Consider the following 230,686-nt stretch of genomic DNA (forward strand, 5'->3'; position numbering starts at 1 on the left):
CCGGACGCGACGGAGTCCGAAGTCAACTACGTGGTCGAAGATGCGCAGGCTGTCTGCGTTTTCGCGGAAGACCAGGAACAGGTCGACAAGGTGCTGCCAGTCATGACCCGGCACAGCGCCTTGCACACCGTGGTTTGGTGGGAATCGGGTGGCTTGTGGTCTTACAGGAACGATGGCCTGCTCGGCTGGGACGAGTTCAAGTCCCCGGCTCTGCCTGTGCAACCCGCCGATGAAGCCTGGTTTGAGCAGGCCGTGGCACAGGGACAGAGCGGCGACATCGCCGTGTTGTCTTACACCTCAGGCACCACCGGCGCGCCCAAGGGCGTGATCACCACGCATGCTTCGTTACTGCACAACGCCGAACTGATCGGGCAGGCAATGCAGGTACCTGAAGGCGGCGACTACCTTTCCTACATCCCGCTCTCGTGGGCCACCGAACAGTGGGTAGGCGTGACGATGGGCCTGATGCGCCCGCTGCGGGTGAACTTCGCCGAGAAGCCGGACCAGATCCAGGAAGCGATCCGCGAACTCGCCTGTGAGATCGTCTTCTTCGGCCCGCGCCAATGGGAGAGCCTCGCCGCGCGAGTGCACGCTCGCATGCTCGACGCTCCGCCCTGGCGGCAGAAGGTGGTGGACTGGGGCCTGCAGATTGGCCGCCTGGCCCGTGCGGAGCAACTGGACACGCGCACCCGTGCCTGGTGGGTGCGCGCTTTGTTGCCGGTGGCCGACGCCCTCGTCTTGCGCCCGTTGCGTGAGCAGTTGGGCTTGAAGCGCGCCCGCATCGCGTTCACCGGTGGCGCGGCTGTGGCGCCCGACATCTTCCGGTTGTTCGCGGCCATGGGCGTGATGCTGCGCAACGTATACGGCTGCAGTGAGTTCGGCCTGATCACTCTGCACCAGGGGGCGCGTGTCAACGCCGAAACCATTGGCGAGACCGTGGCTCAGGCAAGCGCCTGGGGCGAGCCCATGCAGTGGCGCCTGGCGGAGGGTGGCGGGCTCGAGGTGCGCGGTGGCGCGGGATTTGCCGGCTACTGGGGCAAGCCAGACAAGAGTGCTGAAAAGCTCAACGATGGCTGGTTTCAGACTGGCGATTCGGTGGGCCAGGGACCAAGCAGCAACGAGCTCATTTACTACGACCGTGTGGAGCACATGAGCCGCCTGCAGGGCGGGCACCTGTTCTCCAAGCAGTTCATTGAGGTGCGGCTGCGCTTTTCACCCTATATCCGCGAAGTGATGGTGGTAGGAGACCCGACACGAGAGCACGTGACGGCGTTGGTCAACATCGACGGCGATGTGTTCGGCCGCTGGGCTGAGCGCAACGGCGTGTCGTTCACCACCTTCACGGACCTTTCGCAGCGCCCCGAGGTGCTGGCCCAGGTGGCCAAAGAGATCTCCAACGTCAATCTGACTCTGCCTGAACAGGCGCGCCTGCGATATTTTGTGAACCTGCCCAAAGAGCTGGATGCCGACGAGGGGGAGCTAACCCGTACCCGCAAGCTCAAGCGCGACTTCATCGAGCAGCGATACGGCGCACTGATAGAAGCGATGTACGCCAACCGGCCCAGCACCGCGATCGAGATCCCCGTTCGCTATCAGGACGGCCGCGCCGGCCTGCTGCGCGCCAACGTGACCACAGGACGCGTGCCCTCTTCCGCGCGAAACGGAGACAAGAACCCATGATCGACTTCTTCAACTACCTGCTGAACGGCTTTCTGCAGGGCCAGATCTATGCCCTGCTGGCACTCGGCTTCATGGTCATCTACCGCGCCAGCAAAGTGTTCAACTTCGCTCAGGGTGAACTCATGATGCTCGGCGCCTACGCCGTGTGGACACTCACGCTCGGCGCCAACCTTCCGCCTTGGCTGGGGATCCCGTTGGCCTTCGTCTGCGCCCTCGTGTACGGCTGGCTCATCGAGCGGCTGTTCTTCGAACGGCTGGTGGGCGAATCGGTGTTTTCGATGGTGATGGTGACCATAGGCTTGGTGATTTTGATCCGCGGCATCGTGCTGGTGGTTTGGGGTGCGGCGGACCGCCAGTTCCCTGTACTGCTGCCACCAGCACCCCTGATCGTGGGCGAGATGATCTTCCCGTCTTCGCTCGTGATCGGCGCAGTGCTCACGCTGTTTGCCACGCTAGGCCTGTCCTGGTTCTTCAACCGCACCCGCGCTGGCCTCACGCTTACCGCCGTGGCGGAAGAACCCACCACAGCGATTTCGCTCGGCATCTCAGTCAAGCGGGCCGTCACTCTCGCCTGGATGATGGGATCAGTTATCGCTACAGCCGGTGCCATCGTGCTGCTCAGTGGCCGCTCGCTCACCGTGGGTACCGCCGACGTGGCGCTCGCGGCACTGCCGGTGGCGCTGCTCGCGGGCCTTGAATCTATAGGCGGCCTCATCCTTGCCGGCGCCATTGTGGGCATTGTGCAAGCCTTGGTGGCAGCCTACATCGATCCTGTGATTGGCGGCTCTGCCTCGTCGATCGTGCCCTTTGTTTTCATGCTGCTGATCTTGCTTGTGCGTCCCACCGGCTTGTTCGGATGGCGCCATGTGGAGCGTGTGTGATGGACCCGTCTGGTATTTTCTTCACCAGCCACGCTGGCGACCGCTCCCTGGTGCGCACACGTGCGCAATGGTTCAGCCTGCTGGCGCTGCTGCTGGTACTGGCTACGCTGCCTTGGTGGGCTTCAGAGCGCTGGGTCAGCATCGGCTACACCACCTTTATCACCGCCGTTGCGGTGATTGGTCTGCAGATCTGCACTGGCTACGCTGGCCAGATCAACCTGGGGCAATCGGCCTTCATGGGCGTGGGTGCTTACGGGGCTGCGCTGGCCATGATGGCCGGCTGGAACGCCGTGGCGGCCCTTCTCATAGGCGGTGCGGGTGCGGCCATCTTTGGTGTGATGTTCGGCCTGACTGCGGCACGCATCAAGGGTTTCTACCTTGCGCTCACCACCATCGCCGCCCAAGCGTTGTTCCACTTTCTGGTGCTCAATCTGCCGGGGCAATGGTTGGGCGGCGCAGGTGGGCTGCACGTGGAATCAGCTCCATTTTTTGGCATTTCGCTCAGCAACGACCGCGCCATCTACTGGTTCTCGCTCGTGGTGCTGGTGGTCATGACCATCGGTGCTTTTGGAATCGTGCGCTCACGCCATGGCCGCAGCTTTGAAGCGGTGCGCGATGACGACGTGGCCGCCGGCATGATGGGCATTCCAGTGGCGGCTACCAAGGCCCGCGCCTTCCTGGTGAGCGCTTTCTACGCCGGTGTGGCCGGTGGCCTGTGGGTGGTGGCACTGCGACATGTGTCGGTGGAGCAATTTACGCTGTTCAACGCCATCTGGATGATCGCCATGATGATTGTGGGCGGCCTGGGCTCCATCACCGGCGCGCTCATCGGCACGGTGATGATCCAGCTCGCCCGCGAAGGCGTCACCAGCCTGGGCCCGAGCTTCATTCAATGGGTGCCCGCGGTAGGGCAGGACTTTGTCTTCGCCGCGATGAACGTGCTGCTGGGCACCGTGATCATTCTCTTCCTGCTGTTCGAGCCCAAGGGCGTGATGCACCGCGTCCAAATTTCCAAGAACGCCTATCGACTCTGGCCGTTCCCGTACTGACCACCGTGGGGCGCAAGCCCATTTAACCCTAGGAGACAACATGAATAAATTGAAAATGTGGGCAGCCCGCGCCGCTATCGTGGCGGGCATCGCCGCCTCGTTCACGGCCCCTGCCACTGCGCAAACGGTGTACCAGGTTCCGGCCCTGTCGGACTACTCCGGCCCGTTCGCAGCCATCATGCCTATGCTCGGCTCGGGTCGCGACGGCGTAGTCGCGTGGTGGAACGCGGAGCACGGTGCCAAGCTGGGTGTCAAGCTCGAGCTCAAAACCTACGACACCCGCTACGACACCGCACAGACCGCCAGCCTGTGGCCTGGAGTACTGGCTACCAAACCGGTGATCGGCCTCTCGTTAGGCGGCCCTGACACAGCCGCTCTGCAGCAGCGCCTTCCCACAGACAAGGTGCCGATGATTCTGGGCTCAGCAGCCACCGGCTTCCAATGGCGCCCCAACCAGTGGGTGATGGCCACGCGCCCCACCTTCGTGCACGAGGTCACCGGTTTCCTGGAATGGTTCCAGAAGAACAAGGCTGGTGGCACGCGCCCAGTGAAGGTGGCTATGTTCACTACAGAAGCCTCACCAACGTTTGCCGACATGGGCAAGGGTGTCATCGCCTACACCAAAGCCAACCCAAAGGTAGCCACGCTGGTAGAGATGGTCTACATCGAACCCCAGCCCGCTGACGTAACCCTGCAACTTCGCCGCGTGCTCAATGCGGGTGCCGAACTGATCCTGGTGCCCACCAACATACAGCAAGCCGTGGCAGTGAAACGCGCAATGCAGGCGCTAGGCAAGAACGTACCTATCGCCTACAGCATCCAGAATTCTCCAGCCATGCTGCAGAAGCTTTTGGGTAGCATGGCCGCCATGGACGGCGACTACGAAGTACACGCCGGCGTCATCGCCACAGAGGAAGACACTGAGTCCAAGAAGTTCTACGACATGCTGGTGAGCAAGTACGGGCTGAAAGCGCCATGGCACTCTATTACGACCATCGGCATCAGTCAGACGCTGGTGATGGTGCGCGTGGTGGAAGCCGCTGCAAAGAAACATGGCGGCAGCAAGCTGACCGGTGAGATGCTCTACAAAACGCTGATCGAGAACACCTTCCCGGCCACAGATTTCTATGGTTTCACCGGTGGTGGCGACATCGACTTCTCCGTTGAAGCCCCGTTCCCGACCAAGGAACCGCGCGTCAACATCGGCCAAGTGGTGGGCGGCAAGCTGACTACGGTAGCCAAAGGCGTGCCAGTGCCCAAGCTGGCGAAGTGGTGAGCGAGCAAAGCCGTGTCTGAACCGCTGATCGCGCTCAACAACGTCGAGGTCCTCTACGCTGACGTGATCCTTTCGCTGAAAGGCATCGCGCTTGAAGTGGCCGCGGGAGGCTGCACGGTGCTGCTTGGCCCTAACGGGGCGGGTAAGAGCACCACCCTCAAGACCATATCCGGCATGCTGGATGTGGAAGAAGGCCGCGTGTCGTCGGGCCAGGTGCGTATGCTGGGCAAGGACGTCACCGGCGTCTCGGCCGAGCAAATGGTAGCCGATGGCGTGGTGCACGTGGTTGAGGGCCGCAAGGTGCTACGCCACATGACGGCAGAGCAGAACCTCGTCGTGGGCGGTCACCGGCTCAAGCGACAGGCCGAGGTTAAGCAGGGCCTGGAACGCGTCTACGGTTTCATCCCCCGCCTGGCCGAGCTGCGCACCCGCACAGCCGGCTACCTCTCTGGCGGAGAACAGCAACTGCTGCTGATTGGCCGCGCTATGATGGCCCGGCCCAAGCTCCTGATGATTGATGAGCCTTCGCTGGGCCTTGCGCCCATGATGGTGAGCGAGATCTTCGGTCTGCTCGCGAAGCTGCGCGCAGAAGGTGTGTCGCTGCTGATCGTGGAGCAGCACGCCCAGGCCGCGCTGGAGATCGCCGATCACGGCTACATCCTGGAGAACGGTCGCGTGGTCCTCGAAGGCAGCGCCGCCGAACTGCGCGCCAACGAAGACATACAGGAGTTCTACCTGGGCCGACAGGCCAGCGGCGAACGGCGCAACTACCGAGAAATCAAACACTATCGCCGGCGCAAGCGCTGGCTGGGATGAATCCATGGCTGAGATGAACGGCATCGAATGGAATTTGGACGCCCAGGCTGTGGGGCGCATTGTGCTCAACCAGCCCGAACACCACAATGCGTTGGGTCTGAAGAACGTACCGGCGCTGGTAAAGGCCATAGACGAGGTGCTCGCTGGCCAGCCACGCGTGATAGTGATTGAGGCACGGGGCCCCATTTTCTGCGCCGGCGGTGACATACGCGAGTTCGTGAACGCTGGTGACCAACTGGACGAGCTGGTTGACGAGATCCTGAACCAGTTGGTGCCGGCCTATATCAAGCTCGTACAGGCGCCCTGCCCCATCATCACGGTGGTTGGGGGCCCGGTGGGCGGCGCCGGCTTGGGTCTGGCCCTGTGCGGCGACTTCGTTCTCGCCAGTGACACCATGAAGCTGCGCACCGGCTACGCGGCCATTGGGCTCTCACCCGACGTGGGCGCTTCCTACTTCCTTGCGCGGCGCGTCGGCGCTTTGCGCGCGCAGCAGTGGCTGATGCTCAGTGATGCCATCGATTCGCAGCGCTGCCTCGCCGCAGGCGCGGTGGATCACGTGTTTCCCTTCGCAGAGCTGAATGCAGCCGCGCAAACCCTGGTGGAGCGGCTGTGCGCCTCGGCCCCCGCGTCTCTGGCGGCGATGAAGCGGCTATCGCAAGAAGGCCCATCGCTCTCGCTACAAGCCTACCTCTCGTTTGAGCAGCAATTGCTCAAAGCGTGTGCCCGTACCGCCGACGCCCGTGAAGGCACCTCCGCCTTTGTGGCCAAGCGCCAACCGATGTTCACTGGTCGCTGAGCTCACCACGCGCTGATTAAGCAATAGGCCCGCGCCCGCCTGAACTTCCCGAAATCAAGGATGAACGCATGCCCCCCGCATTCCCCACGCTGATCGACCTGCTCGCACACAACGCTCAAACGCATCCCAACCGTGCGGCGGTAGTGTATGAAGGGAACACACATACACACGCCATGCTGTTCGAAGCTGTGCAGCGCCAGGCGGCTGCCTTGGCCGCGATCGGCGTGAAACGCGGCGACCGTGTAGTGCTGCTGGCGGGCAACCGTACCGAAGTGCTTGTGCTGCTTGGCGCTACCGCGTGGCTCGGCGCCATCCTGGTTCCTCTCAACCTGCGACTCTCACCAGCCGAAATGGCGCAGCAGTCGCGCGACGCCACGCCCGTGCTCGCGGTAGTTGACGCGGAGTGCACCGCCTCGTGGCAAGCCGCGTGGCCTGACGGCATGCCCGGCGTGCTGAAGGTGGTGCTGGGTAGCGCGACCTGGCCTGTTCAGGTGTATGCCGGTCCGCCCGCCGCCGCGCCAGTCCAGCGGGACGACGCACCCGAACTCGGCGTGCTCATGCTGTACACCGCAGCCGTAGAAGGCCACGCGCGAGGCGCAGTATTGGCTCAGTCGCAGCTCATGGCGTCGGCCGAGCAGATCGGACGGGTCTGGTCGCTAAGCGAGCAAGACCGCTGGCTAGGGGTGCTGCCGCTGTTCCACGCTGCCGGCATCGGATTGGCGCTGGTGCTCCTGGGTGCGGGCGGTACCTGCGTGCTGCTACCGCGCTTTGACCCTGTTGCTGCCGTAGCCGCCGTTGACGAACACCAAATTACAGTCTGCGCCACCTTCGCGCCCATGCTGGGTGCGATGCTCGACGCGGCGCAAGCTGGCGGCGCATCGCTCGCCAGCTTACGCATTTGCATGGGGCTGGAGCTTCCTGCCACGCTCGATCGCCTGGCCACCCTGTGTCCGTTTGTCAGCTTCTGGTCCGCCTACGGTCAGGCAGAGGTATCGAGCATGGTGTGCCTGGGCCTGCAGCGTGAACGCCCCGGCGCGGCAGGCCGAGCTGTCGCTCCCTCGGAAGTGCGCGTGCAAGACGCTGCCGGGCAACCGGTGGCAACGGGCGTGCAAGGCGAGATAGCCGTGCGCGGGCCCACCGTGTTCCTGGGCTACTGGGACGTGGTGCAAAAACACCCCTTCAAACCGGCTGACCCCTGGCACCGCACAGGCGACCTGGGCAAACTCGACGAAGATGGCTGGCTATGGTTCACCGGCCGCGCTCCATACAAGCAGCTCATCAAGACCGGCGGCGAAAACGTGTACCCAGCCGAGGTAGAGCAGGTCCTGCTGGAGCACCCCGCTGTGGCAGAGGCAGTGGTGTTTGGCCGGCCCGATGAGCGCTGGGGTGAAAGCGTGCACGCCGCGTGCGTACTCAGATTGGGCGCTGTAGTAGGTGAGGAAGATCTGATCAGCTTCGTAGAGCAGCGCTTGGCCCGCTATAAACGTCCTCAGAGCGTTCAGTTCGTGACTAGTCTGTCTAAAAAGGCATGACGAATTCCCGGTAAGGCGAGTTTGCCGCCAATAGCTTGAGCGGGCCTAACCCTTCTAGCGACGAATCAAGCGCTTCGGGCAATTTCACGTTTAGCAATACGGCCACGCCCGTGTCCACCAGTGTCTGGGAATGCCCATGGGCATGAGGCTCACTGCGCACCAGCGTCTGGCCAGCCTGCCCAATGTGCCGACTTTCAAGGAGTTGGGCCATCCAGCTCTGAACGAAATCGCCATCACCTCGTTCGGGCTGGTGGCTCCTGCAAAAACACCGGCACCTATCGTGGCGCGGTTTAATGCTGCCGTGGTCGTAGCATTCAAAGACCCAGCGTTGCTGGCTCGGCTCAAAGAGTTGAATGCGGAACCCATCGTTGGCAGCCCCAGGGCATTTCTCCGCAGGGCGCCTCCGCCTGAAGTGGCGCCGAATCGGCATCAAAGCGTCAGGGCGTTACAGTCGAGCTATTGAATAACGCGATAAACACAATGGCAAAAACCAACCAATGGGCAGACAAGGTACTGGCGCTGATCAAGGGCGGCAACAGTGCAGCATCTATCGCCCAGATCAAGGTTGCGCCCAGCGTGAAAGACCTTAAGGCACTGCACACCGCGATGGTGATCGGCAAACTCACCGGCCGCTGGCGCGATGTGGATTCCGCCATCGAAGATAGCCTGGCGCTGCTTTCAGCACCGCGCTTGCACCGTAGTCCTTGAACTATTGAACACGCTCAAGGCGTCTTGCAGAGAGCGGTGCGCCGGGCTTGATCAAACCCCATCCAACCTGTCGGCTGAAGAGGAGCCCTGCCCTACACGCTCGGCTTAGTTGCGGGCTTACTCGTTTTCGGGCTTGTTCAGGTTGTCTTCTGGCAGGTCTCCGCCGGCACTGGGAGCACCGGGAGGACGGGCTTTGCGTTGGGCGGGTTTGGCCAGAATTTCCACGTAGACTTGGTCTCCGCCTGCGCGGGCAACTACGTCTATATGCCCGATCAGGGAAGACAGATGCACCACTTCTGCGGCTGCCTGAGTGGCGCCAAAGCGGCAATCAAAGTCCCAGTAGTCTGCGCCTTCGGGCAGCACGCGGCGGCGTTCACGCTGGATGTATTTGCGAACATCGTGTTTCACGGCGTCAAGAATTCGGTCGCGGTTCTTGCCTTCAATGGTCAAGGGAAAATTTTTTCTCATGGAGGATGGTAACCCGGCACCATGCAACCACCCTACCGCGCCCGCTTCTGACGAAGCGATTTCTAGAGGAACTACTTCACTTGATGCAAAGATCGCCGGGAGATTCGCGCTAAAGGGACGTAGCGTTCCCCGCTCAGTTGTCCCTACGTCAAATGAATTCCTCGGCGCGAGTGCGGCGCGGATGAGACGAAACTGACGCCAAAATGATCCGTGTGACTACGAGCGGAAGCTTCGGCGTATTGCTTGCGCTGTTTCTAATCCACAGAAGATTCAGTCATCGCGATAGTTGACCCACAAAACGCGAGTGAGGGAGCTCGATATGTTTTTAAAGCGATGTGGCAAGACGCTGCTAAACCGGAACCCGTCGCCTTGCTCGAGAGTGAACGAAGTTTCATCTACATGAATTTCCAGCACACCTTCTAACACTACCCCTGCCTCTAAACCTTCATGGACTAACGCTTCATCGCCGCTATGTCCTTGCGGCTCGAGATACATCATGTAGGTAACGAGTTGCCCACCGTTGTGTGGTGAAGGAGGAGTCAGCACTTCTTTGGAGATACCAGTTCCCCAGAACGCGATTGCCGGCCGATGGCTCTTTCGCAGGATCAGACTGTTGGCATTCGACGAGTTCGGCGCAGCATCCGGAAAGAATGTTGCAATACTGACCGAAAGGACCTCGCTCAAGGCTCCCAATACTTGTAAGGAAGGTGACGACAGCCCACGCTCCGTCTGGCTCAGGAAGCCCACAGACATTCTGGCTCGGGTGGCTACATCCTTTAGGGACATGCCTCGTGCCAAGCGCAGAGCGCGAATCTTTTGCCCTACCAGAACATCTAAATGCTGCTGATCGCTGGCCGCGGTCGTCGGGTGGCTAATCATCGGAAACACCTTCGAAGTAAGAGGCGTGAAAGGACGGGGAAACCTTGTTTGTAAGTGTTTACCCTATTGGTGAATAATGAACGTAATTTCATAATTATGAAATATCGTGAAATCATAACCTAGAACCTTAAGGAGCTGTATGCCAACTGTCCGAGTTGAAATGTTGTCTGGTCGCACACCGGAGCAGAAGAAGGCGCTCGCCACCAGCTTGACGCAAGTGATGGTCGATACCGCTGGGGTTAGCCCGGCAAGTGTTCATGTAATTTTCACGGACATCGATTCGACGGACTGGGCTGTGGCGGGTGAAATGCTGTCGGACCGTTCTAAAAATACAGTGGCAAAGTGAGTTGAGGAGATGATGGACATGACGCATCAAGTTTTCGAGCGTATCCACTGCGCTTACAAGTCCGACGGCGATGGGGATCCCCTCGTCTTGGTTCATGGAATAGGTGCACGCGGTGCCAGTTGGGGCGGTGTCGTGAATTCCCTAAAGAGGAACTTCCGCTGCATTACATACGATCTTCGTGGCCATGGTGACTCCCCTTTGCCGAATGCGCCATTCGGATTGGATGACTTGGTCGAAGATTTGGAGGCCTTGAGGATCTCGATCGGTATTGAGCGAATGCATGTCGTAGGCCATTCGCTGGGCGGAATGATTGGTCCTGCGTATGCATACAAGTATCCTGACCGAGTGATCAGTTTAGGGCTGCTCAGCACCGCAGCTTTTCGTTCTGAAGAAGATAGCGCCAAGGTTCTGGCTATTGTGGATGCAATGGAGAAACAGGGTGTCGAACCCATGCTGGATAGCCTCGTCCAACGCTGGTTTACCGATGAGTTTAAAGCCGCGAACCCTGAAGTTGTTCAATGGCGCAGAGAACAGGTACTCACTACAGATGAACGCATATTTCTGAATGTATTCAGGATCTACGCTGAAACAGAGATGGCCCCGTGGCTGCATCAGGTTCGTGTGCCGTCACTGATTTGTACCGGTGAAATGGACGGAGGTTGCAGTCCCCGTCTGAATCAAAAAATTGCCGACGCCCTTCCCCATTCGAGTTTGGTTGTTCTTGACGGGCTGAAGCACGCAATTCAACTTGAGGCCCCAGTCCGCCTTGCAGCCGAGATCAAGCTTTTTATTGAAAGCCAAGTCAAGAAGCCCTGACCCGTCTAGCAGAGATTTCATAACCAATCAAACTGGAATAATATAATGCGATTCTCCTTAATGGCGATCTTGGCTTGTGCGGCCTTCCAGGCTACTACGGCTGCGCAAGCGCAGGTTGCAACTTACCCATCTAAACCAGTTACCTTGGTCGTTGGATATCCGACCGGAGGAGGTACAGATATCATTGCGCGAATCGTCGCAAATCAGCTTAGCAAGGAGTTGGGTAAGCCCGTTGTCGTTGAGAATAGAGCAGGAGCTACTGGGACGATTGGTGCAAATTACGTTGCCAAAGCTACGCCAGATGGTTATACCTTGCTGCTCTCCGCAGGTTCAGATATTACGATCACCAAACTTACCGTTCCGAACCTTCCCTACAATATCTACCACGATTTCGCCGCAGTGGGTCGTGTCGCCAGAACTCCATTTGTAATGGTGACCAATTCCCAGATGCCGGCAACTTCGGTGAAAGGATTTGTGGATTTCGCTAAGAAAAATCAGACGAAAACTAACGTATCTGCTTCCGCTACTTTTTCCTATTTGAATGGTGCCCGATTCAAGAGCATCACGGGACTAGACTTGGTTAGTGTGCAGTACAAAGGGGCCGCACAGGCACTTACTGATCTGATAGGGAATCATGTCCAACTCGGATTTGAGACGGTGGCAGTCAGCCTGCCACAACTCGAATCGAAGAAAATCAAGGCCTTAGCAGTGGCCTCGGAAGAACGTTCACCTTATTTGCCAGAGGTACCTACTTTTGCCGAAAGCGGTTTTCCTGACTTTGTAAGCTACGTCGTTTATGGCGTACTTGCCCCAAAAGGTACTCCTCAGGACGTAATGGCGCGGCTGGGTTTGGCGCTGAATCGAGTCATCGAGAGCCCGCATGTTCAGCAGCAGATGAAGGTCCAAGCAATGGAGCCTGTGTATAACGACACACCCGAGAAATATACTCGTGATCTTGCCCAAACCACGCAAGTTTGGACCAAGTTGGCGAATGAGATCGGATTTGATCCTGAGAAGAAATAATCTTGGTAATTTTCAAGCTGGTAGGCGGCTATCTTGTTCCTGCAAGGTCCCGCTTTAAAGAGATTGCCTCTTTCGTAAAACCTGTCGAAGGATTGCGGGCGCGGATCTGACACCTTCACCGATAGCCTGTTTAGTATTAAGAAGCTTGAGGACTGCGCGAATCCCACATCGAGAAGTGCTTGCTCCGAGAGACAGTATGGTGTCCTGAAGGCAGTGCGTGGGGCTGATAGAGGCTTCTGCCTGCGTTAGGTAGACGCGGCCTGCAGCCCTTTGCTGCCTTGACGATGCTGCGCATCCACTTCATGCAACAGTAGTTCAATCTGCCGGACCCAGCGCTTGAAAAAACGCTACACGGCGTGGCGGCGTTTCGCGACATCGCGGGACTTACTCACTGGGGCGACGTGAGGCCCACGAGAGCAGCATCCTGCATTTTCGTCACTCGCTGGAGCGGTACGGGCTTGCCGCTCAAATTCTTACAGGCATAAGCGACATTCTCACAACTCTGGGACTACTGCGCGACCAGGAGCTCGATGCCTTCGCCGATATGGCAACTAGAGCGTGCACAGGCGTCCCGATGTGTAGGCTAGTGTCCAACATCGGGCGGCCATCAGGCCGGGCAAGCGCCGCGCGCTAGACAAGGGCCATCCGGTGCAGGGGTTGTGCCTCCAACTGTAGAAGGTCAAGACGGGCAACCGGGCCAAAGTGGAGCCCCTTTTCGCGTGATTAAGCTCCAGTTTGGACATGTGAAAGTGCGCTACTGCGGATTGGCCAAGAACACCGCACAACGGCACACGTTCCTTGCGCTACCCAACCTAAGGATGGCGCGTCATCGGTATAAGTACGCCTGCGGCAGCGCCAATGACCCGGTGCAAGCTCTATTGCGATCAAAATAGAACCTGTCGAAAGCGCAAATGGACCGTTCAAACGCTGTTCGTGCACTCTGTGATCCTAAAACGTGACTCAGAACACCTCGCACCAATTCGTACAGACCCTTCCTAAAGCATATATGCAGACACTGCTTTCGAACCCGCTGCCGCTGCGCGGCGTGCCTAGCCGATGCAAAACACCCCATGAACTTTCAACCCATCCTTGAAGAAATTGTTACTACGCTGCGTCCCCAATTGGGCAAGGAAGGCGCAGTGGCGAACTACATTCCGGCACTGGCACGCGTGCCAGTCAACCAGTTTGGCATTGCGCTGCGCACCGTAGACGGCCTAGAGGCTGCGGCGGGTGACGCTTTGACGCCTTTTTCCATCCAGAGTATTTCCAAGCTGTTCGCACTCACCATCGGCATGCGCTTGATGGGTGAAACCCTTTGGGAGCGTATTGGGCGGGAGCCCTCGGGCAACCCATTCAATTCCCTGGTGCAACTGGAAAATGAACAGGGTGTACCGCGCAACCCCTTCATCAATGCAGGCGCTATAGCGGTGGCTGACCGGCTTGTCAGCCACTGTGAAGGCAAGATTGAGATGCTCGCGCAGCTTTCCAGCATCAGCAACGAGGCCATTCACTACAACCCTGAAGTGGCTGCATCGGAAGCCGCCACCGGTTTCCGCAATGTGGCGCTGGCCAACTTCATGAAGAGTTTCGGCAAGATCGACAACGATGTGGCCACCGTGTTGGACGTGTACTTCCACCATTGCGCCATCGAGATGAACTGCCTGCAACTGGCCCGCGCCGCAGGTTATTTGTGTCGCGACGGCGCCCACCCTTATTTGCCGGAACGGCAAGTCGTCACTGAACGCCAGGCGCGCCGCATCAACTCTTTGATGCTCACCTGCGGCACCTACGACGCGGCGGGCGAATTTGCATTTTTGATAGGCCTGCCATGTAAAAGCGGCGTGGGTGGTGGCATCGTCGCGGTGGTACCCGATCAGCTCACACTATGTGTCTGGTCCCCCGCGCTAGACTCCACTGGCAACTCGCTGCTGGGGCGCAAGGCCCTTGAGATGTTTGTCGCGCGCACGGGCTTGTCGGTTTTCTAAGGACACCCTGCAAGACCCGTCGTGGATGCCGCGCACAGGCGTCGGGGTGGTATGCAAAGCGAGCCTTGCGGCCAATCGCCGGCGCCCTCAGCAACAATTCACCACAACAGACCTCAGCTTGCCGCCCCCCGAAGGCAATAAACCCGTACTGCAGGGACGCAGTGAAGCTCGAACTGCACATCGTCATGTCTGCGCATTCATAGCTGCATTGCGGAACCGTAGGTAGCCACGACCCGCCCCAGCACCTAGAGTGGGCCGCCCGCACTGCTAGGGCGCGATCGCCCCAGCAGACGGGCCGCCTGATGGTTCAGCCGACTTTGCTCCCGCGCCGCGCGCAAAGAGCGCAAGCGGCGCCCCGCCCCAATGCACAGACTGATGGCAAAAGCGGAACGACATAACAACTCAGGAGACATGGAAGATGACAACTCGAACCAATGTGTGGCGCCAACTGGGAACTGCCTGCGTGCTCGCAGGCGCCGCATTCGCCGCTGTTGCGCAGCCCGCGCAAGACTTCAAGGCATCTTGGGTCACGACCAGCGACGGGACGCGCCTGGCCGTGCGGGAATACGGCAACCCGCAAGGCCCGGCCATCGTGTTCGTGCATGGCATCGCGCAAAGCCAGCTTGCATTCGGGCGGCAGATGCGCTCTCCGCTGTCTACCACGTACCGGTTGATCTCCTATGACCTGCGAGGCCATGGCGAATCCGACAAACCGACCGCCGAAGCGGCCTATACCAACGGCAAACGCATGTCCGACGACCTGCAGTCCGTGATCGACGCGACGGGCGCCAAGCGGCCCGTACTAGTGGGCTGGTCGCTGGGTGGCATCGTGGTGGCGCAATACCTCAGCGATTACGGCGACGCGGGTATTGCCGGTGTGAATTTCGCTGGCGCCAGGATCGCCCAGCCCCCCGGGCAAGCGGCCCGCATGCCAGGAGGCGCCTTCCTGCGTGAAATGTTGCTGCCTGACCTTGAACGCAATATCCGCGCGACGGCCAACTTCGTGCGTGCTTGTGTGGCGGCGCCGTTGGCGTCAGAAGACTTCGAGCTAATGCTGGGCTACAACATGGCCAGCCCTGTGAGCGCCCGCGCCGCTACGCTGAAGTGGAGCGGCGGCACCAATTTCGCCGAAGCCCTGCTTCGCATCCGCGTGCCTGTTCTGATTTCTCATGGGCGGCGTGACCAAGTCATTGCACCGGCAGTGGCCGATGAAGCTGCTCGCTTACTCAAAACGTCGAAGCTCTCATGGTACGACGAGGCTGGGCATTCCGTGTTCTTCGAGGATGCACCACGCTTCAACCGCGAACTGGCGGAGTTCGTCAACAGCGCACAGGCACGCTGAAACGGAGCGCAACGAGGTCGTGAGGAGAGTTACGCATCATTCGACGATGGTTATCGGCTCCCGATCCTCGAACGCAGACTGAACGGCCTCGACGACTCGCAAGGCTTGCACCCTGTCCGCAAGTACTGGGTATTCCTTCAGGAGCTTGCCTGAGATGTGCCACCCGCTTTCTTTGATAGATCGAATCATGCGCACGGCGTCCGGGCTCGGCATTTCCATCACGTCCTTGATGCGCTGCTGCGCCAGTTCGAACCGTACCAGCACGCGCGACTCTTCAGCCATTTCATGGCGTATCGTGTGGGCCACTAGCTGTGCCGTGTAGATCGCATGCTCAGTAAGATCCGGATAACGCCAGACGGCGTTGGCATCGTCGTAGGCATCGAACACAAGGTTCGACTTGACACCATCGGCGTACTCGGTCATCCCCTCGAAGCGATAAGCTGCGTGGTAGCGCCGCATGAAGGGCCGCGAGAACACTTCCAGCACACGGTCATAGCCGTGACCGAACTCACGCACGCTGGTGATGGTGGAAGACACAGGCAAGATCACGCCAGCCGGAATGGCCTGATCCCGCAAAAGCGTATCGTTGATCAGAAAGCGGTGGATGCGCCCGTTACCGTCGCTCATCGGATGGAGGTAGACAAAGCCGAACGCTATGGCTGCCGCCCGCGCTAGCGACTCACGCCCGCGGGTGGACTGCTCAAACTCTTGCAGCCCTGCCAGCATGTCACCGAGCACCGAGAAATGCGGCCCAATATAGTGAATGATGTCTTCGCGCATAGTGGCTTGGCCGACAAAAACTGGCGACCGACGCAGCCCCAGCCGCAATGCCTCAGTTCCGAGTATCCCTTTCTGCAGGAAGGCGAGCCCATCAGCGCCGAGCGGTTCGTCTAGCTTGCCGCAGTGCTCGGCCATCACGTGGGCGAACCGCTTGACCCTATCTGTCTGGTCCGCCTCTCGTTCGATCAGGAAGCTTGCACGCGACTCCTTCAGCGTAAGCCAAGCGGCGGCGCGCATCAGTACGTCCTCGCCAAATTGATGATCCAATTCCGTCAGTGCTTCCTGAGGGTTGAACTGCAAGCAGTGGATCAGAGCCTGCGAGCGCCGAATGATGGGGCAAAAAGCTCGCGTCCCTGGCAAGTTGTTGTTGACCCGCCAGCGACGTTCGCGAACCGCTTTGGTACGAGTCAAATAGGCATCATCAGAAACAGCATTGATGTAGGTCCCTCGGACCAGGTCAGGGACGTCAAGTCGGTGGCCAGTAAGCCATTCGTAGAAGAAGCCAGCCCGCCGCGCATACTGACCGAAGGGCTCGGCGCGGCACCAATCCTCCAGCAGTTGCGGCCCGCAAGCCGTAAATAGCCGAGTGAAGAATTCGAGGTGAATCTCCTCGTACTTCAACCCAAACTCAAAGTGCCCGGCAAATGTATCGGCCGGCCGGTAAACGGCTGGGTACTGGTTCTCGATGCCTTGGGGTGATTCCCGCGTCGTACGTGCAGTACCAATGATCGAAACCACACGCAGTGGCTGTACGGGGATGAGGCTGAACTGGGCCTCCAGGGCTTTGAAACCAATTTGCATGCTGCAAAAATTCATGACAATCCACTAAAAATGATTATTTTTATGGATAGATCACGAAAAACAATGATGCTCCATTGTTACGCAAATTCGGAGAACCAGTTCAAAAAATGATTCAGTTTGGGATTTTTATCAAAAAAATGATGAAGAACTTCATGCGAGATTGACCTCAAAAACCCCTGTTTCTGGACCTCTTGAACGATGTTGAGCTAGGTAGGCCCGCTCATTTACATGAATAAAATTCATTGATAGTTGAGATAAAACCATTTTACTTCATTGCTAGACGTCACTAGCATCCATCTCCAATCGCACACTATTCGAGATGAAAACCAAATGACACGTCCACTCCGCTTAGTAGCAGTGTCCGGCGGAATGCAGCGCCCCTCCAAGTCGGCAGCCCTGGCAGAACACCTGCTGGATCTGATTGCAGAGAGCATCCCGTGCGAACAACGCCTGGTGGAACTGGGTCAGGTCGCGCTGCAGCTTGCTGGCGCGGCCTGGCGTTCCCAGCTGCCCAGCAACGTGGAGCATGAACTTGCAGCGGTTGAGCACGCTGACATCCTGGTGGTGGCCACACCGGTCTTTCGCGGCTCCTACACGGGGCTGTTCAAGCACTTCTTCGACTTCATTCATCAAGACGCCTTGATCGACAAGCCCGTCTTGTTGGCTGCAACAGGCGGTAGCGAGCGGCATGCCTTGATGATCGACCATCAATTGCGGCCACTGTTTAGCTTCTTCCAGGCACGCACGCTACCGCTTGGCGTCTACGCGACCGACAACGATTTTGTGGACTACCGCCTGCGAGACAAGGCCTTGATCGATCGCGCGAGTCTGGCAGTCCAACGGGCATTGCCGTTGCTCGAACTGACGCGCCACCTCCAGCCTTCTTTAGCCGAGGAAGCGGCGCTAGCCTGAAAAAACGTCTTACCTCTTAAAAACCAGAACACTGAATCGCCATGAACGAAGAACTCACGTTTAACCTCAAAAGCATCTGTTTCGATGAAAACTATCACCCATCAGACAGCACCCGCATAACCACCAACTTTGCCAATCTGGCCCGGGGAAAGAGTCGGCAACAGAACCTGCGCAACACGCTGAGGATGATTGACAATCGTTTCAATGATCTAGCGCATTGGGACAACCCAATGGGAGATCGCTACTCCGTCGAACTCGAGATCATCTCCGTCGAGATGAGTATTGAGACCAAAGGCAGCAATGATGTATTTCCGTTGATAGAGATCCTGAAAACCTGCATTCTCGACAAAAAATCAAACAAACGCATTGAAGGCATCGCGGGGAACAATTTCTCCTCCTACGTGCGCGATTACGACTTCAGTGTCTTGCTTCCGGGGTACAACCTCAATCGAACGGAATTCCGCACTCCGGACGATTTTGGAGACCTGCATGGAAAGCTGTTCAAGCAATTTGCCAACTCGAGCGCTTACAAGAAGCGCTTCAGCAAGCCGCCTGTCATCTGTATAAGCGCTTCCACCAGCAAGACCTATCAGCAGACCGGGAATCAGCACCCCGCTCTGGGTGTTGAGTATCAACAAAACGAACTATCTTCCACCGACCAATACTTCGCAAAAATGGGGATGCAGGTTCGCTTTTTCATGCCTCCAAATAGCGTTGCACCGTTGGCCTTCTACTTTCACGGCGACCTGCTGGGCGACTACACAAATTTGGAGTTGATCAGCACCATTAGCACGATGGAAACCTTTCAGAAGATTTATCGCCCGGAAATTTACAACGCCAATTCTGCGGCCGGCAAACTGTATCAGCCAAGCCTGAAGAACCAGGATTACTCATTGACGCAAATTGTTTATGACCGGGAAGAGCGCAGCCAGTTGGCTGTGCAGCAGGGGAAATTTGCAGAGGAGCACTTCATCAAGCCGTACAAGAACGTCCTTGAACAATGGGCTGCCGATTGCGTGCTCTAACCAGCCAGAATACACAGCCCATACTTCATGACCAGTCCCGAAGTACGCTCGCCACACCCCTCTTTGCTTAAAAGGAAATCTTCAGATGTTTGAAACCTCCATCGCCGGCAGCCTGCCGAAGCCAGCCTGGCTGGCTGAAACAAACAAGCTCTGGCCTCAGTGGCAAGCAGAAGGCGATGCGCTTCGCCAGGCCAAGGCCGACGCAACCCTGCTGTGGATCAAAGCCCAGGAAGACGCAGGCCTGGACATCGTGTGCGATGGCGAGCAATCTCGACAACACTTCGTACATGGCTTCCTGGAGCAGGTTGAAGGTATCGACTTCGAAAACAAAGTGAAGATGGGTATCCGCGACAACCGCTACGACGCGATGGTGCCGCAGGTAGTGTCAGCCTTGCGCCTGAAAGGCCGTGTACACGCCTTCGAGGCCCAGCTGGCGCGCGCGCATACGAAGAAGAAGCTCAAGTTCACCCTCCCCGGCCCGATGACCATCGTCGACACCGTGGCAGACCGCTTCTACGGCGACAAGATCAAGATGGCCTTCGCCTTCGCCGAACTGCTCAACCAGGAGGCCCTGGCGCTTCAGGCCGACGGCGTAGACATCATCCAATTCGACGAGCCCGCCTTCAATGTCTACATGAAGGATGCCGCTGACTGGGGCGTAAAGGCACTAGAGCGCGCGGCGCAGGGCCTGACCTGTACCACGGCGGTGCACATCTGCTACGGCTACGGCATCAAGGCCAATACTGATTGGAAGAGCACGCTGGGTGACGAATGGCGCCAGTATGAAACGGTGTTCCCCGCGCTTGCCCGCAGCAGCATCGACCAGGTGAGCCTGGAATGCATCCACTCCCATGTACCGCCCGATCTGATGAAACTGTTGGTGGGCAAGGATGTGATGGTCGGTGTCATCGATGTGGCCAGCGACGTGGTCGAGACCCCCGAAGAAGTGGCTGACACCATCGGCCGCGCGCTGGAGTTCGTGCCAAAGGAGCGCTTGTTTCCTTGCACAAATTGCGGCCTGGCGCCGATGGGGCGGGATGTGGCGTGGCGCAAGCTGAAAGCGCTGGCAGAAGGCACGAAGTTGGCAAAAGAGCGGTTTGCCACGGCGTGAGGCCACTAGGTCGTGGTGCACAAAGACATTCACCCTCTGCGTCACGATCTCCGGAACTGCACTGAACGGCGCTGCTTCCAAATCACGCCATCGACCAAATAGTGATGAAAGTTGACTGTGAAGTGCGCAATGAGCACGGTGGGGAGTCCTAACCAAAGCAATTGCATGCCCATCCAATCGATGGCCTGGTAGAGTGCCGCGCCAAACAACAGGCAAAGGCCTCCATATTTGATGGCGCTCTTCCACACCGTGACAAAGTCATCTGCAGGGAGCAAGCTACCTTTTGTCTGCCGGTCACGCCGGGTGTTTTGTACCCAGACAAACAAAAGGTATTGGAGGTTGTGCCAGACATTGACCACCAACCATCCCACCGTGATATCGGCAATCCAGATGTAGGCGACAAGGGAAACGCATACATGGGACAGCACAAATGCATCGTGCTGCCAGTTGCCCTCTCCGGCCAGTGCGGCCCGGCACTGCCGTTGCAACCACCAAACACCGCAAACGATGGTGACAAAGCCTGCGATGTCAGCCACTAGCTGGGGAACGAACGGCAGCTGTATGGGGTAGCCCAGGAAAGCCGTCGGCGCCCCTGCACACCGAGAGAGCAGACCCCACACTGGAACGAGATAGACCAGGGCCTCGGCCAGTCGGTCTGGGTAGAAGGGGCCTAGCCGTATGCGTCGGTAGGCTCTTGCGATGCCGAAAGACTGGCGCGTGACGTGATATGTCTGCGCAAGGAAATAGAGGGTGAACAATCCCGCTACTTCATACGACAAAGCTGTGGCCACCACACCGGCGCATACGATCATCGGCAGGAAAAAAATCAAGAACCAATGACGTTTGATGTCGGCCATACCGGCGCCGATCCGGGTGTAAGTTGCCACCACATGCGGATTGGCAAAGAGCCATATGTCGACCAGGACAGCGGCCATCAGCAAGCCAGGTGAAATCGACGCCACGGCTCCAAAGACGAGCGCCACCACCAGTGTCCCGAAAATAAAAACTGCATCGAATCGAGGTACGCCAATCATGTGACCACAACTGGCACCGGCGAAGGACGGGGTGACCCAAGCGGCGCAGGCTTGGTTGGCACTACGAACACACTCCTCGGCCGGAGATACCGCTCGGTAGCGCTTTTCAGTTTTTCAAAAGCAAGCGTGCGTGCGGCTGCGAACCGCGCTTCCAGCGTCAACCTGTTCGACATGCCAGACAAGCCCGCCGCAGGCAACTGCTGGTATGGATCGTAGGATTCCTGCATTTCGCAGGGGTAACAAGCGCGGTTCAGATCTATTTGATTGGCAAGAATGACTTTGTAGACGGCACCCCCGCCCTGATCAGGGTTGATGGGAAAGGAAAAAGACAATTCCAACACGTTCACGCTGGAGTCTTTTTCTTGCTCGCCTACAAAAATGAACCCCGCCGTACGGTAGGAGTTGATGACTGCCGCTTTCAACGCAGACAATTCGATGCCAACAAATGAATTGTTATATAAATTTCGTTCGCCGTGCCATCGGTTTTTGTAGTTGAAAACGTAGCCCTTATCCATATAGGCTTGCCCGTTTACCCTGATTGTTGCAAAGGCTTGGTCGATCGCCGGATAAATACTGCTGCTCAACTCATACTGCGCCATCCATGGAAGGTCTGTCAGGGCGGAAAATTCTGGGAGACTTACTTGGCGCAAAAAACACCTCGCACATTTTTTGTTTTTGTCGAGGTTTTCGTCGACTCGTACGACCATTTCTGTGCTGTGATTATTCTTCCCCACAGGCACGGAATATGAAAACTTGTAATACGTTTCCTCATCCTTGGCTTTCGTGATGGAAACCAAGGAAAAGTTGGCGTCCTCAAAGGCCCCGATCACCAGTTTTCTAAAATTATCGATTTTTATATTCGAATAAATGGCTGTGGGCATTGGGCCCGCCGTGACCTGGGGATGCAACTGAAGTGGGTAGCCATATGGCCCGTAAGAATTCCGGTTGTCCGCTGACTTTTGAGTTAGCGTCAGGCCAAGTGGGTAGCCATATTGCCCGTGAGCACTCCCGATGAGCATCATTGCAATAACGAGGAGTCGGGCAAGGTATCTCAATTGCTTCATGGCCAGTTTTGAGTAGGTCTCGGGTGGTGGCACTCCACATTTCCTCGGGGTCGTTCCCCGAAAAAATCACCCCCAATCCCACTCCATCATCGATTCAGTGCAAGCATACCCAAAAACGCACCGCACCCCAGGATTTGTAGAGATCGCCGGAGCGCGCATCGACCCCGACGGCAGCGCGCTCTGAACTTCGGCTGCGCGGGCAATTCAACTCCTAGTGCGAACTGCGGCGCACCACTTCAGTTGCGCTGCAGCTGAGGATTTTTGGCGAACAGCTCGGCCGCCCAATCCACGAAAGCCCGAACCTTCGCACTCAGGTGCCGGTTAGGCGGGTAGACCACATGCATCGCAATCGGCGGGCAGCGCCATTCCGGCAAGACTTCCACCAACTCGCCGGTTTGCAGGTAAGGGTCGGCCACCAGCCGCACGCACTGCGATATGCCAAAGCCGCCGAGCACCGCCGCAAGATGGGCATTGCCGTCGTTGACTGAGACGCGGTAAGGGGCAGTCAGGTCAATGATCTCATCGCCCTTGTGGAACTCGTGCGGATAAGGACGCCGGGCTGAGCCCGAAAAAAAACCAATCAGCTGATGCCTCTTTTCGATGTCATTCGGGTGCTGGGGCATCCCATACCGCTTGATATAGGCCGGAGACGCCACAGTGACGAAGGCGATGCTGCCAATACGGCGTGCCACGAGAGACTGATCGGTGAGCGAGCCGCCACGGATCACGCAGTCGACGTTGTCGCCGAGAAGGTCGACCGCGCGGTCACTCACGCCGAGGTCGACCTGTATATCTGGGTAACGGTCAAGAAAAGTGTGGAGCGCGGGCAAGATCACATGCCGAGCGATCTGGGTGCCCACATCAATGCGCAAACGCCCGGTCGGGTTGGCTTGCGCGTTGGTCATGCCGGCCTCGATGTCGTCGAAGTCATTAAGCAAGCGCGCAGTGCGTTCAAAGTACGCGGCGCCGTCAGGCGTGACGGTGACACGCCGCGTGGTACGGTTGAGCAGCTTCACGCGCAGGCGTGCTTCCAGCGCCTGAATCTGTTTGGTGACGGTGCCCTTGGGCAGGCCGAGAGAGTCTGCCGCGCGGGTGAAAGAGCCGACCTCCACAACGCGGACGAAAACTCTCATGGCCTGGATCTGATCCATTGACGTGTTCCTTGCAGCGCGGCGAAATACCGGCGCTGCGGAATTCTCACACACAGTTTTGGGTCGATTGTTAGTTGAATGGAAACAGAGCAGTGACTTCACCCCCCGTTTTTGACACGCTGAAAGTTTTATATTCGATCCGTCGGTCCATACCACCTCAAGGTTTCCAATGTCACCCCGTTCCACACCGCTTGCTGCAGTTGAAGGCACCACCGCCACCGCGGTGGCAATCGCTGAGGCTGACATCACGATCGAGCTGCCCAACCGGGAACCGGTGAAAGCGCGCATCTACGGCGCCAAGCAGAAGGGAACAGCATCACCGCTGGTGCTGCATTTTCATGGCGGAACATTCGTGTCTGGCAATCTGGAGAACGGTCGCACCGTCGGTTTAATGCTGGCCGGCGCGGGTGCGGTGGTGGTCTCACTGGCCTATCCACTGGCACCACAGTACCCGTTCCCGGAGCCCATCGAAGTGGGCTACGCGGCGCTGGTGTGGCTACACAAGCAACGCACCAAGCTGGCTGGCAAGGGTGCCCCACTGTTCCTCGCAGGTGAAGAAGCCGGCGGTAACCTGGCTGCCGCGGTGGCATTGATCTCCCGTGACAGGGGTCATCCGCCGTTGTCAGGCCAGATTCTGCTTTCGCCGATGCTCGACCCGTGCGCAGGTACCGCCTCGCTGCGGGAGGCAACAGGCGACGCCACAGAATGCAAGTTTGCTTCGGGCTGGCGAGATTTCTTTCGCTGCCCGAACGATGCGGTGCATCCGTATGCGGTGCCAGGCGCTTCGCTGCGTTTGGCGGAGATCGCGCCTACGCTGGTGCTGGTCGGTGCCGACGACCCGATGCGCGACGAGGCATTGGCTTTTGCGGAGCGCCTGCGCGAAGCCGGCAACCCGGTGACGAGCAGCGTGCTGCCTTCGGCCACTAACTGGCCTGAGGCGCTGTCAGCGCCCGAAGCCAATGAGTGCGTGTGTACCGCCACCGTGCAGCAGCATTTTCTCGCGTTCTTCAGCAAAGCAACGCCCCCTCCCCCGCTGCCGCCTGAAGCGGCGGGCTGACGCCGCTCCTTCTCTCTAACTTTCGGTAGCTGGCGATCCCGACTACCGGCTCATGCAGTCCATTGCGAAACGCAGCGGGCTGAGCCGCTGCATTTCGAAATCATCACTAGGAATATCCTCATGTCTAAAAAAGAACTCTCCAACCTGGCGCGCCGCGGTATCTGGCCCACTGTCACCGGCCTCACCGCCCTCGCTGCAGTGCTCTCTGCCGGCCTCGGTCTACAGAGCTTCAGCGCCGAAGCGAATGACGCGCCTGCCGCCAGCGCACCGCAGGCCATCCCCGTCTCGGTCGCGACCGTGGCAGAGAGCGAAGTTGCGGGCTGGAACGAGTTTTCCGGCAGGCTGGAAGCAGTCGAGCGCGTCGATGTGCGCTCACGCGTTGCCGGCGCCGTGCAGACCGTCCATTTCCGCGAAGGGGCGCTGGTCAAGCGCGGTGACCTGCTCATCACCATCGACCCCGCCCCTTACGCGGCCGAAGTCGAGCGCGCATCGGCGCAAGTGGCGGCCGCCCAGAGCCGCGTGACACAGGCCCTCGGTGAGCAGACTCGTGCCAGGCGCCTGTGGGACGAGCAGGCCATCGCGCAACGGGAGTTCGAAGAGCGTACCAATGGTCGCGATGAAGCCGACGCCAACCTGCGCGCCGCACAAGCGTCGTTGCAAACCGCCAAGCTCAGCTTTGACTATACGCAGGTGCGCGCTCCGATCGCGGGCCGTATTGGCAAGCTTGAGGTGACAGTGGGCAACCTCGTGGCTGCCGGCCCCGGTGCGCCGGTACTGACCACGCTGGTGTCCGTGAGCCCTATCTACGCAAGCTTCGATGCCGATGAAAGCGTCATCGCACGGGCGTTGAAAGACGTCTCCACCGCCGGATCCAGTGCGCGCGGCCTCATTGAGCGCATTCCTGTACAGATGGGCACAGCGGTGAGCGAAGGCACACCATGGCTCGGCAAGCTGCAGCTCATCGACAACCAAGTCGACGCGAGGAGCGGCACGGTGCGGGTGCGCGCCGCATTCGACAACACCGATGGCTCCTTGATGCCCGGCCAGTTCGCCCGCATCCGCATGGGCCAGGCGCGCACAGACAAAGCGATGCTGGTCAGCGAGCGTGCCATCGGCACCGATCAGAGCAAAAAATTCGTGATGGTGATCAGCGCCGACAACAAGGCTGAATACCGCGAGGTGACGATAGGCGCACCTAGCAATGGCTTGCGCATCGTGCAAAAAGGGCTACAGCCCGGTGAGCGCGTGGTGGTGAACGGCCTGCAGCACATCCGCCCCGGCGCATTGGTAGCGCCCCAGATCGTGACCATGGATGCGACGGCCGCAGCGCCTTCGAAGGCCAAGCCAGAGCGCGTGGCGCAAGTCGACAAATCCTGATCAGGGACAAACAAAAAGTATCATGAATTTCTCGAAGTTTTTCATCGACCGGCCGATTTTCGCCGGCGTGCTGTCGGTGCTGATGGTCATCGCGGGGCTCATCGCCTTGCGGGGGCTGCCGATCTCCGAATACCCTGACGTCGCGCCGCCCTCGGTGGTCGTGCGCGCCCAGTACCCTGGTGCGAATCCGAAAGTGATCGCTGAAACGGTGGCCACGCCGCTGGAGGAATCGATCAACGGCGTCGAAGGCATGCTCTACATGGGCAGCCAGGCTACGACCGACGGCGTGATGACACTGACCGTGACCTTCAAGCTCGGCACCGACCCAAACAAGGCTCAGCAGCTGGTGCAAAACCGCGTTTCGCAAGCCGAGCCACGCCTGCCCGAAGAAGTGCGGCGCCTTGGCATCACGACGATCAAGAGCGCGCCCGACCTCACGATGGTGGTGCACCTCGTGTCGCCGAACGACAGATACGACATCAACTACCTGCGTAACTACGCAGTGCTCAACGTGAAGGACCGGCTCGCCCGCATCCAGGGCGTGGGTCAAGTGCAGATTTTCGGTGGCGGCGAATACTCGATGCGCGTCTGGCTCGACCCGCAAAAGGTCGCGCAGCGTGGCCTCTCGGCCAGCGATGTGGTGGCGGCTATCCGCAGCCAGAACATCCAGGCGGCCGCTGGTGTGGTGGGTGCCTCGCCCGGCCTTTCAGGCGTGGACATGCAACTCTCCATCAATGCGCAGGGGCGTCTGCAGAGTGAGGAAGAGTTCGGCGACATCATCGTCAAAACCAGTGCCAACGGCGCCGTTACCCGGCTGCGCGATATCGGCCGCCTCGAAATGGGCGCGGCTGACTACTCGCTGCGCTCGCTGCTCAATAACGACGCCGCCGTCGGCATGGGTGTGTTCCAGGCGCCTGGCTCCAACGCGCTAGACATCTCGCGCGATGTACGAAAAACCATGGACGACATCGCCAAGGGCATGCCCGAAGGCGTGGAATACCGCATCGCGTACGACCCAACACAATTCGTTCGAGCCTCTATCGAATCGGTCATCCATACCCTGCTAGAAGCCATTGCGCTCGTGGTGCTCGTCGTGATCCTGTTCTTGCAGACCTGGCGCGCGTCGATCATTCCGTTACTAGCCGTGCCAGTATCGGTGATCGGCACCTTCGCGATGCTGCATGTGCTGGGCTTTTCGATCAACGCGCTGAGCCTGTTTGGGCTGGTGCTGGCGATCGGCATCGTGGTGGACGACGCCATCGTGGTGGTGGAGAACGTCGAGCGCAACATAGAGGACGGCTTGAGCCCGCTGGACGCAACCTACAAAGCGATGCGTGAAGTGTCGGGACCCATCATCGCCATCGCACTGGTACTGGTGGCTGTGTTTGTGCCGCTAGCCTTTATCAGCGGTCTCACAGGCCAGTTCTACCGCCAGTTCGCGGTAACCATCGCGATTTCGACTGTGATCTCGGCGATCAATTCGCTCACGCTCTCTCCCGCGCTAGCCGCCTTGCTGCTGCGCGGCCACGACCAACCGAAAGACGCTCTGACGCGTGGCATGGACAAGTCACTGGGCTGGCTGTTTCGCGGCTTCAACAAACTGTTCCATCGCGGCTCAGAGGCCTACAGCGGTGGCGTCAAAGGCGCGATCTCGCGTAAAACCTTGATGCTGGCGATCTACCTCGCGCTGATTGGTGTGACCTTCGGCCTCTTCAAAGTGGTGCCAGGCGGGTTTGTGCCCGCGCAGGACAAGCAATATCTGATCGGCTTTGCGCAGTTGCCTGACGGCGCCACGCTTGATCGCACCGAAGACGTGATCCATCGCATGGGTGAAATCGTCAAGAAAAACCCGAACGTGGAAGATGCGATCGCATTCCCCGGTTTGTCGATCAACGGCTTTACCAACAGCTCGAATTCGGGCGTGGTGTTCGTCACGCTCAAGCCTTTCGACGAGCGCAAGCGCGTGGACCAGAGCGGCGGCGCCATTGCGGGCCAACTCAACCAGCAGTTCGCGGGCATCCAGGACGCGTTCATCGTGATGTTTCCGCCGCCACCAGTGGCTGGCCTCGGCACCACGGGCGGCTTCAAGATGCAGATCGAAGACCGCGCCTCGCTCGGCTACGAACAGATGGATGCGGCAGTGAAGGCCTTCATGGCCAAGGCCTATCAGACGCCTGAACTGGCCGGCATGTTCACCAGCTGGCAGGTCAACGTGCCGCAGTTGTATGCCGATATCGACCGCACCAAGGCGCGCCAGCTCGGCGTGCCCGTGACTGACATCTTCGACACGATGCAGATCTACCTGGGTAGCCTGTATGCGAACGACTTCAATAAGTTTGGCCGCACCTACAGTGTGCGTGTGCAAGCCGATGCGCCGTACCGTGCGCGGGCCGAAGACGTGGGCTTACTCAAAGTGCGCTCGAACTCGGGTGAAATGGTGCCGCTCTCGGCGTTGATGAAGGTCAATTCGAGTTTTGGCCCCGAACGCGCCATGCGCTACAACGGCTACCTCGCGGCTGACATCAATGGCGGCCCAGCTCCCGGATATTCGTCAGGCCAGGCGCAGGACGCCGTAGCGCGCATAGCGGCCGAAACGCTACCCAAGGGCATCAGCTTCGAGTGGACAGAACTGACCTACCAGGAGATCCTGGCCGGCAACTCCGCGTTCCTTGTATTCCCACTGGCGATCCTGTTGGTGTTCCTGGTGCTGGCTGCGCAATACGAAAGCCTCACTTTGCCGATCGCGATCATCCTGATCGTGCCGATGGGCCTCTTGGCTGCGATGACGGGCGTGTGGCTTTCGGGTGGCGACAACAACGTGTTCACGCAGATCGGGCTGATCGTACTGGTGGGACTAAGTGCGAAAAACGCGATTCTGATCGTGGAGTTCGCACGCGAGTTGGAGTTCGCCGGGCGCTCACCTGTGCAGGCCGCCATCGAAGCGAGCCGCCTGCGCCTGCGCCCTATCCTGATGACCTCGTTGGCTTTCGTGATGGGCGTGCTGCCACTGGTCTTGTCAACCGGCGCCGGCTCCGAAATGCGCAAGGCGATGGGCGTTGCGGTGTTTTCCGGAATGATTGGGGTGACGGCCTTCGGGTTGTTCCTGACACCCGTGTTCTATGTGGTGTTGCGCCGCCTTGCGGGTAACCGGCCGCTCAAGCAACACGGCGAATCGACCGTTTCGGCCCCGACATCGAGCGGCGGTGCTGGCCGCATGCATCTGCAGCCCGCCGCACCACGTGAGTCGCACGAATAAGCGACGCAGCCAGGATCAATCATGACCATCCATTTCTCATCCGTTACGGCCCCTCTACGCTCCGCGCTGCTGCCGCTGGTCGCTGCACTGGTGCTTGCCGGCTGCGCCTCCACGGCCCAAGTGGCGACCGACATTACGACGCCCGCGCAGTTCAAGGAGCAGCCGGTGAACACAGCTGGTGCAACAGCACCCGTGCAGGCCGCCGGCGACTGGTGGCGCGCCTTCAACGACCCGACGCTCGACGCCGTGGTTGAGCGCGCTGCCGTCAGCAACACCAGCATCCAGCAGGCTGCAGCGCGCCTGGCCGAAGCCCGTGCCATAGCGCGGACGGTCGACTCAGATCGCTCGGTACAAGTCGGTCTCGGCGCTGGCGCAAATCGGCAGGCCGGCCTCGACCGCAACCAGAGCAACAAACCCTCGACCATGTTGAACGCGGGCGCCAGCATTTCCTACGAGCTGGATCTGTTCGGCAAACTTGCGGGTGCCAGCAACGCCGCGACACTCGATGTGCAATCGCGCGAGTCCTTGCTGCAAAGCGCGCGCTTGCTGGTGCAGGCTGAAACTGCGCAGACCTACCTCGCGCTACGCGCGCTCGACGCCGAGCGCGCCCTGGTGCGCGAGCAGGTCGAGGCCTATAGCGACACGCTGCGCCTGACCGAACGCCGCGTGCGCGCAGGCGATCTCGCCGAGCTCGACTTGGCGCGCGTGAAGACTGAACTGGCAGCCACTGAATCCGAAGCCATCGCGCTGGAGCGCCAACGCACGTTGCTCGAACACGCGCTCGCTGTCTTGACAGGCGAGTTCGCCTCCAATTTCGAACTGCCCACCACCGAATGGTCTACCGCGTTACCGAACATTCCTGCCGGCGTGCCCTCGACCGTGCTGGAGCGCCGACCTGACGTGATTGCGGCCCAAAAGACCGTGCAGGCTGCGCAAGCCCGCGTCGGCGTGGCGCAGACGGCCTGGTTCCCGAGCATCGCGCTTACCGGCAGTGGAGGTTCAGCCTCGTCTGATTTGAGCGACCTCTTTAAGTGGTCCGCCCGTTCATGGGGCATAGGCGCGCTGCTTTCACTGCCCATCCTTGACGGCGGCCGGCGCGAGGCCGGCGTAAAGGGCGCATCCGCCCAGCTTGACGGCGCACTGGCCAGTTACCGGGAACAGGTGCTCATCGCGTTCCGCGAAGTCGAAGATCAGCTCTCATCGCTGCGGTTGCTGCGGGAGCAGTCGGCGGTGCAGACAATGGCGGTCGCCTCGGCGCGGCGCGCCACGGTGCTGTCGGACTCGCGCTACCGCAACGGCTACGTGAGCCAGCTTGATCTGCTCGACGCTCGCCGTAGCGAACTGCGCAACCGGCGTCAGGCACTGCAGGTGAAGTCAGCGCAGTACCAGGCGACAGTGGGGTTGATTCGTGCGCTGGGGGGTGGATGGGGCGAGGCGGCAGTCGCCAGTACTCTTTAGAAAAATAGCCTGCGAGCAGACTGGCCGGAAAAGCCAGCTCTGCCTATCGCGCATTGATGCCCATCGCGGGTGCGCACACGGCACCTGAGCGCACGCTCTCGATGCAACGTGGCACCAGCCGGGGGCACCGGCGCACCAAGTTAACCCTCGCGCCGGAAGCATCAGCGCTCGTAATGGATTGGTGTTGCCAGCTAATTGGAACCAGGCGCTTTACGACCCTAGAATGACTTTGACACGGCGCAGGCCGTGAATTCCGGGTCGCGCTGCTAGCCGACTTGGCGGCCGTTTCTTGCGAGGAAATTGCATTATGGGCAGCGTAGGCGATTGGTTGAAATCCGGGAATGGCGCCGCGCGCACTTCGGGCCGTTTGCGTGTGGGCTCGATGGCCTCCGGTGCCGAGGTGTCCCTGCCGTTCGTTGCGGTGCGAGGCGAGCGTCCCGGGCGCACGCTTTGGCTGCATGGGCAGGTTCATGGTGACGAGATCAACGGCATCGTTGCTGCGCTTCAGTTCGTGCGTGGACTGGCTCCCGAGACGATGTCGGGCAATGTCGTGGTCACACCAACGGGCAATCCACAGGCCCTCGATGCGCGACGCAAGCGCAATCCTTACGACGAACTCGACCTGGATCAAAGCTACCCAGGCAACGACAACGGATTGATCACAGAGCGCGTGGCTCATGCACTCATGACCGAAGTGAAGGGCGTGGCCGATGTGCTGATCAATCTGCACACCATGAACCCGCTGTTCGACGCACAGCCCTACTCCGTCTACAAACACCACCCAGATAGCGGCATCACCGAGGAGCAGTTGCTTGCGGCTATGGCTTGTTTTCACCCCCGTCTGGCATGCCGCCAAGATGTAGGGGGAAAAGGCGAACTGCCTGGCAATATTGCTGGCGCGCTCGACTATCAATGTCTGGCCGCAGGTACGCTGGCGTTCATGCTGGAACTGGGCAGTGGCAGCCGCCTTCAACCGGCCAATGTGGCTCTGGCTGAGCGCGGCTTCACCGCGCTAGCGCAGCAGATGGGCATTCTGCCCGGGACTCAGGAGCCCAGCCCTGCCAGTCTGCGCACCGTCAAACGCCGCGGCTGGGTCACGGCGCAAGAAGGCGGTCTATTCGTGCCGCGCTGCCAGGCCGGGGATTTAGTGAAGAAGGGTCAATCGATCGGTGACCTGTTAGGAATGGACGGCAGCGCCACGCCAGTGCCCGCTTTCGAGCGCGACGGCATTCTGATCGGGCTGCGCAGCGACCCCGTCGTACACACCGGCGAGCGCCTTGCATTTGTCGCATGGGAATGGGCCGACCACCAATTGCCCCGCGTCGCCTGACCCTATCGCGTTTTCCGAACCTCCGTTTCTGAAACCCCGGCTGCAACTGCGACAGCTCCATCATCTTCAAATTGCCATGAACACCGTCCCAACCTTTTCATCGAAGTCCATTCCACGCACCGGTCGCCGGCTGCTGCTGGCTGCGGGTTTTGCCTGCGTCGCTGCCGCCTGGAGTCTTCTGCCAAGCGGCGTTGCCCATGCGCAAGGATGGCCCGAAGCCAGCAGGCCCATCCGAATCGTCGTGGGCTTCCCGCCCGGTGGCGGTGTGGACGTACTCGCCCGAGCCGTTGCCGTGCCGCTGGCCAAGGAACTGGGCGGTAACGTGATTGTGGAGAACCGGCCCGGTGCGGGTGGCCTGCTGGCCACCGAATACGTGGCTAAGCAGCCATCCGACGGCTACACCGTCTATCTCGCGACACCTGGCTCCTTCACGATCTGGCCCTCCCTGCGCAAACTCAACTACGAGCCTGCCAAGGATTTCACGCCGGTGAGCCTAATGGTCACCATGCCCAATCTGCTGGTCACCGGCATGGGCACACCCTACACCAGTGTTGCCAGCCTGCTTGCCGCAGCCAAGGCGCCGAACGCCCAGATCGATTACGCCTCCGGCGGCGTCGGCACCATCGGGCAGATCGCAGCGGAGCAGCTCAACATCCTGGCCGGCCTCCACCTCACTCACGTGCCCTACAAGGGGACCGCCCCACTGCTCACCGATGTGATCGGCGGTGTGGTGCCGATCACCTTCTCTGATCCGTCAGCCACGCCGCTGATCGAAGGCGGCAAGCTGCGCCTGCTCGCACAAACCAGCGCCAAGCGCTCAGGCCTGTTCCCGGATACGCCCACGATGGCCGAGTCGGGTGTGCCTGGCTACGACCTGTCCAACTGGTACGGCATGGTCGCACCTGCTTCGACACCATCGGCCATCGTCGACAAGCTCAATGGCGCGCTGGGCAAGGTCTTGGCCCAGTCTGACGTTCGCAAGCAATTGGCGGGTGCCGGCATGGATGCGGCCTCGAGCACACCAGCGCAGTTCGGCAATCACATGGCCACGGAGCGCGCCAAGTGGGCGGCACTGATCGTTAAAGCCAAGATCCGCGCCGAGTGAGCGCGGGAGCTGACACTCACCGACTACGGGCTGGAGCGCCTACCGTACAGGTGGTCGATCTCCGCCCACGCCCCAACTCCTGCCGAGGGGCGCCCTGCTCTTCTCGCTTCGTTGAGCCTTCCATCTAACGCCGTATGTTGAGGAAAGAAGGATCCCGTACCTGAGCGCAGATAAACCAACTCGTACCATCGGCGCATGAACACCGAATCAAAACCCGAACGAGCGCAACTGGTCGACATCGGCGTCAACTTTCATTCAGCGCAGCTAGCGCCGCTGACTGACCAATTGTTAATGCGTGCACGGGCAGCCAACGTGGCCCAGATCCTGGCGACAGGTACATCGGCGGCGTCCAGTCGTCAGGCCCTTGAGCTCGCAAGAGCCCATCCAGGCACCGTCTTCGCAACTGCGGGCGTACACCCCCATGGCGCAAAATCGTTCGATGCAGACGCCGTCCGCGAGTTGGCGGAACTCTGGAAGTGTCCGGAAGTCGTGGCTGTCGGAGAGTGCGGCCTTGACTACAACCGCAATTTTTCGACTCCCGAGGCACAGCGCATGGCCTTCGCGCAGCAGCTGTCAATGGCTATAGAAACTCGCAAACCGCTTTTTCTTCATTGCCGCGACGCCTTCGCCGATTTCCACGACATGCTTGCCCCCGTGGTGGCAGACGGAGCGCGCGGCGTGGTGCACTGTTTCACGGGCAATCGAGCGGAAGCAGAAGCCTTCCTCGCCCTGGGGCTCGACATCGGCATCACAGGTTGGGTCACAGACCTCCAACGCGGTCAGGCACTTAGAGATGCCGTGCCAGCGATTCCGTTGGATCGATTGCACCTTGAAACGGACGCCCCCTATCTGTTCCCCAAGAATGCCGAAAAGCGTCGTGGACACAACGAACCGGCGAATCTTCCTTGGGTCGCGGCAGGTGTGGCGAAGCTCCTGAGGCGCGATGTTGACAACATCATTCAAGCCTGCACCTCCAACAGCCGAAGAATGTTCGGCCTTCCAGGCCATTGAAGATGGTTCGCGAGTTCGGCTCCTTTTGCGGGGGTGCAACTTCAGCTCATCGATCACCGTCGATCGCCAGGGTTTGTCACAACAAATCCTTCATGGCTTCGCTGCCTCTGGTGGAATTGTTGTACCGCCTCCGCAACGAGAGTAAGCCCCTAAACATACATACCGAACATTCGGTATCATTGGAACTTGAACATCATCGACGTTTCAGAAAACCGCACCATGGAACCAAATTTCGACGCGCGCGATCTGCGAAATGCCTTTGGACGATTCGCCACGGGTGTCACCGTGGTCACTACAGTGTTACCCAATGGACAACGCATCGGTTTGACCGCCAACTCGTTTAGCAGCGTGTCGATGTCCCCTCCGCTGGTCAGCTGGAACTACCGGCGCGAGGCGCTGGGTTTCGCGGCCTTTATGCAGGCGCAGCACTTTGCTGTCCATGTACTGGGACAACACCAATTGCACCTGTCGCCGCAATTCGCCTCGTCCGTGCCTGACCGCTTCCACGGGGTCGAGCTGGAGGCTGGCCTGGGTGGTGTACCGCTGATCAAGGACTGCGCCGCAGTCTTCGAATGCCGACAATGGTCTACGGTGGAGGCCGGCGACCATGTCATTTTGCTCGGCGAAGTACTGCGCTACATGCACAGCGATGTACCTCCATTGGTGTTTCATGCAGGCGGTTACATGCAATGGCCACAGGCCCGGTGCGCTTGAGAATCCGAGCAACCGTGTCAGTGCTGGCCGTTCCTGCGTTCGTCTGGGTAGAGCGCCATAACCTCGCGCCACATGCGCAGGACCGCAGCGTCCCGCTCACGTCCGCGAAGGAACGAACCCAGAGCAAGGCCGCGCACCATCACAACCGACAACTCCATCGCCCGTTCGCTCCACTCACGCGAGTGGCCTGCCTGCTCAAAGGCTCGCAGCCAGGCGGTGTTCACCGCTTGGCGAAACGCGTCAGCCGCTGGGCGTATGGCTTGCAGCAAGTCTGCAGACGTGCGCCCCGCGTTGATCAACTCATGCTGCACCAGGTAGCGCTCGCCGGAATAGAACTGGTAGCTGTCGTTAATGAAGGCCGGCAAAGGATCGGACTGCGCCACCGGCGATGCGGCGGCACTGACCGATTCCACCGTGGCCTTTTCGTAGGTGTACAGAGCCGTGGCAATCACCAGATCCAGCTTGGCTTTGAAGTGGTGAACGCGTGCGCCGCTGGAGACGCCTGCGCGCTCACTGATCTCGGCGCTAGACGCCCCCGCATAGCCCTTCTCTGCGATGCAGTCGATCGTCGCCAAAATCAACCGCTCGCGGGTGGCGTCGCTGCGCTGCTCCTGCGTGGGTCTGGGGTGCGGGGCTTTGGACGGCATATGCATATCAACAAACATACCGAATATTCGGAATCCTAGGGCATGATTGTGCATCTAAACATGGCGGGTCACATCATTCTGGTCGAACCGAATGTCTTCAAACGACTGCGTTGCGCGCTCTCCCGGTTCGCGGCAGGAGGCTGTCGAACTCAGAGCGCCAATAGCGAACATGAGCCTCAGCGGCCTCGATAAATTCCAAAGACAAAAGACAAAAAGACGAAAGGACTCGCAATGAAAATCGGAATCTTCGACCACCTGGACCGGCGCGACGTGCCGCTGCACCAGTATTACGCCGACCGACTGGAGCTGGTCACGCACTACGACCGTCTCGGGTTCTACGCCTACCATGTCGCCGAGCACCATGCCACTCCGCTGGGCATGGCGCCCTCCCCTTCAGTCTTCCTGTCTTCAGTGGCCCAGCGCACGCGCCGACTCAAGTTTGGCCCACTGGTCTACACACTGCCGCTGTACCACCCCTTGCGCGTGGCTGAGGAGATCTGCATGCTCGATCATCTGAGCCAAGGCCGTCTGCAGGTCGGCGTGGGACGCGGCATCTCACCCATCGAGGTGGGGTTCTACGGTGTCGATCCTGCGAAAGCGCAAGCGATGTACATCGAGAGCTACGCCGTCCTGATGAAGGCGCTCACCAGTGAAGTCCTGGACCACGAGGGTGAGTTCTTCCGCTTCAAACAGGTGCCCGTCGAGCTACGCCCATTACAGCAACCGCATCCGCCGATTTGGTACGGCGTGGGCAACGCGGATGGGGCCGACTGGTGCGTCGCCAATAACGTAAACGCCGTCGTGAACGGCCCCATCGCACGTGTGCGCGAGATCACCGACCGCTTCCGCGCACAGTGGGCCGGGGCCGGCAAGGCCGCAAGTGCGTTGCCGCTCATCGGCACCAGCCGGCATGTGGTTGTGGCGCCCACGGATGCCAAGGCCCTTGCGATCGCGGAGCGCGCCTATGCCCGCTGGTACGCAAGCTTCATGTACCTGTGGCTGCGCCATGGCAGCGCACCGCAGTTCACACCGTTTCCTGAGAGCTTCCAGGAAGCGCAGAAGCTGGGATTGGCCGTGGCCGGCAGCCCTTCCACCGTGCGGCAGGTGCTCGCTGAACAGGTAGAGCAGGCAGGAGTGAACTACCTGCTCGCTCGCTTCGCCTTCGGCGACCTGACTCTCGCCGAATCGACCTCCTCCGTCGAGCTCTTCGCCGCAGAAGTGATGCCTGCCCTGTGCGAAGAAGTCGCCCTCTCATGACTCAAGTCCTCAGCCTGCAGACGTTCATCAATACCTGACACTATCCAACCATAAGGAGACATCGCCATGCAGATCAATCGTTCCGTGTTCGCGCTCGCCATTTCCGGGCTGCTTTTCGCCACATTGGCTGGCCCGCTAGCCGCCCAACAGGCCTGGCCCACCCGCCCGGTGAAATTCGTCGTCCCCAGCAACGCCGGCGGCAGCCCCGACCGTGTGACGCGGCTGCTGGCTGAGCGGCTATCCAAGAAGTGGGGGCAGCCAACCATCGTAGAAAACAAGGCTGGCGCCACCTCCATCATCGGTACCGACTTCGTAGCCAAATCGCCGGCCGACGGCTACACGATGCTGTCCACCTTCACCTCTCTCGTGCAGGTGCCGGCGCTGTTCAAGCGCGTGCCCTACGACACCGAACGCGACCTCGTCGCGGTCACGCAGACCGTGGCCGTGGATGTGTTGTTCCTGGTGCGTGCCGATTCGCCATACAAAACCCTGCAGGACTTTGCCGCGGCCGCCAAGACTGCCAAACCACCGCTGAGCTATGGCTCTTTCGGCAACGGGTCGTCCTTTCACATCTATGGCGAGAAACTCAAGCAATCCATGGGCGTTGACCTGACCCATGTGCCGTACAAGGGGGAACTGCCATCCACGACCGACCTGCTGGGCGGACAGCTCAACTCGTCTTTTGCCTCCGTGGGCACGGCCTTGCCTTTCCTTACGGATGGCCGTCTACGCCCGCTGGGCGTCGCCTCAACCAAGCGCTCGCCTGTCCTGCCAGACGTGCCAACGCTGACCGAGCTAGGCATGAACATGCCCGATCTTGTGGGATGGTTTGGCGTGCTTGCACCAGCCGGAACGCCTGCGCCCATCATCCAGAAAGTTGCAGCCGACATCCGCGAGATCCTGACACAGCCGGACGTCGTAAAGATTCTACGAGACCAAGGGCTGGAGCCAGTCGCCAGTTCGCCTGAGGCGTTCCAGCGCCGTTTGAATGACGATCTTGTGCAGTGGAAAAAGCTGTTGCCCGAGGTCGGGATCAAGCCGGCCGATTGAGGCAGGTCGGCGGTCCGGCGCAATGCGCGTCAGCCGCTCTCTCTGCTACTGATCCGACCAGACTGCCAATTCGTAGCCGTCTGGGTCCAGAAAGTGGAAACGGCGCCCACCAGGGAAGGCGAATACGGGTTTAGTGATCGTGCCGCCCGATACTTCGATGCGCCGCTGCGTCTCGGCCAGGGCATCCCCATACACAATGACCAGCGGCCCTCCTGGGCGTATGGGTTCACCCGTGGTAAAGCCGCCGGTCAACCGGCCGTCACTGAACTCGGTGTATGTCGGCCCGTAGTCGGTGAACTTCCAGTCAAATACGGCGCCATAGAAAGCCTTGCTGCGCGCGATGTCAGCGACGTTGAACTCAATGTTGTCGATTTGCCGATCCCGGCCTTTTATTGCCATGCCTTACTCCTGATGCTGTTTGAATAGCCGCCATCCCTTCTGTCTGAGCCATAGGGCATACCCGGTCCAGGTGACGATCGCCGCGGTCGAGCAAGAAAATCGCCAAATTAGGCAAGTAAGCTGATAACGCCTTATATTTTATGCACTTCACACTCGAAGCTATGGTGCGTTCTGTCGCTCTCGAAGGGCGCGAAGCGACCGCGGCGCACTAACACCTTTGAGCGAAGCCATTTTCCAATTAGCCGCAGCAGAATTGCCTCATGCGCAGGTCGTTTGTACTCAACCTGAGTTACCGTTTGCGAAAATTCGAGCGCCCACTCTGGCGGGTCTGACTGATGCACTTACAAGGCAACTTAAGTCCTATAGGAAATCTATGAGCTACACGATCCATTGCACGAAAAAGCTGCTCGAACGCGTCAAGCCAGAAGCTATCGCAGCCAGTGGCGCGTTAGGCACCACCTTGCTTGGCAACTGGTACGCCACAGTCGTGTTTTGGAAACCGCAAGTAGCCTTGCTGGTCAATGAGAAAACGCTACTGCCCGTGTTCATGCCATTGGTTCCAGCGAAAAACTTGGCAACGCGCTTTCCTGCGTATCTGGCAGATGTACTCGAGGCTCATGGTGTCCCCCAGCAGTTCATCGACCATGAGCTTGCGCAGATGAATGAAGTCCAGTGCGCCAAGACATCAAACCGTAGTGTTGTCGGCATCATGAACCAGTTCCCTTATCTGGCGGAAGGCGACCGCGCATTCCTTGAGTCGAATGATCTGCTTACTTTGTCGATCAGCCTATCTGAAACACCGTTCAGCCCCTTGTACCAAAGTGCTGGATCACCTGACCGCGAATTGCAACTTCTCATCAGCAGCAAGAACTTCGCCAGATAGCATATGAGCGAATTGCGCGGGCAAATGTGAATCCTGCCGCGCCCTGCCGACAGGGTCTGCGTTGACCCGCAAGTCGAGGTCGTTCTCGACACCCTGAACCTGCATGACAGCAAGGTAAGCACGTGGATGCCGACTCATGACTCACCCGCCAGCAAGACCGCGCCCTCGTCTGACCAGTACCAATCCTCGCTATCCAGATCGCGCACCCGGGCCAGCTCTCGCCCGAGGCGCGCCTGCCAGTGCGTGGCATGCGCTGCGTCGGCCTGCACCAAGCGCTGCAGGATGCGCAGTCGGCTATCCCAGTAGCCAGTCATGCCTTCGCCGGCTGCTTCGTCAGAGCTGAACAGCGCCCGCGCACGCTCATGCTGCAGCAAGGCCTCATGCAAGCTGGCTTCATCGGGCTGCCGCGCGTCGGCATCATCCAGCACACGAGCGCCAAGCCGATGGTGAGCCGCGCCCAGCATGTGACCCACGTCTTGGTCGCTTGAAACAAAAGGCCACAGCTGCAAGCCAGCCAGGCGCTGCACCATGTCTGCGCAGGCTTGGCGATTGCCTTCCAAGTCGCCCAGCTCCAGGCTGGCCCAGCGCTTCTTGTCCAGCACATGGGCCCACTTGAAGGGGTCTGGGCTACCAGCCGCTTCAAGCAGGGCCTGCGCCTGCAGTGCTGCCTGCCAGGCTTGCGCCGGGTCCTTGGCGCGTTCGGTCTCAGCCATCAGGCCACCGAAGGCCTCGTGATCCAGGTCGGCACTGGCCTGCAGGCTGGCTGGGTCGAAGTCGGCGTAGTTTGGCAGCGTGTGCATGCCGCTGAGCACACGCAGTTGCTGTGCCTGTTCGCGTTCGCCCTTCAGCCACAGCGCGAAGCCAAGCCAGAACCACGCACGGCGGCGCAAGTCCCACAGGCGCGCCACCCACTCCGCCTCTGGCGCTTCGCTGGATGGCTCATCGCCCAACGCTGCCGTGGCTTGCAGCAGCCACTGCGCATCAGCCTGAGCCTCATCCACCAGGGGCGCCGTTTGCGTCAACCAGGCCTGCGCACGCAGCAGCACCCAGTCGGCGTGGCCCATCGCCTCGTCCAGCCCGTCAATCTCGTCCGCATCTGGGTCTTGCGCCGCTGGTGCACTGGCCCGCGCCAACAGCTTTTCCTCCTTCTTGGCCAGCTTGTTGCCAAGCGCCCAGCCTGCGTTCCCCAAAAGCCGCTGTGCCGTGGGCAGCAGTGCGTCGGCCGGGACAGCTTGCGGCGACTGGCCTTTTTCGATGGCCAGCGCGCACAGGGCCGCCGTGCGGCGCGCCAGGGGTAGCACGATCAGATCGATGCTGTAGCCCTCACTCAGCCACTCCTGGTAACGGGCGTCTGGCACGAACTGCGCTGGCACGGACTCAATCCAAGTGGTGCCGTGGGTGTTATAGCAGGCATCGGCAATGGCTTGCGTGTACACATCGGCTGGAATCTCATAGGGGTTCAAGCTGTAGCTTGACTCGGTAGACTCAATGCATTCCAGCACATCGACCTCGGTCCAGAACACCCGCCACCAGCACTCACCAATGTCTTTGTCATTTGCCTGCAGCCAGGGCAGTTGGTGGCGCTCAACCAAGGCGGGCCAATCCGGGTGTTGGCCGTAAAGCGCCTGCGCATGGGCGTACAAGGTTTGGTCCACCCGCTGACCAGGAATGGCCTCAATGGCTTGGATGCGCACGCCTACCACGGCGCGCACGAATTCGGGAGAGTGCGACAGTCGCCAGGGCAGCTCATTCAGGAAAAAATAGGTCCCTTCGTACCAAGCCACGGCCTGAGCCCACAGCGCATCGGTCTGCAGTGCATGTGGCAACCGACGGATGTCGTAGGCGTTCTGGCGCACCATGGCCTGGGCAACGGTGGGAGTAATGGCGGCTTCAGGCAAATGCTCAGTCTGAGCACCGCAGGCCAGCGCCAGCAAGGCCAACGCCTCGTCCCACACAGCTTCGGGCACGGCCTCGGCATCGAAGTGCTGCCTGCGCCAGTCCGGTGCGGCGTAAGGCCAGGGCTGGGCCTGCATGCACAGCGCGTGCGTGACCAGCTCCGCCGGCAAATGGCCCAGCACATCGGCGTTGGCCCGCACCAGTTGCACAGCCACATCGGCATTCACCTGCGCCTGCACCAGCGCTTCATCAAATGCAGACAGCCAGGTGCTGGCGCTGCCTGCGCACTGGGCCACCAGGGCATGCAGCAAGGCTGGCGTGCGCTGCGCCTGGACAACCCGACCGATGTTTTTCGGGTCCGCAGCCACCAGCTTGGCCTGCAGCGCCACGGTCTGCGCCTCGTCCAAGGCCTTGGCTTCGCGCTCGGGCCAATCCGACTGGTGCTCGGCGGGGTTCACAGCTCGCAGGTGGGCGTGCGCCGCGTATGCGAGGTCAAACACTTCGTTTTTGCCCATCGCGGTGCGATGCGCTTCCTCAGCCTGAGCAAGGTGCGCTTGCGCCGCCTCGCCCGGCCGCTGGGACAAGCGCCAATTCCACAAGCCGCGCAGCCAGTGCACCGAGCCTTTTTCCGCCCAATTGGTGCCCTGCAAGGTCTGCAACCTCTGCTCAGCCTCGGCCAAGCGCCCTTGCACCAAGGCGATTTCGAGCAGCACGCGCTGCATCTCAGCTCGCTCAGTGTCCATGTCCTCGTTCAGCCGGTTCAGCTCGACCTGCGCCACTTCTCGCGCCTCGTCAGCCTGCCCTTGGTACAGCAAGCTCAGGCTCAGGTAGTAGGCCGACGCGTCCTTGAACGCGGTCTGCTGCTTGGGGAAGGTTGCATGCGCGCGCTGCAGGTAGGGCAAAGCTTGTTGCACAGCACCCTGTTCAAACAGGATGCGCCCCATGGCTGCCAGCGCTGGCGAAAAGCCCGGTGCCAAGGCAACGGCCTGGCGGTGCGCCATCCATGCCTGCTCGGGTTCAGCCGCCTCCTGCAATGCCACGCCCTGCCGCCAGGGTGCCAGGGCCGCAGGGTCAAAGCCATCGCGCCAAATGCTTTTGCCCTCGTTCTTGTACTGCGTCAAGCGATCAGTGCGCCACATGGGTTCGTCGTACGAATCAGCCTCCGGCACGCCATACAGCTCGTCGCGCAGCGCGTAGATGCACTCGTGCCAGAGCAGCATCGGGTTGGGCATGGCGTGGACCAGCTCTTCGCATGCGTCCCATTGCGCCATCAACATGATCACCGTGTCTGACGACAACACCAGTGGTTCGTCACAACGCACGAACCAGAAGATGGCCAAAGGGGTTTTGACATGGCCCAGCACAGGCTCCCGCGTCACTTCATCGTCCTCCGCCATATACACCAACAGGTGTTGGCATTCAATGGTGCCCAGCACCTGCAATACCGTGTGTGGGGACACGTGAAGCTCGGGCATGAGCAGGTCTCCACTCACACATACCGCCCGCCAGCCCGGAAGTTCCTGCGCGTGCAGACTGCCCTGCACCCACAACACGTCAACACCTGATTCAGCCAACGCCGTCATCTGCTCGCGGTCCAGCTGCACGTCAGTGGGCATCACCAGCACGAGCGCGTCGTCCGACAGGTCTTCGGCCAGGTCCTCTCGCACCTCCACGCCCGCCTCGCCGCACAGCGCCTGCCATCGCGGCAGAAACTCGTCGCCGCGCATCAAGGACCAGCCGGGTACCACCAGCAATTTCTTCAACTTGCGCTCAATCTCCGCGAACTCGTCTGACATCTGTCACCCTCCCTGGGTTGTGGTCGCGTGCAACTTCTTGCGAGCCACGGGGCTGGCTTCGTGTGAGCGCATCACGTTCCGTTGATTTATACAGTATCGAGCCAGGCGGATCTCCATAGGTGACAGCGCCCGGTCTTCGGGCACGAAGGTCGCGATAGAAACCGCGCTCAAGCCGTCGGCTGGGTTGTTACGAAAAACTAGAGACAGGACATTAAAACGTATGCAAATATCCCATTTATCGAAAAAAAAAGACATATGCCTTTCCTTGCTCTTCTTCAAGTCGGAGGAAATCGACCTCACCCCACCATAGAGCAAACCACGCAGGTGGCCCTTTTTCCACACACGGCGCGGACCTGGAGGTCATCTTGAAATGCCTAGGTGATAACTAGCGCCTAGTGCGGAGGAGGCACAACCCGATGCCCGACAAGCAACTTAGCGATGAATATCTGAAATAGGGATAGATATCAAATAGCTAAAAGCAACTATGCTCGACGCCAGAGGCAAGGTCGGCCGAGCTTCTACCTGCCTCTTTCCGCAGAGAACCCCTCCATGACTGATACTCTCCAATCCCTTAGCCAACAACAACTTGCGTTTGCGCAGGAGCGTGAGTGGGAACAGTTCCATTCGCCCAAGAATTTGGCATCGGCCCTGATTGTGGAAGCGGGCGAATTGCTTGAGCACTTCCAATGGATGACTGAGGACCAAAGCCGACAGCTCCAACAAGAAAAGCTTGAGGCTGTAGGCAGCGAGATGGCGGATGTGCTCCTTTACCTCGTTCAGCTAAGCAATGTGCTCGGAATAGACCTGGTGAAAGCCGCGCAGGCAAAGATCAAAGTCAACTCGCAAAAATACCCAGTCAACCTCGTGAAGGGCAGTAGCAAGAAATACGATCAGCTTTGATTGAGCAGGAACGGGTACAGCGGTGATCATCTACCAAGCCAGCAAGAAAGAGTTTCTTCACCACACACTCCGTGAAGACATTGAGGAGATCATGCTTCGCCATGTCCGTCACGCGGGCGTCACTGGCGGTAGTGAGAGCGAAGTGCGTTCGTGGCGAAGCTCGCTGTTTGAGATGGCCAAGGTACTGCAGGATGAGGAGATCCCAGAAGATGCAGGCATCGCTATTGAGTATCAGCTACCTCGCAGCTCGCAACGCATCGACTTCATGATCACGGGCGAAGACGAAGAAGGATCCCCCAAAGCGGTGATTGTTGAGCTAAAGCAGTGGTCCACCTCTCGTTACAGCACAAAAGACGGGGTCGTCTGGGCAAGACGCGGTGGTCGCAGTGCAGAGACCGAAGGCGCCCACCCTTGTTATCAGGCTTGGTCGTATGCGGCACGGCTTGAAGACCTCAACGCTGCCGTGCAGGACAAAGGCATTCATCTTCAGCCCTGTGCCTACCTACACAACCATCCTCGCGACGGTCAAATCGACCACCCGCTCTACGAGCCGCATATTCAGCGAGCCCCTTTGTTCCTGAAAAGCGATAAGGACAAGCTCAGCCGCTTCATAGCCAAGCACGTGCGCCGTGGCGATCGCTTGAAGTCGCTCTATGCCATCGAGCACGGCCAAATCCAGCCATCGAAAAGCCTGATGGATTATGTGGCCAGCCTGATGCAGGGCAAGAGCGAGTTCGTGCTCATCGATCAGCAGAAAGTAGTTTACGAATCCATTCTGCAGATCGAGAAACAGTCGCAAGAAAAAAAGCAGGTATTGATCATTCAAGGCGGCCCGGGTACAGGAAAGTCGGTCCTTGCCATCAACCTGCTGGCAGCGCTTATCAATCGAAAACGCAACGTGCGTTACGTCACAAAGAACCGCGCTCCCCGAGACGTCTTCCAAGCCAAGCTAACCGGCACCTTTACCAAAACTCGACTCGGAAACCTTTTCAGTGGTTCTGGCTCTTTCACCGAAGACGAAGCTAACACTCACGATGTCTTATTGGTAGACGAAGCACACCGACTCAACGAGAAAAGCGGCCTTTACCGCAATCTGGGGCAGAACCAGGTTCTAGAGATCATCCGATCAGCAAGATGCTCAGTCTTCTTCACCGACGATGATCAACGAGTCACGATCTTCGATATTGGCCACACTGAAGAACTAAGACGACATGCCAGAGCCTTAGGCGCCGAAATCACTGAGCTGGAGTTGACATCACAATTCCGGTGCAACGGCTCCGACGGCTACCTCGCTTGGCTGGACGACACTTTGGCAATTCGGCCCACGGCCAATCAATTGCTTGATCCTACTGAGTACGATTTTCGTGTGTTCGATGATCCGACCGAGATGCACGACCTCATCGCAGCAAAGAACCAAGCGAACAACAGATCTCGAGTCGTCGCTGGCTATTGCTGGCCCTGGCCCAGCAGTAAAGACCCCGAGGCATGGGACATTCAACTCCCCGCACTTGGGTATCAGAAACGCTGGAATCTCAACACAGACGGCAGCCTTTGGATCATCAAGCCAGGATCTATCCAGGAGGTAGGCTGCATTCATACCTGCCAGGGTCTTGAGCTGGACTATGTTGGCGTGATCATCGGCGACGACTTGGTCTACCATGGTGGTCAGATCGTCACAGATGCTACCCAGCGGGCGTCCTCCGACCAGTCCGTGCGGGGGCTCAAGAAGATGATCCGAGAAGACCCCAAGCGTGCCCGGGAACTGGCAGACCTCATCGTCAAGAACACCTACCGCACCTTGATGACCCGAGGGATGAAAGGCTGCTACGTATATTGCACGGATAAGGCGCTAGCTGAGTATCTGCGCAGCAGGGTCCGTTCCACTAAGAATCTGGCACCAGTATTGGCGAAGCATGACGCCAGTACCAACGTCATACCTCTAAGACGAGTCATGGAACCTGAACGTCAAAACAACAGAGCAGCGCTCCCACTTATCGACATCAAGATGGCGGCCGGCGTATTTTCGGAATCTCAAGCACTCGACAGCACTGCTGTTGAATGGGTAGAAGCGCCAGCCTGGATTTCTCCGCAACCGGGCCTCTTCGTCGCGCAAGTAATTGGTGAGTCGATGAGCCGCCGTATTCCGAATGGATCGTGGTGCTTGTTCCGCGCGAATCCCAGCGGTACGCGTCAAGGCAAAGTCGTGGTTGCCCAACATCGCAGTATTGACGACTCCGAAACCGGCGGGAAATACACAGTTAAGGTCTACTCCAGCGAGAAGACGGTCGACCCTGATGGTACCTGGCAACACGAGCGAGTAGTCTTACGTCCGGACTCATTGCAGCCGGGTTATGAGCCGATCGTGATCACACGTGGGGACGTAGACGATGAATTCATGATCGTGGCGGAGATGTTGACAGTTCTTGAAAACGAATCATAACGGCCACTTTTTTGGGCTTTCGGCAGACCGTTTCTGGCCCTCAAGTGGTGGGCGGCCTGAGAATTCGTCTGCACTCTTCTCGCCTCCAGCGCGCCGTCAACTCACATCACCCCAGAGAGGGGCTCTGGAACCGCTTGCTCACTCCGGTTCCGGATTTTTCGGGCGTCAAGACAACTGATTTCTCAGTTTGGCGAGAGTTATATGGATTTTCATCTGATTGGGTTGGAGACAGGTTGCAGCGAGCAAGCTCGCCCCTCACCCCCAGCCCTCTCCCACCCGTGGGAGAGGGGGCAAAACCACCCGTATCGTTCCGAGGCGCAAGCCGGCTGAACATTGAGCAGCTTCAGTCTCTCCCGCATGCGGGGAGAAAAACCGAACCCAGCTCTGACGTCACTTCTTTGAAGCTAAGTCAGATAACTTGTCACCCGGAGCCCCGAAGAGCTCGAACTCACTCCCACTCAATCGTCGCTGGCGGCTTGCTGCTGACATCGTAGGTCACGCGGTTGATGCCGCGCACTTCATTGATGATGCGGCTGCTGACTTTCTTGAGCAGGCTGTATGGGAGTTCCGCCCAGTCTGCCGTCATGAAGTCGCTGGTTTGCACTGCACGCAGAGCGACGACATAGTCGTAAGTACGGCCATCGCCCATCACGCCCACGCTCTTCACTGGCAGGAAAACCGTGAAGGCCTGACTGGTTAAGTCATACCAGCTTTTACCGGTGCCCTTGTCAACGTGTGAGCGCAGTTCTTCAATGAAGATGGCATCCGCCCGGCGAAGCAGATCGGCATACTCTTTCTTGACTTCACCAAGAATACGCACGCCAAGACCCGGGCCGGGGAATGGATGACGGTAGACCATGTCATGCGGCAGGCCGAGGGCCACGCCCAGTTCGCGGACTTCGTCTTTGAATAGATCGCGCAAAGGCTCCAGCAGTTTCAAGCCCAGTTGCTCTGGCAAACCGCCCACGTTGTGGTGGCTCTTGATGGTGACAGCCTTCTTGCTCTTGGCGCCACCAGACTCAATGACGTCTGGATAGATGGTGCCTTGGGCCAGGAAGGTGGCGCCCTTGTTGCCTTGGCCGTTGGCTTTGAGCTTTTCAGCTTCCGCCTTGAACACGTCCACAAACAGGCGGCCGATGACTTTCCGCTTTTTCTCTGGATCAGTGACCCCGGCCAACTCGCCCAGGAACAGATCGCTCGCATCTACACGGATGACCTTGGCGTGCAGCTTGCCAGCGAACATTTCCATGACCATATCGCCTTCGTTCAAGCGAAGCAGACCATGATCAACGAACACGCAGGTGAGCTGATCACCAATGGCGCGGTGAATGAGCGCTGCGGCTACCGAAGAATCAACCCCGCCGGACAGGCCGAGGATGACTTCTTCATTGCCCACTTGCTGACGGATGGATTCCACTGCCTCAGCGATGTGGTCGCGCATGACCCAATCTGGGCGTGTACCGCAGATGTCCAGTACAAACCGATCCAGCAACGCCTTGCCTTGTAGGGTGTGCGTGACTTCCGGGTGAAACTGAACGCCATAGAAGCGGCGCTCTTCATCCGCCATGCCAGCAATGGGGCATGAATCTGTACTGGCCATGAGCTTGAAGCCCGCGGGTAGCTCAGTGACTTTGTCACCGTGGCTCATCCAGACCTTGAGCATGCCATGGCCTTCAGGCGTATGGAAATCCTCAATGCCTTTCAGCAACTCAGTGTGGCCACGGGCACGCACTTCGGCATAGCCGAATTCGCGTGTGCTCCCGCCTTCAACCTTGCCGCCCAACTGCTGCGCCATGGTTTGCATGCCGTAGCAAATGCCCAGAACGGGGATTCCCAAGCCAAATACGGACTCAGGCGCTTTATCGTCTACTTCGTACACGCTGGCGTGGCTGCCGGAGAGGATGACGCCTTTCAGGCTTCCATCCGCGGCGTAGGCGCGCACCCAGTCATCATTGACGTCGCAAGGGTGCACTTCGCAGTACACGTTGGCTTCCCGCACGCGGCGGGCGATGAGCTGGGTGACCTGTGAGCCGAAATCGAGGATCAGTATTTTTTGATGTTGCATGGTGCCGCTGCTTCAATCCGCCCGGTAGTTCGGTGCCTCTTTCGTGATCTGCACGTCATGGACGTGAGATTCGCGAATGCCCGCTGCCGTGATCTGGACGAATTCAGCCTGGTCGCGCATGTCGTCTATGGTGGCGCAACCACAGTAGCCCATGCTGGCGCGCAAGCCGCCAGCCATCTGGAACAGAATGGAAACCACACTGCCTTTGTAGGGCACGCGGCCTTCAATGCCCTCAGGAACCAGCTTGTCAGCATTGGGGTTGCCGGTGCTGCTTTCCTGGAAGTAGCGGTCTGCACTGCCCTGCTGCATGGCGCCAATACTGCCCATGCCGCGGTAGCTCTTGTAGCTGCGGCCTTGGAACAGCACGATTTCGCCAGGCGCTTCTTCAGTTCCTGCGAACATGCCGCCCATCATCACGGTGCCCGCACCGGCTGCAATCGCCTTGGCAATGTCACCGGAGTAGCGTATGCCACCGTCAGCGATCAAGGGAACGCCAGTGCCTTGCAAAGCAGTCGCCACGTTGTCGATAGCGGTGATTTGCGGCACGCCCACGCCGGCCACGATACGGGTGGTACAGATACTGCCAGGGCCGATACCGACCTTGACACCGTCTGCGCCCGCCTCGACCAGCGCACGCGCTGCAGCGCCGGTGGCGATGTTGCCGCCAATGACCTGCACGCCGGGGTAATTCTGTTTGACCCAGCGCACACGCTCGATCACGCCATGGCTGTGGCCGTGGGCCGTGTCGACGACCAAAGCGTCTACGCCGGCCTTAACCAGGGCTTCCACTCGTTCTTCTGTGCCCTGCCCCACTCCGACGGCAGCGCCCACCCGCAATCTGCCGTTGGCATCACGCGCGGCATTGGGGAAAGTGGTTTGTTTAGTGATGTCTTTGACAGTGATCAGGCCTTTTAAGCGGTCCTGGTTGTCAATGATCAGCAAGCGTTCAAGTTTGTGCTTGTTAAGCACACCCTTGGCTTCCTCATGGCTGGTGCCCTCTTGCACCGTGATGAGACGCTCACGCGGGGTCATGATGTCGCGAACGGGTACGTCGTAGCGTGTCTCAAAGCGCAGATCGCGCCCCGTGACGATGCCCACCACTCGGCCCTGGTCGATGACCGGGAAGCCGCTGATGCCCAGTTCGTCAGACAGCTGCATTACCTGGAGCACGGTGTGCTCGGGGGTGATGACGACTGGGTCGCGCAGCACTCCACTCTCGTAACGTTTCACTTTTGCAACCTGCGCAGCCTGTTCTTGGGCCGTGAGGTTCTTGTGAACAATGCCGATTCCACCCTCTTGCGCGATGGCAATTGCCAAGCGTGCTTCAGTGACGGTGTCCATGGCCGCCGAAACCAAAGGTAGGTTCAGGCGGATGTCACGTGTGAACTGGGATGAAAGACTGACGTCCTTTGGGAGGACTTGGGAGAACGCGGGGACGAGCAAGACGTCGTCGAAGGTAAGCGCGTTACCGAGAAGGCGCATGTGAAAGCTCCAAAAAAAGAATTGTATCCGTGTGCCGTATGACCCTGTCATAAGATACGCTTTCTGTTTCGCAAAGATTGCAGCTTTAGAGTGGGTTCACCATCTTTCCGGCCCCTGAAAGATGATGAACACGTTCTCAGTACCCGTATCAATGAATTTCGCCAGAATCTTTACCGTTTGCATGCTTCTGATAGCGGCCAGCACCGCTTCCGCCCAATACCAATGGGTTGATAAGGATGGCCGCAAGATCTACAGCGACCGCGCTCCACCTGCGGATGTTCCTCAAAAAAGCATCCTGAAAGAGCCCCGAGGCGCCAGCAGAACCGCTCCGCGGGCTGCTCCAGAGTCCGCCGCCAGCAGCACAGCCCCATCTGCGCCGGCTACCGCCCCTGCGGCCAGCCCTGCCCCCAGCGGCACTGATAAAGCACTGGAAGAAAAGAAAAAGCAGGCTGAAGCCGCAGAAGCTGCGAAGAAAAAAGAAGAAGAGCAGAAAGTCACAGCTCAGCGAGCCGAAAACTGCAAGCGGGCCCTGGCCGCCAAAGCAGGTCTGGATTCCGGTATACGCATCGCACGCACCAATGACAAGGGTGAGCGGGAGTTTCTGGATGACGCCGCACGCGCCGCAGAGCAGCAGCGCACGCAAGCTGTCATTCAAGCAGACTGCAAATAGGCGTGATTGCCGGGTTACTCTCCGGTCAGTGCCCAGATCAACCCCGGATGCCCCCCAGGATTAGTACCCAGATTTAGCGCCCGCTCTGCGTTGTGCGAACAGGCCAGCGCCGCGGGCACCTTGCTTGCTGAAGCGTTCGCGCCGGGCTACCTTGGGGTCTACGGTCAACCCACGCCAAATTTCCACTCTGTCGTCATCCTGCAAAGGCTGATCAAGCGGCGCCTTGCGGCCCCATACTCCCGCGCCTGAAGGCTCCAGCACCGCTTCAGGAAAGCGCGCACGCCAGCCACTGGCATCTATGGCGTCTTGCACCGTGCTCCCCAACGGCAATGTCAGCACGGTTTCCCATAGCTGCCGCGGTGCTGGCGCGTAGATTACGGTGACTGAGAGGACCTTGGCGTTCACGCTTTGCCGTACACCTGATCAGCGCGTTCAACAAAGGCATCGACCATGCTGGCGGCGATTTTGTCGAACACGGGGCCGACCAATTTGGCCAGCAAGGTGCTCGAAAAGCCATAGTCCATAGACAAATCGATCTTGCAGGCACGCTGGCTGCCATCTCCCACGGGGGTGAACTTCCACACGCCTTCGAGCTTGGAGAAAGGCCCTTTTATCAAATGCAGGCGCACTTCGCGCCCCGGGATATGCTCGTTGCGGGTGGTAAAGCTCTGCTGTATGCCCTTGAAGGATAGGCCAACCTCTGCCTGCATGCCCGCCTCGTCTTGCGAGAGAACACGGGCGTAGTTGCACCAGGGCAGGAACTCGGGATAGCGCGCCACATCGGTCACGAGGGCGAACATTTCTTCCGGGCTGTACCAGATCAGGACTGATTTGCTGACAGTTTTCATAGAATGCACGTTTCGCCTTCGATTTTAAGAGGCTCCGCTGCGAGATTGGTGTGAAAGCAGCTGCTTCACACCAAATCACTTGCGGCAGGCGGGCATCGCCCCCATATTCTTTCCCATGGCCACTAAATCTCCTGCATCCAAATCACCTGTCATCGCCCAGAACAAAAAGGCCGCTTTCAATTACTTTTTTGAAGAGCGCTTCGAGGCCGGGATGGTGCTCGAAGGCTGGGAGGTCAAATCCCTGCGCGCGGGTAAAGTGCAACTTCCTGACGGCTACGTTGTGATCCGCAATGGAGAGTTGTTCGTGGTTGGCTGCCAGATTAACCCTCTGGGCACGGCTTCCACTCATGTCCGCCCGGATGCTGTTCGCACAAAAAAGCTGCTTCTCAAGAAGGAGGAAATCCGCCGCTTGATCGGGAAAGTGGAGCAGAAAGGTTACACCCTTGTACCGCTCAATTTGCACTGGTCGAATGGCAAGGTGAAATGCGAAATTGCCTTGGCCAAGGGTAAGGCGGAGCACGATAAGCGCGACACCATCAAAGACCGCGAGGGCAAACGAGAGGTGGAACGCGCCATGAAGAGCGTTAACCGGTAAATCTTCAACGCAGGCTCCGTGTCGGGTTAGACCGGAAGCTTAGCCTGAGGCGTTTCGGCCACGCTGAAACAGCCTCACCAGGCCTAGCCACTGCTGGGCCCAGAAACCCCGCCCGTAGTCTCGACCACTTTCGACCTGGTCCTGTATCCCCGTGGGCTGGAGGCCACCCTTCCATTCAGCGCTCTTAAAGAGCATGTCCCAGCAAGAAAACAGGATGCCAAAGTTGGCTCCATAGGGGTGGCTGGTGGTAATTCCTGGTTCATGGCCCAAAGTTACCTCGTGATGGCGGCGATGAAAGCGTGGGCTCACCGCGATTCGCTCCACCCAATTGGGCCAGCGCCAGCGCAAATTGGCGTGTTGCAAACTCTCAAATAGCTGAGAAAGCGCCACCAGGGCCACAAACTGCGAAGGCCCCACGCCGACGAGCAGGGCGACGGTCACGAAAACCATGTCTACGATCACCGAATCCAGCAGGTGATTCCGATTGTCCGTCCACATGGTCATCTGGCGCTGGCTATGGTGTACTGAGTGCAGTTGCCACCACCAGTGAAACTGGTGTTGAAAGCGGTGTACCCAGTAGCCCAGGGCATCAAACACCACCAGATAAAGCAGAAAGCTCACCCAGGCGATATCTGTCACGCCGGGCCAGAGTTGATCGATTTGCAGCGTCGGCAAGCCCTTGGCGCGTAAAAACCCAAAGAACTGAGTTGCCCACTCGTCAAAAGTAAAGAACATCGCGAGCTTGAAAAGCCCTAGGCGGTGCAGCAAGGTGTAGATCACATCAACCCGAATGGCGTGGCGATCTGTGACCGCTTCCACCGGCCAAAGACGCTGTGCGGGGCCTATGACCAAGACCATCACCACGATCTGAAGCAGGCCCACCACCAGCCAGCCGGTCGCTGTGTAGCCGTCTTCCAGCAGATTGCCTGCACCCACGGCGAATGCCACAGGCTGCACAAAACCCTCAAACAGCCACTGCTGGACAGTGGCGAAGATGTTGCTAAACCAATCCATCAGTCGCATTTTCCAGGCTTAAGGATGAGACGCAATCCAGGCTTTGAAGTCTGGGTGCTCGCGTAAGGTGGCAAAGCAAAACCCTTTGCTCTTCAAACCCATGATCAAGGGCTCCAATACGGTGGGTGCCCAAGGGTCACGGCGTGACCAGATGCCCAGATGAGCCAGCAAAATGTCGCCTTCACGGATATTTCCCAAGGCGTTTTTCAGCAAGACCGCATTGGGATACTGCTCGCTGGAGAGTTCATCACCCAAAAAACCTGCTGGCGACCACCCTGCGTGCTTGTAGCCACACTGCTGAGCTGCTTGCAGCAACGCCGGTGAAGTCTTGCCGCCCGGCGCGCGGAAGATGGGAAGCGCCTTTTTGCCTGTGATGTTGGACAAACGGTTGGCGGCCAAGGAAATGCTTTCGCAGTACTGGTTTGCACTCCAGGTCATGTTGCGGCCGGCTTGCGGGCCTGCAGAAGGTCGAACCTGAAAGCGCACCGGTTTACCGGCCACATCACCCCGCCAATAGTCATGCTCCCAGGTGTGAGAGGCAAACTCATGGCCTTCTGCCGCCCGGGCCTTCCACCACGGCGCCCAATGCTCCCCCAGACTCCCGTCGCCCTCTTTGGTGCGTTCGTTTGCCCCAAAGAAGGTGACCTTGACGCCTTGGCGCTTCAGCACCTCAGCGATCAGGGGCGCAACCTCCATGTGGCCGGTATCGAAGGTCAGGTAAACGGGTTTGCAGGCGGGCGTTGGGGGCGTTTGCGCAGCGACCCCGGCACACGCCGAAAATGCGGCAATGAAGACCTTAATGGCGCGCCACATGATCCAGTGTCCAAACGCCATGAGGAGATTTTCCTACCGGCACCTGACGCACCACTTTTTGCGACGCCACGTCAATGACAGTCAGCTTTTTAGCCCACCGTGAAGCGACCATGATGAACTTGCCGTCGGAGGAAATATCCATGCAATCTGGGCCGGAGGGCGCAGGAAACGTGGCGTCCACGGTGAAGGTCAGGTAGTTGATGCGGCTGATGGTGTTGGCCACGCGGTTGCTCACGTAGACGTGTTTGCCATCGCCCGCAGAGCGGAAGGCGTGAGCGCCCTTGCCCGTCAGGATTTTGCGCACTAGCACAGGGGGTTTTCCGCCCGCCACGTCATACACCTCTACGCCGTCACTTCCGGTCAGGCCCAGCAGCAAGGTCTTGTCGTCAGGGGTGACATACACGTCTGCTGGCATAGGGCCTGTCTTCACCCGGGATGTGAGTGTTTGGGTGGCCAAATTGATCGCCACAAGCTCATCGCTGTCTTGCATGCTGGCCCAGATAGTGGTGCTTTTGCTGTCGATCCAGAGATGGCTGGGGGTTTTGCTGGTGGGAATGCGTTTGACCAGGGTGGGGTTGGTGCCATCCCAGCGGTAGATATCTATGTGGTTCAGCCGGTTGGCGGCGGTCACAAACCACTTCATGTCCGGGGAAAAACGCAGATGATACGGATCCAGAATGCCGCGCAGGGTACGTTGTTCTTCACCCGTGCGTGGATCGATGAACGTCAGCGAATCAGCGCCCGCATTGGCCACAATGACGGACTTCTCATCGGGGGTGAGGTAGAGATGGTGGGGCTCCCTGCCTGTGGGAATGCGCTTGATTTCAGTCCAGGTGGCCTGATCGATAACGCTCACGTTCCCATCCAGTGAGTTGAGCACGAAGACCGGCGCACCCTTGCGACTGGTAGGCGCCGGACCTGGTGCGCCAGGCGGCGTGGAGGTTGGGCTAGTCCCCGCTTGGGCAGGCCTTTCGGCTTGACGCGCCGCACCTGAGGTGTTTGTTGGCCCCATGGCAAACTCCGGCCTCTGTGCAGTTGCAGGCGCTGCAGGACGCGACTGCTGGGCATGCAAGCCCAGCGCGCAAGTCATTAAGGCGCAAACCATCAAGATGCGGGGTAGAAGGCGGGAAGCTGTCATCGGTGGGGAGAGTTTCTTGAGGCGGCAGGGGGAGTGTATTTCGCGTTGGGAGCTATGCGAACCCTTCCATTAACATTCGAATCATGAATCAGGTGGACATAGACGGCATATTTCTTGACGTAGAGCAAATTCAGGCCCAACCCGGTGCCTCGCCCGGCTTGGCTCCATTGGTTTTCCTGCATGAAGGTCTGGGCTCCATTTCCATGTGGCGCGACTGGCCTGCCAGCTTGTGCGCGGCCACCGGCAGAGCAGGATGGGTTTACTCCCGTCAGGGCTATGGCAACTCCAGCCCGGTGGAGGACGTGCGAGGGCCGTCGCACCAGCATCCGAATGGGCAACGAAGCGGCCGATTGAAGACCGATTACATGCACCGGGAAGCGCTGGAAATATTGCCAAAACTACTAAGCAGCCTTGGAATTGAGCGGCCGGTGCTGATCGGCCATTCAGATGGAGCCACCATTGCACTGCTCCACGCCGCTCAAAAACCAGTGAGTGCCTGCGTTGTGTTGGCCCCACACCTCATGGTTGAAGATGTGTCTGTGAAATCGATTGAGGAAGCGCGCCAAGCCTACGAAACCACGAATTTGCGTGAACGCCTGTCGCGCTACCACCAGGATGTGGATGTGGCCTTCTGGCAGTGGAACGACATATGGCTTTCAGCAGCTTTCCGCGATTTCGATATTCGCGAAGAGTGCAAAACCATCACGGCACCCCTGCTCGCCATACAAGGCGAGGATGACGCCTATGGCACCCTCGCCCAGCTCCATGAACTCAAACGCGCTGCGCCCCATTGCCAGCAGTTAATTTTGGCGCAATGTGGCCATTCGCCGCACCGAGACCAGCCTCAGGCGGTTAACGAGGCCATTAGGGTCGTCCTAGCCAGCGTCGACTAGTGCGTAGTGCGGAAAGGGAGGTTGGCCTAGCCTTCAGGAGCTGGCAGCAGGAGGTTTTCCCACTAACTCCAGATCTGCCTCGCTTAGCCAACGCCACTGCCCTGGCAGCAAATCTGCCGGCAAATCCAAACCACCGATTTTCGAGCGATGCAGCCCTTCCACCCGGTTACCGACAGCAGCCACCATGCGCTTGACCTGGTGGTATTTACCTTCGGTCAGCGTAAGGCGCAGATGAAAAGGGGACACGATCTCGCAGGCGGCTGCCATCACAGGCTTGGGATCATCGTCCAGCACCACGCCCGTCAACAAGCGGTCTCGCTGTTTCTCGTCCAGGGCGTGCTTGGCGGTGATTTCATAGATCTTGGGAACATGGCGCTTGGGCGAGTTCATGCGGTGAATGAAGGCGCCATCGTCTGAGAGCAGCAGCAAGCCCGTGGTGTCCTGATCTAACCTGCCAACCGCTTGAGCCCCCTGCACTTTCCCCGCTGTAGGGCGTTGACGCAGTGGCACGGGAAGCAGGCTGTAAACACTTGGCCAGGCGCCAGGCCGATGAGAGCATTCATAACCCGCAGGCTTATGCAGCATCAAATAGGCATTGGCGTGGAAGCTCCAGGGCTCACCTTGCACGGTGAAATCCAGATTCGGCTCTTCAGTATCGAACTCTGCTCCAGGGTCTGTGCAGACGGTGCCTCGCACGGTGACCAAACCACGCTCAATCAGGCCCACACAAAGCCGCCGGGTGCCAAATCCTTGAGAAAACAGCAACTCATCGAGCCGCCGATGGGTTTTGCGTTTCATGCGTCAGCTTTCAAGGCGGATGAAGTGTGTGCGGTAGTGTGCCAACTCATCAATGGACTCATGCACATCCGCCAGAGCGGTATGCGCTTGCTGCTTTTTGAACGAATCGCACACTTCAGGCCGCCAGCGACGCGCCAACTCCTTGAGAGTGCTGACGTCGATGTTCCGGTAATGAAAGTACGCCTCCAGCTTAGGCATGTACTTGACCAAAAAACGCCGATCCTGGCTGATGGTATTGCCGCAAAGGGGTGAGATGTTCTTGCCAACATACCGGGAAATGAACGCGATGATCTGCTCCTGGGCTTCACTCTCGGTCAGTGTGGAGGCTTTTACTTTCTCAATCAGGCCGCTCCGGCCATGAGTGCCCTTGTTCCAGGCGTCCATCTGATCGAGCTGTGCATCGCTCTGGTGAATTACCAGCACAGGCCCTTCAACGCGAGGCGTCAGGTGCGGGCCTGTCACCACCACGGCGATCTCGAGGAGACGCTCTTTTTCCGGGTCGAGCCCGGTCATTTCGCAATCAAGCCATACTAGATTTTGGTTGGATTTGGCTAATTCGGCGCCAGATACGGGTACGGAAATGGGATTCTCAAGATCAGTCATACCCGGCATTGTCCACGAGCGTCGCAAGTTCCAATTCAGGAGTTCCGGGACACTCAGGTCATCTGACGGAAAAATGCCCCTACACTCGTCCTGCCCTCCATCGAGATTCATCTTTGACCGAAACCGCTTCCACCCTATCCCCCGCTTTGCTGACCAGCCTGGTATTTGGCCTGGTGCTGCTCGCCAACATAGGCGTCAAACTTTGGCTCGCTACGCGTCAAATTCGCGCGGTTTCCCGCAATCGCTCCGCGGTTCCGGCTGAGTTTGCGCAGACCATACCCCTGGAAACACACCAGCGTGCCGCAGATTACACGGCGGTCAAACTGCGATTCGGTCTGCTTGAACTCGCTCTTTCTGCTGCAGTGCTCCTGGGGTGGACATTGCTCGGGGGCCTGGATTGGTTGAACGACACCCTGCTTTCGGCCTTCGGTCCTGGTTACCCCCTGCTGCAGCCTCTGGCCCTGCTGACGGCGTTTGCCTTGCTCAACGGAGTCATAGACCTGCCGCTGGCGTGGTATCAAACCTTCGTGATTGAAGAGCGCTTCGGATTCAACAAAATGACTCCAAAGCTCTGGCTGGCCGATCTTTTCAAATCCACTGTGGTGGGGATTGCCATAGGCCTGCCTTTGGCCGCTTTGGTGCTGTGGCTCATGAATGCCACGGGCAGCCTGTGGTGGTTATGGACCTGGGTGGCCTGGATGGGCTTCAGTCTTTTGATGATGGTGATCTACCCCACTCTCATTGCCCCCCTGTTCAACAAGTTTCAGCCGCTGCAAGACGAAGTGCTCAAAGAGCGCGTCACGCAACTAATGACACGCTGCGGCTTTGCCTCCAAAGGCCTTTTCGTCATGGACGGAAGCCGGCGCAGCGCCCATGCCAACGCCTATTTCACGGGCTTTGGCGCTTCCAAGCGCGTAGTGTTCTTTGACACCCTTTTGGCTCAACTAACGCCCTCGGAAGTAGAGGCAGTACTGGCTCATGAGCTGGGTCATTTCAAGCACAAACACATTCTCAAGCGCATTGCAGGCATGTTCGCCTTCAGCTTGGCTGGGCTGGCGCTACTGGGATGGCTTTCCACTCAATCCTGGTTTTTTGCCGGCTTGGGGGTGATGCCGAACTTGCCGTTGTCCATGGGCGGCACTGTCTCTAACCATGCACTGGCCTTGCTGCTCTTTGCGCTGGTAGTACCTGTTTTTACCTTCTTCCTCTCGCCTTTGATGGCGCAGCTTTCTCGCAAGCATGAGTTTGAAGCCGATGCCTATGCGGCCTCCCAAGCAAGTGCGCAGGATTTGTCTAACGCGCTGGTCAAGCTCTACAAAGACAACGCGTCTACGCTCACGCCAGATCCGCTCTACGTGCGTTTTTACTACTCGCATCCGCCTGCTTCAGAGCGTATTGCCCGCATGGGCGGCACCATTGCACCCGCCTGAGATGCCTCCAGTTCCCAATACATCGAAGCTGACCGGCGCGGAACTGAGTACTGCTTTGGCACGGGTGGAAGGCTGGAAGCTCTCCGCCGAGTCCGTTGCGCCAACTATTGAGAAAAGCTGGCGTTTCGCCGACTTCCACCAAACCATGGCGTTCGTCAATGCGGTGGCCCAGGTGGCCCATAGCTTGGACCATCATCCTGAGCTCCACGTGAGCTACAGCGGTTGCGTTGTCAGCTACACCACGCATGATGCTGGCGGGCTGACGCCACGCGATATTGAAGCTGCCCTCCTCATCAATGCCCTGCCTGAAGGCTTGGTCCGCGCGTGAGCAAGCAGCGCCCTCCCCCATCTGCAGCGTCTGCAGCTTCCCTGCGAGACGGCCTGGTCGTGGCCAGCCACGGCCGCCACTGCGTAGTTGAAATCGCCGACGGCGAACGTGTGATGTGCCACCCGCGAGGCAAGAAACTGGCGGTCGTCGTGGGCGATCGGGTTCGTTGGCTACCCTCCGAAGACGAAGGCACCATTGAGCAGATCGTCACTCGCAAGAACCTGTTTTTCCGCCAGGATGAAATCCGCACCAAATCGTTTGCGGCTAATCTTGATCAAGTTTTGATCCTGGTGGCAGCGGAGCCGGAATTTTCAGAACACCAACTGGCCCGAGCGCTGATCGCCGCAGAGGCTGAACACATAGACCCCATCATCGTGTTGAACAAGGCTGACCTTGGTGATCAGTTTTCACACGGATGGAAACGGCTCGCACCCTATCGGGCTATGGGCTATACCGTGCTGCCATTGGCCGCCAAGTCCGGCGTGCTCACTTCAGGCGAATCTGCGGCGGAAGATTTGGTGGGAGATGGCCTATCTGCCCTGACGGAACGCCTGCAGGGCCGCACTACACTCATCCTGGGGCCTTCTGGGGCGGGTAAGAGCACCTTGATCAACCGCTTGATCCCGGGAGCCACTGCGCAGACTCAGGAGATCTCGCAGGCGCTCAATTCGGGCAAGCACACCACGACCACCACCAGTTGGTACTGGATGGATGAAGCGCGCCGCACTGCATTGATCGATTCGCCCGGCTTTCAGGAGTTTGGCCTTCGCCAGATAGATCCCATGCAACTGGCGGCCTATATGCCGGACATCAGACCGCACGTGCCTGAATGCAAGTTCTATAACTGCACCCACCTGCACGAACCAGGCTGCGGCGTGATCGCGGCACTAAAAGACGATTCCGTTCCGGAGAAAATCACTGCCGCGCGCTACAGGATTTATTCGGCGCTGTTTGAAGAGCTGAAATCAAGCGTTGCCTGGGGAGGCTGAAGCAGAATCCCGCGCACCTTTCGAGCTGAGCTTGGTCTGTCCTGAGCCCATCGAAGGGTCGAAACCTCGTGCCACGCTTCGACAGGCGCGAACTCAAGACGCCGAATTCAAGACGCCAAGTCCATTCGCCGGCGAATTCGAGCCGCCTCTTCCGTATCTCCGCGTTCTTCAGCCAAGCGCGCCTGCACACCCAACCAGGCCAACAAAGGACGGCTCCACCCTTGCCGAGACGCGGTATCAACCGCTGTAGCCACAGTTTCCGGTGTGGCAGCGCTGCGCCGCATCAAAACACCTGCGGCCACCAGGCGAGCAAAGGGGTCTTCGATGCCTGCGATGTTCGCGCCGCCTTGAGCCACCGCACGGTGATGAGGCGGCAGCAGAGCGGCTTCGCTCCCCGCGGCCTGGCCAGACAAATAGCTAGCGTAGGCGCGTTCCACATCGGAGGCGTCAACCTTCAATGCGTCGAAGCCAGTGCACGCCTCGAACACCAAGCTGGCAACCCGCGCCGCGCAGCGGTTGAGTTCCACACGGGCTACAAGTTCCGGCTGGCCAGTACGTGCCGTTTCAGCCCTGGCCAGGGTAAATTCGCGTACTTCGATACGGGTATCGCCTTTCAAATAGGCTTCTGTGAACCGCTCGGTATGCCCCACGGCATTGATACTCCAATCTGGAACCTTGGGGCCGCTTGCGCAGGCGCACAGCATGGCAGAAGCCGCAAGAACCAAGGTCGTGAGACGCCGGCGGGCCATGCGAGGCCCTGCTTCGGCGTTTTGCGGTAAGCGGCCTTTGCGACGGGTGAGAGCGTGGAAAGAATGGCTCATGGCAGCTTCACTTCTTTTTCTTTCGGCGCAAACGGCCACTTGCGATTGATCTCAGTGATCAGGCTGTCAATCTTGAGCAGGCTGCGCTCCACGTCAGCGCGCAAATCGCCCAGGTTGCCCGTGGCCTCGCGTGCATTGCCCGCAACCGCCTGCACATCCGTCAGAACCGCATCGACTTTCACCACCGTTTGGCGGGCATCTTGAAGCAACGTATTGAGCTGCTTTACCGCTGCCTGGGCATCGGTCAACAATCCGTCTTGACCCAGGACCTGCTGATCCGCTTTCTTGACCACCCCGTCTACCCGCACAGCCACACTGTCGAGGTTTTTGAGTAGTTGATTGGTGCGACCGAGTAGCTCACCCACTTGCTTCGCATCCGCATCATTGCCGGTGATCGCAGCCAGTAAACCACCCTTCTCGCTATTCAGGCGCGCAGTGAAGCTACGCAATTCGGCCATGGTGCCGGCGAGTGAAGACTCTGCGGCAGTCAAGCGGTTGAGGTTTTGCAACACATCTCTGGCGTCTGCCACCATCTTGGGAATCTCAGCAGATACGTCCCCGCGCAACACCGTGCGCTCGGCGTTGGTTGGCAAGGGAGCGTCGTCTGGCACGCCAGTGAAGGCGCGAAGCCGTGCGGCACCCACAATTCCTTTTTCAAGGGTGAACACACTGGATTGGCGGAGCCTGTGGGCATCTTTGAGCGGCACATCCACGAGGATGCGCACCACGCCGGCGTCTCCCAGTTCTATGCGGCTAACCCGGCCAATGGGAAAGCCGGAGAAGGTCATGTCCATTCCCACTGAGACCCCTTCGGAATCGTCCGTGGTGAGGATGAGTCGCTGCGTGGCTTCAAATGCACCGCGGACCCACATGAGGTACAGCACGGCACCGCCGAGCAGGAGCACCATGGCAAGCAGCAGCAAAGCCGCACGAAACTCCAGGCGATGCGATGCCAGCGTGCCTTCAGGGGGAACATCTGGCAGGTTGGTTGGCTGCTCCGGCAGGCCTGAATTGGCTTGTTCTGGCCTGTTTGGGGTGGCTGGCGTGGGAACGGTCATTTAGTCAATAGTAGTTGCCGATCAGTGATGCGATCTCGATGACCAGCATCAACACAAACATTTGCACCAGCCCTTGGAGCTCTACGCTGGTACGCGATGCCCGGCGCGGAAGATCCCGCAGTGCGTTGCCCACCGGCAAAAGCGCTACCGCAATGGCAAACAGAACTGTCTTCATACTGAAGATCAGTGAAACCACCGGATTGAATATCTGCCCTACCGCATGGTTGTACGACGGCACGCCCGCCAAGGTAAATCCATGCACAGCGACGTAAGCCAGTATGAGTGAGATGGAGCAACTCACTACCGCCAGCAGAATCACTGCAAAAATCCCGGCCAGCACGCGCGGCAGAACTTCCTGGCTCAAGGGGTCGATACCTTGCGCGCGCAAAGCCTGGAAATGACCGGCACGCCTGCGTTTATAGAGGTCAGATCCGCCGGGAATGGTGTATTCCACCGCCACGAACAGTGCAGCCGCAAGTGGCACGAGCTCCAGTACCAGAACTCGAACGACGGCATCCAGGGCATATTGGGTCAAGCCGTAAGAAAACGCAGTGACCACCACAATGCGGATCACCACCACATTGAAAAGCGCCATGAGAATGGTGAAGCCGGGCAAACCAGGGCCCGCCGCGTAATACATCTGGCGCAGCACCAGACTACGTGTCTCAGGCCGGTAGCTCGAAGGGGAAAACGCCAGCACCATTAGCTTGGCACCCACGAACAACACCGACCACCAGCCCAATAGCCAGCGCACCAGTCCTCGCCCCAGATCGAGCAACCAGCTGTATATCGAGAAGCCGGAAATCATGCCAACGATGATACGTTGGAGTGCGCTGCCGACCGGCCGAAAAAGTTAAATCGCCATAAAATTACAAGCATCAGGGTCTTGTAACACTTTCAGGCATTGCACGAAAGTTCTCCTCAGTGTTGCAAGCTCACCATTGCAGGGTAAATTTGGTCGGACTAGAGTGGTTCCCCTAACTAGCACTCACCTTCTGCCTGTTATATTGCACTGCAACATTTACTGGTCCGAACACGCATGCTCTATCAAATCTACGAAGCTCAGCGGTCGCTTATCGAACCCTTTTCCGACTTGGCCGAAGCCACAGCCAAGCTTTACGGAAACCCCCATTCCCTGGCGGGCCAACTCCCCATGGCTCAGCGTATTGCAGCAGGCTATGCATTGATGCATAGACTGGGCAAAGACTATGAAAAGCCAGAGTTCGGTATTCGCAAGGTGGAAGTTGATGGCGTGGAGGTTGCCATTGATGAGCGCGTGGAAATCGACAAACCGTTTTGCGAGCTTCGTCGCTTCAAGCGCTTCACTGACGATCCTGCCACCCTGGGCAAGCTGAAAAACCAGCCACCGGTGCTGATTGTGGCTCCCCTCTCCGGGCACTATGCCACCTTGCTGCGCGATACCGTGCGCACCATGCTCGAAGGCCATAAGGTCTACATCACCGACTGGAAGAATGCTCGCACAGTGCCTTTGTCGGAAGGTGAATTTCACCTGGATGACTATGTGACCTATGTGCAGGGTTTCATTCGCCACCTGCAAGCCGTTTATGGCAACTGTCATGTGGTCAGCGTTTGCCAACCCACGGTGCCTGTGCTGGCTGCTATCTCCTTGATGGCCAGCCGCGGCGAAAAGACCCCGCTGACCATGACCATGATGGGTGGCCCCATTGATGCTCGCCGGTCACCCACCGCTGTGAACAACCTGGCCACCAACAAGAGCATTGAATGGTTCCAGGACAATGTGATTTTCCGCGTGCCACCAAACTACCCAGGAGCGGGCCGCCGCGTCTACCCAGGTTTCCTTCAGCACGCCGGGTTCATTGCGATGAACCCAGATCGCCACGCGACCAGCCACTACGACTTCTTCAAAGACTTGGTCAAGGGCGATGAGTCCAACGCGGAGTCGCACCGCAAGTTCTACGATGAGTACAACGCCGTGCTCGATATGGATGCTGATTACTACCTGGAAACCATCCAGGCAGTGTTCCAGGACTTCAAGCTGGTCAATGGCACCATGGACCTGCGCTCCGCTGAAGGCAAGGTTGAACGTGTCCGTCCGCAAGACATCAAAACGACTGCCCTGTTCACCATCGAAGGTGAGCTGGATGACATCTCCGGCTCTGGCCAAACGCAAGCCGCGCATGATCTTTGTACGGGCATAGCTGGGCGCGAAAAGCGCCACCTGGAAGTCAAAGGCGCTGGCCACTACGGTATTTTCAGCGGCCGCCGCTGGCGTGACGTCGTGTACCCGCAGGTCAAGGCTTTCATTGTTCGCAATGAGCCCGCGCAAGCACAGGAAGAGATCCCCCAGACCAAGCCAGCTCGCATTCCTGAAGCACAAAGCAGTGCAGAAGATAACTCTCCAGCTTTGAAACCGGCTCCTAAGCTGGTGCAGCCCGCTGCGAAATCGGTGAAGCCAGCAGTCAAAACAGTGCTGATCGCCGCACAGACACCTGCAAAACCACCTTCCAAGAAGGTAGTTAAGCCCGCGGCGAAGGCCCCTGTTAACGCAGCAGCAGCCAAGCCCGCTGCTAAAGCTGCAGTTAAAGTGGCCACTGAGGCTGCGGTGAAACCAGTGGTCAGCCAGCCCGCCAGAGCTGCCAAGGCACCTGCTACACGTCGCAAACCCGGTTGAGTGACGTCAGTTCGCCGCTAGCGGAGCGCCTTCTGAAGGTGCTGCCGCAAACGCAATGCACGCGTTGCGGCTACCCAGATTGCGCCGGTTATGCGCAAGCGATTGCAGATGGCGAGGCACTGATTAACCAGTGCCCGCCCGGAGGAGCTGAAGGCATTCGTCGCCTTGCGGCCATTACCGGTGGCGATGAGCTGCCCCTCAATCCCATCAATGGCTTCGAAGGCCCGCGAAGTATCGCGTGGATAGACGAAGCATGGTGCATAGGATGCACCCTGTGCATCAAGGCTTGTCCGGTCGATTGCATTGTGGGCGGCAACAAGCGCATGCACACCATCATCGAAAGCCAATGCACAGGTTGCGAACTGTGTGTGCCGGCCTGCCCTGTGGATTGCATCGTGCTGGAAAACGTCACCGAACAACGTACCGGCTGGGACGCCTGGACTGCCGAAGAGGCAGACACGGCCCGCACACGCTATGAACTCACGACTGCCAGGCGCAAACGTGCGGCTGATACGCACGCCGCAGTGCTTGAGAAAAAAGCAGAGCACAAGCTTGCGCACCTGCCTGAGTTGGCAAAAGGCGCCACAGGCGCCGAGCTGGAGCGCAAGCGCTCAGTGATTGAGGCTGCGCTCGCCAGAGCCAGAGAAAAAAGACAGTCCGCAGAGTGACTATTCTGAATCTGGCACCAGAAAATCTCGGCTGATGTGGCCACCAAGCTGGTTCACGCGATCAAGAAACTGCGTAAGAAACGCGTGCAAGCCCGTGGCCAGTATTTCATCTATACGGCCGTAGCGCAGATCAGCGCGCAACTTGCCGGCATGGCGCATGGTCTCGTCTTGCGGAGTGGTGCCCACTTGGCGCAGATTGCTCACCACCTCACTCATGCAATGGTGCAGCGATCGAGGCATGTCTTCTCGCAACATGAGTAGTTCGGCCACCCTTTCAGGCTTGATCACGTCTCGGTAAACCTTGCGGTAAACCTCAAAGCCGCTCACGCTGCGCAAGATGGCAGACCAATGATAGAAATCGTATTCCTGATCCCGTTCGCTGGCAGCGCCGAAGAAATCACTTTGCACGGCGTGAAACTTCACATCTAACAGGCGTGCCGTGTTGTCAGCGCGCTCCAGAAAGGTGCCCAAGCGCAAGAAATGGAACGATTCATCTTGCAGCATGGTGCCAAGCGTCACACCGCGCGAGAGGTGTGAGCGAAACTTCACCCATTCGAAGAATTCGCCGGGGTCGCGTTCGAACGCGCCGTCACGCAGCAGGCGGATGGCCTCAAGCCAAGTCTGGTTAAGTGTTTCCCAAACCTCCGTGGTGAGGGTTCCTCGTACTGCACGGGCGTTTTCACGAGCAGCCTTCAGGCAGGCAATGATGGAAGACGAATTCTCTTCATCTTTGACCATGAAATCCATCACACCTTGCGGCGTGATTTCACCGTGCTTGGCCGCGTATGCCGGCAGTAATTCACTGATCGAAAGCAGGCCCTGCCAGCCATAGCGTGTAACTGCTGCTGACTGCGGCAGCAAGGCGGTTTCGTAGTGCACATTGAGCATGCGCGCGGTGTTCTCAGCCCGTTCGGTGTAACGGGACATCCAAAATAGATGATCGGCGGTACGTGAAAGCATACTGTCTCCCTAGTCTTCCAAAACCCATGTGTCCTTGGTTCCACCGCCTTGAGACGAGTTCACCACCAATGAGCCCGCCTTCAGGGCCACACGTGTCAATCCACCCGGCACCATTTGTACTTGCTTGCCGCTCAACACAAAAGGCCGCAAATCGATATGGCGAGGTGCTACTCCGCTTTCCACGTACGTGGGGCAGCTTGAGAGGCTGAGAGTTGGTTGGGCGATATAGCCTTCAGGGTTCGCCAGGATGGCTTTGCCGAAGTCTTCAATCTCCGCGGCTGTAGAAGCCGGCCCCACCAGCATGCCGTAACCACCGGCACCGTGTACCTCCTTCACGACCAGGTCTTTCAAGTTCGCCATGACGTACGAAAGTTCAGAACGATCGCGGCACATGTAGGTGGGCACGTTATGCAGGATGGGCGTTTCCCCCAGATAAAACTCGATCATCTTGGGAACATAGGGATAGATCGACTTATCGTCAGCGACACCGGTACCCACTGAATTACAGATGGCCACGTGGCCTTTTCTGTACGCCTGCATCAACCCAGGACAGCCCAGCGTGGAGTTAGGGCGGAACACCTCTGAATCGAGAAAATCATCGTCTACCCTGCGGTAGATCACATCCACGCGCTTTGGCCCCCGGGTGGTTCTCATGAAGACAAAACCATCCTTGACGAACAGATCCTGGCCTTCCACCAGTTCCACGCCCATCTGCTGCGCCAGAAACGCATGCTCAAAGTAGGCGCTGTTGTACATGCCTGGCGTGAGCACCACTACCGTAGGATCTCCCGCGGTGGCGGGGCTGCTCTCACGCAGGGTTTCAAGCAACAGATCCGGGTAATGCGCCACGGGGGCCACGCGGTGGCTGGCGAACAAGTTCGGAAACAGCCGCATCATCATTTTGCGGTCTTCGAGCATGTAACTGACGCCGCTGGGCACCCGCAGGTTGTCCTCCAGCACGTAGTACTCGCCCTTCCCGCCTTCTGCCCCGGCACGAACGATGTCAATGCCGGCGATGTGCGAATAGATCTGGTTAGGTACCGCTACGCCCTGCATGATGGCCCGGTACTGCGCGTTGTTCATGACCTGCTCGGTCGGGATCACGCCGGCCTTGAGAATCTCCTGATCGTGATAGACGTCGTGCAGGAACCGGTTCAGCGCGGTGACGCGCTGCACCATGCCGCGCTCAAGAGTCGCCCACTCGGAAGCCGGGATGATGCGTGGAATGAGATCGAAGGGAATCAGGCGTTCTGTCCCTGCGCCGTCCTCGTCTTTAGCGCCATAGACCGCAAACGTAATTCCCACGCGGCGAAAGATCACCTCAGCCTCTTCACGGCGGGAATTCATGAGCTCGGGACTCTGCCGGCTCAACCAGTTGGCGTAGTCCCTGTAGTGCGGGCGTACTGGATGACCGGGATCATAGACCCCGCTCTGAACCAGAGATTGAGCCACTGATTCGTACATTTCGTCGAAGGGGTGCATACGTGAGGCTCCTGTCTCCAAGACCATTCAGTTGTGTTTGATATAAGCATAGCAAGTTGCAGGCCAATGCCAATTCAATCTCAGGCAACTTTCAGAACATCTTCACGATCTTTGAGGGATCTCGTAGTGGGTGCAATCACAAACCCGGGTGGATTTGGTGCACTCACAAGCACCCCATGGTGCAACACCAGTCATGAGTTCGCCTTGTTTTGCACCAATTAAGTGCAAAAACCAAAATGATGCGCTTCCGAAGCTGCCGCGTGCCAGTTATTCGTGCGCTGCGCTTGATGAAATGGCCAAAGCGCCGCGCTGCAGGGCATGTCGTTCTGTATGTTGCGGCATAAAAAGCCCCAGCAAAGCGTCCATCAGCGCCTGGGCTTTAGCGGAGTGATCACCGCCGAAGTTGCAGACATAGACGTCGAGCGTGACCGCGCGCTGCTCAGGCCAGGTGTGAACGCACAGATGGCTTTCTGCCAGCAGCAAGGTGGCGGTCACACCACCGGGGCCATGTACGGAGTGAGGGAAGGTGTGGAAGACCTCATTGACCACCTGAAGACCGGCTTCGCGCACTGCACTCCTGCAAGCAGATCCCAGCTGGGAGGCGTTCAGCAGCCACGCGCTGTCGCAGCGACAGTCGCGGAGGTCGGCGGTCAGGTGAAGGCCTTGCATGGCCTCGACTTTAGCCGACACAAACATCTCGAGGACACAGCTCAGCGCGGGTATCATCCTCCAACCTTCGTCATTTCACCCCTGGAGCTGCACATGGCCTTAATGGATTTCATCCGCAAACAGTTCATAGACATCATCCAGTGGACTGAGTCAGGAGATGGAACGCTCGCATGGCGGTTTCCAATGGCCGAGATGGAAATCCAGAACGGCGCCTCTCTCACCGTGCGCGAGTCGCAAGTGGCGGTGTTCGTCAACGAGGGCCAGGTGGCAGACGTCTTTGGCCCGGGCATGTACAAGCTGACCACCCAGACACTGCCGGTACTCACCTACCTGAAGAACTGGGACAAGCTTTTTGAGTCGCCCTTCAAAAGCGATGTCTACTTCTTTAGTACGCGCCAGCAACTCGATCAGAAATGGGGCACGCCTCAGCCCATCACCATTCGGGACAAAGATTTTGGCGCGGTGCGTTTGCGTGCCTTCGGTAACTACGCCTTCCGCATCTCAGACGCCAAGGCTTTCCACACCAATATCTCAGGCACACGAGACATTTACTCCGTTGCCGATTTGGATGGACAACTGCGCGGCCTGGTCTTGCAGAACATCAGCAATGCCATCGCCAGCAGCGGATTGCCTTTCCTGGATCTTGCGGCAAACCAGATCATGTTTGCCGACGCGCTGGCCAAGCAACTGCAGCCCGAGTTTGCCAAGCTGGGTATTCAGCTTGAGAGCCTCACGGTGCAAAGTGTCTCGCTGCCAGAAGAGTTGCAGAAAGTCCTCGATCAAAAGATTGGCATGGGGATGGTCGGCAACGACATGGGCAAGTTCATGCAATACCAGACCGCGCAAGCTATTCCTCGCTTCGCCGAAGGTGGCGGCGGTGGCAGCGGTATAGCGGGCGACGCCATGGGCCTGGGTGCAGGCGTTGCGCTGGGCCAAGTGCTGGCGCAGAACCTGCAGGCCGGCTTGCAAGGCGGTAGCAATGCCGCCGCCGCGGGGGCTGCCGTCCCGGTGGCGCCAGCAGGCGCCAAGCCGGAGGATGTGATGGCCACCCTGGAAAAACTAGGTGAGCTCAAGGCCAAAGGCATCTTGACGCAGGAAGAATTTGACTCCAAGAAGGCGGAGCTGCTTAAAAAACTGGTGTGACCCGAGCTATGGAAAGCCGCTTTCCGCACCTATGAAATAACCGCCACCGACTCCTGACGTTCTAAGAATGGCTACCGACGCCGCCCAGCGGCACTATCGTGCTCCGTGCCCTGGTTGTGGCGCGCCGGTTGAGTTCCGGAGTGCGCAAAGCACCTACGCCGTTTGCCCCTTCTGCCAGAGTACCGTGGTACGAAGCGGCGACGTGCTGGCGCGCGTGGGCAAGATGGCCGAGCTGTTCGACGACCATAGCCCGCTGCAGCTCATGGCCAGCGGCCGGTTCAAGGCCGAAGGCGAAGACCTGCCTTTCACGCTCATCGGACGGGCGCAATACAAATCATCTAACGGCGTATGGGCAGAATGGAATGCCATCCTCGACGACGGCAGCATGGCTTCGCTGGCCGAGGACAACGGCTCCTACGTTTTCTCCAGACCCCTGACGCTACAACGCCAAGTTCCCACTGCGGACCAGTTTCGCGTGGGTATGACCACGGCCATCAACGGAAAGCCCTATAGCGTCGCGTTCAATGAGCAAGTCACGCTCATCTCAGCGCAGGGCGAACTGCCCAGGCTTGCCCCCTTGGGAACGCCATTTTCCGTGGTCGAACTACGCGGTGCAGACGGTGATGTGATCAGCATTGATTACAGCTCCCCGGAAGTGGTGCCTGCTACACAGGCCATCTCACGTGGTCGAGCCGTGCTGCTGGAGGATCTTCAGTTCAAGGGCCTCAAGGATGAGTCTGTTCGCGAGGAGAAAGGCCGCCAGTTTGCCTGCCCGCACTGCGGAGCCCCAGTGCAGGTGGTGCTGGACACCACCAAGAGCATTACTTGCAGCGCCTGCAACAGCATCATTGATCTGAGCTCTGGCCTGGGCGGCGAGTTACGCCATGCCGAGCAAGATGAGCCCATCAAAACACTCATTCCGCTGGGCACCAAGGGCCAGTTGCAGGGCGTTCAGTGGCAGGTGGTGGGCTTCCAGCATCGTATGGGCCAGGAGCCTGGCGATGACGAGCAATTCGGTTGGGACGAATACCTGCTCTACAACCGCAAGCGCGGTTTCAGCTTCCTGGTTGATTCCAGTGATGGCTGGAGCATAGTCAAGCCAGCTACCGGCGCGCCCACCATGGCAAACCGCAATTCGCAGAGCGCGACCTACCTGGGTACCACCTACGCTCTTCAATACAGCTATGAGGCTGAGACAACCTATGTAGCGGGTGAGTTCTACTGGCCTGTTTCACGCGGCCAAAAGACCTTTAACCGAGATTTTGCGAGTGCCAATGGTTTGCTCTCGCAGGAGCAGACGCCCACTGAAGTGACCTGGTCGGTTGGCAGCAAGATCAGTAGCGATGCCGTGGCCAAAGCCTTCAAACTGGAGGATAAGGCGGCGTTGCTTGGGCGCGAGGATGTGAAACCTTTCTCCGCAGCGCCTCAGGTGAGTCTTCGCGCCATCATCATTATCCTGGTGTTGATCGTATTGGTGATCATCATCATGAGTTCCTGCAGCGGCTCGTCCGGTGGAAGCTCTCGCAGCTCAGGTGGTTCATACGGCGGTTTTTCCAGTGGCGGTGGCCACAAATGACATTTTTATCCGGAGGTCCTCATGGGATTTGAATACTTGAAGCCAGGCGTGATTCTTTCGTCGCTGATCTTCGCGCTCATCGGCGTAGTGGTCTTCTGGGTGTGCTTTGTCATCATCGACAAGCTCACACCTTACGACCTCTGGGCCGAGATCGTCGAAAAACAGAACAAGGCGCTGGCCCTTGTGGTGGCGGCCATGTGCCTGGGCATCTCCATCATCGTGGCCGCGGCCATACATTAAGGACATGACCCCCACGCTCCCCCGCTGCGCGAGGTCCGCTGCCCCCCGGGGGGTGCTTTTCATCTTGGGGCGGCCCGGCGATGAACACTCGACCGCAAAACCTGTGGGATTTGGAACCTTGGCAGGGCGACGCTTTGAATGACTGAGCAGCGAGAAGCCGCCCTGCCCGCCCCGCGCCCAGTCGAAATCGCTCTGCTCTCCAGCGTTTTCGTTGTGGCGGCCTGCGGGCTTCTGTATGAGCTGGCTGCGGGCACCCTGGCTTCCTACGTGCTGGGCGATTCGGTGCTGCAGTTCAGCACCATCATTGGTACCTACTTGTTCGCCATGGGCGTGGGTTCCTACCTTTCGCGTTTTTTCGAGCGCCAACTACCGGCCCATTTCCTGCGCATTGAACTGATGGTGGCGTTGGTGGGTGGCTTGCTCCCAGCGGCGCTGTTCCTGGCTAATGCCTACGTTCCCGGCGCCTTCCGTTTCCTGCTTTATGGCATGGTGATGTTGGTGGGCACCTTTGTGGGATTGGAGATTCCGCTGGTCATGCGCATCCTCAAGCGCAATGTGGCCTTGAAGGATCTGGTTAGCCAGGTTCTGACGTACGACTACCTTGGAGCGCTGGCAGTTTCCCTGGCGTTCCCCCTGGTGCTGGTGCCCCAGCTAGGCTTGATCCGCACTGGCTTGCTTTTTGGCCTGATGAACGCCGGCGTTGCCCTGTGGGCCTTGTGGATGTTCCGTCATGAGTTGCCTCACCTGCGCGCTCATACGGTAGCTGGGCTACTGACCTTCGCGGCGCTGAGCGCGGCATTCGCCGGTGCGGACCGCATCAGCAGCTTTGCAGAAGATAAGTTTTATCAGGACCGCATCGTCTTCGCGGAGAGTTCGCCCTATCAGCGTATCGTCGTCACCAACGGTCGTGCGGGGCACCGGCTATTTTTGAACGGCAATTTGCAGTTCGCCGAACGAGATGAGTATCGCTACCACGAAGCACTGGTGCACCCGGCCATGGCAGCCCATGGTGCCCCAAAGAAGGTGGCAGTGCTGGGCGGCGGAGATGGCATGGCAGTGCGGGAAATCCTGAAATACCCCTCTGTAGAGCAAGTCACCCTGGTTGAGCTGGATCCCAACATGACCAGGCTCTTCAATGAGCATCCTACGCTCGCCTCCTTGAATGGCCATGCGCTGGCTTCACCTAAAGTCAAGGTGATCAATACAGACGCGTTCAAATGGTTGCAAGAAAGCCAGGAGAGCTTCGACGTGATCGTGGTGGACTTCCCGGACCCCACCAACTTTGCCATCGGCAAGCTGTACACCAACAGTTTTTACGCCCTGCTGGATCAACGCCTTGCGGCCAGCGGCTACGCCGTCATTCAAACCACTTCACCTCTGGTGGCCCGCAAGAGCTTCTGGACCGTGGCCAATACCATTGCCTCCACGGGTCTCACTGCGACCCCCTATCACGCGCATGTACCAAGTTTCGGTGAATGGGGCTACATCATTGCCAGCCACCGACCCTGGCGGCCGGTCAACGCATTGCCTGCGGGTCTGCGCTTCCTGACAACAGAAACCCTGCCGTTGCTGTTCGATTTTCCGCTTGATATGGCTCGAGTCCCCACCGAGGTGAACCGACTCTCCAACCAGATCCTGGTCACGACCTACGAGCAGGAATGGGGCAAGGCTCCGGCGCACTGATGCAGCGGCGCACCTTTCTCGGCCTTTCGGGCGCTGCGCTCGGGCTGGGCGGCTGCGAGCAGCCTGCACCCGTGGAAGGCGGCTTCACGGGCATCAATGTTCAGCGTGGCCATGCGCTGCGCGAGCTGCGTCAAATTCCTGAGCCACAGACCACGCGCCGAACGCAAATCCTCATCGCAGGGGGTGGCGTTGCTGGCTTGGCGGCCGCTCGCGCGCTGCGCCAACGAGGCATAGAGGATTTTGCGCTCTTGGAGATGGAAGATGGCGCTGGCGGAAACGCCAGAGCGGGGAAGTTAGGCGGCATGGCCTGCCCACTGGGCGCGCACTACCTACCCGTGCCTGGTGCAGACGCACACGAAGTGCAAGCCCTGCTTGAAGAGCTGGGCCTGCGCCAGCGGGTTGCCGGGCGTTGGCGCTATGACGAGCGGCACCTCGTTCACAGCCCCCAGGAGCGCCTTTTCTTTCAGGGCTCCTGGCAGGATGGTCTGCTGCCGATGGAGGGGATCAGCCAAGCCACGCTGGCGCAGTACCGCCGCTTTGCCCATCGGGTGGACGCGCTGGCTCGGACCAATCGATTCATGATCCCCGCCACACGAGGTGCATTCACCGCCGAGCAAGCAGCCCTAGATGCAGTAACCGCTGACACCTGGCTGGGACGCGAGGGGTTCGATGACCCCCATCTACGCTGGTACCTTGATTACAGCTGCCGCGACGATTACGGCGCGAGTCTCGCGCGGGTTTCAGCCTGGGCCTGCATCCATTACTTTGCCAGCCGCCATGGTTTTCATATGCCGGGTGAAGCGGAGGAAGCCAGAGACGGCGAAAGCGGCACGCTCACCTGGCCGGAGGGCAATGCCTGGCTGACCCAGCGCCTTGCAGCTCCCCTGGGAGACCGTGTACGTACGGGCCACAGCGTGCTGCGCATCACACAAGAACGAGAAGGCGTGAGCGTAGACGCACTAAACCACGCCGATGGCCGCGTGACCCGCTGGCAAGCCGCGCAATGCATCGTAGCCCTGCCAGTGTTCATAGCCGCCAGGCTAGTGCAAAACCCGCCTGCAGTGCTCACGGAGACGGCTCGTCGGATGGCGTATGCCCCTTGGTTGGTAGCCAACCTGCATATTTCAACGCCCTTGCAGGATCATGAGGGCGCGGCCCCTTCCTGGGACAACGTGGTGTACGGGGAAACCGGTGGTGGCCTGGGCTATGTAGATGCGCGCCATCAAAGCCTGAACCCCACGCCCGGCCCTACCGTGCTGACCTACTATCGCGCACCCGGAGACACGCCCGACGCGCGCAAACACCTGTTGAATGAACCCTGGACACATTGGCGCGATAGCGTTCTTTCCTCCATGAGCGTTCCCCACCCGGATTTGCCAGAGCGCCTGACCCGCATGGACATCACCCGTTACGGGCATGCGATGGCCATTCCTTTACCCGGTACCCAGCAATACCTACGCGGGATAACGAGCGGCACAGAAGTGCGCAGTGGACGCCTGCACTTCGCCCATGCGGATTGGTCTGGGTATTCCATTTTTGAGGAAGCATTTACTCGCGGCCATCTGGCGGGTCTCGCGGTTTAGGGAAATGCCGAGAAAGGCGTCGTCGCAGAAAATCCCCATCTCCGGTTTCAGACCCGTCGTCCCGTAACGCGGCTGCGCCAGGAGATTTCTTGCCCGCGTGTCCAGAGATGATGATCACTGCTATATTTGATTGACCGCACTACGCCGGCATCCCTAGACGCCTGTTTGAGGTCGAGTTCAGCCGAAAGATATTTTCGGCAAGCCTGGAGTTGATCGGTGGGAGTCGGAGAGCGAAAACAGCATGGATAACAAACACGTCAAGTTGCTGCGCTGCCGAAGACACGGCATCGAGGCCGTGGAAGCGGACACAACACGCGCTTTTGGCCGCCATACCCACGAGCAGTTTGGCGTTGGGTTGATCGAACGGGGAGCGCAGCGGTCGTCCAGTGGACGCGGTGTCGTCGAGGCTTGTGCTGGCGACATCATCACAGTAAATCCCGGTGAGGTTCACGATGGCGCGCCCATCGGCGATGGCGGACGTTCATGGCGGATGCTCTACCTTGATCCCTCAGTTGTTGCCGAATTGGTAACCGATATCACCGAAGGACGGGGGCCTTCGACCATCGAGTTCAACCACCCCACGGTGAGGGACAGCCAGATTGGAACCCTTTTCAGAGCGCTTTACCTGACGCTGGTTTCCAGCGATGCTGACCAGAATGAACTCCGAGCGGACGAGAAGTTACTCCTCCTCCTGGGGCGTTTGCTGCAACCTAAAGCTAGCGAGCGACGCTCGGTACCAGCCGGGATCGCATCGGCGCGCGCCCTGATCGATGACGATCCAGCGGCCGTCCTGACGCTGACAGCCCTCGCTAGTGAAGCCGGTCTAAGCCGGTATCAGTTCCTGCGTGGGTTCACGCGGGCGACTGGTCTGCCCCCTCACGCTTACCTCATGCAGCGGCGCATTCACCGCGCACGTCAATTGATCGCAAGAGGTGTGCGGCTCGGAGACGCGGCCGCAGAAAGCGGCTTCTCCGATCAAAGCCATATGACGCGACTGTTCGTCCGCAGCTTCGGAACTGCCCCGGGTGCCTACGCCAAGGCGGTCGGCTGACCTTTCAGTCTCGCAATTTCATTCAAGACGGACGGAATGTATAAGCGCGAAGATTCGGCGCTAGATTCATCTTCCGAGCCCGAGGTCTGATTTGCTTTTCTCCTACGCGTCCTGCATACATCTTGAGTTTCCAGCACTCGCCACGCGCGTGCTTCGCCTTGAAGCACTGACACCAATCGCCTCGCATGCGGGCTCCGTCGCGCATTTCTTGGCTCACGCGAAGCAGCGAATCGCACTCACAACAGAAAGCGATCTCCCTGAGATCCGAGCATGGCGGCGGGCATTTTCGAAGATGGGACTAAAGCCCACTCAATACCGTTGCGCCGCCGAAGCACTGCTTCGGCGGCTTCGCAAGGAAGGTGACCTCCCTTCAGTCCATCCGCTCGTGGACCTGTGCAACGCCGCGTCGGCAGCCTACGCCATTCCGATCGCAGCCATCGATCTGAACAGGATCAGCGGGAAACTTCACGTGCGCCCTGCCGTAGGCAACGAGGCGTATGAGACGTTCTCGGGCGACATCGAACGTCCTGACGCAGGCGAGATTATCTTCGCGGACGACAGCAATCGTGTCCACGCCCGGAGGTGGGCAAATCGTCAAAGCGGCTATTCGGCAGTCAAAGACCAAACTACAGATGCGCTAATCGTTATTGAGGCTATGCACGAAACCGCAGAGGCGGACGTCACGCAGTTGAGCACAACGCTCCGCACGACCATCTCGGAGCTTTGGCCTTCTGTATCCATCACGGACCTGCCGGCCCGATGAACCTCGAATTCTTGATCACTTCGCTGATCGTCGTTGCTTCGCCTGGAACCGGTGCGCTCGTAACCTTGGCGGCAGGCCTGTCACGCGGGGTTCGTGCTTCCATTCTCGCGGCCTTAGGCTGTACTCTGGGCATCCTTCCCCACTTGCTTGTGGCGAGCACAGGCTTGTCCGCCCTCCTTCGCACGAGCACTAATACCTTTGAAGCGATCAAGTATGCCGGCGTCGCCTATTTGCTCTACATGGCATGGATGACACTGAAGGAACGCGGAGCGTTGAAACTGGAGTCAGAGGGGCGCGCCCGGACCGACAAGGAGGTAATCTGGCACGCGACCCTAGTGAATTTACTCAATCCGAAGCTCTCTATCTTCTTCCTGGCCTTCCTGCCTCAATTCATTGGTCCCGACGAGGATCGGCCAACCCTTTTAATGCTGGAGCTCTCGCTCATCTTCATGGCGATGACCTTCATGGTGTTCGTGATGTACGGGGTATTTGCAGCCAGTGTTCGTGATCACGTTCTCTCGCGGCCAGGGGTTCTCAGGTGGATACGCTGGGGCTTCGCGGTGGCTTTCGTCGGACTCGGAATCAAGTTAGCCTTCGTGCAGCGGTAGCTTTTTTCAGGCGCCACTGACCCACGGCTAACGCTCATCGCCCCGTTGCAGCCCCTTCTCTCACGCACCCCAATCAGTCGCTTCGGAAAAGCTCAGGATGCCGATTGTTCGTCGTGAACGCCGATTTAGATAAAGTTGCACTCATCGTTCCACAGGTCAGGTGTGCAAGCACGTGATGAAAGACTCAGGCTGCACGTTGTCTACTCGCCTTAGGCGATTGTCATAAGGCTGGCGTTCCCACCGGCCGCAGCCGTATTGACACTCAGCGACCGCTCGATCACCAAACGCTCCAAACCTACATGCGTTCCTCCTGAGGGTTGACTGTTGACGCCAATCACCGGCCCAGCACGCTCCGCAAGCTTTTGGTTGAGCGCAATAAGACTGGTGGTGTCCCCATGGTGCAAAACAGCATCGAAGATAACCTCGGCCGCCTCCCACGAGGAAACCAGCTCGCACTGCGCCTGTACATCCGGGGGAAGAGATTCAAGCAGGGCTTTTGCCGCGACGGGCAGCACCGCTCGGCTACCCACCGCCAGCACCGCTGCCAGTTGAATCAATAGATCACGATCGTCATTGGCCAAGCACAGCACGGCTTGTCGTGGCAAAAGCGTGTAGACATTGCGCTCACCCGTGGGGCCCAGTAGCTCCCATGAAGATCCGGCTTTCGCACGTTGCTCGAAAAGCGTACAGCTAGCCAGGAGCTCAGGCTTTCCGACTTTGGCGGCCCAAGTGCTGAGTGCAGTCAAAGCACTGCTCACCCCTGCAGCGTTGACGGGCATCGCATGGGCACCTGACTGGCTCAAACTAGTCGTGACCTGTTCCAACACGTTGCGAGGCGGGCGCGACAGCAAGCGATAAAGATACAGGGGGCCACCAGCCTTGGGCCCGGTGCCTGACATCCCTTCACCGCCAAACGGCTGTACCCCAACCACGGCCCCCACCATGTTCCGATTGATGTAGACATTGCCAGCGTGCACAGCATCTACCACTGCTGCGATGGTTTCATCAATTCGCGTGTGAAGTCCAAACGTCAAGCCGTAACCCGTCTGGTTGATTTGCTCCAGAAGCTGGGCCAAGTCCTTGCGCCGATACCGAACAATGTGCAAAACAGGTCCAAAGATTTCTCGTTTCAGCTCGCTGACGCTATCTAATTCAATCAAGGTTGGCGTGACAAACGTACCACACTCCATCGCTTTACTATCTAAATTCCATACGGAGCGAGTGACCTTATGCCCGCGCTGTTGCATGCTCTGAATGTGCTGCTCGATACCGCTCCGTGCTTGTGCATCTATGACCGGCCCAATATCCACCGCCAACTGAGCCGGATTTCCAATACGGGCTTGCGCCATCGCGCCCTTGAGCATTTCTAGAGTACGGTCTGCAATGTCTTCCTGAAGGCAGAGCAAGCGCAAGGCCGAGCACCTTTGGCCAGCGCTATCAAAAGCCGAAGCCATGACATCCGCCACCACTTGTTCGGCCAGCGCGGAGGAATCCACCACCATGGCGTTCTGGCCCCCCGTTTCGGCGATGAGGGGAATCGGTTGGCCGGATTCGCTGAGGCGTTTGGCCAGTACACGTTGCAAAATCCGCGCTACTTCAGTGGAGCCGGTAAAAAGAACCCCTTGAACACGGGCATCAGCCACCAAACTCGCGCCCACGGTTTCCCCCTGGCCGGGCAACAGTTGGATCGCTGCATCCGGAACACCTGCCTCCCGTAAGCGCCGGACCGCATGCGCGGCCACAAGCGGAGTCTGCTCGGCAGGCTTGGCCAGCACCACATTGCCCGCAGCCAGTGCTGCAGCCACTTGACCCACAAAGATGGCAAGAGGAAAGTTCCAAGGGCTGATGCACACCACCGGACCCAATGGAAGGTGCGTCTCATTGTTGAAATTCTGCTGAACCTGCACGGCGTAGTAACGCAAGAAGTCCACCGCTTCGCGCACCTCGGCCACCGCATTAGCGGCGGTCTTGCCGGCTTCTCTCGCCAGGAGGCCGATAAGAATCCCCATATCGGATTCCAAAGCATCCGCAGCGCACATCAATATCTCGCATCGCTTCGCGGGCTGCGTGCTTGCCCATTCAGCAGCCCCTGCAGTAGCGCTAAGCAGCGCAGCATTGACCTCGGCTGATGAAGCTTCCCGCGCATAACCCACCAGATCGTTTAAGTCCGCGGGGTTTCTCACTTCTACCGTCTGGCCTTCGAAATAATGCTCAGTGGAAGATGCATCGTGCACTGGCGGCTCGCTGCCGGCAATCAACGCAGTGGTGGACCAGTCACGTGCGTTCGCTTGCGCCATGGCGCCGGCTACCGCGTTCAGGGTGTCCTCGTTCGACAAGTCAATGCCGGCGGAGTTGGCGCGAAGATGGCCGTAGAGTCCGTTCGGTGAAGAGATGGCTGGATGAGGCAAACCATAGGCTCCCTCCTGCTTGGCCAGGCGGTCTACGGTCTCAACCGGGTCTTCGACCAGCGTCTGCAGGTCAATGGACAGGTCTGCAATGCGATTCACGAACGACGTGTTGGCGCCGTTCTCCAGAAGACGGCGAACCAGGTAGGCCAGCAGCGTTTCATGCGTACCCACCGGCGCATAGATTCGGCACGGTCGATCGAGCCCGCCAGCGGCGGCATTTCCCACCACCTGTTCATACAGGGGCTCACCCATCCCATGCAGGCACTGGAACTCATATTGCCCGGGCCAATAGCGCTCGGGTTCAGCCATTTCATAGACGGCGGCAACCGTGTGCGCGTTATGCGTAGCGAACTGGGGGAATATGGCGTCAGGCGCCGCGAGGAGCTTTCGTGCGCAGGCAAGGTACGCCACGTCTGTGTACGGTTTGCGGGTGTACACAGGAAACCCGCTTTGGCCATCCACCTGCGCTCGCTTTATTTCACTATCCCAGTAAGCGCCCTTCACCAAACGAACCATGAGCCTGTGCTTGCTGCGGCGAGCCAGGTCAGTCAGCACATCAATCACGTAAGGGCAGCGCTTTTGGTAGGCCTGAATGACGAACCCAATGCCGTTCCAATCTGCCAGCTCAGGTGCGAAGCAAAGGCGCTCCAGCAGATCGAGAGACAACTCAAGGCGATCAGCTTCTTCCGCATCAATGTTCAGACCAATGTCGTACTTTTTCGCCTGGGCAGCCAACTCAAGAACCCTGGGGTAAAGCTCCTCCATCACTCGCTTGTACTGAGCACGGCTGTACCTGGGGTGCAGGGCAGACAATTTGATGGAAATGCCGGGTCCACTGGCAATACCCGCCCCTGCCGACGCTCGGCCAATCGCATCAATGGCGCGCTCATATTCGTTGAAGTACCTCTGCGCATCGGCCTCGGTGAGCGCGGCCTCCCCAAGCATGTCGTAGGAATAGCGAAAGCCTTTGACCTCCTGGGTCTTCGCATGCCGAAGTGCTCCGTCAATCGTTTCACCGCAAACGAATTGCTCGCCCATCATCCGCATGGCCATGTCCACGCCTTTTCGGACCAGAGGCTCGCCACCTTTACCAATGATTTGCCCCAAAGTGGCCGCAAGACCGGTTTCGCTGTGCGTGGAGACTAGTCGCCCCGTCAGGAGAAGGCCCCATGTAGCGGCGTTCACAAAAAGCGATGGACTCTGGCCAATATGCCGACGCCAGTCACCATGGGCAATCTTGTCGCGGATGAGTGCGTCCCGGGTACCTGCGTCTGGAATTCGAAGAAGCGCTTCAGCCAAACACATAAGGGCAATGCCTTCCTGGGAAGACAGCGAATACTCCTGCAACAGGTTTTGAACAATGCCTGCGCGACCCGCCTCGCTTTTACGCGCACGCAAGTTTGCGGCTAGTCGCAACGCCAGTTCATTGGATACCTTTTGGGCTAAGGCGCTGGATCGTGCGGTCTGCAGAAGTGCGGCAACGGCTTCTGGCTCCGCCAAACGCGTTGCAGCCGTAACTGCCTTTCGCAGTGCACTTCTCGGTGCGACGAGGCTTTGGGCGAATAAATTTCCTGCCTGCTTGCTAGGGGCGTCGATCATGATGGCTTTCTTAGAGAATAGCGCAATCATTTCATAATCATCTTAGATTTAAATTCTGTATTTATATTAAAAAACCATATCATTCACTAATGAATAGCCACTTTCCACAGCCCATCCTGGATCGAAGTGATTTGCGCATCCTGGCGTTTCTACAAGCCGATGGGCGAATGTCGAACTTGAAGTTGGCCGAAGCCGTTCACCTCTCTCCCACGGCCACCCTGGCACGAGTTCAGCGCCTCACGCGCGACGGCTACATCCTTGGGTATGAGGCGCGCCTAAACCCTCTGAAGCTGGATGCAGGCATGCTGGTGTTTGTGGAAGTGCTGCTCGATAGAACCACGCCGCACGTGTTTGAAGAGTTCAAAGTGGCGGTTCTACTCAAGCCAGAGATCATGGAATGCCACATGGTGGCCGGCGGGTTCGACTACCTGCTCAAAACCCGAACTGCCGATATGTCCGCCTACAGGGCCTTTGCTGGCGAGGTTCTTTGGCAATTGCCGGGCGTCAGGGAAACACGCACCTATGCGGTCATGGAAGAAGTGAAGAACTCGACTCACCTCCACTTACGGGGTGTGTGACTCAACGGGATCCGAGAACGATCACCACGCCGGGGTGTTGCCGAAATTGACGTATTCACGGAAACGTGGGTCTGCACGCACTCCATAGCCTCATCAATCATTGAATACCCCTTTCGTTGAAATAGATTCGATTTAGATATATCTTATTGATATCTAAAAACGAAAGATATGTCATGTCTGATTTCGAACCGCTGTCTCGGGCAGGCCCGGGCCGCAGAGGTCGCGTACTGGCACACGGGGGCCTCAAGCTGGTGCTCTTGCGATTGATCGCAGAGAAACCCAGCCATGGTTACGAGTTGATCAAAGCCATTGAAGAACAGGTGAACGGCAGCTATAGCCCCAGCCCCGGCGTCGTGTACCCCGCCCTCACCTTGCTGGAAGAAATGGGATACGTGAGTGTGGGCGCCGTAGAGGGAGGCCGAAAACTGCACACCATCACGGATGCCGGCCTTCAATTTTTCGAGAGCCAACGCGATGAAGCCGATGCCCATTGGGCGCGCCTGCAAGCCAAAGCGCGTGCCCACGCTGAACGGCCTCCCCAAATCCAGCGTGCAGTGGAGAACTTCAAGCTGGCTGTCCATATGCGGTTGCAGCGGGGCCCTCTTACCGAAGAACAGGCTCACGCCTTTGCTGCTGTCCTCGATTCAGCAGCGCAAAACATTGAAAAAATCTGAAAGCACTAAATGACCACTTCAAACACACTCGACTCCAACACCACCACTGACCCGCGGGCCTCGCAACGCATACGCCATGAACTTCGGCTGCGCCAACCCAGCGTGCAAAGCGTGGAACGGCTCAGCCCCAACATGATCCGCATCGTTTTGCAGGGCGAAGATTTAAAGGGTTTCACCAGCTTGGGCTTTGATGACCATGTAAAACTCATGCTTCCTGATCCGGCCACGGGCGTGCTCTCAGTCCCTTCTGTCGGCCCAGACGGTATTCGCCACGCCGATGGAGCGCCCCGCCCCGCCATGCGTGACTACACCCCCCGCAGCTTTGATGCGCAAGCCGGCCTGCTGACCCTGGACTTTGCCGTGCATGACGCAGGCCCCGCCACGCAATGGGCAGAGCAAGCCAAGCCTGGTCAGAAAGTTGGCATTGGCGGGCCTCGCGGCTCCATGATCATCCCGATGGCCTTCGACGGCTACCTTCTGGTGGGCGATGACACCGCCCTTCCAGCCATCGCCCGCCGCCTGGCCGAGCTACCCAGCGGCGCCCCTGTGTTGGTGATTGCGGAAGTAGACAGCCCCGCCGACGAACTCAGGTTTGAAACAACCGCAGATCTACGTCTGATCTGGGTCCACCGTCAAGGCGCCGCACCTGGCACCACAACCCTACTGCTTGACGCCCTGCGCAAAGCGGACCTGCCTGCCGGTGATTTCCACGCTTGGGTCGCTTGTGAAACCTCTGCGGCCAAAGCGATGCGCGCGCACCTCGTTGGTGAACGTGGCGCCCGCCCCGCATGGACCAAAGCTGCTGGGTACTGGCGCGTAGGCGCTGCTGATTCACACGAGACGCACAACGATTGACTCGCTTGAGCCTCACCGCACCGCAATGGTGCCTCCCAGCGTCTTGCTGATGCTGACGCCCTGATCTGGGGAGGCACCAAATCAGGGCCTGGTGCGTGCCTCCTCGGATAGGAGCGCGCGCTCCCGGCCCTGCAGCCCATGCCCCTCAATCGGCGGCGGCATTCGTGCACTAATTGTCCTGAATTGCGAGACAGGGGGCGTACTCGCCATCTTGGCGCGGGACTTGCTTCGTACAACTCGTCCACAATGTGTTGGCTGAATTGTTGCTTCGCGCAGAAAGTACATGACATGGCCATCCACGTCGCCCTGAACCACGTCACCCATTATTCCTACGACCGGCTGGTCGAGCTCGGGCCTCAGGTGGTCCGCCTGCGCCCCGCGCCGCACAGCCGCACCAAGGTTCTGTCGTATAGCCAGCGCATCGAGCCGGCCAACCATTTCATTAACTGGCAGCAAGACCCGTTTGCCAACTACCAGGCCCGCCTGGTGTTCCCTGAAGCCACGCGCGAGTTCAAGGTGACGGTGGACTTGGTGGTTGAAATGGCGGTACACAACCCGTTCGATTTCTTCCTGGAGCCGCAAGCGGAGAATTTTCCGTTCGCCTACACAGCCGAACAGTCCAAGGATTTGGCCCCCTACCTGGCCGCAGAGCCACTCACACCTAAATTCAAGGCTTACGTAGACAGTATTTCCCGCGAGGAGCGTCGCACCATCGACTTTTTAGTGGGGATCAACCAGCGGCTGCAAAACGACGTTGGCTACACCATCCGCATGGAGCCGGGCGTGCAAACCCCTGAGCAAACCTTGACGCTTGGCACCGGTTCGTGCCGGGACAGCGGGTGGCTTCTGGTGCAGATGCTGCGCCACGTGGGGCTGGCCGCTCGCTTCGTATCAGGCTACCTGATCCAGCTGGCGCCAGACGTGAAGTCTATCGACGGCCCAAGCGGCCCGGAGATTGACTTCACTGACCTGCATGCCTGGTGCGAGGTGTTCCTGCCCGGCGCAGGCTGGATTGGGCTGGATCCCACCAGCGGACTGCTTGCCGGTGAGGGGCATATTCCGCTGGCGTGCACGCCACAACCTTCCAGCGCAGCGCCTATCGAAGGGGAGCTGAGTGAAAGCAAAGTGACTTTCCATCACCACATGGAAGTCACACGCGTTTACGAGTCCCCTCGGGTCACGGCGCCCTACTCAGAAGCTCAGTGGGGGGCTATTAAGTCTCTGGGCGATGCCGTCGATAAGCGTCTTGTGGCCGGCGATGTGCGTTTAACCATGGGCGGCGAACCGACCTTCGTGAACACTTCTGATCGGGACGCACCCGAATGGAACACTGACGCCCTGGGGCCAACCAAACGCGGCTACGCAACCGAATTGATCCACCGTCTGAGCGCCCAATATGGCAAAGGCGGGTTTCTGCATCTGGGGCAAGGCAAATGGTACCCAGGTGAACAACTGCCTCGCTGGGCTTTGTCTGCCTTCTGGCGTGGCGATGGCCAAGCGACTTGGCGCAATCCTGAGCTATTCGCCGATGAACGCGACCCGGCTCAATACACCTCCGAGGAAGCTCACCGCTTCATTCTGGAACTCGCGCGCAACCTGGGCATTTCCACCCGTTTTATCCGCGCGGGCTACGAGGACACCCCCTACTACTTATGGCGCGAGAGTAAACTCCCAATCAACGTGAATCCGAAGGATTCCAAGCTGAGTGACGAACTTGAGCGCGTGCGCTTGCGCCGCGTGTTCAACCAGGGACTGCAATCGGCCGTGGGCTATTTGCTGCCGTTGGGGGTAGAGGAGCCTGACGCCAAGGCCGGGCCCCAAGCCAAACCCCAACCTAAATCCATCCGCACAGATTGGAAAAGCGGGCCTTGGTTCTTTCGTGACGACCGCATGTACCTCACCCCTGGCGATTCGCCCATGGGCTACCGGTTGCCACTTGAATCGCTCCCGTGGGTTGCACCAGCAGATTACCCCTTCCATATAGAGCTGGACCCCAGCGTCCCACGAGACCCTCTACCTCCGAACGACATCGCCGAAAGCAGTGCCGGAGCAGTTGCTGACGGCAAGTCCGTTGATAACTCTGAAGATTCCGCAGCCAGCCGCGTACCGGAGCTTGGCGAATCGGCTGCGTGGTTAGCCCGCACCGCGCTGTGCGTAGAAGCGCGTGACCCTCACCGGGGCAACGGCCCCAAGGCTGAAGTCAACCATGGCGGGAAAATCAGCCACCTCTATGTCTTCATGCCCCCTCTGGCGCGCCTGGAAGATTATTTGAACTTGATGGCGGCTATCGAGACCACAGCCGAAACGCTAGGCGTCAAGATTGTGCTGGAGGGCTACCCTCCGCCGCGTGACCCTCGGCTGAAGATGCTTCAAGTCACCCCCGACCCAGGAGTGATTGAAGTCAACATCCACCCCGCGCACAACTGGGCCGATCTAGTCGACCACACAGAGTTTTTATACGACGCTGCGTTTCAGACCAGACTCTGCGCCGAAAAATTCATGACCGATGGGCGCCACACCGGTACCGGTGGCGGCAACCATTTCGTGATGGGTGGCGCCACCCCTGAAGACAGCCCGTTCCTGCGCAAACCTGAGCTGCTAGGGAGTTTGGTGGCCTATTGGCATAACCACCCCAGTTTGAGTTACCTGTTCAGCGGTCTGTTCATAGGCCCCACCAGCCAGGCTCCGCGCGTGGACGAGGCCCGCAACGACCAGTTGTACGAACTCGAAATCGCGCTCGCCCAAATTGAAGCCAACCGGAAAGTTCACGGCGAAAGCATGCCGCCATGGATGGTGGACCGCACCTTGCGCAACATTCTGGTGGACATTACAGGCAACACGCACCGCAGCGAGTTCTGTATTGACAAGCTGTTCTCACCCGACACCAGCACCGGACGCCTGGGTCTGTTGGAATTGCGCGCCTTTGAAATGCCACCACATGCCCGAATGAGCGTGGCGCAGCAACTACTGCTTCGCGCTCTGGTGGCCAAATTCTGGGAGAAACCATGGCGTGGACAGTTGACCCGCTGGGGCACGGAGCTGCACGATCGTTTCCTTTTGCCCACGTTTGTGCATAAGGACTTCCAAGATGTTCTGGCCGACCTCAAACAGTCCGGTTTCGACTTCGACAGCGCCTGGTTTGAACCTCACTTTGAATTCCGCTTCCCTCTGGTAGGCCAGTTGGCGGTAGGCGGCATGGAGCTGAAACTACGCAACGCTCTAGAGCCCTGGCACGTGATGGGAGAAGAAGGCTCCGTTGGAGGCACCGTGCGCTACGTGGACTCCTCTCTGGAACGCCTGGAGGTGCATGTATCTGGGTATAACGACCGACGCTATGTCGTCACCTGCAATGGCCGCGCGCTCCCGCTGCAACCTACTGGCGGCGCCGGTCAGTACGTGGCTGGCGTGCGTTACAAGGCTTGGAACCCGTATTCCAGCCTGCACCCCAGTATTGGTGTGCACGGGCCACTGACCTTTGACATCGTCGACACCTGGAACAACCGCTCACTGGGCGGCTGCCAATACCACGTGGTGCATCCCGGTGGACGCAACTACGATACGCTGCCCATCAATGCCTACGAGGCTGAGAGCCGCCGCCTGTCGCGGTTTTTCCAACTGGGGCACACGCCTGGTACCGTGAATATTTCAACACCAAAAGTCAATCTGGAGTTCCCCTTCACTTTAGACCTCCGAACCTGACGCATACTCGGGGGTGTGCACACAAAATTCACCCCCGCGTGAGGCTACAGCAAGACGCACCCAGCACTACCGCCCGGCTGACTCCGGCGCCGTGGTGCAGTGGGCGTGAGCGCTAGTGTCTAGTTCACAGGACTGAAATCCTTGAAAGACACCGCCCTCCCCCTTTTTCCTTCTGGCGCGCCGGTCGATCCCGTGAGCTTGGCCGCCGAGTGGGCTGAAGCGGCATCACCGGGCCACCTGGATGAACTGCGCGATTCAGCCAGTGGAAACTTAAGTCCCTACTGGACCTCCTTCTTCAAGCACGTAGGGCTGGAGGGTATGGGTGAATTAAATCGCCGCGCCCAAAGCTTGGCGCGGCAGATTCGCGACAACGGCGTCACTTATAACGTCTATTCAGACGCGAACGGCACGCAGCGCCCTTGGTCTCTGGACCTGCTTCCCATGATCGTGTCGCCCGAGTCCTGGGCCACTATCGAAGCTGGGGTGTTGCAACGCACCCGCCTGCTCAACGACATGCTGGCGGACATCTACGGCCCGCAACGCCTTCTTCAAAAAGGGCTGCTGCCGGCCGCACTCGTGCAAGGCCACCCTGGTTACCTCCGGGCCATGAAAGGCATTCGTCCGCCAGGGGACACCTGGTTGCACGTGGCTGCATTTGACTTGGGGCGTGGTCCGGATGGGCAATGGCGCGTGATCTCGCAGCGCACGCAGGCTCCATCCGGTTTGGGCTATCTGCTGGAAAACCGCATTTCGATCTCCCGGCAGTTTCCCAAGGCATTTGGCGGCCTCAATGTGCAGCGTCTGGCTGCCAGCTACCAGGGTTTGCTGACCGGCATACGCGCCATGGCTCCTAACGGAGAAAACGCCCGCATCGCGCTACTGACGCCCGGCCCTTACAACGAAACCTATTTCGAGCACGCCTACCTGGCCCGCTACCTGGGCCTGAGTCTGGTGGAAGGCAATGACCTCACCGTGCGCGAAAACCGCCTCTTTCTCAAAACCTTGACGGGTTTGGAACCCGTTGATGCTCTGATCAAACGCCTGGACGACGAGTGGCTGGATCCGCTGGAATTGCGCCACGATTCAGCACTGGGTATCCCCGGTCTGCTGCAGGTCGTGCGTGCTGGCAACGTACTTCTGGCCAATGCGCCCGGCTCGGCGCTGCTGGAGTCGAACGCCTTGCTCGGCTTCATGCCCGCCATCTCGCGCGAACTTTTGGGAGAAGAACTGCGCCTGCCCGCTCTGTCCACCTGGTGGTGTGGCGAACAGGCCGCCCTTCAACGCGTACTGCCCCAGTTGCGGCATGGGGTGATCAAATCAACCTACCCCGGCTCGCCCGTGACCACGCTAATGGGCCGCAGCCTGAGCAGCGACGCACTGGACAAGATCACTGGCCGCATGGCGCAGTACCCAGAGAATTTCACCGTTCAATCTTTCCTGCCGCTGTCTGAAACACCTACCTGGACAGGCGATCACATCGCTCCTCGTGCTGCCATGCTGCGAGTGTATGCGCTGGCCGACGGCCCGCAGAGCTGGCGCGTTCTACCTGGTGGCCTGGTTCGGCTGGCGCAGCGCGGGCAGTTAATGGCCTCCATGCAGCATGGCGGAAGCAGCGCCGATTGCTGGGTCATGACCCACGGTGAGGTCGATCGAACCAGCCTTTTGCAAAACGCCCCCACCACGCTGGCTCTGGCGCAAACCCGCCGCCCGGTCACCAGCCGGGCTGCAGAAAACCTGTTCTGGCTGGGCCGCTACACCGAGCGCGCTGAAAATTCAGTCCGGCTGGCCCAGGTCATTCTGCGCAATCTGCACGATGAAGAGCCCACCGCCCGCCCTCTGCAAGCCTGGATGACCAAACAAGCTCAAGCCCAGGCGCTCGTAAGCAACCACGTGCCCGGTATGTTGGGATTCGCAGCCCAACGGGTTTTTGAGCGCTCGCTTATCGCGTCGCTCGCCGATACGGAAGGCGCGTTCAGCGTGGGATTCAACCTGCGCTCGTTGCGCTTATCCGCAGCGAACGTGCGGGAGCGCTTGAGTCAGGAGCAGCGCCACTTGATCGAGCAGGCAGAAGTCGACTTCCTCGAACATGGAGGCCCACTCAGCGCCGACACCGAAGCCAACGCACAGGACGCGCTGAATGCCCTGGAAGAAGCCAGCGAAGCATTGGCTGGCATCACAGGCACTCAGACCGACCGCATGGTGCGAGATAACGGCTGGCGGCTGCTGTCTATTGGGCGTCTCATTGAACGGCTGGCCACCCTGGCCCAAGCCATGCGCGAGGCTTTCGAGACAGGCAGTGTGCTGGACCCCGCCGGCTTTGAGGCGCTGGTGGCGCAGTTCGACAGCACGATCACATTCCACTCCCACTACCAACAACGCCGTGACGTAGTGGCCCTGCTTGATCTGTTGCTGGTCAACCGCGATAACCCCAGATCATTGGCCTGGGTGCTGGACACCTTGCGCTCACGCCTGCGCAAACTGGAGCAGGCCAACCCGGACTTTGCTCAACGCCTGTGCGCCGATCTGCCTGACCCGGCTACCTGGGACCTGGCGCACCTGAGTACACCTGACACCGAGGGGGAGCACACTGACCTGTTGGCTGTGCTGGAATCCTGCGAAACCTCAGCCTTTTCATTGTCTGATGCGCTCAGTCAGGAGCATTTCAGCCATGCAGAGCGCAGCAACCTCAGTCTGCTGGCCTGATCGCGCCAAAGGCGTGCTCCAAGCCCACCATCATGCTGCTTCGTATCATCCACGACACCACCTACCAATATGGAAGGCCCGTGGTCACCGCTCAGCACCTGGCCCATTTGAGCCCCGTGGACCAGCCTGGCCAACGTGTGCTGCTTCATCAGCTCGACGTGGATCCCACTCCCGCACAACGTCAAGACCGCGTAGATGCCTTCGGTAATCCCTGCTGCTATTTCGCCCTGCCCAGCCCGCATGAGCAACTGACCGTATTGGCCACATCAGAGGTGGTCACACAAGCGCCAGGTCCTCTGCCCCCGGGGCTACCTTGGGAGCAGGTGGCCGATGGTTTTCGCTACTACGCTGGAGCACCTTACGACCCGGCTGCTGAATTTGTGTTCGCCTCGCCACGAGTGCCTCATCACAGTTTGTTGGCAGATTTCGCCCACCCGGCATTTGGCCCAGGTCGCCCATTACTGGAAGCTGCCACCGACCTGATGCAACGCATCTACAAGGAGATGACCTACTCCAGCGGAAGCACTGACGTCAACACGCCCACGCTTGAGGCCCTGAACCAGCGAAAAGGCGTTTGCCAGGACTTCGCCCACATCATGATCGGTAGCCTGCGCAGCCTGGGCCTGCCCGCTCGCTACGTCAGTGGCTACATGCTGACGCAACCGCCCCCCGGTAAAGCGCGGTTGATTGGCGCAGACGCTTCGCATGCCTGGGTGCAGGTGTATGACCCGCAAGCAGGTTGGGCTGATTTCGACCCCACCAACAACCTGTGCGGTATGGGTAGGCCCGCAGAAACCCACGTGACCTTGGCGCTCGGCAGGGACTTTGGCGATGTCTCGCCGCTGCGCGGCGTGATCCAGGGTGGCGGCAGCCCCGATCTGGAGGTGTCCGTGACGGTGGGCCCCCCAGAGGAACTAAAAGCCTTGATGGCTTGATGAAAGGACTCCCCCTGAGTCGCTTACGCGCCATCCCCCTGAGGGGGACGCTGCCAGCGGCCTGGCAAAGCCAGCTCCGCGGCAGCCCCGTATGGCCTGCTCCGCGGCCTTCTGATCTTGCTCCCTCTCCTGCATGCGGGAAAGAGTGACAACGCCAAAGGCGACGTGGTTCACTCTCTGACGCTGGGCATAGATACACGGGGATGCTTTGCGACAGCATCTGTGCATCCGATAGCCTCAATGGCTTTGGTCGTACGTTGGTTCATGCGGAAAATATTAGCCCCGGATGATATTCAAAGTGAGCCCAGGCCAACAATATTTTCGTTAGGCTAGGCTAATGGAGACTCTTCAATAGAAATTCTAATCTCTGTTTTCCAGTAGATTCTGAAATAGGCAATCTGCCATAATCGTGTCGATTCACGAGAAAAAAGAAGATATTCAATGGACTACAAGGAATTTTCTTACTCAACCTCAGCCGTCACTGGCGTTGCGTTCCGCGCTTTGGGGATCAATTAATGGCCCATCCATTGAAACTTGGACTGCTAGCTGCCTTTGCGCTCTTTTTCTTGACGCAAGGCGCAGTTGCGCAGCTTCCGCCTGCAGACGAAGCGTCTATACGAAACGCCGACAGCAGTACGATTGACACGCTTATGAGGACCACTGCTCAACGGATGGCGGGGAATTTGCCCGCACGGCTTGACGCGGTTACTGAGATGCAAAGCGTCTACTACGATAAACCTTCCAAAACGCTGGTCATGTCTGGACGCCTTCTTGGCCCAATCGATGTGGAGAAAGCAAAAGTGGCACAGCGGGAAACGTTTTGCGCTCAACCTAGAAATCGAACATTAATCGCAAAAGGTGTTACTTATAGCTACCACTACACCCGCGCAAACGAATCTCCGGTAATCCTAAACATGACGGCTTCGTCCTGCGGTGTAAAACCAATTAACTAAAGAATAATAGCAATTCAATATAAATCGTTAGAGAATTTCTCCTGGCATTATCAGGTAGTGTTTTACGGATCCTTTACAAAGGCCACTCTAACGCCTACAAAATCGATCACACCCTGAATCAGGAACAGATGTTAGGTATGCTTTCAGCGCAATCCCCCTCATCACCCGACGAAAGAAAGCCCAAGGCAAGTTTTGCAGCCAATAGCTCGTGCTATTGGCGAAAAATCAACGTAGCATACCGCCCGGGGGCAGTGATCTGGCGTCGTGAGAGGTTTTGCAGAGGTTCCCTAGATTAGCTACGTGAAATTAATCCAGGCTAGTAATTAATCCTAAACACTGCACTTTGCCAGCACCGTCAAGCAGGAAGATGGCCATCTCCGCTGAACTATGACCGGCATCGGGGATAAGTGATAACGCAAAAGGTGGCGCTTGATCTTGAGCGCCATCCGTTTTGCTGAAAGCGACACAATTCGGTGGTGTAGTACCTATTGCGCGTTATCACTCTTGTCCATTCCATTCGCAATCTGTACACCTTCGCATCAGTTGGAATCGTTCTTGCTTGCCTGGGGCAATAGTCACGACGTGTTCCGTCGCCCACAAAGGAGAAGTCCAATATGACCGCCTACGACGATGTCTTGCCAGACGACCCGTTCGAGCGCTGGCACCAAGTCACCTGTCGCAACTACTCAGTGACTGAATGTCGCGCGGTAAGAGACCATTCATTCAGCGCACAGGTTAAGGTCCGCCCCTTTGGCGATCTGGTGATAAGCCAGATTAGTTCACAGGTGAGCCCTGGAGTCGAGCTGAAGGTCACCCGCGGCCGCAGAGAGATTCGCAAAGACTACCGCGATGATTTTCTGGTCTGGGTTGGTGGATCTGGCACCACGATGCTGGAGCAAGGCGGCCGCAGCACGCAGTTGGGCGCGGGCGACATGATCTTGCATGATCAGGCCGCGCCCTTTAACCTCACATTCAGTCAGCGCTCAGCCGCTGCAATGATCACTGTGCCTCGCCGTGTCATGCTCACCCGATTCCCCCAAGCAGAACATTGCACCGCCCTGAGAATTCGCTCGAACTTGCCTCTGGCACGTTTGGCCACCGCCACCTTCAGAGAGATCGCTCTGCAAGACGGTGATGTGCGTTCAGACACCTACAGCGAAAAAGTGTGGAGTGCTGCCCTGGATATCTGGGTAGCCGCCCTGCAAGCTTGCACACCTGGTGCGGAGCCGCCTCGCCTAGCTCATAGAGACCTGCGCCTGCGAACCGCACAACGCTACTTGCTACAGCGCCTCTACGACCCTGAAGTCAATTTGGCAAGCGCATCAGCAGACCTTCACATGTCCAGCCGCACCCTGTTGCGCTTGTTCGCTACTCGCGGAACCACGCCAATGCATTGGCTTTGGGAAGAGCGTCTCAAGGCATGTCGCGAGGCCCTGCTGCGTGGACAGTTCGAGCGCGTGAGCGACGCCGCTTTCGCACATGGTTTTCGCAATCTCTCGCACTTCAGCCGAACATTCAAGGCTTTGCATGGCATCAACGCAAATCAGTTGATCCGCGAAATGGTGCCTGAGCAGGGCTTGGCCGCTCCGGAGCCTACCTAGAGGTCAAAGCCTTGTGCAACGCTTCGACATCAGAAGGTGTGAACAGTGTTTTTTTAAGCCTGTCGAAGTTTGAAATCGTCAAAGTGCCCTCCCTCCCCCACCCTGTCTGGATGAGCACATCAGATGGCCATCTCAGGCAAATGAAACCCGCCCTCGGGAGATATCGTAGCTCTGGACTATCCCAGCAACCCAGAGGTACACACCATGCCATATCAGCTCAAGGAAATCGACCCCAAAAAGACGGCCATGATCGTCGTGGACATGCAAAACGACTTTGTCGCCGAAGGCGTTCCAATGCAATCGGCCCAAGCACTCGCCATGGTGCCGCGGCTTGCAGACACGCTGTCTTTCTGCCGTAAAGTTGGCATCAAGGTCGTCTACACCACCCATGTTCATCGCAGAGACGGTAGCGACATGGGTCTCTACGACGATCTCTATCCCCCGATTGCATCCCGCGCTGCGCTGATAGATGAAACCCCTGGTATAGAAATCTACCCTGGTGTGGCACCTGCCCCAGGGGAGCACGTCATCAAGAAGCATCGGTACAGCGGCTTCTTCGCCACTGACCTGGACCTGATGTTGCGCGAATGGGGCATCGACACTGTGATTGTCTCCGGCACCACGACCGAGAACTGCTGCCTTTCCACGGCCCGTGAGGCCATGTTCCTGAATTACAAAACGGTCTTCCTGTCAGACGCTACGGGCACATTCGACTACCCAGACGTTGGCCAAGGCGCCATGTCTGCCGAGGAAGTGCACAAGGCCACACTCATCATCTTGGCGTTTTCAACTGCGCATGTGATGACGGCCAAAGAGTTCAAAACCCTTGTGACTCTCGCCTGAGGACATGAATCTCCCTGAGTCGCTCACGCGGCTGCTCCCATATGGCCTGCTCCGCGGCCTTCTGACTCCCTCTCCTGCTTGAGGGAGAGACTGATGCAGGCGCGCCTGCCGACTTGAGCCCCAGAACCCAAGGCGGCTAGCTGGTTTTACCCCCTCTCCCGCATGCGGGAGAGGGTTGGGCGGGGCCGGCCAACCGGTGAGGGCTAGCGGCGTGTCCATGGTGTGTGCCCCTCCGCGAGACCAGAGGCTCCAAGCCGAAACGCGCAGGCTCATGTATTCATTTCAGCATGGAAGATCGGCGTGCTATCAACGTTCTTGGATAAGGCTGGGCGGGGCCGACCAACTAGTGAGAGGACGGCCTGGCCATTCCGGATGAGTTATCTCCAGCTCGGATGTTGTTTGAAATAATCCTGCCGACCGGAAAACGAGGTTGTAGATTGCGTTGGTGCATGCCGCTATATGCCGCTGTTCGAGCACCTCGCCAGAACAATCCAGTGGTCGCTGATGGTTGTTGATATGCTGAGCCAAAACCGGACAGAACATGGATCTCAGACAACTACGTCAGTTTGTCGTGCTGGCGACCGAGCTCAACTATCGAAAGGCTGCTGAGCGCTTAAACATGACGCAACCTCCTTTGAGCATCGCCATCAAGCGGCTGGAGTCCGATGTGGGGGTTCAGCTTTTTGAGCGTGATCGCCTGGGGGTTCGGCTGACCATGGCTGGCGGAGTCTTTCTAAGCGAAGCCAAGCGCCTGCTTGATGGCGCTGACGCCGCGATCAAAGCCACTCGTGATGCCGACCAAGGGCGCGTGGGAAGTTTGCGGGTTTGCTCTGTTCCCAGTGCATCGCTGGAGCTGCTACCAAGCCTGCTCCACCGATTCGCGACCAACTTTCCTTCGGTTCGGCTTCATTTGAGCAGCGGCAGCACGGTAGGAATTCTGGGGGAATTGCAAAGAGGAGAACTGGATGCAGCCTTTCTGGTGCCGCCCTCTTCCGGTGTGCCCGGCATAGAGTGGATGGCGTTGCCTCGCCAGCACCTGATCTTGGCAGTCCCTTCCAACCATCCCCTCGCCAGCCGGGACACCGTCAAACTCTCAGAGTTGGGGGAAGAAACCCTCGTGACTCTGGCGCATTCGGATAGCCCAGGCTTCGCGGGCGAAGTCATGGCTTTGTGTCGGCGCGAAGGGTTCTACCCCAAGGCGCTCCAGGAATCTTCACACGCACTGATCACCTTGCCGCTCATTGCCGCGGGCTTGGGGGTGGCCATCGTTCCCCAAGCCTCGCGCCGCATTGCCGTCGATCACGTGAGTTTTGTGTCATTAACTGATTCCGACAACCAGGCACTGACCTACCCGCTTGCGCTTGCAACGCCTTCCAGATCGGGCAACCCAGCCGTGCCATGGTTTGTGGACACTGCGCGTGAGCTATTAGTCACGCTACCCCTGGGTTAAAACCACGGCCATCGAGGAGGTCTGTGCCTGGATGGCCACGCATGGCGAGCTTACTTGGCCACCGGTTTCAGCAGTCCGGCCCACTTCGCTTGTTCATCTCGAACCCGCTTCTCGAAAGCAGTTTGAGAAGGGTCAACGGGTTCGCTTCCCTTCGAGTAGATCCTTTCGTGCACCAATTGACTTCCAGCCACCTTGGCGATCGCCGCATTCAGCCGCTTCACAACCTCTGCCGGCGTACCTGCTGGAGCAGCCAACCCAGAGAGCGAGCCGCCCTCCACGCTTTTGCCCAAGACCTCTTTAACCGTGGGGATGTCAGGAAAATTGGCCAGACGCTTGGAAGATGTGACCGCGAAGGGGCGAATCTGCTTGGAATCGACAAAGCTGACCGCACTGACCGCTGAAATCGCAGTGGCATCTGCCGTGCGGTTGATCACCGCCGTCAACGACTCCGTACCGCTCTTGTACGGGACGGCAAGAAACTGAGTGCCTGTCGCTTGCTGAAGTAGTTGAAGCACCTGATAGTTGTCGGAGCCCTCCCCTGCAGTCGAGAAGCTGAGTTTTTCGTTCTCGGTAGCGGCAGCCTTCACAAGTTCAGGAAGCGAAGGAAACGGGCTGCTCGGATTGACAGCCAGAATGGTGGGCGTGTTCGCCAGCATGGCCACATACGTGAAGTCCTTCTTGGGGTCGTACGCCAAGCTGGGATAGATCAGCGGATTGACTGCAAACATTCCGTTGGTAATCACAAGAAGCGTGTATCCATCTGGGCGGGCCTTGGCTACAAGACCTCCAGCGATCCCACCGGCCGCGCCGGCACGGTTTTCCACCACGAATGGCTGGCCCAGCTCCCGAGAGAGACCTTCCGCAAACACACGTGCGGTGATGTCCGTGACACCACCCGCACCGAAAGGCACCACCAGGCGGACAGCCTGCGTGGGATAGGTTTGAGCTTGTGCAGTGGTGCCCGCCATCACGGCAAGCACACAAGAAGCGGTAAGCAGGCGAAGGGGTTGAATCATCAGATGATCTCCATGGTTTTAAGAATATCTCTCATCGCGTCGTTCAGCGCAGGAGTCAAAGGGGAAAGCGGTGCACGCAGATGCCCTGCTGCAACGCCGCTCAGCTCGAGCCCGGCAGTGACGGTGCGCGGAAGCCCGTGATCCATCAGGAAGTTGAGCAGCTCCGACTGCCTGGAAAACCAATGCTCGGCACCAGCCCAGTCGCCGGAGGCCACGCAGCGATGAAAGTTGAGAATGAAGGGAGCGCAGACATTGGGCGCGGCTGTGCACCAACCCGCTGCGCCATCTTGAAATCCTTGCTTCGCCATCCGGTTTAAACCGATGAAGATACTCACATGATCCGGGCACGCCTCTCGCAACCGTGAAATCTTGGTCTCATCCGGGCTGGCTTCTTTGATGAGCGAGATATTGGGCAACTCCGTGAGCTTGCTCAGAAATGAAACTGATAAATCCAGGCCCGTAGTGAAAGGGTTGTTGTAGACCATCACAGGAATAGAAACCGATTCAGCTATCTGGCGGTAGTACTCGAAAATCTCCGCTTCCGTCAGTTTCCAATAGGTGCTGGGCAACACCTGGATCGCTGCGGCTCCCGCTTCCTGCGCGAATCGCGCGTGCCGAACAGTGTGCGCCGTGCTAAGGCTGGACACTCCCGCAAGCACGGGTACACGGCCTGCAGCAGCAGCCACTGTCGTGCGGATAACGGCGTCGCGCTCCTCGTCACCCAGGTAGGGCAAGCAACCCACACTACCCAGCGGACAAAGGCCATGCACACCAAGATTTATAAGCCGCTCAACATGTTGAGCCAATAGGGAGTGGTCCACCTGCCCTCTTGCATCGCAAGGAGTGAGCAGGTAGCCAACGATGCCGTTCATTTGCATAGGGGCTAATTCCATTTAAAAACTGCACGCAGTCTAGAAATGGCGCCCCCCATCCGTCCAATTCAATATTTGTGTGTGCTTGATATCTTTTGCAGCGCTGCGCACTCATTTGCCAGTGTGATGCCAATAGCGCGCCGCTTTTTCCCTTTCGCAACGAAGCGCCTCAGGGTGAACACTCGTCCAGTGCATGGCACCACAGGTAGGTGAATCGACCACGCGTATGCCGCGTTCCTCATAGCGCGCCAGCACGGGAGGTGCCGGGTGTCCAAAACGGTTTTTGTAGCCAGACTGAACCAATCCCAGCTTGGGCTGCACTGCATCCAGGAAAAGCGCCGAAGAAGAGGTTTTGCTGCCGTGGTGCGGCACCAAAAGCAAATCCGCCTGCAGGTTTTCCTCGCGCGCCACAAGAGCGGCTTCGGCCTTGGCCTCAATGTCTCCCGCCAGTAGCGCCACTGCGCCGCCTGAACCTGCAGCGCTTATGCGGAGCACACAGCTCATGTTGTTCGATCTCTCCGATGAGTGGTAGCTTTCCGCTAACGGGTGCAAGATTTCAAACTGCACGCCATCCCATTCCCAGCGCTGCCCGGCCTGGCAACGCATGGAAACCCGGGTGCGTTGCAAGGGGTGCTCGTCTTCTATCGACGAAAGCAGGGCTGCACTCGGATGCATGGCCATGACCGACATCGCACCACCGATGTGATCTGCATCCCGGTGGCTAAGCAGCAAAATATCCACCCGCTCTCCTAGCGCCCTCAGCAATGGCACCAGCACCCTATCGCCTGCGTCGCTCTCCAGTGAGAACCGTGGGCCCGTGTCGTACACCAGGGTGTGTTTTTCCGTGCGCACCAGCAGGGCATTGCCCTGCCCCACATCGGCAGCCAGCAACTCGAACGCGCCGTGCACAGGGCGCGGCGCTTGCCAAAGTAGCAATGGCAGCACCAACGGAAGCCCGACGAGTCGCAATCCCCACGGCCAGCGCATGACCAATAAAACCCCACCAACCACAGCTGCCGCACCTACCCACACAGGTACTGACACCATAGAGACACTCGCAAATGGCCAGGAAGCGAACCACCGGAGCAACCACGCCATGGGTTCCAGAGACCAGGCCGCCGCAGACCAAAATGGCGCCCAGAAAACACCTGCGAGTGCTAACGGGGTGACCACCATAGTCACCCACGGAATGGCAAGCAGGTTGGCGGGTAGACCCACCACCGAAGCCTGCCCAAATATCAGCAAGCTGAGCGGCGTGAGCGCTAGCGTGACCACGCCCTGCTCTCTCAGCATCTTCATGCCTGCGTTGCGGGCCTTTGCAAGAGGGGCTTCGTTGCCAGATACCGGGTCACCCACAGGGTTGGCCGCGAACAACACCCCAACGGCTACAAAACTGAGCCAAAATCCGGCCTGCAACAAGGCCCAAGGATCAAACGCCAACACAGTAGCGCAGGCCACCAGCCAGGTTAACCACCAGGGCCAACTCACTCCCAGCAATCTAAGGCAGCCGAAGGTGCTGAGCATGAGGATGGTGCGTTGGGCAGGTACGCCCCAGCCAGAGAACAACGCATACAACGCAGCCAGCGCCACGCCACCAATCAGGGCGGCTGTGGGTGCAGGTACCCAGAGGCACCACCGCCATCCCCACAAAGCAGTACGCCGCCAGAGGCGCCCAATGAGGCCGGAAGCCAGCCAGGCAAACATCGTTATATGCAGCCCGGAAATGCTCATCAGATGCGCCACGCCTGTGGCTCGGAACACATCCCAGTCAGCCCGCTCGATCACGTTCTGATCGCCTGTGACCAGCGCGGCGATGATGCCGGCAAAGCGCCTTGAATCCGCCGCTTGAGCAGCGTCACCCTCAGCCCCAGCCGCCACGCGCGCGAGAATTCGCCCTCGAACGGATTGGCGAGCGCGCTCAATCCAATGGCCAGTACCGGCCTGCAAGCGGCGTGGTGCCACGTCCTTGCGTCCGGCTCGTACATAGCCCGTGGCCCGAACGCCTTGCTCCCACAACCACAATTCGTAATCAAACCCATGCGGATTCAAGCTGCCGTGTGGCGCCTTCAACCTCACGGTGAATTGCCAGCGCTCGCCGGCCCACAGCTCCGTCGCGAAAGCTTGGGGTTTGTCCGTTTCGCCGTCGGTGCTGACCGAACCGTACCAAGCCAGCTGCAGCATGCCTGGCACTTGGACAGGGTCGCCGCGAAGGGTTGCCGATTCGACCTCAAAGCGAAAGCGCTGGCCGGCTTTGTTCTTTTGCGGCATGGCGTCCACAATGCCTGTCAGAACAAGATCAGGCCCTTCCAGCGTGGGATTGAGCATTTCGGAGTGCATGGCGCTGGCGCGCAAACCTATGGTGCCAAAGGCGCCAGCCGCGCTGGCGAGCAGCAAAATGAGGCCACCCAGCTGGCGCTGACGCAATGACGTCATCAGCACAGCTGCTCCACCACTCAATGCGCCTATGAGGCATCCCAAATAACCCACCCTCGGCCAGAGCGCAGCCTGTTGAATCTGAAGTGCTGTACCTGCAATCCACCCAAGAAGCAGCGCCAGCAGTAAGCGAGCGGCCATACGGGCGTAAGAATTTCTGACATCGGGCGGACGCATGAAGGGTTTGTGCGGGGCGAAAATGGAACTTGCTGCGTGCTACCGATGCACGTACGGGAGCAGCCGTTTTCATGACCTGTTTTAAAGTGGAGTCGGCATCACGACAGCTATCGCTCGCGAAACGTTAATGCAAAATGATTAACTCTAAAGTTCTCATTATGACCTTAGCGAAACCCCGTACAGTCAGATGGAGCTACCCTGCGTCCCACGAACTATTTTCGAGTGCACCATGCTGAGCCTCCGCCCCAACTGCGAATGCTGTGACAAAGATCTTCCGCCCCACGCTACGGAGGCAAGGATCTGTTCGTTCGAATGCACTTTTTGCGCCTCATGTGCGGAGGGTGTGCTTCACGGCCTATGCCCGAACTGCGGCGGAGAGCTCGTTGCGCGTCCTCGCCGGCCTGAAGCGAAACTGGAAAAATACCCCGCGTCCACAGAGCGTGTTCTTAAACCCCATGCTTGCTCGAACCCAGCGCCCTAGCGCATCACGCGGCCAACTCGCCGCGATGGCCGTGTTCACCGCAGCCCTTGCCCTGCTTTCCTCCTGCGATAACTCCAAGGGCGCCGCTATGGAGAACGCGCAGGCCAAAGTCGAGCGAAAAGCCGCTGAACGCATGGCGGGAGCGCGTTGCGTTGGAGCTAAGGCATCACCAGCAGCCAAACTCGCTATTGCGCGCATGCTGGCTGTAGACACCATATCGCCGGGAGGCAATCTACCTGCTTGGCTTCCCACCTCATTCGCAGCTGCCGCCGAAGGGGTGAGCGCAAGTGATGCCTGGAACGCCCTTGCGGCTGAGTGCCCCAATGCGCCCACATTTGGAACACCATTTGGTTTTCCTTCTGCCGAGATTGAAGCAGAACTCCGAAAGGAGCCAGAGTTTGCTGCCCTATCAGATCAACAATGGAACCAAATCAAGCAATTTGAGAGTGCCGCTCAGAACTCTGGCCGTTGAAACTCGCGCTATCTTGGCGCTGTTTGTGACCATAAAACCTGCAGATGCGCCGGGTCTGCCGTCAGCGACTTGCTCGGGCCAGAAACAATGAGCCTATTCACACTAAACTTCCCCTTCCCGCCTATTCCTGACGACCTCCCTCTCGCTACAAACTTCTAATGGATTCTTTCCTCTTGGCCTTCGTAGCCGGCATGGCCGTCTACATGCTTATTTCCTCGGAACAGCGCAAACGCATTGCACTGCTGGGTACCCACCTGAGCCAGTTCAATATCGAACGCTTGATGGAAACCTTGGCGGATGGCTATCTGCGTGCCCTGGGTGAAAACGATCTGGCTCGGCGCGATCAGATCTGGGGGCTGCTCGCGAGCTCTGAGGAGCAGCTCAGCGAGCAATTCGAAAGGTTCGCCAAAAGCTTTTCCAAAGTGGATGAAACCCAGACCCGCATCAGCAAGTTGGCACTAACGCTGCCATTGGTCACACGTTTTCTGCCCTCGTTCTGCTTTGACGCCCGTAAGGCATTTGCCATTCATGCGCAAGGTTTTACCCGGGTAGCCCGAAATGAAAAGGGTTTGTCTCCGAGGGACAAAGCTTTCACCATGATGGCTGAGCTATTGCTGATGCAGCATACCTGCCACTGGTTTTGCAAATCGCGCGCAGTGGCCTCCGCGCGCCTGCTGGCTCGCCATCAGACCGCCTATGAGCAAGTATTGACATCCGTGTCACCTGAAACGCGCCAAGCCTACCTGGAGTTAACCGGCCGGCAGTAGCCACATGTAGAGCGTGTCTACGAGTACCTTCTAAAGACCATCTCACACGATGAGTGCTTGAGATGCGAGAATGGCTCGTGAAAATTCCAGCGACAAACGAGTTTTGAATAGCGAATCGCCTTCGCCTCTCCTCGGCACGCCGGCATTGCCAGCCGGCGCCCACTTTCCCACGGCCAATACGGGCCACTATGACGAGCTCCACGCGAGCACGGCACCTCAGAATGCGTCCTTGCCCTGGGGTTCCAAGGCTCCACTGGCGCCTGCCTGGGCACAGTTTTTTCATCATCTCGGTGATGATGGGTGGAATACGCTCAACCGCCGCGCATCGCTCCTGGAGCGGCAGTTGCGCGACAACGGCGTCACCTATAACGTCTCCGCAGATGAGACCAATATGCAGCGGCCCTGGCCGTTGGATCTGTTTCCGCTGCTAATTTCGTCTCAAGACTGGCGCCAGATTGAGGCCGGCGTGCTTCAGCGAGTTCGCCTGCTCGACGCCGTCATGGCCGATGTCTATGGCGAACGCCGCTTGCTCAAAGATGGCTTGTTGCCTGCAGCACTGGTGCAGGGCCACCCTGAGTACTTGCGCTCCATGCATGGCGCCCCCCCTGTGGGCGGCGTGCACCTGCACATTGCCGCGTTCGATCTCGCACGCGGGCCCAACGGCCACTGGTGGGTAGTTTCCCAGCGAACGCAGGCACCTTCGGGGCTAGGTTATCTGCTGGAGAACCGCCTGGCTGTGAGCAGCCAGTTTCCGCGTGCCTTCCAAGCGATGAATGTGCGGCGCCTGGCCGCCACTTACCGCTCGTTGATCGAAAATCTGAAGCGCTTGGCACCGGCCGGAGCCGACTCTCACATCGCCATGCTGACGCCTGGCCCGCACAACGAAACCTATTTCGAGCAGTCGTATCTGGCACGCTATCTCGGCGTCACCCTGGCCACGGGGGGCGATTTAACGGTTCGAAATGAACGCTTGTATCTGAAGACCCTTCGGGGGCTGCAGCCGGTGCACTGCCTGATCAAGCGCGTAGATGATGCATTCATAGACCCCCTGGAAATGCGGCCCGACTCGCGCCTGGGCGTTCCCGGGCTCTTGCAAGCCGTGCGAGCCGGAAACGTGCTGGTGGCCAATGCCCCTGGTGCGGGATTTCTCGAATCCAGTGCCCTTCTAGGTTTCCTGCCCTCGCTGGCCCGCCATCTGCTGGGCGAGTCATTGAAGTTGCCGTCGCTTCATACCTGGTGGTGCGGTGAACCCGCAGCGATGAAGGAAGTGTTGCCCATCCTGGATCGCTGCGTGATCAAGGCAACCTACCCCTGGTCTCTGTCGCGTAGCAATTTCCAGGCAGGCGTGGGCCCCCTCATGAGCCCGGAGGTCCTGCGCTCCTGGGCAGAAAATATCCGGCGCGCGCCCGACGAACATACGGTTCAGGCTTATCTTCCTCCATCGCAAATGCCCACTTGGCTTGCAGACCAGCAAGCGCCAGCCATCGTTCCGCAGTCAGCCATTTTGCGGGTGTTCGCCATCAGCGACGGCATACGCTCATGGCAGGTGCTGCCTGGAGGAATGACGCGCCTTGTCAGTGCCAGCGCCGGCTTGGCCAGCATGGCCATGGGCGGAAGCAGCGCAGACACCTGGGTACTGAACGACGAGCCCTTGCACGAAGACATGGAGGTGGATTACACCTCGCTCGTGGCCATCACACCCTCGGCCACGTCCCTGGTGCGGCGTGAACGCCTGATCACCAGCCGCGCGGCCGAAAACCTTTTCTGGCTCGGCCGCTACACCGAGCGCGCAGAAAACTCTACCCGGTTGGCTCGCATCATTTTGCAGAGCCTGGACGGCGACGAACAACCTTCCTACCCCTTGCTGATGTGGCTCGGCCAGTTGGCAGCGTCAGCAGGGCTTGTTCCCGAAGACACGCCCTCGCCTCTTGACGATCGGTATGCCTTCGAACACGCTTTGATCCGCTCGCTTGGCGACACCGAAATCGCCAGCGTAGGCTACACACTGAGTAGCCTGCGTCAGGCCGGAGCGGCGCTGCGCGAGCGGCTTTCGCCCGAACACTGGAGCCTTATCAAGGAAGCAGAAGAGAGCTTCCTGGGCGACTGCGGTGAATTGGGCGGCAGCGCGCCATCCAGCTCCGATGCGCTGCGCGCCCTGGCCCGTTCAAGCAAGGCTTTGGCCGGCATCACTGGCGCGCAAAACGACAGTATGTGGCGAGATGACGGCTGGCGTTTGCTGTTCGTGGGACGGCACATCGAGAGGCTGACCCACTTGGCCGGGGCACTCTCGCTAGGGTTCTACACCAATGCGGTGCACGATGCGGCAGGGTATGGCGTAGTGCTCGATTTATTCGACTCCACCATTTCTTTCCACGCACGTTACCAGCGCAGTCGCGCCATTGCGGCCTTGATCGAGCATGTGGTGATGAACCATCAGAACCCACGCTCCCTAGGCTGGGTAACACAGGGGCTCAATGCACTGCTGAAAGATCTTCACCAGCATGAGCAGGTCAATCTGGAAGACCTCTCACTGCGGCTTCGCCCGCTCACCTCGGAAGAACTGCCCAGGTTATGCGAGGCCAATGACATCGGCGATTTCACCCACTTGCAGGAATACCTGACCCACTGCATAGACACCGGCAGCGGCCTCTCCCGGGAAATCAGCCTGAGACACTTCACCCACACGGGTGAGGCCGGACGGAGCGTAGGCGCATGAGACTACGCATCACGCACGACACTTGTTTCAGCTATTCGCCCCCTGTCGGGATGGCGCTGCATATGGCGCACCTCAAGCCACCGCATACACGCTGCCAGGAACGCCTGGATTATCAGCTGCAGGTCACGCCAGACCCCGTGGTGTTGAATGAGCGCCTTGATATCTATCGCAACGTCCGTTCTTTTTTCGAGATCGACAAACCGCACGACTCCTTGCTCGTGCGGTCCACGAGTCTGGTCCACACGAACGCACCGGAGATAGTGGTCAGCCCAATGACGTGGGAAGCCGTGCGGGATGCTTTCATCTACCACGCAGACATCCAATGGCATCCAGCGGCCGAGTTCGTCTACCCATCCATTTACGTTCATCCCGGCCCGGCCTTCGCCGACTACGCCCGTCCGTCATTTCAGGCCGGCGTGCCATTGATGAGCGCGGCAATGGACCTGATGCACCGCATCCATACTGAGTTCACCTACGCCTCAGACAGCACTGAAATCAACACTCCGGCCGCGGAAGCCCTCGCGAACCGGCGTGGCGTGTGCCAGGATTTTTCACAAGTCATGTTGGCTTGCCTGCGTTCTATGGGGGTGCCGGCTCGCTACGTCAGCGGGTATCTGCTCACTCAGCCGCCGCCCGGAATGCCCCGCCTGGTGGGCAGTGACGCTTCGCACGCCTGGGTATCGGTATTCCTGCCAGATGTGGCGGCAAAAAACGGCGGCCATGGCTGGTATGACCTCTGCCCTACCAATCACCGTCATGGTTGGGGCACTCCCGGGGAAGATTACATCCGACTTGCTGTAGGGCGCGACTATGCAGACATTTCGCCCATGCGAGGCGTCATCCAGGGCGCGGGCGACCATCGACTGAGCGTGGGCGTTACAGTGGAGCCCTTCGAGGCCTTATCACTGGCCGACGCCCCCGCGCTTGCCCCTCCGCTTGCGCCTACTCTTTGACTGAAACTTCCAAGCATTCACCTATGAGCATCGAACAGAAACTCCAGCAACTCGGCATCACCCTTCCCCCGGTCGCCGTTCCTGCGGCCGCTTACGTGCCTTTCGTGCAGACCGGCAAGCTCGTTTTTCTCTCCGGTCATATTGCCCGCAAGGATGGCAAACCTTGGGTCGGCCAACTCGGCAAGAACCTGAGTACAGAAGAAGGCAAAGCGGCAGCCAGGGCGATCGCCATCGATCTGCTCGGCACCTTGCACGCGGCGGTGGGAGATCTGAACAAGGTCAAACAGATCGTTAAAGTGATGAGTCTGGTGAATTCCACCCCAGACTACACAGAACAGCATCTGGTCACCAATGGCTGCTCTGATTTGATTGGCGAAGTATTTGGCGAAGCCGGCAAGCACGCCCGTAGCGCCTTCGGTGTGGCACAGATTCCGCTGGGAGCCTGCGTAGAAATCGAGTTGATTGCCGAAGTCGAGTGAGAATCCGGCACGGCGTTTAATGTCGGGTAAAAAGACGTGCTTCGGGACGAGCACGTCTCTTCAAAGGACATCCCAACGCCCTGAAGGCGGAACATCAAAGTCCCCAGCCAACGGCAGCTGAATGCCGCTACGGCTGATCGCCGGAGCGAGGTGTCGGCGTCTCGTCTACGCGCAAGCCTTTGACTGAAGGCGCCCCTGCCGCCAACAAGCCGCCTACCAGCCAGAACAGGCCGCCCACACCCAGGACCGCGCCAAGCGAGCCGAAAAGCATCGGCATCAGGAAGCTCGAGAAGTTGAGCGTCATGATCCGCAGAGCCATGGCTTCGCCTTGCCGATTGGGTGGCGTGATCTGGTGCAGCACGCTCATGATCATTGGTTGCACCGCACCCAGCGCAACGCCCAGCACCGCAGAACACACGGCCATCGTCAGCGCTCCTGGGGTAAGTGGGTAAGCGACCAATGCGCAGGCGGCCACCACCGTGGAAACCATGACGACGCGCCATTCCGGAACTCGCTCGCTCAACATGGGCAGCACCACGCGCACGGCTGCGGCTGCCGCGGCAAACACGCCCAACAAGATACCAATCGTAGACGCTGACATACCTCGTTCGTGCCCAAGAATCGGCACCACGAAGGTGTGTACATCCCAAGCCGCCGACTGCATCCAGTTCACCAGGAGCAGCAAACGAAGCTGCGGCACGCTTAAGAGATCCCATACCGAGCGGTTTGCAGGAGCTTCTTCGGCGGGCTCAGGTGGCACCTCGTGCGCCCCCCGAAGCAACCAGAGGGTAATCATGGGCATCAGTGCCAGAACGGCGAAGGCGGCACGGAAGCCCCATTCATGCGCGGGCTCGGGACCGGCATGGTCAATCACAATTCCTGCTATCAACGGACCCAGGAAATTTCCCAGGGCTGGTGCAATAGCCATCCAGCTGAACACCGCTTTCAGCTCGCTTGTGTTCTTTGCTGCTCGCCCCACATGACGTTGCATGGAGATTTGCGTAGTAGCCGCGGCAGCACCTGTCAGCAGCGCTGAAACACAGAGCACCGGGAAAATGGGCCATACAGCCGCAATGCCCGCGCCCAAAGTGGCCCCGCCGATCGCCAGGTGCATAGGTAAACGCAGGCCATGCTTGTCAGCCAACCTGCCAGCAGCCAACGCCAGTAATACGGGCGAGAGGGCAAAGAGCGCCAACATCACGCCAACCTGCGCAGCGCTGTAACCAATTTGCAGCGCAAGCAAGGGAGCCGCCAGCCTAGTGCCGGTCATCACACCATGCACGCACACCTGCGCCCCCACCATGCGCATCAGTTCACGTCCGGTCATGGCGCTTCTCTCTGTACGTCGGGCTCAGCCGGCAAGAGGCCTTGGGCTTCATGATCGGGCAAGGCCTCTACCTGACGCAACGCGCGGTTCATGACATTGCTACGGGTTTGGGCTTTATCCAAAGTATTCAGCACGGTTTGAGTCTGCTCCTTCACGCGTGAGAGAACGTCGCCAAACTTTCCAAACTCGGTTTTGACGGCCCCGAGAACCTGCCACACCTCACTGCTGCGTTGCTCCAATGCCAGCGTTCTAAAACCCATCTGCAAGGAGTTGAGCATGGCCAACAAGGTGGTGGGGCCGGCGAGTGTGATGCGGTGCTCCCGCTGCAGCGCCTCCATCAAGCCAGGGCGTCGCAGCACCTCGGCGTACAAACCTTCGGTAGGTAAAAACAGGATCGCAAAATCAGTGGTGTACGGCGGCTGAACGTACTTTTCCGTCATGGAGCGTGCTTCAAGGCGGATACGCGCCTCCAGCGCTCTGCCTGCGGATTCGGCTGCTGATGCATCCGCACGTTGCTGGGCATCTAGCAGGCGTTCGTAGTCTTCGTTCGGAAATTTGGCGTCGATCGGTAGCCAGACAGGCACGCCGTCTTGCCCACGCCCTGGCAGCCGAATCGCGAAATCAACCGGGTTTTTGGTGCCTGGCCGAGTGATCTGCTGTGCTGCGTATTGCTCCGGAGCAAACACCTGCTCCAAAAGACTCGCCAGTTGAGCCTCTCCGAAGATCCCCCGCGCCTTGACGTTGGTGAGCAAGTGCTTCAAATCACCGACACCCTGTGCCAATGTGTTCATCTCACCCAGGCCTTTATGCACCTGTTCAAGTCTTTCAGCTACTTGCCTGAAACTCTCTCCCAACCGGGTTTCCAGCGTGGCCTGGAGTTTCTCGTCTACCGTGCGGCGCATTTCCTCAAGCTTGGCGGCATTGCCCTCTTGCATGCTCTTCAACTGGGTTTCAAGCGTGGCGCGCACTTCGCCCAGCCGGCGTGCATTGCCCTCGCCCACGGCTTGAAGCTGAGTGGACAAGGTGTCGGCCAAGGTTTTCTGCAACAGGGCCAGTTGCTGGCCGAAGGCATCTATCTGTGTGTTCTGGGTGCGCGTGGCCTCCGCGCTCTGCTGAGTCAACGCCCGTTGGAACGTCCCGAGAATCTGCATGAATTCCTGCCGTCCGTCTCTTGAGGACGCGGCCACTTCATGGCGAATCTCGCGCTCCAGGCGTTCCGAAGATTGGCTGACTGACTGCAGGACCTCTTGGCGTGAGGCTACATCTTCAGGCCGCTGCGGTTTGCGCAGCAGCACAGCAATGAGCAGAAAGCTATTAAGCAACAGCCCAGCGATGAGAATCCAAAATACAAGGGGGATATCAGACAGCATTCGGGCAGAGGCAGCGGAGCGCAGAGAAAAACGATTGTTCTAGGACCATCTTGCTTTCAACAATACAAATCCGCTCGCGCTGAGTTTGGCTTTTCCTGAGGCTCTATGAGGTCGGACAAGGATTAATCCGTTGCAACGCTTCGACAGGCTCAGCGCAAACGGCGTTTTTCGCCTAGGCGCAATTCGGTATTGGAACGTGATCGCCATCATAGATCGACACACGTTCCGGTGCTTAGCTAGGGATGTTTCCCACCTGAGCATCAAGGTGCAGAGGCAGTCTTCGACGCCATGGCCTCAAGGTTGAGTGGCGTCAGCGGCTTGCCGTGAATCAGAAAGCCAATCAGATTGTCAGCCGCGAGATTCGCCATAGCCAAACGGGTGGCGTTCGAGGCGCTGGCAATATGCGGGGTCAGCACCACATTGGGAACAGTCAGCAAATCCGGGTGCACGCTTGGCTCGCCCTCAAACACATCCAGCCCTGCTGCTGCAATACGCTTTTCCCGCAAGGCCGCGGCCAGGGCCGCGTCATCCACGATGCCACCGCGCGCGACATTGACCAACGTGGCCGTCGGCTTCATCATCGCCAGCTCAGCTGCCCCAATGGTATGACGTGATTCAGGCGTGTACGGAACCACCAGCACCACGTGATCGGCAGAGCGCAGGAGTTCTTCCTTACCCACGTAACGGGCTTTGCACTCAGCTTCAGTGGCGGCATCAAGCTGGGATCGGTTGTGATAGATCACCTGCATACCGAAGCCATGCGCACCACGCCGAGCAATGCCTTGCCCAATGCGCCCCATTCCAATGATGCCCAGCGTGGAGCCATGTATATCAGTGCCCGCGAAGAGATCGTAGCGCCAGCGATCCCATTGGCCGGCCCGCAACCAATGTTCGCTCTCGCTGACTCGCCGGGCCGCTGCCATGAGCAATGCGAAACCGAAGTCAGCCGTCGTTTCATTTAGAACACCGGGCGCATTGGTACCTAACACTCCGGCCGCGGTCATGGCGGCGATGTCGAAGTTGTTGTACCCAACGGCCATGTTGGCGCAGATCTTGAGGTGAGGACAGGCAGAAAGCAAAGCCGCGTCAATGCGATCGCTGCCGGTGGTGAATACGCCCTGCTTATCTGCCAAATGCTTGGCAAACTCTTCCTGAGACCAAGGCGCATCCTCCTGATTGGACTCAACCTCAAAATGCACCGCCAGCTTGTCAATCACCTCTGGGAACATCGCCCGTGCAATCAAAATACGTTGCTTGCTCATGCCAAAAATCCTTTTCTATCTGGCTTTCGCTTTCAGCGAAAAAATAAGAGTGTCACAAGAAGGAAGAGCGGAATCAAAACGCCACAGCTCCACAGCATGTAACCGAAAAAGCTCGGCATGCGCACTCCCCGTTCTTCGGCGATCGACTTGACCATCAGGTTTGGTGCATTTCCGATATACGTGTTGGCCCCCATGAATACGGCGCCAGCGCTGATGGCGGCGAGTGCAGGAGCCAAGGTGGTCATCAGCACCTGGGCATCTCCGCCCGCAGTATTAAAGAACACGAGGTAGGTCGGTGCATTGTCGAGAAAGGAAGAAAGGAGCCCAGTAATCCAGAAATACATCACTGGGTTGGGCGTGCCGTCATCATTGGTCACCACACGCACCACGGCGCCAAACGGGCCATTCGTCCCCGCTTGCAGCATGGCAATGACGGGAATAATGGTGAGAAAGATGCCCGCGAACAGTTTGGCGACCTCTTGCATGGGAGCCCAACTAAATTGGTTGTCCGCATACACCTTCGCCGGAGTGATATAGAGCGAAGCGACTATGACAACGATTAAACCGAGGTCCCGCACGATGCTCGGCAATCCCAAAGGCGTGCCAGCGACATCAAACACGATGTCGCTCTTCCATACCCCACTCATCAACACCAATCCCATGGTGGCAAAAAGAAACCAGAAATTCACAGCGCCATCAAAACCAAAAGCCGGTGAATCTGGCGTGGGATCGGCGCGCACCACCCCTTCCTTGGCGTAAAGCCAACGGTCAAGCACAAAAAATATTCCTAGCAGGCTCCCCACTAAAAACAGGGTTTCGCCCAGGATATGGCCCGCCGTCCAAAAAAAGCTCACGCCTTTCAGAAATCCCAGGAACAAGGGAGGATCGCCCAGTGGCGTCAGGGAGCCGCCAATATTGCTCACGATGAATATAAAAAATACCACCACGTGCACGCAGCTTTTGCGGTTGTCGTTGGCTCGAATCAGAGGGCGAATCAGCAGCATGGAGGCGCCCGTGGTGCCCATGATGCTGGCCAATACGGCCCCCACAGCCAATATTCCGGTATTAAGCAGCGGAGACCCATGCAAATTGCCCCGGATGTAAATACCCCCAGATGCAACAAACAAAGCCGTGAGCAGCAAGATAAAAGGAATGTATTCCCCGAGCAGTGCATGCACGACGCCCGCCATCGCAGGGGCAGAACCGAAAACCACCGTAAAGGGGATTAAAAAGGCCAAGGCCCACGCCGCAGTAATCTTGCCGAAATGGTGATGCCAAAGCCTGTGCGCCAGCAAGGGAAGCAGTGCAATCGACAACAAAAGGCCCGCAAACGGAACGCCCCATACCGGCGATAACGTAGCGCCATCCAACGTGGCCGCAGTGGCGGGCATGGCGGCCAAGCCGGCAAGCGCGCCGAAAATGAGAGTTCTACCGCCGCTCACTGGGGTACGTCGAGCTCGAATACTTGGCGCAAGTAGGTCAGATAGCCTTCGTCTTCCACCATGGTCTTACCCGGGGTGTCTGAAATCTTCGCGACCGGCTGACCATTGCACTTGACCATTTTCAACACAATCTGAAGCGCGTCCGGCCCTAAATCATTGGTGAGATTCGTGCCCACTCCAAAAGCCACCTGAATGCGGCCAGAAAAGCGTTCGAACAGCTCCTTGCAGCGCGGAATGCTCAAGCCGTCACTGAAGATAATCGTCTTGGTGCGCGGGTCGCAGCGATTGGCCTGGTAGTGTTCGATCATGCGTTCGCCCCAGTTGAACGGATCTCCAGAGTCATGCCGCGCGCCGTCGAACAGCTTGCAAAAGTACATATCGAAATCACGCAGGAAAGCGTTCATTCCATAAACGTCTGAGAGCGCAATACCCAGGTCGCCGCGGTACTCTTGAGCCCACTTCTCAAACGCGAACACCTGGCTGTCTCGCAGCCGAGGGCCAAGTGCCTGGCACGCCTGCAGATACTCATGCGCCATGGTTCCCATGGGACGAAGGCCAAGCTCTTTGGCGAACAGCACGTTACTGGTTCCGGTGAGCTGCCCCTGCGGGCTATCAGCGCCCAATTCGCTTTTCAGCGTTTGAACAACCTCTTTATGCCATGCCCGCGAAAAACGCCTGCGGGTGCCGTAATCCGCGATCTTCAAATCCTGAAGACCCGGCGTGCGCAACATGGCAATCTTGTCCGCCAGCCGGCGGCGGCCTTGCGCCCAATCCAGATTCGGCTGCGTATTACGGAAATAGACCTCACTCACGATCGCCAGCACGGGGATCTCAAACATGATCGTGTGCAGCCAGGGGCCTTTCACACGAATGTCGATTTCACCGTTAGCCTGCGGCGTGAGCGTGATGTATTTCTGGTTCAGCTTGAACAGCCCCAGAAAATCAACGAAATCGCTCTTTATGAAGCGCATGGAGCGCATGTAATCGAGCTCGTCCTCCGTGAACTGCAATTCGCATAATTGGCGAATCTCGTCTCGGATCTCTTCGATGTAGGGAGTCAACTGCACGTTCGGTGAACGGCATTTGAATTTGTACTCGACCTGCGCACCAGGAAACTGATGCAGCACGGCTTGCATCATGGTGAATTTATACAGGTCGGTATCAAGCAGGCTCTGGATGATGCCGGGCATGGGGTTTGTCTCTCTGTAGCCGGGTATCAGGCAGTGTAGCCGGAGCCAGCCGGGCCCATCGATCCCGGCTCAATTCCCGAGCGATGACCCCTCCGCAAAGCCCGTCGTGGGTGCAGAGAGGTGACGTCGGGATGGTACGCAGGGCGGGTTTTGCGGAGGGCCTTTACTCAAGCCAGTGCGTAAACGCCTGAACCGGATCGCGGGGCGTGCTGAACTCATTGACGAGCGCATCTTTGTCCGGGAAGCCGAGCGACATCCCACACACCAGCATTTCCTGCGGTCCCGCGCCAATATGTTCCAGCACAATGCTCGAATAAGTGTTCCAGGCGGCCTGCGCGCAGCTATGCAGACCACGTGCCCGGGCGGCCACCATGAGGTTTTGCATGAACATGCCGTAATCCATCAGGCTGCCCTGCCCCATCCCACGATCCAGCGTGAACATCAAGCCCACGGGGGCATCAAAGAACTTGAAATTACGCTGGTGCTGGGCGTGCATCTTGTCACTCTCGCCCTTGCCAATCCCTAGCAAGCCATAGAGGCTCAAGCCGTTCTGACGACGGCGAGCGCGGTAGGGATCAACCCAGCTCCGTGGGTAGTAGTCATAGTCTGGCCGAAACTTGGATTCAAGTTCGGGGTGCTCTCGCAAGGCATCATGGGCTGCACAGGTTTTCTCAACCAGGCCTGCCTTGGCTGCGCCCTGCAGCACATAGACCTTCCAAGGTTGGGCGTTGGAGCCTGAGGGCGCACGGCTAGCCAGGCGCAAAACTTCTTCGAGCATCTCGCGTGGCACCTGATCCGGCAGGAAAGCGCGAACGCAAAACCGGTTTTCAATCGCCGCGTCGACGCTGCTGGGATCGGGGATCAAAGCGTTTAATTGAGACATCAAATTTGTTCCAGAACGGCTCTCAGGGGTTTCGACAGCTTGCGCGAAGATCAGCCAAACTTGCCACATTCATCGTAGTCCATCCACCTGGAGGCGATGATGCGAAGCGCGCAACAACCGTCACGGTGCTCGGGCTGAACGCGAGCTCATGCATGCGTCCATTCTGCCAGCGCTCAGTAGTTGAAGCCAACTTCAACCATGTGGCTTCTGCGCCACCGCCGCACCCAGGCAAGCTCCGATCGACAAGGGCTTGCTACACCGAAGACCTTTCCCGCTGGTGTCCGCCTCGGGAACATGGGCCCGGGGGCGGCTCTGGCCCGATTCAGCGTCAATGATTGTCTTCAATGTTGAGGATCTTCCCCAACCCCAGGAAATAGTTAGCGAAAACCAGCACGGTGGCCGTTACAACGATGTAGACGACGGAGAGCGCCGCCAGTGTGGGGTCAGCGAACTCGCGCACATAGTTGTACATGGCCACGGGCAGCGTCTGCGTTTCCTGCGTCGTCACAAAGAGCGAAGCGGTAAATTCGCTAAAAGACATGATGGCCGCAAACAGCCAGCCGCCGAATAATCCTGGTGCAAGCAATGGAATCGTGATCGTGAACATAACCCTGAGCGGAGATGCGCCCAAACTAGCCGCAGCCTGCTCCAGGCGTTCGTCCAAGTTTTCCATTGACACATAGACGCTCCGGAGCACGAACGGCAGCACCAGCATGACGTGGCACAAAATGACGATCCCGTAACTGCGATGCATGGAAGCCTGGGACACCAGAATGAGCAGACCCAACCCCAGTGTGAAATGCGGTACGACCAAGGGCGAATGCAAGATGGCCAGAAGTGTCTTCTTTCCCTTGAACTCCAGCCGCTTGACTGCGATAGACAGGCCGGTGCCGATGACTAACGCCAGGAAAGATGACCATCCAGTGATGACCAGACTGGCACGGAATCCCTCCCGAAAGTCCGGGTAGCTGAAGGCTCGCACGAACCATTTCATCGAATAGGAATCGGGCGGAAAGGAGATGATCGCCTTCTCGTTGAAGGAGGCAAGCGTCACCACCACCACTGGCAACAACACGAATGCCATCAGAAGCGCGATCAACACGGGGCCGGCAATACGCAGTGGCAAGGGCAAGGAGCTGCGGATTTTCATAATTCAATGCCCTCCAACGGTTTGTAGGCGCTTGGTGACTAGTCCCAGAGCAAGTAACGCCGCTGCTGTCAGCAACAGACCCACCACGCTCAGGCTGGCAGCCAATGGGAAATTCATGGAGGAAAAGCCAAGCTGGTACACCAAGGTGGACACCGTTGGCACGCGGCCACCGCCGATCATCTGCGGCGTGGCAAATGCGCTGAAAGTCCATGCGAACGCGGTCGTGATGCTGGCCAGGATGCCGGGCATCGAAAGCGGCAAGGTGATCGTGACAAAGGTTCGGATGGGCCCCGCACCCAGGCTCTGGGCAGCCTTTTCGTAATCTCGATTGATGTGTGAGATCGCCGTGGCGAGCATCAGAACCACCACAGGGATTGTCACGTGCACCAAGGCCACCAGCACACCAAAGTGGGTGAACATCAGTTCAAGGGGCCACTCGATCAGGCCAAGCTTGCGCAAGGCACCGTTGATGAATCCGTTGCTGCCCAGCACCGCGATCCACGAATAGGTGCGAACAATTTCGCCCAGGAATAGTGGAGTGATCGAAACCACCAAAATGAAGGACTTGAGCCCACGGTTCTTCACCCGTACCAGCGCATAAGCCAAAGGATAGGCGACCAGCAGCGAGAAGATCGTAGTCTCCACGCTTAATAGCAAGGTGTTGGAGAAGGCATCAAGATAAATCGACTTACCTAAACCGCTGAAGTTCTCCAACGTGAGCCCACCCACGTCCAACGAGCCGGGCACGAATGCCCGGAAGCTGAATTGCATCACTGCGAGCAATGACACCGCAATGCACACCGCGACAAATATTGCCGGTGTGACCAACCAAGCCCGTGGATCGGAACGCATTCCTAAACCTTATTCCAGATGTTCAAGTGAAAGCGAAAGATTTGGCAGGTAAGGCCGTCCAAATCTTTCGCCGGGCGAGCATGAGGGATTCGCTCGCACCGTCTCAGTTCATGATGTTTTCAGTGAACCATTTGCGCCATTCGGCTGTCTTCTCTGCGCGCAGCTTGTTGTCGATCACGATGGTCTGTTTGGCCCATTGCTCTTTAGTAGTGAACACACCGGGAAGCTTGGCATCTTCAGCCGAAACTTTGGCGTTGTCCACGACCGGGCTGGCCTTTTTGGAGGCAACAATCTTCGACTGCACTTCTGGCGAGAGCGCGATGTTCATGAATTTATAGGCCAGATCAGCCTTGGTGGAGCCTTTCATGATGGCCATGGTGTCCACACCCAGTACGGCACCCTCCTTGGGCATGACCACCTTGACTGGCACCCCTTGGTTGACCATGTGATAAGCGTTCATCGAGAGGATGACCTCCACTGGCGTCTCGCCAGTGGCGATGAGTTGCTGCGCGTTGGCATCATTGGTATAGAACGCCTTGAAGTTAGGCTTGAGCGCTTTCAACTTTTGCTGACCTTTTTCCCATGACTTGGCATCGCCGCCTGACAGCATGGCTGACACGGCGATGATGTGGCTTGGATCAAAGTCTGGCGCACTAATCTTGCCCTTCAAAGCAGGGTTCCACAGATCGTTCCAGCTGTCGAACTTCACGCTGGGGGGAATCATGTCGGCGCGGTATCCAATGGTGTAGACATAGGCCCAGCTACCGATGTGGTACGGGCTAATCTTCGCGAGATCGACCAAGTTTCCGAAATTCGGGATCTTGCTGGTATCCAGAGTCTCAAACAGATTGCCGTCTGCATACAGCCAGCCGACGTGGGACGTTGTGAAGGTGATGTCGCTCTCCGGCTTGGAGGCAAGCTTGGCCTTGTTCAGACGATCGATGGTGCCGCCGGTGATGTATTTCACCGGCACTCCGGTCTGACGCGTGAACTCCTTGCCTATGTTCTCGTCGATCAGATCGCGAAAACTGCCGCCCCATGTACTCACCACCAGAGCGTCCTGGGCCCATGCCCCTGTGCCGCCCAGGGTTGCAGATAAAACGCACAGCGTCAAAAGCTTACGAATCATTGTGGATCCCTTGTCGAAAAATTGAACATATGACCGAGCGGAAAGAATCTCAGCGGCGTAGGCGAACAAGCATAAATCGCGCCTACATGCTTTGATTCGAATCACAGAACGGATGATGAGGAAAGAGCCCCACTCCGGCCAAGTCGCGTTTTACATATAGGTGCCTCAAATTTCCTGAGGGGCCGATCACCGGCTTCACCGACATCAGCGCAGTAGGAAATTCCTAAATGGTCAGCCGGAAAAAACAAATGGCGCCATTGGATACCTCAGACGAACATGTGCACTTCCGTCTTTTTAATCGTTCGCGCGAACAACCATGAAGCACACCCGCATCCGTACCTTCAACACAAAAGACACCTATCCGGAGCAAAAGCTCGACAACGACCTCTGTCAAGCGGTGGTTGCGCGCGGCAGCACGGTTTTCTTGCGTGGGCAGATCGGCCAAAACATTGACACCACCGAGAGCGTGTGCATAGGCGACGTCGCTGGGCAGGCTGAACAAGCCATGAGCAACATCGCCATGCTTCTCAAGGAAGCGGGTGGCGAACTCGAGCACATCTGCAAAATCACGATCTACATCGTCGATCCGCGCTATCGCGAGGCAGTCTATCGTGTGGTGGGAAGCTGGCTGAAGGGCGTTTTCCCGGTATCGACCGGCATTGTGGTGTCCGCCCTGGCCCGGCCTGAATGGTTGGTGGAGATCGATGCCACCGCCGTCATTCCCGATTAAGCCGTAGAACCATGACCTTCTCCATCATCGCGCGCTGCCCTGCTACCGGGCAGTTCGGAGCCGCCGTGGCCTCGTCTTCGCCAGCCGTCGCTGCTCGCTGCATCCGCGGGCGCAAGGGCGTAGGCGCCGCGGCGAGTCAAAACATCACGGACCCCGAGCTCGGTCCGTTCGCCCTGGATTTGATGGCCGAGGGCCTCACACCCGAGCAGGCGCTAGCGGAGCTGCGAAAACGCCCCTTCATCGACTACCGTCAACTGATGGCTATCGACGCACACAACCCTCCGGTGGTCTTCACCGGTGCCCAAGCCTTGGGCACTCTGGCCAGTGCTGTGGGCGAACATGCCGCATGCGCCGGTAACATGCTGCTTACGACAGATGTGCCCCGCGCGATGTTGTTGACATTCGAGCAAGCCGAGGGCTCCTTAGCCGAGCGTCTGATGCAAGCCATGCTAGCCGGCCAAGCCGCCGGTGGCGAAGAAGGCCCGGTGCATTCGGCTGGCTTATTGGTCTATGACGATCAGAATTGGCCTGTTGTGGATCTGCGGCTGGACTGGGTAGAACAAGATCCAGTGCAGGCGCTCCATGCCACCTGGAAAGTCTATGAGCCACAGTTAAAGGCCTACGTGACGCGGGCACTGGACCCTCGCGCAGCGCCAAGTTTTGGCGTTCCGGGAAATCTCTGATTTTTTGGACGGCGTCGGTACACTGAGCGGGTTAATCCGCCGCTCCGTTTTTTGATTGCCCGCCTATGCTCAACCGCATTTCCCTGCGTCAGATGGAATATTTTGTTGCCACGGCCAAACACGGCAGCATTGCCACGGCTTCGGCGCAGATTCACATTTCCTCCCCTTCGATTTCAGCGGCTATAGCCCACATCGAGGCTGAGCTGAGCGTGCAGCTGTTCGTGCGCCACCCATCCAAGGGCCTGGGTCTGACCGCCATAGGCACGCTGGTGCTGCAGCAGTGCGAGGATGTGCTGAGCCAATCGTCTCGCCTTTACGAGATTGCAGCAGACTCAAGCGATGCCATACAAGGCTCTTTGCGGGTGGGGTGCTTCCAATCTCTCACGGCCATGATCGCGCCAGAGGTAATTTTCGGGTTTTCCCGGGCATTCGACAAGGTTCAGCTTCAGATGATCGAGGGCGACCAGGAGGTCCTGATGACCAAGCTTCGCGCCCTGGAAATCGATTTGGCGATCACCTACGATCTGCATCAGGGAGACGACATCGAGTTCGAATGCTTGGCGAGTCTGCCCCCGCATGTACTTGTGGGAGAGGTGCACCCTATGGCCAAGGAGCGAGCGATCACCTTGGAGGAACTAGCGCCACAACCCTTTGTGCTGCTGGATATGCCCATGAGCCGGGACTACTTCACCTCGATCTTTGCCAAAGCTGGCGTGACACCGAATATCGTGGCGCGTTCGAGCTCAACGGAAGTCGTGCGCTCCATGGTGGCCAACGGTATCGGCTATACACTTTTCAACGTCAGGCCCAAGTCCAACGAAGCGCTGGACGGAAAACGCACAGTACGGGTTCGGCTTGCTGGCGAAAACCGCCCGATGCTCCTAGGCCTGTCCACGTACAAATCCGTGAAGCAGTCACGCCTTGCGCGAGTTTTCATGGATCGCTGCAGAGCCTATATTTCAGATCAGTACATCCCCGGGATGAGTGCTGCCAATTTCTTCGACCCCCATCTTTCAGATACCTGAGGAAAAAACGATGGAACAACCACAGTCCTCACGCAGCGTCTCTCTGCTGGAATCACTCGTTTCGTTTCCCTCGGTATCGCTGAAACCCAATATCGGGCTAATCGAGAAAGTCGAAGAGATCCTGGCGCAAGCCGGCATCGAATCCATTCGCGCGCCTGACCCCCAGGATCCGAGCCGAACCAACCTCTTTGCCACAGTCGGGCCGCAGGGAATTCCTGGTGTGATGCTTTCCGGTCATACGGATGTGGTTCCAGTAGAAGGCCAACCCTGGACTTCACCGCCATTCGAAGTCACACATAAGAATGGTCGGCTTTATGGGCGTGGCACGGCTGACATGAAAGGCTTCGTCGCCTGCGCCGTCACGGCCATGGTGGATGCCGCCAGCCGTCCACTCAAGCGCCCTCTGCAACTGGCGCTTTCTTTCGACGAAGAAATTGGCTGCGTCGGTGTGCGACATCTGTTGCGCCGGCTCGAGAGCACCCTGCCCGCCCCATACCTTTGCATCATCGGTGAGCCCACTCTGATGCGCATAGGAACCGGCCATAAAGGCAAGGCCGCCTACCGCGCCATCTGTTGCGGCGAGGCCGGGCATTCAGGCCTGGCACCCCGGTTTACCAATGCGATCCACATGGCAAGCGATTTGGTCGCATCGCTGCGAGATGTGCAACGCGAACTTTCCGAAAGCGGCCCGCGCGAGGAAGGTTACGGAGTCCCGTACTCCACGGTACACGTAGGCACCATCCATGGCGGGAAGGCCCTTAATATCGTGCCCTCTGAGTGCGAGCTGGGCTTCGAGATCCGCAACGTTTCTTTAGATCAACCAAAGCAGATATTGGCCAGGATTCTGGAACGCCTGGCTGAGCGCGTGAAGCAGGAGGCTATGAATCCTGAAGCGCCCCCCCCACACATCCAACTGGTCAACAGCTACCCCAGCCTGGACACCGCTCCGGACTCTCCAGCCGTCAGTCTGCTTGCCTCGTTACTGCCGCCAGGCACGCCATGCACCAAGGTAGATTACGGAAGCGAAGGCGGTTTGTTTAAGCAAAGCTGGAACCAGACCCCGGTGTTGGTCTGCGGGCCGGGCAGCATTGAGGTGGCACACAAGGCCGACGAATACGTGGAACTCTCGCAGATCGAGGCCTGCGACCGGATGCTGCAGGGTCTCGTCGATTATCTTTGCGCGTAAACAAGAGTTAGCGCAAGAAAATCCAACAGGAAAAGCTGCCAAGTCTTTGGAACTTGGCAGCTTGGTCAGCAGGCGAGCACCTTGATGAGCCCCTGCCCCGTGAAGCCTGAATTTTTCGTTCGCCCTGGACAGAGCCTAACCCCTTCGACCTCAACCAATCCGTTCGCGCTGAGCCTGTCGAAGCGTTGCGCAGAGCTTCGACAGGCTCAGCCCGAACGGATTTATTGCTTGACCGAAACCATGGAATCCCAGGGCGAACGGTCAATACATCACCGTACCCGGATCAATAAGATTTGGTGTAGGACATATAGCCGTTCTGGAGCACGATATGGTCAGCGACGTATTTCGCGTCATGCCACACGCCATAGATAAAAGAAGATGCTCGGTTGACCAGGTTCGGTAATCCCAGGAAATAGATTCCGCTTTCGGCGGAGATCCCACGTTTGTGGAAAGGCTCGCCTTTTTCGTTGAAGGCATTGACCTTCAGCCAGCTGTAGTCAAACTTAAAGCCTGTTGCCCAAAGAATGGTCGTAATTCCGGCAGCACCAAGGTCAAGGTTCAGGATCGGCTCGCTGAGGCAGTCTGGGTCGGGGAGCAACTCCCAAGCTTCAGGCTCGGGCGGAAACGGCAAACCGTTCTGTTCAATATAGGCGTCGGCCTCGCGCAGCACGTCGAAGTAGGCTTGGTCACCGTCGGCCACATTTTTTGCCAATCCTTCTTCAAACTCCATGACGCCGTCGCGGTAGGATTTTGTCAGGCCAACCAACGTAATGCCCGCGTGGGCCAGACGGCGAAAATCCACTGTCTTGCCGCCTTCATAGCCGCTGACTGCGAAGGCAACATGCTCTTTCTTGGGCCTGATCTTCACTTCATCCCACAATCCAAGCGCACCCAGCCACCAGCAGTAGTCGCGGCCACGATAAGAACGTGGTGGCCGGTAATGCTCGCCTACCGAAAGGAAAACCGTTTTACCGGCCTTGCGCAATTCCTCCGCGATCTGTGAGCCGGATGCTCCTGCCCCCACCACCAGCACAGCGCCCTCGGCCAATTGGCCCGGGTTTTTATAAGTCGAGGAATGCAGTTGCTGGAGGCCGCTGCTTTCAGGAACGATCTTTGGATAAGCCGGAGTCTGGAAAGGGCCGGTGGCTGTTACGACATTGGCCGCCTCAATCACGCCGGCTGACGTCGTCACCCTGAAGCCCGGCCTACCCGGAAGGCGTTCGACTTGCGTCACCTCCACCCCTGTCCGCACCGGCGCCTCAATCATCTTGGCGTAGTCCTCGAAATACTGGGCCACGCGTTCCTTGGGCGGAAAGGTCTCCGGCGAGATACCGCTGAATTTGAGTGCCGGAAAGCGATCGTGCCAGGCGGGCCCGTTGGCCACCAGGGAATCCCAGCGCTCCGAGCGCCAACGCTCCGCAATCCGATGGCGCTCCAGCACGATATGCGGCACGTCCATCTGCGAAAGGTGTTCACTCATCGCTATTCCGGCCTGGCCAGCACCAACCACGACGGTATTGATTTTTTCCACTGACATTTGCGTTTCCTAAAGATAATCTCGACCGGGTACGGTCCGTCATTGCCAAGCAAAACGGAGTGCCGATATACCCGTCATCGATGGCGACAAGTTTGGGCACGCCAACGAGGTTTGGAAATCTGGTTTTTCGAACTCAGCACTTAGGAAAAAACAAAGCGCTGTGATGGAGACATCGGTTTGGCGACTGCGCGCTTTCAACAAAATCTCGGGTCACCCCTGGTTTGCCTATGTCCACCGAGGCGTTTCATGGGTGCAGCCTGGCCGCGAGGAACTTGATCTGAGGTCGTCGCCAGCCAGAGAACAGGCGTCACTAACACCTGGCAATGGCTATTTCGTTTTTTCCGAGGGGTCGCATCAATTTCTGCAAAGATCAAACGACAGCCGTTTGCCGTATCGTCTCAGCCAAGAACAGACTCATGACCAGAGCGGCCCAGCGCGATGGAACGGATCTTCGCCTTGAGTCCATTGGCACCCAGCAAGCCCCTTATTGATCGCGTAAACATGAACGTATCCAACGAGCCTGCATCGCAGCAAAACCTGTCTAGTTCTGAGGTCGATGTCGCAGTCAGCCTGCAAGGCGTGGGCAAGAAATACCACGATCAGATCGTGTTGCACGAACTATCGTTGGATATCAGCCGGGGCGAGTTCCTCACTTTGCTGGGCCCCTCGGGCTGCGGCAAGACGACGCTTCTCAATCTGATCGCCGGTTTTGCGGAAGCTGACTCTGGTGAAATCTTCGTCGACGGCCAACCGATCACCAGCGAACCCCCGCATAAGCGGCAGATCGGCATTGTGTTTCAGAACTACGCGCTGTTCCCCCACATGACGGTGGAGCACAACATCGGCTATGGCCTGCGCATGCGCCGCATACCCAAGGAGGAAGTCGCGCGACGCGTGAAAGATGCCATGGCCATGGTCAAGCTCGACGGGCTGGGGCACCGCAAGCCGAGGGAGCTCTCCGGCGGCCAGCAACAACGAGTGGCCCTGGCGCGAGCACTCATCATTCAGCCCAAGGTATTACTGCTTGATGAGCCATTTTCTGCGTTGGACAAAAGCCTGCGCGGCTCCATGCAGGTCGAGATCAGAGAAATCCAGCGCAGGCTCGGCCTCACCACCGTGTTCGTTACCCATGATCAGGGCGAGGCACTGGCCATGTCCGACCGCATTGCGGTGATGTCCAGCGGGGTTATCCGCCAAATCGCTTCGCCAGCGGAGCTATATCAGAACCCAAGTGACCCCTTCGTGGCGTCCTTTCTGGGCGACGTCAATATCCTGCCAGCCCATTACCACGGCAAAGTTGCCACGGACATCCAACTGCGCCTGGGGTCTGGCCTGCTCAATGTGCCGCAGGACCGCCTGCCGCAGGACCGCCTGCCGCAGGACCGCCTGCCGCAGGAACGCCTCACGAAGGCGGCGCACGAAGGCCAGCGGCTGGACGTCTACGTGCGGCCCGAACACATCACTCTGGAGAACCTTCATTCCGGTTCAGTGCTGAGCGGCACCGTCATCAACCACGTCTTCCAGGGGGACCACATTAATACCTACGTCGATGTGGCCATTCCCCCGATGACGACCCGCCATATTGTCACCGTTCGCAGTGCAGGGCCGGGAGCCATGCAGCAATGGCCGATTGGTTCGGTCGCTGGACTCGCCCTCCCCAATGAAGGGGTCAGCATTTTTTCCCCACCGAAGTGAAGCAGAAAGAACTGACGTGAGCGAAAACTCCTCATCTCGCCCCTCCTCCATGCGTGCCATCATCGCGCGCGACCCCGGCAACGCGAGTGTACTGACGATGGCAGACCGCCCCGTGCCGGAGCCAGCAGCGGGTGAAGTCCTGCTACGTGTGCTGGCCGCCGGCATCAACCGCCCCGACATCATGCAGCGCCAGGGCATCTCAAAACCTGCTCCCGGCGTCACCGATGTGCTGGGACTGGAAGTGTGCGGCGAAGTAGTCGCCTGTGGCCCCGGCGTCGAAGAGTCGCTCCTCGGCCGGCGGCTCATGAGCCTTGTTCCCGGCGGCGGCTACGCGCCTTGGTGCGTGGCGGCGGTCGATCATTCATTTCTGGTGCCCGCGGGCCTCTCCGACATAGAGGCCGCCGCATTGCCAGAAGGGCTTTTTACCGTCTGGCACAACCTGTTCGAACTAGGTCGATTGCGCATGGGAGAGACCGTGCTGGTCCACGGCGCCGCTGGCGGCATTGGCACCTTGGCTATCCAGATGGCCCATGCAGCCGGCGCCACCGTGATCGCAACCGCTAGCGATGAGACCCGCTTTGCCGAACTGAACGCACTGGGAGCGGATGCCGCGATTTGCTGGCCCACCACCGACTTCGTACAAGCCTGCCTGGACTACACCGAAGGGCGAGGCGCCGACGTGGTCCTTGACGTGGTCGGTGGTGATTACGTCCGTCGCAACCTGCAAGCCATGGCTTTCGGCGGTCGCCACGTGAGCCTGTCGTTCATGCAAGGCTCCGCTGTGCAGGTTGAGCTACTCACGCTCATGCAGCGACAGCTCAGCCTGCATTCATCGACCATGCGCCCCCAGACCCGCCAAGAGAAAACCCGCATGGCCCAACGGATCGGCCATCATGTCATGCCGCTGATCAAGCGCGGACGGATTAAGCCACGAGTTCACCGCACGTTTTCGTTGGAAGACGCGGCCGCCTCGCATGAGATGCTGGAAAGCGGCAAGGTTTTCGGCAAACTGGTTTTAACCCCATGAAAATTCTCTTCGCCCCCACCTCGCCCTTCGTGCGCAAGGTCATGGTCTGCGCGCATCTGACCGGCCAGACGGATGAGATCGAGAAACTCGACAGCGCTGCGCACCCGGTTCGCCGCGACCCTAGAATTGCCGCCCACAACCCGCTGGCCAAGGTGCCCACACTGATTCTGGACAACGGCAATTCTCTCTACGACAGCCGGGTGATCTGCGAGTATTTGGCCGATCGCGCCGGCGCAAGCTACCTCTTTCCGGCTGCAGGCCCCGAGCGGTGGACCGCCTTGACCCGCCAGTCCTTGGGAGATGGAATGCTGGATGCGGCGTTGCTGGCCCGCTATGAGCGGACGGCACGCCCGCTCGAATTCCAATGGGACACCTGGCGAGACGCACTTTTGAACAAGGTCGAAGCCGGCCTGGATGCGATCGACGCCATGGCATCCGAGCTGGTTCTGGAAAAGCCAAGCATTGGCGAGATCACCATAGCTTGCGCATTGGGATATCTGGATTTTCGGTTCCCTGAATTCGACTGGCGCGCCCGGCACGATCAAGCGGCACGCTGGAACGACGCCTTTCAAACACTACCGGCCTTGCAGGCTACTCGCCCCTACGAAAGCTGAAACTCATGAGCGACCTCACCATATGGTTCCTGAACGGACCCAACGCCAACCTCTACGGCCTGGATGCCAACAAAACATATGGAACTGACAGCTTTCCTGTACTGCAGTCGCGCTGCGAACAAAAAGCGGCCTCACTGAACGCCGAGTTCCGGTTCCTTCAATCGAATTACGAAGGTCAGCTAATCGACTGGATTCAGGAAGCGCGCGGTGTGGCCGACGGCATCATCATCAATGCGGCGGGTTTGACTTACACCTCGATCCCTATCCTCGATGCCTTGATGTCTTTCCCAGGCAAGATCATCGAGGCCCATATGAGCAATATCTGGAAGCGCGAGCCTTTCCGCCATCACTCCTACATCTCCAAAGTAGCCGATGGCCTTATCGCCGGCCTGGGCGGCGATGGTTATGAACTGGCCATCCAGGCCATCGCCGACCTGGTACGCAAAAGCAGATAGGCTGGCTGATGACGACTCTGCAAAGCCCCCCCTTGGGCGCCTTGGCCTTCTACAGCGACTTCGACGATTTCGAAACCTGGAAGCGTGCTCTCCAGGCGCAACTGCCTGATCTGAAAATCGTGCATGCAAGCGCGATAGAAAACCCGAAAGAGATTTCCTATGCGCTGGTTTGGAAACCGCCGGCGCGCTTTTTCGATCGCATGGAGAACCTGAGGCTTATCGTGAATCTGGGCGCCGGAGTAGATTCATTGGTGAAGCGAGATGATTTACCAGCAGGTATTCCCATCACCCGGATTACAGACCCCCAGATGGCGCGGATGATGGCGGGCTACGTGTTGTTTTCAGTACTTCGGCATGCCCGGGACATTCCCTTCTTCGAGCAAGCTCAGCGGCTGGGGAAATGGGCGTACAAACACCCCCGCTCACCCGATGAGATCACGGTCAGCGTGCTGGGGTTGGGTCAGTTGGGCTCCAAGGCCGCTTACGAGTTGCAGCGCCAAGGTTTCAGGGTGCTGGGCTGGTCGCGCAGCCCGGCGCAGATAGAAAACGTGGAGTGCCATGCCGGCATGCAAGCGCTGGATAGCGTCATCGGGCAAGCCGACATTCTCGTCCTCATGCTGCCACACACGCCGCAAACTGCCAATCTGCTCAATCGGGAACGCTTGGAAAAAATGCGGCCTGGTGCTTCCTTCGTCAATGTGGCCCGTGGAAGCCTGGTCGATCAGGCAGCCTTGGTCGATTTGCTCAAAAGCGGCCATATTGGCGGCGCGACGCTGGATGTTTTTGAGCGAGAACCACTGCCGGCGGAAGATCCGTTATGGGGCATGCCGAACGTGCTGATTACCCCGCATCTGGCTTCAGTAGCCATTCCCTCATCTTCCGCCACGCAGATTGCGGCCAATATCCGGTCCGTTTCGGCAGGCAAGCCGCCAGACAACCTCATCGACCCCTCGCGGGGGTACTAGGGAGTACTAGGGGGTACTAGAGCGTGTGACGATCCATCCGGGCTCGCGCATGGATCGTCAATGAAGGCATTCAACCGGGAGAGCGGAGCTGCTCTAAAACTGCTTTAAGCTCTTGAGGAAGCGGCACAGGCCGGCGTGTTTCGCGATCTACATAGACATGCACGAAATGACCTTTGGCTGCGGTCATTTCAGCGCCTTGAGCGAACAACCCAACTTCGTAGCGCACACTGGAAGAACCAATGTGCCCCACGCGAATGCCTGCCTCCACCGTCTGCGGGAATGACAGCGGTGCGAAGTACTGACATTGTGTTTCGATCACGAAGCCTATGGTGCTCCCGTTTTCAGTGTCCAGCACACCCTGCTCAATAAGGTGCGCGTTGACCGCAGTATCGAACCAGCTGTAGTAAATGACGTTATTGACGTGGCCATACTGATCGTTGTCCATCCACCTGGTGGTGATGGGGCGAAACGCGCGGTATGTCTCACGCAACTCAGGTTGAGGGCGGGCTGATGCATTCATCTTTCCATTTTGCCAGCGCGAGGCTGGGGCGGACTCGCGCATGCCGCAGCGTTCGCTTCCGGATTGGGTGAAAGACCCTGTTTTAGAAAGGCCCATCTAAAAATGCTGCAGCGCACCAAATACGCTTGCAATCTTTCCTCACTCGCCTAGAATTCATCCACATGCTGCACTGCAACATAAGAAGTAGTTCAGAGCGGCAAACCAAGTCCTTTTTTATTTAAAACCTGGAGATTGATATGCTGACACCTGAACAACTCGTCGCTTCGCAAAAAGCCAACCTGGAAACTCTGCACGGCTTGACCACCAAGGCCTTCGAAGGCGTTGAGAAACTGGTCGAACTGAACCTGACTGCTGCTAAAGCTGCTCTGTCTGAGTCCGCCAACCACACGCAAGCTCTGCTGAACGTGAAAGATGCTCAAGAACTGCTGGCTATGCAAGCCAACCTGTTCCAGCCTCTGGCCGAAAAAGCAGCTGCTTACAGCCGTCATCTGTATGACATCGCTTCGGGCACCAGCGCTGAATTCAGCAAAGCCTTCGAAGGCAAAGTTGCTGAAAGCCAAGCTCAGTTCGCTAGCCTGGTTGAAAACGCTTCCAAAAATGCACCTGCTGGTTCCGAAACCGCCGTTGCAGTGATGAAAAGCGCTGTAGCTGCTGCCAGCAACGCGTTTGAATCCGTGCAAAAAGCTGTTAAACAAGCTTCCGACGTCGCTGAAGCCAACTTCAACGCCGTGGCATCCAGCGCCACCAACGCTGCCAAGAGCGCCACTGCTGCTGCCAAGAAAGCTCGTTAATTCAAACCTGGGCTTTGCAGCCTCTTGGTAGATTTTTTACCAAGAGCGCGAAACCCAAGTATTGAATTGAGTTTTGGTGAGTTTCCCTGCTTCGGCAAGGAAGCTCCCAGTGGAAAGGGATTGCAGTCCTGCCATTCTTTTCCACTGGTGCCAAATGCAAGGCCCCTAAAGCTTGTCTCCTCGGATTCTTTCGTAACCTCAGGGTTCAGGAATCCCTTAAAGGGTTGATCGTAAGGTCAGCCCTTTTTTTTGCGGAAATCAAAACTTGCACAGGATTTCAGGTGGGCATACTCATGGCAAATACCTGACAACGCTTGCAAAGATGGTTGATGTCTTCGAAAGGACCGTGAAAATGAAGCTCTTGCTCGTAGGCGCCACCGGGCTAGTGGGCAGCCATGCACTGCGCTTGGCTTTGGACGATTCGCGCATCACGCAGGTGACGAGCCCTGTGCGCCGGGCGCTACCCCTGGCCCACCACAAGCTGCGTGCGCCCATCGTGGACTACGAAGCGCTGCCAACGGATGCAGATTGGTGGCAGGTTGATGCAGTGATCTGCGCCCTGGGCACCACCATGAAAGTGGCCGGATCGGAGGCGGCCTTTCACCGTGTAGATCATGACTATCCCCTGGCGGTCGCGCGGCTGGCGCACCATCATGGTACCCCCACCTATGTGCTCAATTCAGCCACCGGGGCTGACGCAAATTCGCGCTTTTTCTACAACAAGGTCAAAGGTGAGCTGGAACGCGACCTGGCTGAAGTGGGGTTTTCTTCACTGGCTTACGCCCGAGCAGGCTTGATAGGCGGGGCGCGCACCGAGTCCCGCCCCATGGAACGGGTCGCCATTTCGGTACTTGGTGCGCTTGGGCCAGTGCTACCTCGGCGCCTGCGGGTGTGTCCACCCCAAAATATTGCTCGTGTCATGATCGAATCGGCCATTCAAGCGCGTCCCGGTGTACACATCATTCCGTCCACCGCCATGACGCAATGATGTCAAACGAAGAACCCGAGCCCAAGTCCCTCCTATCGCACCAGCGCCGCTACCTAAGAAGGTGTTCATGATTTTTTTCAGGCCACGAGAAGATCGTGAACACGTATTAAGTCACAAAGATCCCTATTCGCAGGACGAAACAAGGCGCCTCGCCCTCGCTACAAACGGATTTTCAGGTCCCGATCGCCGGTATCATTACTGCGCTCTACAGTGGCGATTTGGCTGCGATTCTTCTGCCGAATCCGCTATTTGTTACGAACCTCTAATCGAGAAACTTTCCGTAAAAATCTCGACGACGTCCGCGAATTACCTCGGATGATCGTCCATGCCTATGACTCGATTTGACCGAAAAACCCTTTTCTTCAGCCTATTCGTTGTTATAGCAGCGCTATGCATCTATCTCCCAGGCCTTCATCACTCTCTCATTTTTGATGATGCCCGCCTTGGCGATGGAACCATCTTCGGCGCTTTCGGAAATCTGCTGGAATTACAGCCTCGCATGCTGTCTTATGGCAGCTTTGTCTGGCTGCAGCCGCTGTTTGGTGATAGTTATGCCGGGCAAAGGGTGGTTAATCTACTTTTGCATCTAGGCACCTGCGTCGCCATTTTCATGTTGCTGCAAGAGCTTCTCCTCTCGGTGGAGTTTCCAGCCAATACGGTTGCTGATCCGGATTTTGAGGCGTCAAAGCGCGCTGCGCTGCTGGTGGCCGTGGGCCTTTTTGCGGTGCATCCGGTTGCCACGTATGCAGTGGGCTATCTGATCCAGCGGTCCATCGTGATGGCTGCGCTGTTTTCCGCCTTGAGTTGCTATGCCGTTGCGCGTGGATTCAGAACAAAAAAAGTCGCCTGGTTTGCCTTCGCTTTGCTCGCGTATGTGCTGGCACTCATGTCCAAAGAGCATTCGGTCATGGTGGCGGGCGTCTGGATTGCGATCTACATTTTCGTGGCGCGTCCAAAGTGGCAGCACACGCTTGCGGTCTCAGGCATAGCGCTTGCTCTGCTGGCAGTTGCGGTGATGCTACTTATGCAGCGATATGGCGCCATCATTGGAGCTGCCGCATTCGACGGACCTTCGGTCGGCTATGTGAAGCAACTGGAGGAACTCAAGCCGGGAATTTCAGCGAGCATTTACCCCATCAGTGTCGTCAATGAAACGGCGCTTTTCTTCTACTACGGTTTTCTTTGGTTCGTCCCCAACGTGTTGTGGATGTCCATCGATATGCGCCCTGGCTTTCCTCTGTCGCCCACTGATTTTCCGCAAGTACTTGGAGCAGTTGGCTTCCTCGCTCTTGCCGGCGGCTCCTTCTGGTTGCTGTTAACGAGACGAGACCGTTGGGGGTTTGCAGCTTTGTGTGTGCTCAGCGTCATCTTGCTGTTTGGCACTGAGTTGGTCACCTCCTGGGTGCAAGACCCCTTTGTCCTTTATCGGAGCTACCTTTGGGCATTGCTGCTGCCCGGCCTTGTGGCCGTCATGTTGGTTGGTCTGAAAACTCGCACCGTATACGCCTGCGGCATCGTCGCCGTTCTATTGTTCTCTGCCCTCGCTTGGGAACGCGTACAGACATTCCGCAACGACTTGACCCTCTGGTCTGATGCCGCACAAAAAATCGATCTCTCGGCTCAGCCCAATGCCGTGGGCCGGTGGCGGTCGTTTCTGAATAGAGGTGCCTATTACCTGGAACACGGTGAAGACAAGCTGGCCCTGGCGGATTTCGCCGAGGCCTTCAAGCTCGGCGAACCCGTGGGCACGGCCGCGTTTAACGCGGGTATGGCACTTCGGATGCTGAAACAGTACCCGCAATCCCTGGAAGCCTTGGCCAAAGCGGAGTCGCAAGGATTTACCGATGCCCCGCTCTACTATCAGCGAGCAGAGGCTCTCAAGGCGATGGGTCGGTTCAATGAGGCCTACGAAAATTACTCCACAGCACTGTCCAAACCGCAAACGGACGAGGTCAAACAGACCACCTTGCTGCAAAGGGCCGAACTCGCCCTTCCCGCTCGCCAATATGCAAGTGCCATCAGTGATTTCACGGAACTGCTGAAACTACAACCCGATTCCGAGCGATATCTCGTAGGTTTGGGGATCGCCAACGTAGGCGCCCGCAAAATTCCCGAAGCGATGAGCATCTTCAATCGCCTGCTGGCCAATAAGCCGGGTGCTCCCGCTTACTACGGACGAGCACTTGCCCACGCTGCATTGAATGACAACGTCAGTGCGGTGCAGGATATCGATCGGGCCATTGCACTTGAACCGGCCAACCCGGGATACAAGCAAATGAAGGCCCAGTTGGAAGCGGGTCCGGGTGCCAAACCAGCACCGGCGGCCTCCAGGTAGCCCATGACTCGTTCTCTACATGGTCGAGTGCTCCACATCGGCAAGTTTTTCCCGCCTCATCGTGGCGGGATGGAGTCATTTCTTGCAGACCTGATCGAGGAGCAACGCAAGCAAGGGCTCTACGCTATTGGCCTGGTGCACGGCCAGCCTCGGCAAGAAGACCCCTCCTGGTTACATCGCGTGCGAGTACAGACTGAAGTGCTCTATGCCCCAATGGGAATGGGCTTTCCGTTCAAGCTTCGGAGGTTAATACGGGAGTTCGAGCCGGACGTCATCCACCTGCACATGCCCAACAATGCCGCGTTCTGGGCGTTGATCATGCGCAGCGCCCGGCGAATTCCGTGGGTGGTTCACTGGCAATCAGATGTCGTCCCCTCACGAGTTCGGCGCGCGCTTTCAGCCGCTTACATGCTCTACGAGCCTTTCGAGCGGGCCATCCTCTCGCAGGCTTACCGTGTCATCGCAACTTCACCGCCCTATCTTGCTGCCAGTCCTACGCTGCAGCCATGGTTGGACAAATGCTGCATCGTCCCACTGGGCTTGGCGGACCAATCTCCCGCCTCCCCTCAGGCCGGTATCTCCCAGAAAACCTTGTGGAGGCCGGGGGCGTTTCGCCTGCTATCGATTGGGCGCCTGGTTTATTACAAGGGCTTTGAAACCCTCATCAGGGCAGTCTCCTCTATCCCCGGCGTTCAGCTATTGATCGCGGGCGAAGGTGAGATGCGTCCCGCCCTCGAAGCCCTGATCGAAAGCTTTAAGGCCGAGACCGGACAAGAGTCTCCCGTGCAACTGCTAGGCGCGGTCTCAGAGGCCGTAAAGCATGAGCTGCTCGAGACGTGTGATGTCTTCTGCCTGGCGTCTTGCGAGCGAACCGAATCATTTGGTCTCGTCCTGATCGAAGCCATGCAACATGCCAAGCCGTGCATTGTTTCTGACCTTCCTGGCTCTGGCATGCCCTGGGTTGTCAATGAAGCCGGTGCCGGGGTTCATGTACCGCTGGATGATTTGCAAGCCTGGCAGGCAGCCATCAATCAATTGCGCAGTTCACCAGATATGCGCCGCCAGATGGGCGAATCCGGGCAGCATGCGGCTGCCGGGAAATTCTCCATTGCCACATGCGCGTGGACCATAGCACGCCTGTACGCCAACGCATCCCCGGAAATCGGACGTGCCGACCTGGACAAGGATACGCTGATCATTCTTCATGCTCAAAGCGAAACCCAGGTCTCGCAAGCGCATGTGGACGCACTCCGTAGCGCCGGTTGGCCAGATATCTTGATCGTCGGTTCGCATGAGCCCATAGAGAGGCTTGAAGGCGCATTAGCGCTTCGCTCAATCCTCCCCATGGGTGCCTGGAACAGCATTCAAACCGGCCTGCGCCACGCATTGCAGCACGGTTATAAATACGCCTTCACCATCGATGCGAACAGCTTTCCAAGCACGGACGCACTGAATACCCTGAAGGGAGCCATTCAGAAGCCTTCTGCGCCGGACGTCGTGATTGGCGCCTTTCCCCAGCCTCTCAGCAAGCACCGCCTGTGGGCGTGGAAATGGCTCAAAACCTTGACAGGCATCAGCCTCCAAGACCCTTCGTCTTCCTTTCGCCTCTACAACCACGACGCCATGGTGGTGTCAGCCTCGCGCGAAGCCACTTTGTTGGATCACGAAGATATCGGGACGCTGCTGTTGTTTCGCAAATCACGCCTGAAGGTTGATGAAGTGGCGGTTTCTCCATCGTTGGAAAGCCTTCAAACTGCCTCGCCCGAAGACTCGCTCGCCGCAACCGTTCGGTATCTCATCGCCACCACGGTGCTGTGCTGCTCGAACTGGTCTACTCGGCCGAAGCGACGATAAGCGTGCTCTTACTCCCTCTCCCCTGCGATAGACTGATGCAGGCGCGCCTGCCGAATTGAGCCCCAGAACCCGAGGCTCTGGGCTGGTTTAACCCCCTCTCCCGCCTGCGGGAGAGGGTCGGGGTGAGGGCAAGCAGCGGTCGATTGAGCACTGCGGTTGCTAGTAGCCTTCTGCTCTTGTCTTTGGGTCGAGAGCCCGGAATTGCGCCCGGCAGCGCCGTCACTCTCTACACTTCAATCAACGGCCGCAAGCTAGCTCACAAAGCAAAGGCGAGGCGAGCGCCCCGGCACATGTAAAAAATGCGTATTTACGGCGAAATGATTAAAAAATTGACCGTGAAAGTTCCAAAAGAAAACCTCGGGATTCTGCTGGGATTGATTGGCCTCTTTTTTGGTATTTTTGGTGCATTTCTGGCATTTTTTCAAGCGCCATTGATTGGCTATTGGATTGGCATATTTGGATTTTTTTTAGCGTTTTGTGGGTTGATCGCTCACTTCGTACTCAACGCCGACCAGATTTTTAGAGGTCAGTGAGTGGGTCCGCAAACCTTAGGCGATGCTCAACCTGGCAACGGAATGGGTGATGCTTTTGATCCAAATACTCCATCGGTGTCGACTGGAATCACTCCAGCAGGAGCACCGACGAACAAGCTGTTTGAGTCTCAACGAGACAAAAGAGCCTTGAAATGATCCTCATGCGCGCGGCCTTCGGAAATCAGCCAATCGTGAAACGCGAGGACATCTTTATCTTCCCTCAGATCCTTTGGGAAGGCCACCATGTAGGGCTCTGAAGGCATTATCTTGTTGGGGAACAGCGGTTGCAGTCCCGTAGGTACAACTCCGTCCTGTAGCAAATAGACCGGCCCCATGGCAACACCAAGGCCGTCCCGCGCAGCCTCCAACGCCAGGTAAGTGTGGTCAAAGCTAAGGGTGCTCTTGGGGGAGAGCATCGGCTCCCCTGCGAATCGGAGCCAGTCTGACCAATCGGCTGGTCGCATATCGGCGACAAGCCAAGTCACCCGACTCAGGTCACCGGTAGTTGTCAGCGGGCCGGCCTCCAAAAGACTTGGCGCGCACACCGGGGTCAAGGCTTCTGCCATGAACTGAGTTTGGTGAAGGTCCTTTCCTGCCAACACGCCGCGAGTAATCGCGATGTCAACCCCAGGAGGCAACCCATCTTCTCGTGATCGGCGGTTATTCAGCTGAATGCGAATGCCAGGATTGTCGGTAAGGAACGAAGTCAGTCTAGGCACCAGCCAACGAAGCGTAATGGTCGGGGGTGCGCTGACGATCAAATGGCGTACGGAGCGATCTGAGGTGATTCGGTTAGTTGCCGACGCGATCCAATCAAAGGCGGGCTCCACCACACGCAGCAATTCGCTGCCAGCTTTCGTGATCACCAGCCCTTTGGAGGTTCGATGGAACAAGGGAACAACGAGCCAAGCCTCAAGTGTGGCGAGCTGCTTGCTAATCGCACCATGCGAAACACACAGTTCGTCAGCCGCCTTGATGGTGCTTCCGAGTCGTGCGACGGCTTCGAAGGCTTTAAGGCTGTTGAGTGGAGGAAGTCGGCGCATCAATGTGAGTTTTTCTCCAGTGCTCAGCGATTAATTCTAGCTCGACCGAGTTGCTCCATGCACCTATTCTGCTGGCATTGATAACAACAATCAGAGACGCACATGAATCCCAAACTAGAAATCCTACGTAGTGCCACGAAGTCGACCGCAGATACATTGCCGTGCAAGTTAACGCCTCGCAACCTCATTATTTGTGGCGGCTTGGCAATCGCTTTGGCCGCCAGTAGTGCGTTCGGACAGGCCGAACGATATCCAAACAGACCCGTGAAACTTGTGGTGCCGTTCGAACCCGGTGGCAGCACTGACAGCACCGCACGTTATCTTGCGCAAAAGTTAGGCGAAAAACTCGGGCAATCCTTCGTTGTCGAAAATCGCGGTGGAGCTGGCGGGAACATTGGTACAGACCTCGTCGCCAAGGCTAAACCGGACGGCTACACACTGCTGTGGGCCAACGTGGCACCCGTGGCTATCAATCCGCACCTCTACAAGAAGATTCCGTACGATTCGGTGAAGGACTTTGCGCCCATCACATTGGCAACAGTGTTCCCCAATGTCATTGTGGTCAAAGCCTCCTTGCCAGTGACCTCCGCGAACTTCCTGGAGAAGGCCCGGGGCGAGTTAAAGGGGATGAGCTATGGATCCGCCGGCAATGGTAGTTCAACACATCTGGCCGCGGAATGGCTCAATACCTCCCTGCAGGCCCAGTGGCTTCACGTGCCCTTCAAGGGAGGTGGGCCAGCCCTTCTCGCGGTGGCCGCTGGCCAAGTGGATTTTTACGTCAGCAGCATTCCAGCCGCCCTTCCAATGCTGAAAAACGGCTTGGTGAAGGCAATTGCCACGACGGGAAAACAACGTGATCCAGCGCTCCAAAATGTACCCACCATTGCTGAGTTGGGCCTCCACAATTACGAAGTTATTAACTGGAATGGGCTCTTGGCACCGGCCAATACGCCGAAAGGTGTCATCGAAGCACTGAACAAGGCAACAGTGGAAATCCTGTCGTCGCCGGAGGCGAAGGCAGGTCTACGCGAACAAGGCGCGGAGCCAGCTCCCATGACGACGGAAGCCTTTACCGACTATCTTAGAAGTGAGTCAGCAAAGTGGGTGAAGATCATCAAGATGGCCAATGCAAAAGTAGATTGACGCTTGTGGCCAATACGCTGAATACATCGAGCGAACCCGCCGAGCACACCTACGACCCACTGCTACTGAAGCTTGCCGAGTACGCCTCGTCAGTTGCGGCTCCAACAGGTGCGACGCTACATACAGCAGGCTTGTGTTTGGCTGATTCCGTAGGATGTGCGATTGCGTCGCTCCGGGACCCGGAGTGCACCCAGCGACTCGGGCCTTGGGTACCTGGCAGTGCCGTTGCAGATGGTGTTCCGGTTTGGGCGACGGGCCATGTGTTGGACCCTGTCAAGGCAGCGCACGATCTTAGCGTGATGATCCGCTGGCTGGACTTCAGCGACACCACCTTCGTCGGCGGCCATCCTTCCGATAATTTAGGCGCCCTTCTTGCTGCGGGCGACTACCTGAGCCGCTGGCGGGTGAGATCCGGAGGCCCTGCACTCATCATGGCGGACATCTATGCAGCCATGATCGGCGCCTATGAAATTCAGGGGCTATTGGCAGCCGATAACCGCTTCGATCATCCGTCTATCGGGTTGGACCATGTGATTGGCGTCAAACTCGCCTCTACAGCCATGGCCGCACGACTCTTGGGTGCAGATGCGAACACGATCGCCGCTGCCCTGTCGAGCGCGTTCCTTGATGGGCATTCCCTCAACGCCTGCCGCCATACGCCGAACGCCGGAAGTCGCAAGGGCTGGGCAGGCGCAGATGCGGCCAGCCGGGGCGTCTGGCTAGCTCTAAGTGCCGTAAGAGGGGAAATGGGCTACCCGAAAGCGCTGTCTGCACCAACCTGGGGTTTCGAGGCTGTCTACCTTGAAGGAAAACGCGTGGAATTAACGCGTCCCCTGGGGAGCCTCATCCTCGATAACGTGATTTTCAAACTCCATCCGTGTCAGCGAAACACAACCACAGCGGTGGAGAGTGCGTTGCGTTTGCATGAGTGGTTGTCAGGGCGGTTGTCCAATATCAAGCGCGTCACGATTCACACGCATGACGAGGCGATGCGGCGGGCAAACAAAACCGGACCGCTGCCAAACCGTGCGGCGCGAGATCATTCAATCCAGTATGTCGTTGCGGTCGCGTTGCTACACGGCCGCTTGATGCCAGACGACTATTCGGACACGGTGGCAAATGATGATCGCATTGACTGGCTACGCGAACGCACCGTGGTTATAGAGAATCAAGGCTATACACGAGATCACCACGATATGGCTGTCAAAAGCTGCGCGAACGCTGTGCAGATTGAGCTGGAGGATGGGACCATATCTGTGCTTGAGGAAACCCTCTTTCCGGCTGGCGACCCGTCGAGACGGGACGTAGCCGTCCCTGCCCTGAAGGCGAAATTTCATACCCTTACAAGCTATTTCTGGCAGGAGCCACACCGCAGTCAATTGTTGGCACGTCTCCTCGACGTGAGCACCATGGCGAAAATGCCCGTTCCCACCTTCATGGATATGCTCCGACTTGATGTCACTCACCAACACCAGACGCAGGTTGAAGGCCACGAAGGCCGTCGTCTCTAGTTTGTCCAGCAAGTCAGCATTGGAAAATGCGTCATCGTGGATGTCCCTCCGCACGATGGCGCGATTTTTCCGGGGTAGCGATCAAACTCGGCCTCCAGCACCTGGAGCGACACCAGTTAGCTCAGTTCTTGCTGCGTCAAGTGAGGTGCTTGTAAACCTCGACCGTCCGATCGACACAGGCCTGCCAGGAAAAATCCTGAGCCCGCGTTAAGCCTGCAGCGATAGCCTGTCGTCGCCACTCACCGTTCTGCAATGAATCCAGTATGGCGTGATGAAGTTCGTCCACGTTCAGTGGATCAATCAATCGCGCTGCACCACCAGCCACCTCGGGCATGGACGACACATTGGATGTAATCACTGGCACGCCGCTGGCCATGGCCTCGGCTATGGGCAAGCCGAAGCCCTCATAGACTGAGGGATAGACGAAAAGGCGAGCTCCCGAATACAAGTAAGGCAGGTCTTCCTGGGGCAAATACTTCAGGTAACGGAGCCAACCCGCCGCTTCAGCAACGCGCATTCGCTCGTGCGTGTGCTCCGAACGCCAGCCGGTATCTCCAACAAGCACCAGTGGCCACTCCTTGCGCATAGCCAGAGGCAGTGCCTCATACGCAGAGAGCAGGCGGTCCACGTTCTTGCGTGCCTCAATGGTGCCAACAAACAAACTGTAGCCACCTGCCCGCAAGCCATACCGGGAAAGGCACGCCGCCAGCACTTGTGGGCTGCGAGGCGAGAACGAAGGGTCAGTACCCAGGCCAATCGCCGTGACGCGGTCTTCCGACCAGCCAAAATCTTCGATCACTTCCTGCCGCACCGCTTGGGAGTCGGTAATGATGTGATTGGTCATTCGCAGGCTGCGCGGGAGCGCGGCGTTCATATAGTTCACCCTTGCCTCGGGGTGAAACTGCGGGTAGCGCATGTGGGATAGATCATGCGTCGTACTTACCGTGGGGCCTGGGAATTTCGGTACGAAATAATTGGGCGAATGAAAAATGGAATCCCTGACGGTCTGTAAGCGCAGGCGATAAATCGAAGGGGTTACCAGTTGATAAGCCTTCACCGCCACAGGAACGCGCGCCAGCATGCTCCGCAAGGATCTTCGCGGCGGCTCCGGCGTTTCATTCGTTGCTTCAGAACTCAACTTGGCTTGCGCTTCCCTGGCTGTGCGAGCGATGGGATCCTCCATCCACCGGCCAAAAGAAAAATAGCGCAGGTTGCCAATCTCCGAATGCGATTGCAATCCCTTGACTAGCTCGTAGGCATAACGCCCAATGCCCGTGAGGGGCGGTGCAATGGCATCAACAGCCACCACCAAATTCAACCGGCTCAAGATCTGGGCTCCGGAGCCGACTCACCCTCGTCCAACATCCAGCGCAAGGTCTCCTTGAGTGGCACCTGATTCCAATCTCCTATGGCAGCACGCAAACGGGAAGTGTCTGCGCAGAGCGTGCGCACCTCGTTGGCCCGTACGAAGGCAGGGTTCACTCTGACTTCCAGATGATGGCCCGTGAGCTGCTCCACCATTTCGACGACAGCGCGCAACGAGTGCGTCGTGCCCGAACCTACATTGAACACCTCGCCTACAGGCGCCGCGTCCAGCAAAAGTCGATACGCGCGAACGACCGCCCGCACGTCGGAGAAATCACGCCAGACATCAAGATTGCCCAGCTCCATCACCGCGACTCGCCTTCTGAAATGATCCACGATCTTGGGAACCAGAAAGCTCTTGGCCTGCCCTACCCCTGTGTAGTTGAAAGGCCGAGTCATCACGATAGGCAGACGAGGTAGCCAAAGCTTGGCCATGTACTCCATGGCCAGCTTGCTCACTGCATAGTCATTGGCGGGGTCTGGCGGGGTGGACTCATCGATCTCTCCGCTGGCAGCGTTGCCGTAAATATTGGCACTACTGGCCAATAAAACGCAACCAGGTGGCACGGGTAACTCAGCAAGCGCATGTAGCAAGCTGTGGGTGCCCATGACATTCACGCGGTAAAAATCGGTGGCATTGCCATGGCCTACAAATGCGACCGCAGCCAAATGCACAACGGCGGTGGGCTGAGCGCGGGCTACAGCCTCGCGCAGCGCAGACGCGTCGTTCAAATCAGCCACCAACATGCGGCTGGTATCCGAACCCGCAGTTGCGTTCCGATCCGAGTGCTCAGCCAGACGCCAAACTTCCCAACCGTGTGAAGTCAACTCTTCCACCAGGTGCCGCCCGGTGAAACCGGTGGCCCCCGTGACAAGCACCCGCCGTGTAGACATCAAAAAGAAAATCCGGCCGTATTGCGACGCAGATCGGCCTCAACCATCATCTGGCAAAGCTCCTCCAGGTTCGTTTTTGGAGTCCACCGCAGCTTCTCGCGAGCTTTGCTTGCGTCACCGATCAGCAACTCCACTTCCGCCGGCCGGTAAAACTTGGGGTTTACCTTCACAAGAGTCTTGCCGGTACGCGCATCCACTGCAGATTCTTGCTCCCCGCTACCATGGAATTCGATGGGAATTTCTGCTGCCGCGAATGCCAGCTTCACGAAATCACGGACCGTTTCTGTGCGTCCGGTGGCCAGAACGAAGGTATCTGGTTCATCCACCTGAAGCATGCGCCACATGCCTTCCACATAGTCCTTGGCGAAACCCCAGTCCCGCTTGGCATCCAGATTGCCCAACTCGAGCGTTTCCTGCAGGCCTAGCTTTATCCGGGCGACCGAGTCGGTAATTTTGCGTGTGACGAATTCACGACCACGCAGCGGGCTTTCGTGATTGAAAAGGATGCCGCTGGCACCAAAGATGCCGTAGCTTTCACGGTAGTTCACCGTCATCCAGTGTGCGTACAGCTTCGCTACGCCGTACGGGCTACGTGGATAAAAAGGCGTTTCCTCCGATTGAGGTATCGCCTGCACTTTACCGAACATCTCGGAAGTGCTGGCTTGGTAGAAGCGAACCTTCGGATTCACGATACGGATGGCTTCGAGCAGATTCACTGCCCCTATGCCAGTGATCTCTGCTGTAGTAACAGGCTGCTCAAACGACACCCCGACAAAGCTCTGAGCCGCCAGGTTGTACACCTCGGTCGCCTCGGTCTTTTGCATCAAGCGAATGCTGGAAGACAGATCTGTGAGGTCGTACTCCACGAGATGCAGATTGGGGTGATTCTGAACACCCAACTCCTCCAACCGCCAAAAGTTGACCGAACTCGTACGCCGGAAGGTGCCATACACCTCGTAGCCTTTGTTCAGTAGCAGTTCTGCCAGATATGCGCCATCTTGACCGGTGATCCCAGTCACAACCGTCTTTTTCAAATCTCAATCCTCGATCTCTAATAATTGGAGTCCAGCCTTGCCCATTCGCTTAACAACGCTCATGGTGAAGAAGCTGGCGAACGCTAGGGCTGATCGGTACCGGGTAAGGCTTGGCCTTTGGCATTTTCTGCAGCCAGAATGGAAACCACCTGGTTCAGCCTGCGCAGCTGTCGCTCTATGCGCGTGTTCACCATGTCTGCATGCAGTGCCTTGATGAACAAAATAACGCCCACGCACAAAAACAGGAAAGCCGGCGGATACACCACACCCACCCAGACTGCCAACTGATCAATCAGACGGGGCCAGATGCCGAACAGCGCGGCGGCCATCGCCACCAACATCCAGAACAGGCCATGGGGCCAGTGCAGGTGGTCGCGGCGCACCAAATACAGAATCAGCAACGCCAGCCCTATCCCAAGCAACAGTGTCGTAGTTTGAAGATTCCCCATGGCTTGGCGACAGCCTGTTCCTTTTAGTGCAACGTGTGGCTCTGATTGTAGGCGGTCAGTCCCCTCCTCTGACACACGCCAACGCCTGAGTTATCTCAGAACGTGTTCAAGAACACGCCCTGGAGTATCTACCACAACGAGAATAATTCCCGTTACGGTATTATGTGAAATGACATTTCCCATCAAGGATTAATTCAGCATGAAAAAACGACTGGTGCTTTCCGCAGTTGCGGCTACTACTATTTCAGTCATGTGTGCCGGAGCTGTTCAGGCACAAGATCAGGCCATCAATCTTTATTCCGCTCGGCACTATGCATCGGATGATGCGCTGTATGCCAACTTCACCAGGCTGACTGGCCTCAAGGTCAATCGAGTGGATGCAGATGATGCGGGGATCATCGCGCGCTTGAAAGCAGAAGGATCTGCATCGCCTGCCGACGTTATTTTGCTGGTGGATGCCGCACGGCTCTGGCGCGGCGAACAGGAGGGGCTGTTCCTGCCCGTCAAGTCAGAGTCTCTGGAAGCCAGAATTCCCTCGAGCCTGCGTGCCACGCCAGTGGCTGAGGGCACACCATGGTTTGGTTTTTCGACGCGCGCACGGGTCATCGTGTACGACAAGACTAAAGTCAAACGTGAAGATGTGGAGACCTACGAAAAACTGGCCGATCCAGTCAACAAAGGCAAGTTGTGCATCCGCTCCGGCTCCCACCCCTATAACCTCAGTTTGTTTGGCGCCGTGCTGGAGCACATGGGCCCTGAGAAAACGGAAACCTGGCTCAAGGGCCTGGTGGCCAATATGGCTCGCGCACCCAAAGGTGGTGATACGGACCAGATCAAAGGCGTAGCCTCCGGCGAGTGCGGTGTGGCAGTAACCAATAGCTACTACCTTGCGCGCCTCATGCGATCAAATTCGCCTGAAGACCGGGCGGTGACTGAGCGAGTGGGCGTGGTGTTCCCCAACCAATCCAGCTGGGGCACGCACGTGAACGTGGCCGGTGGTGCCGTGGCGCGCTACTCCAAGAATGTTCCTGGGGCCGTCAAATTCCTGGAATACCTTGCCAGCCCAATAGCGCAAAATCATTTTGCCAACGGCAACAACGAGTGGCCAGCAGCATCCAGCGTCACCTTTGACAATGCCGCACTGAAGTCCATGACCGGCGGCAAGCCATTCAAGAGCGAGACTATTCCTATTAGCGCGGTGGGTGCGAATCAGGTGAAGGTTCAGCAGATGCTCGACCGCGTCGGGTTCAAGTAACTCGCAGCAGATGAGGGCGCGCCTCCTTTGAACAGCCTCTCAGGCTGCATCAAAGAGGCGCCAGCCTTATCAGTTTCCCGTTTGGACTGTCTGTGACGACATAAAGCAGGCCATCGGGGCCTTGGCGCACGTCGCGGATGCGCTGGCCAACCTCCTCCAGCAGTTTGTGTTCGGCCACCACCTTGCCGCCTTTGAGTTCAATGCGATCAAGGTATTGGAACTTCAGCGAACCAATGAAAAGGTTGCCTTTCCACGCAGGGCCATACCGGTCGCTCGTGAGAAAGACCATGCCTGAAGACGCTATGGAGGGCGTCCACTGGTGCAGAGGTTGCTCCATTCCCGGTTTCGCGGTCAACCCTTCGCCAATCTTTCCACCGCCGTAGTTTTCACCATAGGTAATCACCGGCCATCCGTAGTTTTTACCGGCCTGCGGGAGATTGATCTCATCGCCGCCCTGCGGACCGTGCTCGTGCATCCAGAAGGTGCCATCTGGGGCGAGCGTGGCGCCTTGCCCGTTTCGATGGCCGTAGCTCCAGATCTCTGGCAATGCGCCGGGCTGAGAAACGAAAGGGTTGTCTTTAGGGATGGAGCCATCCTTACCAATACGCACGACTTTGCCCAAGTGGTTGTCCAGCTTCTGGGCATCGTCCTTGCGCGAAAAACGGTCACCCAGGGTTAGAAACAGAGTGCCGTCGTTTGGCCCCTTTCCTTCACGCAAAGCGATTCGGCAGCCAAAATGTGCGCTGCTCCCCACTTTGGGCTTCTGACTGAAGATCACCTTCAGATTTTCCAGCCGCCTGGAATCGTCAGACAACCGCGCCCGGGCGAGTGCAGTGCTGTTGGTGGTGCCTGGCCCTGGCTCCGAGTAACAAAAATAGATGGTGCGATTCTGGGCAAACCCGGAATCAGTCACGACGTCCAGTAAACCGCCCTGCCCGCCAGCCGCCATCTCAGGCAGCCCGGAAACAGGCGCCTGCAGCCTCCCGTCAGCCTCAATGACTCGCAAGCGGCCAGGCCGCTCAGTAACCAGAAAACGGCCTTCGGGGAGAAATGCCAAAGCCCAAGGGTGTTGCAGCCCGGTCGCCACTGTCTCGGGTTTGACAGCAACTTGCCCTATAGCACAAGTTGAGCCAAATAGGAGCGCCGCGGAAACATAAATCGATAAATAAGCTTGCATATGATGACAATAAACGTCAAAGTTGTCCTACACTACGCGCTCGGCTCGAAATCATGTTTGCACCTGATTTCGAAGTGTTGCGCGGTGGTCTGCCAGATCCAAATCAGCAGAAACCATCAATTCATAAAACGATCGATCAAGATTTACAAGCATGAAATGCCCGCCGTAAGGTGGTGATTTGCTTGGATTTCCCATCGTATAGATTCGTATATTCGCATACATGAGCAAGAGCAAACTGTTTGCCGCCATCATCGCCCTCGCTGCCATGAATGCCGCCTACGCGGCACCCGCACAAGACGAAATCGACAAACTCTTGCTTCAAAAGGGCCTGATGGCCCGCCTCGGCGACTCCATTCAGCAAGCCACAGACCGCGCTGCAGATCTCGTGGTCAACGCCATGGGCGCTATTGGCGTACCTTACCGCAAAGGCGGAAACACAGTTGAAACTGGTTTTGATTGCAGCGGCTTTGTTCGCGCGATTTACCAGCAAACCGTTGGAATGGTCCTGCCACGCCGTGCAGAAGAGCAGGCAGCCGCCACGGAGCACATCGAAAAAGCTGAGCTAAAGCCCGGAGACCTAGTGTTTTTCAACACGATGCGGCGTGCCTACAGCCATGTCGGCATTTATGTAGGGGATGGAAAATTCATCCATTCACCGCGCACAGGCTCCCACGTGCGCGTAGAAAACATGCAGATAGGTTATTGGCAGAAGCGGTTCAATGGAGCGCGTCGTGTACTTGATCACGCCGAACAGGAACAGCCAAGTAGTTCGCGCGTTACCACGCGTGAATCCCCGTCTCCACGAAGTGTTCGCCTGGGGGGAAGCTTCTCGCAGCCCTCAGTCTCCGTACAGCCAGATGCCAAGCTTGGCATAGGCGAAGGTATCTAACGCCTGCGCCCAGTCGTGCAGGCTTAGGACGTGTTGACGCTCCAAGCGAACACGTCATCACCGCCGCGTCAATCGTCAGCAGCGTCCAGGCCCGGGAACATCACATCGGTGAACCCAAAAAGCTCGAAATTTCTCATTCGCATGGGGTAGAGCTTTCCCACGAGGTGGTCACACTCATGCTGAACCACACGAGCGTGAAACCCCTCTGCTTCCCGGTCTATGGGGTCGCCATAAGGGTCAAATCCCGTGTATCTGATTCTTTGCCACCGCGGCACCATTCCGCGCAGGCCTGGAACTGAAAGACAACCTTCCCAATCGTCTTCTTCGCTGGCTGACAGCGGCGTAATCACGGGGTTGCAAAGCACAGTGCGCGGAACCACTGGCGCATCCGGGTAACGCGGATTGGGCGCCCCACTCCCAAAAATCACCACCTGCAAATCAACGCCAATCTGCGGTGCAGCCAAGCCCGCGCCATTGGCAGCGCGCATGGTGTCGATGAGATCGAGCACCAGCAAGTGCAATTCGTCGGCGTCGAAATTCTCGACCGGTTTGGCGATCCGCAGTAGTCGCGGATCACCCATTTTCAAAATAGGATGAATAGCCATAGGCCTCTATCATCCCTTAGAACGGTTTGCCCCTTGGCTAGCGCCCGCGAAAGCCACCGCCAGGAGGTCTGTGCCCCCCGCCACCGCCCCACCCAGGGCGGGGTCCGATATGGTGCCCGCCGCCTCGAGGTGGATCGCCTCGCCAGCCGGGATGCCGACCACCGTGATGCCGGCCACCGCCGAACCCACCCCATATTCCGATGGACACAGGGGGGCCTACATACACGGGGGCACCATAGTACGGTGCAGGAGCTCCGTAGTACGGAGCTGGATAGTAATTAGGTGCGCTGTAGTAGGCCCCGGAAGTCACCACAGGAGCCCCAACCACGTAGGAGTCCGCGGGCACGACGGCACAACCAGCAAGAAACACGGCGGCGCCCGCGGCCAGTAGACCTGCTGCCCGCCCCAGCCTTGAAGAAATTCGGATGGTCATGTGAGGCTCCTTCCAATGAATAATGGACCGCGATATCGTGCGAATCCTTGTCGCCTTCGAAAATATGACGAAGCACCTTCAATAAAACGCGCCAATATGCGCTTCAGGTGACCGCTGTTTTGTCACCCGCATGTAAAGATACCGTTCCTGTTGGACCATGAACACGTTCTTTGGTTCCTACGGAGGATTTCAGTCCGAAAGCCAGGCGGCGCCTCGTACACCAGACGAGTCGCCATGAACTGCAGGGCGCAGCACTGTGAGCAACTGATCACTGAAAACAAACTCACCCCAAAGCTTGGGGACAGCCTCGTAGAGTTCAGGCACGTTGCTCATTCCTCCCCCGAGCACGATGACATCGGGGTCCAGCAAGTTAATCACTTGAGCCAGCGAGCGCGCCAGACGAACGCAGTAACGCCTGAAGCTCGCGGTGGCTTGTATCTCGCCCTGCCGCATGGCCGCCATGACAGCCGCCGCAGACAAGCGCTCTCCACTTGCCTGCAGGTGATCTGCCGAGAACGCGGGGCCTGAAAGCCAGGTTTCAAGGCAAGCAGAGCGCCCACACCAGCACGCCGGGCGAGCCAATTCTTGCGAAGTCGCGAGCGCCAGCGGGTTGTGGCCCCACTCACCGGCCACACCGTTGCGACCATGAAGCAGGCGTCCATTCACCACGATTCCAGCGCCTACGCCAGTACCCAAAATGGCCGCAAATACGGTTTGCGAGCCTTTTCCAGCACCATCGGTTGCCTCAGATAGAGCCAGGCAGTTAGCATCATTTTCCAGAAACACAGGGCGACTCAAGCGCTCTTGCAGGTGTTCTCGTAGCGGTTGGCCGTTGAGCACGAGAGAGTTCGCGTTGCGTACGTGCCCTGTGATGGGCGAAAGGCTACCGGGAATACCTATGCCAACTGGCAAGCTTCCTAAACCTAACCGGCTTTCGGCCTGAATTACCAACGCCACGATGGCATCCAGAATGGCGGCGTAATCACCTTGCGGGGTAGAACATCGCTCACGGAGCATGAAAGCGCCTTGAGCATCCAGCACGGCTATCTCAATCTTGGTGCCACCAAGGTCGATGCCAATGCGAGGAGACTCAGCCATGAGAGTCTTAAGCTTTTTCTGATAAGAGACTCAACATCCCGGCTTCATCGAGCACGGTCAAGCCCAGCTCTCGCGCTTTTTCGAGTTTGCTGCCGGCTTCAGCCCCAGCCACCACGTAGTGGGTCTTCTTGCTGACACTCCCTGCAACTTTCGCCCCGGCAGCTTCCAGCATTTCCTTGGCCTGCTCACGGCTCAGAGTGGGGAAGGTGCCTGTGAGCACGAAGGTCTTGCCGGCCAGCGGCAGCAGTGCGGCGGCTGAAGGTTCGCCCTCTTTCCACTCGATGCCTGCCGCGCGCAACTGCTCCACCACTTCGCGGTTGTGTGCTTGCTCAAAGAAAGTATGAAGGCTTTGGGCCACGATGGGACCGATATCGGGCACCTGCAAAAGCTGCTCGGTACTCGCATTCATGATGGCATCCAGATTGCCAAAGTGCCGAGCGAGCTCCTTGGCCGTGGTTTCGCCGACGTGCCTTATACCCAGTGCAAATAGAAAGCGCGCCAGCGTCGTGTGCCTGGATTTCTCCAGTGCGTCCACAATGTTCTGTGCCGATTTTTGCGCCATCCGGTCCAGCGCGGTAAGAGATACCAGGCCCAATTTGTAGAGGTCTGGCAGCGTTTTAACGGCGCCGCTCTCCACAAGTTGCTCCACCAGTTTGTCTCCCAGGCCTTCAATGTCCATGGCTCTTCGGCTGGCAAAATGCAGCATGGCTTCCTTGCGCTGCGCAGCGCAAAAAAGACCACCTGTACAGCGATGATCAGCTTCACCTTCTTCTCGCACCACGTCGCTGCCGCACACGGGACAGGTGGAGGGCATGGTGAATTCTGTAGCGCCTGGAGGCCGCTTGTCAGCAAGCACGGCAACCACTTCTGGAATGACGTCTCCCGCGCGGCGCACGATCACGGTATCGCCCACGCGAACATCCTTGCGGCGCGCTTCCAGCTCGTTATGCAACGTGGCGTTAGTGACCGTGACACCGCCAACGAACACCGGAGCAAGCTTGGCCACCGGTGTCAGTTTTCCTGTGCGGCCAACCTGTATGTCGATCGATTGCACGGTGGTGAGCTGTTCTTGGGCAGGGTACTTATGCGCTACGGCCCAACGCGGTTCGCGGCTGACGAAACCTAACTGGCGTTGCAACTCAAGGCTTTCCACCTTGTAAACCACCCCGTCTATATCGAAAGGCAGGCTGTCTCGCGCGGCGGCGATTTTTTGGTGGTACGCCACGAGATCGTCCGCACCACGAGCCTGCTCGATCAAAGGAGAAACTGGAAAGCCCCACACCTTAAGGGCTTGCAGTACTTGCCAATGGGTTGCGAAATCCGGGCCACCCTCGCCTGCCGGCGTAATCTCCCCTAGACCGTAGGCAAAAAAGCTCAAAGGCCGTTGGCGAGCGATGGCTGGGTCCAGCTGGCGAACGGCGCCAGCAGCGGTGTTCCGCGGATTGATATAGGTCTTGGCTGTTTTATCGCCTGCAGCTATTTTTTCTCGCTGCCGGTCATTCAAAGCGTCGAAATCGTCTCGGCGCATGTAGACCTCGCCGCGTACTTCGAGAACAGCAGGAATGGGCCAATCGTCAGCTCCCCGAGCTGAGTCTTCGGAGGGTAGAAGAGTCAATTGAGCGGAAGAATTTTGCTCACCACGAATCAGCCGCAATGGGATCTGACCGATAGTTCGAATATTCTGCGTAACGTCTTCGCCCATCTCACCATCGCCACGCGTGGCAGCTTGTACCAGCAAGCCTTGTTCGTAGCGCAGGTTTATGGCTAGGCCATCAAATTTTGGCTCGGCCACGTAGGCTATCGGCGGCGCATCAGGGGCAACTTTCAGCTCGCGCTTGATGCGCGCGTCGAAGGCTTGCGCCCCTGCTGCGGTGGTGTCGGTCTCGGTCCGAATACTGAGCATGGGCACGCTGTGCCGAACCGGAGAAAAACCGGCCAGAACACCGCCGCCCACTCGTTGCGTGGGTGAATCGGGCGTGAGCAATTCAGGGTGCGCCGCCTCCAGGGCTTGCAGTTGCTGGAATAGCTTGTCGTATTCCGCGTCTGGCAGTTCAGGGGCATCCAGCGTGTAGTACTGGTGAGCGGCACGATTCAACGCGGTTCGCAAGCGATCCGCTTCGGTGCTGGGGTTCATACCTTCTACCGTTAACTGAACAAGCGCCGGGCTTGTGCGGAACCCGCAGCCAGATCGTGCGCGTCCAGGGTATCGTACAGGTGCTGCAAATCGCTGCCGATGGTCTCGATCATTTCGGGACGCAAGGGGTGGCCTGCGTCATCAGTGATAACACCGTCCATCGACTGTGCCAAAGCAAAGGCGGCGTCACGTAGACGCACGAAAGGTTGCTCGTTTCGGTGTACCTGCGGAACATCGAGGCTGAGCGCAACTTCCTTCACTGCCGATTGGGTGGGGTCTTCAGACAGCGCAGCCTGTGGGTCAAAACTGAGGCCAAGGATGGACGGCAGACCCACTTCGCTGGAAGGCAGCACCATGCGTCCGGGGATCACACCAGCCACAAAACCCAGTTTGGCGGCTTGCTGCTGCACGAAGCCGGGGCTCCATGCGGCGCCGCGCGCGCGCAGCATGAATCCCAGTTGCGCATCGTGCCCGCCAGCGAACTGATCCAGCTCCCGTCCGCGTGCGACCTCATGCAGCATCTCCGGAAAATCCGGCGCCCCACCCACTGCATCCGCAAAAGCCTGCGTCTTCATGACGTATTCAGAGTACTCAATTTCGTTGAGCGCTCCGGTACGGTTGGCTAGTTGCACGCCGGCCTGCAAGGCGGTGTAGCGTTGACCTGCAATCGGAAACTCCCACTCACGGCTTTGCTCATTCAACCCTTCCACAGCGAAAGGTTTACTCCCAACCCTGCGCGTGTGTGGAAACGCTGCCAAAGCGGCATCCCCGGAAACAGCACGTCCGTCGAGCGCGATGGGGGTAATGACGTCGATGAGGGCATCCAGGCGTGGGCGCTTTTCAGGCACCGGCAATGGCCCAAGTGGTGGCAAAGCACCGGAAGGGTCGAACCCGGGTTCCACTCGATCAGGGAACGCCATGCCAGGTTCGCTGCCGGCTTGCGGGCGCTCTTGCTGCGATGACGAACGGGCCTCAGGCACGGCTTGCCGAGGTGTGTTGCGACGCGAAGACCAGGTGTTGTAGGCGATCACGCCACCCAGAATCAGACCACCGGCTACCGCCAGTCCGACTTGCAATGAACTCATGCTGTCTCCACCATACCAACCGCGCTCTCCATGTCCACCGCCACGATGCGGGACACGCCCTGCTCTTGCATGGTCACGCCGATCAGTTGTTTCGCCATTTCCATGGCGATCTTGTTGTGGCTAATGAAAAGGAACTGCGTACCTTGTCCGCTCATTTTGGTCACGAGCTTGGCATAGCGTTCAGTGTTGGCGTCATCCAGAGGCGCATCCACCTCATCCAGCAAACAGAACGGTGCGGGGTTGAGCTGGAAAATCGCAAAAACCAAAGCAATCGCCGTCAGAGCTTTTTCGCCTCCGGAGAGCAAGTGAATAGTCTGGTTTTTCTTGCCCGGTGGCTGCGCCATGACTTGCACGCCGGAATCAAGTATTTCCTCGCCGGTCATCATGAGCTTGGCATTGCCGCCCCCAAACAACTCGGGAAACATACGGCCAAAATGCTCGTTGACTGTGTTGAAGGTGCTACCAAGCAATTCGCGCGTCTCACCGTCAATTTTCTTGATCGCGTCTTCGAGCGTGTTCATGGCGTCGGTCAAGTCGGCGGTCTGCGCGTCGAGGAACTGCTTGCGCTCACGCGCCGAAGTCAACTCCTCCAGTGCGGCCAGGTTGACGGCACCCAGGGACTGAATCTCGCGGTGCAGGCGGTCAATTTCACTCTGCAGGCCGGTGAGCTTGACGTTGCCTTCGACGATGGATTGTTGAACGAGAGCCAAATCGGCCTGAGCATCGGTCAGCAGCTGTGAATACTGCTCCGTGCCCAATCGGGCGGCCTGCTCCTTCAATTGAAGATCGGTAATACGCTGGCGCAGCGGATCGAGCTCGCGCTCATAGGTGAGCCGGCGTTCGTCGCTCGCTCGCAGCTTCGCGGTCAGATCGTCATAGGTGCTGCGCTTGGCGCCAAGCGCTTGTTCACGCTCCATCTTCAAGCCGAGCGCGGCTTGCAGACCGGCTTGCGCAGCAGCGTCGTTCAGGCGTGTCAACTCCACTTGCGCACGCTCTTGCTCCGTATCTATTGCTGCCGCCTGGCTGGTCGCTGTGTCTATGGTGCGCGCAAGTTCAGCACGGCGTGACTCCAGGCTACGTTGAGCGAAGGTCGACTCCTGGGCTTGCCGCTCAAGGCTGCGCTGCTGCTCGCGTGCTTCGTTCAGGCGGCGTTCGGCATCCATGACCCGCTCATCAAGCTGCGCATGGCGTTCCTGACTGTCAGCCAGCTGCATATCAAGCTCTTCAAAGCGTGCTTCAGCGGTGATGCGGCGCTCTTGAAGCTCCTCCTCCTGGGCGTCGATCTCCGCCATATCACCAGCGATCTGCTCGCTGCGCGCACGCGTTTGCTCGGCCAATTGGGAAAGGCGCAAGGTTTCCACTTGCAGTTCATGTGCGCGCTGGCGCGCCTCCGCCTCTTCGCGGCGCGTAGCGGCCAACCGCTGAGAAGCGTCGCTGTACGCGGCTTCTGCTCTGATCAAGGCGTTGCGCGCATCCTCGTTGATAAACGTTTGGGCGCGCTGTTGCTTGTCGAGGTTCTCAATTTCTTGAGCCCGGGCCAGGAGGCCTGCCTGCTCGGAATCTGGCGCATAAAAGCTCACCGCGTGAGCACTGACCGCATGGCCTGACTGGGTGAATATGATTTCGCCTGCCTGCAATTGGCCACGGGTGGCCAATGCGTCCTCAAGCGTGGCGGCCGTGTAGCAACCAGTCAGCCAGTCTTCGAGCAAAGCTGTCAAACCAGCGTCGTTTAGACGCAGCAGGTCTGCCAGACGCGAAAACTGACCGGGTTTGACAGGCAGTGAGGCTTGCGGAGGGCTGTAGAACGTGAGTTTTGCAGGCGGTGCATCGCTCGCGAAGGCGCGCACGATGTCAAGACGACTGACTTCCAAGGCCGCCATGCGCTCGCGCAAAGCCGACTCCAGCGCGTTTTCCCAGCCGTGCTCAATGTGAATGCGACTCCACAGACCAGAGAGGCCCTCAAGCCCGTGCTTGGCGAGCCAGGGTTTGAGTTTGCCGTCCGTACGGACTTTCTCTTGCAAGGCCTTAAGTGCTTCCAGGCGTGCCGATAGATCAGCCTGTTTTGCCCCCTCCGTGTTCACGGCCTGTTGACGGGCGCGACGGTCTTCGTCGAGCTGGGGTACGCTTTCCTGAAGCTCGTGCAAACGCGCTTCAGTGATTTCCGCCGCTTCCTGTGCGGTGGCCAACTGGGTTTGCAAATTGAGCAGGCGCTGCTCGTCTGGAGCTGCCAATGCATTGCGATCCGCCGACAAACGCTCACGGCGGGTTCCCAACTGGCGCGATTGCTCCTCAATATGCCGTTGATCGGCTGCGAGCACCTGAATTTGCTGCTGAACCTGCCCCACAGCGCCGCGCTGCTCGGCCGCTTTGGACTGAGTTTGCCGGAGCGCTTCCTCGAGATCAGGCAGCGCTTGCTGCTGCTCTTCCACCTGGGCGGCCAAGGTGATGGCTTTGTCTTCAGCCTCCACGGCCTGCTCGGCCAGGGTTTCGATCTCAGCCCCGGCTTCGTCTTTGCGCGCCAACCATTGCGCGACCTGTTCCTTCAATTGGGTCAGGCGGTTTTCCGCGCGTTGGCGGCCTTCCACCACGAAACGTATTTCGGCTTCGAGCTTGCCGACTTCCGCCGTAGCCTCATAGAGCAGCCCTTGAGCCTGGTTCACGTGATCACCGGCAGCGTAGTGCGCCTGCCGGATAGTTTCCAGGTCTGCCTCAACGTGGCGCAGGTCGGCCACCCGGGACTCCAGGTCATTGACGGCCTTGTCAGTTTCGGCCTTTAGCCGGCCCTGCCCTTCGTCTGCCTCGCTGCGTTTGAGGAACCACAGCTGGTTTTGCTTGAGCGATGCACTGGCTTGTAGCCCCTGGTACCTCTGAGCGATCTCAGCCTGTTTTTCCAGCCGCTCCAGGTTGTTGTTCAGCTCGCGCAGGATGTCTTCCACCCGCGTGAGGTTCTCGCGCGTATCCGAAAGGCGGTTTTCAGTCTCACGCCTGCGTTCCTTGTACTTGCTGACGCCTGCGGCCTCCTCCAGGAACAAACGAAGTTCCTCAGGGCGGGACTCAATAATGCGGCTGATGGTGCCCTGGCCGATGATGGCGTAGGCGCGAGGGCCGAGGCCCGTACCGAGAAACACATCCTGTACGTCTCGGCGGCGCACAGGCTGGTTATTGATGAAATAGCTGCTATTGCCATCGCGAGTCAGTACACGCTTGACCGAGATTTCTGTGAACTGAGACCACTGGCCGCCTGCGCGGTGATCGGCATTGTCAAAAACCAACTCGACCGAGGCGCGGCTGGCTTGCTTACGGGTCGTTGTGCCACTAAAAATGACGTCCTGCATCGACTCGCCGCGCAATTCGCTCGCTTTGGACTCGCCCAGCACCCATCGCACGGCGTCCATGATGTTGGACTTACCGCAGCCGTTAGGACCCACCACGCCGACCAACTGACCCGGCAGCATGAAGTTGGTGGGTTCGGCGAAAGACTTGAAGCCGGAGAGCTTGATCGAGTTAAGACGCACGGAAAGCCGATTTTCAGATAAAGCGTACCTACGCCGGTTGCGCGCACGGGTAAAGCGCGACACAAGGACGGGCGCGAAAGGGTCGATTATCGTGCCTTATCCGGCAGGCAGAAGCCGGAAGACGGAACTTGTAACAATGAAATCGCGGACTAATGCTCAGCCGCAGCCGTGACTGGCGCTGCGGGGGACGGATAATCCTCGGTATGAACCCCCTGCTCTCCAAGCTTCAGCCCTACCCTTTTGAGCGGCTGCGCCAGTTGTTTGCCGACATCACGCCCAATCCGGCCTACCGCCCGATCAGCCTGGGCATCGGCGAGCCGCGCCACGCCACGCCGGACTTCATCAAGCACGCTATGGCCGCAGCGGTGGATTCCGGTCTCACCGGCTACCCGCCAACCGGTGGGGATCCGAAGCTGCGCGAGGCGTGTGCCGGATGGCTTGAGCGGCGCTACAGGGTGTCGGTCAATCCGGCCACCCAGGTGCTGCCGGTGCTGGGTTCGCGTGAGGCCTTGTTTTCCCTGGCACAAACGGTCGTTGATTCGACCCGGCCGGGGGCCATTGTGGTCTGCCCAAATCCGTTTTATCAAATCTATGAGGGGGCGGCCTTCCTGGCGGGAGCAACGCCGCATTACGTCGCCAGCGACCCAGCCCGAAACTTCGCACCGCGCTGGGATCAGGTTCCTACCAGCGTCTGGGAAAACACCCAACTCGTGTTCGTATGCTCTCCAGGCAACCCTACAGGCGCTGTCATGCCCCTGGAGGAGTGGCAAATGCTGTTTGAGCTGTCCGATCGGCATGGCTTCGTGATTGCCTCGGACGAGTGCTATAGCGAAATCTACTTCCGGGAAGAAGCGCCCCTGGGCGGCCTGGAAGCGGCGTTAAAGCTGGGCCGAACAGATTTCAAGAACTTGATCATGTTGACCAGCCTCTCCAAGCGCAGCAGCGTGCCTGGCATGCGCTCTGGCTTTGTGGCGGGCGATGCGGCGCTGATCAAGCCCTTCTTGCTCTACCGCACCTACCACGGCAGTGCCATGAGTCCCGTGGTGCAGACCGCCAGCATCGCAGCCTGGAATGACGAAGCACACGTGGTCGAAAACCGCCGGCTCTATCGTGAGAAGTTCGCATTGGCGGCGCCTCTGCTCGAAAAAGTCATGGATGTCCGACTCCCGGATGCCGGGTTTTATCTATGGGCTGGCGTGCCGCCTCAGTGGGAAGACGACACCCTTTTCGCCCGCGAGTTGCTGGCTCAATACAATGTAACGGTTTTGCCCGGGAGCTATCTTGCTCGCGAGGCTGAAGGCTCTAATCCCGGCCACGGCCGCGTTCGAATGGCGCTCGTCGCCGAAACGGCCGAATGCGTCGAGGCGGCTGAGCGTATCGTCCAGTTCATCAATTCAAAAACCTGAAATAAATCATGAGCGAACAATTGCAAAAAATCATCGATGACGCGTGGGAAAACCGCGCCAACCTGTCTCCTACTGCGCGCCCCAAGGAAGTGGCTGATGCGGTTGAGCAGGTCATTGAAGATCTGAATGGTGGCCGCCTTCGCGTGGCCACCCGTGCTGGCGTTGGCGAATGGACAGTGCATCAGTGGATCAAAAAGGCCGTGCTGCTGTCCTTCCGCCTGTATGACAATGAAATCATGAAGGCCGGTGATCTGGGCTTCTTCGACAAAGTCAAAACCAAGTTCGCCCACCTGGACGCAGATGGCTTGAAAGCCACTGGCGTACGAGTGGTGCCTCCTGCAGTAGCACGGCGCGGAAGCTTCATCGCGCCCGGCGCCATTTTGATGCCTAGCTATGTGAACATCGGCGCCTATGTGGGCGAAGGCACCATGGTAGACACCTGGGCGACCGTGGGCTCATGCGCTCAAGTGGGCAAAAACGTGCACCTTTCCGGCGGCGTGGGCCTCGGTGGTGTGCTGGAGCCACTGCAAGCCAACCCGACCATCATCGAAGACAACTGCTTCATTGGCGCACGCTCGGAAGTGGTTGAAGGCGTAATCGTCGAAGAAAACTCAGTGCTGGGCATGGGCGTGTATATCGGCCAGAGCACCCCTATTTTCAACCGTGAAACCGGTGAAATCAGCTATGGCCGCGTGCCCACCGGCAGCGTGGTCATCAGTGGCAATTTGCCTAAAACATCGAAAAACGGTACCGCTTATAGCACTTATGCCGCCATCATCGTCAAGACGGTGGATGCTCAGACCCGTTCCAAGACCAGCTTGAACGACCTTCTGCGCGACTGACCCGTTTAGCCAATAGAAGGCAACCAGGCGTATTCGAAGTACGCCCAACACCAACAGAGGATGCGATCCATGCAAGCGCAGGCACCAAGCACCATGATGGAGCGCATTCTTCGCCTGATGGCTGAAAAGAAGGCTTCCGACGTTTACCTATCGGCGAATGCGCCTGCCACCATCAAAATCAATGGGCAGCACATGCCCATTAATAGCCAGATCCTCCCGCCCGAGGCGGTGCTGAATCTTTTGATGGATGTGGTGTCGCCCAATCGCATCGAAGAGCTGAAGGAAACTGGCGAGCTGAATTTGGCCATTCCCGTTCAGGGTGTGGGCAATTTCCGGCTTTCAGCCATGCGCCAGCGCGGAAGCTACGCGGCGGTCCTACGCTACATCAGCCCGGATATTCCGCTGCTTGAATCGCTCAATCTGCCCACTGTCTTGAACCAACTGGTGATGGAAAAGCGGGGGCTCATCCTGATGGTGGGAGCTACTGGAGCCGGCAAGTCCACCACACTCGCGTCCATGCTGGATCTGCGAAACAGGAGCGTTTCGGGGCACATCCTGACCATCGAAGACCCGATGGAATTCGTGTTTACCAACCGCAAGTCACTGATCAATCAGCGCGAAGTGGGCGGCGACACAGCCAACATGCACGTGGCGCTGCGAAACGCCCTGCGGCAGGCCCCAGATGTGATCATGATTGGTGAAATCCGCGACCGCGAGACCATGTCGGCCGCCATTTCCTACGCGCAATCCGGCCATCTCTGCCTGTCCACCTTGCATGCCAACAATAGTTACCAGGCCCTCAACAGGATTCTCAACTTCTATCCTGTAGAAGTGCGCAGCACCCTGCTCGGGGATTTGGCAGCTTCGCTCAAAGCGGTGGTGTCACAGCGCCTTGTTCGCACCGTAGAAGGTGGCCGCGTACCTGCGGTGGAGGTCATGCTCAACACCAAACTTATCGCTGACCTCATTGAAAAAGGTGATTTCGGCGGGGTCAAGGAAGCCATGATCAACTCCATGGCGGAAGGGTCTCAAACCTTCGAAGAAGACTTGGCCCGTCTGATCAATGAGGGCGTCATCGATCGCAAGGAAGGCCTTGCCCATGCGGACTCCCCCACCAACCTGATGTGGCGCCTTCAAAACGACACGCTTCGCTCGGGTGGTAAGCAGAGAGAAGAAGAACGTCCGAATGACGAACCCTCCTTCACAGATATCACGCTGGATGTCCGGCCCGACCAGCGCAACCACAGCGGCTTCAGTCAATCCGGGATGAGTGGGCACTCTCTGCGCGGCTCAGATTTTGAGAATTCCGGATCAGGAAGCGTGATCGCCTCGCGCTTAGGCTAGAGGGCTCGGTCAAGAGCGCGTTCAGGGCGCGATAGTCGCGCCGAGATCCGCCAATCTTCGCTGGTGGAGTAGTTTTTTGCATTCCTGCTACTCAAAGATTAAGAATCACGCAAACCGTATATGACTCACACACCGACACGCGCGCTCGCCGAGGCTTTGATCGCCCGCCCCTCCGTCACCCCAGAAGATGCGGGTTGCATTGATCTTTTGAGCGAAAGGCTCACCGCCATTGGTTTTCGCTGTGAAATCATTGATAGCGGGCCGGCAGAGTTTCGTGTGCGCAACCTCTGGGCAAAAAGGGTTCCTGCTGATTCAGGCCATCGCACACAACCTATCCCAACTCTGGTTTTTGCAGGTCATACCGACGTGGTGCCCACCGGGCCTCTTGGCGAGTGGTCAAGCCCTCCGTTTGTGCCCACCGAGCGTGATGGCAAGCTGTACGGACGTGGCGCGAGCGACATGAAGACCTCGATCGCGGCGTTCCTCGTCGCCGCTGAGGAGTTCGTGGCGGCCCAACCCAACGCGCCTCTGACCATTGCGCTGCTGCTCACCAGCGACGAAGAAGGCCCCGCCCTGGATGGGACCACCGTGGTCATCGAACAGCTGCGCGCGCGCGGTGAAGGCTTTGACTGGTGCATCGTGGGCGAACCCACCGCCGTACGACAAACCGGGGACATGATCAAGAATGGCCGGCGCGGCACCATGAGTGGCAAGCTCACGGTCAAGGGCATCCAAGGCCACATTGCCTACCCGCATCTCGCGCGCAATCCCGTCCATGAATTTGCCCCCGCATTGGCAGAACTGGTGGCCGTGGAGTGGGACCGTGGCAACGAATTTTTCCCGCCCACCAGTTGGCAGGTCAGCAATATTCACTCAGGCACAGGAGCCAGCAACATCATTCCTGGCGCCGCAGTGGTCGACTTCAATTTCCGCTTCTGCACCGAATCCACGCCCGAATCGCTGCAAACTCGACTTGAAGCCATTTTGAAAAAGCATGGCCTTGAGTACGATCTGAAGTGGACGCTTGGTGGCCGACCGTTCCTCACGCAACCCGGCACTCTGGTGAAGGCAGTGCAGGCGGCTATTCAGGCAGAGACCGGCATCGAAACCGAGCTTTCCACCACAGGCGGCACCAGCGATGGCCGGTTCATTGCCACGCTATGCCCGGAAGTGATCGAGTTGGGCCCACCCAACGCGAGCATCCACAAGATCGACGAGCACATTCAAATCTCGGACATTGAGCCGCTCAAGAATATCTATCGCCGCGTTCTGGAAAATCTGGCTTAACGTTAACCGCACTACGCCCCTCACTGAGCGCTCACACAAATCAATGAAACTCGCTGATCTCATTCAAGAAACAGAGCGCCAACTGAACGAATCAGGGGTGCATTTTGGCCACGGCACAGACAATGCCCATGACGAAGCGGCCTGGCTGGTGCTCCACGCTTTGGGCTTGCCGCTGGACTCCGATCTGCACGATGCGCAAGTCGGGGGCCTGATCGTTTCGCCGGAGCACCAAGCGCAAGCAGCGTTGCTCTTGCAAAAACGTATCAGCACGCGCCAACCCCTGGCCTACCTCACCCACCAAGCGTGGCTGCAAGGAGTGCCCTTTTATGTGGATGAGCGAACCATTGTTCCGCGCAGTCTCATCGCTGAGGTCATTGCCGACGGCAACGTAGATCCCTGGCTCACTGAAAACACCCGTCGTGTGCTTGATCTTTGCACCGGCAATGGCAGCCTTGCTGTGCTGGCAGCGATGGCGTGGCCCGAAGTCACCGTAGACGCAGTAGACATCAGCACCGATGCGCTGGCGGTGGCTCGAATCAATGTCGACCAGCATGGCCTATCTGAGCGCATCAGACTAATCGAAAGCGATGGCTTCGCTCAGTGCCAGGGCGTCTACGATTTAGTCCTCTGCAATCCGCCTTACGTCAATCGCGCCAGCATGGAGGCCTTGCCAGCCGAGTTTCAAGCCGAGCCTTCATTGGCATTGGCCGGGGGATCTGACGGAATGGACTTTATCCGCGCCATGTTGGCTGCAGCACCCAGGTTTCTCAGCGAATCCGGAGTACTGGTTCTGGAAATTGGGCACGAGCGAGAACACTTCGAAGCCGCTTTTCCAGATCTGCACCCAGTATGGATAGACACCAGTGCGGGAAGCGATCAAGTTCTACTTCTTGCTCGCCAGTGAAGTCACCATTGGCCACACGGCAAAGCTACTTATTTTTCGCCTCTATGACAGATATTACGTTCACATTCAAGAGTTTCAGGCGGGCTGGCTTTTTGAAGCTCATCATTTGCCTTTTTCTTGCCGCCACGGGGATGCAACAGTCCGCTCTGGCTCAGGCCCCCAGTCAGACCTCACAAGCACCCGTCATACATATAGATGGCGTAGCCGTTTCTCCAGACTTTAAACAAGCGCGCGCGAAGGGGTGGGCGTTCCACGCCCCTTCGGGTAAAGGCGCTACCGATATCGCGGTTTCTGTGGGAGGCGTCGCTGCAGATAAGGTCCAATGGGAAAAGGATAGGCGCCCTGATGTCGCCAAACACTGGAATTCACCCAATAATGACTTGGGGTTTAGCGTCCAGGCGGAGTGGACCAATGGAATGCCAGCCGGACCCCAGCAACTCATCATCCAAGCCGTGGTGGATGGCAAGGTGGCCGGTGCAGCCTTAACGATTAACGGCGGGCCTGGCGCCAATGCACGCCCGCCTACAACGAACGCAGCCCCAGCGACCGCTGCGCGCGCACCCACCAACGACACAGCGCGCGCACCCACTAACAGCGCAGCGCCTGCAACTAAGACCGCCCCTGTAGCCCAAGCGGCCGCTGCCCCGAACGAAAAGGGCTCACGGTACGCCATTGCCATCATCCTGATATTGCTGGCGGGCATCACCCTTTGCATCGTCCTGAATAAATCGGACCGGTTGAGAGTCATCGTCGACAAAATATCTCAGTATCCGAAAATACCCGCCTTCGCCCTCACTTTTGTTTTTCTAATCTTGGTGCTGGGTGGTGTGACAGGCTCATCCATGCAGCACTTGGTCGGGTCGACAGCCGCACCCAGTGGGCCCGCCATTCTTGACCGTCAAAGCGAGGTACGAGAGGTTCTTTTCACCCCTCGAGGCATCCGAACCGACGAGTGGATGGTCTTAACGCCCAACGCCCTCGCTCAAGTTAATCACCAGCCTCCGTTCCCCATCGTCAACAAAAACCTGGGGCCCGATGGCCAGAATATGTTGATTGTTGGCATGACCGGAGTCCCCGTCATGCATCTGAGTGCGCTGGCCAAACCCGCCACCTGGGGATATTTTTTCCTCCCACTCAAACAGGCTCTCGCATTTCATTGGCAACTGCCAATCTTTGGATGCCTGATCGCGCTGTATTGCCTTTTGAATCTGCTTGCGCCCGCTACGAAAGCGCGAAACCTGGCCTTATCGGCCATGTTCTGCATCGCACCTTATGCGACTGGATGGTCAAATTGGCCTCTTTATGTCGTGGGATTGGCCAGTGGAGCACTCGCACTGACCCTGTTCATCATCAGGCCTGTGGGTCATGGAAACTCTCGCGCCGACGCAGTAAAAATCTGGCTGGCTGCGATACCCCTGGCCTGCTTGGCAGCGGGCTTCGCACTCACGCTTTATCCGCCGTGGCAAATTCCTATTGCGATATTCTCAGGGCTTTTACTGCTGGGATACGGCCTTTCCCATCGGAGCGAATTGCGCCTGGATAAGCATAGTCTCGGGGCTTTGGCTTTGGCAGCCATTTCCACCGCCGTGCTGTTGGGCGCATGGTGGATAGATGCAAAACCTGCGGTTGAAGCCATTCAAGCCACCGTATATCCGGGGCAGCGCGCTGAGCTGACCGGAGGCAAAGGCTTCTTTGGCCTATTGCGCGGCTATGCCAACGCTGAGACGCTGTCATTCAAAACCCCGTCAAATACGAATGCGTCCGAATCGGCGTCTTATTTCTTTGTGTTGCTACCGCTTCTGGTTCTCGCCTTCATACGCCAATATAAGCCGAGCCCCCAGCGCTGGATATGGCGTGCATGGATTGCGTTTGTAGTAGTCACACTGATATACATCATTGCCGGTTTCCCACTCTGGCTCTCGCAAGCATTGGGTTTGAGCTGGGTTCCCAACACAAGATTGGACCTTGGGCTCGCCTGGGCGAGCATTTTCGCCATGGCGTTGTTACCGGGCCTGCGAGAAGACAACACCCCGCTAGCCAAACCGCTGGCCCTGGCTGTCACCGCCGCGAGCGCGGCTCTGATTGCAACGGGGCTTTGGGGTATGCCGGAAATCAAAGCGATCTCCATAGATCCGGTACTCGCTGTTGCGCTTCTCGTCTCAGGCATCTTGATGATTTATTGGCTCCTCATTGGTCGGATAGGGAGCAGCATTGCCATCACTCTCTTGATCTATGCGGTTTCTGTCGCCACGTTCAACCCGTGGGCCATAGCTCCAGAGCGTGTATCACCTTCAGAGCCTCTCAAAAAGCTGCTGTCCAGCCCCACCTCTCCCGAAAGCCCCTCACGAGTACTGGTGTTGGGGGCGGGCACCCTAGGACCTATGGCGCTTTTTGCGGGAGGCATTCCAGTGGTCAATGGTGTTCACTACTACCCGCAGCCTTCTCTCTGGAAGGGTTTGGGGGTTTCCTTGCAAGAAGCCGATGCAGCCAATCGCTATCAACACCTTAGCTTCATTCCCACTGCACCAGCCAACGGGCAGGTAACTGCTTTCGAATCGCCACAGCCCGATGTCGTCAGGGTACTCGTTGATCCTGGCCGCTTCTCCTTCGCTTCAGTCGGTGCGGGTAAGGTCATGGCGACCCTCCCCATGGCGCCAGCGTTGCAGGCCAATCCCCGCCTGCGCCTTCGGGGACAGCATCGGATGTGGGTGGTGTTCGACGTACTGCCTGATCCACCTGCACAATGAATAGCAGTGCTCCAGCGCTCACTATTCAGCCCGTAGAGGATGCGGTTCAGTGGCGGATCCTGGAAGTGCTCCTTCGCCAATATGCCAACACGGAGTTGGGCCAAGCGGCGAGCAGCTCGATCTGGGCCGATCTCGCGGATTTACCTGCACGTTATGGTTCACCCGCCAGAGGAGGCGCTGCATTGGCGTTCGTGGATGGTACGCCCGTGGGCTGTGGTACCTTCGCGGCCACACGAGAATTGGGGCTGTGCGAGCTAAAGCGTTTCTACGTGCTTCCCGCATGGCGCCGGGCCGGCATAGGCAAAGCGCTGGTACTCGCGATGCAACGTGCGGCCCAGGCCCAAGGCTATGCAAATGCAGGACTTACCGCCTGGCCCGATAATACCGAAGGCTTGGCGCTCTATCGCGCCTTGGGTTTCACACCCGTTTCCCCTTTTAAAAGCCACCCTGACCTGGCGCTGCTCTATCTTGGCCGCGCCCTGCCAAACTTCCCTACTCCTCTCGAATGATCAGTCTGCTTAATCTCACCTTGCGCCGCGGCGTCAAGGTGTTGCTTGATGGTGCCAATGCCACCATCCATCCCGGTGAAAAAGTCGCCTTGGTCGGCCGCAACGGTGCGGGCAAATCAACACTATTCGGGCTGCTGAACGGAACGCTCCATGAAGATGCCGGCGATTTCTCCATGCCGGCAAGCTGGCGCCTGGCTCAAGTAGCGCAGGACATGCCGGAGACCACGGAAACGGCAACGGACTTTGTACTCGCTGGCGACACTCGGCTGATGGAATTGCGCGAACAACTGGCAGACGCAGAAAGACGGGTCGAAGAAGACCCTGATGACGTCGATGCCGGCATGGCCATTGGGCAAGCGCATAGCGATCTGCATGACGCAGGTGCGCATGACGCCACGGCCCGAGCGCAAGCCTTGACTCTTGGCCTGGGCTTCAAGGTAAGCGAGCTGGATCTTCCCGTGAACAGCTTCTCAGGTGGCTGGCGCATGAGGCTGCAATTGGCGCGCGCGCTGATGGCACCTAGCGACTTGCTGCTGCTGGACGAACCCACCAACCACTTGGATTTGGATGCCCTGGTGTGGCTGGAGGCCTGGCTGGCGCGCTATCCGGGCACGATGATCGTGATCAGCCATGACAGGGAGTTCCTGGATGCCGTCACCACTGTCACGGTGCATATCGAGAATGCCCGCCTCACGCGCTACGGCGGTAACTACAGCGCCTTCGAGGAGCTGCGTGCGCAACAACTGAGCTTGCAACAGGCCGCATTTTCCAAGCAACAGGAGAAAGTCGCGCACCTGCAAAAATTCATTGACCGCTTCAAGGCCAAGGCCTCTAAAGCGAAGCAGGCCCAAAGCCGGGTCAAGGCATTGGAGCGAATGGAAAAAATCGCACCCGTGCTGGCTGATGCTGAGTTCCAGTTTGAATTCAAGGAACCAGGCAATATCCCGAATCCAATGCTGGCGATCCGGGACGCGGTTTTCGGCTACCGTGCGCCCGAGGCCTCTGAGGAAAGCCAGCTCCAGGCCAGCGCAGAGCCCAGTGAACGGGCGGATCTACCTGAATACGCCACAAGCCAATCCCTGCATGCCGAATTGGCCGCTCGGGGAGATTTACCACCAGAGCCTGCTGCCGGTGACCGCATCATCTTGCCAGGCGTGACGCGTACCGTATTGGCCGGCCAGAGGATAGGCATCCTGGGTGCCAACGGGCAAGGTAAATCAACCTTGGTGAAAACCATCGCCCGCGCCATGCCTTTGCTGGGTGGCACCTTGACCGAGGGCAAGGGCCTCTCGATTGGCTACTTCGCCCAGCAGGAGCTGGATGTGCTGAGGCCGGCAGACACGCCCCTGGAGCACATGGTGCGCCTGGCCCGTGAGACAGGCCAGGCCAACACAGAGGGTGCCCGCGAGCAGCAGTTGCGCAACTTCCTGGGTACTTTCAGCTTCCCGGGCCCCATGGTGGTGCAAAAAGTTGGCCAATTCAGCGGTGGTGAGAAAGCGCGTTTGGTCCTGGCCATGATTGTGTGGCAGCGCCCTAACCTGCTGCTGCTTGACGAGCCCACCAACCATCTGGATCTGGCCACCCGAGAAGCGCTGGCAATGGCCCTGAACGAGTTCGAAGGCACCGTCATGCTGGTGAGCCATGACCGTGCTCTCTTGCGCAGCGTGTGCGATGAGTTCTGGCTTGTGGCGCGCGGCAACATTTCTGACTTTGAGGGAGATCTGGATGATTACCAGCGCTACCTTCTCGATGAATCCAAGCGTTTGCGCGAGGAAGCGCGTGAGATCGCGGCCAGCGCCGCCACATCGGGCACAGCGGGCGCAGTGAGTTCACCGCGCACTGAGGAAATCATCGCGCCAGCTTCCAATGTGAAGCAGGCTGAAGCCACAAATTCACCAGCCGGCGGTGCTGAACGCCGAAAACAAGCGGCTCAACGCCGGCAAGCGCTGGCCACCCAATTGCGCCCACATAAAAAGACGCTAACGGACGCGGAAACGCGGATGAGCGGCTTGCAGAAAGAGAAAAGCGAGCTGCAAGAGCGCCTGACCAGCCCTCTGTCTCCATCCGAGCTCGCTGAGGCCGGTCGCCGGCTTAAATCGATCGAGGATGCCCTCGCCACCGCAGAGGAAACCTGGCTTGCAGCGGGCGAAGCCATCGACAAAATTGAATCCGAAGAAATTGCGGAGTAATTTGTAATATGGATTTCGTCTGACAAGCGGTGTACGCGCTGGGCGGTTACAGTGCTCCCACCACAGCGTGTGGCTTGTTCATACAAAGGAAGAGAGGAACTACATGGGAATCATCGTTACTATCGTCGTCGGGTTCATCGTTGGCCTGATCGCGCGCGCCATCATGCCGGGTAACCAGAGCATGGGACTCATCATGACCACCATCCTGGGCATCGTTGGTGCTCTGGTGGCAAGTTATGGCGGTGCGGCACTCGGTTTGTACCCAGCAGGATCAGCAGTGGGTTGGATTGCCTCAATCATTGGCGCCATCATCGTGCTGTTTGTCTATGGCCTGGTCACCAAAAAGGGCTGAACGCCAACTCCAAGCGTGATCAACTAGTACTCCCAAGCTTGTCCAGAAATGAAATTTTTGCCAGTCCGAAAACCCCGTGAGCCCGATGCGTTGGAACTGGCTCATGGCCACTCGGAGCTGGAACAGGCGGTACTGAAAAGCCGCCGCCTGTTGCACAAGCGGGCCGTGGTTGCGGGCGTCGCGGGAGCAATACCTGTCCCGGGTCTGGATTGGGCAGTGGACGCGGCTATGCTGGCTCGCCTGCTGCCCAAAATCAATGAAGAGTTCGGGCTGACGCCGCAACAGATCGACAAACTGGATTCCAAGGAAAAAGAGCGGGTACAAAAGGCTGTTGCCATGGCCGGCTCCGTCATTATTGGCAGAGTCGTCACGCGCGATCTGATTTTCCGGTTTGCTCGCACAATTGGTCTGCGCTTAACTACCGCGCAAGCAAGCAAATACGTCCCCTTTGCCGGGCAGCTCATTTCCGGCGCTCTGGGGTACGCCGCGTTGCGCTACCTGGGCGAACAACATATTCGTGATTGTGTGAAAGTGGTGCGTGCCGCCGTCTTGGCGTTACCTGCACCCGAGCGGCGGGTTGCTATGTCTTACTCGAAGACACAGGCGGCAGATCACTCTCCGGACCGTGTTCCTGGGTGAGCGCTTAATAGTTCAGCGATCGCTGGCGCCCAATCCCTCTAACGAGGTCCTTTTCCATCTCTGGAATGGGAATGCACTTTTATGGGTGCATCAGTTCGTTCTGATCGCCTTGATCGCTGCCTCAAGCTCGTTTGCCTGCACGTATCGTGTGCACATTCGGCGTCGTCGTACCTTGCGCCTCTCGCTCTTCTCTCAGGCGAAAGCTGTGACGTGATTTGCTGATGCTTAGATGGTTCACGTCTGCCCATTGCACCAACGCCTTCATGGGCACCAGGAACGAGCGCCCCAGCTCCGTGAGCGTGTAATCCACCCTGGGGGGTACCCCAGGGAAAAGAGTTCGTTCCACGAATCCGTCGGCCTCCAGCTTCTTTAGCGTGCGCGAGAGCATCTGCTTTGAAATATCTCCAATTTCCTTGTTCAGTTCGTTGAACCGGAAGGTTCGAACCGCCAAGGTCTCAAGCACCAGCAAGCTCCACTGATCGCCTATGCGGTCGAGCACGTCCCGAATTGGACAGGGATGGTCGAAGGGGATAACGGCATTTTGGGAGGGCATATTCGGATTTCCGGAGGAAAAACCAGATGGTCATCTCGCGCTGACCTAGTCTCATTTTGATGACTTCTTGTGCAGCCAAGGCAGGAAATGTAGCATTCGCTTCTCTCTAGGTCTACTTTATTTACCTAGTCCATTTTATAGATTATAGGAATCCATATGACACGCATTGCATTGATCGGTGCCTCCGGCCAAGTTGGTTCACGCCTCCTTAACGAGCTGTCCAATCGCGGATTTTCGGTCACGGCGATCGCAAGGCACCCTGAAGCCATCGCCACGCTAGCGAATGTCAGCGCCGTCAAAGGCGACGTCAAAGACACTGCCGGCTTGGTCGAGCAGTTGAAGGGGCACGATGTGGTGATCAGCGCCGTCAAGTTTGGCGACTCGGATGCGCAAGCCCTGATCGAAGCCGTGCGCCAATCGGGGGTTTCGCGGTATCTGGTGGTTGGCGGCGCGGGCAGCCTTGAAGTGGCTCCTGGGCAGCGCCTGATTGATCTGCCGGACTTCCCTGAGGCCTATCGTTCCGAGGCTTCGCGCGGAGCTGCATTCCTTGATCAACTGCTGGCTGAAAAAGAGTTGAACTGGACGTTTCTGTCGCCCTCAGCTGAATTTGTACCGGGAAAACGCACCGGCGTATTCCGCCTTGGTACCAATACATTGCTGAGTAACGAACAGGGCAGCCGTATTTCCTTCGAAGACTATGCGGTCGCACTGGTAGACGAAATTGAGCGCCCAGCACATTCTCGCCAGCGATTTACAGTGGGATATTGATCCTGAAAACAGCTAAAACCAGCTGGACGAGTTGGATCTTTAGCCGGGCGCGTAAGAATGGCCCGTAGTTAGGCGACAATATATGGTTTTGAGCCAACCACCCAATTTCAAAGGAAGAAGATCATGGGCAATAAAATCGTTACCGAAGCTGATCGCAAAGCTACTGCACCTCTGGCTGGCGCCACAGTGCGCAAGCAAGACATCGGCCAGCGCAAAAGCCAAGAGCGTGGCTCGCACACCCGCAGCAAGAAAAACGCTGGCAAGCGTCCACACCAAGGCTAAGCAGGCCTTCACCAAAAATGGCGCCTACTGGGCGCCATTTTTTTATCTTCAATGCGCCTCCTCCTGCGGTTTGAGGGCTCTCTCGGGAGCCTACACCTCCAACCACTCTCTGCTCACGGAAGCATCAGCGCGAAGCGCCTGGGGAGTCCCCTCGAAGACGATGGCACCGCGCCCCATGACCAGCACGCGGTCAGAGATGCCCATGGCGATGGTGAGCTTTTGCTCGATCAGCAGTACGGAGCTCCCGCTTTCTTTCAGTTGATTCAGGTAGCTGCCCACATACTCAACAAACTTGGGGGCCAAGCCTTCCGTGGGCTCGTCGATGATGATCAGACCGGGCTCGCCCATCAGGGTTCGGCACAAAGTGAGCATCTGCTGCTCACCCCCTGAAAGCACACCGGCTGAAGTATGTTGCCGCTCTTTCAATGGAGGGAACATGCGGTACATGTCTTCAAACGACCACCGCTGTCTTGTTCTGAAGCGCGATTTCTTCTGGCCTAGCAGCAGATTTTGATGAACCGTTAGCTGGGGGAAAACGTCACGGCTCTCAGGAACGTAGCCAACGCCCAGGCGAGCAATCTCGAACGGCTTCTTGCCAATCAATTCATGTCCGCCCCATAAGATCGAGCCTTCAGCCGAAACCATCCCCATGATGGCCTTGGCGGTAGTGGAACGGCCTGATCCATTGCGCCCCAGCAAGCTGACTATTTCGCCCTCCCCCACTTCAAACTGAACTCCGTGGAGGACATGGCTCTTGCCGTAGTAGGCATGAAGATCGTTAACCCGCAGCACTACGCAATCTCCAGGTGACCAAGATAAGCTTGCTGCACCTCCTTATTGGCGCGCACCGCCTCCGGCGTGTCGAATGCCAGCACTTCACCGCGAACGATCACGGCAATCTTGTCGGCCAGACCAAACACAACCCCCATGTCGTGTTCAACCATCAACAAAGTCTTGCCTGCAGTCACGTCTCGGATCAACTCCACGAAGCGCAGGGTTTCGCTGCGACTCATACCCGCTGTGGGCTCGTCCAGCAGAACTACATCAGCCCCTCCGGCAATGGTGACGCCCATTTCCAGGGCACGCTGTTCGGCATAAGTGAGGTTCATGCCCAGCACCTCCCGCTTGCGCTCCAGGTGAATCATTTTCATGAGCGTTTCAACGCGTGAATTGGCATCATGAAGATTGACCAAAAACCTCAAGAAGGTGTAACGGTAGCCCAGGCTCCACAACACCGCGCAGCGTAGATTCTCGAAGACGCTGAGTTTGGGGAAAATGTTGGTGATCTGAAAACTGCGCGACAAGCCCAGCCGATTGATTTCAAACGGCTTGCGGCCATCAATGCGCTTTCCATTCAACAGCACTTGGCCACCTGTGGGTGCGAAGCGGCCGCTGATCAGATTGAACAACGTAGACTTGCCCGCCCCATTGGGGCCGATGATGGCAATCCGCTCCCCCGCATTAACCGCTAAGTCCAGCCCACGGATGATCTCGGTTTGGCCAAAGCTTTTGCGCAGATTCTTCAGTTCAAGCGCGTGCATCTTTGTCACCCTCGCTTTCCCTTTCAATAATTTCCTGCTCAATAAGCCCCTGTACACGCACCCATTGCGCCAACATGGCGCGTCGTGCCATCTCAAACAAACCGGCGCCCACCAGTGCAGTTGCTGCGGCCCCGGTCCAGTGCAACGGATTTCGGATGTCCCAGCGCAATTGAAGATAACGCAACTCACCGCCCACACCGTCAAGCTGAATGTGATAGATCATCTCGATCAAGGTGGAAGCACCCACGAGCATCACGCCGGCAGCAGCGGCTAAAGCCAGGTAGCGAGGAATCAACTGATGCAAACGGCCAAACGACGCCACGCGTACATTCATCATGATCAGGCTGGCGATGCCCCCGGGAGCGTAGATCACCATCACCATGAAAATCAGCCCCAGGTACAAAAGCCAGGCTTTCGTCAGCGCGCTGAACAACGCAAACGCCAGCACCATCAGCACCGCACCAATGATGGGGCCAAAGAAGAACGTAGTGCCGCCTATGAAGGTGAAGAGCAAATACGCGCCCGAGCGTGCACTGCTCACCACCTCAGCCGTCACGATCTCGAAGTTCAAGGCCGCCAGACCGCCTGAAATGCCCGCAAAAAAGCCAGCCACCATGAATGCCAGGTAACGCACGCGGCGTGCGTCATAACCCACAAATTCCACCCGCTCGGGGTTGTCACGCACCGCGTTCAACATCCGCCCCAGTGGAGTGCGTGTGAAGGCATGCATGAGCCAAGCTGAAACGAAGGTATAGCCTGCGATCAGGTAGTACACCTGCCGTGGCGGGCCAAACGTAATACCTAAAAACGGCTCTCCCACCACCCGGTTACCCGTAACGCCGCTCTCGCCACCAAAAAACCCCGGGAACATGAGCGACATGGCAAACACAAGCTCTCCCATGCCCAGCGTAATCATGGCGAAAGTGGTGCCTGATTTCTTGGTGCTTACCCAGCCGAGCAAGGCGGAGAACGCCAAACCGGCGAGCCCTCCCACCAGCGGGATCATGGAGACCGGAATAAAAATCTTGCCAGCACTCACCAGATTAAGTGCATGAATGGCCAGGAAAGCACCCAAGCCTGAATACACGGCGTGCCCAAAACTCAACATACCGCCCTGCCCCAGCAGCACGTTGTAGGACAAGCAGGCCACGATGGCGATCCCGATCTGACTCAGGATGGTGATAGACAGGCTGCTCCCAAACACCATGGGAGCCAGGAGCATCGTCAGCAAGAACAAGCCCCAGACGAGCCAGGGGCCAGAATTGCGCCGCTTGGAATGCCGAACGCTAGTGGGTTTCATCTCGCGCACCAAGCAGGCCTCTGGGGCGCAAAGCCAGGATCAACACTAGAAGCACGTAAGGCAACACCGGTGCAACTTGCGATACCGTGAGCTTTATGAGCGCACTGTCTTGCGCCGCGGGGCTCAAAGCCACGCCCATTTGCACGAGCATCGACCCCACCGAATGATCAAGCGTGACTGCAAAAACCTGCATCACCCCTATCAACAACGACGCCAGGAACGCGCCTGCAAGAGAGCCCAAGCCGCCCACCACCACCACGACAAAGATCACGGGGCCCACTGCAGCCGCCATGGTCGGTTCAGTGAGAAACGTACTGCCCCCAAGCACGCCAGCCAACCCGGCCAGCGCAGAACCGGCGCCGAACACCAACATGAATACGCGCGGCACATCGTGCCCAAGAGCTTCCACCATGTGCGGGTGAGACAAGGCGGCCTGAATTACCAGGCCGATACGAGTGCGCTTGAGAAGCAGCCACACCGCCAGCAACATCACCAGCGCGGTCACCATCATGAAGCCGCGCGTGGCGGGAAACTGCGAACACGCCACGCGCACCAATGCATCGGAGGCAGTGCACATCCCTTCTGGCGCTCGTCCCCAGAGTACCCGCAGCCCATCAACCGAGTGATTGACCAATGTGAAAGCTGGGCCCTGCAGCAGCTGGGGCGGCTTGAAATCCATGGCCACACGCCCCCAGCCCAGCTGAACCAATTCCAGAATCACGAATGAAAGCCCGAAGGTCATCAACAATTCAGGCACATGGCCGTGCTTGTACACCTTGCGCAAGGCGAGCCGCTCAAACAGCGCGCCCAGCAGACCCGTGGCCACCGGCGCCAGCACCAGTGCGGGCCAGAACCCGGTCACACGCGAAATGGTGTAGCCAAAGTACGCCCCCAGCATGTAGAAGCTGGCGTGGGCAAAGTTCAGCACCCCCATCATGCTGAAGATCAACGTGAGGCCTGCGCTGAGCATGAACAGAACCAAGCCATAGCTCAGCCCATTCAGCAGCGATATAACTAAAAACTCCATGAAAGATAGCTCTGGATTCCCGCCCGCGTGGGGGCCGGCCAACCGGGGGCCAGTAGCCCCGGGATGACGGGATACCGCTTCAAGCCGGAAGCTTGTAATCCTTCAGTTGCTCACGCAGCCTGGTCTTCAGCATCTTGCCGGTGGCACCGATAGGAATGGCATCTACGAACACCACGTCATCCGGTTTTTGCCACTTGGCGACCTTACCCTCGTAGAAGGCCAGCAGCTCATCGCGTGTTACCTGGGCATCTGGCTTCTTGACCACCGCCACAATCGGGCGCTCATCCCATTTGGGATGGGGCATGCCGATGCAAGCTGCCATGGCAATAGCTGGGTGCGCCATCGCCACGTTTTCAATATCGATGGAGCTGATCCACTCCCCACCCGATTTGATGACATCTTTGCTGCGATCTGTGATCTGCATGAAGCCGTCAGCATCAATAGTGGCCACGTCTCCAGTTGGGAACCAACCGTCTTGGAGAGGACTTGCGCCCTCATTCTTATAGTAGGTGTCCAGGATCCAGGGGCCCTTCACATACAGATCACCGTAGGTCTTGCCATCCCAGGGCAATTCTTTCCCCTCGTCACTCACGATTTTCATGTCCACCCCGAAAATCGCGCGACCCTGCTTGAGGCGAATCTTCATTTTTTCCTCCTCGGACGCATTGCGGTGCTTTTCCTTCAGAGTGCACAGCGTGCCCAGAGGGCTCATTTCCGTCATGCCCCAGGCGTGCAATACGTCGACCCCATAGTTGTCGCGGAAAGCGGCAATCATGGCGGGCGGGCAGGCAGAGCCACCAATCACCGTACGTTTGAGGGTGGTAAAGCGCAGATTATTGGGGCCGGCGTAGCTCAGCAGCATTTGCCAAACGGTAGGCACCCCTGCGGCAAAGGTCACCTTTTCGGCTTCCATGAGCTCAAAGACCGACTTGCCATCCAGCGCCGGCCCAGGAAACACCAGCTTGCAGCCCACCATGGCTGCCGTGTATGGCATACCCCAGGCGTTGACGTGGAACATGGGCACTACGGGGAGCGCGGAATCGCTGGCAGACAAGGCCATCGCGTCAGGTAGCGCAGCCGCAAACGCATGCAGCACGGTGGAGCGGTGGCTGTAAAGCGCCGCCTTGGGGTGGCCGGTGGTGCCGCTGGTGTAGCACATGCTTGAAGCCGTGTTTTCGTCGAAAACCGGCCAAGTGTAGGTGCTGGGCTGGGCGCCAATCCAGGATTCATAGCTCAGCAGATTCGGGATACCCGTATCTTGCGGGAGCTTGTCCGCATCGCACAGCGCGATCCAGTGCGTGATGTTCGGGCAGTGTGTGTGAATGCCCTGAATGATGGGCAGGAAGCTCATGTCAAAGCACAAAATCTTGTCTTCAGCATGGTTCACGATCCAGGCAATTTGCTCCGGAATCAGGCGTGGATTGATGGTGTGGAGCACTCGGTTGGAGCCGCTCACGCCAAAGTAAAGCTCCAGATGGCGATACCCGTTCCAGGCGAGCGTACCCACGCGATCGCCCGTGGAGATGCCCAGCGCATCGAGACCGTTCGCAACCTGCTTGGCGCGCTTTTGCACGTCGCCCCAGGTATAGCGGTGAATATCGCCCTCCACCCGCCGGGAAACGACTTCACTATCCGCGTGATGCCGCGCCGCGTGGTCGATTAGCGTCGAAATCAAAAGCGGATGGTTCTGCATCTGGCCCAGCATCTGATGTATCTCCTGAAAAATGCGTTAATAAACACACCATTGTGTACCACGCGCAGATGGCTTTCGAGGCACGCAAGCTCCAGGGTTTCCCGCATGCTGTGGCTGCACTAACTTCGGGGTACGACGACAATGGCGTGATGCAAGACGAAGTTCAGCTCACATCTCAAGACTTTGACCTCGGTAGGGTCTGGAACAACCGGTTTGCCAACCTGGGCCCCGCCTTCTTCAGTGCACGCACCCCCACCCCGGTGCGCGAGCCTTATTGGGTGGCGCGCAGCCAGTCCATGGCTCGTGAGCTGGGGCTGGAGGACGATTGGTGGCGCTCGCAAGAGGCGCTGGAAGCGTTTTCCGGCAATCGCCCACTCGTGGGTAGCCGGCCGCTGGCCAGCGTTTACAGCGGCCACCAGTTCGGCGTTTGGGCCGGGCAGCTCGGCGATGGGCGCGCCATCATGTTGGGAGAAGTGCAAGCTTCGGATGGCAACTCGCTTGAGTTGCAACTCAAAGGCAGTGGATCCACCCCTTATTCCCGCATGGGCGACGGCCGCGCGGTGCTGCGCTCCACGATACGCGAGTTCTTATGCAGTGAAGCCATGCACGCGCTTGGAATCCCAAGCACCAGAGCCCTTTGCATGACCGGCTCAGACCAACCGGTGCGCCGCGAAACGCTTGAAACCGCCGCAGTACTCGCTCGTACGGCGCCTAGTTTCATTCGATTTGGTCATTTCGAGCACTTCAGTCATACCGAGCAGCACGAAGAGCTTAAAAAACTGACCGACTTCGTGATCGACGGGTTCTATCCTGAATGCCGCGATGCCCCCAACCCGGCAGCGGCGTTGCTCGCAGCGGTAACCTCCCGCACTGCAGCGCTCATGGCCGGCTGGCAAGCGGTTGGCTTTTGCCACGGGGTCATGAACACCGACAACATGAGCATTCTGGGCCTGACCCTGGATTACGGCCCATTTCAGTTCATGGATGGATTTGATCCCAACCATATTCCCAACCACACGGACACGGGCGGTCGGTATTCCTATAAACGCCAGCCTCAGGTGGCTTATTGGAATCTGTTTGCCTTGGGCCAAGCGCTACTGCCTCTCATCGGCGAGCCGGATGAGACCATGGCCGCTCTAGAACCCTACAAAGCCATATTTCCGGCTGCGCAAGACATGCGCATGGCAGCCAAGCTGGGCTTCACGAACTCCAATGAAGGTACCAGCGCTTTAATCAATGACCTCCTGGCCCTGATGGCCAAGGAACGCACGGATTACCCGATATTCTGGAGACGCTGGGCGCAACATTTGGCTGGTCAGCCTGTGGAAACGGTGCTCGATCTATTTCATGACAGGCCAGGCATCGAAAATTGCATGCAGCAATTGCAGGAACTGGAATCAAAGTTCGGCCAGCAACCAAATGCCAACCTGGCCCTGGGTAGCAGCCCCGCCATCGTGCTGCGAAACCATCTGGCCGAGCAGGCCATCGCCTTGGCGAACCAAAAAGACTTTTCCATGATCCAACAATTGCTGGATGTACTTGAGAATCCATTCAGCGAACACCCGAATCACACTACCTGGGCTGGATTTCCTCCAGACTGGGCTTCTTCCATCCAGATCAGTTGCTCATCATGACCCACCCTATTGAAAAAACCGATGAACAGTGGCGCGCGCTTCTTGAATCCAAGGGCGCAGAACCGGCTGCCTTCCAGGTTACCCGCCACGCAGCCACAGAGCGTCCGTACACAGGAAAATACGAACAATTCTGGGCTGATGGCAGTTACCACTGCATATGCTGCGGCGCGAAGCTGTTTGAATCCGGCACCAAGTTTGATGCGGGCTGTGGCTGGCCCAGTTTCTCCCTGGCTATTCCCGGCGCCATCACGGAACATCGGGACGTGAGCCTTGGCATGGTGCGTGTGGAAACTGTGTGCACTAGCTGCAACGCGCATCTGGGCCACGTATTTCCTGATGGCCCGGAGCCCACTGGGTTGCGCTATTGCATGAATTCAGCCTCTCTTGATTTCACCCCGCGATAATCCAAGCTGAATATCACGGCTGATCACTGCCCATCTCATGAAATTTCTGCTCGATTTCGCACCCATTGTGCTTTTCTTCATTGCTTACAAGCTTGAAGGCATCTATGTGGGCACCGCTGTTTTAATGGCCGCAACCACGCTTCAGATGGCAATCTTGTATTGGCTGGAGAAAAAACTCAGCACGATGCACAAGGCCACTCTGGCGCTGATTCTCATCTTCGGAACACTCACGCTGGTTCTACAGGATGAGCGCTTCATCAAATGGAAACCCACGGTTCTTTATACCGCTATGGCTATCGCTTTGGCCGTAGCGCTTTGGGGGTTCGGCAAGAATTTCCTGAAAATCATGCTCGGCGCCCAGCTCGCCCTGCCTGAACCCGTGTGGGTTCGCTTAAACGCGATCTGGGTCATCTATTGCCTGTTCATGGCGGCTATCAACGGCTATGTAGCGGCGTTCTACTCTACCGATGACTGGGCTAATTTCAAACTGTGGGGCTACGCGTTTCCGGTCTTGTTCATCATCGGCCAGGGGTTCTACGTGGCACGCCATATGACCGAACCTCCCGAAGAACCCGCAACACCGCCAGGAGATGCGCGATGAACGTTGAGCCTAACAACACCTCCCTTTCGGCCCCTTTGGCCGAGCAAATGAGCGCCCACCTGCAGAAAGCCCTTCAACCCACTGAGCTTGAAGTGCTTGACGAGAGCTGGCAGCATGAAGGGCACGTGGGAGCCAACGGTTCGGGTTCAGGCACGCACTTTCGGGTGCGTATTGCTTCGCCGCTATTCGAAGGCAAAACCCGGGTGGCCAAGCATCGGATTGTTTATGAGGCGCTCCAGGTTTTCATCGATGAAGGTGTGCATGCGCTCGCCATTGAAACCCGCTGAAGCTTGGCTTCTACAGCCTCCTGAAGCTCTTCAAACGCTCGCCGCCATGACGGGGCACACCCCTTCCTTACCCGATATGGCCTGAACTGCCGTGGGTGCGGGAGGCGAATCTTGCCTGCTGATACCGCGCATATACTTCCATCTTGGCACTCCTCGCGCCTGCGATCGCCCGTTAGGGAGAAATCAGCCGGGGTGACCTACTACCTACTAGCCGCCAAGAACCTTTTACAGACATCGCAGTCTCACTGCTTTTACTTATCTGCCCCGCTAGGGCTCTCCAAGGCAAATATCAATGAAAAAACAGCTTCTGGCCGCTACAGCAGCAGCCTTTTTCGTGGGCGCAATCGCCCTTCCCGCAGTTGCGCAGAACGTGGCCATTGTCAACGGCAAGCCGGTCCCCAAGACTCGCTTGGTCGCTCTGGAAGAGCAAGTGGCTGAGCAGGCTAAGCGCACGGGCCGCCCTGTGCCCCCTGAGATGGCCGGACAACTGCGCGAGCAGGTTGTTGCCATGGAAATTTTCATGCAGGAAGCCCAAAAACAAGGGATTGAAGGCTCTGCAGAGTTCCGCAACAAGATGGAAATGGCCCGCCAAAGCGTGATGATCAATCAGCTTTTCAACGATTACCAGGAAAAAAACCCGGTGTCTGACGCGGAAGCCAAAGCCGAATACGATCGCATTGTCGGCGCCCAGGCCCCTAGCGCCGGTGCCAAGGAATTCAAGGCACGGCATATCCTGGTGGAGAAAGAAGACCAGGCCAAGGCCATCATCGCCCAGCTCAAAAAGGGTGGGAAATTTGATGAGATTGCCAAGAAGCAATCGAAAGATCCCGGATCCGGCGCCAACGGCGGCGATCTCGGCTGGGCCAACCCCGCTGGCTACGTGCCAGAGTTTGCAGGCGCACTCAAAACGCTGAACAAAGGCCAGACGACTGAGGCACCGGTCAAGTCACAATTTGGTTATCACATTATTCGCGTAGACGATATCCGCGAAGCCAAAGCCCCGGACGTACCGAAATTCGAAGACGTCAAGCCACAAATCGCGCAGCAAATGCAGCAACAGAAACTGGTGAAATACCAAGAAGAATTGCGGGCGAAAGCCAAGATCGAGTAAGCGATACGCCAATCGGCCGGTCAAAAGGGGGCGCTCATGCGCTCCTTTTTTTGTGCTGCGCGGCTATTAGTTGCTGCTACGTCCCCGACTTGCACATCATCAGACAGCGTTCAGCCCCATATACTCGCGTCTGGGAGTTTCTCGCGCCTGCTATCACCGGCAAGAGAGAGGGAATCCGCCCGGGTGAGGTGATAGTGAAGCGGACAAGAGCCCTTTAAAAAATTCACAGTCCTGCTACCTTTTTCACCTGCACCCGAGGGATTTTTAAGGAACACCAATGAAAAAACATCTTCTGACAGCTACAGCAGTAGCCTTTCTCATCGCAGCGTCCGCCCTTCCGGCCACCGCGCAGAACCCAAATGAATGCACACTTGTGATCTGCGATATCGCAGCGTCCGCCCGTCCGGCCACCGCGCAGAACGTGGCCGTCGTCAACGGCAAGCCCATTCCCAAGGCGCGTTTGACATTGATGGAAGAGCAAGTGGCCGAAGATGCCGCTCATGCGGGTCGTCCACCGGCGCCAGGGATGCAGGCGCAGTTAAAAAACGAAGTGATTTCGCGCGAAATCCTCATGCAAGAAGCCCAAAAACAACAGATTGATAAATCTGTAGATTTCCTCGAACGCCTGGAAAAGGCCCGTCAAGGCCTGATGATTCGACAGCTGTTTCTCGATTATTTCGAAAAACACTCACTCAAAGGCGCAGAAGTCAAAGCCAAATATGAATCCATAAGTGCCGGTCTGCAGAATCTCAAGGAGTACGAGGTTCGACACATATTGACTGCGACAGAAGACGAGGCAAAAACCATCATCGCCCAGCTTAAAAAAGGTGGTAATTTTGAAGAGATCGCCAAAAAGCAATCATTGGATTCGGCATCCGGCGCCAATGGAGGCGATCTAGGCTGGACAAACCTCGAAAACTACGAGGGGAAGTTCGCACATGCAGTCTCAAAACTGAAAAAAGGCCAGACAACAGACGCCCCTGTCAGCACACGTTTTGGCTTTCATATCATTCGCGTAGCCGACGTGCGCACCCCCGGAATCCCTACGTTCGAAGAGTTCAAGCTCGACCTTGCGCAGAAAATTCCGCAAGAGAAGCTGGCGGAGTATCAGCAAGAAGTGATCGCACGGGCACCTCCTCCGGGCATCCGCAGAGGCCCCTTCGTGTCTCACCACGCTCTCCTGGAGAGCATACAAGAAACAGAGACTCCTGCGGACTATCGTCCTACAGCCCAATTTGCCCGCGAACGCGAGGTTGCCGTTTTAATTTTCATGCAGGAAGCCCAGAAACAAGGGACTGAACAATCTGCAGCTTTCCTGCGCAAGATGGAACTGACCCGCCAAAGTCTGTTGATCAAGCAACTTTTCTCCGATTACCGAGAAAAACATCCTGTAACTGACGCGCAAGTCAAAGCCGAATATGAGCGCCTTGCCCGTGAGCAGACTCCCGTTACAGATGAAAAGAATTACAGAGTGCGGCACATCCTGGTTGAAAAAGAAGACGAAGCGAAGGCCATCATCGGTCAGCTCAAAAAGGGTGGCAAGTTTGACGAGATTGCCAAGATCCAATCGAAGGACCCAGAATCCGGCGCCAACGGCGGTGACCTCGGCTGGGCGCCCTCATCTGCCTTCCCTACTGAACTCGCAGGCGCTCTCAAGAAGTTGAACAAAGGCCAGGCCACTGCCGCACCGGTCAAGTCAGTGTATGGCTACCACATCATTCGTGTAGACGATGTGCGCGAAGGCAGGGCACTCGAGTTCGAAGATGCTAAAACTCAACTAGTGCAGCAAATGCAGCAACAGAGGCTGGAGAGGTATCGGAGAGAATTGAGGACAAAAGCTAAAATTGAGTAAGCGACACGCCGATCGAATAGCCGAAAGGGAGCATTCTCATGCTCCCTTTTTTGCGCGTGCTTTATGGATCAGACTGGCTGACGCATTGCATCGGCGAGCCTCGATTTTCAAACAGCTCAGGCTGAGCCTGCGAAGCTGCTGTTCGGCGCCACGGCGCTGAAAGAGAAAACATGCCGAGCAGTAACTCGGCGCGGTTCCAGGTTACGGCCCTTTTTTCGGAAGCCGTGACTTACCAATGCTCAAGCAGCACCTGCGTGTCCGGAGGAGCCAAGGCCCGTCCTCGCTTGAACTCATTGATCAGTTTTTCTGCTTTTTTACGATCTTCGTAAACCTCAGGCTCCCCGCGTTTAACGCCGACGTTCTCCAATAACAACGCGTCCTGAGTCAGGGGCTTACCCGCACAAACAAGCTCCCTCTGCTTCGGCGTTTCGCCCAGCAGATAAGCGGTGACGACCGGGTCTACACATTGGTCCATGTACGGAAAAACGCCGTGCTGATAATCATCTGAGACATATACCCGGCTGGCCTTGGGCAACTGAGCAAAGAACTTGCTTGCACCTTCGGCACTGGTTTGGGCATCGTATTGAGATTGCACAAACAACACGCCGAGTGCTTTCAGGGGAGCGATATCGGGCTTTTTCACGCGTGGTCCGCCCCAGAACGCGCAGATATTCCTGTAGTTGTTCGGGAGAAATAGAGGCGTGTCATCGGCCAAGCCTTGCACAACCGCCGCCCAGGTCGAGAAATCGGTCGTAGCGGCCGTATCGTTGCACTGCACCGCCCAAAATACAGATTGAAATGTGCTGAGACTGATGGGCTGGTTCTGCGGCTGCACCCATGTGGAGAGATAGTCCTGATACAGCATTTGGGCCCACATCCTTCTCACCGCGTCGCGCCCCGCATCATCAGGGTCAAAAATTTGCTCTTGCAGACCTTGGGCAACCCCCTCGGTATTTGACGGCTCCACCGCCTTAAGTACGTTATCAAGCCCGCGCGCACCAGAGATGATTCCGAGACTGGTGTCCGCGGCGCTGCGCGATGCGCTCAGATCGATCAACGCTTTGCCCAGCACGGTTTGCATTCGTGGGCTCAGTGCGGTAATCACGGCTTGAACATCGGCGTCGGCGTTACCAAGGTGAAAGTAATCCGCATGCCGTGCTGCATAGGGAATCAGCACTTTCTCCAGCACTCTCTGAAGAGCAGGTGGTTGCGCCAGCGATGCTTGTTCAAAGCTGGCGGTGAAATCCATCGAGCTGTCCAACACCATTCGGCCAACCCGTTCAGGGAACAGGCTGGCATACCACGCGCCCAACCAGGTCCCATAGGAAGCGCCTACGAAATTGAGCTTCTCATCGCCAGCCAAGCTACGCAGCAGGTCCATGTCCCGTGCCGTGGCGTCGGTGTTGATATGTGGCGTGATGGGGTCTTTCAGGCAGGCTTCAGCCGTCTTGCGGTCGTTGTAACTGGCGTTGAGAATATTCTCTGGTGTACCCCAACCCGTCGCAGTCAGATCAACCGAACGGCTTATCTCATTGGTAGCGCATTGCAATCGAGTGCTCATGCCAGTGCCTCGGGGGGAGAAGCCAACGATGTCGTACTCATTCAGCAAGCGTAGTTGCATGGCGCCTTGAGGGGAGTCGGCATTGCTGCCTGCGAAGGCATCGACCAGCATGAGTGTGCTTAAGAACAGACCGTCTGCGCCCGGCCCCCCCGGATTGAACAACAAGGCCCCGCGCCGCGCCTCGGGTTTGCCGGCAGCCAGCCGGGTGACACCAATCACGATGTCGCCCTTTTCTGGATGAGCCCAATCCAGCGGAGCGCGAACAACGCTGCACCTGAGCCGATCTCCATGCTGATGGATCGCGGCCTCAACCAGGGAGGTGGCGTCCGGGCCCATCATCGTGGGATCGCATGCCGTCCACTGAACGGTTTGATCCTGATATTTGCGCAGCGGATCCTGAGACTCATCTCCGCCGCATGCACCCAGGCCCGCAACGGCAATGGCGCACAAAAGCAATGTACTGCGACGTAGGGTTTTCTTAATCAAGGGTAACTTTCTTGTAGCCGGCATTGCGCGCTGGGGCACGCGAGGCGTTTAACTTTTTAGAACGTGTTTATGATCTTTTCGCGGCCCCAAAAAGATCATAAACACGTCCTTAGGTAAGGTGAAATCGCAGCTCGCTTGAGCTCGCCAATCCATTGCGCCCTGCCGGCTTGTCACGTTGAACTCAAAACCTCAGTGACCGTATTGAGGTGGAATCAGGCCACGCTTGAACTCCTCGATGAGTTCGCGAGCCCTCTCAGGGTCTTTGTAAACCGGCGGAACACTTGCAGGAGATTCGGGTGCGCTGGCTGCCTTGGTGTTCGTGTTGGGAACCAGAGCGTCCTGCGTAAACGGATGCCCCGCACAAACAGCTTCGCGTTGCGTAGGCGAGTCACCCAGGAGATAGCTGGTCACGAGGGGGTCCACGCAGGAATCTGTGTATGGATAAACCCCATGCTGAAAATCCCCGGGCACATAGACACGGCGCGCAGCAGGCAACTGCTCAAAGAACGTGTTGGCTCCGTCAGTATTGGTGGCGGCATCGTACTGGGACTGAACCAGAAGTACATCCAGCGACTTCATAGGCGTTAGCGCTGGTTTGCTGACCTTGGGGCCACCCCAGAAACTGCACGCGTGATAGTCCATCATGCTTGAGAAGAACAGCGGAGACTTCTGGGCCCACCCCCGCAGCAAATCTGCCCAGGCTGTTAAATCAGTGGTCGACACGGTGTCGTTGCAGTGAACTGCAAACAAAACCGCCTCCGATGGACTCAGGCTAATGCTCCAAGTCGCGCGCTGTATCCAGCGTTGGAAGTAAGCTAGCCGAAGATTCTTCGCAGAGTTGCGGATGACCGCGTTGCGCTCTTCGCTAACGGGGTCAAACACGTACTGATCCAGCGCGGAGCCAATAGCCTCCATATCGGAAGGATCTGGCGTGGTCTTCAATACCGCATCCAAGCCCTGAGCCGCAGCAATGGTCGACACATAGGAATCGGCGTCGGTACGGGAATAGCCCAGATTACTCAGCGGACCAGCAAGGACGTCTTGTACATACGGACTCATTTGAGAAATGAGAGCCCTCAGATCGGCTTCGGAAGTACCAAGATGAAAATAGTCAGGGTGCCGTACGGCATAGGGAATCATGACCTCATCAAGCAAGCGCTGCCGTGCTGGAGGTTGACCACCAAATATGCCTTGCTCAAGGGTCGAGTTGAAATCCAGTGAGCTATCCAGAACCATGCGCCCCACTTTTTCTGGGAACACGCTCGCATACCAAGAGCCTAGCCAGGTGCCATAGGAGTAACCCACGTAGTTGAGCTTCTCGTCGCCCAGCAAGCCGCGCAGCAGATCCATATCGCGCACAGTGGCATCTGTGTTGATGTACGGCGTGATGGGATTTTTCAAGCACGCCTGGGCAATCTTGCTTCCGTTGTAATTGACATTCGCAATATTTTCAGGCGTGTCCCATTCGGTTACGCTTGAATTCACGAAGCGTTTCAGTTCGTTGGTGCCGCAGTGCAGTTGAGTACTGGCTCCGGTGCCACGCGGCGAGAATCCCACCATGTCATATTCGTTCAGCAGACGCAACTGGCTTGCGCCCTGAGGATTGTCGGGGTTGCTCTTAGCGAACGCTGAAAACAAAGCGAAAGTGATTGACAAGCCATCTGCACCCGGTCCGCCCGGATTGAACACCAAAGAGCCGCGCCGCTTTTCTGGCGTACCGGCCGCCAAGCGCATGACGGCGATGACGACATCACCACGTTCAGGTGTGGACCAATCCAGCGGAGCGCGCACAAAGCCGCATCTCAGCCGCTCCCCCGCCGAGGCCCAAAGGTCATCCAGCTTCTCGCTTCTTACTCCCAGGATAGTGGGATCACACTCAGTCCATTGAACGGACTGTTCACGGTACTTTTGCAGCGGGTCTGGGGTGTCGTCTCCGCCGCACGCGCTCAAACCGAAAATCAGGAGGGCGCCTGCCAGGGCGGCGCCAAAGATGGAAACCGAACGACTCAACTTCATAAACTCCCTGTCAACCTCAGATACTTAAGTGACCATAGCACGGAGTCCGAAGCGTCACGAATGCCTCACGGAAATAAATACTTTACTACTCATTTCAAGCCACCCATCCAATGTGGCGGCAACTCCTTTGACAATGAGTAACCCTCACATAAGAAAAGTTCCAACCAAGAAAATGTGAGTGAATCCTGAGAGTGTGGAGGGGCTGTCAAGAACGACTCGCTCACACCTTCTCAGTTCGCTACTTCGATCACTCATCAGCTTTTCGAGGTCAGCGCCCATGTCCTGTTCTCGCCCTATTCAAGCGTAGGACAAGGGCGCGTACGCCCCTTTTGACCTCTCAAACAGCTGTTTCATCATTAGTATGGGTTGATGATCAGGAGTCCATTTTTTCGTTTAGCGCTCTGGGTTGTTTTGAGCGTTCTGGTGCTGTTTTCTGCGGCTGCCATGTTCGTGTATTTCAACGACTGGAATCGGCACCGCCCGTGGATCAATCAACAGATCTCGCAGGCTATTCATCGGCCATTCGAGATTCGCGGTGACCTTTCAGTTGATTGGCAGTGGCCGCAGACTCTGGAGCCCAGTTGGCAGCGGTGGATACCCGGCCCCGTGGTCAGCATAAAAGATGTGCACGTAGGAAACCCTGCGGGATTTGAAAGCGGTGACCCTTCAAAACCCGGCTCTACGGCCCCGCCCTCCTCTGGCCCAGGCAGCAACTCCAAGGCCAGCGCTCCCGCAGAACATGGTGTGCAGTTTGCTCGAATTGGCCAAGCCACGATCAACCTCGTCTTGCCACCGCTTTTGTGGCGAACTTTTGATATTCGCAGAGTGGATTTATCCGATCCCGATGTACGCCTCTTACGAAAGCCTGACGGAAGCAATAACTGGAACTTCAACCTACCCAATGCGGCCACAGGTGAAGAAAAACGATGGACAGTATCGCTAGGCGCGCTCTCAGTAGATCGTGGCCAAGTGGCTTATGACGACGCCAAATTGGAACTGGCAGCGCGGGCTCAGCTGGCGAGCCTGGCATCAGAAGATACAGAAAATGGGCTCTACGGAGTCGGTTTCACCTTGAGTGGCAAATACGGCAAAGCGGAGATCACGGGCGAAGGTAAAACCGGGCAATTGCTATCTCTGCGCGATGAAAAGATTGACTATCCGCTGAGATTTGAAGCACGTGCAGGAAAGCTCGCGGCCAACGCCGTAGGCATCATAGAAAACCCAAGAGCGCTTTCCGGCCTTGATTTCCGCGTTTCCGTGAAGGGCGGCAGCATGGCTGACCTGTATCGCCTTACAGGCTTGGTGCTCCCGGACACCCCGGAGTTCCAGACTCGTGGACGACTGCTGGGCACTCTTGAACCCAATAACCCCGTATGGACATACCGTGATTTCACGGGCACGGTGGGGCAAAGTGATTTACGTGGTGAGTTGACCTATACCTCGGCCCGCCCTCGCCCGAAACTAAGCGGAAAGCTGAGTTCGCGCCAACTCAGATTGACAGACTTGGGCCCGAGCATCGGAATCGGTTCGAGCCAACCTGACAAGCCCAAACGGCCGGGGAAAGTATTGCCAGATGATCCGTTCGCCACCGATCGGTGGGACAAGATGGATATGGACATCGAATACGAAGGCTTACGGGTCATTCGGCCAGAGGCAGTACCCATTGAGAGCCTGCATTTACGCGCCGTCATGGAGAACGCCCAACTGAAGCTCGCTCCGCTGGATTTTGGTGTTGCGCGAGGCCGCTTCAAGACGCAGGTCATGCTTGATGCCAAAACCAAACCGCTGCGCGCTTCGGTGCGGGGGACCGTGGACAACTTGAGCCTTTCGGCCCTGTTTCCCAAGATTGAGTTGATGAAGAAAAGCCTTGGCCGGCTGGATGGCGGTGTTGCCCTGGATGGCCAGGGCAACTCCATAGCCAGCATCTTGGCCAGTGCGAACGGCGAAGCCAAGCTCTATGTGCGCGACGGCGTGATGAGCCAGCAATTGCTGGATCTGGCTGGGCTCAATTTGGGCAGCGTAGTGCTCTCCAAGATGTTTGGAACAGATAAAGAGGTTCGGCTGCGTTGCGCCATTGCAGACGTGCCAGTTTCCAATGGCGTGGCCTATGCACGCAACCTGAAGGTCAATACCGAAGATGCCTTGATCGACATCACGGGCACGGCAGATATGGCGCGTGAATATGTGGATCTGGATGTGAATCCGAAAGCCTATGAGCTCAAGTTTTTCTCACTGCGCACCCCTCTTGAAGTGCGGGGTCCGTTCGCCAAGGCGCATGTGGGTGTGAAGCCCGGTCCACTCGTTCTGCGTGCGGCAGTGGCTGTCGCGGCGGTGGCAGCGGCTCCCGGCGCTCTGGTCCTTGTACCACTCACGGTGCCCGGTGCGGAAGATGATGAGGGCTGCGCACCTTTGCTGGCAAACGCCACCAAAGCACCCAAAGCCGGACCAGCCAAGGCGAGCAATCAGGAAACAAGCAGAGTAACTGGCTCCTCGACCCGGTCTGCGCCAATAGAACAACCTGCGGCAGGAGAGTCCTCGGCAGGCGCCCCACTGCGATGAAAAGGCCCCGGTGGCTGAAGATGAAAGTCCAACGCCACAAAGTCCCTGCGCATATGAGCGTTCGCATTCCAAATACGATAGAACTCCAGAGGGAATTCGCGCTCTAATGGGACATCACTCATCAGAAAGAAAACGCATGAAAATCCTTCTACCTGTTGATGGCACAGAACTCTCCCTTCATGAAACGCGTTTCGCCTTGCGTCTGGTGCAAGAAGGCTTGCAGGCCAGTTTCGTGCTGGCTAATGTGCAGGAGCCTGCGTCTTTCTACGAAATCGTGACGGCCGATGATCCGCAGCTGATAGAGAACGCAGCGCTGGAAGCAGCTGAAGACCTTATGGCTCCTTCGGCAAGCATGCTTAGAGATGCTGGAGTGAGCTACGAGACGGCGGTCATTTCAGGAGACCCGGCGCCGGCTATGCTGGAGCTGATTGAAATACATGGCTGCGACATGGTGATCATGGGCTCTCGTGCCCTCGGCCTGATACGGCGGGCTTTGGAGGGCGGCTCTACTTCTGAACGCCTGGTACAGGATTCACCTGTGCCCGTGCTGCTGGTGAAGCCACCGGTGCCTGTTGAAGAGGCTGAGTAGAAGACATGCCGAGCGGGAGCTCGGCGGTCCCAGCGGAGCAGCCAGCTTCAAGGGCTTTTCAGGATGGTTTACAGCTCGCACGCGGGCATCAACCGAATACCGAATCAGCGAAGTCTCCCTCCCGGGACCGCCGAGCTCCCGCTCGGCACTGCAGCGCCTGCAGAACCCCCGCTACCGCGTGGAGCACCAGCGGGCCCAGTTCTCCCTCCCGGCTTCTACAGATCGAGAGATCCCGCCGAGACTCCCTAGAGCTTCTCCGTCTGCCCGGTACGGGGCTGCCATTTCATCAATCTGCGTTCAGCCACGCCCACCAGCCCATCCAGCACGAGTGCACAGGCCGTGAGCAACACAATGCCGGCCACCACCGTGTCAATGTCAAAGCTCCCTTCTGCCTGAAGGATGAGGTAGCCCACACCGCGCGCTGAGCCCAGGTATTCACCCACTACAGCGCCAACAAACGCAAGGCCCACCGAGCTATGGAGGCTGGAGAAGACCCAGCTCATCGCACTAGGCACATAGACATGGCGCAAAAGCTGCCTTGCATTGGCTCCCAGCATGCGTGCATTGGCCAGCACCACGGGGCTTACCTCTTTCACGCCTTGATAGACGTTGAAGAAGACAATAAAAAACACCAGAGTGACGGCAAGCGCCACCTTGGACCAGATACCCAATCCGAACCACAGCGCGAAGATAGGCGCCAGAATCACCCTTGGCATGGCGTTGGCGGCCTTGAGGTAAGGGTCTAGTACCGCTGAAGCAAACGGCGTCAGTGCCAGCCACAAGCCCACCGCCAAGCCCGCAATGGTGCCAATGGCAAAGGCCAGCAGCGTCTCCAGCAGGGTAACGCCCAGATGCTGATAGATATTGCCTTCCGCCACAAACCAATTCCATAGCCGGGAAGCGACCACAAGAGGTTTACCGAAGAAGAAAGCGATCTGGTCGGAAGCCGTGGAGGCAATATGCCAAAGCACCAGAATGATCAGCAGCAAACCGATCTGCCAGGCACGCAGAGCCAAGCGATTCGTCATCAGGCGGTCTTTCTTTTTTGTTGTTCGTAGCCACGCAAAACTTCGTCACGCAGTACCGACCAAATGGCTGCATGCAGTTCGGCAAAGCGCGGATTGTCACGAATTTCAGCCACGTCTCGCGGACGTGGGAGATCAATGACAAACTCACCGATAGGCCGTGTCGCCGGGCCGGCCGCCAGCACGACCACTCGGTCGGAAAGGGCGATGGCTTCGTCGAGATCGTGAGTAATGAACAGCACCGCTTTGCCGTGACCGCCCTGCCCTGGCGCTGCCCACAGGTCCAGCAGTTCGTTCTCCATTAACTGCCGGGTCTGAATATCCAGGGCTGAAAATGGCTCATCCATGAACACAATATCTGGGTCCATGATGAGTGTTTGCGCCATAGACACACGCTTTCGCATGCCACCTGAAAGCTGGTGCGGATAGCGATCTTCAAAACCAGCGAGGCCCACCCGCTCAAGCCAGGCGTTGCCTTGGCGTTCAGCCTCAGGCACAGAGACCCCACGGAAAATCAAACCCGCGGTGACGTTGTCCAGCGCGTTCTTCCACGGCATGAGTGAGTCTGCCTGGAACATATAACCGGCTCGGCGGTTGAGGCCCTGAAGCGGTTCACCAAACACTTTGACAGAGCCGCCAGAGCTTTGAAGCAAGCCCGCGCCAATATTCAGGAGTGTCGATTTTCCGCAACCCGTAGGGCCAACGACTGAAACAAATTCGCCGGGAGCCACGGTGAGCGTGGCTTCCTGCACGGCCACATAGCGCTGGCCAGGATTGTCCGGGCTTGTAAAAACGACGCTGATCCCTTGAAGGTCCAGCGCTGGGGTTGAAGAATTCATGCTTTGAAAAAATCAGAGAAAGCTTGTGTGAGGCCAATACTACGCTCGCAAAACCGTTGGAGCACCAAAGCCGTTCACATTGAGCCTGATATGAAACCGTCCATGCCAACCCTCACAAAGAACCTTTCATGCCCTTTCATGCTGGAGCTCAATGAATGTGGTCAAGCATTGAACCCGTTCAGGTTGAGTTTTATGGTTCCGGCCAAGCAGTGAGTGGCGTTGACACAAGAAATACCGTTCGGGTTGAGCTTATCGAAACCTCGCGTACTAAAACCGTTCGAGTTGAGCTTGTCGAAACCTTGCTCAACGCTTAGACCCTTCGACGATCTCAGGACAGGCCAAGCTCAGCGCGAACGGAGTTGCTGAAGCTCTATGGTTTTAGTCAAGCACAGCCCGAACGATTCATACGCTCACAGCTATGTGCTTAAACGTACTTCGCTGCAGCTTTCTTCGCAAACGCATTGGTAAACGTTTTCGCCAGATCAATCTTCTTGCTAGCGATCTCCGGTTCAAATGTTTGCAGCATTTTGAGTGCGGTTGCAGGGCCGGCATCCGGCATGATGCCATCGGGCGACATGGCTTCCTTCACGTGCATCCAGGCTTCAAGGTAGAGCGAGCGATCACCCAACAAATACGCTTCAGGTACCGTCTTGACCAACTCGGAAGGGCCTGTCTTCTGCAGCCAACGCAGAGCACGCACCATGGCATTGGCCAGGGCTTGGGCTGTGTTGGGGTTTTCGTTCAGGAACTTCGTAGGGGCGTACAGGCAGGCTGCTGGCATGGGGCCACCATAAACAGACTGCGTATCCTTGAGCGTACGGGTATCGGAGATGATGCGGATGGCCTTGTCCCGCTCCAGCATGGTGATCACAGGATCAAGGTTGGCAATAGCGTCTACCTGGCCGGATTTCACTGCGGACAGCGCGCCACTTGAGGTGCCAATACCCACAAACGACACATCAGAAGCCTTCAGGCCGGCCTTGGACAACACATACGTCGCCATCATCGAAGTGGACGACCCAGGCGCAGATACGCCAATTTTCTTGCCTTTCAGATCCGCGAGCGACTGGTAATTAGGCATGTTCTTGGTAGACACGGCCAGCACGATCTGTGGTGCGCGGCCTTGCAGCACGAATTCTTGAATCGACTGGTTCTTGGCCTGCATGTTGATGGTGTGCTCGTAGGCCCCTGAGACCACATCGGCACTGCCACCAATCAGCGCTTGAAGCGCCTTGGAGCCGCCGGCGAAATCAGGAATCTCTACATCAAGGCCTTCAGCCTTGAAATAACCCTGCCGCTCAGCAATGGACAGTGGCAAGTAATAAAAGAGGTTCTTCCCTCCCACCGCAATGGTGAGCTTGGGCTTCTCGATCTTCGCCGCTTGCGCCCACACTGATGGGAAGGCAGCGGCCACCGGGGCGGCCAGCAGGGATTTCAAAATAGTGCGACGCATCAAACCTCTCCTTAATTGCAAATAGCTACAACTTTAAAACTTTAGCAAATCATGACATCGAGCGGACGCAGGATTACCCGCACGCTGACGGGATAGATCCAAAACATTAGAAGTCCCAAACGAATCCGGGTTGCCCCAAAGTGGTGAACATCACGCGTGAGCGGCTGGCCTTGCAACTCCAGCGCTGGATGCTTCGATCAATCTTCTCCACGGGTTCAAACAAACCGTCTGGTGTGAACACCACCGCACATGGAGTCCCGGGCGCTCGAACGGACTCATAGCGAATCCATTGCACGCCCACATCACGAGCGGCTTTCGCCAGAGCATGACAAGCGCTGTAGTCAGACCCATGCGTCCATGACGGACGGTTCTGAACCCAGGGGTCCTCCGTTAAATCAATAGCCGAACCACGTACCAAGGCCGGGTAAAAGCCATATTCAGAGATCAACTCAGTGTCACGCAGCCCTACCGAATCAAGAATGAACCGGTTTCGCCAATAGGCCAGTTCAGCGCAAGCCCCCTCCACCGTGGCAGCGCCGTACCATTGCCCATTCTCTGTGGCAGGCCTGAATCGATGGGCGTGGTGCGGCGTATAGCGAAAAGGCGTCATCAAAAGGTAGTGCTTTTCCTCGGCATGCTCTGGAAGCGGTGGCTTGGTCCCCTCCAGCAATTGCTCAAGCAGTTCTTGCTCTGCGGGAGTGTCTACAAGGCGCATCGTAGGCACCAGGTACTGCGCCTCTACCCCACGCCAGGCGGTCATTTTTCGGAACGCACACGAATTGACGAGCCATTCAGGGCTCCATGCCGAAGTCATGTTGGGGCGCGCATTCCATCCAGATAGTTCAGCGTGTTCACAAGCCCAGAAGGGGTCTTCATCAGCTCGGTTGGGACACCACGAAGAGCATTGTTCCTGGTGCTCATCCATTTCCGTCGCGCTTCATCATTGGCCCCTACCAGGGAGTCAAGAGATCGGTAAACACGCACGAGCAGTAAAGCGAGCTGGCCTGCCTTGGAGGCAGGGTCAAGTTGCTTGTCGAGTTGGAAGATCCGACTGACGGTGGGTGCGCTTGCACCGATGATCAAGCCTACCTGTGCTTGAGTGAGTCCGAGAAGTTGACTTGCGCGCACAGTGGCCTTGGTCAGGACAACACCTGCTTCAGGGGGCGCAACGACTGCAGGGATCATCTCAAATCTCCTAAAAACATTTCTGTAGAAATATTTTATATGAAAAATGAAAATATTTCACAACCCCAGGACGCCATGCAACGTCTCTCCCCGAGTGCGCCTACAAATCTAGAGCCTGCTCTGTCAAAGCCTTGAATTATTCTTTCCTGATCAGGAAAGACAAGCGTCACCAGGGCCGAGCGCAGCAATGGCCCGAGTATGGCTCCCACCCCTTGAGGCCGTGCCGAGGAGCGCAGGGTAAGGGGCGGGCAAGAGCACTGAAAGATGCTCTTGCTTCAAAAACTAGCTTGCGGCAGTTGTTTGAACGTAGAGAGCGAAGCGAAAGAAGAGAGTTCTGCCGCGCCGCCCCTTAACCGAGCACCGCAGGGTGCCCGGAGCGCAGCGTAGGGACACGGACTTGGGGTCGCCTTTCTTTTGCCTACTTTTCTTTGGCGAAGCAAAGAACAAGTAGGTGCGCAGCCGGGCGCAATTCCCGGCCTCCGACCTAAAGAGAAAAGCAGAAGGTATTAGCACCCGCAGCGCGTCAATCGATCACCCACTACGCCAACAACCACCCCCTCAACCCACCCACTTCCGAGCATTCCGCCAAAGCTGCATCCAAGGACTCAAACCACTCTTATCCAGCGAAGTCCAGCTAGTCTGAATATTGCGGAACACCCGCTCCGGATGAGGCATCAAGGCCGTAAAACGACCATCCGCCGTAGTCACAGCAGTCAAGCCACCAGCACTGCCGTTGGGATTGAATGGGTAAGTTTCAGTCGCCACACCGTGGTTATCGACAAAGCGCATGGCGGCAATAACATTGCTCGCATCCCCCCGCGCACCAAAATTGGCATAACCTTCCCCATGCGCCACAGCGATGGGCAGCCGAGCACCAGCCAGATCTTTAAAGAACAGGCTAGGTGAATCCAGCACCTCCACCAGGGCCAGCCTGGCCTCAAAGCGCTCGCTGCGGTTGGTCGTAAACCGCGGCCAGGCCTGCGCGCCCGGAATGATGTCTGCCAATTCAGCAAACATCTGGCAGCCATTGCAAACACCCAAACCAAACGTATCTTGCCTGGCAAAGAAAGCTTGAAACTGATCAGCCAGCAGCGGGTTGAATGTGATGGAACGCGCCCAGCCTATACCGGCACCCAGGGTATCGCCATAGCTAAAGCCGCCACAAGCCACCATGCCTTTGAAATCAGCCAGCGAGGCGCGGCCCGTTTGCAGATCGGTCATGTGCACATCAACCGCTTCAAAGCCAGCTTCTGTGAAGGCGTAAGCCATCTCGACATGCGAATTAACCCCTTGCTCGCGCAAGATGGCAACGCGAGGGCGTGCTGTCACCACGAAACTCGCAGCCACAGGTGCAGGGAAAGTAGCGGGCAAGTGAACATGCAAGCCAGGATCATCCGCGACGCCTACAGATGCATGTTCAGAGTCAGCGCACTCAGGATTGTCTCGCTCACGAGCGATTTTCCAGCTCACGCTATCCCACACCTGATGCAGATCGTGCAGCGGCGCCGAGAAGATTTCTTTGGCGTCACGCCAGATAGAAAGCTCTCCCTTGCCCTTGTCGATGGATGAGGATGATGGCCGTGTCTTGCCAACGAAATGGCTGTGTTTGGAGAGGCCATGCGCACGCAGCTTCTGCATGACGGCATCGCGTTCAGCGGTGCGCACCTGCAGCACCACGCCCAATTCCTCTGCAAACAAGGCCTTCAGAGTCAGTTCTTCACGCCGTGCACCAACCTGACCAGCCCAGTTCTTGGCATCACCGTATTCCGCCTTGCTGTCACTGATGCCATCACCTTCAGTAACCAACAGATCAACGTTCAGCGCCACACCCACATGGCCAGCGAAGGCCATTTCTGCCACGCTGGCAAGCAAGCCGCCATCACTACGATCATGGTAGGCGAGGATTTTTCCTTCTGCGCGCAACTCATTGACGGCGGAAACAAGCGCCACCAGGTCTTGTGGATCTTCCAGATCAGGCACACCATCAGCCAGCGGACAACCAGACTGATTCACGGTTTGCGCCAGAACACTGCCCGCCAAACGATGCCGGCCCTTACCCAGATCGACCAGAATCAGTGTGGTGTCGTCCTCAGCTTCCAACTGCGGCGTGAGGGTGCCACGCACATCGCCCAGAGTCGCAAAGGCGCTGATGATCAGGCTCACAGGCGAAGTGACTTTCTTGGCTGCGCCGCCCTCGTCCTTCCACTGCGTGCGCATGGATAAGGAATCTTTCCCCACCGGAATGGCCACACCAAGCGCTGGGCACAACTCCATCCCCACAGCTTTTACCGTGGCGTAGAGCGCTGCATCTTCCCCGGGCTCGCCACATGCGGCCATCCAGTTGGCCGAGAGCTTGACCTTGGGCAACTCTATAGGTGCTGCCAGCAAATTGGTAATAGCTTCAGCCACGGCCATGCGGCCGCTGGCAGGCGCATCCATCGCCGCCAGAGGCGTACGCTCGCCCATGCTCATGGCTTCACCGGCAAAGCCTGCATAGTCAGCCAGAGTGACCGCGCAATCAGCCACCGGCACCTGCCATGGGCCCACCATCTGGTCGCGATGCGTCAGCCCGCCAACGGTACGGTCTCCGATGGTGATCAAAAAGCGCTTGCTGGCCACCGTGGGGTGGCTAAGCACTTTGATAACCGCGTCTTGCAGCGTGAGACCATCGAGTTTGAGCGGAGCGAACTCGCGTTCCACGGTCTTCACATCGCGGTGCATTTTGGGTGGCTTGCCCAGCAAGACATCCATGGGCATATCTACAGGCTGCCCCTCACCAGCAGGTGCCGCATGCGGCAAACTGGCCAAATCCACGTCGCCCACCACCAACTGGCGCTCTTCAGTAGCCACACCCACTACGGCAAACGGGCAACGCTCCCGGGCGCAAAGCTGCTCAAACAGCGGCAGCGACTCAGGTGCAATGGCCAGAACATAGCGTTCCTGGCTCTCGTTGGACCAGATTTCCTTGGGCGCCAAACCGCTTTCTTCCAGCGGGACTGACCTAAGATCAAAGCTCGCGCCTCGGCCCGCGTCGTTGGTGAGTTCCGGGAAGGCATTGGACAAGCCCCCTGCTCCCACGTCGTGAATGGCCAACACCGGGTTGGCATCACCCAGCGCCTGGCATTGGGTAATGACCTCCTGGGCACGCCGCTCGATCTCCGGATTGCCGCGCTGAACGGAATCAAAATCAAGATGCGCCGCATTGGTGCCGCTAGCCAGCGAGCTTGCTGCGCCGCCGCCCATACCGATACGCATGCCCGGGCCGCCCAACTGAATCAGCAGGCTGCCAGCCGGAAACTCAATCTTGTGAGTGAGACGCGCATCAATGCTGCCCAGCCCACCGGCGATCATGATCGGCTTGTGATAGCCGCGCTGCACGCCTGCCACCTCCAACTCATATTCCCGGAAGTAGCCCGCCAGATTGGGGCGACCAAATTCATTATTGAATGCCGCACCACCCAGGGGGCCTTCAGTCATGATCTGCAAGGGGCTTGCCATGTGCTCGGGCTTGCCAAGTGGGCTATCCCACAATTTACTGACTGTGAAGCCCGTAAGACCGGCTTTAGGGCGGGCACCACGGCCAGTGGCCCCTTCATCACGGATTTCACCGCCGGCGCCGGTACTGGCGCCGGGAAACGGGCTAATGGCCGTGGGGTGGTTATGGGTTTCCACCTTCATCAGCACATGGCGCAGTTCAGTTTGCTTGTGGTAGCTGGCTGAGCCGGATGCAAGCGGTTGTGGTTGGAAGACCTCGCTCACATTGCCTTCCATCACCGCTGAGTTGTCGCTGTAAGCCACGATGGTGTGCTTTGGCGCAAGGGCGTGGGTGTTGCGGATCATGCCGAACAGGCTGCGCTCCTGCCCTACGCCGTCAATGGTGAATTCGGCATTGAAGATCTTGTGCCGGCAGTGCTCGCTATTGGCCTGCGCGAACATCATCAACTCCACATCAGTGGGGTTGCGGCCCAGGTTGGTGAATGCAGCCAGCAGGTAGTCGATCTCATCGGCCGCAAGCGCCAAACCCCAGTCAGCATTGGCTTTTTCCAGAGCAGCCTTGCCGCCGGCCAGCACATCCACGTGCGCCATGGGTTGCGGCTGCAATGCCGTGAACAAAGCCTTGGCTTCCTGGCGGGAGGCCAGCACGGTCTCGGTCATGCGGTCGTGCAAAAGCGCGGCCACCGCTGAAAGTTCAGCTTCTGTCAGCGCCCCACCCGCTACGCTGACCCTGTATTCGACCAAACGCTCCACTCTATGCAGTGAAATCCCGCAGTTGCGCGCGATGTCAGTGGCTTTGCTGGCCCAGGGAGATACCGTTCCCAGGCGGGGTGCAACGATAACGGCCACGCCGGAAGCTTGGCCTGCAGCCGCTGGTTCGCCATAGCGCAACAAGGCTTCCAGCCGCTGCTCATCTGCCTCCGAAGGGCTGGAATCGAATGAAACCAGGTGCACAAATCGGGCGGAAAGAGACTGAATTCGCTCATTGACCGCCTGGAGGCGAGGCAACAGTTGGCGAATGCGGAAATCGCTGAGTGCGTTGCCGCCCTCAAAAAAATTGATCTGCTGGGTCACGGTGCGGGAAGCCGACGGTGGCAAGACGATGTGAATTGGCAGCGCCCACCGCTGACTGGGGTGAACGCTGAGAATCCGTGATTTTATCCGCCGTGCACACTGCATTGTGGTGCGTCTGCCCATAACCTTGCACGGGGCCCTGCGCATTCGGCGCCACGATGGGATAATTTTGGCTATGACAATCACCATCAAAGATGAAGCCGGCATCGCAGCCATGCGCATAGCCTGCCGCCTGGCGTCTGAAGTGCTGGACGCAATCACCCCGCACATCGTCCCCGGCATCACGACCCTCGAGATCGACCGCCTGGCCTCAGCCCACATGGCCACCCAGGGCACTAAATCCGCCACCATCGGCTACCAGCCCCCTGGCTACCCGCCCTTCCCCGCCCACCTTTGCACCTCAGTGAACCATGTGGTGTGCCACGGCATCCCCATCGACAAGCCCCTCAAAAAGGGCGATATCGTCAATGTGGATGTCACGGTAATCACCCCTAAGGGCTGGTTTGGCGATACCAGCCGCATGTTCCTGATTGGCGACTGCTCCATTGCCGCCAAGCGCCTGTGCTCAATCACCTACGATTCGATGTGGCTCGGCATTGAGCAGGTTAAGCCCGGCGCCCGCTTGGGAGATATTGGCCATGCCATCCAGAAGTTCGTGGAAGGCCACGGTTTATCAGTCGTGCGCGAATTCTGCGGCCACGGAATCGGCCAGAAATTCCATGAAGACCCGCAAATTCTTCACTACGGCAAGCCTGGCACGGGCGAAGAGCTGGTTCCCGGCATGATTTTCACCATAGAACCCATGGTGAACATTGGGCGCCGCGACATCCGGGAAATGAATGATGGCTGGACCATCGTCACCAAAGATCGTTCACTCTCTGCTCAGTGGGAACATACGGTCTTGGTCACCCCCACTGGCTATGAGGTACTCACGCTTTCAGCCGGTAGCCCGGCGACACCTGAGTTCGTTGCGGCACCTGCAACCGTCGCAGCCTGAACCGCTAGCCCCACATGAGCAGTACCCCCTCTACCCCGCCGATCCAAGCGCAGCGCGAAAGCTACCGCCAGAAAAAAGCCGCTTTGCTGGCCGACATGCGCGCTGCCGGCTCAAACACCAGGGGTGTACGCGCGGCACTGTCTGGCGTGTCCAAATGGGCAGACGAGGTGTTGAGGGGGTTATGGCAGGCAGCCGGCTTTGACAAGCGTTTCACACTCGCGGCCGTGGGCGGTTATGGCAGAGGCGAGCTGTTCCCCTACTCAGATATAGATGTTCTGCTGTTGCTTCCGCCGGAGGCGGCCCTAGCCACTGATGAGCTGCTTCGCCAGCGCATAGAACAGTTCATAGGAAGCTGCTGGGATGCCGGCCTGGAAATCGGCTCCAGCGTTCGCACCATCGAAGAATGCCTTTCCTTGGCCGAGCACGATGTCACTGTGCAAACCGCATTGCTGGAGGGGCGCCTGATCGTTGGTAATCGTGAGCTTTTCAAGGAATTTCAGGAGCGCTTTTCCGCGCAGCTCGATCCCCTAGCCTTCTACACCGCCAAGCGGCTGGAGATGCGCCAGCGCCATGCCAAGTACGAAGACACGCCCTACGCGCTGGAACCCAATTGCAAAGAGTCGCCCGGTGGCCTGCGAGATCTGCAAATCATTCTCTGGGCAGCGCGCGCTGCCGGCATTGGCGGCAAATGGGAAGACCTGGCCCGCGCTGGCCTGGCCACACCCCATGAATTGCGCCAACTGCGGCACAACGAAGCGGTGCTATCCCTCATCCGCGCACGCCTGCACCTGATCGCCGGGCGCCGTGAAGACCGGCTGGTTTTCGATTTGCAAACCTCCGTGGCTGAATCCTTCGGGTTTGCCAACAGTTTTTCAGAAGACGGACGCATCGTCACGCGCGCCAGTGAAGTGCTGATGCGGCGCTACTACTGGGCAGCCAAAGCTGTAACCCAGCTCAATCAAATCCTGCTGCAAGGGATTGAAGAATATTTGCGCAGAGCCCAGGGCGAGCCATTGCCTGAACTGCTGCCCATCAATGAGCGCTTCTTCGACAAGGCCGGCATGATAGAAGTGGCCAGCGACGATCTCTACGAGAACGATCCGCACGCCATTTTGGAAACCTTCCTCCTTTACGCCCAGACCCCCGGCGCCAAGGGCTTATCTATGCGAACGCTGCGCGCGCTCTACAACGCACGCACGCTGATGAACCATGCATTCCGCACGGACCCCGTCAACCGCGCCACGTTTCTTTCCATCATGAAACAACCGCAAGGCATTACGCATGCCATGCGCTTGATGAACCAGACCTCCGTGCTGGGCCGCTACCTCTGGATATTCCGGCGCATCGTAGGGCAGATGCAGCACGACCTGTTCCATGTCTATACGGTAGATCAGCACATCTTGATGGTCTTGCGCAATGTGCGGCGGTTTTTCATGGCAGAGCATGCCCATGAATACCCGTTCTGCTCACAATTGGCTGCGGGCTGGGACAAGCCCTGGGTGCTCTTCCTGGCCGCCCTGTTCCATGACATAGCCAAAGGCCGTGGGGGAGATCACTCTGAGCTGGGTGCCCAGGAAGTGCTTCGTTTTTGCCAACAACACGGCATTGAATCCCAAGACACCAAACTGATTGAATTCCTGGTGCGCGAGCACCTTGCCATGAGCCAGATCGCGCAGAAAGCTGATTTGAGCGACCCGGACGTCATCGCCAGCTTTGCAGCCCGCGTGGGCAACGAGCGCTACCTGACTGCACTCTACCTGCTCACCGTGGCAGATATTCGTGGCACCAGCCCCAAGGTATGGAACGCCTGGAAGAGCAAGCTGCTGGAAGACTTGTACAAGCTCACCGTTCGCGCACTCGGTGGCCGCGCACCTGATGCAGATGCCGTCATCGAATCCCGCAAGCGCGAGGCACTGGTTCAGCTGGCCCTGGCTTCCGAGCCGCATGAAGCGCACAAAGCGCTCTGGGACACGCTGGATGTCAGCTATTTCATGCGCCATGATGCGGGCGAAATTGCCTGGCACGCCAAGCAGCTTTCCCGCCACGTGCCACGCGGCGCAGAACCCCCCCAGCCCGGCAAAACCATAGTGCGCGCCCGCGTTTCACCTATTGGTGAAGGCTTGCAAGTATTGGTTTATGCCAATGATCGACCAGACCTGTTTGCACGCATCTGTGGTTACTTTGAGCGGGCAGGCTTTTCCATTCTGGATGCCAAGATCCACACCACGCGAGATGGCCACGCGCTAGACACCTTTCAGGTCGTCAGCGCGATGATCCCCAACCACTACCGTGAGTTCGTCAACCTGGTGGAAGCCGAACTGCCCCTGGCCATCAAGAGCGAGGCCGCCCTGCCCGCCCCGCGCCTGGGAAGAGTGTCCCGCCGGGTGAAGAGTTTTCCCATTACCCCGCGCATTGATCTGCGGCCAGATGAAAAAGCCCAGCGCTGGCTGCTCAGCGTGTCTGCCAGCGACCGCGCCGGCCTGCTCTATGGTGTGGCGCACGTGCTGGGCGCCCATGAGATCAGCGTAGAGCTGGCCAAAATTACGACCCTGGGCGAACGTGTGGAAGACACCTTCTTGCTGCAGGGCACCCAATTGCAGCACAACAAAACGCAGTTGGAAATCGAGCAAGAGTTGCTTGACGTGCTGGCGGCCAATTAAAGTCATAAAGTCCATTGAACCGCGGAGACGGTCGATGCCTTGCTCCGCAGCGCTGGAAGGCGCGACAAATCGGCGCGATGGCGGTCATCGTCGATGCGAAGGACCAGCACGCTGAGCGTTTTTATAGGCATTTCAACTTCCTGCCTTTCAAGACAACACCGCTGCGCATGTATCTGCCCATGGGTCAGATCGCGCAGTTGTTTTCTGCACCCAACACACACGTTTAATAAGCGGCCGGGCGCTACGCTGCCCACGCTGGGACGGCCGGATCGATGCCAGCTTGCGCAAGGGCGCAAGACCCGTGGCCGCGGCGGTAGCCACACAAACTGAGCTTTAGCGCAGTGGCTGCTGCTACTTTCACAAAGACCGTTATGTTAAAGCGCGAAGCGATTTACCCCGCAGACCCTGCCAGGGTGGGGCGGGCTCGATGCCCGGATCGGCCTGTCTTTGATGCGCTGCGCGCAGCGCCTAGCTTTGAATCCTATGCAAGCGCAACCCACTCTGAAACATCCTGAATAACTTGCTGCATCCACAACCAAAAATCAGGAAACTCCTGGACAACATCAAATCCAGAATCTGTCCAACCTTGTATTTGCAGCACCCCATTTGCGATTCTATTTTCATCGAAAGACACACACGCCAAGTCGTCATTGTCTTGTCGCCTAGCAAACACAAACAGTCGCTTCGTGGTTACATCGGGCCATCGCTCTGTGGCCCAAAAGCATTGCTCAGCCGGCATGTAATGCCATGGTTGCAATTGCGTAAACGGTTCAAAGCCGACCAAGTCACGGTCAATTAGCCACTGGTAACCCACCGGCATAGTCAAGTCATTTTCCATTCTCATAACTCCTACTTTTTTGGTGCAGGCAATTTTGGTGGAGTTGGCGTTCCATCGGCAGGAAGTGGCGGTCTTTGATTTTCCGCTCGATACGCAGCAGCTTTACCACACGTCGTAGCGCTTTCAAATCTACCTGCCATACTCGTCGGTCGAAGATCCGTAGGCAGATGCAAAGTTACAGGGATCGATGTGATACCTTGTTCAAGCGCAACGGCATCCCGCGTATGGTCAACCGCCTTGGTGTACAGCGAAGCGCCGGCCTTCACTCCTTCAGATACAACAGGTTTTAGTGAAAAACCTAATCACTAATATCACCAAATATTTCAACCCTGCACCAATCAGGAAAATATCCTTCTAAGATAAAAAATCATCAATATAAACCAAACCCAGCAACTCAAGCGATCTCATACATTCATCTGCATTATCGCCTCCAAAGAACGGACCCAGAGATATTAAATCATTAGATTCATCGAGATATTTTTCAAAATCAAACTCCTTCATAATTGAATTCAAATTTATTGACTTTTTCTCCACGGCATCCTTTCTAAGGACAATTCCGAAATCTTTCGATACATTCATTGAAAACCTCTTTTACCGTGCCTGAGGCAGCGTTGTACCATCCGGGACATGAATTTTTACGTTATAGATTGCGTGCTTGAAGATGGTTGAAGGATTACATAATTACTTATCGAATTTCCCTTTCTTAGCATCGTATCCGGCACTGCGAAATAGATGCGAACGGTGCCAATCGCTCCAGGTGGATAAGATGCTCCGGCTTCCGTAACATAAAGTTGAGGCGTTCCGTTTCGCGGTATCGCTACTGGAATGGCGGTTTCTTGATTTTGTACCCACAGAGAAGCCTCCCCTGGGGAGACCCAACGCGACACGGTTGTATAACCTTCTGGCAATGGGCCGTCCGCAGCTCCAATGCCCCGTGGATAGACTACGTAGGTGTTCGGTGGCGGGATTAGGTCAATTTTGTTCGCGGCCATCCGCCCTACAGTCGCCGCGGCCGTCCCGCCCGCAACCGTTCCAGACCCCAAGGCCTCGCCGGCAAGTATGTCGGCGACTGCCATACCTGCCCTGTTGGCACACAACACTATGTTGGCCACGCAGGTTTCCACCGCTACACCTGCCGCCGCTGCGGCTCGTCCTACTCCTGCGGCAATCGCTGGGGCGCTAGCTGCCCCGCCCACCAACGTGCCCACTCACAATGCCGAATTGATGGCAACCTGATCGCACTTTGCTGGATTGGTCTGACACACTCTGCCCCAGTTTTCGTCAAAAAACCCGACTAAATCAGCGTCGAATTTATTCAAAATCTGGAAACTCCAACAACAAAACATCAACCTCACTTTCTGATGGCCAATGACCATTTTTTTCATTAAAGTGACTCACGAATTCTAGCGGCGGGCTAATTCGCAGCTTTCGGACATAATAAGCCATTGTGTCTTGCCAAGCCCATTTCCCATCTGTCTTTATTGAGAGAGTTCCTGCTATTTCGGATGGGCAGATTTTTGATTTTTCCAATCCGGGTGATGCAACCCATATCGGGCAATTTTCCAGATATGCAGAAATTTTTTGCGCCTCAACTGGAGAAAGAATATTCCGAGGCTCATTCAGTATGGATGGAAATTTACCATGGCAGTGCTCTCTCCATAACCCAAAAAAATGTGATTTATTCATTTTTACTAATTTGTCTTTCCAGGATAAAAAATCTTCCATACCCCTGAATTAGTATATTGATTTGGTCCAATCACGGCTTTTCCGTTTGGAAAAACAAATAGTGTATCAGTCGGCGCCATGACCGGGACGCCCATCTTATTTGCCAGATTTTGAGCAAATCCAGTATCACAAGCACCAGTTTGACAAGAAGCTAGCCGGATAGCGTCACCGTTATAGTCAGGCTGTTTCTTAATATAAGCTGATAGTGATCGCTGATCAATTAACTGCCAACCATCGTCGACGCGAACGGCGACAGTATCCGGGGCTCCGTGTATGACCACATCATAGTAACCATCTTGAGGCTTCAACCACTTTGCTGCCTTCACGGTAGCATCATCATTACCAAGTTTTGTGCCAAGAAAAACTGCTTCACCGTTGCCCGCCCCAGTATTTGTGGTCTGACCTTCTGTTGCGGTACGTTCAGGAGCACCTGCGGCCGTGTTGGCCTTGACTTCTTCAGCTGTCTTGACTCTCGTTGCCCCCCCCGCAGGCTTACGCTGGCCCAATGCAGCCGCTCCACCTGTGAAAAGAATGTCCAGCCCGTCCTGCGTTGATCCTGCATTCAGGCCTGAATAGACATTTCTCTCTCCCGCTGTCAGACCACCTTTGTTTTGCTCAATCTCGCCCAGGTCGGTCTTGATGATGCTACCCGCCTGCCTCATTTGAACTTCATTCTGGGCTTTGATGCCCTTGAGTTCGGCCGCCACTTTGGGATCCGTGGCGTTCGCTATCTGTTTGTCCAGTTCTATGCCATAGAGGTGCAATTCATAGAGATCTCTACTTGCCTGCGCGACGTTGGCCCGGCATGTCGCTGCATCACCCCCAATGCAGTTCGACACCATCTCTTCCTGGCGTTGCTGGCTTCTTTGATCAAGCGCATCTCTTGTCTTGCACCCTGCATCGTCCCCTCCCCGGCATGCAGCGTCCGCCCGGTAACGTTGAATTTGCTCCGTATGCCGCAGGTAGTTGTTCTGTGTAGCTGTAGTCGTCACATTGGCCCCAGCCGCACCTCCCGTGATAGCCCCCACCACTGTGGAGCCCAGCAGCATGTAGTCGCTTCTCTGGCGGTCAATTTCCTTCTTAGTTTCAGGACTGGCGCCTTCTGGATACGGGAACTTCGCCTCCGCTTGCTGCTGCAGGTAGGGAGTCAGCGTTTGGTTTGCCGCCGCGCTCACCATTCCAGGTACGTTGCCCAGCATGGCACCAGCTGCCCCGTGCAGAACAACTTTGCCTACACCTCCCTCGCTCCAGGCATCCATCTCCTGCCGCGCCGACTGCATGCCTGCCGTGTCACCCATAGCTTTAGCCCGCTCATAGTCCACTGCGGCTTGACTGAAGCGGCTCTCAGCGATGTCTCCTACGATGTTGTACAGCGCAGGGCCAGCCACTCGGATAGCCATAGCGGTATCAGCCTGGCTCTGCAACGTGCGCCCCAGATCGGGCAGTGGATCCAGAGCCTTCTTGTTCCGCTCAGCTTCCACATCCCGGTTCAGGCTGGCGATCTGCTGGTCGTTTTCTTTCTGGGTGCCCTGCGTGAGATTGATGTTGCCTGCTGCGATGGCACTGCGCGTGCTGCTGTGATCATTACTGCTATCAAACTGCGGAATGTCTGGCAGCGCATTCAAGCCATTGCCCAGGTTACCGCTGGCATTGGCATTGCTGCTATAGCTGGCTGTCAGCCCAAAGGTGCTGCTGTTGAACTGACTGTGGTTAGCTATGTCTTCTGTTACGAGCCGGCCAGTGGTTAGGCTGTTCTTGTCTGCCCCGGCCAAGCTATCGATCAGCCCACCCTTCAGGTGCGTAGTGCCCGCTACTTCTACATCGAAACCACCTTTACCCGCTGCGATGCCACTTTGCTCGGTAACGCCAGCATAGTTACCGCTGGCGTTGCCACTGCTCAGACCAATGCCTCCGCGAGTTCCTTCATAGCTACCCGAGCCTGAACCGCCGTAGCCAAAACTGACACTGTTGGAGCTTTGCTGAGCACTGGCCACAGCCGTGTCCTGCAGGCTTTCAATGGTGAGGTTACCCCCTACTTTGCCGGTGACCGTTTCGCCTTCAATGCGTGCACCTCTCAAGCTGGTGTCGCCTGTGCTGGTGAAGCTCACGCCTTGCTGAGCCCGAATGTGGGTGTTAGCTTGTTGGGTGCTTTGACCTTCAGCTTGGCCCTTACTGCTGCTGGCACTGGCATCAAAGCTCCAGCCGCCGTTGTAGGTCACGCCGGCTGTCCAGCCACTGCTTTGATTGCTACTGCTGTTGCTCGCTTGGGTTTGCTGCGCGCCCAGATCGATGGTGTGGGCACTCAGGCTCACTTCCTTGCCTTGCACCGTGGCCGCGCGCGAGACGATGCTGCCGCTTTCGCTATCTGCTTGCAGCGTAACCTTGCCCCCACCGGTGATGGTGGAGTTTTGCACGGTCTCACTGTGCGCTGCGAAGCTGCTTTCGCTTCGGCTTGATTCCACGCCCAGGCGGATGCCGCCCGTAAAACCCTGCTGATCGCCTGATCCAGACACACCATCTGCTCCGGGTTTGAACTTTTGGCTCATGTCGTACAGGCCTCGCCCAGCAGCCACGGCCCGCAGCGTGCCCGCCCTGTCACTGTCGGTTTGGACAGCAGCATCTGCGTTTTGCATGACACTGGCCCCTTGGCTGATGATGCCGCCTGCGCCCATGCCCAGGGTGATGGCACTCTGGCTGGACTTGAACTGTTGCGCCTGGCTTGTACTGTCTACATCCGCCAGTATTTGGATGTCTTTGGCTTTGATGGTGACATCGCCAGCAGCCAGTACATCGCTGCTTTTCTGGGTATAAGTTCCCCCAGCATTGATGCTGACGTTGCCAGCGAGCGAGCCGACGATGGCGCGCTCTGTGACGGTAGCCGTGCTTTGCGCTTGGCCTTCCATCCTTTGGTTGCCCACCGCAAGATTTCCACCGGAGCCGAAGAATCCGCTGCGTTGATCTTTATAAGCACTGTTTGCGGTGTGGAGGTTCTGCTCGCCCGTAATGGTGATGTCACGCTTGGCGACGATGGCCAGGTCTTCCGTGCTGCTGACGCTGGATGCACTGACCTTCACATCTCGGCCAGCATCGATGAGTACGGTGTTACCTCCTACCGCACTGCCAGTGACCTGCTTGCTGGCGGTAGTGCTGTTCGATTCCCCCTTGACCGATGAGAGTGCCCAGCCGCCTTTGGATGCACCTTCAACCGCATGGCTGTGCTCCGTGCGCACTGCTTCGATAGAGATGTCTTTATCTGCAATGAGGCTGGCTTGCCCCTTGGTGGCATCCACCGTGCTGCCTGCCACCCGGATGTCGTCTTTGGCAATGATTGCAACGTTGTTGCCAGCCCGGATCTCGCTTGCGGTGACGGTTTGGGCTTTCGTATCTGTGTGCAGGAAGCGTTTGTTTCCTACGCTTTGCACGTCTATGCGCTGGTCAGTCACCGCAGCCAGAATATCCACGCTCTGGCCTTCCAGCCGCACATTGCCATCGCTGCTGGCAATCTGGCTTCCGGTAACGGTGAGTTTGTCTACGGCTTTGATTTCAACCGCTTTGCCGCCTTCGAAGCTGCTGCCCAGGGCTGTGGTTTCACTTTGCTTCCAGTAGGTTTCTCGGCCCTTGTAGCCTACGGTGCCGGGTTGAACATCAACGGCCCGGGTTTCAAGCACGGCGCCAATATCGATGTTGCGGCCGGCGCTGGCCACCAAGATGTCTCCTGCCCTCACTCTTGCACCCTGGGCAATAAGATCTTGCCCGGCCTCAAGGCTGATTTTGTCTCCGGCCAGTGTGGCTACGCGGGTGCCGAGGGTGGCCGTGGCGGTGGCCGAGCCTTGGGTGTAGGTAAGGTTCTGCGTGACAGTACGCAACTCAATGTTGCGGCCCGCCTGCAAGGCGATCACGGAAGGTTTGCTCTCCTGGCCCAGGCCGGTGATGCGGCCACCCAAGTTCAGGATGTCTTGCTCGGCCTTGATCCCAATCTGGTTGCCAGCCACGGTACCGCTGTTGGTAACGTTCCGGCCTTCGATGCTCACAGTGCCGGCCGTGCCGGTGCTGCCGCCATGGGCATAGAGTGTGCCGCTATTGACTACGTTCTGCCCCGGGGCGCGAATGATGACATCGCTGCCAGCCACCAGACTGCCTTGGGGCGTTAAGTCTCCGGATTGGGGCCGTCGCAGATATACCTTGGGCACCAATACTTCTGTGGTGCTTCCATCTGCCAAGGTGACGGTGTCTTTGACCAGCAACACCACATCGCTGGTGAGCTGCTGCATCTGCGCTTCGCTCAGCTCTGCACCCGGGGTGAGCTGGTACTGTTCGGCTACGCTCACGCCCGCATCCATGAGGGCTTTGAACTGGCTTTGGCTGTCACCATAACCGCCGATGAAGCGCCTGCCGGTGAGGCCCATGATCTGATCATCTATCAGCTGCGCTTCAGCAAAACCATCGCCGTAGCGCTTGAGCAGGCGGCTGCCATCCAGGTTCAACCGGTCGAAGTAGTAGTCAGAGCTGACGAAATTCTGCCGATCCGTGAAGGCTGGATCGGTTTCCACGAGGTAAGGGGCGTTGGGCTCCCCTTTCACGTTGAACATCGCGCTGCCAGGCACTTGCAGCTGGCCGTCGTACACAGCGGTGGTGTAGCCGTCACCGCGGATGGGCAGGGGCGGCACACTGGGGTTGAGCGCGCCGGATGGCGGCACTGCGATAGGAGGCAGTGGGCGAGCAGCAGCGCTTTGGCTGAACTGCATCTTCACCGCATCAATGGCTTTAGACTGGCCGGCGCGCACGCCGTCAGCTATAACGCTGCCTCGCAGGGGCTGGTCTGCCGCTGGCCCTGTCTGCACGCCAGCGAGCGACACATTAGGGCCTTGCGGCCCAGCGCCCGCATTAACGGAAACCGTGCTCCCTGTTCCACCACCGCTGACCGCTCCGGAGGTGCCTGGCGCGGACACACCAGCAACGGAAGGGGCATTCACCCCTTGGCCGGCCTGTGAGTTGTCTGACACCCCGCTGCCTGTGCTGGCGTTACCGGAAGGGCCGCTGCCGGCCGCCGTACCTGAAGAGCTGACTGGCAGTGGCTTCGGACGTGTACCGCCCACCACGCCAGATACAGCGTAGCCTTCCGTAACAGCGCCCGCACCAGCACTCTGGTTCTCAGGGGCACCGTTGTTAGCAGGCGGAGTGACAGGCCGCACATCCAGATTGAATTCGCTTGAAGTGGCGATGCTGGGCAGCGGCAGGGCTGCATCATTACGACGGCAAACGCTGGTACCGAAGGCACCGCAGTGTTCCTGGCGGCTTAAATAGACATTGCCAAGATCGACGGTGGTGCTCTGCCCTGTGCTGGCCTGGTTGATAAGGGCACCATCGCTGACAAACTGCCCGCCTGCAATGATCCAGCTGTCTTTGTTGACACCGCCGCCATTGAAGTTGACCGCACCACCTGCCACGATTTGGCCGGGCTTGCTGGCAATGACGACGTCCTTGGTGACCTCCTGGCTGGTGACGGTGGTCACGAAATAATCTTCAAACCTGCGCGAAACCAGATCAGCGTTGAAGGCATCGAGCTCGGTTTGTAGTTGAGCCAACTGGGCCGTGCGGCGCCTGTTCACCTCAGCGTCGTAGATGTCTTTGGTGGTCCAGTACGCTGCGCACACGCCCATTCCGCTGCGCTCTCCGTCTGAACCCAGGCAGGTTCCGTTCGCGCCCGGGCCGGTAAGCGGCATGGTGGGCGCAGTGAGGTCGCTGAAATCTGGCGCGGCTACATTAAAGGTGGCCCAAACAGCATGGTTGTCTGCGTAGTACGGCGTTCTGGTGTCATCGCAGTCCAAGCAGGGAACTACATAGGTGGGCTTGTACGGCTCAGCACCGTAACGATCGAATGGATAATTCTGGCTGGGTACTACAACAGCCTGTGGATCACCCCAGTAAACGAAGCGGATATCTTCCTGGGCATAGCGTGTACCAGGGCTGGTGGAAGGTGCGTAGAAGACCTTGTTCAGTGCGGTGGTACTGCTCTGCTGCTCTGTTTGGAGGCCAGCGTTTTCATTGGTGACCTGGCCGCTGACGGTGATGTTGCCCCAAGCGTTGACTTTGCCGCCCACATTACGCAGCGAGCCGTTCACGTTGAGGTGGTTCAAGCTCAACAACAAGGCATCGGGCTCGTTGTTCACCGCGCCAGTCAGGGTGAGATCGCCGCTGCGCGAGGCAATGACGGAGGTAGATTCGTTATTGATCTCCCCAGCCGTGATGCTGACACTACCGCCGTAGATGCGCCCGCCGACCTGGTTATTCACGGTGGCCGCCTCAATGGTAGTGGCGCCGCTGCTGGCGTTGATCAACCCGGCGTTGTTAACGGTGCCGGTAACGCCGATGCTTGTGCTGGCGGCAATGATGGAGGCGCCAGCCTGGTTATCCAGGTTGGCAGCCCGCAAATCCAAATGATTGGTGGCGCTTACTGTTCCCTGGTTGGTGTAGTTGCCCGTGGTCTCGATGTTCAGGTTGCCGTTGGTGGCCACCGTACCGGTGTTGGTGTAATCCCCCTGGGTGCGGAGCGTGAGGCCCGCGCCGCCTGCTACTACGCCATCGGCGCTGAAATCAGGCGCTTCGAGGCTGAGCATCTTGGTGGCGTCGATGCGGCCACCTGTGTTCACGAGGCGAGCGGTATTCACACTGACGTTGTCGCCAGCGATTTTTCCATTGCGGTTGTCCAGTTCAGTGGAAGCGCGAATGTCTACATCGCCCAAAGCCACAATGGCACCGCCCGCATTGTTGATGCTGGTGGCATTGGCATTCAACTTGCCGCCTGCGAGCAGGCCGTAAGCGTAGCTGCCGTCATGGGTGCCGCTGTTGTCTATGCTGGTTGCGGTCACGCTCAAGTCACCGGCGGCATAGATGGCGCTGGTGCCGGTGTTGCTCAACTGAGCCGCGTTCACGGAAAGGTTGCCGGCGCTGGTAATGCTGCCGGAGGTGTTGTCCAGCGTACCGCCTGTGCTTATGGCGCCACCTGCCAGGCCAAGCAATGTGCCTAAGCGGTTGTCGATACCGCTGCTGGCATCAATGCCAAGTTGACCATTGGCACCCACATAGCCGCCGGCATTGTTCAAGGTGCCGGTAGTGATCTGTATGCCACCTTCGCTGACGATGCCTCGCGTGGTGCCGCTGGCGGTGTTGGTAAGCACCCCGTCACCGGTGTCGATGCGAATGCCGCCAATGCCGGACTCAATCACGCCACTGGTGTTGTTCACGGATCCCGCGGCCAGATTGACGCTGTTCAGACCACTGATCACGCTGCCTTGGTTCTGGATGCCGCCTTGGCCTTGTATGGAAACGTCGCGCCCGGCGATCAAGCCGCTGCGGTTGTCCAGAGTGCCGCCCTGTAGGGTGATAGCCAGTTGATTGGTGGCAGACAGCGTGCCGCTGCTGCCGTTTTGGATGCTCCCCGCGCTGATGCTCAGATCGGTGGCCGACTGGAGGGTGTTACCGGTGTTGTCTAAGGTGCCAGCCGTAATGTGCACAGCGCCTGACTCGCTGCCCATGGTGGCGCCGGCCGCGTGGTCGAGCGTACCGCTGGCTATGGCACTCAGGCTTTCACGGCCAATGATGCTGCCGTTGCGGTTGCGTATGTCCCAACCGGCGACGCTCAAGGCTGCCAAAGATTGGATTGAACCATCCGAGTTCACCAGGTTTCCCGTGCCGGCATCCACGCTCAGGCTCTGCTGAGTGGAGATCTGGCCGCCCTGGTTATCGATACCTTGCCCGGCAGAAACGGTGCTGGAACCTGCACCGTAAGCTTGCAGTTGGCCGCCCGAGCTGTTGTTTAACTGGCCGGAGAGGCGAATATCCAAGGTTTCATTGGCGGCAATGGTGGTGCCGCGGTTGTCCAGGGAGCCACCGCTGATGCCAATGTTGGTAGCGGCTGCCAGCGTGCCTCCACGGTTATCTATGTGTTGGCCCGCCACGCTGACGCTGCTCTCGGCGCTGTAGATGGTGCCGGAGCGGTTGTCCAGGGTGCCGCTGCCAGCATCCACAGTGGCGACACCATTGGCGGCGAGCGTGCCCGCCGTGTTGCGTACGCCCTGCCCTCTGGCTATGAGTTCTCCTGCTGCAGTGAGTGAGCCGCCTTCATTGTTCAATTCACCTGTGCGGGCGACGACGCTGAGGTTGCGGGCGCTTAGGCTCTGACCAGCCACGTCAATGCTGTCAGCGCTCAGGGCCAGATCTCGGCCAGCTTGGTATTGGAAATTGGCTTGGCCCAGCGTAAGCAGGCCGCTAACGCTGACGTCGATGTCACGCGCTGCTTGCAAGGAGGCACCGCCGGAGACCACGTTTTGCGTGCCGCCCACGCGCAAGTCTTGCCCGGCTGCGATGGTGCTTCCACCAAAATCCAGGGCCTGCGCGGCCACGAGAGCAGCGTCACGCGTGGCGCTGATTTCGATCTGATGCGCATCGATGTTCTGCCCTGTGATGCGAGCATCTCGGCCCGTGGCTACCTGGGCCTGCCGGAGTTTGAGATCTGTGCCCTGTACCCTGACATCACCAGTGGCAAGCAATTGGCCAGCGTTGAGATCTACAGCGCCGGTGGAACGGACCTCCAGTACACCGCCGCTTTCCAAGCGGGCGCGCGGCGCCGTGAGGCTTTGCACGACCAGCGTTTGGCTACCGCCGCTTTGCAAGATGGCATCGGCCATGCGGGTGCTTCCACCCTGCACGTCAAGGGTGCCCACTGCGGAGAGTTGGGCCTGGTCAAGTTGAACCGCACCGGAACCAGCTTGTAGGTTAAGCACCCCGCCGCTGGATAATTGGCTACCCGCTCCGTCGAAGCTGCTAACGACGAGCGAAGCACCGTCTTGCGCGGAGAGCTTGCCTTGCGTGAAGCTCATGGCGGCGGCTTGCAGTTGGAGCTCGCCACCGGAGTGAATCTGGCCCCCGGTGCTGGTGAGATCGCCGGCAGAATGAACGCTCAAATCCCCACCGGCCTGGAGCGAGCCAGCGGTATTGTCGATACCGCCTGAATTGGCCGTGACGTCAGCACGCTCATTGGCTGCGATCTGGCCTCCCGCGTTGTTGATACTGGAGCCTTGCACACTGGCGGTGCCAATCGCAAGCAGCCTGCCGGAGGCGTTGTCCACCGCCCCAACGGCGGTCACGCTCAGGTTGTTGCCAGCCACGATGTCATTGGCGCTGTTGCTGATGCGCCCACTGGCATTCAGGGTGATATCCGTGGCTGCTGCAATAACGCTGGAACTGCCGCCTGGGTTCGCACTGCCTGGGTTCAAAATGTTGCCGGCCTGCACGTTGAGCGCGCCTTGCACGCTGCGCAGGGTGCCGCCGGTGTTGTCGAGCTGGGTCGCAAGAGGGTCTGCACTGCCCTGGCGTGCAGCGATCGTCAGATCACCATTGGAAGCCACGGTGCCTTGGCGGTTGTCCAAGCCCTGGCTTTCCAGTGCCATGGCTCCGGCTGCGAGCAAGCTGCCCTGCTGGTTGTTCAGCGCGCCGGTACCGGCGATAGCCTGCAGATCTCCCGCTGATTCAATGCGGCCGGCTTGGTTGTTCAGGCCTTGCCCACGCAGAACCAGAGAGGCTGTTCCGGGTGTGCCTGCACTGCTGGCAATAAGGGTGCCGTCCTGGTTGTTCAAAAGACCTGTGCCCGCATCCAAGGCCACCTGCTCCCCCGCCACAAGCCCGTTGGAAATATCAATGCCGTTAGCGGCCTGCATACCCACGTTTTCACCGGCCACCCATTTCGCCCCGGAAGCACGAATGGCGCCTTGGCTGGCGGAAACATTCAGGCTCTTCTGCGCCTGCCATTGACTGCCATCGGCTTGCAGTGAACTGGTCTGTGCATCAATGGCCCCACCCGCTGACAGGCCGGCCTGCGAGAGATTGGTCTGGCCAGCGATCAGGCGTACATCACCTGCCGCCTGAAGGGTGGCGCCTTGCAAATCGGCCTCACCTTGGCCCACATCCAGCACTGCATCGCCTAACTTGGCGCCCATGACCAAGTCGTTCGCGCGCACGGAAGACCCATGCACTTCCACGGCCTGACCGGAAGCCACGGTAGCCTTCGCAAGCAGCAGATCACCAGCGACAAGATCAACACGGCCGCCTTGGCTGAGCACGCGGGCGCGATCAGCAGTGAATGCGGCACCGCCGGTGTCAATACGCACGTCTCCTGTGGATGCAAGCATGCCGTCAGTGCTGTCAATTGCACCACCTTGCAATGTGAGCGATTGCTCGGCGACGATCTGGCCGGCACGGTTGTTCAGGGACGTCGTGGCCAAGGAAAGTGCACCTTGGGTCTGGATCGAACCTGCGCTGTTGTCAAACTGGGTGAAGCTGCCTGCTTCCGAGGTGATAGACAGGCTGGTCTGCCCACTGAGGCGACCTCGACGGTTGTTCAAGGTGTCGCCGCTGAGAGCGATATTCAAAGCACCGGTTGCATCAATGCGGCCACCCTCGTTATTGAGCGTGCTGCCTTGCAGGCTGGCATCGGTGCCAGCCACCACAGTGGCCCCTGCGGTGGATACCGCGCCCTGGGTTTGAATGCCTATGGCTTTCTCAGAAGCTATAACAGTGCCGCCAAGAAGAACATCCTGGCTGGCCTTCAATTCAATGTCACCCACCGCCAACACACCACTGGTGGGCTGCCCGGTAGCATTGAGTGGGGCCTGCAAGTTAATGCTTCGCGCCTGCACGGTCACGCCACCAGCGTCGCTTTGTACCGTGGCGCCCTGAGCAACGAAGTCGCCCGCGCTCGACACCATGCGAACATCATCTACAGCGCTGATTTTGGCCTCGCTGGCGCGAATACCGCTCTGGCCAGAGAGATTCATTTGCCCACCAGCGACGACCCGGGCGCGATCGAGATCCAGCAGGCCTTCTGCTGCCGTAGCTTGCAATGAGCCACCTGCAGACAAACGAGCGACCGAAGCGGTCAATGAGGCCGCATTAATGCTCAGTTCTTTCGCAGTCTGAACAGTGGCGTCTTTCAGGCCCATCTGGCCGACAGCCTCGAGTTCGGTATTTTTTCCGACCAGCAGTTGGGCGCCATTCATTGCCAGGTTCCCCGCTGAGCGGATCACCAGTTGGCCGTCAGTCGTAGCGCGCAGGCTGTTGGCAGTTACCTCGCCACCCTGGATACGAATTTCGCTGGATTGAGGCCCCTGGGCCGCTACCAGGGCGTTGTCGAGGTTCAGCTTGCGATCTGCATGCAACGAAACCGATTCATTGGAGACGATGTTGGCGCGCGTTGCATCGATATCTTTGGCACTGATGCTCAAGGCGTCTTCGGCTGCCCATTGGCTGCCCTGCGCAAGCAACGTACCGTTGGCCTGCACGTCTGCGGCGCCGCCGCTGATGACGCGTGCGCCGTTCAGATTCATCTGGTCCGCACGCACGGTGAGACCGGTGCCGCCGGCAATGGTGGCCCCAGATGCAGTCAATTCACCAGCACGGATGTCAGCCTCTTTCTCTGCCAGCAGAACGCCTTGGCTGATGTCCAAGCGTTGGCCCTTGGTGTCTATGGTCAGATTGCCGCCGGTCTGCAAGCGGCCGCCACGGTTGTCGATGGCCTGGCCGATGAGGGTCAGGTCCGATTTGGTCGACATGGAGCCGCCCTGATTGAGCACCTGGGCATTGGTGAGTGCGAGATCGCCAATGACTTCGACGCTACCACCGCGGTTGTCGAACGCTGCACCCCGCGCATCAATCCACGCACCGCCTGCGCTGGCTATGGAGCCGCTCTGGTTGTTTACGCCACGGGCCTGGATGGACAATGCGTCCGCCTGCGCACCGGTTGCAACGATCTGGCCGCCAACGTTACTGAGTTCACCCTCCCCGGCATCAAGCGACACCTGTGAGCCGACGACCTTGGCGCCATCGGTGGTGATGCCGTTGCCGCTGGCAGCCAATTGACCACCGGCCAATAGCGCTCCGCCGCTGATGTCCAACGGGCCGCGCATGGCTACGGTGGAGTTCCCTGCAGCAGACCAAGTTCCACCGGTCAAGCTCTGGCCCACAAGATTCAAATTGGCGCCGGCTGTGGCAGTGGTGCCCTGGGATTGAATGGTTTGCGCGCTCAGACCCAGGTTGCTGCCGGCGCTCAAGGTAGCGCCATTCAGCGAGGCATCGCGGGCAATGTTCAGTGTCAGATCGGAACCTGCCCCTATGCGAGCTTGGCTGGCTTCGAGCGCGTCGGCATCTATTCGCAAACCTGCACCAGCGGCTACGGTGCCGCCAGCAGTATGGATGGTAGTTGCCCGTACGGTGGCGCCACTTACCGCACCAATCGAACCTGCAGTGTTGTCGAGTGCGCCTGTATCGAGCGCCAATGCGCCTCCAGCATGTATAGCGCCGCCTTGGTTGTTGAGGCCGCCACCCGAGGTTGCTATAGAAACGCCTCTGCCCGCGCCGATATTGCCTTGTTGGTTGTTAAGCTCGCCACCACCAGTCAGAACCGTAAGGGACCCGGCGGTACCCAGCGTACCGCCCTGGTTATCCAGAGGGCCACTCAAACTCAGATCGCTCTGTGTCACAAGGTAGCCACCACGGTTGCTCAGTTGGCCAACACCAGACAGAGTGACAGTCGCCGCCGAGATGGTGCCCTGGTTGTTGCTCAAAACGCCACCGCCAACGCTCAGGTTCAGATTCCCGTTGGATTGCAGAGCGCCACCGGTGTTGTCTATACCAATGCCGCTCACACTTAGCGTGCGCGTGCCAACCAACTGGCCGCCAACGTTGTCGAGCGGGCTGCCTGTACTGGCAACGCTGACCTGCTCACTGACCACCGTGGCCCCGCGCGTGCTCACGTGCTGGGCACTCAGGTGTGCCTCAGTACCCGCTTGCAGAAGCGCACTCTGTGCATCAATGTCTTTATTCCCGTTGATGAGCAAAGCACCAGATGAGCGAACACCGGTACCCACAAGGCGAACAGAATCGCCCGTGGCATTGACCCTGTTGTTAGATGAGATCTGGCTACCACTCAGGTCAAGCGTGCCAGATGCCTGCGCCGTCACCTCTCCCACCGCCTGAACGGTGCTGGAGGTGATGCTCACTTGGTTGCCACTCAGATGCAAGCTCTGGTTGGAGGACAAGGTTTGACCGGACAGCGCCACGGTATCTGCTTGAATCGACAGATCTTTCTCTGAGGAAATAGAGCTTGTTTTTCCATCCCCTTCACCCGTCACGGTTTGAGCCGAAATGCGCAGGCCGGCCGCGCTATAGATCTGCCCGCGGTTGGAGAGTCGCTCTACAGGGGAAAGAACGAGATCTTCAGTGGTGGAGGCCTGATGAATAACCCCACGGTTGTCGATAACAGGGGCATCCAGCCGAACACGTTGCGCGGCTTGTATGGTGCCTTCGTTACGTACCTCGCGCGCACTGGTGATCCTGACATCAGCCTCGGACACCACGTTGCCACGCACCTCCGCGTTGCCGCCGGCGGAAGCGAGTTGCACGCCCTGTTTACCGTAGGCATTGCCCACCCGCAAATCGCCATCGGCGCTCAGCGTGAGACTACCTTCGAGCGCCGCCAAGCGCCCACTGCTGTTAACGCCTACGCCTTTGTCAGTGGCAACCATGTAGACCTGATTGGCGTACATGCCCCCGACGTCCCGGATGTCAATCGCAAATTTAGGCGCTTGGCCGGTACCGGCCTGGTTGGTGATGGCCCTGACATCGCCATAAAGCACCCGGTTGGCCCCAGCAATGGCGTTGATCTTGTCCCCGGCTATGGCACCCTCTATCACCAAACCACGCGCCAGCAGGTCTAGCTGCTCCAGGCCGCGTGCATCAAGACCAGCAGGCCCAACGCCAATGGAGCCTCGCTCGACACTGAACCCGTGCACCGAGCCATCGGCGTTGAGTTGTGTGCTTCCCGTGGTGAGTACTGCCCGCCCGGCATTGAGGAAACCACAGCCATCGCACTGTATGCCGTTCGGGTTGGCCACAATGATGTCGGCACGCTGGCCGCCAACTTCTATCGTGCCACGCAAGGCACTTGGATTGGCGGAAGTGACTTCATTCAGAATGATCCGCGCTGGTTGCGTGACAGCGCCAAGCTGCGGATTGCCCGCGATCCACCCGCCCAGGACAGTGTTGGTGTTCTGCGCGCTATTGTTGAGAATCAGGCCGTTGCTGCCGACATTGAACTGCTCGTACTGATTGCGGCTGATACCTCCCGCGTTCGGCGGAGCAATGTGAACGATGCCAGTGCCGTTGCGCGCCTGATCGATGATGGGCTTGGCACCCACATCCGCCGTGGGCGAAGCAGCGAGCTGGGCATAGGCCGGTACGGCACTGAGTGCGGTTTGCACTGCGAACAGCAAGGTGAAGCCGCGAGCGAAGCGCTTTAGCCACGTTTGACGCGGTTTTTGTTCACGGGCGTGTTTCATAGACATTCTCTTTTTTTGAGTACAGCGTGCTGCTCAGTTCAAAACGCATAGGTGAGCGACATGTAGGGAGACACCCTGGCGCTGCGAAAGCCCGAGGGCTTGGCAATCGGCATGGCGAGCACGAGATCAAGGTGAATCTGGCGCCATTGCGAACGCACGCCCAGCGCAACACCCGCGAGGTGTCGGCCGATAAGTTGCGCGCTGGAAGGTCCCCAAACACGACCTATATCCACCGCTAGATAGCCCATTGCAGGCAAGCTGCCGATCTGCAGTGGCATGGTTAATTCGTTACGCCACGCAAAGCCGCTTTCGGCGAGAAGCGTGGAGGTACCGTCGAAGCCGCGCACAGTGCCTCGACTGCCAATGCTGAATTGGTCCAGCGTGAGCGTGGTGTCCTTGGTGTATTGGAGCCTCACACTGCTGCGCAGGCCTATCGGACGAACCGCCTGCCCGGGCTGTGCGCTTGCACGACGATTGAGCAGATCGGGTACATCAAGCGCCACACTGGCATTCCAGATCTGAGGGCGCAAGGTAAGGCCCAGCGAAATTTGCCGGTCGTAATCAGGCTCTGCGCCAAACCATCCCATGCCCTTGCGAAAAGAGAGTTCAGCATCCAGGCTAGCGCGCCTGAAGAGGTGCTTGTAGTTGAGGCCCAGATTGGCGAAGCTGTTACGCCGGTTTTGCACGACCAACTCAACGTCATCTATGAAGCTGCGCGCGCGCCGAATCGAAACCCCACCAAACAAGCCCATTTTGCTCGACTGGTTACGCCAGACGGTGCGGTCCCAGCGCAGATCGATACCGTGGCTGCGCCCGCTTGAAGTCACCGATGCCGTGGTGAGTTGCACCTGCTGTGCAAACCTGGTGGCATTGGCGCTTAGCGTAAACAGGTTGTATCCCCAGGGGATGCTGTAGCTCAAGCCCAAAGATTGGCTGCGATGGTCTGCGCCGGGGTTTTTCAGGTTCGTGTTGACGCTGGCGCTGATGAGGTCATTCAAGCCGGTGGGGTTGTCGAACGCGACGTTGGCGCTCAATTGGGGACGCCCCAGAGCGGGACTGCCTGAGTTATCCAGTGTGAGCCCGCCACGCAACCGGGAGCCTGTGGGCTTGCTCACAATACGGACCACGCTGGTATCCGGCTCTTGACCGGGTTCAAGCTGAGTTTGAACCACCCGACTAGATAGCCGGTTCATTTGCTCGACCCCCTGATCAAGATTCCGAACATTCAGCAGATCACCTGAGGCGATGGGAAATGCGCCCTCCCAAAACAGGCCCCTCTCACCTTCTACGGCAGCAATGCGCCCTGCATGCAGTTGGATGTGCAACGTGCCGTCGGTCAGGTTCTGCGGTGGCAAAGTGACTTTGCTGGTGGCATAACCGGCCTCCAACAAGGCGCCATCCAGTGCCGAGGCAAGTTGACGTATTCCTTGCACGCCCAGGCACGATTGCAGCCAAGGTTTGGCGGCATCGCGCAACCATTCGAACTTCTCAACCATCGGCCCCGACAGCTCGATGCGCTGGATATCAAAGCAAGGTGTCTCGCGTGGAATTTCACCAACAACCGCCTTAGGGCCGGGCGGCTGCAGGGCATCGCGCGCGGGCTCGCTGGGTTGCTCCTGCAAGCGCTGGGTTTCTCGCCTCAAGCCCTCCTCAATGATTCGCGCAGGGGCAACTGGCGGCGCATTCTGCGCAGCAACGGGCGCAACAACGCTAACCATCGCCCAGAACCGCAATAACGCACCTAACCCACCTAACGCAAGCTGACCCACCTTCCTCGCCACACCCTCTCCTTTACCGAATAATTTTTTATTAGTTAGCTCATACCGAGATCAATGCGCGTGAATACTTGATTCGACACGATTGAAAAAACTGTAAGCGCACGTAGCGCCAAATAGACGCTTTGAGCTCAGCGTCTGAAGAATTCAACGAGTGTTAAGGGAGTAATGCACACTCCCGCGATGCGGAGGATGCGTCTTTTGAAATCGCAAATTGATATGAGTCAAAAAATGCGACGGCTCAGCTCTTGCTCGCCAGACTTTAGCAATGCGTTACGGCTATGTTTTTTTTTGAAACTTGACCTGAAAGTGCTCACTGCAACTTTGCCGTCAATTACTCCGTAGCGATGGGAGGGGTGGCATGGCTGCCAGCTACCAGAGTGCCTGCGGGCGTTCCGGCCGACGCAGGTATACCTTGGGCACCAATACTTCTGTGGTGCTTCCACCTGCCGAGGTAACGGTGTCTTTGACCAGCAACACCTCATCGTGCAGGACAGTTTCTGCGAGGGCCGTGTCCAACTGCTGGCCGCAGTAGCATGTCCCGAAGTGTTTCTTGGGATCGTCAAACCGGTAGGCTGCGTGCCTTCCAAAGTACGGCTCATCGGTGTTTCGCCGGCCAATTCTCTTGAGCGACGTGACGGCGATTTCCTTGATGTGCAGAGGGAGATCAGAGAAGTCGGTGGCTGGTGGTTGAAGCGGCATGAAACTCAGGCCGGGGTCGGTACTTCAGCGAAGGCGGCGGCGACGTCCTTGACCTTGGCAACGCGGCCAGCGGCCAGCGCCTGAAGCGGTGTGTCTCCACCCAGGGATCCCTTGCGGGTCAGGAAAAACTGCAGCTTGGAGCCTCCTGGCAGCTCGCCAAGCACTTTGGTCACAGCTTCCAGGTGTTTGCGGTCGTAGCGTGAATCACCATAGAACGCAGGGAAGTAACGCTCCGCTTTGTGGGTCAGATAAAAAACACGATGGCCTTCCGCTGCCTTCCAAACCGCCTGCCGGCTAGCCCAGCCCATCAAGTTCTGGAATTCGACGGGCGTCAGCAGTTGCCCCTTGTTGATCATGGCTTCGGTGGTGTCCAGATCCCAGACCGTTTTAACGTCTTTCTGATGGGTTGCAGCTGGGTCCGCAAGTTTGGCCACGTCGGATGTCGGCATTCGAGGCGGGGCCGAGGGTGCGCTGACAGTGACCACTCGCAAGACTTTGACGGTTTGCTCCAACTCGTCTAAAACACTCGCCAACTCCTGGCGAAAGTACAGCTTTGCGCTCTTGCCGCTGCCCAAAGGCGCGTTGAAGATACGCGCGGCCTCTTTGTTGACCTCGCGAATGTGGTCGACAAACGCGGGAATGTCGATTTTTTTCTTGACAAGTGCTCGGGCTGAGGTGGGCATGCGGCGGCTCCTTTTGAAGCTTTCAATGTAGCGAAGTTTGTCAACTTCGTCAACCATGTCACCTGCGACATCCAATTATCCTGAGCCGATCACAAGATCTTGTGATCGTTGTCTTTCTGATGACCTTGATCCCCCTCCCATTAGGGGCGGGCTGCGCGCAGCCGGTCAATCGGAGGGGGCACGCTAAGCGCCACCATGGACACGCCGCTTGCCCCCTTCCCCACCTTCCCCTACGCCGGGCGCCCCCAGCGGGGGAAGGAGTAAAACCAGCTCATAGTCTGGGGTTCTGGAGCTCAAGCCGGCAGGCGCGTCATCATTAATCGCTCTCCGAGGGAGAGAGGTAAAAATGCTACGCAAGAGAGCGTGAAATAGATAGGTCTCACGCCTCAATCGTCGAAACGACTTTATGCCAGCAGCCTGGCCTTGGCTTCCTGGTACTCGCGCTTCAAGCGGGCGGTCAATTCAGCAGCGCTCACCACTTCCTTGATCGCGCCAATGCCTTGGCCGCAGCCCCAGATGTCTTTCCAGGCTTTGGCCGAGCCGCCGCCGGCGAAATTCATTTTGCTGGGGTCGCTTTGTGGCAGATTCTCTGGGTCCATGCCGGCATTGCGGATGCTGCCTTTCAGGTAGTTACCCAGCACACCGGTGTAGAAATTGCTGTAGACGATGTCGTCTGAGTTGCTTTCGCAGATCATCTTCTTGTAGTCCTCTACTGCGCGCGCTTCGTGCGTGGCAATGTAGGCGGAACCGATGTAGGCAAAATCTGCACCCATGGCCTGCGCCGCCAGAACGGCGCCGCCTGAAGCGATGGAGCCAGACAGGGCCAAGGGGCCGTCAAACCATTGGCGAATTTCCTGGATCATGGCGAATGGGCTCTTGGTGCTGGCATGGCCGCCTGCACCTGCTGCCACGGCGATCAGGCCGTCTGCGCCTTTTTCAATAGCCTTGCGAGCAAAGACGTTGCTGATCACGTCATGCATCACCACACCGCCCCATGAATGCACTGCCTGGTTCACGTCTTCACGAGCACCCAGGCTGGTAATGATGACTGGAACCTTGTACTTGGCGCACAAGGCCATGTCTTCCTCCAACCGATCATTGCTTTTGTGCACGATCTGGTTGATGGCAAAAGGCGCGGCCAGATTGTCTGGGTTGGCTTTGTCCCAGGCGGCAAGCGCTTCTGTGATTTCCGCCAGCCATTCATCCAGCTGCGCGGCCGGGCGGGCATTGAGCGCAGGCATGGAACCAACAACGCCAGAGGTGCATTGGGCGATCACCAGCTGGGGATTGCTGACGATGAACAATGGTGAACCGATCACAGGGAACTTCAACTTGGCAAGCACCGGAGGCAGTTTTGACATGAGGACGCTCTTTTTTAGTGAATGAATTTAGGATCTAGTCTCGATCAGATGGCTCTGCGAGCCTCCGATTGACGACACTAGGGGATGAAGGGCTCATTCGGAAATAACTTGCACATTTGATTCATCGGATTCGGGCGATCTGCAGCGTTGCAAATCGTTTGTGTAGTTGGGCTACACCGCACGCTTTGCGCCTTGCAGCTCATCCCGACTCCTCGGTCCAAATGCACAACCTACTCCCGAACGAACCCTTAGGCTTTTCGGAGATGACCCGCCTAGTATTGGCAGGATCACCCCTTCGGAATCAGCGAAACAGGGATAGGAATACGCAGAGATCTGGGTTTCAAATGGTCAGAACTCGTCGATCGCCAGCGCGGACACGCTTTGCGCGCCCTCAACAATGGCATCGCGAAGACCTGGCGCGCGTGTGAGGATGTGATCAGCGTAGAACCGTGCGGTGGTGATTTTGGCTTGCATGAACACTTTTTCATGGCCTTTGGCCAACTGCTGTTCAGCCACCAGCAAGGCGCGGCCCATCTGCCAGCCAGCCACCAGATTGCCGGCCAGCATGAGGTAGGAAACGCTACCGGCGTAGGCAGCATTCGGATCACTCTTGGCCTGTGCAGCTATGTAGTTCACCACGTCCGTAAAGGCGTTTCTAGCGGCGGCCAGGCGTTTGCCTACGGCCTGGGCATCAGCGCTGCCGGCAGCCAGTTCTTTCTCAGTGACCTCAATCTGCGCAGCCAGGCCCAAGGCGGTCTGCCCGCCATCACGCGCTGTTTTGCGCCCGACCAGGTCATTGGCCTGAATGGCGGTGGTGCCTTCGTAGATGGTCAGGATTTTGGCATCGCGGTAGTACTGCGCAGCGCCGGTTTCCTCTATGAAACCCATGCCGCCGTGCACTTGCACGCCAAGATTGGTGGCTTCCAGGCTCATCTCAGTGCTGTAGCCTTTAACCAGGGGCACCAGGAATTCGTAGAAAGTCTGGTTTTCGCGGCGCACTTCTGCATCGGGGTGCTGGTGCGCGGCATCGTAGGCTGCGGCGGCCACGCTGGCCATGGCGCGGCTGCCCTCAGTCAAAGCGCGCATGGTCATCAACATACGGCGCACGTCCGGGTGGTGAATGATGGTTGCGCTGCCTTTCACGCTTCCGTCAACCGGGCGGCTTTGTACGCGCTCCTTGGCGAAGGCGGCAGCTTTTTGATAGGCCCTTTCCGCCACGGCAATACCTTGCACGCCCACTGCATAGCGGGCGGCGTTCATCATGATGAACATGTATTCAAGGCCTCGGTTCTCTTCGCCAACCAGGTAGCCTACTGCTCCGGGTTCTGAGGCCTCACCAATGCCATCTCCGAACTGCAGCACTGCAGTGGGGCTGGCCTTGATACCCATCTTATGTTCGATGCTGACGCAGTGAACGTCATTGCGGGCGCCAGGCGAGCCATCTGGCTTCACCAGGAACTTGGGCACCACGAACAGACTGATGCCTTTAACGCCCTCAGGAGCGCCTGCCACGCGTGCGAGCGTCAAATGGACGATGTTCTCGGCCATATCATGCTCACCATAGGTGATGAAAATCTTGGTGCCGAAGATTCTGTACGTGCCGTCAGGCTTTGGCTCGGCGCGGGTGCGCACCAGAGCCAGATCGCTACCCGCCTGAGGCTCGGTCAGGTTCATGGTGCCGGTCCATTGACCAGCGACCAGTTTTTCCAGGTAGACGCTTTTCAGCTCGTCGCTCCCGGCTGTGAGCAGAGCCTCAATGGCGCCGTCTGTCAGAAGAGGGCACAGGGCGAAGCTGAGGTTGGCGGAATTGAGGATTTCTCCGCATGCCGCACCAATGGTCTTGGGCAAGCCTTGCCCGCCGAATTCTCCAGGATGCTGCAGGCCCTGCCAGCCGCCTTCCGCATACTGCTTGAAGGCTTCCTTGAATCCGGGGGTGGTGGTTACCACGCCGTCCTTGAGTGAAGAAGGAGCAAGATCGCCTTCCACGTTGAGGGGTGCTGTAACGCCTTCGTTGAAGCGCGCGCACTCTTCAAGAACTGCTTGCGCCGTTTCCAGGCCTGCATCCTCGAAGCCGGGGATCAAGGCAATCTGGTCTATCCGTGCCAGATGCTCGATGTTGAACAGCATGTCCTTGACGGGTGCTTTGAAACTCATGTTGTCTCCGTAATTTCAATTCTCAATCATCGCCATAGGGAGCGATTCATGCCTCGGCAAAATCCCGAAGCAAAAAAAACGGCGTCCGCACAACTGCTGAACGCCGCTTGGCCTAGGAGCAATGTTAGTTACCCCTAGAAGGATCAGAGTGCTTTGGCGAGTTCGGGTACTGCGGTGAACAAATCAGCCACGAGACCGTAGTCGGCTACGCTGAAAATCGGGGCTTCTTCATCTTTGTTGATGGCCACGATCACTTTGGAGTCTTTCATGCCGGCCAAATGCTGGATGGCACCGGAGATGCCTGCAGCCACGTACAGCTGAGGAGCAACGATCTTGCCGGTTTGGCCGACTTGAAGGTCATTGGGCGCATAACCCGCATCCACCGCAGCGCGGCTGGCACCGATGGCAGCGCCCAGCTTGTCAGCCAGCGGAGTCATCACTTCCTGGAATTTCTCAGCACTGCCAAGCGCCCGGCCGCCGGAAACGACGATCTTGGCTGCGGTCAGTTCAGGACGGTCGTTCTTGGCCAGCTCTGCTTTCACAAAGGTGCTCTTGCCTGCGTCTGCAGCAGCAGCCACGGTTTCGACAGCCGCACTGCCGCCGCTGGTGGCTGCAGCATCGAAGCCGGTGGTACGCACGGTGATCACTTTGACCTTGTCACCGCTTTGAACGGTGGCAATGGCGTTACCGGCGTAAATAGGACGCTCGAAGGTGTCTGGGCTGTCAACCTTGATGATGTCGCTGATCTGAGCCACATCCAGCTTGGCAGCCACGCGTGGAGCCACGTTCTTGCCGCTGGCGGTAGCTGGGAAAAGAATGTGCGAATAGTCGCCAGCGATGGCGAGCACCTGGGCGGCCACGTTTTCTGCCAGGCTGTGGCCAAACGCAGCGCTATCAGCGAGCAGTACTTTAGCGACGCCTGCTACTTTGGAGGCTGCATCAGCAGCGCCCTGGGCGTTGTGGCCAGCGACCAGCACGTGCACATCGCCTCCGCAGGCTACTGCGGCGGTAACGGCGTTGAGAGTGGCGCTTTTGATGCTGGCGTTATCGTGTTCAGCAATGACGAGAGTGGTCATGTCTTCAAATCCTTGAGTTGGGCATTGGGCTTTCAGTGTTCTGTGGGATCTGCCGGCTTCTGGCGTTGAACGCTCAACGCCAAATGCTGGCAGAGTCGCATCAGATCACCTTGGCTTCATTCCTGAGCTTGTCCACCAGGGTGGCAACATCTGGCACCTTGATGCCGGCGCCGCGCTTGGGAGGCTCAGCCACTTTCAGGGTTTTCAGGCGAGGAGCGACATCAACACCCAGGTCATCGGGCTTGAACACGTCGAGCTGCTTCTTCTTGGCCTTCATGATGTTGGGCAAAGTGACGTAGCGTGGCTCGTTCAGACGCAAGTCGGTCGTGATGACGGCTGGCAGGCTGATGGAGATGGTTTCAAGGCCGCCGTCTACCTCGCGGGTGACGCTGGCTTTGTCGCCTTCGATCTCTACCTTGCTGGCGAAAGTGGCCTGGGGCAGATCCGCCAGAGCGGCGAGCATCTGGCCGGTTTGGTTGGCATCATCATCAATGGCTTGTTTGCCCAGAATGATGAGTTGGGGTTGTTCTTTGTCGACCAAGGCCTTGAGCAGCTTGGCAACGGCCAGGGGCTGCAGCTCCGCATCAGTTTCGACCAGAATGCCGCGATCAGCGCCAATGGCCATGGCTGTGCGCAAGGTTTCCTGGCACTTGGCATCGCCACAGGAGACCGCAATGATTTCCGTGACCACGCCCTTTTCTTTCAGGCGAACAGCCTCTTCGACGGCAATTTCGTCAAAGGGGTTCATACTCATCTTCACGTTCGCAATGTCTACACCTGTGCCGTCATTCTTGACACGCACTTTCACGTTGTAGTCCACCACGCGCTTGACGGCGACGAGTGCTTTCATTTAAGACATCTCCTGCTGGTTTTGAAATACGTGACCGGGCGCGCTCTATGAGACGCCCCCACCGGCCTTAATCAAACATTCTAGTTCAGAGCTTGGCTCGCTTTTTGAGCGTGTCCTAATCTCAGGACACGTTCGCGACTCAACCCCGTAGGCATCTTGAACGCATATTAAGCGAAATTCGAACGATCGTTCTTTTATTTTTACAAATTGCCCGATTACGTCACTTTTGCGTCAGGGGCAGAACCCGGAGCGGGCTCCGAAGAGGCTGGCTCACCTGCAGGTTTCCCTGCCGAATCAGACACCGTATGCACCACCCGCTGTGGGTACGGAATATCAATGTTGTGGGCGCGCAAGGTTCGCAAAATAGCGAGGTTGACCTCAGAGCGCAGGCCCATCTGGCCTGATTCAGGCTGATCCACCCAGAAGCCCACCGTGAACTCCAGGCCATCTGCACCAAAGGCTGAAAGAGATACAGACGGCGCTGGCTCCCTCAGCACCCGCGAGCTTGATAGCGCCGCCTCACGCAACAAGCGGATGACGAGGTCGACATCACTGTCATAACCAACCGAAACCACGGTGGACCTGGACACCCGCCTATCCGCTAACGACAAATTTTCCACGCGCTGCGTCACCATCATTTCATTGGGCACGATGGATTCGCCTCCGTTGACCGCGCGAATGACGGTGTAGCGCGTTCGGATGTCAGTCACCTGCCCCTCATAGCCATCTACGCGCACCACATCTCCTATGCGAATGGCGCGCTCGGCCAGGACGACAAATCCGCTGACATAGTTGGCCGCCAGTTTCTGCAGGCCCAAGCCAATACCCACACCAATGGCGCCGCCAAGCACAGAAAGCGCAGTGAGGTTGATACCAACGGTGGACAAGGCCATCAGCACACCGACGAACAGCAGCAAAGCCCGCACGGCATTGGCAATGGCAATACGCACAGAAAGGCTGGCGCCACTGGCGGCCCGCAGCAGCCGCGCCTCGATCGCGGCAGAAAGCCAAAGCGCCAGCATGACCACCGCGCCCACAGTGACTGCTCCGCGCAGCAGCATGGCCACCGACAGCTTGGCACCACCCATCTGCCATGTCACATCGTCCAATTCATCCATGAGCAAGGGCAACAGCCCCGTAACCCACAAGACAAAACAAAGCCACACACCCCAGGAGATTGAACGCTCCAGCGCTCGCACGGGCGCGGCTTTCGGGAACGCCGCCTGTAATACCTTCACCCCTATGCGGATGACCACCAAGGCCACCAGAGCGGGTAGCACCACCCGCAAAAACGGCACGGCTTGCCAGCGAGCCAACTCCAGGCGAACCAAATAGGTGAGCCCCAGCCACAACAGCGGAAAAAGGACGCCATCAAAGGCGCGCACGCCGGTGAGGATGGATGGTTTGTCAGGAATCTGCGGCCAGGCGCGCCGCGCAGCACTCGCCAATGCCCATGCGATCAGGCCGCAGCAGACGACAAGGGCTATCTCGATCAGCACCCCGCGCTGGCTCACGCTGACCCACCAGGCGGTCCAATCGTTGATGCGTAGCCCGGAGGCGTCGGTCAATCCTGCGCTTATGCCCGCCATGTAGGTTCCCGTTTTTCGATGAATGCCTGTACGCCCTCTTGCGCCACATCAAGCATCATGTTGCAAGCCATGGTCTGGCCCGCGAGCTGATACGCGGCCTCTATTCCAAGCTCTCGTTGTTGATAGAAAAGCTGCTTGCCCATGGCCACTGCCTCTCGCGGCTTGGCGCATATGGCACCTAAAAGCTCATCAATTTCCGCATCTATGTCGCCTGCTGGCACCACGCGGTTAACAAGGCCACGAGCAAGCGCTTCCGATGCCTCTATGAAGCCGCCAGTGAGCAACATCTCCATGGCCTGTTTGGCAGGCAGGTTTCGTACCAGCGGTACGCTGGGGGTGGCGCAAAACAGACCGACATCAATGCCATTGACACCGAAGCGCGCCGTGTCCGCCGTGACCGCCAGGTCGCATTGCGCCACCAATTGGCAACCCGCTGCCGTGGCCAGCCCTTGCACTCGGGCGATGACGGGCACCGGCAGCTTCATGATGGAGAGCATCACCTTGCTGCACTTGGAAAACAGGCTCTGGTAGTAGTCGAGCCGCGGGTTCGCTTTCATCTGTTTCAGATCATGCCCAGCGCAAAAAGCTTTGCCTTCTGCGGCAATGACCAGCGCCCTTGCCTTCTCGTCTGACGCAATGATGCTTAAGTGGCGCTGTAGCTCATCGAGCATCGCCTCGCTGAGAACGTTGAAGGATTTGGGCTGATTGAGCGTCAGCACGTGCACCCCACGCGCATCGCAGCGGTGAAGCAATATGGGTTCAGGGTGGCTGGTCATGGTTTCACGAAAAATGCAAGGCAAAGCATAGCGCGAAGTGCTCCGCAGCTTGAGCCAGGAATGATTTGCGGCCAAAGGCCAGTCTACTTAGAAAAAAGACGCAGTGCCGGCCTGGGCAGCCGGCGCATGAGATCTATTTCATTACCTACAAGCCAGCAAGCACCCGAATGTGCGCCTCAACGCTGCGCGCCAGGGCTCCCAGGTTGTAGCCGCCCTCCAGGCAACTGACGATACGGCCGCCGGCATAGCGATCCGCCACATCCTTAACACGCTGAGTGATCCACGCGTAATCCTGATCCACCAGACCCAGTTGGCCCATGTCGTCATCTCGATGGGCATCAAAACCGGCGCTGATCAGGATCAATTCTGGTTTGTGCGCTTCCAGGCGTGGAATCCACATGATCTCTACCAGCTCGCGGATATCCATCCCCCGGGTGTAGGCAGCCACGGGGCAATTGACCAAATTAGCATCGGTCCTCTTCGCCCCGCCTTCGGGATAGAACGGATGCTGAAAGAAGCTCACCATGAGAATGCGGTCATCACCGGCAACGATGTCTTCCGTGCCATTGCCGTGGTGCACATCAAAATCGACAATGGCCACGCGCTTGAGGCCAAGTCTCTCGCAGGCATATTTGGCTGCAACCGCGACATTGCTGAAAAAGCAAAAACCCATGGCCTGGTTGCGGGTAGCGTGATGGCCGGGCGGGCGGGTGCAGCAGAACGCGTTCTCCAGCTCACCACTCACCACCGCGTTAACCGCGTCAATGGCGGCGCCCGCAGAGAGCAAGGCCGCACGGTAGGTGTGGCTGTTCATCACGGTGTCGGTGTCCAGCGAATAGTGATCCGGGCCACCAGCTGCCATCTCTTCGACCAAGATCTCATTGAGCCCGCGCAGAGCAGCCACGTGGCGGCGCCCATGGGCCAATAGGAGTTCGCTCATGCCAGCGGGTGTGGCGTCGCGCCGATCAAGCGCATCGCCCACGCCGGTAATCAGAAGACGGTCTTCTATGGCGTCAAGCCGCTGCGGGCACTCTGGATGCCCAGCCCCCATATCATGCTTACGACAATCATCGTGTCTGAAAAAACCTGTCTGCCCCATGTTTTTCTACCTCTGCTTGAACCGATTTCCTTCAGGAAGCTCTATATAAATCGAGTGGCGCCTACATCTCCCACTTATTGCTCGATTTGTGCAGAGCTTCCTTAAGCTCATTCAATTTTTCATGTAACGTCGAACTATGGATATTGCGACAAAAATCAAATCGGTTCTCGATCAGCTTAACACGGTGCTGATAGGCAAAAACAGTCAGGTTCAAGACAGCGTGGCGTGCCTGTTGGCAGGAGGCCACCTCCTTATTGAAGACGTGCCGGGTGTGGGTAAAACCACTCTGGCCCATGCGCTTGCACGCACTTTTGGCTTGCAGTTTTCACGTGTGCAGTTCACCGCAGATCTGATGCCCGGCGATCTCTCGGGCGTGGCTGTGTACGAACGGCAAAAGGAGGCTTTCGTTTTCCACCCCGGGCCGGTTTTCTCCCAGATCCTTCTGGCTGATGAAATCAACCGCGCCAGCCCCAAAACGCAAAGTGCGCTACTGGAAGCCATGGAAGAAAAGCAGGTGTCCGTGGAAGGCCAGACGCGCCCCCTGCCTTCCCCATTTTTCGTGATCGCCACGCAAAACCCGTTTGACCAGCTCGGCACCTACGCCCTGCCAGAATCGCAACTGGACCGCTTCCTGATGCGAATCTCTTTGGGCTACCCGGAGCGGCAGGCAGAACGCCAACTGCTCACCGGCAGTGACCGCCGGGACCTGCTCTCCACACTCCCCGCTGTGTTGACGGAAACAGAGTTAGCAGCCTTGCAGCATGCCGTGGGCCGGATTCACGCGGCGGAGCCGCTGCTTGATTACGTGCAAGATCTGATCACCGCCACTCGATCGGGCCAATGGTTCATGCAAGGCCTTTCCCCACGCGCGGGCATTGCGCTAATGCGCGCTGCACGGGCGCAGGCCTTGATTGCCGGACGCGATTACGTGGCACCAGACGATGTGCAGGCTATCTTGCCGCAGTGCATAGCTCATCGCATGGTGCCAGTGGGAGACGCCGGGCGCGGCGCGATTGAGCAAGTGCGCGCCATGATCGACGCCGTTCCCCTTCCATGAAATCTTCCCGCGAGCTGCAAGCAGACCCCGGCGGGAGCTTGCCCTGGTGGCATGTGCGCCCCCGCGTGCGGCAATGGTGGCTTTCCCGGCTTTCGCTAACCGACACATTCACGCTCACTCAGCGCAATGTCTACATCCTGCCCACACGCGCCGGATGGATGCTGGCCGTTACGCTGATTGTGCTGTTGGTAGCCTCAATCAACTACCAACTCAATCTGGGCTACCTGCTCACGTTTCTTCTGATGGGCTGCGCCGTGGTGAGCATGGTGGTGTGCCACAACACGCTGCGCGGGCTGACACTCCATTTATTGCCACCGCAACCGCTGTTCCTTGGCGGGCTTTCCGTGCTTGACATCAAGCTGATCAACGCACGACGCACCCCGAGATACGCGTTGGGAATGGCGGTACAGGGCACCAAGCATTGGGCCTGGGCGGATGTCCCGGCGCAGGGCGAATCGGCGGTACAGATCAGTTTCAGGCCAGAGCGCCGCGGCTTGCACCGCGTACCGGTCTTGACTTCGGAGACGCGTTTCCCACTGGGCACCTTCCGCGTATGGACCATCTGGCGGCCTGCCGCGCAAGTCATGGTGTATCCGGCGCCAGAAGCCATGCCCCCTCCGCTCCCGCAAGGTGACCCCATATCAGGCGCTGGCGCCATGGCCAGTGCCAGATCCGCCGGGGAATTTGATGGCGTGCGCGCTTATCAACGCGGCGACCCTATGAAACTGGTGGTCTGGAAAAAATTCGCAAAGGCGGGCGAGTTGGTCAGCCGTGACTCCAGCCAGACACAACGCTACGAACTATGGCTGGACTTCGCCCGCGCTGGCTCGCTCGATACCGAAGGCCGACTTTCTCGTTTGGCGGCCTGGGTGATGGCCGCAGATGCGCAAGGACTTCAGTACGGCCTGCGCCTGCCGGGCGGTGAGATCAAACCTGATGGCGGCTCAGCGCAGCGCCTTCGCTGCTTGCGGGCACTGGCGCTAGCGTGATGAGATTGATAGATTTCAAACACCTGCCGCGTGACGCACGCGACACCTTGTTCCTATTGGCGGTGATCGCTTGGGTCATCATGCCGCAGGTCACGCATTTGCCCATCTGGTGCACCGCGTTTGCTGCCGGCGTGCTGATCTGGCGGGGCCGAATTGCGCTCAAAGGTCACCCACTGCCCAACCGGTGGTGGCTGCTCGCGCTGCTGATCATTACCGTAGTGGCCACCTTCTTGAGCCACCGCACCTTATTGGGGCGTGATGCCGGTGTCACCCTGATCATTGTGCTGCTTACGCTCAAAACCCTTGAGTTGCGTGCCCGGCGCGACGCACTGGTGATCTTCTTCCTTGGTTTTTTCACCCTGCTCACCGGGTTCTTTCAATCGCAATCGCTGATCACAGCCATCGTGATGCTGGTGGCGCTGCTGGGCCTGCTCACTGCGTTGATCAACGCCCATCGTCCGGTGGGGCACCCCACCTTGACTGAATCCGCAGTGCTCGCCGGAAAGATGGCGCTACTGGGTGCGCCCATCATGCTGGCGCTGTTTATGCTGTTTCCACGCTTTGCACCGCTCTGGGGTTTACCTAGTGATGCCACAGCCGGCCGCAGCGGGCTTTCGGGCTCCATGAAGGTGGGCGCCATAGCAGCTTTGGTGTTGGATGACCGGGTCGCGATGCGCGTTCGTTTTGAAGGCGCACCGCCACCGCAAAGCGCGCTGTATTTTCGTGGGCCGGTTCTTAGCCAATTTGACGGAAGCGAATGGACCATCCCCGACAGCGCCTTTGGCCCTTCACCAGCGTCCGACCTCATCGTCAGCGGCCAACCGGTACGTTATGAAACCACCCTGGAGCCCAACAGCCGCCCATGGTTGCTCACACTCGATGCCGCGCCTAACGCCCCAGAACTCCCGTCTTCAGTCAATGCGCGTTTGACTTCGGATCTGCAATGGTTGGCCTCCCGGCCCATCACAGATTTGCTTAGATACCGTGCCGAAAGCTACCCGCAATTTCGCTACGGCCTGATGGCCGCCAATGGTCAACCGCGCAAAGATTTTGGTGAATACCTGCGGCTCCCCCCGGACTTCAACCCGCGCACACTGGCGCTTGCCAAAGAACTTAAAGCTGAGGTGCCAGAGAGCGCCCCGGAAGGCCTCGTTCAGGCCGCGCTGGGGCGGCTACGCACCGGGGGTTACCAATACACACTGGAGCCCGGGGTAACGGGGCTTCATAGCGCAGATGAATTTTGGTTCGACACCAAAGCCGGTTTTTGCGAGCACATTGCTTCGGCTTTCGTAATCCTGATGCGCGCAGCGGGAGTTCCATCGCGCATAGTCACCGGTTTTCAAGGCGGCGAGGTCAACAGCGTAGACGGCTACTGGACCGTGCGCAACGCCGACGCCCATGCCTGGGCGGAGGTGTGGCTGGCGGATCGCGGTTGGGTGCGCGTTGACCCCACCGCCTCCGTGGCCCCTGGCCGAGTGGGCCAATTCCAGCGCCTGCGCCCCCCAGACGGCATGATGGCCGGCGCCATTGGTGCGTTCAGCCCCACACTTCTGGTTCAGCTGCGTGCCACCTGGGAAGCCATCAACAACGGGTGGAACCAATGGGTGCTCAACTACACACAAAGCCGGCAACTGGATCTGCTGAAGAACCTGGGCTTCGACAACCCAAGCTGGGAAGATCTGGGCAAGGTGCTCGCCGGCTTGCTGACACTGGCCGCCTTGGCCGGTTCGGCCTGGGCTATTTGGGAGCGCGGCCAGCACGATCCGTGGCAACGTTTGCTGGGGCAGGCGCGCAAACGCTTGTTGAAAGCAGGGGTGCAATTACCACCCAACGCGCCGCCACGTGAGTTGGCACGCCTTGCCCAAGCCAGCGAGCAGTTGCCTGAACCGTTAAAAAATG

Annotated in this window: 186 protein-coding genes and 2 pseudogenes (2 of these 188 cut by a window edge); 109 read left to right on the forward strand and 79 right to left on the reverse strand. The window is 58.1% G+C overall.

The window, feature by feature from the left end; all coding sequences use genetic code 11:
- The 9 genes from G518_RS34365 to G518_RS0108285 all read left to right on the forward strand — a co-directional run.
- Window positions 1-1,680, forward strand: the 3' portion of a protein-coding gene (locus tag G518_RS34365) for an AMP-dependent synthetase/ligase (RefSeq protein WP_036594040.1). It extends 279 nt beyond the left edge of the window; the window shows 1,680 of its 1,959 coding nt (coding positions 280-1,959); its start codon lies beyond the left edge, outside the window; its stop codon occupies window positions 1,678-1,680.
- Window positions 1,677-2,561, forward strand: coding sequence for a branched-chain amino acid ABC transporter permease (locus G518_RS0108250; protein WP_028602126.1), 885 nt, complete (start codon window positions 1,677-1,679; stop codon window positions 2,559-2,561). Before G518_RS34365 ends, G518_RS0108250 begins: the two co-directional genes overlap by 4 nt.
- Window positions 2,561-3,610: a branched-chain amino acid ABC transporter permease gene (locus G518_RS0108255; protein ID WP_028602127.1), complete on the forward strand. Its 1,050-nt coding sequence runs from the start codon at window positions 2,561-2,563 to the stop codon at window positions 3,608-3,610. The genes G518_RS0108250 and G518_RS0108255 overlap by 1 nt, the downstream gene beginning before the upstream one ends.
- A gap of 40 nt (window positions 3,611-3,650) precedes the next feature.
- Window positions 3,651-4,886, forward strand: coding sequence for an ABC transporter substrate-binding protein (locus G518_RS0108260; protein ID WP_245597924.1), 1,236 nt, complete (start codon window positions 3,651-3,653; stop codon window positions 4,884-4,886).
- Between the two features lie 12 nt (window positions 4,887-4,898).
- Window positions 4,899-5,702 carry an ABC transporter ATP-binding protein gene (locus tag G518_RS0108265; RefSeq protein ID WP_245597925.1) on the forward strand — a complete coding sequence of 268 codons (804 nt, stop codon included), beginning with the start codon at window positions 4,899-4,901 and terminating at the stop codon, window positions 5,700-5,702.
- Between the two features lie 4 nt (window positions 5,703-5,706).
- On the forward strand, window positions 5,707-6,498 hold the full coding sequence (locus G518_RS0108270) for an enoyl-CoA hydratase-related protein (RefSeq protein ID WP_028602130.1): 792 nt from the start codon (window positions 5,707-5,709) through the stop codon (window positions 6,496-6,498).
- A gap of 68 nt (window positions 6,499-6,566) precedes the next feature.
- Window positions 6,567-8,030: an AMP-binding protein gene (locus G518_RS34370; protein ID WP_036594116.1), complete on the forward strand. Its 1,464-nt coding sequence runs from the start codon at window positions 6,567-6,569 to the stop codon at window positions 8,028-8,030.
- Between the two features lie 136 nt (window positions 8,031-8,166).
- Entirely contained in the window at window positions 8,167-8,493 is a 327-nt protein-coding gene (locus G518_RS0108280; RefSeq protein ID WP_245597926.1) for a tripartite tricarboxylate transporter substrate-binding protein, read from the forward strand.
- A gap of 17 nt (window positions 8,494-8,510) precedes the next feature.
- A complete protein-coding gene (locus G518_RS0108285) occupies window positions 8,511-8,738 on the forward strand; it encodes a hypothetical protein (protein ID WP_028602132.1) in 228 nt (75 codons plus the stop codon).
- Between the two features lie 117 nt (window positions 8,739-8,855).
- Here G518_RS0108285 and G518_RS0108290 read toward each other — a convergent pair whose 3' ends face one another.
- Window positions 8,856-9,206, reverse strand: coding sequence for a DUF6172 family protein (locus G518_RS0108290; protein ID WP_028602133.1), 351 nt, complete (start codon window positions 9,204-9,206; stop codon window positions 8,856-8,858).
- A gap of 270 nt (window positions 9,207-9,476) precedes the next feature.
- Window positions 9,477-10,085: a helix-turn-helix domain-containing protein gene (locus tag G518_RS34375; protein ID WP_051236241.1), complete on the reverse strand. Its 609-nt coding sequence runs from the start codon at window positions 10,083-10,085 to the stop codon at window positions 9,477-9,479.
- Window positions 10,086-10,224: 139 nt separating this feature from the next.
- Between G518_RS34375 and G518_RS0108300 the strand changes: the two genes are divergently transcribed.
- From G518_RS0108300 to G518_RS34385, 7 genes and pseudogenes are all read left to right on the forward strand, one after another.
- Window positions 10,225-10,431 carry a 2-hydroxymuconate tautomerase gene (locus G518_RS0108300; protein WP_028602134.1) on the forward strand — a complete coding sequence of 69 codons (207 nt, stop codon included), beginning with the start codon at window positions 10,225-10,227 and terminating at the stop codon, window positions 10,429-10,431.
- An 18-nt stretch (window positions 10,432-10,449) separates the two neighbouring features.
- Window positions 10,450-11,247, forward strand: a complete 798-nt coding sequence (locus G518_RS0108305) for an alpha/beta fold hydrolase (protein WP_036594044.1) — start codon at window positions 10,450-10,452, stop codon at window positions 11,245-11,247.
- A 45-nt stretch (window positions 11,248-11,292) separates the two neighbouring features.
- Window positions 11,293-12,270 carry a Bug family tripartite tricarboxylate transporter substrate binding protein gene (locus G518_RS34380; protein ID WP_036594047.1) on the forward strand — a complete coding sequence of 326 codons (978 nt, stop codon included), beginning with the start codon at window positions 11,293-11,295 and terminating at the stop codon, window positions 12,268-12,270.
- 239 nt (window positions 12,271-12,509) lie between these two features.
- Window positions 12,510-12,781 (forward strand): annotated as a pseudogene (locus G518_RS41520) (transposase); the annotation flags it as partial.
- Window positions 12,782-12,951: 170 nt separating this feature from the next.
- Window positions 12,952-13,163, forward strand: a pseudogene (locus tag G518_RS40620) (hypothetical protein); the annotation flags it as partial.
- 177 nt (window positions 13,164-13,340) lie between these two features.
- Window positions 13,341-14,255, forward strand: a complete 915-nt coding sequence (locus G518_RS0108315; protein ID WP_028602136.1) for a glutaminase — start codon at window positions 13,341-13,343, stop codon at window positions 14,253-14,255.
- Window positions 14,256-14,673: 418 nt separating this feature from the next.
- The gene (locus G518_RS34385) at window positions 14,674-15,597 is read left to right on the forward strand and encodes an alpha/beta fold hydrolase (RefSeq protein WP_051236244.1); all 924 of its coding nucleotides are present in this window, start codon (window positions 14,674-14,676) and stop codon (window positions 15,595-15,597) included.
- 36 nt (window positions 15,598-15,633) lie between these two features.
- Here the strand turns inward: G518_RS34385 and G518_RS0108325 are convergent, their stop codons facing one another.
- Entirely contained in the window at window positions 15,634-17,178 is a 1,545-nt protein-coding gene (locus tag G518_RS0108325; RefSeq protein WP_028602137.1) for a Fic family protein, read from the reverse strand.
- Window positions 17,179-17,508: 330 nt separating this feature from the next.
- Here G518_RS0108325 and msuE point away from each other — a divergent pair, with 330 nt between their 5' ends.
- The 3 genes from msuE to G518_RS0108340 all read left to right on the forward strand — a co-directional run bounded on the left by msuE (window position 17,509) and on the right by G518_RS0108340 (window position 20,226).
- A complete protein-coding gene (gene msuE / locus G518_RS0108330) occupies window positions 17,509-18,090 on the forward strand; it encodes an FMN reductase (protein WP_028602138.1) in 582 nt (193 codons plus the stop codon).
- A gap of 41 nt (window positions 18,091-18,131) precedes the next feature.
- Window positions 18,132-19,115, forward strand: coding sequence for a DUF1852 domain-containing protein (locus G518_RS0108335; RefSeq protein WP_028602139.1), 984 nt, complete (start codon window positions 18,132-18,134; stop codon window positions 19,113-19,115).
- A gap of 85 nt (window positions 19,116-19,200) precedes the next feature.
- Complete coding sequence (locus tag G518_RS0108340) at window positions 19,201-20,226, forward strand: methionine synthase (RefSeq protein ID WP_028602140.1); 1,026 nt, start codon at window positions 19,201-19,203, stop codon at window positions 20,224-20,226.
- Between the two features lie 41 nt (window positions 20,227-20,267).
- On the opposite strand, the gene G518_RS34390 is transcribed toward G518_RS0108340, so the two are convergent.
- The 3 genes from G518_RS34390 to G518_RS0108355 all read right to left on the reverse strand — a co-directional run bounded on the left by G518_RS34390 (window position 20,268) and on the right by G518_RS0108355 (window position 23,475).
- Complete coding sequence (locus G518_RS34390) at window positions 20,268-21,260, reverse strand: hypothetical protein (RefSeq protein WP_051236246.1); 993 nt, start codon at window positions 21,258-21,260, stop codon at window positions 20,268-20,270.
- Window positions 21,257-22,324 (reverse strand): hypothetical protein, encoded by a 1,068-nt coding sequence (locus tag G518_RS0108350; protein WP_156909322.1) that lies wholly within the window; start codon window positions 22,322-22,324, stop codon window positions 21,257-21,259. Before G518_RS0108350 ends, G518_RS34390 begins: the two co-directional genes overlap by 4 nt.
- A 236-nt stretch (window positions 22,325-22,560) precedes the next feature.
- Window positions 22,561-23,475 (reverse strand): LysR family transcriptional regulator, encoded by a 915-nt coding sequence (locus G518_RS0108355; protein ID WP_028602142.1) that lies wholly within the window; start codon window positions 23,473-23,475, stop codon window positions 22,561-22,563.
- A gap of 169 nt (window positions 23,476-23,644) precedes the next feature.
- Between G518_RS0108355 and G518_RS0108360 the strand changes: the two genes are divergently transcribed.
- From G518_RS0108360 to G518_RS0108395, 8 genes are all read left to right on the forward strand, one after another.
- Window positions 23,645-24,532: an alpha/beta hydrolase gene (locus tag G518_RS0108360; RefSeq protein WP_028602143.1), complete on the forward strand. Its 888-nt coding sequence runs from the start codon at window positions 23,645-23,647 to the stop codon at window positions 24,530-24,532.
- A 120-nt stretch (window positions 24,533-24,652) separates the two neighbouring features.
- Window positions 24,653-25,909: an efflux RND transporter periplasmic adaptor subunit gene (locus G518_RS0108365; RefSeq protein ID WP_028602144.1), complete on the forward strand. Its 1,257-nt coding sequence runs from the start codon at window positions 24,653-24,655 to the stop codon at window positions 25,907-25,909.
- 22 nt (window positions 25,910-25,931) lie between these two features.
- Entirely contained in the window at window positions 25,932-29,165 is a 3,234-nt protein-coding gene (locus G518_RS0108370) for an efflux RND transporter permease subunit (RefSeq protein ID WP_028602145.1), read from the forward strand.
- A 21-nt stretch (window positions 29,166-29,186) separates the two neighbouring features.
- On the forward strand, window positions 29,187-30,623 hold the full coding sequence (locus G518_RS0108375) for an efflux transporter outer membrane subunit (RefSeq protein ID WP_036594050.1): 1,437 nt from the start codon (window positions 29,187-29,189) through the stop codon (window positions 30,621-30,623).
- 307 nt (window positions 30,624-30,930) lie between these two features.
- Window positions 30,931-31,953 (forward strand): M14 family metallopeptidase, encoded by a 1,023-nt coding sequence (locus G518_RS0108380; RefSeq protein WP_028602147.1) that lies wholly within the window; start codon window positions 30,931-30,933, stop codon window positions 31,951-31,953.
- A 76-nt stretch (window positions 31,954-32,029) separates the two neighbouring features.
- Window positions 32,030-33,058 carry a tripartite tricarboxylate transporter substrate binding protein gene (locus G518_RS0108385; RefSeq protein WP_051236248.1) on the forward strand — a complete coding sequence of 343 codons (1,029 nt, stop codon included), beginning with the start codon at window positions 32,030-32,032 and terminating at the stop codon, window positions 33,056-33,058.
- A 195-nt stretch (window positions 33,059-33,253) separates the two neighbouring features.
- Window positions 33,254-34,069, forward strand: a complete 816-nt coding sequence (locus G518_RS0108390; protein WP_051236249.1) for a TatD family hydrolase — start codon at window positions 33,254-33,256, stop codon at window positions 34,067-34,069.
- Window positions 34,070-34,288: 219 nt separating this feature from the next.
- Complete coding sequence (locus tag G518_RS0108395) at window positions 34,289-34,783, forward strand: flavin reductase family protein (RefSeq protein ID WP_036594125.1); 495 nt, start codon at window positions 34,289-34,291, stop codon at window positions 34,781-34,783.
- A gap of 17 nt (window positions 34,784-34,800) precedes the next feature.
- On the opposite strand, the gene G518_RS38355 is transcribed toward G518_RS0108395, so the two are convergent.
- Window positions 34,801-35,430, reverse strand: a complete 630-nt coding sequence (locus G518_RS38355) for a TetR/AcrR family transcriptional regulator (protein WP_169457917.1) — start codon at window positions 35,428-35,430, stop codon at window positions 34,801-34,803.
- Window positions 35,431-35,661: 231 nt separating this feature from the next.
- On the opposite strand from G518_RS38355, the gene G518_RS0108405 reads away from it, so the two are divergent.
- Together G518_RS0108405 and G518_RS0108410 are read left to right on the forward strand one after the other, a co-directional pair.
- Complete coding sequence (locus G518_RS0108405; protein ID WP_028602151.1) at window positions 35,662-36,687, forward strand: LLM class flavin-dependent oxidoreductase; 1,026 nt, start codon at window positions 35,662-35,664, stop codon at window positions 36,685-36,687.
- Window positions 36,688-36,753: 66 nt separating this feature from the next.
- Window positions 36,754-37,737 carry a Bug family tripartite tricarboxylate transporter substrate binding protein gene (locus G518_RS0108410; RefSeq protein WP_028602152.1) on the forward strand — a complete coding sequence of 328 codons (984 nt, stop codon included), beginning with the start codon at window positions 36,754-36,756 and terminating at the stop codon, window positions 37,735-37,737.
- Window positions 37,738-37,782: 45 nt separating this feature from the next.
- Here the strand turns inward: G518_RS0108410 and G518_RS0108415 are convergent, their stop codons facing one another.
- Complete coding sequence (locus G518_RS0108415) at window positions 37,783-38,136, reverse strand: VOC family protein (protein ID WP_028602153.1); 354 nt, start codon at window positions 38,134-38,136, stop codon at window positions 37,783-37,785.
- Window positions 38,137-38,509: 373 nt separating this feature from the next.
- Between G518_RS0108415 and G518_RS34400 the strand changes: the two genes are divergently transcribed.
- The gene (locus G518_RS34400) at window positions 38,510-39,019 is read left to right on the forward strand and encodes a DUF6933 domain-containing protein (protein WP_036594052.1); all 510 of its coding nucleotides are present in this window, start codon (window positions 38,510-38,512) and stop codon (window positions 39,017-39,019) included.
- Between the two features lie 134 nt (window positions 39,020-39,153).
- On the opposite strand, the gene G518_RS0108425 is transcribed toward G518_RS34400, so the two are convergent.
- Window positions 39,154-42,711, reverse strand: coding sequence for a hypothetical protein (locus tag G518_RS0108425; protein ID WP_028602154.1), 3,558 nt, complete (start codon window positions 42,709-42,711; stop codon window positions 39,154-39,156).
- A gap of 549 nt (window positions 42,712-43,260) precedes the next feature.
- Here G518_RS0108425 and G518_RS0108435 point away from each other — a divergent pair.
- Both G518_RS0108435 and G518_RS0108440 read left to right on the forward strand, forming a co-directional pair.
- A complete protein-coding gene (locus G518_RS0108435; protein WP_028602156.1) occupies window positions 43,261-43,611 on the forward strand; it encodes a nucleotide pyrophosphohydrolase in 351 nt (116 codons plus the stop codon).
- Window positions 43,612-43,783: 172 nt separating this feature from the next.
- Window positions 43,784-46,051 (forward strand): DNA/RNA helicase domain-containing protein, encoded by a 2,268-nt coding sequence (locus G518_RS0108440; protein ID WP_245597927.1) that lies wholly within the window; start codon window positions 43,784-43,786, stop codon window positions 46,049-46,051.
- Between the two features lie 448 nt (window positions 46,052-46,499).
- On the opposite strand, the gene guaA is transcribed toward G518_RS0108440, so the two are convergent.
- Both guaA and guaB read right to left on the reverse strand, forming a co-directional pair.
- Window positions 46,500-48,116, reverse strand: coding sequence for a glutamine-hydrolyzing GMP synthase (gene guaA, locus G518_RS0108445; RefSeq protein ID WP_028602158.1), 1,617 nt, complete (start codon window positions 48,114-48,116; stop codon window positions 46,500-46,502).
- Window positions 48,117-48,128: 12 nt separating this feature from the next.
- A complete protein-coding gene (guaB, locus tag G518_RS0108450; RefSeq protein WP_028602159.1) occupies window positions 48,129-49,598 on the reverse strand; it encodes an IMP dehydrogenase in 1,470 nt (489 codons plus the stop codon).
- A gap of 151 nt (window positions 49,599-49,749) precedes the next feature.
- Here guaB and G518_RS0108455 point away from each other — a divergent pair, with 151 nt between their 5' ends.
- A complete protein-coding gene (locus G518_RS0108455; RefSeq protein WP_028602160.1) occupies window positions 49,750-50,268 on the forward strand; it encodes a DUF4124 domain-containing protein in 519 nt (172 codons plus the stop codon).
- A 60-nt stretch (window positions 50,269-50,328) separates the two neighbouring features.
- On the opposite strand, the gene G518_RS0108460 is transcribed toward G518_RS0108455, so the two are convergent.
- Window positions 50,329-50,673, reverse strand: coding sequence for an RnfH family protein (locus G518_RS0108460; protein ID WP_028602161.1), 345 nt, complete (start codon window positions 50,671-50,673; stop codon window positions 50,329-50,331).
- Complete coding sequence (locus G518_RS0108465) at window positions 50,670-51,116, reverse strand: type II toxin-antitoxin system RatA family toxin (RefSeq protein WP_028602162.1); 447 nt, start codon at window positions 51,114-51,116, stop codon at window positions 50,670-50,672. The genes G518_RS0108460 and G518_RS0108465 overlap by 4 nt, the downstream gene beginning before the upstream one ends.
- A 115-nt stretch (window positions 51,117-51,231) precedes the next feature.
- Between G518_RS0108465 and smpB the strand changes: the two genes are divergently transcribed.
- Window positions 51,232-51,711 carry an SsrA-binding protein SmpB gene (smpB, locus tag G518_RS0108470; RefSeq protein WP_028602163.1) on the forward strand — a complete coding sequence of 160 codons (480 nt, stop codon included), beginning with the start codon at window positions 51,232-51,234 and terminating at the stop codon, window positions 51,709-51,711.
- Window positions 51,712-51,750: 39 nt separating this feature from the next.
- Here smpB and G518_RS0108475 read toward each other — a convergent pair whose 3' ends face one another.
- Genes G518_RS0108475 through G518_RS34405 form a run of 3 tightly spaced genes read right to left on the reverse strand, consistent with a single transcriptional unit; the run spans window position 51,751 to window position 54,550 of the window.
- Complete coding sequence (locus tag G518_RS0108475) at window positions 51,751-52,725, reverse strand: sterol desaturase family protein (protein WP_028602164.1); 975 nt, start codon at window positions 52,723-52,725, stop codon at window positions 51,751-51,753.
- An 18-nt stretch (window positions 52,726-52,743) separates the two neighbouring features.
- Entirely contained in the window at window positions 52,744-53,559 is an 816-nt protein-coding gene (locus tag G518_RS0108480) for a polysaccharide deacetylase family protein (RefSeq protein WP_036594055.1), read from the reverse strand.
- Window positions 53,522-54,550 (reverse strand): YncE family protein, encoded by a 1,029-nt coding sequence (locus G518_RS34405; protein ID WP_156909330.1) that lies wholly within the window; start codon window positions 54,548-54,550, stop codon window positions 53,522-53,524. The genes G518_RS0108480 and G518_RS34405 overlap by 38 nt, the downstream gene beginning before the upstream one ends.
- Window positions 54,551-54,759: 209 nt before the next feature.
- Between G518_RS34405 and G518_RS0108490 the strand changes: the two genes are divergently transcribed.
- Window positions 54,760-55,569 carry an alpha/beta fold hydrolase gene (locus tag G518_RS0108490; RefSeq protein ID WP_036594058.1) on the forward strand — a complete coding sequence of 270 codons (810 nt, stop codon included), beginning with the start codon at window positions 54,760-54,762 and terminating at the stop codon, window positions 55,567-55,569.
- Window positions 55,570-55,602: 33 nt separating this feature from the next.
- On the opposite strand, the gene G518_RS0108495 is transcribed toward G518_RS0108490, so the two are convergent.
- The gene (locus G518_RS0108495) at window positions 55,603-56,367 is read right to left on the reverse strand and encodes a pseudouridine synthase (protein ID WP_028602167.1); all 765 of its coding nucleotides are present in this window, start codon (window positions 56,365-56,367) and stop codon (window positions 55,603-55,605) included.
- Window positions 56,368-56,370: 3 nt separating this feature from the next.
- The gene (gene orn / locus G518_RS0108500) at window positions 56,371-56,970 is read right to left on the reverse strand and encodes an oligoribonuclease (protein WP_036594062.1); all 600 of its coding nucleotides are present in this window, start codon (window positions 56,968-56,970) and stop codon (window positions 56,371-56,373) included.
- A gap of 113 nt (window positions 56,971-57,083) precedes the next feature.
- Between orn and G518_RS0108505 the strand changes: the two genes are divergently transcribed.
- From G518_RS0108505 to rsgA, 3 genes are read left to right on the forward strand one after another with little or no spacing between them, the layout of a single operon-like run.
- A complete protein-coding gene (locus G518_RS0108505) occupies window positions 57,084-58,400 on the forward strand; it encodes a M48 family metallopeptidase (RefSeq protein ID WP_028602169.1) in 1,317 nt (438 codons plus the stop codon).
- Window position 58,401: 1 nt separating this feature from the next.
- Window positions 58,402-58,728 carry a 4a-hydroxytetrahydrobiopterin dehydratase gene (locus G518_RS0108510; protein WP_028602170.1) on the forward strand — a complete coding sequence of 109 codons (327 nt, stop codon included), beginning with the start codon at window positions 58,402-58,404 and terminating at the stop codon, window positions 58,726-58,728.
- Window positions 58,725-59,717, forward strand: a complete 993-nt coding sequence (gene rsgA, locus G518_RS0108515) for a ribosome small subunit-dependent GTPase A (RefSeq protein WP_028602171.1) — start codon at window positions 58,725-58,727, stop codon at window positions 59,715-59,717. Before G518_RS0108510 ends, rsgA begins: the two co-directional genes overlap by 4 nt.
- A 107-nt stretch (window positions 59,718-59,824) precedes the next feature.
- Here the strand turns inward: rsgA and G518_RS0108520 are convergent, their stop codons facing one another.
- Genes G518_RS0108520 through G518_RS0108530 form a run of 3 tightly spaced genes read right to left on the reverse strand, consistent with a single transcriptional unit; the run spans window position 59,825 to window position 62,404 of the window.
- Entirely contained in the window at window positions 59,825-60,538 is a 714-nt protein-coding gene (locus G518_RS0108520; RefSeq protein WP_342663758.1) for a hypothetical protein, read from the reverse strand.
- Complete coding sequence (locus G518_RS0108525) at window positions 60,535-61,596, reverse strand: MlaD family protein (protein WP_084651593.1); 1,062 nt, start codon at window positions 61,594-61,596, stop codon at window positions 60,535-60,537. The genes G518_RS0108520 and G518_RS0108525 overlap by 4 nt, the downstream gene beginning before the upstream one ends.
- 4 nt (window positions 61,597-61,600) lie before the next feature.
- The gene (locus G518_RS0108530) at window positions 61,601-62,404 is read right to left on the reverse strand and encodes an MlaE family ABC transporter permease (RefSeq protein WP_028602174.1); all 804 of its coding nucleotides are present in this window, start codon (window positions 62,402-62,404) and stop codon (window positions 61,601-61,603) included.
- 231 nt (window positions 62,405-62,635) lie between these two features.
- On the opposite strand from G518_RS0108530, the gene G518_RS34410 reads away from it, so the two are divergent.
- Together G518_RS34410 and rsxB are read left to right on the forward strand one after the other, a co-directional pair.
- Window positions 62,636-64,249 carry a polyhydroxyalkanoate depolymerase gene (locus tag G518_RS34410; protein ID WP_051236251.1) on the forward strand — a complete coding sequence of 538 codons (1,614 nt, stop codon included), beginning with the start codon at window positions 62,636-62,638 and terminating at the stop codon, window positions 64,247-64,249.
- Entirely contained in the window at window positions 64,246-64,917 is a 672-nt protein-coding gene (rsxB, locus tag G518_RS0108540) for an electron transport complex subunit RsxB (RefSeq protein WP_028602175.1), read from the forward strand. Before G518_RS34410 ends, rsxB begins: the two co-directional genes overlap by 4 nt.
- Here rsxB and G518_RS0108545 read toward each other — a convergent pair whose 3' ends face one another.
- The 3 genes from G518_RS0108545 to G518_RS0108555 all read right to left on the reverse strand — a co-directional run bounded on the left by G518_RS0108545 (window position 64,918) and on the right by G518_RS0108555 (window position 68,028).
- On the reverse strand, window positions 64,918-65,877 hold the full coding sequence (locus G518_RS0108545; protein WP_028602176.1) for an alpha-E domain-containing protein: 960 nt from the start codon (window positions 65,875-65,877) through the stop codon (window positions 64,918-64,920). It abuts the gene before it with no gap.
- 9 nt (window positions 65,878-65,886) lie between these two features.
- On the reverse strand, window positions 65,887-67,359 hold the full coding sequence (locus G518_RS0108550) for a circularly permuted type 2 ATP-grasp protein (RefSeq protein WP_028602177.1): 1,473 nt from the start codon (window positions 67,357-67,359) through the stop codon (window positions 65,887-65,889).
- 267 nt (window positions 67,360-67,626) lie between these two features.
- Window positions 67,627-68,028: an S-adenosylmethionine decarboxylase family protein gene (locus tag G518_RS0108555; protein WP_028602178.1), complete on the reverse strand. Its 402-nt coding sequence runs from the start codon at window positions 68,026-68,028 to the stop codon at window positions 67,627-67,629.
- A 93-nt stretch (window positions 68,029-68,121) separates the two neighbouring features.
- On the opposite strand from G518_RS0108555, the gene G518_RS0108560 reads away from it, so the two are divergent.
- The 8 genes from G518_RS0108560 (at window position 68,122) to G518_RS0108595 (ending at window position 76,675) form a co-directional block, all read left to right on the forward strand.
- A complete protein-coding gene (locus G518_RS0108560; protein ID WP_028602179.1) occupies window positions 68,122-69,171 on the forward strand; it encodes an SPFH domain-containing protein in 1,050 nt (349 codons plus the stop codon).
- A 67-nt stretch (window positions 69,172-69,238) separates the two neighbouring features.
- Window positions 69,239-70,747 (forward strand): DUF4178 domain-containing protein, encoded by a 1,509-nt coding sequence (locus tag G518_RS0108565; protein WP_028602180.1) that lies wholly within the window; start codon window positions 69,239-69,241, stop codon window positions 70,745-70,747.
- A gap of 21 nt (window positions 70,748-70,768) precedes the next feature.
- Window positions 70,769-70,987 (forward strand): DUF350 domain-containing protein, encoded by a 219-nt coding sequence (locus G518_RS0108570; RefSeq protein ID WP_028602181.1) that lies wholly within the window; start codon window positions 70,769-70,771, stop codon window positions 70,985-70,987.
- Window positions 70,988-71,125: 138 nt separating this feature from the next.
- On the forward strand, window positions 71,126-72,670 hold the full coding sequence (locus G518_RS0108575; RefSeq protein ID WP_028602182.1) for a polyamine aminopropyltransferase: 1,545 nt from the start codon (window positions 71,126-71,128) through the stop codon (window positions 72,668-72,670).
- Entirely contained in the window at window positions 72,646-74,253 is a 1,608-nt protein-coding gene (locus G518_RS0108580) for an FAD-dependent oxidoreductase (RefSeq protein WP_425414278.1), read from the forward strand. Before G518_RS0108575 ends, G518_RS0108580 begins: the two co-directional genes overlap by 25 nt.
- A 241-nt stretch (window positions 74,254-74,494) precedes the next feature.
- Window positions 74,495-75,304: an AraC family transcriptional regulator gene (locus G518_RS0108585; RefSeq protein ID WP_028602184.1), complete on the forward strand. Its 810-nt coding sequence runs from the start codon at window positions 74,495-74,497 to the stop codon at window positions 75,302-75,304.
- A gap of 148 nt (window positions 75,305-75,452) precedes the next feature.
- A complete protein-coding gene (locus G518_RS0108590; protein ID WP_342663761.1) occupies window positions 75,453-76,067 on the forward strand; it encodes a B3/B4 domain-containing protein in 615 nt (204 codons plus the stop codon).
- Complete coding sequence (locus G518_RS0108595) at window positions 76,064-76,675, forward strand: LysE family translocator (RefSeq protein WP_028602186.1); 612 nt, start codon at window positions 76,064-76,066, stop codon at window positions 76,673-76,675. The genes G518_RS0108590 and G518_RS0108595 overlap by 4 nt, the downstream gene beginning before the upstream one ends.
- A gap of 209 nt (window positions 76,676-76,884) precedes the next feature.
- Here the strand turns inward: G518_RS0108595 and putA are convergent, their stop codons facing one another.
- The gene (putA, locus tag G518_RS34415) at window positions 76,885-80,682 is read right to left on the reverse strand and encodes a trifunctional transcriptional regulator/proline dehydrogenase/L-glutamate gamma-semialdehyde dehydrogenase (protein ID WP_036594134.1); all 3,798 of its coding nucleotides are present in this window, start codon (window positions 80,680-80,682) and stop codon (window positions 76,885-76,887) included.
- Window positions 80,683-80,771: 89 nt separating this feature from the next.
- Here putA and G518_RS0108605 point away from each other — a divergent pair, with 89 nt between their 5' ends.
- The 10 genes from G518_RS0108605 (at window position 80,772) to G518_RS0108650 (ending at window position 94,973) form a co-directional block, all read left to right on the forward strand.
- Window positions 80,772-81,260, forward strand: coding sequence for an Lrp/AsnC ligand binding domain-containing protein (locus G518_RS0108605; RefSeq protein WP_028602187.1), 489 nt, complete (start codon window positions 80,772-80,774; stop codon window positions 81,258-81,260).
- A 173-nt stretch (window positions 81,261-81,433) separates the two neighbouring features.
- Complete coding sequence (locus G518_RS0108610) at window positions 81,434-81,934, forward strand: PadR family transcriptional regulator (protein WP_028602188.1); 501 nt, start codon at window positions 81,434-81,436, stop codon at window positions 81,932-81,934.
- Between the two features lie 9 nt (window positions 81,935-81,943).
- Entirely contained in the window at window positions 81,944-82,789 is an 846-nt protein-coding gene (locus G518_RS0108615; RefSeq protein ID WP_028602189.1) for a siderophore-interacting protein, read from the forward strand.
- A gap of 288 nt (window positions 82,790-83,077) precedes the next feature.
- Window positions 83,078-86,488 (forward strand): transglutaminase family protein, encoded by a 3,411-nt coding sequence (locus tag G518_RS0108620; protein ID WP_028602190.1) that lies wholly within the window; start codon window positions 83,078-83,080, stop codon window positions 86,486-86,488.
- A 132-nt stretch (window positions 86,489-86,620) separates the two neighbouring features.
- Window positions 86,621-89,191, forward strand: a complete 2,571-nt coding sequence (locus G518_RS0108625; RefSeq protein ID WP_028602191.1) for a circularly permuted type 2 ATP-grasp protein — start codon at window positions 86,621-86,623, stop codon at window positions 89,189-89,191.
- Between the two features lie 32 nt (window positions 89,192-89,223).
- Window positions 89,224-90,126 (forward strand): transglutaminase family protein, encoded by a 903-nt coding sequence (locus tag G518_RS0108630; protein WP_028602192.1) that lies wholly within the window; start codon window positions 89,224-89,226, stop codon window positions 90,124-90,126.
- Between the two features lie 515 nt (window positions 90,127-90,641).
- On the forward strand, window positions 90,642-91,079 hold the full coding sequence (locus G518_RS0108635) for a hypothetical protein (RefSeq protein WP_028602193.1): 438 nt from the start codon (window positions 90,642-90,644) through the stop codon (window positions 91,077-91,079).
- A gap of 614 nt (window positions 91,080-91,693) precedes the next feature.
- Window positions 91,694-92,680, forward strand: a complete 987-nt coding sequence (locus tag G518_RS38360) for a helix-turn-helix domain-containing protein (protein WP_051236253.1) — start codon at window positions 91,694-91,696, stop codon at window positions 92,678-92,680.
- Window positions 92,681-92,884: 204 nt separating this feature from the next.
- Complete coding sequence (locus tag G518_RS0108645) at window positions 92,885-93,523, forward strand: cysteine hydrolase family protein (protein WP_028602194.1); 639 nt, start codon at window positions 92,885-92,887, stop codon at window positions 93,521-93,523.
- A gap of 541 nt (window positions 93,524-94,064) precedes the next feature.
- A complete protein-coding gene (locus tag G518_RS0108650; RefSeq protein ID WP_028602195.1) occupies window positions 94,065-94,973 on the forward strand; it encodes a LysR family transcriptional regulator in 909 nt (302 codons plus the stop codon).
- A gap of 50 nt (window positions 94,974-95,023) precedes the next feature.
- On the opposite strand, the gene G518_RS0108655 is transcribed toward G518_RS0108650, so the two are convergent.
- The 3 genes from G518_RS0108655 to G518_RS0108665 form a co-directional block, all read right to left on the reverse strand.
- On the reverse strand, window positions 95,024-95,989 hold the full coding sequence (locus G518_RS0108655) for a Bug family tripartite tricarboxylate transporter substrate binding protein (RefSeq protein ID WP_028602196.1): 966 nt from the start codon (window positions 95,987-95,989) through the stop codon (window positions 95,024-95,026).
- Window positions 95,989-96,867 carry a dihydrodipicolinate synthase family protein gene (locus G518_RS0108660; protein ID WP_028602197.1) on the reverse strand — a complete coding sequence of 293 codons (879 nt, stop codon included), beginning with the start codon at window positions 96,865-96,867 and terminating at the stop codon, window positions 95,989-95,991. Before G518_RS0108660 ends, G518_RS0108655 begins: the two co-directional genes overlap by 1 nt.
- A 105-nt stretch (window positions 96,868-96,972) precedes the next feature.
- Complete coding sequence (locus tag G518_RS0108665) at window positions 96,973-99,471, reverse strand: DNA internalization-related competence protein ComEC/Rec2 (RefSeq protein ID WP_245597929.1); 2,499 nt, start codon at window positions 99,469-99,471, stop codon at window positions 96,973-96,975.
- Window positions 99,472-99,700: 229 nt separating this feature from the next.
- Here G518_RS0108665 and G518_RS39220 point away from each other — a divergent pair, with 229 nt between their 5' ends.
- The 6 genes from G518_RS39220 to G518_RS0108690 all read left to right on the forward strand — a co-directional run bounded on the left by G518_RS39220 (window position 99,701) and on the right by G518_RS0108690 (window position 105,339).
- Window positions 99,701-99,952, forward strand: a complete 252-nt coding sequence (locus G518_RS39220) for a DUF1272 domain-containing protein (RefSeq protein ID WP_084651595.1) — start codon at window positions 99,701-99,703, stop codon at window positions 99,950-99,952.
- Window positions 99,927-100,424: a hypothetical protein gene (locus tag G518_RS0108670; protein WP_084651597.1), complete on the forward strand. Its 498-nt coding sequence runs from the start codon at window positions 99,927-99,929 to the stop codon at window positions 100,422-100,424. The genes G518_RS39220 and G518_RS0108670 overlap by 26 nt, the downstream gene beginning before the upstream one ends.
- A gap of 158 nt (window positions 100,425-100,582) precedes the next feature.
- Entirely contained in the window at window positions 100,583-101,191 is a 609-nt protein-coding gene (locus G518_RS0108675; RefSeq protein WP_028602200.1) for a hypothetical protein, read from the forward strand.
- 70 nt (window positions 101,192-101,261) lie between these two features.
- Window positions 101,262-103,907: a circularly permuted type 2 ATP-grasp protein gene (locus G518_RS0108680; protein WP_028602201.1), complete on the forward strand. Its 2,646-nt coding sequence runs from the start codon at window positions 101,262-101,264 to the stop codon at window positions 103,905-103,907.
- Window positions 103,904-104,860, forward strand: a complete 957-nt coding sequence (locus G518_RS0108685; protein ID WP_028602202.1) for a transglutaminase family protein — start codon at window positions 103,904-103,906, stop codon at window positions 104,858-104,860. The genes G518_RS0108680 and G518_RS0108685 overlap by 4 nt, the downstream gene beginning before the upstream one ends.
- Window positions 104,861-104,883: 23 nt before the next feature.
- Complete coding sequence (locus tag G518_RS0108690) at window positions 104,884-105,339, forward strand: RidA family protein (RefSeq protein WP_028602203.1); 456 nt, start codon at window positions 104,884-104,886, stop codon at window positions 105,337-105,339.
- Window positions 105,340-105,466: 127 nt separating this feature from the next.
- On the opposite strand, the gene G518_RS0108695 is transcribed toward G518_RS0108690, so the two are convergent.
- The 9 genes from G518_RS0108695 to G518_RS0108735 form a co-directional block, all read right to left on the reverse strand.
- Window positions 105,467-106,666: an MFS transporter gene (locus tag G518_RS0108695; RefSeq protein WP_028602204.1), complete on the reverse strand. Its 1,200-nt coding sequence runs from the start codon at window positions 106,664-106,666 to the stop codon at window positions 105,467-105,469.
- Window positions 106,663-108,036, reverse strand: coding sequence for a DNA recombination protein RmuC (locus tag G518_RS0108700; RefSeq protein WP_028602205.1), 1,374 nt, complete (start codon window positions 108,034-108,036; stop codon window positions 106,663-106,665). The genes G518_RS0108695 and G518_RS0108700 overlap by 4 nt, the downstream gene beginning before the upstream one ends.
- A gap of 260 nt (window positions 108,037-108,296) precedes the next feature.
- Window positions 108,297-109,298 (reverse strand): 2-hydroxyacid dehydrogenase, encoded by a 1,002-nt coding sequence (locus G518_RS0108705; protein ID WP_028602206.1) that lies wholly within the window; start codon window positions 109,296-109,298, stop codon window positions 108,297-108,299.
- A gap of 32 nt (window positions 109,299-109,330) precedes the next feature.
- Window positions 109,331-110,689 (reverse strand): sodium:proton antiporter, encoded by a 1,359-nt coding sequence (locus G518_RS0108710; RefSeq protein ID WP_084651629.1) that lies wholly within the window; start codon window positions 110,687-110,689, stop codon window positions 109,331-109,333.
- Window positions 110,690-110,736: 47 nt separating this feature from the next.
- Window positions 110,737-111,930, reverse strand: a complete 1,194-nt coding sequence (gene pncB / locus G518_RS0108715) for a nicotinate phosphoribosyltransferase (protein ID WP_028602208.1) — start codon at window positions 111,928-111,930, stop codon at window positions 110,737-110,739.
- Window positions 111,931-112,093: 163 nt separating this feature from the next.
- On the reverse strand, window positions 112,094-112,813 hold the full coding sequence (locus G518_RS0108720; protein WP_028602209.1) for a nitroreductase: 720 nt from the start codon (window positions 112,811-112,813) through the stop codon (window positions 112,094-112,096).
- Between the two features lie 328 nt (window positions 112,814-113,141).
- Complete coding sequence (locus G518_RS0108725; protein WP_028602210.1) at window positions 113,142-113,963, reverse strand: ABC transporter permease; 822 nt, start codon at window positions 113,961-113,963, stop codon at window positions 113,142-113,144.
- 3 nt (window positions 113,964-113,966) lie between these two features.
- Entirely contained in the window at window positions 113,967-114,815 is an 849-nt protein-coding gene (locus tag G518_RS0108730) for an ABC transporter permease (protein WP_028602211.1), read from the reverse strand.
- Between the two features lie 103 nt (window positions 114,816-114,918).
- Window positions 114,919-115,944 carry an ABC transporter substrate-binding protein gene (locus tag G518_RS0108735; RefSeq protein ID WP_028602212.1) on the reverse strand — a complete coding sequence of 342 codons (1,026 nt, stop codon included), beginning with the start codon at window positions 115,942-115,944 and terminating at the stop codon, window positions 114,919-114,921.
- A gap of 316 nt (window positions 115,945-116,260) precedes the next feature.
- Here G518_RS0108735 and G518_RS0108740 point away from each other — a divergent pair, with 316 nt between their 5' ends.
- The 4 genes from G518_RS0108740 (at window position 116,261) to argE (ending at window position 119,568) form a co-directional block, all read left to right on the forward strand.
- Window positions 116,261-116,674, forward strand: coding sequence for a RidA family protein (locus tag G518_RS0108740; RefSeq protein ID WP_028602213.1), 414 nt, complete (start codon window positions 116,261-116,263; stop codon window positions 116,672-116,674).
- An 11-nt stretch (window positions 116,675-116,685) separates the two neighbouring features.
- A complete protein-coding gene (locus G518_RS0108745) occupies window positions 116,686-117,357 on the forward strand; it encodes a DUF1028 domain-containing protein (protein WP_028602214.1) in 672 nt (223 codons plus the stop codon).
- A gap of 65 nt (window positions 117,358-117,422) precedes the next feature.
- Window positions 117,423-118,382 (forward strand): LysR family transcriptional regulator, encoded by a 960-nt coding sequence (locus tag G518_RS0108750; protein ID WP_028602215.1) that lies wholly within the window; start codon window positions 117,423-117,425, stop codon window positions 118,380-118,382.
- 10 nt (window positions 118,383-118,392) lie between these two features.
- Window positions 118,393-119,568 (forward strand): acetylornithine deacetylase, encoded by a 1,176-nt coding sequence (gene argE, locus G518_RS0108755; protein WP_028602216.1) that lies wholly within the window; start codon window positions 118,393-118,395, stop codon window positions 119,566-119,568.
- A gap of 283 nt (window positions 119,569-119,851) precedes the next feature.
- Here the strand turns inward: argE and G518_RS0108760 are convergent, their stop codons facing one another.
- Window positions 119,852-121,105: a flavin-containing monooxygenase gene (locus G518_RS0108760; protein ID WP_028602217.1), complete on the reverse strand. Its 1,254-nt coding sequence runs from the start codon at window positions 121,103-121,105 to the stop codon at window positions 119,852-119,854.
- A gap of 501 nt (window positions 121,106-121,606) precedes the next feature.
- Here G518_RS0108760 and G518_RS0108765 point away from each other — a divergent pair.
- Genes G518_RS0108765 through G518_RS0108785 form a run of 5 tightly spaced genes read left to right on the forward strand, consistent with a single transcriptional unit; the run spans window position 121,607 to window position 125,861 of the window.
- Window positions 121,607-122,800, forward strand: a complete 1,194-nt coding sequence (locus tag G518_RS0108765; protein ID WP_028602218.1) for an ABC transporter ATP-binding protein — start codon at window positions 121,607-121,609, stop codon at window positions 122,798-122,800.
- 16 nt (window positions 122,801-122,816) lie between these two features.
- Window positions 122,817-123,827 (forward strand): NAD(P)H-quinone oxidoreductase, encoded by a 1,011-nt coding sequence (locus G518_RS0108770; protein ID WP_245597930.1) that lies wholly within the window; start codon window positions 122,817-122,819, stop codon window positions 123,825-123,827.
- Complete coding sequence (locus tag G518_RS0108775; protein ID WP_028602220.1) at window positions 123,824-124,441, forward strand: glutathione S-transferase; 618 nt, start codon at window positions 123,824-123,826, stop codon at window positions 124,439-124,441. The genes G518_RS0108770 and G518_RS0108775 overlap by 4 nt, the downstream gene beginning before the upstream one ends.
- A gap of 5 nt (window positions 124,442-124,446) precedes the next feature.
- Window positions 124,447-124,896: a type II 3-dehydroquinate dehydratase gene (locus G518_RS0108780; RefSeq protein WP_028602221.1), complete on the forward strand. Its 450-nt coding sequence runs from the start codon at window positions 124,447-124,449 to the stop codon at window positions 124,894-124,896.
- An 8-nt stretch (window positions 124,897-124,904) separates the two neighbouring features.
- Entirely contained in the window at window positions 124,905-125,861 is a 957-nt protein-coding gene (locus G518_RS0108785) for a 2-hydroxyacid dehydrogenase (RefSeq protein WP_028602222.1), read from the forward strand.
- Window positions 125,862-125,931: 70 nt separating this feature from the next.
- On the opposite strand, the gene G518_RS0108790 is transcribed toward G518_RS0108785, so the two are convergent.
- The gene (locus G518_RS0108790) at window positions 125,932-126,381 is read right to left on the reverse strand and encodes an acyl-CoA thioesterase (RefSeq protein WP_036594137.1); all 450 of its coding nucleotides are present in this window, start codon (window positions 126,379-126,381) and stop codon (window positions 125,932-125,934) included.
- A 236-nt stretch (window positions 126,382-126,617) separates the two neighbouring features.
- Between G518_RS0108790 and G518_RS0108795 the strand changes: the two genes are divergently transcribed.
- The 5 genes from G518_RS0108795 (at window position 126,618) to G518_RS0108815 (ending at window position 132,882) form a co-directional block, all read left to right on the forward strand.
- Entirely contained in the window at window positions 126,618-127,172 is a 555-nt protein-coding gene (locus G518_RS0108795; RefSeq protein ID WP_028602224.1) for a phasin family protein, read from the forward strand.
- A gap of 352 nt (window positions 127,173-127,524) precedes the next feature.
- Window positions 127,525-128,160 carry a Rossmann-fold NAD(P)-binding domain-containing protein gene (locus G518_RS0108800; protein WP_028602225.1) on the forward strand — a complete coding sequence of 212 codons (636 nt, stop codon included), beginning with the start codon at window positions 127,525-127,527 and terminating at the stop codon, window positions 128,158-128,160.
- Window positions 128,161-128,485: 325 nt separating this feature from the next.
- Window positions 128,486-130,495: a tetratricopeptide repeat protein gene (locus G518_RS0108805; RefSeq protein ID WP_028602226.1), complete on the forward strand. Its 2,010-nt coding sequence runs from the start codon at window positions 128,486-128,488 to the stop codon at window positions 130,493-130,495.
- A 3-nt stretch (window positions 130,496-130,498) separates the two neighbouring features.
- Window positions 130,499-132,349, forward strand: coding sequence for a glycosyltransferase (locus G518_RS0108810; RefSeq protein ID WP_036594070.1), 1,851 nt, complete (start codon window positions 130,499-130,501; stop codon window positions 132,347-132,349).
- 299 nt (window positions 132,350-132,648) lie between these two features.
- A complete protein-coding gene (locus G518_RS0108815) occupies window positions 132,649-132,882 on the forward strand; it encodes a hypothetical protein (protein ID WP_028602228.1) in 234 nt (77 codons plus the stop codon).
- A gap of 128 nt (window positions 132,883-133,010) precedes the next feature.
- Here the strand turns inward: G518_RS0108815 and G518_RS0108820 are convergent, their stop codons facing one another.
- Complete coding sequence (locus G518_RS0108820; protein ID WP_051236258.1) at window positions 133,011-133,925, reverse strand: LysR substrate-binding domain-containing protein; 915 nt, start codon at window positions 133,923-133,925, stop codon at window positions 133,011-133,013.
- Between the two features lie 102 nt (window positions 133,926-134,027).
- On the opposite strand from G518_RS0108820, the gene G518_RS0108825 reads away from it, so the two are divergent.
- Together G518_RS0108825 and prpD are read left to right on the forward strand one after the other, a co-directional pair.
- Window positions 134,028-135,068: a Bug family tripartite tricarboxylate transporter substrate binding protein gene (locus tag G518_RS0108825; RefSeq protein WP_051236261.1), complete on the forward strand. Its 1,041-nt coding sequence runs from the start codon at window positions 134,028-134,030 to the stop codon at window positions 135,066-135,068.
- A 5-nt stretch (window positions 135,069-135,073) separates the two neighbouring features.
- A complete protein-coding gene (prpD, locus tag G518_RS34425; RefSeq protein ID WP_169457919.1) occupies window positions 135,074-136,579 on the forward strand; it encodes a 2-methylcitrate dehydratase in 1,506 nt (501 codons plus the stop codon).
- A 136-nt stretch (window positions 136,580-136,715) separates the two neighbouring features.
- On the opposite strand, the gene G518_RS0108835 is transcribed toward prpD, so the two are convergent.
- The 4 genes from G518_RS0108835 to G518_RS0108850 all read right to left on the reverse strand — a co-directional run bounded on the left by G518_RS0108835 (window position 136,716) and on the right by G518_RS0108850 (window position 140,321).
- Window positions 136,716-137,906, reverse strand: a complete 1,191-nt coding sequence (locus tag G518_RS0108835) for a glycosyltransferase family 4 protein (protein WP_051236265.1) — start codon at window positions 137,904-137,906, stop codon at window positions 136,716-136,718.
- Window positions 137,903-138,838: an NAD-dependent epimerase/dehydratase family protein gene (locus G518_RS0108840; protein ID WP_028602232.1), complete on the reverse strand. Its 936-nt coding sequence runs from the start codon at window positions 138,836-138,838 to the stop codon at window positions 137,903-137,905. The genes G518_RS0108835 and G518_RS0108840 overlap by 4 nt, the downstream gene beginning before the upstream one ends.
- On the reverse strand, window positions 138,838-139,872 hold the full coding sequence (gene gmd / locus G518_RS0108845; protein WP_028602233.1) for a GDP-mannose 4,6-dehydratase: 1,035 nt from the start codon (window positions 139,870-139,872) through the stop codon (window positions 138,838-138,840). The genes G518_RS0108840 and gmd overlap by 1 nt, the downstream gene beginning before the upstream one ends.
- Before the next feature lie 83 nt (window positions 139,873-139,955).
- Window positions 139,956-140,321: a DUF2304 domain-containing protein gene (locus G518_RS0108850; protein ID WP_028602234.1), complete on the reverse strand. Its 366-nt coding sequence runs from the start codon at window positions 140,319-140,321 to the stop codon at window positions 139,956-139,958.
- Window positions 140,322-140,520: 199 nt separating this feature from the next.
- Here G518_RS0108850 and G518_RS0108855 point away from each other — a divergent pair, with 199 nt between their 5' ends.
- Window positions 140,521-141,576, forward strand: coding sequence for a Fe(3+) ABC transporter substrate-binding protein (locus tag G518_RS0108855; protein WP_028602235.1), 1,056 nt, complete (start codon window positions 140,521-140,523; stop codon window positions 141,574-141,576).
- Between the two features lie 49 nt (window positions 141,577-141,625).
- Here G518_RS0108855 and G518_RS0108860 read toward each other — a convergent pair whose 3' ends face one another.
- Entirely contained in the window at window positions 141,626-142,753 is a 1,128-nt protein-coding gene (locus G518_RS0108860; RefSeq protein ID WP_084651600.1) for a PQQ-dependent sugar dehydrogenase, read from the reverse strand.
- A gap of 220 nt (window positions 142,754-142,973) precedes the next feature.
- On the opposite strand from G518_RS0108860, the gene G518_RS34430 reads away from it, so the two are divergent.
- Entirely contained in the window at window positions 142,974-143,642 is a 669-nt protein-coding gene (locus G518_RS34430) for a C40 family peptidase (protein WP_084651601.1), read from the forward strand.
- Window positions 143,643-143,710: 68 nt separating this feature from the next.
- Here the strand turns inward: G518_RS34430 and def are convergent, their stop codons facing one another.
- The 6 genes from def to smc all read right to left on the reverse strand — a co-directional run bounded on the left by def (window position 143,711) and on the right by smc (window position 152,512).
- Entirely contained in the window at window positions 143,711-144,247 is a 537-nt protein-coding gene (def, locus tag G518_RS0108875) for a peptide deformylase (RefSeq protein WP_028602237.1), read from the reverse strand.
- Window positions 144,248-144,284: 37 nt separating this feature from the next.
- Window positions 144,285-144,680, reverse strand: a complete 396-nt coding sequence (locus tag G518_RS39225) for a hypothetical protein (protein WP_084651602.1) — start codon at window positions 144,678-144,680, stop codon at window positions 144,285-144,287.
- A gap of 189 nt (window positions 144,681-144,869) precedes the next feature.
- Window positions 144,870-145,778 carry an ROK family protein gene (locus G518_RS0108885; RefSeq protein WP_028602239.1) on the reverse strand — a complete coding sequence of 303 codons (909 nt, stop codon included), beginning with the start codon at window positions 145,776-145,778 and terminating at the stop codon, window positions 144,870-144,872.
- Window positions 145,779-145,785: 7 nt separating this feature from the next.
- Window positions 145,786-147,912 carry an NAD-dependent DNA ligase LigA gene (gene ligA / locus G518_RS0108890; RefSeq protein WP_028602240.1) on the reverse strand — a complete coding sequence of 709 codons (2,127 nt, stop codon included), beginning with the start codon at window positions 147,910-147,912 and terminating at the stop codon, window positions 145,786-145,788.
- Window positions 147,913-147,923: 11 nt separating this feature from the next.
- The gene (locus G518_RS0108895; RefSeq protein ID WP_028602241.1) at window positions 147,924-148,997 is read right to left on the reverse strand and encodes a cell division protein ZipA C-terminal FtsZ-binding domain-containing protein; all 1,074 of its coding nucleotides are present in this window, start codon (window positions 148,995-148,997) and stop codon (window positions 147,924-147,926) included.
- Complete coding sequence (gene smc / locus G518_RS0108900) at window positions 148,994-152,512, reverse strand: chromosome segregation protein SMC (protein WP_028602242.1); 3,519 nt, start codon at window positions 152,510-152,512, stop codon at window positions 148,994-148,996. The genes G518_RS0108895 and smc overlap by 4 nt, the downstream gene beginning before the upstream one ends.
- A gap of 203 nt (window positions 152,513-152,715) precedes the next feature.
- Here smc and dapC point away from each other — a divergent pair, with 203 nt between their 5' ends.
- From dapC to G518_RS34445, 10 genes are all read left to right on the forward strand, one after another.
- A complete protein-coding gene (dapC, locus tag G518_RS0108905; RefSeq protein WP_028602243.1) occupies window positions 152,716-153,918 on the forward strand; it encodes a succinyldiaminopimelate transaminase in 1,203 nt (400 codons plus the stop codon).
- Window positions 153,919-153,926: 8 nt separating this feature from the next.
- Window positions 153,927-154,760 (forward strand): 2,3,4,5-tetrahydropyridine-2,6-dicarboxylate N-succinyltransferase, encoded by an 834-nt coding sequence (dapD, locus tag G518_RS0108910; RefSeq protein ID WP_028602244.1) that lies wholly within the window; start codon window positions 153,927-153,929, stop codon window positions 154,758-154,760.
- Between the two features lie 69 nt (window positions 154,761-154,829).
- Complete coding sequence (locus G518_RS34435) at window positions 154,830-156,104, forward strand: PilT/PilU family type 4a pilus ATPase (protein WP_084651604.1); 1,275 nt, start codon at window positions 154,830-154,832, stop codon at window positions 156,102-156,104.
- 120 nt (window positions 156,105-156,224) lie between these two features.
- Window positions 156,225-157,391 carry a succinyl-diaminopimelate desuccinylase gene (gene dapE, locus G518_RS0108920; protein ID WP_028602245.1) on the forward strand — a complete coding sequence of 389 codons (1,167 nt, stop codon included), beginning with the start codon at window positions 156,225-156,227 and terminating at the stop codon, window positions 157,389-157,391.
- Window positions 157,392-157,434: 43 nt separating this feature from the next.
- Window positions 157,435-158,295, forward strand: coding sequence for a 50S ribosomal protein L3 N(5)-glutamine methyltransferase (prmB, locus tag G518_RS0108925; protein WP_028602246.1), 861 nt, complete (start codon window positions 157,435-157,437; stop codon window positions 158,293-158,295).
- A gap of 131 nt (window positions 158,296-158,426) precedes the next feature.
- On the forward strand, window positions 158,427-161,042 hold the full coding sequence (locus tag G518_RS0108930; protein ID WP_156909323.1) for a DUF7657 domain-containing protein: 2,616 nt from the start codon (window positions 158,427-158,429) through the stop codon (window positions 161,040-161,042).
- The gene (locus G518_RS34440; protein ID WP_051236267.1) at window positions 161,039-161,551 is read left to right on the forward strand and encodes a GNAT family N-acetyltransferase; all 513 of its coding nucleotides are present in this window, start codon (window positions 161,039-161,041) and stop codon (window positions 161,549-161,551) included. Before G518_RS0108930 ends, G518_RS34440 begins: the two co-directional genes overlap by 4 nt.
- Window positions 161,548-163,740, forward strand: coding sequence for a ribosomal protection-like ABC-F family protein (abc-f, locus tag G518_RS0108940; RefSeq protein ID WP_028602248.1), 2,193 nt, complete (start codon window positions 161,548-161,550; stop codon window positions 163,738-163,740). Before G518_RS34440 ends, abc-f begins: the two co-directional genes overlap by 4 nt.
- Window positions 163,741-163,843: 103 nt before the next feature.
- Window positions 163,844-164,092, forward strand: coding sequence for a GlsB/YeaQ/YmgE family stress response membrane protein (locus G518_RS0108945; RefSeq protein WP_028602249.1), 249 nt, complete (start codon window positions 163,844-163,846; stop codon window positions 164,090-164,092).
- Window positions 164,093-164,140: 48 nt separating this feature from the next.
- Window positions 164,141-164,731 (forward strand): hypothetical protein, encoded by a 591-nt coding sequence (locus G518_RS34445; protein ID WP_245597931.1) that lies wholly within the window; start codon window positions 164,141-164,143, stop codon window positions 164,729-164,731.
- 121 nt (window positions 164,732-164,852) lie between these two features.
- Here the strand turns inward: G518_RS34445 and G518_RS34450 are convergent, their stop codons facing one another.
- A complete protein-coding gene (locus G518_RS34450) occupies window positions 164,853-165,284 on the reverse strand; it encodes a winged helix-turn-helix transcriptional regulator (protein WP_051236269.1) in 432 nt (143 codons plus the stop codon).
- Between the two features lie 156 nt (window positions 165,285-165,440).
- Between G518_RS34450 and G518_RS0108960 the strand changes: the two genes are divergently transcribed.
- Together G518_RS0108960 and G518_RS40375 are read left to right on the forward strand one after the other, a co-directional pair.
- Entirely contained in the window at window positions 165,441-166,052 is a 612-nt protein-coding gene (locus G518_RS0108960; protein WP_028602250.1) for an NAD(P)-dependent oxidoreductase, read from the forward strand.
- 123 nt (window positions 166,053-166,175) lie between these two features.
- The gene (locus G518_RS40375; RefSeq protein ID WP_169457920.1) at window positions 166,176-166,334 is read left to right on the forward strand and encodes a hypothetical protein; all 159 of its coding nucleotides are present in this window, start codon (window positions 166,176-166,178) and stop codon (window positions 166,332-166,334) included.
- A 90-nt stretch (window positions 166,335-166,424) separates the two neighbouring features.
- Here the strand turns inward: G518_RS40375 and G518_RS0108970 are convergent, their stop codons facing one another.
- The 5 genes from G518_RS0108970 to G518_RS0108990 all read right to left on the reverse strand — a co-directional run bounded on the left by G518_RS0108970 (window position 166,425) and on the right by G518_RS0108990 (window position 171,907).
- The gene (locus G518_RS0108970; RefSeq protein WP_028602251.1) at window positions 166,425-167,126 is read right to left on the reverse strand and encodes an ABC transporter ATP-binding protein; all 702 of its coding nucleotides are present in this window, start codon (window positions 167,124-167,126) and stop codon (window positions 166,425-166,427) included.
- Complete coding sequence (locus tag G518_RS0108975) at window positions 167,126-167,875, reverse strand: ABC transporter ATP-binding protein (RefSeq protein ID WP_036594076.1); 750 nt, start codon at window positions 167,873-167,875, stop codon at window positions 167,126-167,128. Before G518_RS0108975 ends, G518_RS0108970 begins: the two co-directional genes overlap by 1 nt.
- On the reverse strand, window positions 167,862-169,175 hold the full coding sequence (locus G518_RS0108980; RefSeq protein WP_036594078.1) for a branched-chain amino acid ABC transporter permease: 1,314 nt from the start codon (window positions 169,173-169,175) through the stop codon (window positions 167,862-167,864). Before G518_RS0108980 ends, G518_RS0108975 begins: the two co-directional genes overlap by 14 nt.
- Entirely contained in the window at window positions 169,162-170,202 is a 1,041-nt protein-coding gene (locus G518_RS0108985; RefSeq protein WP_028602254.1) for a branched-chain amino acid ABC transporter permease, read from the reverse strand. Before G518_RS0108985 ends, G518_RS0108980 begins: the two co-directional genes overlap by 14 nt.
- A 79-nt stretch (window positions 170,203-170,281) precedes the next feature.
- Entirely contained in the window at window positions 170,282-171,907 is a 1,626-nt protein-coding gene (locus G518_RS0108990; protein ID WP_028602255.1) for a 3-(methylthio)propionyl-CoA ligase, read from the reverse strand.
- 137 nt (window positions 171,908-172,044) lie between these two features.
- Between G518_RS0108990 and G518_RS0108995 the strand changes: the two genes are divergently transcribed.
- The 6 genes from G518_RS0108995 to G518_RS39230 all read left to right on the forward strand — a co-directional run bounded on the left by G518_RS0108995 (window position 172,045) and on the right by G518_RS39230 (window position 177,784).
- Window positions 172,045-173,529 carry a protein adenylyltransferase SelO gene (locus G518_RS0108995; protein ID WP_036594148.1) on the forward strand — a complete coding sequence of 495 codons (1,485 nt, stop codon included), beginning with the start codon at window positions 172,045-172,047 and terminating at the stop codon, window positions 173,527-173,529.
- Window positions 173,526-173,933: a peptide-methionine (R)-S-oxide reductase MsrB gene (gene msrB / locus G518_RS0109000; RefSeq protein ID WP_028602257.1), complete on the forward strand. Its 408-nt coding sequence runs from the start codon at window positions 173,526-173,528 to the stop codon at window positions 173,931-173,933. Before G518_RS0108995 ends, msrB begins: the two co-directional genes overlap by 4 nt.
- Before the next feature lie 37 nt (window positions 173,934-173,970).
- Window positions 173,971-174,534 carry a septation protein A gene (locus G518_RS0109005; RefSeq protein ID WP_028602258.1) on the forward strand — a complete coding sequence of 188 codons (564 nt, stop codon included), beginning with the start codon at window positions 173,971-173,973 and terminating at the stop codon, window positions 174,532-174,534.
- Window positions 174,535-174,581: 47 nt separating this feature from the next.
- Window positions 174,582-174,821, forward strand: a complete 240-nt coding sequence (locus G518_RS0109010) for a BolA family protein (RefSeq protein WP_425414280.1) — start codon at window positions 174,582-174,584, stop codon at window positions 174,819-174,821.
- A 292-nt stretch (window positions 174,822-175,113) separates the two neighbouring features.
- Window positions 175,114-175,932, forward strand: coding sequence for a peptidylprolyl isomerase (locus G518_RS0109015; protein ID WP_028602260.1), 819 nt, complete (start codon window positions 175,114-175,116; stop codon window positions 175,930-175,932).
- Window positions 175,933-176,209: 277 nt separating this feature from the next.
- Window positions 176,210-177,784, forward strand: a complete 1,575-nt coding sequence (locus G518_RS39230; RefSeq protein ID WP_084651606.1) for a peptidylprolyl isomerase — start codon at window positions 176,210-176,212, stop codon at window positions 177,782-177,784.
- Window positions 177,785-178,013: 229 nt separating this feature from the next.
- Here G518_RS39230 and G518_RS0109025 read toward each other — a convergent pair whose 3' ends face one another.
- Together G518_RS0109025 and G518_RS0109030 are read right to left on the reverse strand one after the other, a co-directional pair.
- Entirely contained in the window at window positions 178,014-179,831 is a 1,818-nt protein-coding gene (locus G518_RS0109025; RefSeq protein ID WP_169457921.1) for an alpha/beta fold hydrolase, read from the reverse strand.
- A gap of 189 nt (window positions 179,832-180,020) precedes the next feature.
- Window positions 180,021-181,847 (reverse strand): alpha/beta fold hydrolase, encoded by a 1,827-nt coding sequence (locus G518_RS0109030; RefSeq protein WP_028602262.1) that lies wholly within the window; start codon window positions 181,845-181,847, stop codon window positions 180,021-180,023.
- A gap of 369 nt (window positions 181,848-182,216) precedes the next feature.
- Here G518_RS0109030 and G518_RS34465 point away from each other — a divergent pair, with 369 nt between their 5' ends.
- Window positions 182,217-184,406 (forward strand): AsmA family protein, encoded by a 2,190-nt coding sequence (locus tag G518_RS34465; RefSeq protein ID WP_084651609.1) that lies wholly within the window; start codon window positions 182,217-182,219, stop codon window positions 184,404-184,406.
- A 136-nt stretch (window positions 184,407-184,542) separates the two neighbouring features.
- Window positions 184,543-184,995, forward strand: coding sequence for a universal stress protein (locus tag G518_RS0109045; RefSeq protein ID WP_028602263.1), 453 nt, complete (start codon window positions 184,543-184,545; stop codon window positions 184,993-184,995).
- Window positions 184,996-185,240: 245 nt separating this feature from the next.
- On the opposite strand, the gene G518_RS0109050 is transcribed toward G518_RS0109045, so the two are convergent.
- The 6 genes from G518_RS0109050 to purL form a co-directional block, all read right to left on the reverse strand.
- Window positions 185,241-186,023, reverse strand: coding sequence for an ABC transporter permease (locus G518_RS0109050; RefSeq protein ID WP_028602264.1), 783 nt, complete (start codon window positions 186,021-186,023; stop codon window positions 185,241-185,243).
- Window positions 186,023-186,859, reverse strand: coding sequence for an ABC transporter ATP-binding protein (locus tag G518_RS0109055; protein ID WP_028602265.1), 837 nt, complete (start codon window positions 186,857-186,859; stop codon window positions 186,023-186,025). Before G518_RS0109055 ends, G518_RS0109050 begins: the two co-directional genes overlap by 1 nt.
- A 424-nt stretch (window positions 186,860-187,283) precedes the next feature.
- Window positions 187,284-188,315, reverse strand: a complete 1,032-nt coding sequence (locus G518_RS0109065; protein WP_028602266.1) for an ABC transporter substrate-binding protein — start codon at window positions 188,313-188,315, stop codon at window positions 187,284-187,286.
- Window positions 188,316-188,418: 103 nt separating this feature from the next.
- On the reverse strand, window positions 188,419-189,126 hold the full coding sequence (locus G518_RS0109070; RefSeq protein ID WP_028602267.1) for an RES family NAD+ phosphorylase: 708 nt from the start codon (window positions 189,124-189,126) through the stop codon (window positions 188,419-188,421).
- Window positions 189,123-189,497: an MbcA/ParS/Xre antitoxin family protein gene (locus G518_RS0109075; RefSeq protein WP_028602268.1), complete on the reverse strand. Its 375-nt coding sequence runs from the start codon at window positions 189,495-189,497 to the stop codon at window positions 189,123-189,125. The genes G518_RS0109070 and G518_RS0109075 overlap by 4 nt, the downstream gene beginning before the upstream one ends.
- A 558-nt stretch (window positions 189,498-190,055) precedes the next feature.
- The gene (gene purL, locus G518_RS0109080) at window positions 190,056-194,066 is read right to left on the reverse strand and encodes a phosphoribosylformylglycinamidine synthase (protein ID WP_028602269.1); all 4,011 of its coding nucleotides are present in this window, start codon (window positions 194,064-194,066) and stop codon (window positions 190,056-190,058) included.
- A gap of 175 nt (window positions 194,067-194,241) precedes the next feature.
- Here purL and map point away from each other — a divergent pair, with 175 nt between their 5' ends.
- The 3 genes from map (at window position 194,242) to G518_RS39235 (ending at window position 197,950) form a co-directional block, all read left to right on the forward strand.
- Complete coding sequence (gene map / locus G518_RS0109085; RefSeq protein WP_028602270.1) at window positions 194,242-195,063, forward strand: type I methionyl aminopeptidase; 822 nt, start codon at window positions 194,242-194,244, stop codon at window positions 195,061-195,063.
- 14 nt (window positions 195,064-195,077) lie between these two features.
- Window positions 195,078-197,723: a [protein-PII] uridylyltransferase gene (locus G518_RS0109090; protein ID WP_036594084.1), complete on the forward strand. Its 2,646-nt coding sequence runs from the start codon at window positions 195,078-195,080 to the stop codon at window positions 197,721-197,723.
- A 77-nt stretch (window positions 197,724-197,800) separates the two neighbouring features.
- Window positions 197,801-197,950 carry a hypothetical protein gene (locus tag G518_RS39235; protein WP_169457913.1) on the forward strand — a complete coding sequence of 50 codons (150 nt, stop codon included), beginning with the start codon at window positions 197,801-197,803 and terminating at the stop codon, window positions 197,948-197,950.
- A gap of 254 nt (window positions 197,951-198,204) precedes the next feature.
- Here G518_RS39235 and G518_RS0109100 read toward each other — a convergent pair whose 3' ends face one another.
- Window positions 198,205-198,561: a hypothetical protein gene (locus G518_RS0109100; RefSeq protein ID WP_084651612.1), complete on the reverse strand. Its 357-nt coding sequence runs from the start codon at window positions 198,559-198,561 to the stop codon at window positions 198,205-198,207.
- A gap of 354 nt (window positions 198,562-198,915) precedes the next feature.
- Window positions 198,916-199,140, reverse strand: a complete 225-nt coding sequence (locus G518_RS39885; RefSeq protein WP_156909324.1) for a hypothetical protein — start codon at window positions 199,138-199,140, stop codon at window positions 198,916-198,918.
- Window positions 199,141-199,620: 480 nt separating this feature from the next.
- Between G518_RS39885 and G518_RS39890 the strand changes: the two genes are divergently transcribed.
- Window positions 199,621-199,797: a hypothetical protein gene (locus G518_RS39890; RefSeq protein WP_156909325.1), complete on the forward strand. Its 177-nt coding sequence runs from the start codon at window positions 199,621-199,623 to the stop codon at window positions 199,795-199,797.
- A gap of 75 nt (window positions 199,798-199,872) precedes the next feature.
- On the opposite strand, the gene G518_RS39895 is transcribed toward G518_RS39890, so the two are convergent.
- From G518_RS39895 to G518_RS0109165, 12 genes are all read right to left on the reverse strand, one after another.
- Window positions 199,873-200,247 carry a hypothetical protein gene (locus G518_RS39895; RefSeq protein WP_211231689.1) on the reverse strand — a complete coding sequence of 125 codons (375 nt, stop codon included), beginning with the start codon at window positions 200,245-200,247 and terminating at the stop codon, window positions 199,873-199,875.
- A 5-nt stretch (window positions 200,248-200,252) separates the two neighbouring features.
- Window positions 200,253-214,676, reverse strand: a complete 14,424-nt coding sequence (locus G518_RS0109115) for a two-partner secretion domain-containing protein (RefSeq protein ID WP_028602273.1) — start codon at window positions 214,674-214,676, stop codon at window positions 200,253-200,255.
- Window positions 214,677-214,714: 38 nt separating this feature from the next.
- Window positions 214,715-216,319, reverse strand: coding sequence for a ShlB/FhaC/HecB family hemolysin secretion/activation protein (locus tag G518_RS0109120; RefSeq protein ID WP_211231690.1), 1,605 nt, complete (start codon window positions 216,317-216,319; stop codon window positions 214,715-214,717).
- Between the two features lie 504 nt (window positions 216,320-216,823).
- Window positions 216,824-217,153 carry an RES domain-containing protein gene (locus G518_RS34470; RefSeq protein WP_028602275.1) on the reverse strand — a complete coding sequence of 110 codons (330 nt, stop codon included), beginning with the start codon at window positions 217,151-217,153 and terminating at the stop codon, window positions 216,824-216,826.
- A gap of 5 nt (window positions 217,154-217,158) precedes the next feature.
- Entirely contained in the window at window positions 217,159-217,836 is a 678-nt protein-coding gene (locus tag G518_RS38365) for a hypothetical protein (RefSeq protein ID WP_156909327.1), read from the reverse strand.
- Window positions 217,837-218,240: 404 nt separating this feature from the next.
- Window positions 218,241-219,197, reverse strand: a complete 957-nt coding sequence (locus tag G518_RS0109135; RefSeq protein ID WP_028602276.1) for an NAD(P)H-dependent flavin oxidoreductase — start codon at window positions 219,195-219,197, stop codon at window positions 218,241-218,243.
- Between the two features lie 348 nt (window positions 219,198-219,545).
- Window positions 219,546-221,351: an acyl-CoA dehydrogenase gene (locus G518_RS0109140; protein WP_028602277.1), complete on the reverse strand. Its 1,806-nt coding sequence runs from the start codon at window positions 221,349-221,351 to the stop codon at window positions 219,546-219,548.
- 143 nt (window positions 221,352-221,494) lie between these two features.
- Window positions 221,495-222,427 (reverse strand): electron transfer flavoprotein subunit alpha/FixB family protein, encoded by a 933-nt coding sequence (locus G518_RS0109145; RefSeq protein ID WP_028602278.1) that lies wholly within the window; start codon window positions 222,425-222,427, stop codon window positions 221,495-221,497.
- Window positions 222,428-222,527: 100 nt separating this feature from the next.
- Window positions 222,528-223,277 carry an electron transfer flavoprotein subunit beta/FixA family protein gene (locus G518_RS0109150; protein WP_028602279.1) on the reverse strand — a complete coding sequence of 250 codons (750 nt, stop codon included), beginning with the start codon at window positions 223,275-223,277 and terminating at the stop codon, window positions 222,528-222,530.
- Between the two features lie 215 nt (window positions 223,278-223,492).
- Window positions 223,493-224,866, reverse strand: coding sequence for a mechanosensitive ion channel family protein (locus G518_RS34480; protein WP_051236277.1), 1,374 nt, complete (start codon window positions 224,864-224,866; stop codon window positions 223,493-223,495).
- Complete coding sequence (locus G518_RS0109160) at window positions 224,854-225,642, reverse strand: enoyl-CoA hydratase (RefSeq protein ID WP_028602280.1); 789 nt, start codon at window positions 225,640-225,642, stop codon at window positions 224,854-224,856. The genes G518_RS34480 and G518_RS0109160 overlap by 13 nt, the downstream gene beginning before the upstream one ends.
- A 145-nt stretch (window positions 225,643-225,787) precedes the next feature.
- Complete coding sequence (locus tag G518_RS0109165) at window positions 225,788-226,741, reverse strand: histone deacetylase family protein (protein WP_028602281.1); 954 nt, start codon at window positions 226,739-226,741, stop codon at window positions 225,788-225,790.
- 136 nt (window positions 226,742-226,877) lie between these two features.
- Here G518_RS0109165 and G518_RS0109170 point away from each other — a divergent pair, with 136 nt between their 5' ends.
- The 3 genes in view from G518_RS0109170 to G518_RS0109180 are tightly spaced (each overlapping or abutting the next) and all read left to right on the forward strand, a layout consistent with a single transcriptional unit that may run on beyond the window.
- Window positions 226,878-227,798: an AAA family ATPase gene (locus tag G518_RS0109170; protein ID WP_028602282.1), complete on the forward strand. Its 921-nt coding sequence runs from the start codon at window positions 226,878-226,880 to the stop codon at window positions 227,796-227,798.
- On the forward strand, window positions 227,795-228,787 hold the full coding sequence (locus G518_RS0109175; protein ID WP_028602283.1) for a DUF58 domain-containing protein: 993 nt from the start codon (window positions 227,795-227,797) through the stop codon (window positions 228,785-228,787). Before G518_RS0109170 ends, G518_RS0109175 begins: the two co-directional genes overlap by 4 nt.
- On the forward strand, window positions 228,787-230,686 hold the 5' portion of the coding sequence (locus tag G518_RS0109180) for a transglutaminase TgpA family protein (RefSeq protein WP_028602284.1). The gene runs 140 nt beyond the window's last position; only the first 1,900 of its 2,040 coding nucleotides appear in the window; the start codon lies at window positions 228,787-228,789; its stop codon lies off the right edge, out of view. The genes G518_RS0109175 and G518_RS0109180 overlap by 1 nt, the downstream gene beginning before the upstream one ends.

The sequence above is a fragment of the Ottowia thiooxydans DSM 14619 genome (genome assembly GCF_000422885.1).
Taxonomy (GTDB): Bacteria; Pseudomonadota; Gammaproteobacteria; order Burkholderiales; family Burkholderiaceae_C; genus Ottowia; species Ottowia thiooxydans.

Excerpts from the sequence above, each read along its gene's own strand:
- G518_RS0108410 (WP_028602152.1), top strand. The coding sequence starts at position 36,754 with ATGCAGATCAATCGTTCCGTGTTCGCGCTCGCCATTTCCGGGCTGCTT.
- G518_RS0108655 (WP_028602196.1), bottom strand. The coding sequence starts at position 95,989 with ATGATTCAACCCCTTCGCCTGCTTACCGCTTCTTGTGTGCTTGCCGTG.
- G518_RS0108435 (WP_028602156.1), top strand. The coding sequence starts at position 43,261 with ATGACTGATACTCTCCAATCCCTTAGCCAACAACAACTTGCGTTTGCG.
- G518_RS0109050 (WP_028602264.1), bottom strand. The coding sequence starts at position 186,023 with ATGACGAATCGCTTGGCTCTGCGTGCCTGGCAGATCGGTTTGCTGCTG.
- G518_RS0108340 (WP_028602140.1), top strand. The coding sequence starts at position 19,201 with ATGTTTGAAACCTCCATCGCCGGCAGCCTGCCGAAGCCAGCCTGGCTG.
- G518_RS34400 (WP_036594052.1), top strand. The coding sequence starts at position 38,510 with ATGAGCTACACGATCCATTGCACGAAAAAGCTGCTCGAACGCGTCAAG.
- msrB (WP_028602257.1), top strand. The coding sequence starts at position 173,526 with ATGACCCACCCTATTGAAAAAACCGATGAACAGTGGCGCGCGCTTCTT.
- G518_RS0108260 (WP_245597924.1), top strand. The coding sequence starts at position 3,651 with ATGAATAAATTGAAAATGTGGGCAGCCCGCGCCGCTATCGTGGCGGGC.
- G518_RS0108290 (WP_028602133.1), bottom strand. The coding sequence starts at position 9,206 with ATGAGAAAAAATTTTCCCTTGACCATTGAAGGCAAGAACCGCGACCGA.
- G518_RS0108660 (WP_028602197.1), bottom strand. The coding sequence starts at position 96,867 with ATGCAAATGAACGGCATCGTTGGCTACCTGCTCACTCCTTGCGATGCA.
- G518_RS0108425 (WP_028602154.1), bottom strand. The coding sequence starts at position 42,711 with ATGTCAGACGAGTTCGCGGAGATTGAGCGCAAGTTGAAGAAATTGCTG.
- G518_RS0108375 (WP_036594050.1), top strand. The coding sequence starts at position 29,187 with ATGACCATCCATTTCTCATCCGTTACGGCCCCTCTACGCTCCGCGCTG.
- G518_RS0108765 (WP_028602218.1), top strand. The coding sequence starts at position 121,607 with ATGAACGTATCCAACGAGCCTGCATCGCAGCAAAACCTGTCTAGTTCT.
- G518_RS0108415 (WP_028602153.1), bottom strand. The coding sequence starts at position 38,136 with ATGGCAATAAAAGGCCGGGATCGGCAAATCGACAACATTGAGTTCAAC.
- G518_RS0108675 (WP_028602200.1), top strand. The coding sequence starts at position 100,583 with ATGGATTCTTTCCTCTTGGCCTTCGTAGCCGGCATGGCCGTCTACATG.
- G518_RS38355 (WP_169457917.1), bottom strand. The coding sequence starts at position 35,430 with ATGCCGTCCAAAGCCCCGCACCCCAGACCCACGCAGGAGCAGCGCAGC.
- G518_RS0108560 (WP_028602179.1), top strand. The coding sequence starts at position 68,122 with ATGGCCTTAATGGATTTCATCCGCAAACAGTTCATAGACATCATCCAG.
- G518_RS0108815 (WP_028602228.1), top strand. The coding sequence starts at position 132,649 with ATGCGTATTTACGGCGAAATGATTAAAAAATTGACCGTGAAAGTTCCA.
- G518_RS39890 (WP_156909325.1), top strand. The coding sequence starts at position 199,621 with ATGTCGGCGACTGCCATACCTGCCCTGTTGGCACACAACACTATGTTG.
- G518_RS0109030 (WP_028602262.1), bottom strand. The coding sequence starts at position 181,847 with ATGAAGTTGAGTCGTTCGGTTTCCATCTTTGGCGCCGCCCTGGCAGGC.
- dapD (WP_028602244.1), top strand. The coding sequence starts at position 153,927 with ATGAGCGAACAATTGCAAAAAATCATCGATGACGCGTGGGAAAACCGC.
- G518_RS0109005 (WP_028602258.1), top strand. The coding sequence starts at position 173,971 with ATGAAATTTCTGCTCGATTTCGCACCCATTGTGCTTTTCTTCATTGCT.
- G518_RS39895 (WP_211231689.1), bottom strand. The coding sequence starts at position 200,247 with ATGAATAAATCACATTTTTTTGGGTTATGGAGAGAGCACTGCCATGGT.
- G518_RS0108510 (WP_028602170.1), top strand. The coding sequence starts at position 58,402 with ATGCCTCCAGTTCCCAATACATCGAAGCTGACCGGCGCGGAACTGAGT.
- G518_RS0108315 (WP_028602136.1), top strand. The coding sequence starts at position 13,341 with ATGAACTTTCAACCCATCCTTGAAGAAATTGTTACTACGCTGCGTCCC.
- G518_RS0108720 (WP_028602209.1), bottom strand. The coding sequence starts at position 112,813 with ATGTCTCAATTAAACGCTTTGATCCCCGATCCCAGCAGCGTCGACGCG.
- G518_RS34405 (WP_156909330.1), bottom strand. The coding sequence starts at position 54,550 with ATGGGGCCAACAAACACCTCAGGTGCGGCGCGTCAAGCCGAAAGGCCT.
- G518_RS0109145 (WP_028602278.1), bottom strand. The coding sequence starts at position 222,427 with ATGACCACTCTCGTCATTGCTGAACACGATAACGCCAGCATCAAAAGC.
- G518_RS0109055 (WP_028602265.1), bottom strand. The coding sequence starts at position 186,859 with ATGAATTCTTCAACCCCAGCGCTGGACCTTCAAGGGATCAGCGTCGTT.
- G518_RS0108795 (WP_028602224.1), top strand. The coding sequence starts at position 126,618 with ATGCTGACACCTGAACAACTCGTCGCTTCGCAAAAAGCCAACCTGGAA.
- G518_RS0108360 (WP_028602143.1), top strand. The coding sequence starts at position 23,645 with ATGTCACCCCGTTCCACACCGCTTGCTGCAGTTGAAGGCACCACCGCC.
- def (WP_028602237.1), bottom strand. The coding sequence starts at position 144,247 with ATGGCTATTCATCCTATTTTGAAAATGGGTGATCCGCGACTACTGCGG.
- G518_RS0108780 (WP_028602221.1), top strand. The coding sequence starts at position 124,447 with ATGAGCGACCTCACCATATGGTTCCTGAACGGACCCAACGCCAACCTC.
- G518_RS0109175 (WP_028602283.1), top strand. The coding sequence starts at position 227,795 with ATGAAATCTTCCCGCGAGCTGCAAGCAGACCCCGGCGGGAGCTTGCCC.
- G518_RS0108405 (WP_028602151.1), top strand. The coding sequence starts at position 35,662 with ATGAAAATCGGAATCTTCGACCACCTGGACCGGCGCGACGTGCCGCTG.
- G518_RS0109075 (WP_028602268.1), bottom strand. The coding sequence starts at position 189,497 with ATGATCCCTGCAGTCGTTGCGCCCCCTGAAGCAGGTGTTGTCCTGACC.
- G518_RS0108335 (WP_028602139.1), top strand. The coding sequence starts at position 18,132 with ATGAACGAAGAACTCACGTTTAACCTCAAAAGCATCTGTTTCGATGAA.
- G518_RS0108690 (WP_028602203.1), top strand. The coding sequence starts at position 104,884 with ATGAGCATCGAACAGAAACTCCAGCAACTCGGCATCACCCTTCCCCCG.
- G518_RS0108630 (WP_028602192.1), top strand. The coding sequence starts at position 89,224 with ATGCTGCTTCGTATCATCCACGACACCACCTACCAATATGGAAGGCCC.
- G518_RS0108325 (WP_028602137.1), bottom strand. The coding sequence starts at position 17,178 with ATGCAAATTGGTTTCAAAGCCCTGGAGGCCCAGTTCAGCCTCATCCCC.
- G518_RS0108620 (WP_028602190.1), top strand. The coding sequence starts at position 83,078 with ATGGCCATCCACGTCGCCCTGAACCACGTCACCCATTATTCCTACGAC.
- G518_RS0108365 (WP_028602144.1), top strand. The coding sequence starts at position 24,653 with ATGTCTAAAAAAGAACTCTCCAACCTGGCGCGCCGCGGTATCTGGCCC.
- G518_RS0108995 (WP_036594148.1), top strand. The coding sequence starts at position 172,045 with ATGCAAGACGAAGTTCAGCTCACATCTCAAGACTTTGACCTCGGTAGG.
- G518_RS0108350 (WP_156909322.1), bottom strand. The coding sequence starts at position 22,324 with ATGAAGCAATTGAGATACCTTGCCCGACTCCTCGTTATTGCAATGATG.
- G518_RS34470 (WP_028602275.1), bottom strand. The coding sequence starts at position 217,153 with ATGCCGCTTCAACCACCAGCCACCGACTTCTCTGATCTCCCTCTGCAC.
- G518_RS0109165 (WP_028602281.1), bottom strand. The coding sequence starts at position 226,741 with ATGGGGCAGACAGGTTTTTTCAGACACGATGATTGTCGTAAGCATGAT.
- G518_RS0108555 (WP_028602178.1), bottom strand. The coding sequence starts at position 68,028 with ATGCAAGGCCTTCACCTGACCGCCGACCTCCGCGACTGTCGCTGCGAC.
- G518_RS0109115 (WP_028602273.1), bottom strand. The coding sequence starts at position 214,676 with ATGAAACACGCCCGTGAACAAAAACCGCGTCAAACGTGGCTAAAGCGC.
- G518_RS0108545 (WP_028602176.1), bottom strand. The coding sequence starts at position 65,877 with ATGCTTTCACGTACCGCCGATCATCTATTTTGGATGTCCCGTTACACC.
- G518_RS0108530 (WP_028602174.1), bottom strand. The coding sequence starts at position 62,404 with ATGATTTCCGGCTTCTCGATATACAGCTGGTTGCTCGATCTGGGGCGA.
- G518_RS0108855 (WP_028602235.1), top strand. The coding sequence starts at position 140,521 with ATGAAAAAACGACTGGTGCTTTCCGCAGTTGCGGCTACTACTATTTCA.
- G518_RS0108605 (WP_028602187.1), top strand. The coding sequence starts at position 80,772 with ATGAATAGCCACTTTCCACAGCCCATCCTGGATCGAAGTGATTTGCGC.
- G518_RS0109170 (WP_028602282.1), top strand. The coding sequence starts at position 226,878 with ATGGATATTGCGACAAAAATCAAATCGGTTCTCGATCAGCTTAACACG.
- G518_RS0108735 (WP_028602212.1), bottom strand. The coding sequence starts at position 115,944 with ATGATTCGTAAGCTTTTGACGCTGTGCGTTTTATCTGCAACCCTGGGC.
- G518_RS0108800 (WP_028602225.1), top strand. The coding sequence starts at position 127,525 with ATGAAGCTCTTGCTCGTAGGCGCCACCGGGCTAGTGGGCAGCCATGCA.
- argE (WP_028602216.1), top strand. The coding sequence starts at position 118,393 with ATGGAACAACCACAGTCCTCACGCAGCGTCTCTCTGCTGGAATCACTC.
- G518_RS0109140 (WP_028602277.1), bottom strand. The coding sequence starts at position 221,351 with ATGAGTTTCAAAGCACCCGTCAAGGACATGCTGTTCAACATCGAGCAT.
- G518_RS0108520 (WP_342663758.1), bottom strand. The coding sequence starts at position 60,538 with ATGAGCCATTCTTTCCACGCTCTCACCCGTCGCAAAGGCCGCTTACCG.
- G518_RS0108380 (WP_028602147.1), top strand. The coding sequence starts at position 30,931 with ATGGGCAGCGTAGGCGATTGGTTGAAATCCGGGAATGGCGCCGCGCGC.
- G518_RS0108575 (WP_028602182.1), top strand. The coding sequence starts at position 71,126 with ATGACTGAGCAGCGAGAAGCCGCCCTGCCCGCCCCGCGCCCAGTCGAA.
- abc-f (WP_028602248.1), top strand. The coding sequence starts at position 161,548 with ATGATCAGTCTGCTTAATCTCACCTTGCGCCGCGGCGTCAAGGTGTTG.
- G518_RS0108495 (WP_028602167.1), bottom strand. The coding sequence starts at position 56,367 with ATGAAACGCAAAACCCATCGGCGGCTCGATGAGTTGCTGTTTTCTCAA.
- G518_RS34445 (WP_245597931.1), top strand. The coding sequence starts at position 164,141 with ATGAAATTTTTGCCAGTCCGAAAACCCCGTGAGCCCGATGCGTTGGAA.
- G518_RS0108480 (WP_036594055.1), bottom strand. The coding sequence starts at position 53,559 with ATGGCGTTTGGACACTGGATCATGTGGCGCGCCATTAAGGTCTTCATT.
- pncB (WP_028602208.1), bottom strand. The coding sequence starts at position 111,930 with ATGCCCGGCATCATCCAGAGCCTGCTTGATACCGACCTGTATAAATTC.
- G518_RS0108710 (WP_084651629.1), bottom strand. The coding sequence starts at position 110,689 with ATGCCCGCCACTGCGGCCACGTTGGATGGCGCTACGTTATCGCCGGTA.
- G518_RS0109010 (WP_425414280.1), top strand. The coding sequence starts at position 174,582 with ATGAGCGCCCACCTGCAGAAAGCCCTTCAACCCACTGAGCTTGAAGTG.
- G518_RS34430 (WP_084651601.1), top strand. The coding sequence starts at position 142,974 with ATGAGCAAGAGCAAACTGTTTGCCGCCATCATCGCCCTCGCTGCCATG.
- putA (WP_036594134.1), bottom strand. The coding sequence starts at position 80,682 with ATGATCGACGCCCCTAGCAAGCAGGCAGGAAATTTATTCGCCCAAAGC.
- G518_RS0108475 (WP_028602164.1), bottom strand. The coding sequence starts at position 52,725 with ATGGATTGGTTTAGCAACATCTTCGCCACTGTCCAGCAGTGGCTGTTT.
- G518_RS0108705 (WP_028602206.1), bottom strand. The coding sequence starts at position 109,298 with ATGAGCAAGCAACGTATTTTGATTGCACGGGCGATGTTCCCAGAGGTG.
- G518_RS0108610 (WP_028602188.1), top strand. The coding sequence starts at position 81,434 with ATGTCTGATTTCGAACCGCTGTCTCGGGCAGGCCCGGGCCGCAGAGGT.
- G518_RS0108490 (WP_036594058.1), top strand. The coding sequence starts at position 54,760 with ATGAATCAGGTGGACATAGACGGCATATTTCTTGACGTAGAGCAAATT.
- G518_RS0108850 (WP_028602234.1), bottom strand. The coding sequence starts at position 140,321 with ATGGGGAATCTTCAAACTACGACACTGTTGCTTGGGATAGGGCTGGCG.
- G518_RS39885 (WP_156909324.1), bottom strand. The coding sequence starts at position 199,140 with ATGAATGTATCGAAAGATTTCGGAATTGTCCTTAGAAAGGATGCCGTG.
- G518_RS0109090 (WP_036594084.1), top strand. The coding sequence starts at position 195,078 with ATGAGCAGTACCCCCTCTACCCCGCCGATCCAAGCGCAGCGCGAAAGC.
- G518_RS34370 (WP_036594116.1), top strand. The coding sequence starts at position 6,567 with ATGCCCCCCGCATTCCCCACGCTGATCGACCTGCTCGCACACAACGCT.
- G518_RS0108750 (WP_028602215.1), top strand. The coding sequence starts at position 117,423 with ATGCTCAACCGCATTTCCCTGCGTCAGATGGAATATTTTGTTGCCACG.
- G518_RS0108440 (WP_245597927.1), top strand. The coding sequence starts at position 43,784 with ATGGCCAAGGTACTGCAGGATGAGGAGATCCCAGAAGATGCAGGCATC.
- G518_RS0109150 (WP_028602279.1), bottom strand. The coding sequence starts at position 223,277 with ATGAAAGCACTCGTCGCCGTCAAGCGCGTGGTGGACTACAACGTGAAA.
- G518_RS0108665 (WP_245597929.1), bottom strand. The coding sequence starts at position 99,471 with ATGCGTCCGCCCGATGTCAGAAATTCTTACGCCCGTATGGCCGCTCGC.
- G518_RS34465 (WP_084651609.1), top strand. The coding sequence starts at position 182,217 with ATGATCAGGAGTCCATTTTTTCGTTTAGCGCTCTGGGTTGTTTTGAGC.
- G518_RS38360 (WP_051236253.1), top strand. The coding sequence starts at position 91,694 with ATGACCGCCTACGACGATGTCTTGCCAGACGACCCGTTCGAGCGCTGG.
- G518_RS0108255 (WP_028602127.1), top strand. The coding sequence starts at position 2,561 with ATGGACCCGTCTGGTATTTTCTTCACCAGCCACGCTGGCGACCGCTCC.
- G518_RS34375 (WP_051236241.1), bottom strand. The coding sequence starts at position 10,085 with ATGATTAGCCACCCGACGACCGCGGCCAGCGATCAGCAGCATTTAGAT.
- G518_RS34385 (WP_051236244.1), top strand. The coding sequence starts at position 14,674 with ATGACAACTCGAACCAATGTGTGGCGCCAACTGGGAACTGCCTGCGTG.
- G518_RS0108650 (WP_028602195.1), top strand. The coding sequence starts at position 94,065 with ATGGATCTCAGACAACTACGTCAGTTTGTCGTGCTGGCGACCGAGCTC.
- G518_RS0108725 (WP_028602210.1), bottom strand. The coding sequence starts at position 113,963 with ATGAAAATCCGCAGCTCCTTGCCCTTGCCACTGCGTATTGCCGGCCCC.
- G518_RS0109135 (WP_028602276.1), bottom strand. The coding sequence starts at position 219,197 with ATGTCAAAACTGCCTCCGGTGCTTGCCAAGTTGAAGTTCCCTGTGATC.
- G518_RS0108305 (WP_036594044.1), top strand. The coding sequence starts at position 10,450 with ATGACGCATCAAGTTTTCGAGCGTATCCACTGCGCTTACAAGTCCGAC.
- G518_RS0108775 (WP_028602220.1), top strand. The coding sequence starts at position 123,824 with ATGAAAATTCTCTTCGCCCCCACCTCGCCCTTCGTGCGCAAGGTCATG.
- G518_RS0108730 (WP_028602211.1), bottom strand. The coding sequence starts at position 114,815 with ATGCGTTCCGATCCACGGGCTTGGTTGGTCACACCGGCAATATTTGTC.
- dapC (WP_028602243.1), top strand. The coding sequence starts at position 152,716 with ATGAACCCCCTGCTCTCCAAGCTTCAGCCCTACCCTTTTGAGCGGCTG.
- G518_RS0108395 (WP_036594125.1), top strand. The coding sequence starts at position 34,289 with ATGGAACCAAATTTCGACGCGCGCGATCTGCGAAATGCCTTTGGACGA.
- G518_RS34440 (WP_051236267.1), top strand. The coding sequence starts at position 161,039 with ATGAATAGCAGTGCTCCAGCGCTCACTATTCAGCCCGTAGAGGATGCG.
- ligA (WP_028602240.1), bottom strand. The coding sequence starts at position 147,912 with ATGAACCCCAGCACCGAAGCGGATCGCTTGCGAACCGCGTTGAATCGT.
- G518_RS0108645 (WP_028602194.1), top strand. The coding sequence starts at position 92,885 with ATGCCATATCAGCTCAAGGAAATCGACCCCAAAAAGACGGCCATGATC.
- dapE (WP_028602245.1), top strand. The coding sequence starts at position 156,225 with ATGACTCACACACCGACACGCGCGCTCGCCGAGGCTTTGATCGCCCGC.
- G518_RS0109160 (WP_028602280.1), bottom strand. The coding sequence starts at position 225,642 with ATGACCAGCCACCCTGAACCCATATTGCTTCACCGCTGCGATGCGCGT.
- G518_RS0108745 (WP_028602214.1), top strand. The coding sequence starts at position 116,686 with ATGACCTTCTCCATCATCGCGCGCTGCCCTGCTACCGGGCAGTTCGGA.
- G518_RS0108250 (WP_028602126.1), top strand. The coding sequence starts at position 1,677 with ATGATCGACTTCTTCAACTACCTGCTGAACGGCTTTCTGCAGGGCCAG.
- G518_RS0108840 (WP_028602232.1), bottom strand. The coding sequence starts at position 138,838 with ATGTCTACACGGCGGGTGCTTGTCACGGGGGCCACCGGTTTCACCGGG.
- G518_RS0108585 (WP_028602184.1), top strand. The coding sequence starts at position 74,495 with ATGGATAACAAACACGTCAAGTTGCTGCGCTGCCGAAGACACGGCATC.
- G518_RS0108465 (WP_028602162.1), bottom strand. The coding sequence starts at position 51,116 with ATGAAAACTGTCAGCAAATCAGTCCTGATCTGGTACAGCCCGGAAGAA.
- G518_RS0108615 (WP_028602189.1), top strand. The coding sequence starts at position 81,944 with ATGACCACTTCAAACACACTCGACTCCAACACCACCACTGACCCGCGG.
- G518_RS0108390 (WP_051236249.1), top strand. The coding sequence starts at position 33,254 with ATGAACACCGAATCAAAACCCGAACGAGCGCAACTGGTCGACATCGGC.
- G518_RS0108595 (WP_028602186.1), top strand. The coding sequence starts at position 76,064 with ATGAACCTCGAATTCTTGATCACTTCGCTGATCGTCGTTGCTTCGCCT.
- G518_RS0108635 (WP_028602193.1), top strand. The coding sequence starts at position 90,642 with ATGGCCCATCCATTGAAACTTGGACTGCTAGCTGCCTTTGCGCTCTTT.
- G518_RS0108975 (WP_036594076.1), bottom strand. The coding sequence starts at position 167,875 with ATGCACGCGCTTGAACTGAAGAATCTGCGCAAAAGCTTTGGCCAAACC.
- G518_RS0108810 (WP_036594070.1), top strand. The coding sequence starts at position 130,499 with ATGACTCGTTCTCTACATGGTCGAGTGCTCCACATCGGCAAGTTTTTC.
- G518_RS39225 (WP_084651602.1), bottom strand. The coding sequence starts at position 144,680 with ATGACCATCCGAATTTCTTCAAGGCTGGGGCGGGCAGCAGGTCTACTG.
- G518_RS0108685 (WP_028602202.1), top strand. The coding sequence starts at position 103,904 with ATGAGACTACGCATCACGCACGACACTTGTTTCAGCTATTCGCCCCCT.
- G518_RS0108670 (WP_084651597.1), top strand. The coding sequence starts at position 99,927 with ATGCTTGCTCGAACCCAGCGCCCTAGCGCATCACGCGGCCAACTCGCC.
- G518_RS0108565 (WP_028602180.1), top strand. The coding sequence starts at position 69,239 with ATGGCTACCGACGCCGCCCAGCGGCACTATCGTGCTCCGTGCCCTGGT.
- G518_RS0108300 (WP_028602134.1), top strand. The coding sequence starts at position 10,225 with ATGCCAACTGTCCGAGTTGAAATGTTGTCTGGTCGCACACCGGAGCAG.
- orn (WP_036594062.1), bottom strand. The coding sequence starts at position 56,970 with ATGACTGATCTTGAGAATCCCATTTCCGTACCCGTATCTGGCGCCGAA.
- G518_RS0108570 (WP_028602181.1), top strand. The coding sequence starts at position 70,769 with ATGGGATTTGAATACTTGAAGCCAGGCGTGATTCTTTCGTCGCTGATC.
- G518_RS0108550 (WP_028602177.1), bottom strand. The coding sequence starts at position 67,359 with ATGCACCCCTTCGACGAAATGTACGAATCAGTGGCTCAATCTCTGGTT.
- G518_RS0108680 (WP_028602201.1), top strand. The coding sequence starts at position 101,262 with ATGGCTCGTGAAAATTCCAGCGACAAACGAGTTTTGAATAGCGAATCG.
- G518_RS0108930 (WP_156909323.1), top strand. The coding sequence starts at position 158,427 with ATGCAACAGTCCGCTCTGGCTCAGGCCCCCAGTCAGACCTCACAAGCA.
- G518_RS0108985 (WP_028602254.1), bottom strand. The coding sequence starts at position 170,202 with ATGGAGTTTTTAGTTATATCGCTGCTGAATGGGCTGAGCTATGGCTTG.
- G518_RS0109045 (WP_028602263.1), top strand. The coding sequence starts at position 184,543 with ATGAAAATCCTTCTACCTGTTGATGGCACAGAACTCTCCCTTCATGAA.
- msuE (WP_028602138.1), top strand. The coding sequence starts at position 17,509 with ATGACACGTCCACTCCGCTTAGTAGCAGTGTCCGGCGGAATGCAGCGC.
- G518_RS0108285 (WP_028602132.1), top strand. The coding sequence starts at position 8,511 with ATGGCAAAAACCAACCAATGGGCAGACAAGGTACTGGCGCTGATCAAG.
- G518_RS0108885 (WP_028602239.1), bottom strand. The coding sequence starts at position 145,778 with ATGGCTGAGTCTCCTCGCATTGGCATCGACCTTGGTGGCACCAAGATT.
- G518_RS0108960 (WP_028602250.1), top strand. The coding sequence starts at position 165,441 with ATGACACGCATTGCATTGATCGGTGCCTCCGGCCAAGTTGGTTCACGC.
- G518_RS0108280 (WP_245597926.1), top strand. The coding sequence starts at position 8,167 with ATGGGCATGAGGCTCACTGCGCACCAGCGTCTGGCCAGCCTGCCCAAT.
- prmB (WP_028602246.1), top strand. The coding sequence starts at position 157,435 with ATGAAACTCGCTGATCTCATTCAAGAAACAGAGCGCCAACTGAACGAA.
- G518_RS0108990 (WP_028602255.1), bottom strand. The coding sequence starts at position 171,907 with ATGCTGGGCCAGATGCAGAACCATCCGCTTTTGATTTCGACGCTAATC.
- map (WP_028602270.1), top strand. The coding sequence starts at position 194,242 with ATGACAATCACCATCAAAGATGAAGCCGGCATCGCAGCCATGCGCATA.
- G518_RS0108790 (WP_036594137.1), bottom strand. The coding sequence starts at position 126,381 with ATGAATGCATCAGCCCGCCCTCAACCTGAGTTGCGTGAGACATACCGC.
- G518_RS40375 (WP_169457920.1), top strand. The coding sequence starts at position 166,176 with ATGGGCAATAAAATCGTTACCGAAGCTGATCGCAAAGCTACTGCACCT.
- G518_RS0108980 (WP_036594078.1), bottom strand. The coding sequence starts at position 169,175 with ATGAAACCCACTAGCGTTCGGCATTCCAAGCGGCGCAATTCTGGCCCC.
- G518_RS34380 (WP_036594047.1), top strand. The coding sequence starts at position 11,293 with ATGCGATTCTCCTTAATGGCGATCTTGGCTTGTGCGGCCTTCCAGGCT.
- G518_RS0108270 (WP_028602130.1), top strand. The coding sequence starts at position 5,707 with ATGGCTGAGATGAACGGCATCGAATGGAATTTGGACGCCCAGGCTGTG.
- G518_RS34435 (WP_084651604.1), top strand. The coding sequence starts at position 154,830 with ATGCAAGCGCAGGCACCAAGCACCATGATGGAGCGCATTCTTCGCCTG.
- G518_RS34450 (WP_051236269.1), bottom strand. The coding sequence starts at position 165,284 with ATGCCCTCCCAAAATGCCGTTATCCCCTTCGACCATCCCTGTCCAATT.
- G518_RS34480 (WP_051236277.1), bottom strand. The coding sequence starts at position 224,866 with ATGGCGGGCATAAGCGCAGGATTGACCGACGCCTCCGGGCTACGCATC.
- G518_RS34410 (WP_051236251.1), top strand. The coding sequence starts at position 62,636 with ATGCTCTATCAAATCTACGAAGCTCAGCGGTCGCTTATCGAACCCTTT.
- smpB (WP_028602163.1), top strand. The coding sequence starts at position 51,232 with ATGGCCACTAAATCTCCTGCATCCAAATCACCTGTCATCGCCCAGAAC.
- G518_RS0109015 (WP_028602260.1), top strand. The coding sequence starts at position 175,114 with ATGAAAAAACAGCTTCTGGCCGCTACAGCAGCAGCCTTTTTCGTGGGC.
- G518_RS39220 (WP_084651595.1), top strand. The coding sequence starts at position 99,701 with ATGCTGAGCCTCCGCCCCAACTGCGAATGCTGTGACAAAGATCTTCCG.
- G518_RS0108805 (WP_028602226.1), top strand. The coding sequence starts at position 128,486 with ATGCCTATGACTCGATTTGACCGAAAAACCCTTTTCTTCAGCCTATTC.
- G518_RS0108945 (WP_028602249.1), top strand. The coding sequence starts at position 163,844 with ATGGGAATCATCGTTACTATCGTCGTCGGGTTCATCGTTGGCCTGATC.
- guaA (WP_028602158.1), bottom strand. The coding sequence starts at position 48,116 with ATGCAACATCAAAAAATACTGATCCTCGATTTCGGCTCACAGGTCACC.
- G518_RS0109070 (WP_028602267.1), bottom strand. The coding sequence starts at position 189,126 with ATGACTTCGGCATGGAGCCCTGAATGGCTCGTCAATTCGTGTGCGTTC.
- guaB (WP_028602159.1), bottom strand. The coding sequence starts at position 49,598 with ATGCGCCTTCTCGGTAACGCGCTTACCTTCGACGACGTCTTGCTCGTC.
- G518_RS0108820 (WP_051236258.1), bottom strand. The coding sequence starts at position 133,925 with ATGCGCCGACTTCCTCCACTCAACAGCCTTAAAGCCTTCGAAGCCGTC.
- G518_RS0108355 (WP_028602142.1), bottom strand. The coding sequence starts at position 23,475 with ATGGATCAGATCCAGGCCATGAGAGTTTTCGTCCGCGTTGTGGAGGTC.
- G518_RS38365 (WP_156909327.1), bottom strand. The coding sequence starts at position 217,836 with ATGCCCACCTCAGCCCGAGCACTTGTCAAGAAAAAAATCGACATTCCC.
- G518_RS34390 (WP_051236246.1), bottom strand. The coding sequence starts at position 21,260 with ATGATTGGCGTACCTCGATTCGATGCAGTTTTTATTTTCGGGACACTG.
- G518_RS39230 (WP_084651606.1), top strand. The coding sequence starts at position 176,210 with ATGAAAAAACATCTTCTGACAGCTACAGCAGTAGCCTTTCTCATCGCA.
- G518_RS0108825 (WP_051236261.1), top strand. The coding sequence starts at position 134,028 with ATGAATCCCAAACTAGAAATCCTACGTAGTGCCACGAAGTCGACCGCA.
- G518_RS0108455 (WP_028602160.1), top strand. The coding sequence starts at position 49,750 with ATGAATTTCGCCAGAATCTTTACCGTTTGCATGCTTCTGATAGCGGCC.
- G518_RS0108860 (WP_084651600.1), bottom strand. The coding sequence starts at position 142,753 with ATGCAAGCTTATTTATCGATTTATGTTTCCGCGGCGCTCCTATTTGGC.
- G518_RS0108385 (WP_051236248.1), top strand. The coding sequence starts at position 32,030 with ATGAACACCGTCCCAACCTTTTCATCGAAGTCCATTCCACGCACCGGT.
- G518_RS0108740 (WP_028602213.1), top strand. The coding sequence starts at position 116,261 with ATGAAGCACACCCGCATCCGTACCTTCAACACAAAAGACACCTATCCG.
- G518_RS0108760 (WP_028602217.1), bottom strand. The coding sequence starts at position 121,105 with ATGTCAGTGGAAAAAATCAATACCGTCGTGGTTGGTGCTGGCCAGGCC.
- G518_RS39235 (WP_169457913.1), top strand. The coding sequence starts at position 197,801 with ATGGCGGTCATCGTCGATGCGAAGGACCAGCACGCTGAGCGTTTTTAT.
- G518_RS0108580 (WP_425414278.1), top strand. The coding sequence starts at position 72,646 with ATGGGGCAAGGCTCCGGCGCACTGATGCAGCGGCGCACCTTTCTCGGC.
- G518_RS0108370 (WP_028602145.1), top strand. The coding sequence starts at position 25,932 with ATGAATTTCTCGAAGTTTTTCATCGACCGGCCGATTTTCGCCGGCGTG.
- G518_RS0108695 (WP_028602204.1), bottom strand. The coding sequence starts at position 106,666 with ATGACCGGACGTGAACTGATGCGCATGGTGGGGGCGCAGGTGTGCGTG.
- G518_RS0108785 (WP_028602222.1), top strand. The coding sequence starts at position 124,905 with ATGACGACTCTGCAAAGCCCCCCCTTGGGCGCCTTGGCCTTCTACAGC.
- G518_RS0108700 (WP_028602205.1), bottom strand. The coding sequence starts at position 108,036 with ATGCTGTCTGATATCCCCCTTGTATTTTGGATTCTCATCGCTGGGCTG.
- G518_RS0108895 (WP_028602241.1), bottom strand. The coding sequence starts at position 148,997 with ATGAGTTCATTGCAAGTCGGACTGGCGGTAGCCGGTGGTCTGATTCTG.
- G518_RS0109100 (WP_084651612.1), bottom strand. The coding sequence starts at position 198,561 with ATGGAAAATGACTTGACTATGCCGGTGGGTTACCAGTGGCTAATTGAC.
- G518_RS0108525 (WP_084651593.1), bottom strand. The coding sequence starts at position 61,596 with ATGACCGTTCCCACGCCAGCCACCCCAAACAGGCCAGAACAAGCCAAT.